Raw genomic sequence first — 224,571 nt, forward strand, 5'->3', positions numbered from 1 at the left:
GCGTTCTCTTCCCGCTTACTTGCTTCGCGGATGCGCTCCTTCGGCTCCTTCAGCATATGCTGCGACCACTGGACATCAGCCACGAGAGCCTTCCAGATACGACGAGCGCGGTTGAGGATATGCCGGAGTGGTTGGGTAACAGTACGGTTGACGGTGCCGTTTGAGACACGGCCTGTTTCCTTGTCGGTAACGTTGTACCGCACTTCCGTGCGGCGCTCAGCGACGAGTTGGGCGACCGTATCGTCGCCGATGTCATGCAGAAACGTCGCTGGCCCGATTTTGTCCTGAAGCCATTCGAGGCTTCGCAGGCTGGTTTCCGCATTGGCGTGATACTGGGCAATTTCGTTCCAGTAGCGCGTTGCCGCCCGTCCGAAAGTCATATACTCGCTGTTGGTCGCCTTCGCTTGGCGAAGTTGGTTCTGAACCTTTTCGCGGACGCTCTTCTCTACCTTTTCGGCGTCGCGTTTCGCAGATTTTCCCGTATCGCCTGAGTATCGAGCGCCTCCACACTGGAAGTCATACGAATAGGTTTCCCTACCGGGGCGCTTGTAGACGGACATTTCGCCACTCTCCTGCGAGCCTTGAACGTGGCAATGCTTTCGGGTTCGAACCGCATCTGAGGTTTGGCCTGTCCGTTGCCGACATTGATGAACGGGAGATCGCCAGCGTTGGCGAGGTTACGGACCTGATGCACCGAGATGCGCAGTTCATTGGCGACATCTTCCGGGGTGAGCAGAGCGCTAGCAGAGGGTGTAGCGGTTCGACTTGCCACCCCATCACCCCGGATGAAGGCCATCACGTCCGTCGCCACGAAAACCTGTTCCCCATCGGCACGTGTAAGGCGACGCAGACGAGAATGCGGAATTTCCACGACCTCCGCCACGGTTATGCCGAGCAAATGCGCGACATGCGTTGTGAACAGAAAGGGTGCGTTCGGCACGGGATAGAGATGCGGTAAAGCCCGCATGTCATGTTCTATCGATTGCCGGAGCCACTCGATGCGGGGCAAGCGTCGTCCTTGTTGGGGATCACCTTCGACAGATGTGTTCGAAACGAAAGATTGCATATAGGCGGCGCTCGATAATATCGGTCCGCCAGCCGCCCGGTTACGAGCGCCGTTAAAGCCGGACAGCCGGCAGACCGAGGATGTGAATGCTGTTTCCAGCACAGTGAAATTGCCACGGAACGGGACGAAAAATCAAGCAGAAATCAGTCTAAGTTATTGTTTTTATTGTGATAGATATAAGATTTCGGCATCCGCCAAACCGTGCAATATGTTGCAAAATTCGCCTTCGGACATAGAGGGAGGCATGTTTCTGCTCAGGCAATGGACACTACTGCACACAGGTAGTTGACGGCTCCAATCGCCACGCAGGCCGAAACAAGGGAAAGGAAGTGGAAAAGCGTACGGCTTCTACATAGAAGATTTTGGCCCCCGCCTTTTTAGAAACCTCCTTCAAGGCAGACACGACATGACCGATCTGATCGACAGGCTTATCTCCGGCCTTACGGTGACGGAGAACGATGCCAAGCAGGACCGCATTCAACTGAAGTTCAAGCGCTGGACCTTTCAGGGCAATATGTTGCAGTTCGGGAGGTTCAGCACACGCCTGTCCCGCACGTTCGATGTGGATGGCGTGCAACGGCGTATATTCAATAAACGTCAGGGAGAGGAACGCCGCGCCATATGGCCGATTACAGGCGGCACCGGCAGCAGGCGCTATGTGACCCCACCGGGAGTACCGCTCTTCTCCGGGCGGCTAAGGGGGTATCAGCAGCAGTCCGGGCCGGATCAGCCGATCAAGACATGGCACTTGATCGCCGAACTTTCCCTTAACCCGACCCGCACCGTGCTCCATGAGCGCGATCTGCTTTTGCTGGCGACGCTCGAAAGGGATATGAAGCTCGCCATCCCTGCTCCTCTCTTCGCTGGGACGACACCCGCGTTGGGCACGACACTGCCTTTCATCAGCGGCGACAATTTCGAACGAGGTTCACGGCTTCACAGATTGGCATTCCGGCAACCGAACTGGGGGATCAACGTTGAGCGGTATTGGAAAGGTGTCGTGGACCTATTCGACACGACGCTTGCAGCCGCAGCCGATCATGCTGGCGGGGCGATCTACCAGGTCGGTCAGAAGCTCACCCTCCAGACCATGGAAACCTACTGGGAGTTTGCCGACCCCGATCCGATTGCAACAGTTGCAGCGCTTGAGCGTCCATTCCGCTCTCTCGGTTCGAAGTCTTCCGTGGAATGGTACACGTTCCCGGAGGCAGCAAGGGCAACGTTACGCAACCGGGGTGTAATCATCGCCGATGACGACAACGCTCCCGTCATCAAGGTTCACGTGGCCAAGGGCACGCAGATCAAGGCCTACGCCAAGACCGCTGCGAGCATTCGTTTCGAGGTGACGCATACGCAGGGATCGGCGGACATCGGCGCATATACCGCGACGGATATGGACGGGTTATTCCGGTGGATACACCGAACGACGGCCGGATCGACAATACGCCTGAATGCGCTTCTCGACCAGTTAGGACGTGCGCTGTCCCCAGCATCCAAGCGTCAATACCAGCCGCAACGCCTCCTGTACGACCTCTATGAGGTCTATCACGACTGGCCTTTGGCGCTGCGAACCTTCGGTATACTCATCAACGCGGGAAAGATCGAAGCAAGGCAGAACTCACCACTGGGAGACGACGTAGAAAGGCTCGTTCGGAAAAAGATCATCCACCGCGTTTCTCCCCCACACTCCAACGTGCGGATTTTTACTGTCACCGAGCGTTACAAAGATGCGCTCGCAGCTCTACAGGGTGGTTAATTTCTCTGTCGGACTAAAGGCATTGAAACATGTTGCAAGGCCAAGGAGATAACAATCAGTCGACGGGAAAATGTCATAAGTCCACCATCTCGCAACTAGAGGCTTCCTTATGGCGCGGCGGACTTGTACGCCGCGCCCAAGCCGCGAGATGGTGGACCGTATCGCGTTCCCGGCGACTTAGAGCTTTGCGCGTACCCTTTTGATGGTGCCCTCCGGCTGGGGCCTGCGCACTTCCTTGAAGCCTGCGCCGGGACCGAGGATGATGGTGTTCGGCCCTTCGAAGCCGATGCAGGTGTCATAAGGTTTTAAATCGTTGTTCAGGGTCAGCAGGCTGCAATAGAGCGGACGTCCGTCTTTGCCCCGTCGATCTGCAATGAACCGGCGACCGCCGCAAAGACATATTGATTGAAGGCATGATCCTGTACGACGGTCGCCCGCGTAAACTCTATGGCGTCATAGCCTTCAGAGCTGGGCGTGATCGGATCAACCGAGACGCAGGCGGTGAGGGGTGCTAGGCAAGCAGCAAGGGTTGCAATTTTCCGCATCAGAGCAATCCTTTGTCATGGCATACAGTTAGGATGGCAATTTTTTCAGTCTCAGACCCGGCAATGCCAACGACGGCGAAAAACGTCTTCGGACCTTCGCCGACCAGCATGCCGCTGTAGGGCTGATCGCCGGTGTAGCCGCCGTAGCTATTCTTGGCATTCAAGGAGCCGCAGACCTACACGAAACTGTCAGGGTCTTTCATCGCTACCGCTCCGCCAAAGATCGCGCTTACCGGGTCTTTCAGTCGTGCTCGCACGCCGTCGACGATTGCGGCCCGCTCGACCTCGGAAAGGGTGTATTGTCCGCTCCCGCTCGGCACATCGGCAGGCTCCACGTCAAAGCTTACCTGCGCGCCCTTGCCAGCGGCTGCGCCGCATCCCATATCGGCGCTTCCCTCTCCGAGACGAAAGCCACATTCCATCACCATGGATCGGATGTCGTCTGCATCGGGTTCGGAACTGGAACGCGGCAGCTTTGCGGCCGTCGCTTTGCATTGGACTTCCGCCTGATCCAGAGAGGCTTCAATGGTCATGCGCTTCGGCGTTTCGGCAACCACACCTTCAAGGCAGACAATAAAGTCGAGCACGGCCCAGTTCTTCGAACTTGTGACGTAACCAGCATCTTGGCGATCATAAGCAAAGCCAGAGCCGAGAGACGCCATATAGAGCGCGAGTGCCGCGAGGGCGGTATATGAGCGCCGTCCCGTGCTTGTATCCCATCGCCGTTCTGATGCGTGCATTTTAGACCTGTGGGTGCTGGTAAATCTGGTGGTGGGGGATGATGACACCTTCCGGCAGAGGGACACGGGCGAAGATATCAGCTATTTCCGGACCGTGCGTGGCCCGTAGCTCGCCCGCGAGGTCAACGGGAACCAGAGACAGTCGGGCGAACCATTCCTCGCCCGTGACCGCGTATCGGTCCACAATCCGCCGCCATGCATCGGGCTTGTTGAACCGCTGATGCAAAACCATATGGATCGAATGGTTGAGGGTGTACGGCTCCCAACTATAATAGCTTTCCGAGTGCAATCTCAGCATGGTCGTACTGCCTGAAATGCAACAAGTTGCACCACGCTCCGCCCAGCTATTGTCGATCCGCCACATGATCAATTGCCAGCCGCGAACCCGTTCCACATGCGTGAAGCCGTTGTAAACTGGAAGCTCTCCCCATGGCCATTTTCGCAGCCCCTTCATGAGGGTATGCCTCCCATTGTCACGACGTTGGCCGCTGACGCGAACGAAGCCGATAGAGCGACCATGACGCCCTCGACCTGAGCCGCGAGCGCTGCGACAATCTCCGGCTTCTCCGCTCCCGGAGTGATGATCAGCGGGATTAGGATGCGACGCGGGCTCTCTATAACAGTGGTCCAACGGGACTCGCTTACCGCCTCTCGCCGGAGGAAGGAGATCACCTCTGGCGGCGCGTATTGGTCGAAGCGCAGCCAGATCGGCGAGTGCTTGTGCGCAAGCCAAGCCGTGCAGTCAAAGCCGAGATAGAACACAGTCTCTCCGGAGCGCAGATAGCGCCCGAAATAGCCGTGCCCTCCGCCTGCCTGTAGTCCTTTGCGGTCACAAAGACCGGAGCCGACAAGCTCTTCGCCGAGATCGTTGACGAGATCGCAGAATTGCAGGTAGCGGCGCGGTGCGTCGATGCCGGTCAGTTCCTCGTCCCGCAGCGGCAGGAAGGCGTTGCTATCCATCCGCTCGCAAAGGCCCTGAAGCTGGCGAACGTCTTCCAGCCGTTCCGTTTCGCGTGCTGCATCCATCTCCCGGACGATAGCGGCGAGCACGGTCCGCCAACTGGTGAGAACGAAATGATGGCCGTTGCCAAAGGTCGCACACCATAGTTCCGGCTGCACCTCGCGCCGAGGCGAAACGGCATATTCCCCGCCCTTCAGCCGCCGCGTAAGCTCCGCCCAGAGCGAAGCCATCCGCGCCGCAGGTATGATGAAGAGAAGCACTGCCGGCCGATCTACGGAAAGCCGAGCGGCATAGGTCAAAGGCTGGTGCTGGGTCAGCCCGGCGTGGAATTTTGTTTCGGCAACGACGTAGCGCTGAAGATCGCCGCCGTATCCCTCGACGTCGGGCCTACCATCGTCCTCGGCGACGGCTTGGGTCGCGAACGATAGATCGGCAGGCAGTTTCAGCCCTCCGGCTTCGGCGATACCCCTGAATGCCGCCCGCGCTGCCGGAGAGCGTTGCAGGATGAAGCCCAAGGCCTCAATCGCGATGTTCTCGGGCGATGGCGCGAACCTCGTCGCAAGGTGTGCGAAGAGCGTTTCCGTCATTTGCTAGCCGCGCCACCCGGCTTGCCGTCACCGTTCAAGAACCAATCGCACTCTGGGCTGTTGGCTTTCAGAACCTCCGTAAGGCCCGTCGTGTCGAAGACGGCCGTTTTTGGCATTTCTTTATATGGTTGTGTCTCAAGCACGAGGCGATTGGATGCTCGCACCTCGTTAACGAACTCACGCGGCATCGTAGTGCGTGTGATTTTGGGATCGGCTAGGATTTCCCACATATCCGATGAAGGCTGAGCATTTCCGACCCGGTATACGATGGGTTGATACTTTTCGGCCCCGATTTTCTCGCCGCTGAGATAGTCCTGCCAGATCGCTGCGACAGCGGAAGACCTTTCGTTACAAAGCACGCCGAAGACGACCCCACTATCTTCAGCGGTGAGAACAATGCTGACGTCTATCTCGTCCGAAATAGGGTCGGTGCTTTTGGTCACTTCCCATTTGCCGAAGTTTGGCGGGGCCACGTTCGACGTGTCCGATGAGGTCGTCGCCCGCTCCTCATTCGCCGATTGGCTGTCGCCAGCTTCACATGCTGTCAACGTTCCGGCCAGAATGCCACAAACGAGCGCCCGAGCAGCCGTCGCGCGCAAATCTCCGATACCGGTAAAAAACATAGTGCCCCACTTGGGGCGGTCGTCGCGGGTTCGTCCCCCGCGAAATGCCCCTTCGATCTCTGGTGATCGGGGAGTTGCAAACCGCATGACACGGCCCTGCGGCCTTTAGTTCAGAGAACCTGTTGCATACGCACGCAGGCTCCCCGACCATAAAGGTCGAAGAGTGGTACCATCTCGGCGGCACCAGCCTAGTCATGTGAGGTTTGCACGCCTCGAAGCGGCACGTACCGCTCTGCATTCTTATTCGCTTGGTTGGCCATGTTTGTCAAAGGGGAAGCTATCCGAGGCTTCTCGCAGCCGCAAAACTGAATTGCATCCGAAGAGGCGTAGCTAGGCATTTTACGTTGAGCTGCCTCCTTAAGGCGAGCCCAACAGCGGTAAGCAAAGGGTATTAGATTTTTTCTCGTCAAGATATTGCCGCTCCCCACTAGACAACACGCTGAGTTGTATACGAAACTTCGCACGGCGGACGATCGCTCACGAGAACCGTGATCATACAGAACTAGTCATATGCCGGAACTGGATTTGATCTCGACGCACGGAGCAGGGATAAAAAACATAAGTTCTTGCGGTTCCTCGGGCGCAAATTAGGCCCGAGGCAAAGCATTGTTACAACTGAGTGGGAATAGGGCTCGAACCCTTCACCAATCTGAACGCACGGATGAACAAGTGTTCAAAAGCTGGAAAATACATAACTTCAAATCATTCAAGACCCCCCCAGAAATACCTCTAAGTAAGATTAACATTCTTGCCGGCGCAAACAGCAGCGGTAAAAGCACAATCATTCAAAGCATTCTCTTGCTCAAGCAAACCGTACAATATGGGGCCCAAGATAGAGGCGTATCACTAAATGGACCCCTATTGAGGATGGGAGAGTTTTCCGACATTCGCAATTTTGATGCAGAAGGTGAAAGCATATCTATAGAGTTCGAAATAAAACCTGAAAATCAAGGTGAATTCAATGCATGGGGCACCCACAGGACGTCGTCTTTCCTTCCATCTGGACTGAATGATGTTGATTACATTAGGTCTAGGACTGTAATTAGTCAGGTATTTGTTCAAGAGCGCACTGATCCATCAATAAAATCCAAATTGTTTCTAGATCAGGTTGATTTCAGCGCCACCTTTAAGGACGACAAAGAGAATACCACGCAAAATATATCTCTTCGATCCACATATAGAGGACACGATGATGATAATAGTAAAGCCGCGCCATTTGATGTATTCTCCGCGTCACTAGATGATCAAAGTATTGATCAGCTATCGTCCACTCATCCTAAACTTGAAGTTCTAGGTGGAAGTGCCAGACACTTTCTTCCCGATTATGTCTTATTAAGGTATGATGCGGCAGTCCAAAAGGCTGGTGAGATTGCTACCTACCTTTGCAGCAATCCCTCGAGCATGTTTGCACGAAATAGCCAAGGCGACGAAATTCTTCCCATAGGGGTTCTGACCGTCCTCAATGAATGGCTCACTTTAAAAAGAGCGACGATAATTGAAACTGAGGAGCCCGTCAGTGCGAGTGAGGCACGCCACCGGATTGCCCCAATCTTGTTTGGGAGCACAAGGCGCGACGTAAATACCCTTGATATTTCTGGCAAAACTCGCTCAGAACAAGCCGTGCTGCGCAGTATGCTCACAGAGGCACTAATAACTGAAACAACATCCAATCCGACATTTGATCTCGACATGCCGCGAGTGTTAAAGGCGGCTAGCGACTATGTTCGACGGTTCTTTCAGCAGGGGGTTAGATATTTGGGGCCACTGAGAGATGCTCCACGCCCCGTCTATCCGCTTGAGGCACTAGAGAGTACAACGGACGTTGGATACCGCGGCGAGCACACCGCTGCCGTCTTTCAACTTAACAGCTACTCCTCGGTTTCGTTCCATCTTCCGCCAACTGATGATTTCGACAGCAACTACTTTGAATACGCAACTCCTGAAACGCACACTCTGCATGATGCCGCCGTTAAGTGGTTAGGTTATCTGGGTGTAGCTGATGAGTTAAAAGCGACAGATAGTGGTGTTTTCGGCAATCGCTTGCAAGTATCAACGGGGAATGTCGACCGTTGGCACGACCTAACAAATGTCGGCGTTGGCGTAAGTCAGGTTCTTCCCCTTGTGGTTACCTCTCTACTCGCGCCGGCGGGTAGTCTTCTAATATTTGAACAGCCAGAGCTTCACCTGCACCCCCGCGTCCAAGCGCGTCTTGCCGACTTCTTTATTTCGCTAGCCCTCAGCGGAAAGCAGATGATACTTGAAACCCATAGTGAATACCTAATCGACCGGTTACGCTTGAGGATCGCCCTTGCCGAGCGTGACGACGTTCGCCATCTGGTCAACATTCTGTTCACGGAGAAGCATGACGGGAAAAGTGAAATTAGACCGATCGAGGTGTCTGAGTTCGGTGCAATTTCAAACTGGCCAAAAGATTTCTTTGACCAAAGTCAGAACGACGTAGCACGGCTCATCAAAGCGGCCGCTCGGAAGCGGGCCAATAAGAGCAATAAGCAATGAGTATAATTTACCTTGATACCGCGATATTGGCCGTTCCAAATTATGCAGTTGACGCAAAAACTGGACAGGAAATAATAGATAGATTAATTCATTTCTCTGATATTACTGACCAAGAACTACCATTAAAGCTAGTAATCTCAGATTATGCGGAAGAAATTCTATGGGGTCAAAATCTTGGCCCAGACTACGAGCAAATTGACCAGTTTCTAGAAATAATGGAGCTAAAGCATATATATTCAACACATGATCTTTTGCAGAGATATCATACTATTCTACAAATATGCTTGAGGGCGTCAGAAGCAAGCCCTATTGATGCGAAGTCTGTTAGCGATTTTCGCTCGGATCCGGCGCTTCCAGATCTATCGCCAACTCAAATGATGCACGAAACACAAAGGATTTTTGCTAGCGCTGCCGCGGTGTCTACACTGTCACAGCGGATTTGGGTCGGCTCGGCATTCGACAGTTCAACTGAAGAGCGGTTCGATATTGAAGCTCAACTTGATGAATTTGGAGGATGCCACTGCGAGATGATGGATAAACCACCGATAAAAGTGGCTAGCCCTGTTGTTGCGTTGACACACCTGCGCAACATCGTATCCGCTGAGTTCGCGGATTACACTTGGCGTTCCGCTCGCAACGCTAGCGATCTCCACTTTGCAATAACTTTAGGTGCGCTAGCGCTTCAGATTGCCGGAGGCGAAGAGCTTAGCTATGGAAAGCTCAAGCCGTTCGCGCTTGGCTCGGAGTTTGCCGCAAGTCTGGAAGGCGTGGAATGCGCTCGGGACGGGCGCTTTTCATCGACACTCCGAGAACTCTGCAGCCAGATTGTGGCTGGGAAATGCAGCCGTCAAATTAATCCTTTTAGTCTTACTGGCCAATATTCAAGGGACTTCGACGGAGCAAAGGCTTGGCGCACCCACGTCACTAATGGGGGGCTGGCGCTGCGACTTATGCATTGGGCCACGGAAGATATGATTGAGTTTGCGAACGTGGATGTAAAGAAAGGCGAGAAAATCGAGAAAGGGGCTACGCGCCCGGCGGCCGCATTGAACTTCAGCAATCACTTCGGATGAGTGGATGAAAATGCTGACGCGTTCTCTAGGCTGTTAAACGCTTCGCGATCTTTGCAACAGTTGCACGGGATGCACCTGTTACGCTCTGGACCTGGGACCAAGACATTCCGGCCCTCAGCATGGAGGCAATACCTGCGTTGCGCTTGACGTCCTCGACGCGGCCACGATAGCGGCCTTCTGCCTTGGCTTTAGCTTGCCCTTGCGCCTGTCGGCACCGACGATCGTCGTAATCCTTTCGAGCTACGGCAGCGAGGACATCCAACATCATGGAATTGATAGCGCTGAACATCCTTCCGGTGAAATCGTCGGAAGGCGCTGCCAACATCCATGATGTAGGAAGATCAAGAGCGACCACTCGCACCTGCCGGGCGTCGAGTTCTCCTCGAAGGTTCTGCCAGTCCGATGCAGTTAGACGCGACAGGCGATCCACCTGCTCGATTAGAAGGATGTCGCCGGGCCGGGCATCCGATAGAAGACGGAACAGTTCGGGACGGGCGAGTTTCGCGCCGCTTTCGTTCTCCACATATGTAGATGCAATAATTAGGCCCCGCTCTTCTGCAAACGCCTCAAGCTGAGCGCGTGCGCGGGTAGCGTCCTGTTCATCAGTTGACGCGCGGAGATAAGCTCGGGCGAGCATGGAAACCTCTTCGGTTTAGTTAGGGTGGTTTCCATAATGGCGGTTTATTTTAGATAGTCAAACGCTCAAAATGAACCAGATAAATGCTGGTTCAGGATCAGCACACCTCAACTAAACCATTGATCATAACCGAGGATATTTCTACCTAGACCTGAATTCCACGTCTCCACGAGGTTGTGAAATTCAACGTTTGTATCAATGATCGGCGTTCTCTTCACCGTCAGGTTCACCTCGCACGACGCGGATTAACCTACGGAACTCGCTGTCATCGCTGCTGTTCTTCCATCGATTTACGAACCGACACACAATTTGCAAGTTGTCCTTCTCATAGTGGCCGCTACTGTCGATCCTGTCGAGTGAGCACAGCATTTCCCTGTCATCCTCGTCACCATCATACTGGAGACGGAGGTTCGTGATGGCGCAGAGGCCGTCCTGTTCGGTGAGAAGAGCGTCGAGAAACGGCATCAACTCATGCTCAGGGATAAGAAGGTCCTTGTTCTTGACGGTCCTCAACACCTGTTGGCCGTTGGCGAAATCGACTGTGCCCTTCGCGGTTGCCGCCATGCGCCAGATCGCTTTTTGGCGAGCGTTGAATGTGGTGCCGGGGTTCTTCTTGCGCCGTTCGACCTTTGCTTTCCAATCTAGCCGGGAATGCCATGGGTTGATATCGTCGCCATCGATCAGTGCCAGGGCGTACTCGGCATTGTCGGGCTTCAGCTGCTGGAGCGTCCCTTCGGTAAACAGGAACTCCTGCGCCTTGGGGTGCAGCCCAGCCCATTCGAGCCGGTTACCTTTACGGCTCTTGTTCGACCAGGGTTGGCACGGCTTGTGGCAGATGATTACGTCGCGACGATCTCCGACAGTCTCCTTCAGCGGCTCGAAGGTCGCAGGATCGGGTCGCGAGGTTGTCCACCAGAGTTGATCCTTCTCCCGGTGTAGCCAGATGTCGCCTTCACTCTCAACGATTGTCGTCATCAGATTGAACCATCGAGAGGCAACCGGACGGGTCGGCGTTTTTCCCGCCGCCGTCTTGTGCAACTTCATACGGTTCTGAATATAGCTCTCGCGGTCGCCCGCCTCCCAAAAACCTTGCACTGCGACATCATTCGTCGTCGCGATGGTGCCGCGAGCCAGACAGTCGGGCCACGCATAATTCTCGCGTCCGAAATTAGCAATGAAGACCTTCATGTCGCCTTGGCCTGCCGGCCGCGCTTCAACTTCGGTGCGGCTCCGCGCTCAGCCCTGATCCGATCCAGTAACACGTTGGCGGGTTCGTCCTCGGGGTCTTGCGGCACGAGTTCGCCCCGGAAGGCCTTGGCGAGAACGGCCTGATCGAGACGGTCGATCAGCCTGCCGGCGCTGGTCACCTCGGAGGCGAGGCGGTCGATCTTCGAGAACGCACCCTCAATCCAATTGGCGACTTCCAATTGTCGATCTGCATCAGGATAGGCCCACGGCGCGGCCATAATGCTTCGCTGGTAGATCGCACACACACTCGTCGTCGCGCTTTTCTGCGAGTGAAGGTATGCCCGAAACTGCGGAGAGATCATCTGGTAGAAAGCAAAAGCCGGGATGACCTCCGATCTGAAGCGAAGCCTGAGTAGATTGTTGTTGTACAGATAGCCTGATGGCCTGCCGCTCCAGATCGCCACCTTTCCGACAAGTTCAAAACTATTGCGAGTATTGAACAGCAGATCGCCGTCGCGCAGCTCGTATCGGGCCATTTCTGCGGCGTCGGCATTTACTAGCGTGAGATCATCGTCATTCCACCGACCATCTAGATCGTAGTGGTTCATTCGAATGTAGGGCACGCCATGAATGGTTGACTGATCGCTCTTCCCGCGAACAAGCCCTATCAGCGCATCCGTCAAAACATTTTCGAGTTGAACCTGCCGCCACTCCGCCATTTCAACGGAATTGAAAGCTGCCGCGAGCACGGCCTGCTTGTACTTCTCGACGAGGCGGGGGATGTGGTCGAGGTGATCGCGGGCCCGTCTGGATTTGCCGCTGAGGCTGTCGATCTTCGCCACAATCCGCCGCTGTTCGGGGAGTGGTGGGAGGGGAACGAGGGTCTCTAGGACTTCGGATTTGCTTAATTCAACCTGATTGGTCGAGCCGGACTGCATCTCATCGAGCTTCGACTGGACTAATGGCGATTGGATAAGCCGGTGTAGGTACTCAGGCAATGTCGCTGGGTTCGTCCGAACAATCGTAACATGGCTATCTGCAACGGCACGTGGGGCCGTCACTAGTGGCCGGAAAATCGCAGCACGACCTATCGTTCCGGTGCCGGTTGAGTTCCAGAGAATGTCACCGTCAACTAAGAAACGCTCTGCCGTCCACGATGCCCACTGAGACGCGTCAACATACTTGAGGTAAGCCTCATTAACACCGGTCCAGCGAACGCACTTCTGGTTTATCACCGGGAGATCGCTATGGGACGCGTATTTTGGGGACTTGCCTCGCTGAACATACTCGGTCACATCTTCAATCGTGGCTTCGGCCCAGCCTTGTGGCAGCTTACTCATTCAGCCGCCTCCGCGATGGCAGCGGCCTCCTCGACGCTATCCGGCTCGATTTCCTCCGACAGTGCCTCGATCTCTTCAAGAGCGGCCTTGAGGTGGCCGATGATGGCGGCCGCGATGTCCTCCGGCTCGGTCAGCGCCTCCTCGGCTTCGGCCTCGGTATCGCGCAGCCATGCGATGTCGAGATTGTCGTTGCGGGCGGTGATCGCTTCTCGGGTAAACATGCGCCAGCGGCTATCCTCGGCCTCATCCTTCCGCCCGGCCCTGCCGTTCGGATCGGAACCATAGGCGGTCTCGAACTCGGCGAAGTCGGCCACGGTCAGCGGGCGGGTCTTGCCGAAGGCAGGCATGTTGGCCCGCATGTCATAGACCCACACGACGCTGGTATTGCCCTTGTCGGTCTTACCGCGCTGGAAGAACAGCACGTTGGTCTTGACGCCCTGTGCATAGAAGATGCCAGTCGGCAGGCGCAGGATCGTGTGCAGGTCGCAAAGCTCCATCAACCAGGTACGCAGACGCCGCCCGGTATTGTCCTCGAACAGCACATTGTCCGGCACGACCACAGCAGCGCGGCCACCGGCTTTGAGGGCGCGGACGATGTGCTCGACGAAGGCAAGCTGCTTGTTCGATGTGTCCGCCGTCACCGAGAAGTCGGAACGGGTTGGGCGACCGCCGCCCTTTTTGGTGCCGAACGGCGGATTGGTCAGGATCAGATCGGCCTTGGGCAATGCCTCGCCATCCGGCGACAGCGTGTCGATGTTCACCACGCCGCCCTCGACGCCGTGCAGCAGCAGGTTCATCATGCAGAGCCGATGCGTGTCCGGCACAAGCTCACCGCCGACGAAGGCATTGTTGCGCTGGAAGTGCGCCTGCTCGGGCGAGAGCTTGTAAAGATCGTCGGTGTGATCCTTGATGAAGCGGTCTGCGGCGACGAGGAAGCCCGCCGTGCCCGCTGCCGGGTCCTGCACGACCTCTCCGGGCTGCGGCTGCATCAGCCGAACGATGCAATCGATCAGCGGTCGCGGCGTAAAATACTGCCCCGCGCCGGATTTCTTGTCGGCGGCATTCTTCTCCAGCAGCCCTTCATAGAGATTGCCGAGCCCTTCCTCGCGGGCGGAGAACCAGTCAAGTTGGTCAATGTTGGAAGTCAGCGCCTTGAGGTTGGTCGGCTTCCGAAGCCGCGTCTGCGCATCGGTGAAGATCGCGCTGATCAGGCCGTCCCTGGCCTTGCCGAGATCGAGCAGCATCGCCTTGTAATAGTTGAGCTGCTCCACGCCCTCGCGCTTGGCGAGGATGCCCCAGCGATAGCCGTCAGGCAGCCGATCCTCGCGCCCCGTCTCCTCCAACATCTTCAGGAACAGCAGGTAGGTCAGCTCGGTCACGTACTCGTTGTAGGTGACGCCATCGTCACGCAGGACATTGCAGAGGCCCCAAAGCTTGGCAACGATGTCGGTGGTGGTTGTCATCAGGCGGTCTTCTTCCACATTTCTTCATTGATCCCGGCAAGGATGTTTTCAAGCTCCCCGCCGAACACCTTGTTGAGACGGTTGAACCCTCCATCGGCGATGAACGGCTCCTTGTCGATGGCCTCGCGGTCGACAATCACTTCTTTTTCGATCTGCTCACCGATCCGCGACAGCCAGCGTTTTTGCGGATCGGTCCACGAGCGGCTCGCCATAATCGAGCGCATCGCCGATCTGACGCGATCCTCGTACGGGGTCAGCGGATCGCCAATCGCCGCCTGACGCACGAAGCCGATGATCGAGGCGGCGATCTCCTCGTTCTTCGCATCCGCCCAGGCACGACGCAGATTGGCTTCCGAATAGCCCCTGCGGTCGAGCGCCAGGCGCAGCTCCTTCAGATCTGCGCGAGTGAGATCGCGGGGGCGCGTCACCACCAGCTTGAGCGCGGCGATGCTGTTCACGTTGTCGTGGACGAAGGCGGTGAAACTATCGAGGAAGTCTTCGGGCTTCTCAGCTTCGCCATAACCTCGCGTTACAGCAACAACTTCATCGCTGTGCGGCGAGATCGGCACAATACGCGGATTGCCGTCATCGCCCTGCCAATCGAGGATCGGGCCAATGGCAGCGCGGTCTGTCAACCAGGCGGAAAGTGCCGGCGCGTCGCCAGCCAGCAACCGCTGCAACATCGCTTCCGGCGTTTCGCCCGCGACAGCCTCAAACCGCTGCCGCGCATCCTCGGGCAGTTTCTTGAGACGGCGACGAAGTTTTACGGCCATCTGCTCGCGGATTGCCTCCCGCTGGTGATCGTCGGTCGCCTCGACCATCTCGCGGACAAGCTGCTCGAAGCTAATCGACGGGTTGACGACAATCGGCTTCATATCCGTTAGACCTTGCAGATGCGGATAAAGGTCGACGGCGTCGAAGATGCGGAACACCTCCTTGCCAATCTCCGGGCATTGCCGCGTCGCTCGCCCGATCATCTGTTCGTAGAGGATGCGGCTATTAACCCGGCGCAGGAAGACAAGGTTGGTGATCTTCGGTATATCGACGCCGGTGGTCAGAAGATCGACGGTGACAACGATCTGCGGATTGGCGTCGTTGCGGAACGAGCGGATCAGGGTCTGCACCTTATCGACGCTGCCGGTGATCTTCTTCACCGCCGCATCGTCGATCTCGCCGTAGGCGTCGCTGAACGCCTTCTTGATCGCATTGACCACCATGTCGGCGTGGGCATCGGTAGCAGCGAAGATCAGTGTCTTGCCAGGCAGCGCCGGGTCGATGTGCCTGGCTAGCTCTTCGGCGACCACACGGTTAAACTCCGGCGTAATCACCTGTTTGTTGAACTGCTCCACCTCAAAGTGGATTTCGTCCGGCAGCGTTGCTGTGTTGATCTCGCCGGTTTCCGGCACAAGATACTCGACCTGCTCGCCTCCAGCAAAATCGATGCCCGACCGGGCGAGCGCGGTTTCGATGCGGATCGGCGGCTCGTGGTCGATCAGATGGCCGTCGATGACAGCCTCGCGATAGGAATAGCGGAAGATCGGCTCGCCGAAAATGTCGGTGGTGTGCAGGGCTGGCGTCGCCGTCAGGCCGATCTTCACGGCGTCGAAGTATTCGAGCACCCGGCGATACTTGGAGATATAGTCGTCCTGCCCCCGGAAGCTCATTTCGGCGTCCGACATCTCCCGGTCAAGCAGATAGCCGCGATGGCACTCATCAATGACCATTAGGTCATACTGGTCGACGGGTGGAGCCTCCGAGGTGTCGGCGGCGAAGAGGACACGCTTCACCAGCCCCTGGATCGTGCAGATATGAACTTTGGTTTCCAGATCGGGCGTAACGTCTTCCAGTCCCTTGAGGCCGAAAATCTCGGCGAAGGTCTTGCCTGATACGACCTTGGTGGTCGAGAATTCACCTTCGGTCTGGTGGCCGAGGGCACTGCGATCCACGACGAAGCAGATACGGCGGAAGCGTTTGGCTGACAGCAGCCGGTAGAGCATGGCGATGGCGAGCTTGGTCTTGCCGGTGCCGGTCGCCATCGCAACCAGCATGGACCGCTGTTCGGCAGACAGTGCGGCCTCCACGGCACGGATCGCCGTTTCCTGATACGAGCGCAGAGGAAAACCAAACTCGAATGGCTTTGTTTTGAGTGTGGCAGTGGCCGTGTCGAGATCGATCTCCAAAAGCCGCGCTATGCCATCCGGCGTCAACCAGTCCACCAGCGCACGGCGATGATTGGCGCTGCGCCGGGTATCGCGAAACCAGATACCGCTTTCGGTCTCGATCTGCTTCAGATAGGAGCGGCCATTGGCGGCGAAGACGCAAGGGACCCGATGCTCCCCCCAGGGTCCACCCGCCGACACAAAGTCTGAGCTGTCCCTGATCCCGACCGAATAGCGTTCGGCCTGGTCGATGGCGGCGGAGACATTCTTGCGGCGGCGCTTCGCCTCAACGACGCCCACCAGCATAGTGCCTACGAAAAGCGCGTAGTCGGCAGGACCGCTAGCTGTGGGCCATTCGGCAATCGCCATGTTGCGCCCCTTGGCGGGACGTACACCGGCGCTGTAGCGCAGCGTTTTGGTGTCCGCTTCCCAGCCACGATCTCGAAGCTGCTGATCGATCAGGGCGCGGGTCTGGCTCTCATCGAGGTCGATCTTCGCGGCTGCCTGCTCACCGCGTTCGACAAGCTCCTGCACCTCGACGCGGGGGGCAGCTTCCGCCGCTGCCTGAATACCTGCGAGCTTGGCAGCGATGGCCTCCTTCTCCGCCGCGCTCTCCTGGGCAAGCTGTTCCCAGATCGCTCGCTCCTCCGCCTCGCGCTGCAACCGTTCCTCGACTGTCTCACGGGCGCGAGCCTGCTCCTCGGCCTCAAGGCGAGCAGCGGTGGCGGCGTCGTCACTTTCGACCACCTTGCGCCGCAGCGCATCGATCTCCCGGCGCAGTGGCGCCGTGGCATCGACAGGCTCGCGAGGCGGAACAAAGGCGCCGGGAGTGAAGCCGGGTTGCTTTCCGTATGTGCGATGGAACCAGACGCCGAGCGACCGGGCGAACTTGAGCGAGGTCAGCGCGTTGGCGTGATCGCCCTTGGCCTCGTGAACGGCGGTGTTGCCCGCTTTGCGCAGAGTATGGAAAACGTCGGCAACCTCCTTTGGGATGATCCGTTCGTAGGACAGCCGCCGCAAGGTTTCGTCAAAGGTCTCTCGCTCGTTACGGTAGGAGGCATGGCGAGCGGCGATCAACTTCGCCATGAGTTCGGCGAATTGGCGGAGCTTGACAATTGCCGTCGATGGATCGCCGCTGAAATACTGTTCAGCGAGCCCGCCCAGTGTCACAAGTCGATTGTCATGCGCCGCAAGAAAATCAAAGTTCAGTGATGCAACCATATCCGCCCCCGTGGCCGCAATCCTTGCACGAGGCCGTTAACTTTTGTCCAGCGCCAGGTGTTATTTTCGGCTCTGTTATTGAGATTTATCCCAGATGAGACCGAGCTGTTCGAGAGGTTGGGCACCGGCGGAAATCGTCGAGCAGCGTTCCGCAGTAACTGTCCAGCTTCGGCATCAAAATGTCACAACCCTGTACCAGGAGGTCAAGAACGCGCTGAAGGTGAAGCTTAATGCTTGACAATGGAGATAGCGCAAATCCGAAAATTGCGTGCAACAGGTTGCAAGATGGCGCGCCAGACTTCAATGGTGCCACTTGGTGCCAGATCGAACGACAAGTTACCGACATACCGCCACCAAGCCACATACAAAGCTGTCATTTGACGTACTCCACCGGAGAACGGATATTGGAAGCAACCATCTGAATTAACTTAACTTATCTCACCGCAGAAGAACGTGGCGATAATCACATCTCTAAATTGACATCGTAGGCGTCTCAGTTTCACCCCTGTCACGCCGACCATCCTCCTCAAAGCCTTTGCGGCGTCAATGCTCACAACCAAGTCGCGAGATAACAGTATCGGCTATGAAACCTTCTCACGCAGCCAAGATGCCAGACCGGTGTTGAGAACCGTACGCGAAGCCTCTGCGGCCCGATGAGGGTCACTCTATCCACCTTGCGGTACTCGTCTATATCGCCGGTGTGCCAGATGAAGAACATCTGATCATAGGTCTCCGGTGCCTAGCGGCAAAGCAGAAATCGTCCGCTACCGCCTCCTATGGGTTACTGACATAATGGCCCGCCTTCATCATGACCTCGACCAGCGTTGCCGTCAGGCGGTTGAGTTCGGTGTGCTGTGACGCCTGCTCTGGTGCATAGCGAGCGATCAGGTATTCCCGACGTTCCGTTAGCGCTTGAAGGTGATCGGCAGTTTTCTTGCGAAGCTTGAGCCGCGTGAAGAAAGTTGGGTCTGCGAGGTTATGCATCCGCCCGCGTATCTGCGAAGGTGCTACTCCCTCATGCCGCAGGACAGCGTTTAGATAAAGCTCGATGGCGTGAATGGCGCAAAGCCGTGCTGGCGCAAATGACAATGGATCGGGCGCGCTCGCGTGTTTAAAGAGTTCCATTGCGGCATTGTAATAGGCATTGCCGAGTTGGACGATTGCAAAGGCGCTGGCATTCTCGCCGGGATATGAGTTGGTGGATGATACAGGTTCCATATCGATACCTGAAGTTCGAGGTTCTGTGATCTGATCGCAGCCGCGATGCAGGTTCTTCGATAGAACACTGTAGGTTAAATCCACCTCAAGACGCTAAAGCTTCATGGCTTGATTGCCAGTTCGGTACCGCAGCGCTCTTTGCTCACCTCTCAACAGGCATCAAAACGTTCAGAAAAAAGGTAACCTGTACGTGAACTTTCTACGAACATTCGGTGGGACTTTTGGTGGGACTTCTCGTCGGGAAAGTCCCACCAGCCCAACTTTTTTGCCAATTCGTTCTCATTTCCCCAAAACGGGGCTTGCGTCCAAATGCCCGAGAATATAGAGGTTTGCGCGGTCCGGAATGTAGCGCAGCCCGGTAGCGCACTTGACTGGGGGTCAAGGGGTCGTGGGTTCGAATCCCGCCATTCCGACCATTTTCTCTCCTCCCTGACATATGCCGAAGTTCCCTCATGGAACTTTACGCGCCTTTTTGCGTTTCCTCGCCGCCGGCCGCTCGCGCCGGTCACCTGGAGCTTGAGGAGACACGCATGGAAGACGCAGGTATCGGCTGGATCGCGGCCATCATCATCGGCGGTGTCGCCGGTTGGCTCGCCGAGATGTTCATGAAGAGCAATATGGGCGTGCTGATGAACATCGTGCTCGGCATCATCGGCGCGGCCGTGGCCAACCTTTTGCTGGGGCTAATCGGCGTATCGCTCGGCGGCTGGCTCGGCTATCTCGTCGCCGGCTTCATCGGCGCCTGCATATTGATCGCGCTGGCGCGGGCGATCAGGCGGTAGCATCAAGCCATACGGTTTTCGAGGGCCGTCTCTTCGCGGGAAGGGGCGGCCTTTCTATTATGCGACCAGCCCGCGGTAGATGGCTTCCGTCTCGCTGATCATGCGCTCCAGGCTGTAGTCCAGGCTTCGCGCGCGAGCCGCGGCGGCGTGGCGGGCGAGGCGATCGGGATCGCAGAGCCGCAGCATGGCGCCGGCAAAATGCGCGGGGTCGTCGGCATTTTCCACCAGAAGGCCGTTCTCGCCATCCTTCAGCACCGTGGAGGCGCCGCCGACATCGGACAGAACCAAGGGTTTTCCGGCAGCGGCCGCTTCCAGCATGGCATAGGACATCGCCTCGTAGCGGCTGGGCACGACGAGCGCGTCGATCGCCGCCATCGCCTGTGGGCCGGTAAAGCGCGCGGTGAGGTGGATACGGGATGCGTGGTCGCTGGCCTCGATCTGGCGATGGACGGCGCTTTGCATTTCGCCGGTGCCGATCATCAGCAGGTGGGCATGCGGCACGCGGTCGGCAAGGAGTTCGAAGGCCGCCACGAGGCGCTCCGGCGCCTTCTGGTGGCTGAGGCGGCCGACGAAGCCGAAGAGCAGGGCGCTTTGCGGTATGCCGAGGGCAGCACGGATCGCAGCGCCGGAATCGGATGGCGGCGTATCGACGCCATTGACGACGATGGCCAGCCGCTCGCGTGCCATGCCGAGCGCGCGGGCATGGGCGTATTCGTCAGCCGAAACGCAGATCAGCCGATCCGTGAAGGAGCGGGCAAGCAGTTTCTCGATCGAGCCGTAGACCTTGCGCCCGACGATGCCGAGACCGGGATCCATGGTGCGGAAGGCGTGCGGCGTATAGACCCGCGGCACATGCCGGCCGGGCAGGCGGATGCGTAAAAGCGCGCCCGCCTTGGAACTGTGGCCGTGGATGATGTCGAAGGGGCCAGTGCGGCGCATGACGGTACGAAGCGCCCACCAGGTGCCGAAATCCGAAAAGCCGGGCCGCCGCGCCATGGCGACGGCATGCATGCCGGCAAGCCCGAGCGAAGCGAGTTCGTCCACGAAACGCGCCTCCGCCCGCACCGGCGAATAGACGGCATGGACGATATGGCCGCGCGCCTGCATGCCGCGACAGAGATCGATGAAGTGGCGGCCGGACCCGCCGCCGCTCGGCTCCAGCACCTCCATGAGGCGCAACTGCCGCACGTTTCGGTCTGTCGAGGGGCTCATCGCGGGTGGGTGCCCATCTTGATCAGCCGGTTGTGGCGCCGCTCCAGCGCGAGACAGCCCCATACGACGCCCAGCAACAGATAGAAGTGGCGCCAGTGGTCGGTATCGATGACGAAGCCGATCGCGCTATGGCCGAAGAGCGTGATGAAGGCGATCATCAGGAAGGGCTGCCAGGGCCGGTCGCGCAGGAGGTTCCTGAAGGCGGCGGCAAGCGTCCATGCCATCAGGACGAGGTAGCAGGCAAAGCCGAGCCAGCCATAGGTGGTCAGCGATTTCAGGTAGATGTTGTGCTCGTCTTCCGGAAACATCGTGCTGAACACCATGGGGCCGATGCCGAGCGGCCGTTCCATGGCCATCAGGAAACCGATGCGATGGCGCTCGAAGCGGCCGAGATGGCCGCCGTCATAGTCCTGCACGAGCTGGGTTCGGCTGGAGAAGAGATCGGCCACCTTGTCGAACTGCAGCGCGACGATCAGCGCGACGATCAGGAGGGCGGCGGCCAGGAGGCTGAGAACGAGGATTTTCAGCCGGAAGGCGCCGGTGCGCTCCTTGAGCAGCATGACGAAGACGAGCGCCACGACGCAGAAGAGATAGAGCGCCCAGGCCGCGCGCGAGAAGGACAGGAAGACGCCGAGCGCCAGGATCAGCACGCCGACCACCTTCAGCGGCGCGCCGAGAATGCGGCCCGAAAGCAGGCCGTGCATCAGGTAGAGCGAGGGCGCGATGAGGAAGGGGCCGAAGACGTTGGGGTCCTGGAAGGCGCCCTTGGCGCGATCGTAAAGCGTGAAGGCCTCGGCGCCGGGAAAGGCGTGGAAATAGCCGAGGATGCCGAGCATCGCGGTGATGAGGGCGCTCGCCACCCAGGCCTTGAAGATGAGTTCGAGCCGCGTCGGCTTCGCCTCCACGATGGCGGCGAAGAACACGCTGGACAGCGCCAGGAACAGCGAGACGGCGACGTAGATCGGCCCGCCCGAGAGATCCTTCATCACCGTCAGCGAGAGCATGCCGCCCACATTGAAGAGCAGGAGCAGCACGAGCAGCGGCGCGATGCCGCGCGAGATGCGCAGGCCCACGATCGCCCAGAGGCCGATGAGGCCCGCCATGAAGAGTTCGTAGGGTGCCGGTTCGCTGATGACGAAGCCTGACAGGAACACGCCCACGAAGACCAGCAGGGAGCCGAGGATGCCGAGGGCCGCGAGCTGCGGCCGAAAGGGCGGGACGTAGGGGAGGGCCGCGTCGCTCAATAGGCGTTTTCCGTATTGAGCAGACGGATCGGCGTCAGGAACAGGATCTTCAGGTCCAGCCAGAGTGACCAGTTCTCGATATAGTAGAGGTCGAACTCGGTGCGGAAGCGGATCTTGTCGTCATGGTCGATCTCGCCGCGCCAGCCGTTGATCTGCGCCCAGCCGGTGACGCCCGGTTTCACGCGGTGGCGGGCGAAATAGCCGTCGACGACGTCGACATATTTGCGGTCGTGCGAGCGGGCCTCGATGGCGTGCGGGCGCGGGCCGACGAGGGAGAGCTCTCCCTTCAGCACGTTGAAGAGTTGCGGCAGCTCGTCGATCGAGGACTTGCGCAGGAAGCGGCCGACGCGGGTCACGCGCGGGTCGCCCTTCGTCACCGCGGCGCGCGCCGTCGGATCGGAAAGATGCGTGTACATCGAGCGGAACTTGTAAACCTGGATGATCTCGTTGTTGAAGCCGTGGCGCTTCTGCATGAAGAGGATCGGGCCGGGCGAGGAAAGCTTCACCGCGATCGCCGCGCCGATCAGCACCGGCCAGAGCAGGAGGAGCGCCACGACGCTGAAGAAGATGTCGAAGATGCGCTTGGCGACATTGTCCCAGTCGGCGATCGGCTTGTCGAAAATGTCTAGCATCGGCAGGCTGCCGACCTGGGAATAGCTGCGCGGGCGGAAGCGCAGGCCCTTGGCATGGGCGGCGAGACGAATGTCCACCGGCAGAACCCAGAGCTTCTTGAGCAGCGTCAGGATGCGCGTCTCGGCCGACAGCGGCAGCGAGATGATCAGCATATCGATGCGCGCCAGGCGGGCGAACTCGACCAGTTCGGCGACATTGCCGAGCTTGGGATAGCCGGCGATGATCGAGGGCGAGCGGCGCTCGTCGCGGTCGTCGAAGATGCCGCAGATGCGGATGTCGTTTTCCGGCTGGTGCTCGAGCGTGCGGATGAGCTCCTTGGCCGGCTCGCCGCCCCCGACGATGACGGCGCGCCGTTCCATCGTGCCGTTGCGGGCCCAGCGGCGGATCGCATAGGCGATCACCTGGCGTTCGACGACGAGGTAGACGGCGCCCGCCGCGAACCAGGAGGCGAACCAGACGCGGGAATAGTGATCGCCGGACTTGAAGAAGAAGAGCACGAGCGCCATGGCGGCAAAGGCTATGGCCCAGGCGGCGAGGATGCGCGGCGTCATGCGCAGCGGCGAGCGGAGCGCGGGAACCTGATAGGCATCGGCAAGCTGGAGCAGCAGCACGCCGATCGCCGCGCCGCCGACCAGCACGGCGATATAGAGCATGGTCATGCCGATGCCGACATAGGCCGCGTGGATGGAATAACCGATGGCCACCAGCGCCGCGAATTCGCCGAGGCGGAGCAGGCCGGTGATCATGGCCGGCGAATAGGTATCCTCGCGGAACTGCTGCGCGATCTTCTGGGCGAGCGGGTTGAGCTCGACGACCGTGTCCTCCGCGCCGTCCGAGGACGCACCCGCCCGGGTTTCCGAGACCTTGCGCCGGAAGGCTTCGGGATCGAAGGATTCGGATTTGTCGACATGGTTCATGGCACGCACCTGTGGAGGCTTTCCCCCGGCATAGCATGAAGCCCCTAAGAAACGTTTACGGGGGCAGGTGGGGCAGTTCTCAGGAAGTGTATCGCTTCCCGCCATTCTGCCCGGCCAGGAGATCGCGGTAGAGGTGGAGCAGCGAGCCTGACATGGCGGAGGCGGAGAAGACTTCCTTGAAGGCGGCGGGTTCCGGCATGACCTTGCGCAGCCAGGCCGGGTCGCTGACGGCCTGCGCCATGACGGTGGCGAGCGACTGGGCGTCGCCGGGCTCCGTCAGCGCGATGCTCTCGCGCCCGAGGATTTCGGGAATGCCGCCGACGCGGCTGGCAATGACCGGCTTGCGCGCGGCAAGGGCTTCGAGGACGATATAGGGCATCGCCTCGGCGCGGGAGGGGACGACCACGTTGCGGGTGAGGGCGAAGGCGTCGCGCGCCTTCATCGACGGCATGAGCCCGATGCGCCGGCCGAGGCCGAGCCGGAGCATCATCTGCTCGTACTTCTCCTTGTCCGGTCCGTCGCCCACCATCAGCGCCGAAAGCGGGCGGCCGACGAGGCGTTCGGTGCGGGCGAAGGCGTCGATGAAGACGTCCGGTCCCTTCAGGTCGCGCAGCATGCCGATATAGAGGAAGTCTACCGCGTCCTCACGCGGATAGACCGTCTCGAAATCGCGGTCGTGGATGCCGTTGTAGATGCGCTCGGCCCGCACATGCGGCCGGCCGACGCGGGCGATATAGGCATCCTTCTCGTAGTCGCAGACGAAGGTGAGCGCATCGCCCAGCCGTTCCAGGATCCGCTCGGCCGTCAGGATCGTCAGTCCTGCGGCCGTGCGGTTGGTGTAGTGCAGGCTGCCGCCATGCGGCGAATAGAGGCGGGCTACGCGATACCTGTTGACCCGCAGGGCTGAGCCGATGAGCCGGGCAATGGCGCCACCCTTGGCGCCGTGCCCGTGCAGCACATCCGGCCGCAAACCTTTTATTTCACGATAACTTTCCCGAAAGGCGCCCACGTCGCGCGGGCTGATCGACCGGCTGATCGGCAGGCGCACGAGGCCGAGCGGAAGATAGGGGCGAATCTCGTCGAAAAGTGAATCCTCGAACGAGCCGCCCGTGAGGCTGTCGCAGATGATGCCGACGTCATGGCCCGCCTTGAAGTGGAACTCGGCAAGGTCGCGCACATGGCGGAAAATCCCGCCGATGGGAGAGCGAAAGCAATGAATGATGCGCAGCGGCCCATCGTCCACCATGATGGTCAGAAGAGCCGTTCGCGAACATAGATGGTGTCGCCGGCGAGGATCGGATCGGAGATGGAGACGCGGCCGGTGATGATCTTTCCATTGATCTTGCGGGTCACGTCGACGTCGCGCTGGTTGGCGCGCGGTGAGAAGCCGCCGGCAACCGCGATGGCATTCTGGATCGTCATGCCGGCGACGTAGCTGTACTGCCCGGCCTGGCCGACTTCGCCCATGACGTAGATGGAGCGGTAGCGGTCGACCTCGATGGAGACATCCGGATCGCGCAGATAGCCCTGCCGCAGCTTCGCCGCGATGATGCTTTCCAGCTCCTGAATCGTCTGACCGCGCGCCGGCACCGCGCCGATGAGCGGGAAGGCGACATAGCCGGCCTGGTCGATCGTGTAGGTATTGCTGAGGCCGGTCTGCTCGAAGACGGTGATGCGCAGGCGATCGCCGCTGTCCAGCCTGTAGGGCTGAATGGTCGCCTCGTGGAAGGCCTTGGGGGCGGGGCGATAGCCACCGCAGCCCGAGACGACGGGTGCGATGAGCGCCAGCGCGAGCAGCATGCCCTTGTTGATCGTTGCGAAACCCATTCGCGGTTCCAATCCCAAATCAGAAATCTGGCTCCGTTATCGATCCGTTAGGGTTAATGGCTGGTAAAGGCGAACCCGCTTTCGACGAGGTGAGGTCAAATTTTTCGCGCAAAAGAAGAAAAGATTGAGAATGACAACCGACGATAATTAACTCTTGCGTTACCATGTTTGTTTACCGTGCGCGGAAATCGTCGTGGTTGGAGTTGGGATATGTCGGGCGTTCACGAGAGGCAGCAGGATGTCGATATCGACCTTGGCGGTCTGTTCGGCGCGATCTGGCGCAACCGCATGCGCGTCCTGCTGGCGACCGTCGCCTGTGCGGGGGTGGCCTTCGTCGGCGCGAACCTGATCGCGCCGAAATACAAGAGCGAAGCCCGGCTTCTCATCGAGACGCGCGAGCCCGCCTTCACGACGGGGCAGGACCGTGCGCAGGGCCGCGAGCAACCGGCCTTCGACGAGCTCGGCATTGCCAGCCAGGTGCAGCTCCTGCAATCGGCCGACCTGATCAAGCAGGTCGCGCGCAACATGAAGCTCTATGAACTGGAAGAGTTCGACACGACCGCGAAACCCTCCGCCGTCTCCGATCTGCTCGTGCTCCTCGGCATAAAGAAGAACCCGCTCGATCTTCCCCCCGAGGAGCGTGTGCTGAAAGAGTTCTCCGAGAAGCTGGTCGTCTACCAGGTGGAGCGCTCGCGTGTCATCGGCATCGAGTTCTCCTCGAAGGATCCGCGGCTTGCCGCCGAAATCCCGAACGAGATGGCGAAGGTCTATCTCTCCCTCCAGAGTGGTGCCAAGCTCGATACCAATTCCGAGGCGACGCGCTGGCTGGAGCCGGAAATCGCCAACCTGCGCGAAAAGGTACGCGAGGCCGAACAGAAGGTCGCCGAATACCGTTCGCAATCCGACCTGTTGCCGACGGGCGAGAATTCCACTTTCGCGGTTCAGCAGCTAAACGACATTTCGGCGGAAGTCGCCCGCATGCGCGGCGAGCGCGCCAATGCCGAAGCGCGGGCGGAAAGCGTGCGCGCGGTGCTGAAGAACGGCGGCGCGCCGGACACGCTCACCGATGTCGTCGGCTCGCAGATGATCCAGCGGCTGAAGGAGAGCGAGGCGCAGATCCAGGGCCAGATTTCCGACCTTTCCACCTCGCTGCTGGAGGGGCATCCGCGGCTGAAGGGCCTGCGCTCGCAGCTCACCGGCATCCGCGGGCAGATCAAGGCGGAAACCCAGAAGATACTGTCCAGCCTCGAAAACGAGGCGAAGACGGCCGCCATGCGCGAAACGCAACTCGTGCAGCAGCTCAACACGCTGAAGGCGAACGCCGCGCGCGCCGGCGAGGACGAAGTCGGCCTCAAGGCGCTGGAGCGCGAGGCTGCCGCCCAGCGCCAGCTGCTTGAAACCTACCTTGCGCGCTACCGCGAGGCGACGTCGCGCACCGACAGCAGCTCGACGCCGGCCGATGCGCGCATCATTTCCGCCGCCGTCGAACCGACCGAAGTGTCCTTCCCGAAGGTCGTGCCGATCACCATCGTCGGCGGCGTTGCCGGCTTTGCGCTCAGCGCCATCGTCATCCTGCTGGCCGAGCTCTTCTCGGGCCGTGCGCTGAAGCCGGTGGGATCGGCCGCGACCGTGCCCTATCGCCGGGAAGATGACGACGAGGAGATGGAATCGGTCGCCATCGTGCACGAGCCTGCCGTCCGGAACCCGGCGGCCCGTCCCGAATACGGCGCTATCAAGGATATCGGCGTGCCCGCACGGTCGCTGCTGTCGGATATCGGCCCTGCCGAAGAAGACGAGGACGAAGCGGTTGAACCCGCCTTCGCCGAGCCCGGCCCTGAAGAGGACGGCGATTTCACGGTCGCTGCCGTTGCCCGGCATCTGATCGAGAACAACATTTCCGTCACTGTCTCCGTTTCGCCCTCCGGCGACCGGGGCTCCACCGCGACCGTCATGCTTGCCCGCCATATTGCGGAACAGCATCGCAAGACGCTGATCATCGACCTGACGGGCTCGGCCTGCCCGACGCGCCTGATGGCGCAGTCCGTGCACCTTCCCGGCATCACCGATCTTCTCGTCGGCGACGCCGCCTTCGGTGACATCATCCACGGCGACCGGCTCTCCGGCGCGCATATCATTCCGCGCGGCAACGCCAATATCAAGCGCGCCATGCGCGGCATCGACCGGCTGGCGATGGTCATCGATTCGCTGTCCGACGCCTACGACACGGTGATCGTCGAATGCGGCCCGGCCGAGGTGGAAGGCGTGCGCCGCCTGACGCGCGGGCAGGAGACGGACATCATCCTCTCCATTCCCGGCGCGGACGAGGACGAGATCGTCGACCTCATCGGCGCCTTCGGCGAGGCCGGCTACAACGAGATCGTGCTGATGACGGGCGAGGGGAGCGAACCGCCCCACCATCCGGGCCGCCGGGCGGCCTAGTGGCGATAAAGTATGCCGGCCGGGCTATTGCGGTTGCGACGAGGGCGCGACCGGGTCGAGCTGCGTATCGCTCGGCGAGGCCGTGCCTGCGCGGGAACCGGAGATGGAATACGGGCTCGCCTGCGGCGTGCCTTTGGTATGCTTGAGCCAGCAGCCGCCGACCGTGCCAGGCGGCGGCGTACAGAGCGTCCACACGACGCATTTCGGCTCCGCCACGCACAGCGCCTGGCACGCGGCCCAGTCGCCGCCGGCAATGTCCCGCCCGATGATATCGTTTCCGAAATAGTTGATCTGGTGTTCGATGCCGTCGGACGCCATGGCGACGCCGGGAAGGATGAGGGCAAGGACGGGAAGAAGTCTTGAAAGACGGCGCGTGCTGCTGGGCTTCATGGCCTTTTCCGCTATTTCGAGAACAGGCCTCAACTCTAGGGCAAGATGTTCGCCGCTGTCATCCCCGCGACGGTCTTTCTTCGCAGCACCGATGAGATCAATCGGTTTCGCCGCCGCGCGCCGCTTCCGCCCGGCCGAACCGCATGCGCTGCACGAAGGCATAGACCTGCGGGTTCTGCTTGATGAGGCGTTTGGCGGCGGTCTTCGCCCGATGCGCGGCCGCCGCCGCCCGGCCGGCCACCGTGACGGGGAAGAGCAGGTCGTGCTGAAGCGTCTCGATCCTGCACCAGGAGCGCTTGTAGGGCTGGTCGCCGATGCCGAAATCGAAGAGCGGCGCGCCTTCGCGGCACAGTTGCTCGATCACCAGATGAAACAGGAATTCGCCGGGGCTGGCCTCGGCCGCGACGCTGTCGTCGATCGAGCCGAACTGGCAGATGACGTGATCGCCTTTGCGCGAGAGGCCCGTCATTGCCGCAATATGCCCCTCGTGCTCGCCCTTGAGGCGAAGGGCGTGGAGCCGAAGGCAATAGTCGCCGTCTGCCGCCGGAATGGCGGCGAGCTTGCGGAAGAAGGCGCGGGTCGGTTCGTCACGGAAGACGTCGGGCAGGCCCATCGTCTCGAAGCGCGCGCCCTTCTGGCGAAAGAACGTTTCCAGCAGGACGAGCGATTGCTCGCCGCCTTGCGCCACCATATGTTCGTAGCCGCCGACTGCCGCCAGGCGACGCTCGGAACTGCGGGCCTTCTTGCGGCGGCGCTTGGCGTTGAGCTGCGCCAGCGTCCCGTCGAAATCCTCGAAGAGTTCGAGCTGGAAGGCCGCATTCTGGTTCAGCGCCGCGGGCAGGCCGGCAAAGGGGCTCGTCCCGCCGCGCCATTCCAGCGGCATCTTTTCAAGCAGCAGGAGATCGAAGGAGCGGGCAAGCTCGCCGCGGGCACGCTCCAGCGCCTCACGCAGCCGGATTCCGGCGCCGGGAGCACGGAATGCCTTGGTATAGAGGCCTGTATTGATGTTGCTGAAGGCGGTGCCGATCAGGTGTGCGGTGCGAATCGGCCCATGTCGCACGATTTCGAGCGGCAGGATGAACTGGGTGCGCCCCTCGCAGAACCCCTCGACGATCAGCGGCTCGCAGCCATGCGTCTCCACCCAGGCCCGGCACCAGTCATAGCTTTGATGCAGCGAAAGATGGCCTTGCGCCTCGATGGCGCGCCACGCGCCTTCGAGCGGTTCCATGCGGCTATGCAAGCGAAGGGAAAGCGGCAGCGCGCCGGCGCTCTCCAGCGCCGGATCGACAAGCGCGTGCTCGGACGCCTTGATCTGCAGTTGCATCACTCCGACCTTTGCCTGGACCAGCGACCCGTATCATCGCGGCACGATAGGTGCCAACTTGCGAAAATGGGTTAAGTTTGGCGGCGGCCTGCTGCCTGCCTCGCCGAAATCGGCGGGCGCGGTTAGCGATTTCATAACGGTGGCGTCATCGCGCGAACGGCCGTCTACTCGTCGCGGGGCTTTCCGGGCTTCTCCATCCACTTGATGATCAGCATGGCCGGCAGGATCCAGAGCAGGCCGGTCACCGTGAAATAGAGGAGGTGGATGTACCACGGCGATTGGCCGAGCGTCGCGGCGGCGACGGTCGTGGCGACCAGCGCATAGACGAGCACGAGGATGATGATCAGTACCGTGCCGATCAGTTTGCGAAGGCGAGGGGGCATTGTCGGTCTTTCAGTTTCGGAGCGGCGGCGTGGCCGCGACGGCATGCCGCAAAGGTTCGGGCCTTGTTTTGCACGGGCCGGTCAGGCAAATCAACGCTGGAGCAGTTCGGGCAAAAGCGCGCAGGTGGTTTTGCCGCCGAAATTGCAGGGAAAGAGCCAGAATGGCGGTGTTGCCGCCGTGCTGACAGGAGCCGAGAGAATGAGCGCCACGACCGCGAACGCATACCGCAGCTTCAACGAGACGGACAGGACCGACCGCAATCGTCGGCAGGTGCGCCGCTGGCTTGGCTTCGTCCTGTTCTCGCTGTTCGTGCTGGTGCTCGTCGGCGGTGCGACGCGGCTGACCGAATCCGGCCTCTCCATCACCGAATGGAAGCCGATCCACGGCGTCATCCCGCCGATCACCGCCGCCGAATGGCAGGAGGAATTCGACCTCTACAAGCGCATTCCGCAATACGAACAGATCAACAGGGACATGACCGTCGACGATTTCAAGACCATCTTCTGGTGGGAATGGGCGCACCGGCTTATCGCGCGCTCCATCGGCTTCATCTTCGCCGTGCCGCTCGCCTTCTTCTGGCTGACGGGGCGTATCGAGAAGAAGCTGCGCTGGCCGCTGGTCGGCCTCCTGGCGCTCGGCGGCTTCCAGGGCTTCATCGGCTGGTGGATGGTGTCTTCGGGCCTTGCCGAGCGCGTCTCGGTCAGCCAGTACCGGCTGGCCGCGCATCTCACCATCGCCTGTCTCATCTTCGCCTGGACGGCCTGGCTGATGCGCGCGCTCTCGCCGCACAGCGACGATGCCGCGCCGACGGCGACCTCGCGGCGCATGGCCGGCATCATTGCCTGCATGGCGATCTTCCAGATCTATCTCGGCGCGCTCGTCGCCGGCCTCGATGCGGGCCTTACCTACAACACCTGGCCGCTGATGGACGGCGCCGTGGTGCCGGGCGGCCTCTTCGTGCAGCAGCCTTGGTGGATCAATCTCTTCGAGAACCCCAAGACCGTGCAGTTCGTCCACCGCCTCGGCGCCTATGTGCTGTTTGCGCTGGTACTCGTCCACATGCTCTCGTCGCTGCGCGCCGCGCCGGAAACGACGCATGCCCGCCGCTCCCTCGTGCTCTTCGGCCTCGTCTGTCTCCAGGCGACGATCGGTATCCTGACGCTGATCTGGCAGGTCCCGCTCGGCTGGGCGCTCGCCCACCAGGGCGGCGCGCTGGTCGTGCTCGGCTTCGCGATCGCGCACTGGCGCGGGTTCTATGGGGAAATGGAACGGCACGAGCGGCAAGGGCTGTGATCAGCCCTTCAGCATCAGGTCCATGTTCTGCACCGCGGCCCCCGAGGCGCCTTTGCCGAGATTGTCGAGCAGGGCGACGAGGTTGACGTGCGGGGCGCCGGCGGTGCCGAAGACGTAGAGCTTCATGCGGTCGGTATCGGCAAGCTCGACGGCGTTGACGCGGGCGAGCGCCGCGCTTTCCTTGAGGCCCACCACCTCGACGATGTCCTGGCCGGCATAGTGGTCGGCCAGCGCCTCATGGATCGAGCCGAGCGAGGCATGGTCGTTGAGATCGGCGAGATAGAGCGGCACCTGCACGATCATGCCCTGCGCGAACTTGCCGACGGAGGGTGAGAAGAGGGGCGCGCGGGACAGCATGCCGTGCACCTGCATTTCCGGAACGTGCTTGTGCTTGAGCGGCAGGCCGTAGAGGAAGTGCGGCGCGTCGATGTGCTCGGGGTGGCCGGCATCCTCCATCTGCGCGATCATCTGCTTGCCCCCGCCCGTATAGCCGGAGACGGCATTGACCGTGACGGGATAATCCTCCGGCAGGATGCCGGCGAGGCGCAAGGGACGAAGAAGGCCGATCGCACCGGTCGGATAGCAGCCGGGATTGGCGACGTAACGGGCATCCGCGATCTTCTTCGGCTGCTCCCGGTCCATCTCGGCAAAGCCGTAGGCCCAGTTCGGATCGACACGGTGCGCGGTCGAGGTGTCGATGATGCGCACCTGGTTGTTGCCGGACACCATGGCGACCGCTTCCTTCGCGGCATCGTCCGGCAGGCAGAGGATCGCGACGTCGGCGCTGTTCAGCAGGTCTTCGCGAAGCTTGGCATTGCGGCGCTCGGCTTCGGGAATGGAGAGCAGGTCGACATCGTTGCGGCCGGCCATGCGCGTGCGGATCTGCAGGCCCGTCGTGCCGTGTTCACCATCGATGAAGATCTTCGGTTTCATCTGCAATCCAATCCTGTCAAAGCCCTGTATGCGGCCGATATAGCCCCTTGCCTTGTCGCATTCAATGCCGCCTTGGCGGCGTTCGGCACTGCCGCGTCAGCGGCGCTCGGCGAGCCATTCAGCGCGGTGGCCGAGCATGTACATGGCGATGGTCGAGCCGGCGATGGCGGTGATATCAGCATGATCGTAGGCCGGAGCCACCTCCACGACATCCGACCCCACCACGTTCAGCGCGCCGAGCTTGCGCAGCACGGAGAGGATTTTTGCGCTCGTCGGGCCGCCGGAGACGGGCGTGCCGGTGCCCGGCGCGAAGGCCGGATCGAGGCAATCGATATCGAAGGTCAGGTAGCTCGCCTTGTCGCCGACATGGCGGACGATCGTGTCGGCAATGTCGCCGGCGCTCATGTCCTCGACATCGTAGCCATAGAGAATGCGGATGCCGCAATCCTCGGGCGCGTGGGTCCTGATGCCGATCTGGATCGAGGTCGCGGGATCGATCAGCCCTTCGCGCACGGCGGTGCCGACGAAGGAGCCGTGGTCGATACGGCCCTTTTCATCCGCCCAGGTATCCTGATGCGCATCGAACTGGACGAGGGAGAGGGGGCCGTGCTTTTCCGCATGGGCGCGCAGCAGCGGCAGCGTGATGAAATGGTCGCCGCCGAGCGTCAGCATGTAGGCGCCGGATTTCAGGATCTTCCTGGCCTCGCGCTCGATCGTTCCCGGCGTCTTCTGGTGGTTGCCGTAGTCGAGCAGGCAGTCGCCGTAGTCGATGACGGCCATCTCCTCGAAGAGGTCGCGCTCGAAGGGATATTGCGGGTCGTTGTCCATGATCGCCGAGGCACGGCGGATGGCCTGCGGTCCGAAGCGCGCGCCGGGGCGATTGGAGGTCGCGGCGTCGAAGGGAATGCCCCAGACGACCACATCGACATCCTTCAGCACCTTTGTGTAGCGCCGGCGCATGAAGGAGAGGATGCCGGCATGGGTCGGGTCCGAGGCGGCGCTTTTCAGCGTCTTGGCCGTGATGGCGTGGTCGATCGTCTTGTTGGCCATGAAAGTCCCTCTAGAGCATTTCCAGCGAACCTATGCAGCGGAAATGCGAAAAACCAAATGTGGCGGGACGTTCGCCAATCGCTGCGTTCAAGGCAAGGGATATTTGCGGATTTTACCAGGCGAAAACGAAAAGGCCGGGGCGAACCCCGGCCTTTCCTGAAGACAAGTCTTCCGAGCGATCAACGCTTGGAGAACTGGAACGAACGACGGGCCTTGGCCTTGCCGTACTTCTTGCGTTCGACGACGCGCGAGTCGCGGGTCAGGAAGCCGCCCTTCTTGAGGACCGAGCGCAGGCCCGGCTCGAAGTAGGTCAGCGCCTTGGAGATGCCGTGACGAACGGCACCGGCCTGGCCGGAAAGACCGCCGCCGGCGACGGTGGCGTCGACGTCGAACTGGCCGTCACGGGCAGCCGCGAAGATCGGCTGCTGCAGGATCATCTGCAGGACCGGGCGGGCGAAGTAGGCTTCGAACGACTTGCCGTTGACGGTGATCTTGCCGGAGCCCGGCTTGACCCACACGCGGGCGACGGCGTCCTTGCGCTTGCCGGTGGCGTAGGAACGGCCCTGGGCGTCAACCTTCTTGACGTGAACCGGGGCGGAAGCGGCCGGAGCTGCAGCGGCGACGCCGAGGTCCTTGAGCGAGGAGAGGTCGGCCATTATCAGGCGCTCCTTGTGTTCTTGCTGTTCAGCTTGGCGACGTCGAGAACGACGGGCTGCTGGGCTTCGTGCGGGTGGTTGGAGCCGGCGTAGACGCGCAGGTTCTTCATCTGGCGACGGCCGAGCGGGCCGCGCGGAACCATGCGTTCGACGGCCTTCTCGAGGACGCGCTCCGGGAAGCGGCCTTCGATGATCTGGCGAGCCGTACGCTCCTTGATGCCGCCCGGGTAACCGGTGTGCCAGTAGTACTTCTTGTCGGAGTACTTCTTGCCGGTGAAGACGACCTTGTCGGCGTTGATCACGATGATGTTGTCACCATCGTCGACGTGCGGCGTGAAGGTGGCCTTGTGCTTGCCGCGCAGGCGGTTTGCGATGAGGGTAGCGAGGCGACCGACAACGAGGCCTTCGGCGTCGATGAGGATCCACTGCTTCTCTACCTCGGCGGGCTTCTGTACGAAGGTTGCCATAGGAGTAGCTCTTTCTTTGAGGTCCCGAAGCCTTGCGGCAGCGGGCGTTTCTTGTTGCTTGGTTTGGCGCCTTGCGGATGCCAAAAATCGAACGCGGCCCGTGGGGACCGCGATCTGGAGCGGCTTATAAGCGAGAGCCGATTTGGCGTCAAGGGATGCGCCCCTGGCATCGTCAAAGATAGACTAATGAAAACAACTGGTTATCGTTGTGGTGTGTGGATACCACAAATTATCGCGGCGGAATCGAATAGGTCGCGGTCGCATGCGCCACCAGATCGTCGCCGTCCTCGTCGAAAATCGACGCTTCCGCGACCGCCAGCCGCTTGCCGAGTTTCAGGATCTTGCAGGTGCAGGAGAGAGGGCCGGGCCGGGGCTTGCGCAGAAAGTTGATGTTGAGGCTGGTGGTGACGGCAAGCGCCACCGCGCCGATATGCGCCAGCACCACGCAATAGGCGCCGACATCGGCGAGCGCGAACAGCGTGGGGCCGGAAATAGTGCCGCCGGGACGCAAGTGCCGGTCGTTGGGCAGGAGGCGTATGACGATCGTGCCGGCCGCCACATTCGTCACCTCGAAGACCTTGCCATCCGTGTGAAGCTGCGGAAAATCCTCTTCGAGGAAGCGGTTCAGTGCCTCCGGGTCCATGATCGGCGTCAGTTCCATGGCATGCATCTCCTGTCGCCTGCTTTACAGACCGATTTCCCGGCCGCGGCAAGCCCTCTCAAAGTCTATGCCGGCGTGCTTGAAACCATCGTGCCCGAGGCGTAGGACCACCGGGGACGAAAAAAGGAGGCGATCATGGCGGATGTGGTGTCGTTCAGGAAAGAGGAGGCCGCCGGCCTCGTGCGGGTCGAGCGTTTCGAACCGATCCTGCGGATCACGCTCAACAATCCGCCGGCGAACGCCCTTTCCATCGCCGTCATGACGGCGCTTGGCGAGGCGCTCGATGCCGCGGCGTCCGACGAGGCGATCCGCATCGTCGTGCTGGCCTCTACCGGCAAGGTGTTCTCCGCCGGCCACGACCTCAAGGAGATGACCGCGCATCGCGACGAGGCCGACGGTGGCCGCGCCTTCTTCGAAAAGACCATGCGCATGGCCGCCGACATCATGCTGAAGATCGCCGCGCTGCCGCAGCCGGTGGTCGCCGAGATCGACGGGCTCGCCACGGCCGCCGGGTGCCAGCTCGTCGCCAGTTGCGACCTCGCGATCTGCACCGATACCTCCGCCTTCTGCACGCCGGGCGTCAATATCGGCCTCTTCTGCTCGACGCCGATGGTCGCCGTCACCCGCGCCGCGCATCCCAAGCAGGCGATGGAGATGCTGCTGACCGGCGAGACGATCGACGCCTCGACCGCCAAGGATTTCGGCCTCGTCAACCGCATCGTCCCGCAGCAATACCTGCGGCAGGTCGTCGACAAATACGCCGCCGTCATCGCCGCCAAGTCGCCGCAGGCGCTACGCATCGGCAAGGCCGCGATGCGCGCCCAGGCCGGCCTGCCGCTGCCGCAAGCCTACGACATCGCCGTCGCGACGATGGTGGACAACATGTTCGCGGACGATGCGAAGGAGGGGATCGGCGCATTCCTCGGTAAGCGCATGCCGGAGTGGAAAAAAATCTGAGGCTTTCCGGTGGATGTACTCCGGGAAGCGTAGTATGCTTCCCGGATGATCAAGTCGATTGCGGATACGGCAACCCGGCAGTTCATTGAAGCGGGCAAATCCAGGTTTTCCGGGCTCGATTCCGCAAAAGCCATGGCTCGTCTCAATGTTCTCAATGCCGCTCGCAATCTGGACGATATATCGCCACTTCGTCGATCGGGCTCCATAAATTGACCGGCGACCGCAAGGGGCAATGGGCGATGGCGATCAACGGGCCGTGGCGTCTTTGTTTCCGTTTCGAGAACGGGGACGCTTACGATGTCGAGATCGTTGACTATCATTGAAGGAGAAGATGGATGTTCGAGGTTCATCCCGGTTCCATCCTGAAGGAAGAGCTGGAGGCGCGGGAGATGAGCGGCAATGCGCTTGCGCTCGCGCTGAGGATCAATTCCGGCCGTGTATCGGAAATTATAGGCGGCAAACGCGGGATTTCTGCAGATACCGCGCTTCGTCTAGGGCGTTACTTCGGTAACGATCCGCAGTTCTGGTTGGGGCTGCAAGCGACCTATGACCTTGCCGTTGCACGCCGGGAGAGCGGCGAGAAGATATTGCGGGAAGTTCTGCCGGCTCAGACGGCGGCGTAGTTCACGCCAGCTTCAGCACCAGCACACCCGCCGCGATCACCGCGCCGGCGATGTAGCGCCAGATGCTGGCCTTCTCCTTCAGGATGAAGACGGAGATCAGGAGGGCGAAGAGGATGGCGGTTTCGCGTAGCGCCGCCACGGTGGCGACCGGGGCCTTGGTCATTGCCCACAGCGCAAGGCCGTAGGAGGCAATGGAGCCGGCGCCGCCGAAAAGGCCGCGGGCCCAGTTGCGGCGGACATGACTCTTGACGGTGGCCGTGCCGCGTCGTGTGATCGCCCATGCGAACAATAGGACCGGCGGCAGGAGCGACATCCAGAGCGTATAGGAGATGGCGTTGCCCGAAATGCGCGCACCGGCCCCGTCGACGAAGGTGTAGGTTGCGATGACGATGGCATTGGCGAGCGCCAGCAGGATGGCGTGCCGGCCGCCGTGCCGCGATTCGAAGGCGAGCGTCAGCACGCCGGCCGAAATGACGAGCACGCCGGCCATCGCGGTCGGTGAAAGGTGCTCTCCCAGAACGAACCCGCTCGTCATCGCCACGAGAAGCGGCGCGCAGCCGCGCATCAGGGGATAGACGAGCCCGATATCCCCGGCCCGGTAGGCCGCCGCGACGAGCTGGAAATAGGCGAATTGCAGGACGGCCGAAACGAGGATGAAGGGCCAGGCCTCGGGCTTCGGCAACGGCACGAAGGGCAGGAAGGCAAGGCCGACGGCGCCGGCGCCGAGCGCCACCATCGCCGCATCGAGCGATTTGTCCGTGCCGGATTTGACGATGGCGTTCCAGGTCGCATGCAGGGCTGCGCCGAACAGCACGAGAAAGAGGACGTCTAACGGCAATATGGGACCTCGGAGGGGGCATGCGGAAGGGGAGCGGCCTCTTCATCCGCCCAAAACCGGCGATTTGCAATCGCGATTTTCGTCAATTGCCGGCCGGATACCGCCAAAACCGCGAAATATGCGCCGTATTGGCACGGTTCGCCCGGACGGCCGCTCGAAGGGACGGTCGCCTTCTTTAATAGTTTGGGCTAGATTAAGGCCGCCAAGACGAACGAGGGACGGTCGCGAACGCCGGAGGAGGCAGCGATGAACCACGATCACTATTCCGACAGTTATATCCGCCACATCCTGAAATCCGTGCAGACGATCGCCGTGCTCGGCGCTTCGCCGCACGATGGCCGGCCGAGCCATGGCGTCATGGGCTTCCTGCTCGGCAAGGGCTATCATGTCATCCCGGTCAATCCCGGCCATGCCGGCAAGACGATCCTCGGGCAGACGGTCTATGCCCATCTTGCCGACATTCCCGAGCCGATCGACATGGTCGATGTCTTCCGCGCCGCGAACCAGTTCCCGGCGGTGGTCGACGAGGTGCTGGCGCTGCGCCCGCTGCCGTCGGTGCTCTGGGGCCAGTTCTCCGTGCGCGACGATGCGGCGGCCGCGCGGGCCGAGGCGGCGGGCATCCGGGTCGTCATGGATCGCTGCCCCGTCACGGAATATCCGGTGCTGATGCTCAAGGCCTCCTGACGGCGTCCATATTGACTTCACGTTGCGTTACCCCAATTCTCCGCGCAGAAACGGGACAGCGCCATGAATCACGATTCCTATCCGGACTACTACATCGCCGACATCCTTCGCTCGACGAAGCTGATCGCGCTTGTCGGCGCCTCTCCGAACCCGGAGCGCCCGAGCTACCGGGTCATGGCCTTCCTGCTGCGCAAGGGCTATCGGGTGATCCCGGTCAATCCCGGCCAGACCGGCAAGGAAATCCTCGGCCAACCGGTCGTCGCCCGGCTTGCCGACATCGTCGAGCCGATCGACATGGTCGACGTCTTCCGCGCCGCCGATGCGCTGCCGTCCGTCGTCGAGGAGGTGCTGGCGCTTTCCCCGCTGCCGAAGGTCATATGGGGCCAGCTCTCCGTGCGCTACGACGAAGCCGCTGCCGTGGCGGAGGCGGCCGGCGTCAAGGTGGTGATGGACCGTTGCCCGGCCATCGAATATCCGCGCCTCGTCGCCTGAGATTTTCGCACGCGCAAAGCGCTTTGTCGCACCCGCGCCTTTGTGGAAAATCTTTCTTTGACCGGCCCCTATCTGTCTGAAATAGTCCCGGGAAATTCAGCCAGGGAGGCCATTTCATGACGAAGAACAAGCCCGGATTTGCCACGCTCGCCGTCCACGCCGGCGCGCAGCCGGACCCGACGACCGGCGCGCGCGCGACGCCGATCTACCAGACCACCAGCTTCGTCTTCAACGATACGGACCACGCCGCCTCGCTGTTCGGCCTGCAGGCTTTCGGCAATATCTACACCCGCATCATGAACCCCACGCAGGCCGTGCTCGAAGAGCGCGTCGCCGCGCTCGAAGGCGGCACGGCGGCACTCGCCGTCGCGTCCGGCCATTCCGCCCAGCTTCTCGTCTTCCACACGATCATGCGCCCCGGCGACAATTTCATCGCCGCGCGTCGCCTCTATGGCGGCTCGATCAACCAGTTCGGCCATGCCTTCAAGAGCTTCGACTGGCAGGTGCGCTGGGCCGATACGGGTGATCTCTCCTCATTCGAGAGCCAGATCGACGACAGGACCAGGGCGATCTTCATCGAGAGCCTGGCGAACCCCGGCGGCACCTTCGTCGACATTGCCGGCATTGCCGAGATCGCCCATCGCCATGGCCTGCCGCTCATCGTCGACAACACGATGGCGACGCCCTATCTCGTGCGCCCGCTGGAGCACGGCGCCGACATCGTCGTGCATTCGCTGACCAAGTTCATGGGCGGCCACGGCAATTCCATGGGCGGCGTCATCGTCGACGGCGGCACCTTCGACTGGACGGCCTCCGGCAAGTATCCGGCGCTTTCCGAGCCGCGGCCGGAATATGGCGGCGTGGTGCTGCACGCGACCTTCGGCAATTTCGCCTTCGCCATCGCCTGCCGCGTTCTCGGCCTGCGCGATTTCGGCCCGGCCATCTCGCCGTTCAACGCCTTCCAGATCCTGACCGGTATCGAGACCCTGCCGCTGCGCATGCAGCGTCATTGCGACAATGCGCTCGTCGTCGCCAAGTGGCTGAAGGGACACGACAAGATTTCCTGGGTCACCTATGCCGGCCTGGAGGACGATCCGAACCACGCCACCCAGCAGCGCTATTCGCCGAAGGGCGCGGGCGCCGTCTTCACCTTCGGCCTCAAGGGCGGCTATGAAGCCGGCAAGCGCTTCGTCGAAGGGCTGGAAATGCTCTCGCACCTTGCGAATATCGGCGACACGCGCTCGCTCGTCATCCACCCGGCCTCGACCACCCACCGCCAGCTCAACGAGGAGCAGCAGGTGGCGGCCGGTGCCGGTCCCGATGTCGTGCGCCTGTCGATCGGCATCGAGGACGTCGCCGACATCATCGCAGATATCGAGCAGGCACTGGCCAAGGCTTGACATCCTTCGGGCGGCCCGGCCGCCCGTTTCTCTTCATTGAACGGACAAGAGCATGAGCAAGGCGCAAACCTTCGACATCTCCGGAATCGAACCGGAAGAGGGCCGGCCGGCGGCCGACCGGCTGATATCAGGCGATCCGGTCTTCACGAGTTGGAACATCGAGGAGGCCGAGGGCGGCATCTATTCCGGCATCTGGCAATCGACGCCCGGCAAGTGGCGCATCCAGTATGACGAGTGGGAATATTTCCACATTCTCGAAGGCCACTCGATCTTGACCTCCGACGACGGCGAGACTTTCGACCTCAAGGCAGGTGATCGGCTGATCCTCAGGCCCGGCTTCAAGGGAAGCTGGGAAGTCGTTGAAACGACTCGCAAGGACTACGTCATCCGGCTGTGATCACCAGGTCAGTTCCAGGGCCTCCAGCCCGTAGAAGTGGTAGACGTCCTTGACCGCCGGGGCCTTGGCGATCTTCAATCCAGGCAGCCGCTGGAAGAGGATGGGCAGGGCGATGTTGAGTTCAAGCCTTGCCAGCGGCGCGCCGATGCAGAAATGGATGCCTGCGCCGAAGGAGAGGTTAGCGCCCTCGTCGCGATCCGGCCTGAAGGCCAGCGGGTCGGAGAACTTCCGCGGGTCGAGATTGGCGGCGGCGAGGATCATCGCCACCTTGTCGCCGCGACGGAACGAGATGCCATCGAGTTCGACATCCTCGAGCGCATAGCGCTGGAAGATGTGAACGGGCGCGGAGATGCGCAGGCACTCCTCCACCGTGCGCTCCGTCGTCTTCGCATCGGCAAAGAGCGTGGCCGGATCGGCCCGGGTTTCCAGGATGGTGCGCACGGCATTGCCGATCTGGTGCACGGTGGCTTCATGGCCGGCATTGAGCAGCACGATGGTCGTGGAGATCAGCTCGTCCTCGGTGAGAAGCTGGCCTTTGTGTTCCGTGTGCACCATGTGCGAGAGCAGGTCGTCGCGCGCCTCGGCCCGCCGTTCGGCGATCACGCCGCGCACATAATCCGCGAATTCCCTGGCTGCCCTGTCGGCGGCCAGTTCGTCCTCGCGCGTGCGGCCGAACATGTACATGCGCACATAGGCATGCGACCATTTCAGCAGTTGCGGCCCCATTTCGTCGGGAATGCCGATCATGCGGGCGATCATCGTCACCGGCAGGATGTCGGCGAAGGCGGACAGCAGCTCGACGTGCCCATCCTTCTCGAACCGGTCGATGGCTTGGTGGCAGAGCGCAATGATCTCCGGCGTCAGCCGCTCGATCGTGCGCGAGACGAAGGCGCGGTTGACGAGGGTGCGCAGCCGCGTGTGCTCCGGCGGTTCCAGCTCCAGCAGCGACCAGGCTTCCGCCGCATCGAAATGCCGGACATGGTCTTGCGGCGCCGGCAGGCCGAGTTCCTCGCGCGTCGCCACATGCAGGATCTGCCGCCCGAAGCGGCGGTCGCGCAGAAGGCCGTTCACATGGTCGTAGCCGGTGAAATACCACTGCTTCTGCTCCTCCCACCAGAAGGTGGGACAGTGCGCATGCAGCGCCGCATAGACCGGATTGGGATCGCGGTAGAAATCGGGATTGCGGCCATCGAGCGATACGCGGCGGCTTGTGGGATCGATAGCGAGGAAGGGGAATGGCGTCGTTGTCATGGCCCATCGGTACCGAATTACAGCGTCGAGGAAAACCAGAATTTGCTCATGGGGCGATAATGAACTAAGTTCATCGGACTAAGTCCATAGGAGGCGAAATGCGCATCGTCAACATTCACGAAGCGAAGACGCATCTCTCGCGCCTTGTCGAACAAGCTGCGGGCGGAGAGCCGTTCGTGATCGCCAAGGCGGGAAAGCCGCTGGTCCGGGTCGTACCGTTGGAGGAGCCCGTCGTGAAGCCGGCTCCCAGCCGCTTCGGCTTTCTTCGCGGCCACCTGAAGGTGCCCGATGATTTCGATACGATGGGCCAGGATGAGATCGAGAAGATGTTTTACGGTGAGAAATGAGACTTCTGATCGACACGCATCTCCTGATCTGGGCCGCTGACGGGATCGAACGCCTCAGTGCCGAGGCAATCGAACTGATGGGCGATCCGGAAAACGTGTTGATCTTCAGCGTCGCAAGCATCTGGGAGGTTGCGATCAAACAAACCTTGAGCCGCTCCGATTTTTCTGCCGATGCCTCCCTGATGCGTCGAGGCCTCCTGGAAAGCGGTTACGAAGAGTTGCCGATCAATGCAGCGCACGCGATCGCGGTGGCGAACCTGCCCGGCATTCACAACGATCCATTCGATCGCATGCTCATCGCCCAGGCGGGTACGGAAGGCCTCCTGCTGCTCACCGCGGATCGGCGTCTAGCGGCCTATCCCGGACCGGTGCGGCTCGTTTAGCCCTATTTGCCGGCAGCAACGCCCTCCCGACGCGGATCGGCGGCGCCTCTGAGGCCTTCGGCGGAAAGCTCGATGGCATGCAGGCCGGAGTTCATCTCCGAGAGCTTCACCTCGTAGCCGAGCGCTTTCAGCGGCTCGGCCAGCTTCTCGGCATCCGTGCCGGCTTCGAGGTCATAGGGGCCGAAGCGGTTGATGAGGTGTGGCATGGCGACGATCTCGCCGACATCCATCTCCCAGTCGATATAGGCGACCAGCGCCTGCGCGACATAGCCGATGATCTGGCTGCCGCCGGGCGAGCCGATGGCGAGCAGCGGCTTGCCGTCCTTCAGCACGATCGTCGGCGACATGGAGGAACGCGGGCGCTTTCTCGGCTCCACGCGATTGGCGACGGGCAGGCCCTCGTCGTGGGTCTTGAAGGAGAAGTCGGTGATTTCGTTGTTGAGCAGGAAACCGCCGGTCATCAGCCGCGAGCCGAAGCCGTTCTCGATGGTCGTCGTCATGGAGACGACATTGCCCTCCTTGTCGACGATGACGAAATGGCTGGTAGAGGGCAGTTCGATCGCGGCGTCCCGGCCGAAGTTGGAGGCGTGGTCCCATTCCGGCTTGCCCGATGTCGCGGCATCCTCGCCGAGCGCCTTGTCGCCGTCGAGCAGCCCGGCCCTTTCGCCGAGATAGGACTTGGCGAGGAGCCCCTTGATCGGCGCGGGCACGAAATCGGTATCGGCGAGGTAGCGTTCGCGGTCGGCGAAGGCGAGGCGCTGGGCATCGCCGATCAGCCGCCAGCTCTCCGGATTGTCCTTGCCGAGCGCTCTGAGGTCGAAATTCTCGAGCATGCCGAGCATCTGGCCGATGGCGACCGCGCCCGAGGAGGGCGGCCCCATGCCGCAGACCTCGAGCGCGCGATATTCGACGCAGACCGGCTGGCGCACCTTCACCTGGTAGTTGGCAAGGTCGGCAAGCGAGAGCACGCCGGCATTCTTGCCGGCCATGCGCACCGTATCGACGATCGCCTCGGCGATCGCGCCGCCGTAGAAGGCCGGCGCGCCGCCCTTGGCGATGGCCGAAAGCGTTTCGGCATAGGCGGGGTTCTTCAGCACGGTGCCGGCTTTAAGGGGCGTGCCGTCGGCGCCGAAGAAATAGGCGGTCGTTGCGTCGAAGGCCTTCAAGCGGTCACCTTCCGCGGCGATCAGGCCGGCAAGGCGTGGTGAGACGGTAAAGCCGTCGCGGGCGAGCTTTTCCGCCGGCGCGAAGAGATCCTTCCATGGCGTCCGGCCCCAGCGGTTGTGCGCCTCCTGCATCAGCATGACGGTGCCGGGCGTGCCGACCGAACGGCCCCCGACGACCGCATCGAAGAACTGCATCGGCTCTCCCTTGTCGTCGAGGAAGAGTTTCGGCGTCGCCTCCATCGGCGCCGTCTCGCGGCCGTCGAGCGTGACGATGCGCTTGGCGCCCGCGTCGTAATAGACGAGGAAGGCGCCGCCGCCGAGGCCTGAGGATTGCGGCTCGACGAGGCCGAGCACGGTCTGCACGGCCACCATCGCGTCGATCGCGCTGCCGCCGGCGGCAAGGACCTGTTCGCCCGCTTCCGCGGCAAGCGGATGGGCCGCCGCAACCATATGCTCCTTCGCGGTCACCACCTTCGCCGAGGCGAGGCCGGTGGCGCGCTCGGGCGCGACCGTGTCGGACGCCTGCTGGGCAAGTGCGTCCGGGACTGATAGAAGAAGGAGCCCGAGGGCTGCGATCGTTCGTGTCGACATGGCTGCCTCCATACGGCTTGAGGGGCGGCGGGCGCCCGGAAGAGCGGGGCGAGGCGGATGGCCGGATTCATCCTTCCTTCACCCTGTCGGCCGTTCGGTTGTGGAAATCCCGTTTCCGCCTCGCGCCGATTAACCGCATTCTGGCATAGAGCGCCGCAAAACGCTTGGCCGTCTTGAAGTCCGCTACCCTGACACTCTATGTAGGGAGGACGAAACTTGCTGATTCCCAATGCTTGGCGATGGGTCTCAGGGCACTTGAGATGAAGGATTGACATGAGAAATCCCGTAGATACCGCCATGGCTCTGGTGCCGATGGTCGTCGAGCAGACCAACCGCGGCGAGCGTTCCTACGACATTTATTCGCGTCTCCTCAAGGAACGCATCATCTTCCTGACGGGTCCGGTGGAAGATCACATCGCCACGCTCGTCTGCGCGCAGCTTCTCTTCCTCGAGGCGGAAAACCCGAAGAAGGAGATCGCGCTCTACATCAATTCGCCGGGCGGCGTCGTGACGTCGGGCATGGCGATCTACGACACGATGCAGTTCATCAAGCCGGCCGTGTCGACGCTCTGCATTGGCCAGGCCGCATCGATGGGCTCGCTGCTGCTCGCCGCCGGCCACAAAGACATGCGCTTTGCGACGCCGAACGCGCGCATCATGGTGCACCAGCCCTCCGGCGGCTTCTCCGGCCAGGCGTCCGATATCGAGCGCCATGCCAAGGACATCCTCAAGATGAAGCGCAAGCTGAACGAGGTCTATGTCAAGCACTGCGGCCGCACCTACGAGGAAGTGGAACAGACGCTGGACCGCGACCATTTCATGAGTGCGGACGAGGCGAAGGACTGGGGTCTTGTCGACCGCGTCATCACGAGCCGCGAGGCGATCGAGGGCACCGACGCCGCGTGAATTCAAGGCTTTGTGTGCGGCTGAGGCATATTGTGACACATTTGTAATGGTCACGGGGCTTTATCCGCACCATAAAGCCGTTAATATTGGCCGTTAATGCTATGTTGATTTGTAACGGCCTAGCATTCGGTATTTCGGTGGGGGATTCGTTGCCACCGGTTTGGGCTTGAGCCTGTCCGGTCAGTACCCCTGGAGCCTTCGAAGGGCTGCGCGAGCGGCTCCCCGAAGGCGGTTTGAGTGGTCCGGCCATCTTCCGGGAGATGAACGGCGTGCTGGAAGGAAAGTGATATGAGCAAGGTCAGCGGCAGCAACGGCGGCGACTCCAAGAATACCCTTTACTGCTCCTTCTGCGGCAAGAGCCAGCACGAGGTCCGCAAGCTGATTGCTGGACCGACGGTATTCATCTGCGATGAATGCGTCGAACTGTGCATGGACATCATCCGCGAGGAGAACAAGACCTCGATGGTGAAATCCCGCGACGGCGTTCCCACGCCCCAGGATATCATCAAGGTCCTCGACGAATATGTCATCGGCCAGCAGCAGGCCAAGCGTATCCTGTCGGTGGCGGTGCACAACCACTACAAGCGCCTGGCGCATGCCGCCAAAGGCTCGGACGTGGAACTGGCGAAGTCGAACATCATGCTGGTCGGCCCGACCGGCTGCGGCAAGACCTATCTCGCCCAGACGCTCGCCCGCATCATCGACGTGCCCTTCACCATGGCCGACGCCACGACGCTGACCGAAGCCGGTTACGTCGGCGAGGACGTGGAGAACATCATCCTTAAGCTGCTGCAGGCGGCCGACTACAATGTCGAGCGCGCGCAGCGCGGCATCGTCTATATCGACGAAGTCGACAAGATCTCGCGCAAGTCCGACAACCCGTCCATCACCCGCGACGTGTCGGGCGAGGGCGTGCAGCAGGCGCTTCTGAAGATCATGGAAGGCACGGTCGCCTCGGTTCCCCCGCAAGGTGGCCGCAAGCATCCGCAGCAGGAATTCCTGCAGGTCGACACGACGAACATCCTGTTCATCTGCGGCGGCGCCTTCGCCGGCCTCGACAAGATCATCTCCGCCCGCGGCGAGAAGACCTCGATCGGCTTCGGCGCCCAGGTTCGCTCGCCGGAAGATCGCCGCGTCGGCGAAGTCCTGCGCGAACTGGAGCCGGAAGACCTGGTCAAGTTCGGCCTCATCCCGGAATTCATCGGTCGTCTGCCGGTCCTGGCGACGCTCGAGGATCTCGACGAGGATGCGCTGATCCAGATCCTGTCCGAGCCGAAGAACGCGCTGATCAAGCAGTACCAGCGCCTGTTCGAGATGGAAGATGTCGAACTGACCTTCCACGAGGACGCACTGCGCGAAATCGCCAAGAAGGCGATCATCCGCAAGACCGGCGCACGCGGCCTTCGCTCGATCATGGAGAAAATCCTGCTCGATACGATGTTCGAGCTTCCCACGCTGGAAGGCGTACGCGAAGTGGTCATCTCCGACGAAGTGGTGAAGGGCGCGTCGCGTCCGCTCTACATCTACTCGGAACGCACCGACGAGAAGGCCAACGTTTCGGCTTGATCTCTTGCAAACCGGTTCAGGAAGGACCCGCCGCTGGCGGGTCTTTTCGTTTCAGGTCAACTCGTGACATTTCGGGACTGGCCGCCTCGGGCCGGACGGAGCATGATGCGGGACGATCCGCCTCTATATGAGCCGTTGCGAAACGGCACGCGGCGGGCGAATATGGCAGACTTCGATTCTGTTTCGCGTAAGCTCCGGCGGCATTGCCGGGGGAAGGCCGCAAGTTCCGCGACAGCGCGGAAGACTAGACTTCCTTCCGTTGGTTCGTCTGGTCCGGCACGGGGTGGGGCACTCCGTCGTCGGGCTTGAAAAAGCGTTAACTGAACGCCACTTGTGGATGGAAAAGATCGCCGGCCCGGTGTCCCCAAGCACCGATTGGACCGGTTCCCGGAAACGGGACGTTTGAAAGGAAATGACATGACGAAGAAGACGTCTGCGCCGCACGACTCCACGGCCTTCCCGGTCCTGCCCCTGCGCGACATCGTGGTGTTCCCGCACATGATCGTGCCGCTGTTCGTCGGTCGCGAGAAGTCGATCCGCGCGCTGGAAGAGGTGATGGGCACCGACAAGCAGATCATGCTTGCCACCCAGATCAACGCTTCCGACGACGATCCGGAAACCGACGCCATCTATCGCATCGGCACCGTCGCCAACGTTCTCCAGTTGCTGAAGCTGCCCGACGGCACCGTCAAGGTGCTGGTCGAAGGCCGCGCGCGCGCCGAGATCGACGGCTATACGGAGCGTGAGGAATTCTACGAGGCGATGGCCCATGTGCTGGCCGAGCCGGAAGAGGACCCGGTCGAGATCGAGGCGCTGTCGCGCTCGGTGGTCTCCGAGTTCGAGAACTACGTCAAGCTCAACAAGAAGATTTCGCCCGAGGTCGTCGGCGCTGCGAGCCAGATCGAGGACTACTCGAAGCTCGCCGACACGGTCGCCTCGCACCTCTCCATCAAGATCGTCGAGAAGCAGGAAATGCTCGAGACGACTAGCGTCAAGCTGCGCCTCGAAAAGGCGCTCGGCTTCATGGAAGGCGAGATTTCCGTCCTGCAGGTCGAAAAGCGCATCCGCTCGCGCGTCAAGCGCCAGATGGAGAAGACCCAGCGCGAGTACTACCTCAACGAACAGATGAAGGCGATCCAGAAGGAACTTGGCGACGGCGAGGACGGCCGCGACGAGATGGCCGAACTCGAAGAGAAGATCGCCAAGGTCAAGCTCTCCAAGGAGGCCCGCGAGAAGGCGGATGCCGAACTGAAGAAGCTGCGCCAGATGAGCCCGATGTCGGCGGAAGCCACCGTCGTGCGCAACTATCTCGACTGGCTGACGGGCATTCCGTGGGGCAAGAAGTCGAAGATCAAGACCGACCTCAACGCTGCGGAAAAGGTCCTCGACGAGGATCATTTCGGCCTCGACAAGGTCAAGGAGCGCATCGTCGAATATCTCGCCGTGCAGGCCCGCTCGACCAAGATCAAAGGCCCGATCCTGTGCCTCGTCGGCCCTCCGGGCGTCGGCAAGACCTCGCTCGCCAAGTCGATCGCCAAGGCGACCGGCCGCGAATATATCCGCATGGCGCTCGGCGGCGTGCGGGACGAGGCCGAGATCCGCGGTCACCGCCGCACCTATATCGGCTCGATGCCCGGCAAGGTCATCCAGTCGATGAAGAAGGCCAAGAAGTCCAATCCGCTCTTCCTGCTCGACGAGATCGACAAGATGGGCATGGATTTCCGCGGCGACCCGTCCTCGGCCCTGCTGGAGGTGCTGGATCCGGAACAGAACTCGACCTTCATGGACCACTACCTGGAAGTCGAATACGACCTGTCCAACGTCATGTTCGTGACGACGGCGAACACGCTGAACATTCCCGCGCCCCTGATGGACCGCATGGAAGTGATCCGCATCGCCGGCTACACGGAAGAGGAAAAGCTGGAAATCGCCAAGAGGCACCTGCTGCCCAAGGCGATCCGCGACCACGCGCTGCAGCCGAAGGAATTCTCGGTCACCGACGGCGCTCTGATGGCGGTCATCCAGCAGTACACCCGCGAGGCGGGCGTCAGAAACTTCGAGCGTGAACTGATGAAGCTCGCCCGCAAGGCGGTGACCGAGATCATCAAGGGCAAGTCGAAGAAGGTCGAGGTCACCGCGGAGAACATCCACGACTTCCTCGGCGTTCCGCGCTTCCGCCACGGCGAAGCCGAGCGCGAGGACCAGGTCGGCGTCGTCACGGGCCTTGCCTGGACGGAAGTCGGCGGCGAACTGCTCACCATCGAAGGCGTCAGCCTGCCGGGTGGCAAGGGCCGCATGACGGTCACCGGCAACCTGAAGGACGTGATGAAGGAATCGATTTCGGCGGCGGCCTCCTATGTCCGCTCGCGCGCCGTCGATTTCGGCATCGAGCCCCCGCGCTTCGACAAGACAGACATCCACGTGCACGTACCGGAAGGCGCGACGCCGAAGGATGGCCCGTCGGCCGGTATCGCCATGGCGACCGCCATCGTCTCCATCATGACCGGCATTCCGGTCTCGAAGGATATCGCGATGACGGGCGAGGTGACGCTGCGCGGCCGGGTACTGCCGATCGGCGGCCTCAAGGAAAAGCTGCTTGCAGCGCTTCGCGGCGGCATCAAGAAGGTGCTGATCCCGGAAGAGAACGCCAAGGATCTGGCGGACATTCCGGACAATGTGAAGAACAGCATGGAGATCATTCCGGTATCCCGTATGGGCGAGGTGATCAGCCATGCGCTGCTGCGCACGCCCGAGCCGATCGAGTGGGACGGTACGGCCGAAGCGGCCAAGGTTCCGGCGGTCGAATCGGCTGAAGACGGCGCCGCTGCAATCGCGCATTGAGCGTTATCGCGGGGCGCTACGCCCGGCTTTTTCAAGTCAAACAGCAAAGGACCGGCCCCTGGGCCGGTCTTTTTCGTTGAAAAGAGTGTGTAAACCCCGGATTCTCAGGGGATTCCGACGAAATTTTCTTGCGGGGAGAAGGGCGATGCGTATTCTGCCCCCGACTTGTAAGAGTCGTTTCAAACCGTAAGAAAGGGGTGGAAACATGAACAAGAATGAACTCGTATCCGCAGTGGCTGAGAAGTCCGGCCTCTCCAAGACGGACGCAGCATCTGCTGTCGACGCCGTTTTCGAGACGATCCAGGGCGAACTCAAGAACGGCGGTGACGTTCGTCTCGTCGGTTTCGGCAATTTCTCCGTATCGCGCCGCGAAGCCTCGAAGGGTCGTAACCTTTCGACCGGCGCCGAGATCGAGATCCCGGCTCGCAACGTGCCGAAGTTCTCGGCCGGCAAGGGCCTGAAGGACGCCGTCAACGGCTGATCCGATGCGGCTGCATGATCCTTCAGACCATGCGGCAGCCTTGAAGTTCTGCAGCGCTTCCTGTGCGTCATCCGTGGCGCGCGGCGCTGCGGGCAGAGCGGTTATCCACTCCGCCGCAAATCCTGAAGTTCAGGGCAGGGGTCCGGTTTTCCGGACCCCTTTTTATTTGCGGGGCAAGGGACGGGATGACACGCCATTGTCATCGGCCTGTAACACGAAAGCCGCAGAACCGCCCGGTTCCTATTGACCGGATTCCGGAGGTTTTCATGAAGACCCGTTCGCTCACCGCCGCGCTCGCGGCGGTCCTCGCCGCATCGGTGGCCCCCGCCGCCAGCGCCGAGCCCGTATTCAATCGCATTTCATCCTTCGCCGTAGCCGACAACCTGCCCGAGGGCGTGGATAAGGCGATGCCGACCTCGTCCGAAATCATCGCCGCCTCCGAGGACGGCAATACGCTCGTCTATTCCGACAGCCCGAACAAGGCGATCGGCTTCATCGACATCACCGACGCGAAGGCCCCGAAGGCCGGCGGCTCCGTCTCCTTCGACGGCGAGCCGACCTCCGTCGCTATAGCGGCCGGCAAGGCGCTCGTCGCGGTCAACACCCGCGAGAGCTTCGTGAAGCCGTCGGGCGTTCTCACCCAGGTCGACCTCGCCTCGAAGGCTATCGACGCGACCTGCGATATCGGCGGCCAGCCGGATTCCATCGCCCTCAACAAGGACAAGACGATCGCCGCGATCGCCATCGAGAACGAGCGCGATGAAGAGGTCAATGACGGCGCCATCCCGCAGATGCCGGCCGGCGATCTCGTCCTGCTGTCGCTCAAGGACGGCGTCGTCGATTGCGGCTCGTTGAAGCGCGTGACGCTCACCGGCCTTGCCGCGGTTGCCGGCGAGGACCCGGAGCCGGAATTCGTTGCCTTCAACGGCCTCGACGAAATCGCCCTCACGCTGCAGGAAAACAACCATATCGTCATCGTCGACGGCAAGACCGGCGCCGTGAAGAGCCACTTCTCCGCCGGCACCGTCAGCCTCGAGGGCGTCGATACCAAGAAAGACGGTGCGCTGAAGTTCACCGGCGAGGTCAAGGACGTCGCCCGCGAGCCGGACGCCGTGAAGTGGCTCGACGACAACCGCCTCGTCGTCGCCAACGAGGGCGACTGGAAGGGCGGCGCCCGCGGCTTCACCATCTTCGACAAGGAAGGCAAGGTTCTCCACGAGAACGGCGCCGGCTTCGAGCGTGAAATCGCGAAGATCGGCCACTACCCGGACAAGCGCAACAAGAAGGGCGTGGAGCCGGAAGGCCTGGAAGCCGCCAAATTCGGCGACGACAACCTGTTCTTCGTGCTGGCCGAGCGCGCTTCCATCGTCGGCGTCTACAAGGACACCGGCACGGAGCCCGAACTTCTCCAGCTTCTGCCCTCGGGCGTCGGCCCGGAAGGCGCGGTCGCCATTCCGGCCCGCAACCTCTTCGTGACCGCCAACGAAAGCGACCTCGTCGAGGACGGCGGCGCACGCTCGCACGTCATGATCTACGAGCGCGCGGAAGGCGAGGCGACGTATCCGCAGATCGTCTCCACCGAGAAAGACGGCGAACTGATCGGCTTCGGCGCGCTGTCCGGCCTTGCGCCTATCAAGGACAAGCCGGGCATGCTCCATGCCGTGAACGACTCCTTCTACGCCTCGCAGCCGACGATCTTCACGATCGACGCCACGCAGAAGCCGGCGAAGATCGTCGATGCGCTGCGCATCACGCGCAACGGCGCCGCCGCTCAGAAGCTCGACAGCGAAGGCCTGACGCCGGACGGCGAGGGCGGCTTCTGGCTTGCCAACGAGGGCGATGCCGACAAGCTCTACGCCCATGCCATCATCCACGTGAACGAGAAGGGCGAGATCGAGAAGGAAATCGCCATCCCCGCCGAGCTGCGCGCCGGCGAGAAGCGTTTCGGCTTCGAGGGCATCACCAGCGTCGGCGAAGGCGACGACATGGTGCTCTGGATGGCCATGCAGCGCGAATGGGGCGACGACGAGAAGGGCTTCGTGAAGCTCGTCTCCTACAAGCCGTCGTCCAAGGAATGGGGCGCGGTGCGCTATCCGCTCGAAAAGACGGAAAGCGGCTGGGTCGGCCTCTCCGAGATCACGGTGAACGGCGACTATGCCTATATCATCGAGCGCGACAACCTGATCGGCCAGGCGGCCAAGCTGAAGAAGCTTTACCGCGTCGCGCTCGCCGACCTGAAGCCGGCCAAGCTCGGCACCGAGCTGCCGGTCGTGAAGAAGCAAGAGGTCCGCGACCTCATTCCCGACCTGAAGGCCGGAAACGGCTACGTCGTCGACAAGGTCGAGGGCTTTGCCATCGACGCCGCCGGCAACGGCTTCGTCGTGACGGACAATGACGGGGTGGACGACTCCTCCGGCGAGACGCTGTTCTTCGGCATCGGCCCGATCAACGCGATGTAAGCCGGGACCACCCGAAAGGCGACAAACAAAAAAGGCCGGGATCCTGCGATCCCGGCCTTTTCGGTTTTCGATGCCGCCCGGCTCAGCCGACGGCGTGGAGGGAGCGAACGGGTGCCGCGTCGGCAATGCCCTCGCTCTTGTCTCGTTCCCGTTGCAGCTCCTCGGTCTTCTCGCTGAGACAGCGGATGATTTCCTTCATATGCTGCTTCTGGTCTTCGGTCAGAACCGCGAATATGGCTTCGATCGTCTTGTGCTGCGGCTGCTGGGCGGCCGAGATGACGGTCCGGCCCATATCCGTTATCGAGACGATCTTGGCGCGTCGGTCCTTCGGATCGGGCTCGCGCTTGACCAGCTTGTCACGCTCAAGACCATCGATCGCTTCCGTCACCGTACGGGGTGCGAAACCAAGAGCGCAGGCGATGTCCGTGGAGCGCTGCGGGCCCTGGCATTCCAGCAAAAGCAGGAACTTGCTGCGGGCGAGCGATACGCCTTCGTCCATCATGCACTCATTCACCAGGCGACTCACCTGATGGTAGAGTTTGAACATGCCTTGGGAGATTTCTATCGTGCTAGTCATGAGGTGGAATATAGGTATTATGAGGGACCATGTCAAATGATCACGAAGTTTTTCGGAGAATTTGATCATAGATATTGAACGATGCCTGTAAATGCGAACGGTCAGGCAACAGGTCGGTTTTCTTACCTCTTCTCCGGCTTTTTCGGGGGGAAACGATTTCTTTCCTGCATAACCTGCCGAGCGTTGCTGCAAGCATTGACCCCGCGGAAGGCGGAGGCGATTGTCCGGCATGCCTTTCCGCTTCCTTCATACGGCCGACCTCCATCTCGATTCGCCGCTCACCTCGCTCGCATTGCGCAATGCTGACCTAGGCGACCTCGTGCGCGGGGCGACGCGCAAGGCGCTGGAGCGCATCGTCGATCTCGCAATTTCGGAGGCGGTGGATGCGGTCATCATCGCCGGCGACCTCTATGACGGGTCGCAGACCTCCATGGCGACGGCGCTCTTCCTGATGGGCCAGATGCGCCGGCTGGAGGCGGCCGGCATCCGCGTGTTCCTCATCCGCGGCAACCATGATGCGCAGTCGCAGATCACCCGGGAGCTGACCTTCCCGCCGAACGTGCACGTCTTCGACGGCCGCGGCAAACCGGTAAGGGCAGGGGCGCTCGCCAACGGCCGCGAGGTGCATGTCCACGGCGTCAGCTTCGCCAATCCCCATGCCCCCGCCTCACTGCTGCCGACCTATCGCGCGCCGGTGGCGGATGCCCTCAATATCGGCCTCATGCACACCAGTCTCGCCGGCGCGAGCCGCCACGATCCCTATGCGCCTGTCGGCATACCGGACCTGACGGCGCACGGTTTCGATTATTGGGCGCTCGGCCATATCCACCAGCGCCGCGTGCATCTCGAAAAGCCCTGGATCGTCATGCCCGGCAATCCGCAGGGCCGCGACATCAACGAGGGCGGGCCGAAGGGCGTGACGCTCGCCACCATTGCCGAGGACGGCACGATCGCCTGCGAGGAACGCCTCGTCGCGCTCGCGGTGTTCGAGCGGCTTTCCGTCGATCTCTCTGATATCGACGACTGGTCCGCCATGCTCGACCGCGCCGAAACGGTGCTGGGCGAGGCGAGGGCGGCGGCCGGCGGTGCCCATCTCGTCGCCCGCCTCATGCTCACAGGCGCGACGTCGCTCGCCTGGCGCCTGCGCCGCGACGAGGACCTGCTGCTTGCGGAAATCCAGAACCTTGCCGCCTCGCTCGGCGAATGCTGGATCGAAGCGGTGGAACTTGCCGTTTCGGTGCCGGCGGCGATGGCAGGCTCCGATGCCGGCCCGGTCACCGAGCTTTCACGCCTGATGCGGGAGGATGTGGTCGGGAGCCATGCCTATCGCGCGGAACTGCGCGAGACGTTGGCCGATCTTCTGCGCCAGCTTCCAAAGGAGGCGCGCAGCCTGCTGGCGCCGGATGAGGCGGCGGAGGAGGCGTTGCTGTCCGATCTTGCGCTGCAGGGCTCCGACGCCGTGCTTGCCCGCCTCGGCGGCGAGAGCGAGAGGGCATAGCGCATGCGCCTCGATCGCCTCGATCTCGTCCGTTACGGCAAGTTCACCGACCGCAGCCTCGACTTCGGCGTGCCTAAGCCCGGCAAGCCGGATTTCCACCTCGTGCACGGCCCCAACGAGGCCGGCAAGTCGACGCTCTTCTCCGCCTATCTCGATCTTCTCTTCGGCATCGAGAAATCGAGCGCCTACGGCTTCCTCCATCCCTATTCGCTGATGCGCGTGGGCGGGCGGCTGACCGTCGGCACGGAGCGCCACGAGGCCTATCGCCTCAAGCGCAACCAGACCTCGCTCGTCGCGGCCGACGACCGGCCGTTGCCCGACGCGCTCTTCGCCCCGGTGCTCGGCAGCATGGATCGCGGCGTCTACCGCACCATGTTCTCGCTCGACGACGAGAGCATCGAGAAGGGTGGCGAGGATATCCTGAAGAGCGAGGGCGAACTCGGCGCCATGCTTTTTTCGGCAAGTTCCGGCCTTTCCGACATGGCCACCGGCCTTGCTGCGCTGAAGGCGGAAGCCGACGAATTCTACCGGCCCTCCGGCCGCAAGCATGGCCTGTCCGTGCTCAAGGCGGAGATCGAGGCGCTGGCCACTGAACGCAAGACTCTGGACGTTGCCGCCCGCGACTATGGCGTGCTGGTGCGCGAACGCGACGCCGCGGCCTCCCGGCATGCCGAGGTGACGGCCGCCCGGAGCGAAGCGCGCGCCGTGCTGGCGCAGGTGGAGCGCAGCCTTTCCGCGCTGCCCTATCTTCGCCGCATGCGGGCGCTGCGGACGGAACTCGGCGCCTTCGACCTCGGAGCGTCGCCGCCGGCCGGCTGGCGCTCCCTTCTCGGTGACCTTGCCCGCGAGGAGGCGGAGATTGCCGCCCGCACCGCGCGGGTCGTCACGGAGCGCGAGCGGCAGGAGGAAGAGCGCGAGGGGCTGCCGGAGGACGACGCCGTGCTGGGCGCGCAGGCGGATATCGCGGCGCTCTCCGGCTCGGCGCTCGAAGCGCGCTTCCGCACGGCGGCGATGGACCTTTCGCACCGCGAGGCGGATCGGAGCCGGCTGGCCGTGACGATCGGAACGGGCCTCGCCGCGCTCGGCCTTTCGCCGGAGGCCGATCCGGCAAAAGTCCTGCTTGCGCCGGGACTTGCCGAGAAATTGACCGCCCTCCTGTCGCGCCGGGTTGCGCTGGCCGAGCGCTCGGAGGCCGCGCTTCGCGAGCAGGCCGAGGCGGAAAAGGCGCTGGAGGCGGCAGGCGGCGGAGCCAATGCTCTCGCTACGGACGAGTCAGGAGAAGAAGAGGCGTTGCAGACCACGCTCGGCGCGATCCTGCGCGCGGCCCGCGCCGCCGATCTTCCCGCGCGCTTGCGTGATGCTCGTCGCCACGTCGCTGTCGCGCGGCAGGAAGCGGACGATGCGCTGGCCCGCCTTGCCCCCTGGACAGGCACGGCGGCGGCACTCGAAGGCATGCATGTCCCGGCATCGGCGGAAATCGAGGGCCTGCACGACCGGTTCGACGCGGCGACCGAAACGTTGCGGCGCCAGCGCGAGCAGGTTGCCGCGCTTGCCTTGGAAGTGGCTACCGCCAAGGCGACGCTCGATGCGCTCCGCAAGGCAACAGGTGCAGCGGGAGAGGAAGAGGCCGGCCGATTGAGAGCGGCGCGCGAAGCGGCCTGGCAGGCCCATCTGGGCCGTCTTGACCGGGATACCGCCGCACAATTCGAAGATGCCATGCAGGCGGACGACCGCGCCATGGACGCGCGCCTGCGCAATGCCGACCGTCTCTCGGAACTACGCGTCCTCGAACGCACCACGGCCGAGGGCAGGGCGCGGCTCGAAACGCTGCGGAATGAAACGACACGCCTGGAGCAGGCAAGGGCGGAGATCGCGGCGGACGTAGCCGCGTTCGCTCGCCGCCTCGACCTGCCAGAAACGACGCCGCTGGCAGAGACGACCGCCTGGCTCGAAAGGCGGGCTGTGGCGCTGGAGAAATTCAGTGAACTTGCGCGCCGGACGCTGGAGGCCGATCTGGTCGAGAAGGAAGCGGGAGATGTTCTCTCCCGGCTGTCCGCCCATCTTCCGGCCGCGCTCGCCAGGGACACGGCTATCGACGAGGCACTGTTCCTGGCGGAGGACCGGCTGGAGGCCTTGAAGGCCGCACGAATCGCGCGGCTTGCCGCCACGGAGCGTCTGGCGCGCGCGCAGGCCGATGTCAAAACTCGCCGCAAGACCGCGGAAGAGGCGGTCTCTGCGCTCGCGGCATGGCAGGAGGCATGGAGAGGCGCGATTGCCGGCACATGGCTGGCGACGGACGGGGCCCCCGCCGAGCCCGAGCGCCTCGCCGCGCTGCTGCCGGCCTTGCAGGCGCTCGGCCAGAATGTCGAGCGGCGAAACGAGCTGGATCACCGCATCGCCGCCATGCGCCGCGACCAGCAGGACTACGCCGCCCAAGCGCGCCGGCTTGCCGAGCGGCTGTCCGAACCGTTTGATGCGGACGAACCGCTGTCGACCGTGGCCGGTCTCGTCCGCCGTCTTGCGGCAGCCGGGACCATCCGCGAAAGGCGCGAGGCCATCGACAAGGCGTTGCTGCGGCTCGATGAGGAGGGGGGGGCGCTGGAAGAGCGCCGCTCCGTCCTGACATCGCGACTGTCGGAAATCTTCGCCTTTCTCGGCTGCGACACGCTCGCGGAAGCGGGGATGCTGCTCGAAGCCTACCGCAAGCGCGACGACGTCCTTGGCCGGGTCGAAGATGCGGCGCGCGATCTTGCGCAGCAGATGCGGGCGGAAACCGCCGAGGAGGCCGAGGCGCTGCTTGCGGCGGTCGACGAGGACCAGCTTGCCCGGGAAAAGGGCGACCTTTCCGCCCGGCTGGACGAGTTCGACCGCGAGGTGGAGGAATTGCATGCGGCGCGGGCACGGGCGGAAGAGGCGCTTGCCAGGATCGCCGGCAGCGACGAGGCGGCCGCGCTGGAAGAACGGCGGCGCACGGCGCTGATCGAGCTTGCGGAACGGTCGCGGCGCTATCTTTCAACGCGCGCCGGCATCATGGCGGCCGAGCAGGCCCTGCGGCTCTATCGCGAGCGCCATCGCAGCGCGATGATGGAGCGTGCCTCGAAGACGTTCCGCGATATCACCGGCGGCGAATATGCAGGCCTTTCGACGATGCTGGAAAAGGACAGCGAGTTCCTCGTCGTCAACGCGGGCGCAGGCGGCTCGAAGCTCGTCAGGGACCTCTCCAAGGGCACGCGCTTCCAACTCTATCTTGCGCTGCGCGTCGCAGGGTATCACGAGATCGCCGCCAGCCGCGAGATCGTGCCCTTCATCGCCGACGACATCATGGAGACCTTCGACGACGCGCGCGCGCTGAACGCGTTGCGCGTCATGGGCGACATGGCGTGTGGCGGGCAGGTGATCTACCTCACGCACCACCAGCACCTGCGCGATCTCGCGCGGCAGGCCTGCCCGGACGTGACGATCCATGAATTGTGAGGGCTGAAACGTTTGCACTCTCAAGAAAGCGTTAATGTCCGGAACTTGACTTGCCCTGTGGTAAATGGTTCTTGGCGCACCATCGGCACCGCTGCGAAGCCTGCTTCGCGCGGCGCTCCGCCTTTGCGAAACGGACAGGCATGACGATGAGGACCGGGAAAGAGGCGACCATGTGGGAGCGGGGTTTTGCACCCGTCGGCTTCCTCGTGCTGCTCTTCACGCTGTTCCTCTCGCAGTTTTCCCTGCCGGAAAACGCCGGCAATGCCGGCCCGCCGCAACGCGCGGCAGCCGAAGGCGGCGTCGCGCCGTCGCCGCTTTCCATTGCTGGCGACGACCTCTGGTTCCCGGCGAGCGGCCATGCCGAACGGCGGGTCGCCAAGGCGAAGACCGGCTTGCCGGAAGGCGATGCCGGCGGCAAGGCGTTCGTTCCGGGCGCCGGTGCGCTGCTCTATCCCTTTGATACCGCCTCGTCCGAGGTCTTTACCGCTGCCGATGACGCGACGCCGATGCCTTCCGGCCATGCCGCGTTCCGCAGCCGCGCGCCTCCGGCTCTTGCCGCGTAAGGCCTTGTGGCGTCGCTGACGCCGCGCCATTCGATTGAAATTTCGATCCCAGCGGACGGCGCCGATCCATCGTGGCGCGCTATCCGGCAGTTGAAGTGGAACACCCCATGAAAACCTCCAAATGGGCATTGTTTGTCTCCGCCGTCATCATCCTCTTCGGGGTGCTCGCGGCCGTGCCCAACGTGCTGACGCCTGAACAGCAGGCGAAATACGGGCGTTTCCTGCCCGCCAATCCCGTGACCCTCGGCCTCGACCTGAAGGGCGGCTCGCACCTCGTGCTCGAGGTCGATTCCGCGGCGCTGCGCAAGGCGCGCATGGATGCGCTGCTCAACGATACGCGTGCCATCCTGCGCACGGCCGGCGAGCGCGCTTCGGCCGCCCGCCTCGCCGGCACGACGCTGACCGTGACGCTGCCGGACCAGGCGGCGCTCGACAAGGTGCTGCCGGAAGTGCGCAAGCTCGCGACGCCGACCTCCACGCTCGGCTTCGGCACCGGCTCCTCCGATATCGACGTCGCCACCAGCGGCCTCGTCATCAACGTTACGCTGACGGAAGCCGGCATCAACGAGCGCATGTCGGCCGCCGTCGAGCAGAGCCTTGAGATCATCCGCCGCCGCGTCGACCAGGTCGGCGTTGCCGAACCGCTCATCCAGCGCGTCGGCGGCGACCGCATCCTCGTCCAGCTTCCGGGCCTGCAGGATCCGACGCGCCTGCGCCAGCTTCTCGGCTCGACTGCGCAGATGAGCTTCCACATGGTCGACCAGACCGTGGACCCGAACAGCGTCGCCCCGCGCGGCGTGATGATCCTGCCCGGCGCCAACGATCCCGGCAAATATGCCGTGGAAGAGCGCGTCGCCATTTCCGGCGACCGCCTGGCCGACGCGAAGGCCGGCTTCGACCAGCGCACGAACGAGCCGATCGTCTCGTTCAGCTTCGATTCCACCGGTGCGCGCCAGTTCGCGGAAATCACGCAGGCCAATGTCGGCAAGCCCTTCGCCATCGTCCTCGACGGCAAGGTGCTGACGGCGCCGGTCATCCGCGAGCCGATCATCGGCGGCCAGGGCCAGATCTCCGGCAACTTCAACCCGCAGGAAGCGACCGTTCTGTCGGCGCTGCTGCGCTCCGGCGCCCTGCCGGCACCGCTCACCATCATCGAAGAGCGTACCGTCGGCCCGAACCTCGGCTCGGACTCCATCCGCATGGGCCTCTATACCGGCTTTGCCGGCCTTCTCGCCGTCGTCGTACTGATGCAGGTGCTTTACGGCTCCTGGGGCCTCATCGCCAATCTCGGCCTCGTGCTGCACACGGTGCTGACCATCGGCCTGCTCGGCATCCTGGGCTCCACGCTGACGCTGCCCGGCATCGCCGGCATCATTCTCGGCATCGGCATGGCGGTGGACGCCAACATCCTCATCAACGCCCGTATCCGTGAAGAAACGGCGGCGGGCGCGGGTGCGATGAAAGCGCTCGATGTCGGTTTCAACAAGGCCTATGCCACCATCGTCGACGGCAACATGACGACCATGGTCGGCATGATCCTGCTCTTCATGTTCGGCTCGGGTCCGGTGCGCGGCTTCGCGATCACCATGATCATCGGCCTTGCGATCTCGATGTTCACCTCGATCACCTTCGTGCGCTTCCTGATGCGCGAGGTCGTCTCCCGCCGCAAGATGAAGAAGATCGAGATCCACTCCCTCTTCGGGCAGGTCTGGAGCATTCCGAGCTTCTCCTTCATGCGCGGACGCTACATCGCCATCGCCATGTCGGCGTTCATCTCGACCAGCTCGATCATCCTCTTCTTCACGCCCGGCCTCAACTACGGCATCGACTTCGTCGGCGGCATCCAGGTGGAGGCGACGTCCAAGACGCCGATCGACCTCGCTCCACTGCGCGCGAAGATGGAAGGCCTCGAGCTTGGCGAAGTGGCGCTGCAGGAATTCGGCCAAGGCACGTCCGTCCTCGTTCGCGTCCAGCGCCAGCCGGGCGGCGAAGAGGCGCAGACCGCAGCGCTCCAGAAGATCCGCGACGGCGTTGCCGAAGTGATCCCGGACGCCAATTTCGAACGTACGGAAGTGGTCGGCCCGACGGTCAGCACCGAGCTTGCCCGCTCCGGCTTCCTTGCCGTCGGCCTCGGCATGCTGGCGATCCTGATCTACATCTGGTGGCGCTTCGAATGGCACTTCGCCGTGGGCGCCATCGCGACGCTGATCCTGGATATCACCAAGATGATCGGCTTCTTCTCGCTGATGCAGATCGACTTCAACCTGACGGCCATCGCCGCCGTTCTGACGCTGATCGGCTATTCGGTCAACGACAAGGTGGTGGTGTACGACCGCATGCGGGAGAACCTGCGCAAGTACAAGTCGATGCCGTTCTCCGATCTCATCGACCTGTCGATCAACCAGGTGGTCATGCGATGCATCTTCACCTCGGTCGCCGTGGCGGTCTCGCTGCTGCCGATGGCGATCTGGGGCGGCGATACGGTGAAACCCTTCGCCTGGCCGATGCTGTTCGGCGTCATCGTCGCCACGACCTCGTCGATCTATATCGGCGGTCCGATCCTGCTCTTCCTCAGCCGCTGGTGGAAGGATCGCGATACCGCGCGGGCGGTCACGACCGGCACGCCGGCCCCGGAAGCTTGAAACCGGAAGCTTGAAACCAGAACGGGCGCCCTTGAGGCGCCCGTTTCGTTTCAGGGAAAGCGGGAGGGGCTGAAGGTCTCCGCCCCGATGCCCTCGCGGGCAAGCGGTTCCGGCACCGCGCTGCCGGTGAGGAGGGCCGCGGCATGACTGCCGAGGGCGGGCGAGGTGAGGATGCCGTAGCCACCCTGGCCGGCGAGCCAGAAGAAGCCCGGTTCTTCCCTGGCGAAGCCGACGACGGGAAGGCGATCCGGGGAGAAGCTGCGCATGCCGGCCCAGCTCTTGAAGACGCGGCGCACGCTCAGCGTCGTCGCCTCCTCGATATAGTGGGCGGCATAGGCGATATCGAGTTCTTCCGGCTGCACGTCCGCAGGCTCGCAGGGCGTGGCATCGGCGGGCGAGGCGAGGAGGCGGCCACCCTCCGGCTTGAAGTAGAACTCTTCCTCGATCTCGTTGATCTCCGGCAGGCGGCTGGCGTCGATGCCCTCCGGCAGGTCGACGGTGATGGCCGTGCGCCGGTGCGGCACGATGTTCCTCGGCCGGACGCCGGCAAGCTCCGCGACCGTATCCGCCCAGCCGCCAGCCGCGTTCACCAGCACGCCTGCGGCGATGGTCTCCTCGCTGGTCTCGATCAGCCACGTTTCCGCGACGCGCCGCGCGCTGGCGAACTGGCGGTTTTCGAGGATCTGCGCGCCATGCCGCCGGGCATGGCGGGCATAGGCCTGCAGCAGGGCATCGACCTCAATGTCCCAGTAATCAGGATCGAAATAGGCTGCCGCAACATAGGCGGGATCGAGGATCGGCGCGCGGGCAACGAGGGCGGCTTCCTCGAGCCACTCGACGCCGGCGCCGAGTGCCCTGGCCTCCTCGAAACGTTGCCGCACCAGCGTCTCCTTGCCGTGCGTGCCGAAGAGCACGCTGCCGCGCGCAATGAGGAGCGGCACGTCGGCAAAACCTTCGGGCGGTGTCGTCAGGAAAGCATGGCTGGCGCGGGCAAGCGCATTCACCAGCGGAGCGTTGTCGCGCAGGGTGAATTCTGCCGCCGAGCGGCCGGTGCTGTGGTAGCCGAGTGCGTTCTCCCGTTCCAGCACGACGACGGAGCGATGTGGGCTCAGGAAATAGGCGAGCGAAAGGCCGGCAATGCCGCCGCCGATGATTGCGATGTCGTAAGTCTGCATGGCCGCTCCCTCGATCTCGATAGAATAGGCCTACGCAAGCCCCCGGCATTCTTCAAATTTATAGAGGTGAAGGCGGATATCAGCCGGATTGATGCGGCTCGCCCCAGCGCCACGGCGGCACATCGTTCATATGGGCGAGGAAGGCCCGTTCGGCGGGGTTGAGCGCCGAGCCGGGATTGGTGATGCGGAACGTCTCCGTCACCGGCAGATCGTCATAGGGCGGAAGCTGCCAGAGCTCGCCCGCTGTCAGCGCCGCGCCGGTCAGGTGCGCGGGCAGCATGCCGATGCCCGCATTGGCGACCACCAGCCGCAGCACTTCCTCCACATTGAAGGCGAGTGCGCGCACCTGCTGGCCGAAGGAGCCCACCGCGCGCACCGCCGTCACCGGTCCCATATGCGGCCCGCCGAGCACGTCGGCGAGGAAGCTGACATAGGGCTCGCCGCGCAGATCCTCCAGCCGCGCATCGAGGGCGCCGAACAGCCGGTGCCCGCGTCCGCAATAGAGCGCATAGCGTTCGTAGCAGAACGGCACCTTCTCCAGCCCATCGGGGATGATGCCGTCCGAGAGCCCGAGCGTCGCCACGCCCCGCTCCACGGAGCGGATGACGTCGGTCGTCGTCTCGACCGTGACGCCCACGGTGACGCGCGGATGCAGGCGGAAGAAATCGGCGATCGCCCGGTCCCAGGCGGGGTTCATCGCATGGCTGACGGCGTGGATGGTGATGTGGCCGGAAATGTCTTCGCCGGAGGGTTCCATCGCCTCCGGCAGGCGCACGATGGCAGTGAAGATGTCATGGCAGAGCGCATGCAGGCGCTCGCCGGCTTCCGTCAACTCGAAGCGGCCCGGGCTGCGGTCGATCAGCCGATGGCCGACCGACTGTTCCAGCCGCTTCAGCGCCATGCTGACGGCCGGTTGCTGCAGCAGCAGCCGGTTGGCCGCCCGCGTGATCGAGCCTTCCTCGACCACGACGACGAAGGTGCGCAGGAGGTTCCAGTCGAGATTGTGGGCGAAGCGTTCGAGGCGGTTGATCGGCATGCGTGTAGCTAGGACGGCGGCGGCAGGAAAGGCAAGGGCCGGCGGCCCGGCGACCGCCAACAATGTGATCGGGCGGGCGTGTTTTTTTCGGAACCAAATTTGCCCCGGGCGCATTGCGCCTCCCGAAATGAAGGGGAAATGCGTTATGTGGGAACGGTTTAGCACCAGCGGGCTCGCGGGATCCTATGTCGACGAGCCGCTGGCTTCAGGCGTGAAGGCGCGCATGGAGTTCCGCCCGAGACGGGCAATGGACCCGTATCCGTTCGTCGTCAGCCTGACGGAGGAAGGCGAGGAGGAAATCGGGCTTTCGCGGGTCTACCGCCTGGTCGCTGTCCGGCCCGAGCCTTGACCGGAACGGGGAAGGAGGCGGCCGGAGCCGCCCCCTGATACCTTACTTCATCGTGTAGATGTCGATGGAGAAGTACTTGTCGTTGATCTTCTGGTAGGTGCCGTCCTCGCGGATGGCCTTGAGGGCCGCATTCAGCTTCTCGCGCAGGTCGTTGTCTTCCTGGCGAACCGCGATGCCGACGCCTTCGCCGACGAACTTCTTGTCGGTGATCGGCTCGCCGATCAATTCGCAGCAGGCCTTGCCGTCGTCGTTCTTGGTCACCCAGTCGAGCAACGGGATCATGTCGCCGACCTGAAGGTCGAGGCGGCCATTCGCGATGTCGAGGTTCACTTCGTCCTGCGTGGGGTAGAGCTTGATCTCGGCATCCGGATAGACGGCTGCGGCATAGTCCGCCTGCGTGGTGCCGGACTGGGCGCCGATCGTCTTGCCCTTCATGCCTTCATTGGTGAAGTCGGTGATGCCGGCGCCCTTCGGCGCGGCATGGGTCATGGCGGCGAGATAGTAGGGGTCGGTGAAGTTGACCTGCTTCTTGCGCTCTTCGGTGATGAACATCGAGGCGATGATCATGTCGTATTTCTTGGCGACGAGGCCGGGAATGATGCCATCCCAATCCTGCGCGACCACTTCGCATTCGACCTTCATCTTCTCGCAAAGCGCAAGTCCGATCTCGACGTCGAAGCCGCCGAGCTTGCCGGCGGAATCCTGGAAGTTGAAGGGCGGGTAGGCGCCCTCCGTGCCGATCTTCAGCGTCTCCGCGGAAGCCTGAGCGGAAAGGAGGGTGGAGCCTGCGAGAGCCAATGCGAGCAGTGTTTTCTTCATGGTCGTTCCCCTGTTCTGATTGTGACCGGTGGGAACGGTAGCGCGGGGCCGCGCATAAACGAAATAGATAGCCATGATGTTCGCTATCATTCCCGTTTATGCGCTTGCTGGCTTACCAGCGGGCGTGCACATGCGGTGCGACGAGCCGGTAATAGATCTCGCGCGTCGCCTCCATCACGTCCTCGGGAATGGCCGGCAGGCTTGCCGCACCGGCATTGGCCCTTGCCTGCTCGCCGTTGCGCGCGCCGGGAATGACGACGCTGACGGCCTCCGCCATCAGGATCCAGCGCAGCGCGAAGGCGGCCATGGTGGCGCCGGCCGGCACCAGCGCACGGATTTCCTCGACGGCCTGAAGCCCGGCCTCGAAGGGTACGCCGGCAAAGGTCTCGCCGACGTCGAAGGCGTCGCCCTGACGGTTGAAGTTTCGGTGGTCGTCGGCGGCAAAGGCCGTGTCGCGCGTGATCTTGCCGGAGAGCAGGCCGCTTGCCAGCGGCACGCGGGCGATGACGGCGACATGGCGACGGGCGGCTTCCTTGAAGAAAAGCTGCGCCGGGCGCTGGCGGAACATGTTGTAGATGATCTGAACGCTGACGACGCCGGGATATTCGATCGCCTTCAGCGCCTCCTCGACCTTCTCGACGCTGACGCCGTAATTGGCGATCTTGCCGGCGGCCTTGATCTCCTCCAGCGCCTGGAAGACCTCGGGGCGGTAATAGACCTCCGTCGGCGGGCAATGGAGCTGTACGAGGTCGAGGCGCTCGACGCCGAGATTCGTCAGGCTCCGGTCGATGAAGCCTTCGAGGTTTTCCCTGGTGTAGCCATCAGCGACATGCGGCGAGAGCCGGCGCCCGGCTTTTGTGGCCACCATCGGGCGCTGGCCGCCACGCTCCTTAAGCACGTCAGCGATGATCTTCTCCGAGCGGCCGTCGCCATAGACGTCGGCGGTGTCGATGAAGCTCATGCCGGCATCGAGCGCGGCGTGAAGCGCGGCGCGGCCGTCCGCTTCGCTGACATCGCCCCAGGCGCCGCCGATCTGCCAGGCGCCGAAGCCGATATCCGTGGTGGTGAAACCCGTGCGGCCGAATTTGCGATGTCTCATGAAAATATCTCCCGGCAAAAATGGATGTGCCGGGAGGTAGCACTCCGCTCGGGAGCGGACAAGGAACGACGCTCAGGCCGCTGTGATTTCGACGAGATAGAAGGCGGCACTTTCGCCCGCCGGCAATACTTCGGCCGTTTCCGCCCCGTCGAGCAGGAGGGCGTCGAGCGGCTGGAGGCCGACGAGCCCCGCTTCGGTGGAAACGCCAAGCGGTTCGAGCGCCAGCAGCAGGCGCTCGCCCAACAATGCCGCGAGCGGCTGTGCGCCGTCGGCGACATGATGCGTGAGCCTGTGTCCGAAAACCCCGCGCCGCGTCATCACATTGAGGTCGGTGATCGGTCCACCCGCAAGGCGCGCCGTGGTCGGTGCGTCGGCGGGGAAAGCGAGGGGCTCGGATTGCGGTGTCAGCCGTTTCTCGCCAAGCCTCTCGATGGAGAGGTCCATGCCGTCGCCGGAAAGCACCGCCAGCGTGCGGTCGATGCCGGGAAACACGGAGAACGGCCCGTCGCTGGCCACCGTCGCCATGCTGACGCGCCAGCCGAAATCCGCAAGGCTTGCGCCCTGCGGATGCACGATCACCTCGACCGTCTCACCGCCGCCGTTCTTCCACGGCATGCGGCGATGGTCGCTGTTGCGCATGAGGCGCGTCATCAGGCGAGCCAGCCCATGGAGACGGCAATCCAAGCCACCGGCGCGGTAACCAGGATGCTGAGCGCGGTGCGGATATACCAGATCACGATCAGGTCACGCATGGACAGCGGGATGGAAGTCGCCAGGACGCAGGGGATCGAGGCCGACAGGAACAGGACCTGGCTGACCGAAACCACGGCGGCGACGAACTTCAGCGCGATGTCCGCATCTTTCAGCAGGATCGCCGGCAGGAACATTTCGGCAAGGCCGGAGGCCATCGACTTGGCGGCAAGCATCGGGTCGGCGAACTGCGCGATCCAGGTGAAGGGATAAAGCGTGAGGCCGATGATGTCGAAGAGCGGCGTATATTTCGCCGCCAGCAGGCCGAGAAGGCCCACGGCCATGATGCTCGGCAGGATGAGCGAGGCCATGCGCAGTCCGTCGAGGAAGGTATCGCGCAGCAGCGAAAGCAGCGGCGGTGCGGCCTGCGCCTGGTCGATGCCGACATCGATCGCCGTCTGGATGCGGGACTTGCCGGTCGGAAGGGCCTGGTCACGGTCGGCCGGATGCTCCTTGCCGGCAATCGGCCACAAGCGCGCGGTGATGGCCGACACCACGAAGGTCACGACGAATGTCGTCCAGAAATAGAGGTTCCAGCTACCCATCAGGCCGAGCGTCTTGGCGACGATGATCATGAAGGTGGCCGAGACGGTCGAAAAGCCGGTCGCGATGATGACGGCCTCGCGCACCGTATATTTGCCTTCCTTGAAGACGCGGTCGGTGATGAGCAGGGCCAGCGAGTAACTGCCGACGAAGGAGGCGACGGCGTCGATGGCCGACCAGCCCGGCGTGCGCCAGATCGGCCGCATGACGGGCTGCACGAGCACGCCGGTGAATTCCAGGAGGCCGTAGCCGATGAGGAAGGCGAGCGCCAGTGCCCCGATCGGCACGATGAGGCCGACGGACAGAACGAGCTTGTCGAACAGGAAGGGCAGCATGTCAGGCGCGAAGAAGATTTCCGGTCCGATGCCGGCGAGGTACATGCCGGCAAGGACGAGGCCGAGCACGCGCAGGACGGAGAAGATCATCTCCGTGGTGTTCTTCTTCCATGTGCCCCGGATGAAGGGGCCGACCGCGCCATAGGCAATGAGAAGGCACACGAAGGTGACGGCGACGGGGCGCATCCCGGTGGCGAGCGCCGTGGCGGCATGGTCGAGCAGGATCGTCGACTTGCCCGCGATCGTGACCGGCACGAAGAAAAGGAAGATGCCGATCAGGCTGAAAATAACGAGTTTGAGACCGGCGCTGGCCCGCGAGCCGCCGTCGTTGCTGGTAATGTCTGTCATGGGGTCCTCCTCCCGTCGAGGGAAACAAAAGGGGGCGGCATGACGCCGCCCCGAATGGTTCGATCAGTTGCCGAGGATGCCCGGCAGGCGCAGGCCCTTTTCCTTCGCGCAGTCGATCGCGATGTCGTAGCCCGCATCCGCATGGCGCATGACACCGGTCGCCGGGTCGTTCCACAGGACGCGGCCGACGCGCTCGGCGGCCTCATCCGTGCCGTCGCAGCAGATGACGACGCCCGAATGCTGCGAGAAGCCCATGCCGACGCCGCCGCCGTGGTGGAGCGACACCCAGGTCGCGCCGGAGGCGGTGTTGAGCAGGGCGTTGAGCAGCGGCCAGTCGGACACGGCGTCCGAACCGTCCTTCATCGCTTCCGTCTCGCGGTTCGGCGAGGCGACGGAACCCGAATCGAGGTGGTCGCGGCCGATGACGATCGGAGCCTTCAGCTCGCCGTTCTTTACCATCTCGTTGAAGGCGAGGCCGAGGCGGTGGCGGTCGCCGAGGCCGACCCAGCAGATGCGCGCCGGCAGGCCCTGGAAGGAGATGCGCTCCTTCGCCATGTCCAGCCAGTTGTGCAGGTGCTTGTTGTCGGGCAGCAGCTCCTTCACCTTGGCGTCGGTCTTGTAGATGTCCTCCGGATCGCCCGAGAGTGCGGCCCATCGGAACGGGCCGATGCCCTTGCAGAACAGCGGGCGGATATAGGCCGGCACGAAGCCCGGGAAGGCGAAGGCGTTTTCAAGACCTTCTTCCTTGGCGACCTGGCGGATGTTGTTGCCATAGTCGAAGGTCGGGATGCCCATGTCCTGGAAGGCGATCATCGCTTCCACATGCTCGCGCATGGAGGCGCGGGCGGCCTTTTCGACGGCCTTCGGGTCGCTCTCGCGCTTGGCCTTCCATTCGGCCATCGTCCAGCCCTTCGGCAGGTAGCCGTTGATCGGGTCGTGCGCCGAGGTCTGGTCGGTGACCATGTCCGGACGGATGCCGCGGCGGATCATTTCCGGCAGGATTTCGGCAGCGTTGCCGAGCAGGCCCACGGACTTGGCTTCGCCGGCTTTCGTCCAGCGGTCGATCATCGCCATGGCTTCGTCGAGCGTTTCGGCCTTTTCGTCGATGTAGCGAGTGCGCAGGCGGAAATCGATCGAATCGGGATTGCACTCCACGGCAAGGCACGAGGCGCCGGCCATGACGGCGGCGAGCGGCTGGGCGCCGCCCATGCCGCCGAGGCCGCCGGTCAGCACCCACTTGCCCTTGAGGTTGCCGTTGTAATGCTGGCGGCCGGCCTCCACGAAGGTCTCGTAGGTGCCCTGCACGATGCCCTGCGAGCCGATATAGATCCACGAACCGGCCGTCATCTGGCCGTACATGGCAAGACCCTTCTTATCCAGCTCGTTGAAATGGTCCCACGTCGCCCAGTGCGGCACGAGGTTGGAGTTGGCGATCAGTACGCGCGGGGCATCCTTGTGCGTGCGGAAGATGCCGACCGGCTTGCCGGACTGCACGATCAGCGTCTCGTTCTCTTCCAGATCGCGCAGCGAGGCGACGATCTTGTCGAAGTCGGCCCAGGTGCGGGCGGCGCGGCCGATGCCGCCATAGACGACCAGTTCGTGCGGGTTTTCCGCGACGTCGGGGTCGAGGTTGTTCATCAGCATGCGCAGCGGCGCTTCGGTCAGCCAGCTCTTGGCTGTGCGCTCGGTGCCGGTGGCGGCGCGGATTTCGCGGATGTTGTGGCGGGGATTGTCGGTCATGGCTGGTTCTCCCGGATCAGCGTTTGAGGGTGGAGGCGAGCGCCTCGATACGGTGCAGAATGTCTTTCAGGTGAATGCGGAGCCGTGCGGCCTTTTCCGCGTCCAGATCGAAGGGCGGGACCTCCGTGGCGAGGTGGCTCACCTGGGCGAGCTCCATCTGGATGGCGTGCACGCCGGTTTCCGGCTTGCCGTAATGGCGCGTCGTCCAGCCGCCCTTGAAGCGGCCGTTGAGGATGCTCGTATAGCCCTCGGCCGCCGCACAGGCCTCGACCATCGCCGTCTCGATCGCCTTGTCGCAGGTGCGGCTCATGTCGGTGCCGATGTTGAAGTCCGGCAGCCGTCCCTCGAAGAGGAAGGGGATGAGCGAGCGGATCGAGTGGCAGTCGTAGAGGATCGCCACGCCGTGGATCGCCTTCACGCGCTCGATCTCGGCGGCAAGGGCCGCATGGTAGGGCGCGTGGAAATTGGCGAGCCGGTAGGCGATGTCAGCCTCGGTCGGCGCCTTGCCGTCTTTCCAGATCGGCTTGCCGTCGAAATCCGTTTCGGGAACGAGGCCGGTGGTGTTCTGGCCGGGATAGAGGCTGACGCCGGCGGGATCGCGGTTGGCGTCGATGACATAGCGGTGGAAGGTGGCGCGCAACGTCGTCGCTTCCGGCAGCAGGCCGGCATAGAGACGCTCGATGTGCCAGTCCGTATCGGCAAGGATGCGGCCGTTGTCATCAAGGCGTTCCCAGATATCGGCCGGAACGTCCGTGCCGGTATGCGGGAAGGCGAGAATGACGGGCGAGGTGCCCTGGTGGAGTTCGAAGACGGCCACGTTATGCCTCCAGCACCGGCAGGATGCCCTTGGAGACCGACGCGGCGAGCGCGCCGGAAGAGACGAACGTGCTGGCGCTGGCGAGATCAGGCGCCATGTAGCGGTCTTCCTCCAGCGTCGAAACGACGGTGCGCAGCGACGCCACGACCTTCTGAAGTTCCGGGCTGGTGGTCAGCGGGGCGCGGAACTCGATACCCTGCGCGGCCGTCAGCGCCTCGATGCCGACGATGGCCGAAAGGTTTTCGGTCATGCGCAGCAGGCGGCGGGCGCCGTGGCAGGCCATGGAGACATGGTCTTCCTGGTTGGCGGAGGTGGGCGTCGAATCGACCGAGGCGGGGTGCGCCATCTGCTTGTTCTCGCTCATCAGTGCGGCGGAGGTGACTTCCGCGATCATCAGGCCGGAGTTGAGGCCGGGCTTCTTGGCGAGGAAGGCCGGCAGGCCGAAGGAGAGGGCGGGATCGACCAGCAGCGCGATGCGGCGCTGGGCGATGGCGCCGATCTCGCAGGTCGCAATCGCGATCTGGTCGGCGGCGAAGGCGACGGGCTCGGCATGGAAATTGCCGCCGGAAACGACGCTGTTGTCGGAGAGCACCAGCGGATTGTCGGTCACGGCATTGGCTTCGATTTCCAGCGTGCGGGCGGCCGAGCGCAGGAGATCGAGGCAGGCGCCGTCGACCTGCGGCTGGCAGCGGATGCAATAGGGGTCCTGCACGCGCTCGTCGCCGGTGATGTGGCTTTCGCGGATGACCGAGCCGGCGAGCAGCGCGCGCAGCGCGGCGGCGGCGTCGATCTGGCCCTTGTGGCCGCGCAGCGTGTGGATATCCGGATGGAACGGCGCGGAAGACCCCATGGCGGCATCGGTGGAAAGCGCGCCGGTGACGAGGGCCGCTTGCGCGGCCCGGTGGGCGCGGAAGAGGCCGGCGAGCGCAAGGCCGGTGGAAACCTGCGTGCCGTTGATGAGAGCGAGGCCTTCCTTGGCGGCCAGGACGACAGGCTTCAGGCCTGCCTTTGCGAGGGCGTCGCCGCCGTGCAGGCGTTCGCCGGCATAGAAGGCCTCGCCTTCGCCGAGCATCACGGCCGTCATGTGGGCGAGGGGGGCGAGGTCGCCCGAGGCGCCGACGGAGCCCTGTTCCGGGATGACCGGAACGACGCCCTTGGCCTGCATGGCCTCGAGAAGGCGAACGATCTCGATGCGCACGCCCGAAGCGCCGCGGCCGAGCGAGATCAGCTTCAGCGCCATGACGAGGCGTACGATGTTTTCGGCCAGCGGTTTGCCGACGCCGCAGCAGTGCGACAGGATCAGGTTGCGCTGGAGCGTGGCGACGTCGGCCGGGGCGATCTTGATGGAGGCGAGTTTGCCGAAGCCGGTATTGATGCCGTAGACGGGTTCGTCGCCGGCGGCGATTTCCGCGATGCGCGCGGCGGCCTTCTCGATGCCCGCGTCGAAGGAGGCGTCGAGCCTGGCGGCCTCGCCGGTCCAATAGATGGTTTCAAGGGTTTTCAGGGGCACGGAGCCCGGGTGAAGCGTGATCGTCATGGTTCATTCCCCGATGCAGCGCGAAGCTGCGACTTGACTGAATTAATGTCCGCTGCGGATACGGGCATGCAGGGGGTTGAAGCCCATGCGGTAGACCAGTTCCGCCGGCCGGCCGATGTCCCAGAGGACGAAATCGGCCCATTTTCCGGCTTCGAGCGTTCCCACCTCGTCGACGAGGCCGAGCGCGCGGGCCGCCTCACGGGTCGTGCCGGCGATGCATTCCTCGACGGTCATGCCGAAGAGGGTCGCGGCCATGTTCATGGTGAGCAGCAGCGAAGTGAGCGGCGAGGTGCCGGGGTTTGAATCGGTGGCGACGGCCATCTTCACGCCGTGCTTGCGGAAGAGATCGACCGGCGGCTTCTTCGTCTCGCGGATGAAGTAGAAGGCGCCCGGCAGGATCACGGCGACGGTGCCGGCTTTCGCCATGGCGGCCGCACCCGCATCGTCGGTATATTCGAGATGGTCGGCCGACAGCGCGCCGTAGCGGGCGGCAAGCTCGGCGCCGTGGAGGTTGGAAAGCTGGTCGGCATGAAGTTTCAACGGCAGGCCGTGGCCCTTGGCGGCATCGAAGACCCGCGCCATCTCGTCCGGCGAAAAGGCGATGCCCTCGCAGAAGCCGTCGACGGCGTCGGCAAGCCCTTCGGCAGCAATGGCCGGCAGCATCTCGTTGACGACCTTCTCCACATAGGCCGTCTTGTCGCCGTTCATTTCCGGCGGCAGCGCGTGGGCGCCGAGGAAGGTGGTGCGCACGGTGACGTCGCGCTCCTCCGCGATGCGGCGGGCGGCGCGCAGCGATTTCAGCTCGTTTTCCGTGTCGAGGCCGTAGCCGGATTTCAGTTCAACCGTCGTCACGCCCTCGGCGATCAGCGCGTCGAGGCGGGGCAGGGTCTGGTGCACGAGATCGTCCTCGCTGGCCGCCCTGAGCGCCTTGACCGAGGAGACGATGCCGCCGCCGGCTCGCGCGACTTCCTCATAGGAGGCGCCGGCGAGGCGAAGCTCGAATTCATGGGCGCGGTCGCCGGCATGCACGAGATGGGTATGGCAGTCGATGAGGCCGGGGGTGATCCAGCGGCCTTCGCAATCGACGCTTTCTGCGGCGGCGAAGGCGGCAGGAAGCTCGGCTTCCGGCCCGGCAAAGGCGATGCGCCCGTCGCGGACGGCAATGGCGCCGTTTTCGACGATGCCGAGGCCCGGCAGGCTCTCCTTCAGTGTCGCGAGCCTTGCATTGCGCCAGACGCGGACCGTGTCCTTTTCCGTTCCCATCACCATGATTGCCTCTTCCCTGTGATGAATATAATGTATATACATAATCGCAACGGACGCAAGAGCCAATTTGACAAGCGGCGTCGAGCGTGTGCAATCGGGAGAGGAGACAGGCCGTGGCCGTCATTCATGCAAGACAGGCGCTGCTTACGGGCGGCTGGGCGAAGAACGTTCGTATCGGCATCGAAGGCGGCCGCATCGCGACGCTCGAAACGGATACCGCTCCCGCGGCAGGCGAAGAGCGCCACGACACTGTGGTCGCCGGCATGCCGAACCTGCACAGCCACGCCTTCCAGCGCGGCATGGCGGGCCTTGCGGAAACGCGCGGGCCGGGCAGCGACTCGTTCTGGAGCTGGCGCAATGTCATGTACCGCTTCGCGCTTTCCATGACGCCCGACGACGTCGAGGCCGTGGCCGCGCAGCTCTATGTCGAGATGCTGGAGGCCGGCTTCACCCGTGTCGGCGAATTCCACTATCTGCACCACGACAAGGACGGCGGGCACTACGGCGATATCGGCGAGATGGCCGCGCGCATCGCCGCGGCGGCATCCGAAACAGGCATCGCGCTGACGCTGCTGCCCGTCTTCTATGCCCATGCCGGCTTCGGCGGCACGGCGCCGGGCGAGGGCCAGCGCCGCTTCATCAACGACCGTGATTCCTATGCCGCCCTGTTGGAGCGCTGCCGCGCCCTCACGAATGCCTTGCCGGATGGCGTCACCGGTGTCGCGCCGCACAGCCTGCGCGCCGTCACGCCCGACGAACTGACGGCTGTCGTCGCCATGGCCGGTGACAAGCCGATCCACATCCACATTTCCGAACAGGTCAAGGAAGTGGAGGACAGCGTCGCCTGGTGCGGCCGCCGTCCGGTGGAATGGCTGCTCGACAACCAGAAGGTCGATGGCCGCTGGTGCTTCATCCACGCCACGCACATGACCGACGCCGAAACGCAGGGCATGGCGGAAGCCGGTGCCATTGCCGGCCTTTGCCCGATCACGGAAGCCAATCTCGGCGACGGCACTTTTCCGGCGCCCGATTTCTTCGCCGCCGGCGGCCGGTTCGGCGTGGGCTCCGATTCGAACGTGCTGATCGGCCTGCCGGATGAGTTGCGCCAGCTCGAATATTCCCAGCGTCTCGCCCATCGCGCCCGTAACGTGCTTGCCGCACCGGGCGGCTCGACCGGCCGCGCGCTCTTCGACGGCGCGCTGGCCGGTGGCGCGGCCGCTCTCGGCGCGCAATCGGGGATCGCCGTGGGCAATGCGGCCGATTTCGTCAGCGTCAAGGCCCGTCACGGTCTCGATCCGGTGGGTGACGCGCTGCTCGACGGCTGGATCTTTGCGAACGGCGCGGATGTCGATTGCGTCTGGGTGAACGGGCGCAAGCAGGTCGAGGGCGGCCGGCATGTGGCGCGTGCGGCGGTCGGCCGTCGCTTCACTGCGACGATGCGGGCGCTGACCGAGGCCTGAAGGTATATTGAAAGGCGCATCGGCCTTTCCTATGAGGTTTCAAGACCGGGCGAATCTGCGCCCGGAGCGGAGGCGACCATTTCCATCGACGAGGATAGAATCGCGGTCGAGGCCAAGGAGCCTTCGCTGCATCGCCGTATCCTGGAGGATGTGGAGGGCAGGATCCTGTCCGGCGAATGGCCGCCCGGCTACCGCATTCCCTTCGAGCACGAACTGACCGAACAGTACCAATGCTCGCGCATGACGGTGAACAAGGCGATCACCGAACTGGTCAAGCGCGGCCTCATCGAGCGCCGTCGCAAGTCCGGCAGCTACGTCACGCATCCGCACGCACAATCCGCCGTCCTCGAAATTCACGACATCCGCCTGGAGGTCGAATCGCTCGGGCTGCCCTACCGGTATGAGCGCCGCACGCGTGTCGACCGCGCCGCGAAGGCCGCCGACCGGCGCCTTATGGACCTGCCCGAACCGTCGCGCCTGACGGAAATCGCCGCGCTCCATTTCGCCGGTGCTCAGCCGTTCTGCCTGGAAGACCGCCTCATCAACCTCGCGGCCGTGCCGGAAGCCGAGGAGGAGACCTTCACCGATACCGCCCCCGGCGCCTGGCTGATCAGCCGCGTGCCGTGGAGTGCCGCCGAACACCGCATCCGCGCCGTCGGCGCCGATGCCCGCGCCGCCGAACTCCTGGCGATCGCGCCCGGCACGCCCTGTCTCGTCGTCGAGCGCCGCACCTGGAGCGGCGGCCTCTACATCACCCATGTGCGCCTGACCTATCCCGGCGAAAAACACGAGCTCGTCGCCGAATTCGCCCCGACGCATCCCAAACAGGGGGTGTGAACCGAAGGGTTCACGAAGGGGTGGACGCAGAACGCCCGCTCTGTCACAAGGATTTGCAGAACGCGACTGCCGATAGTTTTAGATCGGGGTCGGGCGACCGATTGACGTCACGTCGCTGCCGCGAGATCACGCTGGCCGTTCTGCCTTGTTTTTTCCTTCGTGTGATCGGCCAGCCATGACCAAGAAGCCCAAACTGGAGCATTCCGAGCTTTCGGGAGAATATACCGAGGACGATATCACCGTCCTCGTCGACATCTATCGCCCGGCCGGTACGCAGAACGACTGGAAGCTGGAAGTCATCACCCAGAACGAGGACCTCTTCGAATGGGACGAGCCCTTCGCGACGGATCGCGAGGCGTTCGACGAGTTCCTGGCGACGATCGCGCGGGACGGGATAAAGTCGTTTCTGGAAGAAGAAGACACGCCGACCACGCATTGAACCGCCGGAATCGCAGCGGAAGCCTCGGGAGCGGGGCTTTTACGCGCGAAGATCGGACCGGACAGGAGAGGACGGCCCGGTCGGCAGCATGCTGGCGCGAAGCGGCGGCCTGCAACTCGGAAAATATGGCGGAAGTTTCGGGAAAGAATGGTGGGCGATGACGGACTCGAACCGCCGACATCCTCGGTGTAAACGAGGCGCTCTACCAACTGAGCTAATCGCCCGCCGCGTTGGTGGCTGTGATCTATGCGGAACCGGATTGAACCGCAAGAGGCAAATGCCAAATTATTTTACATTTTTTTGAGCAGGCGGCTGGAAGCAAAAGGGTGTGGAAACATTTCGCGGCGCGTCATTGTTTTGTCTTGAAACCTGCTTGACACCCAAACACGAACCCCGTAGTTAGCCGCTCATCGAACGGCTGAGGCCGCTCGGGACGGATGTCTTTCATCCGGACGCTTTCGAGGATGCGGGTGTAGCTCAGTCGGTTAGAGTGCCGGCCTGTCACGCCGGAGGTCGCGGGTTCGAGCCCCGTCACTCGCGCCACTCGAAGGGCCGGACGAACATGCGGGACCGAAAGGTCGAAAAGATGCGCGGGTGTAGCTCAGTCGGTTAGAGTGCCGGCCTGTCACGCCGGAGGTCGCGGGTTCGAGCCCCGTCACTCGCGCCATTTCTTTTCCTTCCAGATCGTTATGCGGTTTTCTTCACGCAGCGCCTGAGCGGCGTTTCGCTGAAGATTCTTGCCTTTTCCGACGAATGTTTTTCGCCGCTTTCCCGTCTTCGTATAGCTTGCCGTCGAAGAGGGGGATTCGCATGCGTTATGTTACGATGGCTTTGACGGGTGTCGCCGCGCTCGTCGCGCTCAGCATCCTGTTCGGCTCATGGTTCACCATCGACCAGGGCGAGCGTGGTGTGATCCTGCGCTACGGCGCCGTTTCGGGTACGGCCGAACCGGGCCTCGGCTTCAAGCTGCCGCTCATCGATTCGGTCGTGCGAATCTCCGTGCAATCGAAGGCCGTCGTCTACGAGAAGATGGAGGCCTACAGCCGCGACCAGCAGCCGGCCGATATCCGCCTTTCCGTGAATTATCGCATCCCCACCGACCGCGTGCAGGACGTCTATGCCAATTACGGCGGCGAGGACGGGCTGCTCTCGCGCCTCATCGAGCGCAAGGTTTTCGAGGAGACGAAGACTGTGTTCGGCCGCTTCAATGCGGTGACGGCCATCCAGGAGCGCGGGCGCCTCAACGCCGAGGTCGCGACGGCGATCCAGGAGGGCGTGTCCGGCCCCGTCGTCATCGACAGCGTGCAGATCGAGAACATCGATTTCTCCGAAGCCTACGAGGCGAGTATCGAGCAGCGCATGCTGGCCGAGGTCGAGGTGCAGCGCCTCCGGCAGAATGCCGAGCGTGAGAAGGTGCAGGCCGAGATCACCGTGACGCAGGCCCGCGCCCAGGCCGACGCCCGCCGCGCGGAAGCGCAGGCGCAGGCCGATGCCGTGCGTCTGGCGGCCCAGGCCGAATCGGAAGCGATCCGGCTGCGCGGCGAGGCCGAGGCAGAGGCGATCAAGGCGCGCGGCGACGCGCTGAAGGACAATCCGGGCCTCGTATCCTTGACGCAGGCGGAACGGTGGGACGGCCAGTTGCCGCGTACCATGCTGCCGGGCGGGTCGATCCCCATGCTCAACCTCAATGCAAACTAGGCGGCGAGGGGCTTTTTCTTCGCACCTGCGGCGAAACGCCCCGCACGCCGGCACTCCTGAATTCGTAACGATTTAAATGGCTTTGCCAACGGCTTTTCCGGGTGACCCGGAAAAGAGCACAATGATTGCGGCGAAAGCCGGACAAAGCCTTGCGCGGGGACGCTCACTGCGCTAACGACGTGGCGTTGCAACATACTTTCTCGGCTTGCAGGTCTTTGGGCCAACAGGCGTCTCTCCGGCGCCGTGAGCAGGCAGGATGGACGCCAATGACTGAACTTCTCGGTTCCTATATCCCGATCGCCATCTTCATCGGTATCGCGCTTGTGATCGGCATTGCCTTGCTGGTCGCGCCGTTTGCCGTCGCCTACAAGGCCCCCGATTCGGAAAAGCTTTCCGCTTACGAGTGCGGCTTCAATGCGTTCGACGATGCGCGCATGAAATTCGACATCCGCTTCTATCTGGTGTCGATCCTCTTCATCATCTTCGACCTCGAAGTGGCCTTCCTCTTCCCCTGGGCCGTCTCCTTCGGCGACATGGGCTGGTTCGGCTTCTGGTCGATGATGGTCTTCCTCGGTGTCCTGACCATCGGCTTTATCTACGAATGGAAGAAGGGGGCACTCGAATGGGAGTAGCTCATACCAACAACACGCTTGTTGCCCAGCAGCCGAAGGGGATCATCGATCCCAATACCGGCAAGCCCGTCGGCAGCAACGATGCCTTCTTCGGCGAGATCAACAACGAGCTCGCCGACAAGGGTTTTCTGGTCACTTCCACGGACGAACTCATCACCTGGGCCCGCACCGGCTCGCTGATGTGGATGACCTTCGGCCTGGCCTGCTGCGCCGTCGAGATGATGCAGCTTTCCATGCCGCGTTACGACGTCGAGCGTTTCGGCTTCGCGCCGCGCGCCTCGCCGCGCCAGTCCGACGTCATGATCGTCGCCGGCACGCTGACCAACAAGATGGCCCCCGCGCTGCGCAAGGTCTACGACCAGATGCCGGAGCCGCGCTACGTCATCTCGATGGGCTCCTGCGCCAATGGCGGCGGCTACTATCACTATTCGTATTCGGTGGTGCGCGGCTGTGACCGCGTGGTGCCGGTAGACATCTATGTACCAGGCTGTCCTCCCACAGCGGAAGCGCTCCTCTACGGTGTGCTCCTGCTGCAGAAGAAAATCCGCCGGACCGGTACGATCGAGCGTTAAGGGCAGGGGACTTAGAAGATGAGCGAAGCCCTCCAGGAGCTTTCCTCCTATATCGGCGAAGCAGTCGGCGGTCTCGTCGCCTCCGCCGATATCGCCTATGGCGAACTCACCCTGAAGACGGACGGCGCACGCGTCATCGATCTTCTGACGTTCCTGCGCGACGACGTGCAGTGCGGCTTCGTCAACCTCGTCGATATCTGCGGCGTGGACTGGCCGGCCCGCGCCGAGCGTTTCGACGTGGTCTACCACCTCCTGTCGCCGCGCCAGAACCAGCGCATCCGCGTCAAGGTCGCGACCGGCGAGGACCAGCCCGTTCCCTCCGCCTGCGCGGTCTATCCGGGCGCCGACTGGTTCGAGCGCGAAGCCTACGACATGTACGGCATTCTCTTCACCGGCCACCCGGACCTGCGCCGCATCCTCACCGACTACGGTTTCGAGGGGTACCCGCTGCGCAAGGACTTCCCGACGACCGGTTTCGTGGAAGTGCGCTATGACGACGAGGTCAAGCGCGTCGTGTACGAGCCTGTCGAACTGAAGCAGGAATTCCGCAACTTCGACTTCCTCTCTCCCTGGGAAGGCACCGACTACGTGCTGCCGGGCGACGAGAAGGCGAAGCAGAACTGATTTTGGGTCAGGTGACCCGATAGGGCGCCGACCTCTGGAGCAAGCGGTATGAACGAGCACAACGTTCGCAATTTCAACATCAACTTCGGGCCGCAGCACCCGGCGGCACACGGCGTGTTGCGCCTCGTGCTCGAACTCGACGGCGAAATCGTCGAGCGCGTCGATCCGCATATCGGCCTGCTGCACCGCGGCACCGAGAAGCTGATCGAGACGAAGACCTATCTTCAGGCCGTGCCCTATTTCGACCGCCTCGACTACGTGGCGCCGATGAACCAGGAGCATGCCTTCGCGCTCGCCGTCGAAAAGCTGACGGGCACGGAAGTGCCGATCCGCGGCCAGCTCATCCGCGTGCTCTATTCCGAAATCGGCCGCATCCTTTCGCACCTCCTCAACGTCACCACGCAGGCCATGGACGTCGGCGCGCTGACGCCGCCGCTCTGGGGCTTCGAGGAGCGCGAGAAGCTGATGGTGTTCTACGAGCGTGCCTGCGGCGCGCGCATGCACTCGGCCTATATTCGTCCGGGCGGCGTGCACCAGGACCTGCCGCACGAGCTGGTGGAAGACATCGGCAAGTGGATCGACCCGTTCCTGAAGACCGTCGACGATATCGATGAACTGCTCACCGGCAACCGCATCTTCAAGCAGCGTAACGTCGATATCGGCGTGGTGAAGCTGGAAGACTGCTGGGCCTGGGGCTTCTCGGGCGTCATGGTGCGCGGTTCCGGCGCGGCGTGGGACCTGCGCCGCTCGCAGCCCTACGAGTGCTATTCCGACCTCGACTTCGACATTCCGATCGGCAAGAACGGCGACTGCTACGACCGTTACGTCATCCGCATGATCGAGATGCGCGAAGCGGCCAAGATCATGCGCCAGTGCGTCGACCGCCTGCTCGGCGACGCCAAGGTCGGACCGGTCTCCTCGATCGACGGCAAGATGGTTCCGCCGAAGCGCGGCCAGATGAAGCGTTCGATGGAAGGGCTCATCCACCACTTCAAGCTCTACACCGAAGGCTATCACGTACCGGCCGGTGAAGTGTATGCGGCCGTCGAGGCGCCGAAGGGCGAGTTCGGCGTCTACGTCGTCGCCGACGGCACCAACAAGCCCTACCGCTGCAAGATCCGCGCCCCGGGCTATGCCCATCTCCAGGCGATGGATTTCATCTGTCGCGGCCACCAGCTCGCCGACGTCTCGGCGATCCTGGGCTCGCTCGACATCGTGTTCGGCGAGGTTGACCGCTGATGCCGGCCGCAGCCCATGCCATGAGCGTCGCCATGCCGACCGCCGCCCTTGCGCTGGCGGCCGGGCGTTGCGGCGTGTCGGCGGGCTGCGCCATCCTATTCCTTCAGAACGACACGTCGGCTCATGCCCGCGGCTTCGCCAACACGGCGGAAACGCAGCGCCGGCAGATTAACTGAGACAAGGCGTTACAGAATGTCCGTTCGTCGACTAGCCGATGACAATGTCCAGCCCGCCAGCTTCGCCTTCACCAAGGAGAATGCGGCCTGGGCAAAGGCAACGATCAACAAGTATCCCAAGGGCCGCCAGCAATCGGCGGTCATTCCGCTGCTGATGCGGGCGCAGGAGCAGGACGGCTGGGTCACCAAGGCCGCGATCGAATCCGTCGCCGACATGCTCGACATGGCCTATATCCGCGTGCTCGAAGTCGCGACCTTCTACACGCAGTTCCAGCTTCTGCCGGTCGGCACGCGCGCCCATGTCCAGGTCTGCGGCACGACGCCCTGCATGCTGCGCGGCGCGGAAGACCTGATCAACGTCTGCAAGAAGCGCATCCATCCCGAGCCCTTCCACCTCAACGAGGGCGGCACGCTCTCCTGGGAAGAGGTCGAGTGTCAGGGCGCCTGCGTCAACGCCCCGATGATCATGATCTTCAAGGACAGCTACGAGGACCTGACGCCGACGCAGCTCGAGCACATCATCGACCGTTTCGACGCCGGCAAGGGCTCCGACATCACGCCCGGCACGCAAATCGACCGCATCTATTCCGCGCCGGTCGGTGGCCTCACCAGCCTCAACGAGCCGGAACCGGTCGCCAGGAAGACGACGACCCGCGCCAAGAAGGCGGACGAGGACAGCGTCAGCGTTCCCCCGTCCAACGCCGCCCGCGCGAAGACGGACGCCGAGGAAACCGATCCGAAGCTGAAGACCCCGGCCACCGCCAAGGCGGAAGCCGCTGCCAACGCTGAGGCCAAGGGCGACACGCGCGCCGAGGGCGGCGATGCGGCCGGGCTCATCGGCAAGCCTTCGCTCGACGACAAGAGCCGCCCCGCCGGCATCGCGCGTCCTGCCACCGTCGACGACCTCAAGCTCATCTCCGGCGTCGGCCCGAAGATCGAGGGCACCCTTCACGAACTCGGCATCTTCACCTTCGCGCAGGTCGCCGCCTGGAAGAAGGCGGAGCGCGAATGGGTCGATGGCTATCTGAATTTCAAGGGCCGCATCGAGCGCGACGACTGGGCCAAGCAGGCCGAGGCGCTCGCCAAGGGCGGCGAAGCGGAATACATCCGCGTCTTCGGCAAGAAGCCGCGGTAAAGGGGTGAATCATGCTTAAAGACCAGGATCGCATCTTCACCAATATCTACGGCACCAAGGACAGGTCGCTGAAGGGCGCCATGGCCCGCGGCCATTGGGACGGCACCAAGCAGCTCCTCGAAAAGGGCCGCGACTGGATCATCAACGAGGTCAAGTCCTCGGGCTTGCGCGGCCGCGGCGGCGCCGGCTTCCCGACCGGCCTAAAGTGGTCCTTCATGCCGAAGGAATCCGACGGCCGTCCGCATTACCTCGTCGTCAATGCCGACGAATCCGAGCCCGGCACCTGCAAGGACCGTGATATCCTGCGCCACGATCCGCACACGCTGATCGAAGGCTGCGTCGTCGCCTCCTTCGCCATGGGCGCCCATGCGGCCTATATCTACGTGCGCGGCGAGTTCATCCGCGAACGCGAGGCGCTGCAGGCGGCCATCGACGAATGCTACGAGGCGGGCCTGCTCGGCAAGAACAACAAGCTCGGCTACGACATCGACGTCTACGTCCACCACGGCGCCGGCGCCTATATCTGCGGCGAGGAAACCGCGCTGCTCGAAAGCCTGGAAGGCAAGAAGGGCCAGCCGCGCCTCAAGCCGCCGTTCCCGGCCAATATGGGCCTTTATGGCTGCCCGACGACGGTCAACAATGTCGAATCCATCGCCGTGACGCCGACCATCCTGCGCCGCGGCGCGGCCTGGTTCTCCAGCTTCGGCCGTCCGAACAACGTCGGCACCAAGCTGTTCATGATGTCCGGCCACGTCAACAAGCCCTGCACGGTCGAGGAGGCCATGGGCATCTCCTTCCGTGAAATGGTGGAGAAGCACGGCGGCGGCATCCGCGGCGGCTGGGACAACCTGCTCGCGGTCATCCCCGGCGGGGCGTCGTGCCCGGTCGTCAAGGGCGAGGACATGATGAATGTCACGCTGGACTTCGACGGCCTGCGCGACGTCAAGTCCTCCTTCGGCACCGGCGGCATGATCATCATGGATCGCTCGACGGACATCATCAAGGCGATCTGGCGCATCTCGGCCTTCTTCAAGCACGAGAGCTGCGGCCAGTGCACGCCGTGCCGCGAAGGCACCGGCTGGATGATGCGCGTCATGCAGCGCATGGTCACCGGCAATGCGCAGAAGCGCGAGATCGACATGCTGTTCGACGTCACCAAGCAGATCGAGGGCCACACGATCTGCGCGCTCGGCGATGCTGCGGCCTGGCCGATCCAGGGCCTGATCCGCAACTTCCGCCCCGAGATCGAGGCGCGCATCGACCAGTACACGGCCAACGCCATGGCGCACGGCGCCGTGCTGGAAGCGGCGGAGTAAGACGATGAAGAAGCCGGTGGGACAGGAAGCGCATGCAACCGACACCCCGCCGGCGACAGCCGCCGGCGACGACCCGTTCGGTCTGGCGCCTTGGCTGAAGGAAATGCCGGATGTGCGGCTGCACCCGCTGATGACCCACCCGGTGGCGGCAATGGTCGCGACCAGCGCCATCGGCTTCGGCATCGCAGGCCAGATGGCCGGGGCGATGCTGGGCGTGATGCAGAGCGCCGCGGAGCGGACGAAGGTGATGTTGGACGATGCGGCCGAACGGGCCGCAGGGGTCGAAGCCGCAGAGGGGATGGCAGCGCCGGTGAAGGCGAAGCCGGAACTGCGGGTGGTTCCGAAGGCCGATCTGCCGGCCGTGGAACCGAAGGTGAAGGTGGCGCGCGAGAAAAGCGCGACGCCGAGGGCGGAGAAAGCCGTCAAGGCCGATGACCTGAAGGCGATTTCGGGCATCGGGCCGAAGCTGGAGCAGGTGCTGAACGGCATGGGGCTCAAGCGTTACGCCGACATCGCGGCCCTGACGGACGCGGATGCGGCAAGGATCGAAGCCGAACTCGGGTTCAGCGGGCGCATCGCCCGCGACGGCTGGGTGGAGCAGGCAAAGGCGCTGGGTAAGGGCAGGGGATAACCCGCCGGACCCGGCAGAGAAACAAAGGCCGACGGAAAGGGCAGGGCCCGGACCGGACGCCGGAGAGAATGGCGCTGGCGCGACGCGGGGTTCCCACGTCAAAAGCGGGAATTGAGATATGGCAAAGCTGAAAGTCGACGGAAAAGAAATCGAAGTCCCGGATCACTTCACGCTGCTTCAGGCGTGCGAGGAGGCCGGCGCCGAAGTTCCGCGCTTCTGTTTCCACGAGCGGCTGTCGGTTGCCGGCAACTGCCGCATGTGCCTTGTCGAGGTGAAGGGCGGCCCGCCGAAGCCGGCGGCCTCCTGCGCCATGAGCGTGCGCGATCTTCGCCCCGGCCCGAACGGCGAGTCGCCGGAAGTCTTCACGACCACGCCGATGGTCAAGAAGGCGCGCGAAGGCGTGATGGAGTTCCTGCTCATCAACCACCCGCTGGATTGCCCGATCTGCGACCAGGGCGGCGAATGCGACCTGCAGGACCAGGCGATGGCCTTCGGCATCGATAGCTCGCGCTACGCCGAGAACAAGCGCGCGGTCGAGGACAAGTATATCGGCCCGCTCGTCAAGACGATCATGAATCGTTGCATCCACTGCACGCGCTGCGTCCGCTTCACGACGGAAGTGGCCGGCATCACGGAGCTTGGCCTGATCGGCCGCGGTGAGGATGCCGAGATCACCACATATCTCGAACAGGCGATGACCTCCGAACTGCAGGGCAATGTGGTCGACCTCTGCCCGGTCGGCGCGCTCACCTCCAAACCCTTCGCCTTCACGGCCCGCCCGTGGGAGCTGAACAAGACCGAATCCATCGACGTCATGGACGCCGTCGGCTCGGCGATCCGCGTCGATACGCGCGGCCGCGAGGTCATGCGCATCCTGCCGCGCGTCAATGAAGAGATCAACGAGGAGTGGATCTCCGACAAGACCCGCTTCATCTGGGACGGCCTGAAGACCCAGCGCCTCGACCGTCCCTATGTCCGCAAGGACGGCCGTCTCCAGCCTGCAAGCTGGGCCGAAGCCTTCGGCGCCATCAAGGCTGCCGTTGCCGGCAAGCCGGGCGACCGCCTCGGCGCGATCGCCGGCGACCTTGCCTCTGTTGAGGAAATCTATGCGCTGCGCGAACTGATGACCGCGCTCGGCTCCACGAACGTCGACTGCCGCCAGGACGGCTCGGCGCTCGACCCGTCGCTCGGCCGCGCTAGCTACCTCTTCAACCCGACCATCGAAGGCATCGAGCAGGCCGACGCGCTGCTCATCGTGGGCGCCAATCCGCGCCTCGAAGCCGCCGTGCTCAACGCCCGCATCCGCAAGCGCTGGCGCATGGACAATTTCCCGATCGGCGTGATCGGCGAAGAGGGCGAGCTGCGCTACGGCTACGAATATCTCGGCGCCGGTACGGACACGCTCTCCGGCCTCATCGACGGTTCGGTCAAGTTCGCGGCCAAGCTGAAGAAGGCCGAGCGCCCGATGATCATCGTCGGCCAAGGCGCTCTGTCGCGCGCCGACGGCCTTGCCGTTCTTTCGGCCGTCTCCGCCCTGGCGGAAAAGGTCGGCGCGGTGAAGGCGGAGTGGAACGGCCTTGCCGTGCTGCACACCGCGGCTGCCCGCGTCGGCGGCCTCGACCTCGGCTTCGTGCCGGGCGAGGGCGGCAAGACGGCGGCGGAGATGCTCACCGGCACGGACGTGCTGTTCCTGCTCGGCGCGGACGAGATGGACTTCTCCCGCAAGACCGCCTTCACGGTCTATATCGGCTCGCACGGCGATAACGCGGCGCATGTCGCCGACGTCATCCTGCCGGGCGCGACCTATACCGAGAAGTCCGGCACCTGGGTCAACACGGAAGGCCGCGTCCAACTCGGCAACCGCGCCGGCTTTGCGCCGGGCGATGCCCGCGAGGACTGGGCGATCCTGCGCGCTCTGTCCGACGTGCTCGGCAAGAAGCTGCCCTTCGATTCGCTCGTGCAGCTGCGCGCAAAACTGTACGCAGCCCACCCGCATTTCGCCGAGATCGACGCGATTGCAGCCGGCGACAGTGCCGATCTTTCCGCCCTTGCGAAAAAAGGCGGGAAGATGGCGAATTCCGGGTTTGCGTCTCCGATCAAAGACTTCTATTTGACGAACCCGATAGCGCGCGCCTCCGCGGTCATGGCCGAATGCTCGGCTCTGGCCCGCAACAATTTCAAAGTCGCGGCGGAATGAGCGCGAAGGGATAAAGCATTATGGACGCTTTCATTTCGACCTACGTTTGGCCTGCCGTGATCATGGTCGCCCAGTCGCTGCTGCTTCTGGTCGCGCTCTTGGTCTTCATCGCCTACGTGCTCCTTGCCGACCGCAAGATATGGGCAGCCGTCCAGTTGCGCCGCGGCCCGAACGTCGTCGGCCCCTGGGGCCTGTTCCAGTCCTTCGCCGACCTTCTGAAGTTCGTCTTCAAGGAGCCGGTGATCCCGGCTACCGCCAACAAGGCGATCTTCCTGCTCGCCCCGCTCGTCTCCGTGACGCTGGCGCTCGCCACCTGGGCGGTCGTGCCGCTCAACAACGGCTGGGTGATCGCCAACATCAATGTCGGCATCCTCTACATCTTCGCGATCTCCTCGCTCGAAGTATACGGCATCATCATGGGCGGTTGGGCTTCGAACTCGAAGTACCCGTTCCTCGGTGCCCTGCGCTCTGCCGCGCAGATGGTCTCCTATGAAGTGTCGATCGGCTTCGTCATCGTCACGGTCCTGCTCTGCGTCGGCTCGCTGAACCTGACGGACATCGTCATGTCGCAAAGCGACGGCCTCGGCACGCGCCTCGGCCTGCCGGCCTCCTTCCTCGACTGGCACTGGCTGGCGCTGTTCCCGATGTTCGTGGTGTTCTTCATCTCGGCGCTCGCCGAGACGAACCGCCCCCCCTTCGACCTGCCGGAAGCCGAATCCGAACTCGTCGCCGGCTTCATGGTGGAATACGGCTCGACCCCGTACATGATGTTCATGCTCGGCGAATATGCCGCCATCTGCCTGATGTGCGCCCTGACGACGATCCTCTTCCTCGGGGGCTGGCTCCCTCCGGTGGACGTCTGGTTCCTCAACTGGGTGCCGGGCATCATCTGGTTCGTCCTGAAGGCGTCCTTCGTCTTCTTCATGTTCGCGATGGTGAAGGCCTTCGTGCCGCGCTACCGCTACGACCAGCTCATGCGTCTCGGCTGGAAGGTCTTCCTGCCGATCTCGCTGGCCATGGTCGTCATCGTTGCATTCGTGCTGAAGCTCACGGGCTGGTCCGCATGAGGACCGCCCTGACCCTCAGCAGCATTGGAGCTTGAAATGGCTAGTCTTTCGCAAGCCGTAAATTCGCTGTTCCTCAAGGAATTCGTCGGCGCATTCTTCCTGTCGATGCGCTACTTCTTCCGCCCGAAGGCGACGGTGAACTATCCCTTCGAAAAGGGCCCGGTCTCTCCGCGCTTCCGCGGCGAGCATGCGCTGCGCCGCTACCCGAACGGCGAGGAACGCTGCATCGCCTGCAAGCTGTGCGAAGCCATCTGTCCGGCTCAGGCCATCACCATCGAGGCCGGCCCGCGCCGCAACGACGGCACGCGCCGCACGGTGCGCTACGACATCGACATGGTGAAGTGCATCTATTGCGGCTTCTGCCAGGAAGCCTGCCCGGTCGACGCCATCGTCGAGGGACCGAACTTCGAGTTCGCGACCGAGACGCGCGAAGAGCTCTACTACGACAAGCAGAAGCTCCTTGAGAACGGCGATCGCTGGGAGCGGGAAATCGCCCGCAACATCGCTATGGATTCGCCTTACCGCTGATCTGCAGCGGGAAGGAAAAATGAAAGCACGTGCCTGACGAACGGTCGTCAGGCTTCGACGGGGGAGGGGATCCTTCTCCGGGGAAGACGAAAAGGCACCAAAATGGGTCTGCAGGCTCTATTCTTCTATCTGTTCGCCTTCGTGGCGGTGGCGTCCGCCTTCATGGTGATCGCGTCCAGGAACCCGGTCTATTCCGTGCTGTTCCTGATCCTCACCTTCTTCAATTCGGCGGGCCTGTTCCTTCTGACGGGCGCCGAGTTCCTGGCGATGATCCTGCTGGTCGTCTATGTCGGCGCCGTCGCGGTTCTCTTCCTCTTCGTCGTCATGATGCTCGACATCGATTTCGCCGAGTTGCGTGCGGGTGCTCTCGAATACGCACCGGTCGGCGCGCTGATCGGCGTCATCCTGGCGATCGAGCTTGTCGTCGTGGTCGGCGGCTCGACGCTCTCGCCGGAGATCGCCGCCAATGCCTCGATGCCGATCCCCCCGGTCGCCGAGCGCCAGAACACGGCCGCCCTCGGCGACGTGCTCTACACGCATTACGTCTACTTCTTCCAGATCGCCGGCCTCGTGCTGCTCGTCGCCATGATCGGCGCCATCGTGCTGACGCTGCGCCACAAGCCACACATCAAGCGCCAGAACATCTCGCAGCAGGTCGCCCGCACGCCGGAAACCGCCGTCGAGGTCGTCAAGGTGAAGCCGGGACAGGGCATCTGAGGCCGCGCGGACAAGGAAAAGCATCATGGAAATCGGTATTTCCCACTATCTCACCGTCAGCGCCATCCTCTTTACCCTCGGCGTCTTCGGCATCTTCCTGAACCGGAAGAACGTCATCGTCATCCTGATGTCGATCGAGCTCATCCTGCTTTCGGTCAACATCAACATGGTCGCGTTCTCGCACTTCCTGAACGACATCGTCGGCCAGGTCTTCGCGCTGTTCATTCTGACCGTCGCGGCTGCGGAAGCGGCCATCGGTCTTGCAATTCTCGTCGTCTTCTACCGTAACCGCGGTTCGATCGCCGTCGAAGACGTCAATATGATGAAGGGCTGATCGGGTCATGGATACCATCATCAAGGCAATCGTCTTTCTTCCGCTGATCGGCTTCCTGATCGCCGGCATCGGTGGCAACGCCATCGGCGCCAAGGCGTCGGAATACGTCACGTCCGGCTTCATGATCATCGCCGCCGCGCTCTCCTGGATCGTCTTCTTCGACGTCGCCATGGGCGAGACGGAAGTGATCAAGGTCAGCGTGCTGCGCTGGATCCAGTCCGGCAGCTTCGATGTCGAATGGGCGTTCCGCGTCGATACGCTGACGGCCGTCATGCTCGTCGTCGTGAACTCTGTCTCGACGCTCGTGCATATCTATTCGATCGGCTACATGCACCACGACCCGCATCGGCCGCGCTTCTTCGCCTATCTCTCGCTCTTCACCTTCGCCATGCTGATGCTGGTGACGTCCGACAACCTGCTCCAGATGTTCTTCGGCTGGGAAGGCGTGGGTCTCGCGTCCTACCTGCTGATCGGCTTCTGGTACAAGAAGCCGTCGGCCTGCGCTGCCGCCATGAAGGCCTTCATCGTCAACCGCGTCGGCGACTTCGGCTTCGCGCTCGGCATCTTCTCGGTCTTCGTGCTGTTCGGCTCGATCAATTTCGAGACGATCTTCGCGACGGCTGCGACCTACCTGCCGGCGGAAGGCGCGGCGGATGCCGCCGAGCCCGTCATCAACCTCTTCGGCATGAGCCTCGACAAGTCGCATGCGCTGACCGCCACCTGCCTCCTGCTCTTCATGGGCGCGATGGGCAAGTCGGCGCAGTTCTTGCTGCACACCTGGCTGCCGGACGCCATGGAAGGCCCGACCCCGGTTTCGGCCCTCATCCATGCCGCGACCATGGTCACCGCCGGCGTCTTCCTCGTCGCCCGCATGTCGCCGCTCTTCGAACTGTCGCATACCGCCCTGATGGTCGTGACGCTCATCGGCGCCATCACCGCCTTCTTCGCGGCCACCGTCGGCCTCGTGCAGAACGACATCAAGCGCGTCATCGCCTATTCGACCTGCTCGCAGCTCGGCTACATGTTCGTGGCGCTCGGCATCGGCGCCTATGGCGCGGCGATCTTCCACCTGTTCACGCACGCCTTCTTCAAGGCGCTGCTGTTCCTCGGCGCCGGTTCCGTTATCCACGCCGTCGATGGCGAACAGGACATGCGCTACATGGGCGGTCTCAGGAAGCATATCCCGATCACCTTCTGGATGATGACGATCGGCACGCTGGCGCTGACCGGCGTCGGCATCCCGGGCACCGTCATCGGTTTTGCCGGCTTCTTCTCGAAGGACGCGATCATCGAGAGCGCGTTCGCCTCGCACAGCCCGGTCGCCGGCTTCGCCTTCGTGCTGCTGGTCATCGCCGCGCTCTTTACGAGCTTCTACTCCTGGCGCCTGGCCTTCATGACCTTCTTCGGCAAGCCGCGCGCCTCCGCCGACGTCATGCACCATGTGCACGAATCGCCGGCCGTGATGCTGATCCCGCTCTATCTGCTGGCCGCCGGCGCGGTCGTTGCGGGCGTGATCTTCGTGGAATACTTCTACGGCCACCACTACGACGAATTCTGGCAGGGCGCGCTCTTCACGCTTCCCGACAACCACCTCGTGCACGAATTCCACAATGTGCCGAAGTGGGTGAAGTGGAGCCCGTTCGCCGCCATGGCCATCGGTTTCGTCACTGCCTGGTACATGTACATCCGTTCGCCGGAAACGCCGAAGGCCCTCGCGGAGCAGCACCGAGGTCTCTACCAGTTCCTGCTCAACAAGTGGTACTTCGACGAGCTGTACGACTTCATCTTCGTCCGCCCGGCCAAGGCGTTCGGCCGCTTCCTCTGGAAGAAGGGTGACGGCGCCGTCATCGACGGCTTCGGCCCGAACGGTGTCGCCGCCCGCGTCGTGGATGTCACCAACCGCGTCGTGCGCCTCCAGACCGGTTACCTCTATCACTACGCATTCGCGATGCTGCTGGGTATTGCAGCACTCGTCACCTGGATGATGCTCGGGAGTTCCCTCTGATGACCGATTGGCCCATTCTTTCAGCGGTCACCTTCCTCCCGCTCGTCGGCGTGGCGCTCCTGCTGCTGACCCGCGAGGACAGCCCCTACGGTCGCCGCAACATCCTGAACGTCTCGCTGCTGACGACGGTCTTCACCTTCGTGCTGTCGCTCTTCATCTGGTTCGGCTTCGACTATTCGAACCCGGGCTTCCAGATGGTCGAGAAGCATGAATGGCTCGGCACCGGCATCTCCTACCACCTCGGCATCGACGGCATTTCCATGCTGTTCGTCATCCTGTCGACCTTCCTGATGCCGTTCTGCGTGCTCGCGAGCTGGAACACCATCGAGAAGCGCCTGAAGGAATACATGATCGCCTTCCTGCTCCTGGAAGTGTTCATGGTCGGCGTCTTCGTGTCGCTCGACATCGTCCTCTTCTACGTCTTCTTCGAAGCGGGCCTCATTCCGATGTTCATCATCATCGGCGTGTGGGGCGGCAAGGATCGCGTCTACGCCTCCTACAAGTTCTTCCTCTACACGCTGCTCGGCTCGGTACTGATGCTGCTCGCCATCATGGCGATGTACTGGCAGGCCGGCACGACCGACATCACGGAACTGCTCGCCTACAACTTCCCGGCCCATATGCAGACCTGGCTGTGGCTCGCCTTCTTCGCCTCCTTCGCGGTGAAGATGCCGATGTGGCCGGTGCACACCTGGCTTCCGGACGCGCACGTCCAGGCGCCGACGGCCGGCTCGGTCATCTTGGCCGGCGTTCTCCTGAAGCTCGGCGGCTACGGCTTCATCCGCTTCTCGCTTGCCATGTTCCCGCTGGCCTCCGACTATTTCGCGCCCTTCGTCTTCGCGCTGTCGGTTATCGCCATCATCTACACCTCGCTGGTGGCGATGATGCAGGACGACATCAAGAAGCTGATCGCCTATTCGTCGGTCGCGCACATGGGCTATGTCACCATGGGCATCTTCGCGGCAAACGCGCAGGGTCTCCAGGGCGCCATCTTCCAGATGCTCTCGCACGGTATCGTCTCCGGCGCGCTCTTCCTCTGCGTCGGCGTGGTCTACGACCGGCTGCACACCCGCGAGATCTCGGCCTATGGCGGCCTCGTCAACAACATGCCGAAATACGCCGTCGCCTTCATGATCTTCACCATGGCCAATGTCGGCCTGCCCGGCACTTCGGGCTTCGTCGGTGAAATCATGACGCTGGTCGGTGCCTTCCGCGCCAACACCTGGGTCGCGCTCTTCGCCACCACGGGCGTCATCCTTTCGGCCTCCTATGCGCTCTGGCTCTACCGCCGGGTGATCTTCGGTGCGCTCGAGAAGGAAAGCCTGAAGGCGCTGCTCGACCTTTCCGGCCGCGAGAAGCTGCTGCTCTATCCGCTCGTGATCCTCACGATCTTCTACGGTGTCTATCCGGCGCCGGTCTTCGACGTGACGGCGGCTTCGGTCGACGCGCTTCTCAACCAATACTCCGCGGCTCTGCAGGCGGCGCAATCCGTTGCGCTTTCGGCGAACTGACGAGGGGACTAGAAGACAATGACTGCTGATACAATCCTCGCCAGCCTTCAGCTCTCGACGCCGGAGATCATCCTCGCCGTCGGCGCCCTGGTCCTGCTGATGATCGGTGTTTTCTCGGGCGAACGGTCGGGCACGACCGTCACCGGGCTTGCCGTCGCGCTGTTGATCATCGCCGGCCTCTGGCTGGTTCTCGCCACGGGCGAGGGCCAGGCCTATGGCGGTGCCTTCGTCTCCGATGCCTTCGCCAAGTTCATGAAGGTGCTGTCGCTGATCGGCTCCATCACCGCCATGGTGATGACCGTCGGCCATGCCCGTTCCGAGCAGCTCGACCGTTTCGAGTTCCCGGTGCTGATCGTCCTGTCGACGCTCGGCATGCTGCTGATGATCTCGGCCAACAGCATGCTGTCGCTGTACCTTGCGCTGGAACTTCAGTCGCTCGCCCTCTACGTGGTCGCCGCCATCAACCGCGACAGCCTGCGCTCCACCGAAGCGGGCCTCAAGTACTTCGTGCTCGGTGCGCTGTCCTCGGGCATGCTGCTCTACGGCATGTCGCTGGTCTACGGCTTCACCGGCCATATCGGCTTCCAGGAAATCGCCGCGGCCCTGACGGCCGAGGGCCGCTCGCTCGGCCTCGTCTTCGGCCTGGTGTTCATCCTCGCCGGTCTTGCCTTCAAGATCTCGGCCGTGCCGTTCCACATGTGGACGCCGGATGTCTATGAAGGCGCGCCAACCCCGGTCACCGCCTTCTTTGCTGCCGCCCCGAAGGTCGCCGCCATGGCCATGCTGGTGCGCATCGTCATCGACGCTTTCGAGCCTGTCGTCGCAGACTGGCAGCAGGTCGTGGTCTTCATCTCGGTCGCCTCGATGCTGCTCGGCTCCTTCGCGGCCATCGGCCAGCGCAACATCAAGCGCCTGATGGCCTATTCGTCGATCGGCCACATGGGCTACGCGCTCGTCGGCCTCGCCGCCGGCTCCATGGCGGGCGTGCGCGGCGTCGCGCTCTATATGCTCATCTACATGGTCATGACGCTCGGCACCTTCGCCATCATCCTCGCCATGCGCCGCAAGGAAGGCGGCAATGTCGAGAATATCGACGATCTCGCCGGCCTTTCCTCGACCAACCCGTTCATGGCGACCGTCATGACGATCCTGATGTTCTCGCTAGCCGGCATTCCGCCGATGGCAGGCTTCTTCGCCAAGTACTTCGTGTTCATGGCGGCCATCGAGGCGCAGCTCTATACGCTCGCCATCATCGGCGTGCTCTCCTCGGTCGTCGGCGCCTACTACTACCTGCGCATCATCAAGGTGATGTGGTTCGACGAGGCGACCGGCGAATTCGCCCGCACCTCGGGCGAACTGAAGCTGGTCTTCGGTCTTTCCGGTCTCTTCGTCGTCGGCTACGTGCTGATCGGCGGCCCGATCGGTGCGGCCGCGGAAGCCGCGGCGCGGACCTTCTTTTGAGCAGGTCCGAAAACCCGGGCCGGTTGTCGCTTGACGATTTCCGGCACGAGGCGCTCGATGCGGTCGGCTCGACCAATACGGAATGCCTGGAGCGCGCCCGAAAGGGCGCGCTTTCCGGTCTCTGGATCACGGCTGTTCGCCAGACGGGCGGGCGTGGGCGGCGCGGCCGTGCCTGGTTCTCCGAGCCGGGCAACCTCTACGCCTCGCTGCTGATGATCGATCCCGCGCCGATGGACCGGCTCGGCTCCCTGCCGCTTGCCGTCGCCGTCGCCGTGCAGGATGCGGTCAGCCGCATCATGCCGCTTGACGCGCCGGAGGTCGTGGTCAAGTGGCCGAACGACATCCTGGTGGACCGCCGCAAGGTCTGCGGCATCCTGATCGAGGGCGAGACGCTGCCGGATGGCCGCCACGCGCTGGTGATCGGCTGCGGCATCAATGTCGCCGTCGCGCCCGATGCCGGCCTCTATCCCGTTGCGACGCTGCGCGATTTCGGGGCGTCGGCTTCCCCTGACGAGCTTTTCGCCTATCTCTTCCAGTCCATGGCCGAAACGCTGTCCTTGTGGAGCCGCGGGCGCGGCATTGCCGCCGTCATGGAGCGCTGGAAACAGGTGGCGGGCGGCATCGGGGAAAACATTACGGTCAATCTGCCCGACCGTTCGATTTCCGGGCGCTTTGCCGGAATTGATGATACAGGTCTCCTGAAACTGGAGACGGATGACGGCGGCACGCGACTGATCGCGGCCGGCGACGTTTTTTTGGATAGGACTTTTTGAACCCAATGGCAAAAGAAGACGAACTGGTGTTCCTGCCGCTCGGCGGCGTCGGCGAAATCGGCATGAATTTGGCACTCTACGGCTACGGGCCGAAGGCGAACCGCCAGTGGATCATGGTCGATTGCGGCGTCACCTTCCCCGGGCCGGACCTGCCGGGCGTCGATCTGGTGCTGCCCGACATCCGCTTTCTCGCCAAGGAGCGGGAAAAGCTCAAGGGCATCATCATCACCCACGCGCACGAAGACCACTATGGCGCGCTGAACGAGCTCTGGCCCGGCCTCAATGTCCCCGTCTATGCCTCGCCCTTCACGGCCGGCATGCTCGAGGCCAAGCGTGACTACGAGCGCAGCCGTACCGAAATCCCGGTGACGATCTTCAAGCAGGGCGACCGCATCAATGTCGGTCCCTTCGAGATCGAGGCGATCGGCGTCAACCACTCCATTCCCGAGCCCATGTCGCTGGCGATCAAAACGCCGCTCGGCACCGTTATCCACACCGGCGACTGGAAGATAGACCTCGACCCGTCGCTCGGGCCGCTGACGGACGAGACGCGCTTCCGCAAGCTCGGCGACGAGGGCGTGCTGGCGCTGATCTGCGACAGCACCAATGCGGTGCGCGACGGCGTCTCGCCGTCCGAGCGCGAGGTGTCGGAAAGCCTCACCAAGATCATCGAGGCCGCCGAGGGCAGGGTGGGCATCACCACCTTCTCCTCGAACGTCGGCCGCATCCGCTCCATTGCGCAGGCCGCGGAAGCTGCCGGCCGCGAGGTGCTGCTGCTCGGCAGCTCCATGAAGCGCGTGACGAATGTGGCGCGCGATATCGGCCTCATGGAAGGCTTGAAGCCGTTCATCGAGGAAGACGAGTTCGGCTACATCCCGCGCGACAAGGTCGTCGTCATCCTGACGGGCAGCCAGGGCGAGCCGCGCGCCGCGCTCGCCAAGATCGCCCGCGACGAGATGCGCAACGTCGCCTTCACCGATGGCGACACGATCATCTTCTCCTCGCGCGCCATTCCGGGCAACGAGAAGGCGATCAACGACATCAAGAACGGCCTGGTCGAGCAGGGCATCAACATCATCACCGACGCCGAGGCGCTGGTGCACGTCTCCGGCCACCCGCGCCGCCACGAGCTGCAGCAGATGTACGGTTGGACGCGCCCGAAGATGGTCGTGCCCGTGCATGGCGAGGCGGTGCACCTGACGGCCCATGCCGAGCTTGCCGAACAGTCCGGCATTGCCGAGGTGCCGCGCGTGCGCAACGGCGATGTGCTGAAGCTCGCCCCCGGCGCGCCCGAGGTCGTTGACCAGGTGCCGCACGGCCGCATCTTCAAGGACGGCAGTCTCATCGGCGATTACGAGGAGATGGGCATCGGCGACCGTCGCAAGCTCGCCTTCGTCGGCCATGTCGCCGTCAGCATCCTGCTCGACAGCCGCTACGATTTCCAGGGCGACCCGGAGGTCGAGCCCTTCGGCCTGCCGCAGTTCGACGACGAGGGCGAGGACATGGGCGACACGCTCTACGACGCCGTGCTGGGCGCCGTCGAAAGCATCCCGCGCGCCCGCCGCAAGGACCTGGAGATGGTGCGCGAGGCCGTGCGCCGCGCCGTGCGCTCCACGGCGAACGAGATCTGGGGCAAGAAGCCTGTCGTCACGGTGTTCCTGACGAAAGTCTGATTTCCGGCTTGCGGTTCCGATGATACCGGAGGGGCATCCCCCTCATCCGGCCCTTCGGGCCACCTTCTCCCCGAGGGGAGAAGGGAAGTGGAAGCGTCTCGTTTTCCCCTTCTCCCCAGCGGGGAGAAGGTGCCGGCAGGCGGATGAGGGGGCGATTCCCAAGGACGGCCATAAGGAGAGAACAGCATGCTCGGAAAGGTCAACCACATCGCCATTGCCGTGCCGGACCTTGCCGCCGCCACGGCGACTTATCGCGATACGTTGGGCGCAAGGGTCTCCGCGCCGCAGGCCCTGCCGGAACATGGCGTGACGGTGGTTTTCGTGGAGCTGCCGAACACCAAGGTGGAACTGCTGGAACCGCTCGGTGAGGCTTCGCCGATCGCCACCTTCCTCGAAAAGTCGCCCGCCGGCGGCATGCACCATATCTGCTATGAGGTGGACGACATCCTCGCCGCCCGCGACCGGCTGGTGGCGAGCGGTGCGCGCGTGCTCGGCGACGGCAATCCGAAGACCGGTGCCCATGGCAAGCCGGTGCTGTTCCTCCACCCCAAGGATTTCCTCGGCACTCTGGTCGAACTCGAACAGGTGTGACAGCACGCCGCCTTTTCGGCGTTTGAACTTCCCGCGCGACCGGCGTACAAGACGCGCTGTCGCACGAGGACCGTCCATGCAGTTGTTTTCCTACTTCGCCGTCTATTTCATCGTCTGGTGGATGACGCTTTTCGCCGTCTTGCCCTTCGGGCTGAAGACGCAGGCGGAAGCCGAAGAGGTCGTTCCCGGCACGGTCGAGAGCGCGCCGGCGCGCTTTCGCGGCGGGCGCGTGGTGCTGATGACGACGGCCATTTCCGCCATCATCTACGTCGCCTGGTACATTTTGTCGGTGCGCCTTGGCTACGGCATCGACTCGATCCCGCAATTCATGCCGGACTTCAGGTAAGCGCCTGCCATAGAGATTAAGGGTGGCGCCTAAGCCGCAGGCAAGCCATTCCCTGTTTTCGGGCTGCTTTGGAAAAGTCTTCCGTTGGCCCGTTCTCCCGGTTGCTGTCCGAAAACCCGTTTCAACCGTATTTCGCGCGTGGTCCCGCACGTCTAACGAGGTTTTCCTTACCTAGCGTGAGGCGGAGTGTCGCAGAGAGAAGGATGTGCGCGGCTTTGACGCATGGACCCCCATGCGCAAATCGGCGAAGAAGCGGGGGCGGTCGGCAAAAGGCAAAAAAAAACAAGGCCAAAAGCCTTGTTTTACAGGTATCGCGTGATCTCTATCCGTTGTGCGGTGGCAGCGTCTGCGCGCGCCAAAGATCTGATCCTCCCAAGACTTGACCGCGAAATGGCAAGAATTTGTACTTCTTGCCTGTTTTGTGGACTGAAACTAGCCCAAAGCTTGGGCGTTGTCATCCGCTTTTTTTGCATTTTTGCTACAGTGGAATAAAATTTTTCCGTTGACAGGAGGCGCGCAATTTCCGTTATTGGCGCCCCCATTTTTCTGCCACATTTGTCCGGGCTGCCGCAGAGTCGTGGACGGTGCTTCGCGGCTTGGCTCCGTCGTGGCCAGCCGGGTTTCCTTCCTCCGGCGAAGCGTTTATGAACGCGTGAAAATCAACGTCATTTTGCCCGATTCCCCGAATAGGGCGGATCAGTCACCCTGGAACCCGATATGCGCCTTTCCCGCTTCTTCCTGCCCATCCTCAAGGAAAACCCCAAGGAGGCCGAGATCGTCTCCCACCGGCTCATGCTGCGTGCGGGCATGGTCAAGCAGCAGTCCCAGGGGATCTATACCTGGCTGCCGCTCGGCAAGCGCGTCCTCGACAAGGTGAACGCCATCATCCGCGAGGAGCAGAATCGCTCCGGCGCCGTCGAGCTTCTGATGCCGACGCTGCAATCCGCCGAACTCTGGCAGGAAAGCGGGCGCTATGACGCCTACGGCAAGGAAATGCTGCGCATCAAGGACCGGCAGGAGCGCCCCATGCTCTACGGCCCGACCAATGAGGAGATGATCACGGATGTCTTCCGCTCGTTCGTGAAGTCCTACAAGGACCTGCCGCTCAACCTCTACCATATCCAGCTCAAGTTCCGCGACGAGATCCGCCCGCGCTTCGGCACCATGCGCTCGCGCGAATTCCTGATGAAGGACGCCTATTCCTTCGACCTTAACCGCGAGGGCGCCGAGCACGCCTACAACCGCATGTTCGCGGCGTATCTCCGCACCTTCTCGCGCATGGGCCTGCGCGCCATTCCGATGCGTGCCGATACCGGCCCGATCGGCGGCAACCTCAGCCACGAATTCATCATCCTTGCCGATACGGGCGAGTCGGAGGTCTTCTGCCACAAGGACTTCCTGAATTTCGACGTTCCGGGCGTGGATACCGATTTCGAGGACGTGGCGGGCCTGCGCGGCATCTTCGACAAGTGGACCTCGCGCTACGCCGCGACCTCGGAAATGCACGACGCGCCGGCCTTCGAGGCTATCCCGGAAGGCGAGCGCCTGTCGGCCCGCGGCATCGAGGTCGGCCACATCTTCTATTTCGGCACGAAATATTCCGAAGCCATGGGCGCCAAGGTTCAGGGCCCCGACGGCAAGGAGCACACGGTGCACATGGGCTCCTACGGCATCGGCCCGACGCGCCTCGTGCCGGCGATCATCGAGGCCTCGCACGACGAGAACGGCATCATCTGGCCGAAGGCCGTCGCGCCCTTCGAAGCGATCGTCATCAACATGAAGTCGGGCGACGCGGCCTGTGACGCGGCCTGCGAAACCATCTACGGCGCGCTGCAGAAGGCCGGCGTCGATGTGCTCTACGACGACAAGGACGAGCGTGCGGGCGCGAAGTTCGCGACCGCCGATCTCATCGGCGCCCCGGTGCAGGTCATCGCCGGCCCGCGCGGCGTTGCCAATGGCGAAGTCGAGATCAAGGACCGCAAGACCGGCGAACGCGAGACGCTGACCATCGAAGCGGCCATCAACCGCCTGACATCAGGCAATTGATGCGGACCGGGGGCAACGGGAGGAACCATGGCTGACGCAGCGAGCGGTGTATCTGCAACGGAGGCGCCTGCCTTCACGAAAAGCCGCCCGTTCTCCGCTTTCGAGCGGATGGTCGCCTGGCGATATCTGCGCTCGCGGCGCAAGGAAGCCTTCATTTCGGTCATCGCCGGCTTCTCCTTCATCGGCATCATGCTGGGCGTTGCCACGCTCATCATCGTCATGGCGGTGATGAACGGTTTCCGCACCGAGCTGATCTCGCGCATCCTCGGCATCAACGGCCACATGATTGTCCAGCCGATCGACACGCCGCTGAACGACTATGCCAAGCTCGCCGAGCGGCTTTCCGCCGTTCCCGGCGTCACGATGGCGATCCCGCTCGTCGAGGGCCAGACGCTGGCCTCCGGCACGGCCGGGGCGGGCACGGGCGCGCTGGTGCGCGGCGTGCGCGCCGATGACCTCGCCAAGATGAAGGCCGTTTCCGATCACATCAAGGAAGGCGACCTCGTGGGCTTTGCCACGGGCGGGGTCGCGATCGGCGCGCGCATGGCCGAATCCCTTGGCCTCAGCGCCGGCGGCCAGATCACGCTCGTCGCGCCGGAAGGCGACGTCACGCCGCTCGGCGTGAACCCGCGCGTGAAGACCTACACGGTCTCCGCGGTCTTCGAGATCGGCATGTCGGAATATGACGCGTCGATCATCTACATGCCTCTGGAAGAGGCGCAGCTCTATTTCAACGCCGAAGGCATCGTGCAGTCGATCGAGCTGTTCGTCTCCAACCCCGACGATGTCGATGCGCTTCGCCAGCCGATCGAGGCGGCGGCCGAGCGGCAGATCTTCGTGACGGACTGGCGCCAGCGCAACCGCACCTTCTTCTCGGCGCTGGAAGTCGAGCGCAACGTCATGTTCATGATCCTCACGCTGATCGTGCTCGTCGCCGCGCTCAACATCATTTCGGGCCTCATCATGCTGGTGAAGGACAAGGGCAGCGACATTGCGATCCTGCGCACCATGGGCGCGACATCCGGCGCCATCATGCGCATCTTCTTCATGACCGGCGCGGCGATCGGCACGGTCGGCACCTTTGCCGGCGTCCTGCTCGGCGTCATCGTCTGCCTCAATGTCGAATCGATCCGGCAGTTCTTCTCCTGGATCTCGGGCACGACGCTGTTCAATCCGGAACTCTACTTCCTGAGCCAGCTTCCGGCCGACATGAACGTTGGCGAGACGGTTTCGGTCATCCTCATGGCGCTCGCGCTTTCCTTCATCGCGACGATCTTCCCCGCCTGGCGCGCCTCCAAGCTCGATCCGGTCCAGGCCCTGCGGTACGAATAGGAAAGAACGCCATGAACGCGCGCCTCGCTCTGGAACTCAAGGGCATCGAACGGCACTACGGCCAGGGCGAGACCCTGCTGACGATCCTCAAGGGGGCGGATTTCGCGCTGAGGAGCGGCGAGACCGTCGCGCTCGTCGCGCCCTCCGGCACCGGCAAGTCGACGTTGCTCCACATTGCCGGCCTGCTCGAAAAGCCGGATGCCGGCGAGGTTCTGGTCAACGGCCATTCCTGCGCCGCGCTTTCCGACGACCAGCGCACCACGATCCGCCGCGGCGAGATCGGCTTCGTCTACCAGTTCCATCACCTGCTGCCGGAATTCACGGCGCTGGAAAACATCATGATGCCGCAACTGATCGGCGGCCTCTCCAGGGCGGATGCGCGCGAGCGCGCCGCCCAGCTTCTCGACTACATGCGCATCGGCCACCGCGCCGATCACCGCCCCTCGGAACTATCCGGCGGCGAGCAGCAGCGCGTGGCCATCGCGAGAGCCGTCGCCAATGCCCCGCTCGTCCTTCTCGCCGACGAGCCGACCGGCAATCTCGATCCCGAAACCGCCGGCTACGTCTTCGAGGCGCTTGAGGCGCTTGCCCGGCAGTCGGGCCTTGCCGCGCTGATCGCCACGCACAATCACGAACTTGCCGGCCTGATGGATCGTCGCGTGACGATCGAGGACGGCCTTGTGCGCGAGCTCGCCTGAGCCCGCGCCGCCTGCCTCGTCACCCGCCTGTCTGACTAGTTGTCGAGCCCGCAGATCGAGCGGCCGATATCGTCCTTCCAGTCCTTGAGCAGCACGAACTGCGCCTTGCCGGCGACAGGGCCGCCGCTCGTCTTGCCCTTGCCCGTCAGGACATTGAGGTCGCATTCGGCCCCGGCGTCCGGGTCGGTCGTGTCGTAGGAGGAGAAGGTGTAGCCCGCGACGATGAAGTCGAAATTGCGGTAGGCGATGGTCAGCGACTGCCGCCAGCGCTCCCGGCCGATCGAATCGTTCTTCGTCGTCAGCGTGAAGGAGCCGTTGGCGAGCGCCGTCAGCTCCGGCTCCTGCCCGTACAGCGTCAGGCTGCCCCAGACGCTGTTCGGCAGGGATAGGGCGAGCGTCAGCCGGTTTTCCTCGGGCTTGGCGACATAGACATAGATCCCGTTATCATCGCCGCCGTCGTCGCCGGGCGTCGCCACCACGGCAAGATCCGGCGTGCCGTCCTTGTTCCAGTCGCCGCTCGCCATGGCGATGATGCGGTCCGCCGGAAAGTCGGCCGCCACCGCGGCAGCGGGCAGGGTGGCCGAAAGCAGAAGGGCGGCAATCCAAGGTTTCATTCTCTTTTCCTCCGTGTGGTGGACGCGACCTTATTGCGCGCGACGACGTCGGTCCAGAGGGCCTGTGGAAAGCTGTTGACATGGGAACAATAATAGAACAAAATGAAAACATAATAGGAAAGGGAGCCACAATGACCGATTTTCTTCGTGATCTTGCTGCATTCACCTCCATGGCCATGTTCGTCGCCACCTTCTCCGTCATCCTCTTCGGAATCTGACGGTCACCATTCAATCCCGCAACACTGCGACCGGCCACGCGCGTCCTGCGCGTGGAAATCGGTTACAACATGTAGAGATCTCTGGACGAGCCGGGTCCGAATCCGCTTAAGCTTCCAGCCTTGACCGGAAGGAAGACATGATGGCGGACGAAGCGCGGATGACGGACGGCGAGACGATTGGGCAAACGCCGGAATTCGTGCACCTGCGCGTGCATTCGGCCTTCTCGCTTCTTGAGGGGGCTCTGCCTATCAAGAAGATCATCGGAAAGGCGACGTCCGACCAGCAGCCGGCGATCGCCATCACCGACACGAACAACCTGTTCGCGGCGCTCGAATTTTCGCAGAAGGCGATCGGCGAGGGCATTCAGCCGTTGATCGGCTGCCAGCTGTCGATCGACATGGAGGACGAGGGCGACGGCGAGCGGCGCGGGCCTCAGGCCCAGCTTGCAAAGCTGCCCTCGATCGTCCTGCTTGCGGCGACCGACGCCGGCTATGCGCGTCTCGTCGATCTCGTCAGCCGGGCCTATCTCGGCGGCGAGGGCGGCCAGTCGGTTCGCATCGCGCAAAGCTGGCTCGAGGAAGAGGGTTCCGAGGGGCTTATCGCGCTGACCGGCGCGCGCGGCGGGCCTGTCGACATGGCCTTCCTCGCCGGGCAGCCCGCCGTGGCGCGGGCGCGTCTCCAGGCATTGAAGCGCGTCTTCGGCGACAGGCTCTATATCGAACTGCAGCGGCACGGGCGCTACGACAAGCAGCACGAGCGGCGCATGGTCGAGCTTGCCTATGCGCAGGACGTGCCGCTGGTCGCGACCAACGAACCGTTCTTCCCGGCGCCGGACGATTACGATGCGCATGACGCGCTGATGGCGGTGGCACACAATGCGATGGTGTCGGACGACAACCGCTTCCGCCTGTCGCCCGACCATTACCTCAAGAGCCGCAAGGACATGGCGAAGCTCTTTGCCGACCTGCCCGAGGCGCTGGAGAACACGATCGAGATCGCACGGCGCTGCTCCTTCGTGCTGAAGACGCGCGGCCCGATCCTGCCGCGGTTCACCGGTGCGACGGACGATCCGGAGGAGGCCGAGCGCGCCGAATCGGCGGAGCTGCGCCGGCAGTCGGTGGAAGGGCTCGAAAGCCGCATGGCGCTGCTCGGCCTGACGCCGGGCTATACCGAACAGGACTACCGCGAGCGGCTGGATTTCGAACTCAGCGTCATCGAGCGCATGAAGTTCCCCGGCTACTTCCTCATCGTTGCCGACTTCATCAAATGGGCCAAGCAGCAGGACATTCCCGTCGGGCCGGGCCGCGGCTCGGGTGCGGGCTCGCTCGTCGCCTATGCGCTCACCATCACCGATGTCGATCCGCTGCGCTTCTCGCTGCTCTTCGAGCGCTTCCTCAACCCGGAACGCGTCTCGATGCCGGACTTCGACATCGACTTCTGCCAGGACCGCCGTGAAGAGGTGATCCGCTACGTGCAGCAGAAATACGGCCGCGAGCAGGTGGCACAGATCATCACCTTCGGTTCGCTGCAGGCGCGCGCCGCGCTGCGCGATGTCGGCCGCGTGCTGGAAATGCCCTATGGCCAGGTCGACAAGATCTGCAAGCTCGTGCCGAACAATCCGGCCAACCCGACGCCGCTTCATAAAGCAATCGAGGAAGAGCCGAAGCTGCAGGAAGAGGCGGAGAAGGAGCCGGTCGTCGCGCGCCTGCTCGACATCGCCCAGAAGATCGAGGGCCTCTACCGCCACGCCTCGACCCACGCCGCCGGCATCGTGATCGGCGACCGGCCGCTCTCCAAGCTCGTGCCGATGTACCGCGATCCGCGCTCCGACATGCCGGTCACGCAGTTCAACATGAAATGGGTGGAGCAGGCGGGCCTCGTCAAGTTCGACTTCCTCGGCCTGAAGACGCTGACGGTCCTGAAGACGGCGGTCGATTTCATCCGCAAGCGCAACATCGAGGTGAAGCTCGAAAGCCTGCCGCTCGACGATCAGCTAAGCTACGAAATGCTCTCGCGCGGCGAAACGGTCGGCGTGTTCCAGGTGGAAAGCGCCGGCATGCGCAAGGCGCTGATCGGCATGCGGCCCGACTGCATTGAGGACATCATCGCGCTGGTGGCGCTCTACCGTCCGGGCCCGATGGAGAACATCCCGGTCTACAACGCCCGCAAGCACGGCGAGGAGGAGATCGAGTCGATCCATCCGATGATCGACCACCTCCTGAAGGAAACGCAGGGCGTCATCGTCTACCAGGAACAGGTGATGCAGATCGCCCAGGTCCTGTCGGGCTATTCGCTCGGCGAGGCCGACCTTCTGCGCCGCGCCATGGGCAAGAAGATCAAGGAGGAGATGGACAAGCAGCGCGCCCGCTTCGTCGAGGGCGCGGTGAAGAACGGCGTGTCCAAGCCGCAGTCCGATCTCATCTTCGACCTCCTCGCCAAGTTCGCGAACTACGGCTTCAATAAGTCGCACGCCGCCGCCTACGCCATCGTCTCCTACCAGACGGCCTATCTGAAGGCGCATTACCCGGTCGAATTCCTCGCCGCGTCGATGACCTACGATATGTCCAATACGGACAAGCTGAACGATTTCCGGCAGGATGCCGGCCGTCTCGGAATCGAGGTCATCCCGCCCTCCATCCAGACGTCCTTCGCCCATTTCGAGACCGGCGAGAACCGCATCTACTATGCGCTCGCGGCCATCAAGGGCGTGGGCGAGGCGGCGGTGCAGCACATCGTGCAGATCCGCGGCGATGCGCCTTTCAAGTCGCTCGAGGACTTCTGCACGCGCATCGACCCGAAATTCGTCAACCGCCGCGTCTTCGAAAGCCTCATCGTCGCCGGCGCCTTCGATTGTTTCGGCCATGACCGCGCCGCCATGATCGCCGGCCTCGACCGCCTGCTGGGCGCCGCCCAGCGCGCGCAGGAGAACAAGGCGAGCGGGCAGGGCGATATTTTCGGCATGGGCGCTGCGACAGGGCCGGAGGTGATCACGCTGCCCGCCTACACGCCCTGGCTCGCCTCGGAGAAGCTGCACCGCGAATTCCAGGTGCTTGGCTTCTACCTGTCGGCGCATCCGCTCGATACCTATGCGCCGATCCTCGCCAAGATGCGCGTGCAGACCTTCGGCGACTTTTCCGCCGCGGTGAAGCGCGGCGCCACCGCCGGCCGCCTTGCCGGCACGGTAACCTCGAAGCAGGAGCGCAAGACGCGCACCGGCAACAAGATGGGCATCGTCGCCTTCTCGGATTCCTCCGGCCAGTTCGAGGCGGTGCTGTTTTCCGAAATGCTCAACCAGTACCGCGACCTGCTCGAGGCGGGCAAATCGCTGGTGATGACCGTGCAGGCGGAAGAGCGGCCGGAGGGCATCGGCCTGCGCATCCAGACGCTGCGCTCGCTTGAGGAGGAATCGCTTCACACCCAGAAGGCGCTACGCGTCTATGTCCGTGATTCTGGCCCGCTGCGCTCCGTCGCGGCCCATCTCAACACCAAGGGCGACGGCCTCGTCTCCTTCATCGTCATCAAGGACAGCGGCCAGCGCGAAATCGAGGTGGAGCTGAACGAACGCTTCCGCATCTCCCCCGAAATCGCCGCCGCCATGCGCTCGACGCCGGGCGTGCTGGATGTGGAACTGGTCTGAGGGAGCGCCTCCGCTTTTGGACAATTCTCGGCACGATTGGAAGAAAGCCGGCATGCAGCGTGGTCGCATCATTCTATTGAACGGCACTTCGAGTTCGGGGAAAACAACGCTCGCCAAGGCTCTCCGGGCGGCAATGGCTGAACCCTTCTGCTACTACGCTTCGGACCAGCTCGCAGAGGGCGGTTTCCGGGCCATCAGACAAAAGGCGCGGGACGCCGGACTTCGGGATGAACGCGCCAGGTTCTTTGACGGCTTTCATCGCTCGATCGTCTCTTTTGCCGAAGCGGGCAATGATATCCTCGTCGAACATATCGTCGAGGAGTCCCACTGGGCTCAGCAGCTAAAGAACCTGTTCACGCCCTTTGATACTTTCTGGGTGGGCGTGCATGCCCCTCTTGCCGAGATAGAGCGGCGTGAGCGCGAGCGTGGCGACCGCGCGATCGGTGAAGCCCGGTATCACCTGAAAACGCACGACTACTGCCAATACGACATCGAGGTCGATACGACACAGCCGAGTGATTCCGTCGTGGCAACAATAATCGAGGCATGGCGCTCGCGCCCGTTGGCGTCCTCATAGGGCGCGAGGCTTTACCCTCGATTTCAGTTCACAACCGTAACTGAAGACTTCTTCTTTTTCTTCTTCTTTACCCTCTGCACCGCCGAGGCATCGGCCTTCTGCACCTTTCGCGTCACGGTGATGAAATCCGTGCCGTCGCCGGTTTCCGGGCCGAGGCCTATGTCGGAGATGGAGAGGGAGGCGCCTTCGCCCATCAGGCTGGAAATGCGGGTGCGCATGTCCTGCGGAATGTCGAAGCGGTCGAGCGTCCTGGCAATGGCGTCCGGTGCGGCTGCATCCGCCTCGGTGGTGATGCCGAGGCGCTTCAGCGTCGCGGGCGAAAGCTGGTTGTCCATGCTCACGCCATACCATTCGGCCTTGCCCTTGTCGGCATCGACCTCGCGGGCGAGCAGGAAATGGGTGCCTAGCGCGATGTGCGGATCACGGATGGTGATCGGCTCCTCGACGACGGGCTTGAACTTCTGGCGCACGAGGATCTGGCCGTTCGGCGGCGTGCCCTTGCCGGCCTTGGCATAGACGGCGGCGAGAAGTTCCGGCGTCACCATGCCGTCTTCCTTGAGGCCTTCGGCAAGCTGGAATGCGCGGATGGCCGTGACGGTCTGCTTGCCATGGCGCCCGTCCGGCACGCCGGCATCATAGCCGAGCGAGGTCAGCAGCGTCTGCAGGTCGATCAGCATCTCGCGTTCGCCGCGGCGGGTGATGAGGATGCGGATGGGGTCCTGCTCGGTTCTCTGGACGATCGGCGTCAGCACCGACGGCTTCGGATCGGTCATCGCCACTTCGACGCTCTTGCCGCCCGCCTCGATCAGGGCCGGGCGCAGGCCGGCATTAAAGAGCAGCGGCGTATCCGGCACCACGACGGAGGGCTTGAACAGCAGGGCATGCACGATGCGCTGCGGCGCGATCTCGCGGTCCGTGATCAGCACATGGCCGCCGCGCCGCGTGAGGCCGAACAGCGATTTGGCAAAATCGTTCGGCAGGCGGACACATCCGTGTGAGGCCGGATAGGACGGCACGCTGTTGGAGGCGTGCAGCGCTATGCCCGACCAGGTCAGCCGCTGCATGAAGGGCATCGGCGCGTTGTCATAGATGTTAGAAAAGTGCGAACGCTTCTTCTCGAGGATGGAGAAGATGCCCGTCGGCGTCGAATGACCGGCCTTGCCGGTGGAAACGCGCGAGGTGGCCACCACCACGCCGCCATCATAGATCTTCAGCTCCTGCAGGTCCTTCGAGACCATGATCTGCAGCGGGCCTTCCAGCGTTCCCCCGAGCGCGGTGGCGCAGCTCAGCATCAGGCCCAATATGCTCATGCCAGTCGCAAGGCGAAACTTCATGCTACCCATCCGTACGCAATACAAACCGGCAGGGAGCGTAGTGCATCTCGCTTAAAGAAGGCTTGATGCGTTTGGGTTACTGCCTGATCCCATGCCATCCCGATGCAGGGAAGAACGCCGGCTTGCCGGGATTTATTCGGTGGGATCGTCGATTTTTCCGGCGGTCTTGAATGTCAACTTTCCGTGAAAGCGCTCGGGGCCGGATTTGCCGAACGTATAGCCCGTCTCGACGCTCGCCTTGCCGAATTTGTCGCGCAGCATGTTCATTGCGGCCTCGGCCGCGGCGCGCCGGGCGGCGGCGGGATCGACAAGGTCCGGCGGGTCGGCGCGATCGGGATCGGCAAGATCGCTGACGCCGATGCCGATCAGCCGATACTTCGTGCCGTCCACCTCCTTGCGCAGCAGCTCCAGGCCGGTGCGGAAGATCCTGTCGGCAAGCATGGTCGGGTCTTCCAGCTTGCGGTTGCGCGTGCGGCTCTTGAAGTCGGCGGTCTTCAGCTTGAGCACGACCGTATGGCCCGAAATGCCGGATTTGCGCAGGCGTGCGGCGACCTTTTCACTAAGCCGGCGCAGATGCGTGACCAGTTCGTCATAGCCGCCGATATCGTCGAAGAAGGTGGTTTCCGCCGAAACGCTCTTGGCCGGGTCGTTCGGGTGCACCTCCCGGTCGTCCTGCCCGCGCGAGAGGTTGAAAAGCCGCTTGCCCATGATGCCGTAGCGGCGCATCAGGTCGGTTTCCTCCATGGTCTGGAGCTGGCCGACGCTGCGGATGCCGTCGCGCTCCAGCGTTTCGGCGAAGGCCTTTCCGACGCCCCAGATGAGGCGCACCGGCTTGTCACGCAGGAAGCCGAGTGCCTCGGCCTCGCCGATGACGGAAAAGCCGCGCGGCTTGTTGAGGTCCGAGGCGACCTTGGCGAGGAACTTGCAATAGGAAAGCCCTACCGAGAGGGTGATGCCGACCTCCTTCTCCACCCGCTGGACGAACCGTGCGAGCACGCGGGCAGGGGGATCGTGGTGCAGCCGCTCCGTGCCCTTCAATTCGAGGAACGCTTCGTCGATGGAGAGCGGCTGCACGAGCGGCGTCAGCTCCTGCATCATCGTGCGCACCTGGCGCCCGACGGTGACGTATTTCTCCATGTCCGGCTTGATGACGACGGCGTTCGGGCAGGCTTCCAGCGCCTTGAACATCGGCATGGCCGAGCGCACGCCGTGAATGCGCGCGACGTAGCAGGCCGTGGAGACGACGCCGCGCTTGCCGCCGCCGATGATGACCGGCTTGTCGGCAAGGTCCGGATTGTCGCGCTTCTCGATCGAGGCGTAGAAGGCGTCGCAATCGATATGGGCGAGCGTCAGGCTGTAGAGCTCGTCATGATAGACGAGGCGCGGGCTGCCGCAGGCCCGGCAACGGCGCAGGCCGGCGGGCTGCCCGGCAAGGCAGTCGCGACAGAAGCCCGGAAAACGCGTGGCGGCGATGCTCATGGTTGGGAACAAATATTGAACATCGCGACATTACTGCGTAAGTTCGTGAGTCTCAATAGTCGCTCGGGTCGAACGCATGACAGTACACAGGCAGGCATGGAGCCGCCTCGCGCGGCCGGCATATCAGAAATCGTCGTCGCCGGCAGGGCCGGAAAGCACCGCATGGGCGCGCACGACGGCCTCCGGCGTGACGCCCGTCGCCGCGCTGAAGGCAAGCAGCGTCGGCTCGTGTTCCATCAGGAAATCGACGAGGCCGGCGAGGAAGCCGGGATCGCCGACAGCATGGCGCACTTCCGACGGCGCGACGCCGGTGAGGGCGAGGAAACGGGAAAGCAATTCGGGTTCGCCCGCAAGCCAGCCGAGGATGGCGACGGCAGTTGCTTCCGCGTCCTGCAACGCGGGTGTATCTTTTTGGCTTTTCATCGTTTTTCCTCGGGAAATTTACCTTTTAATCAACCAAGTGACGCTAACGTGACTGCGGTCGGGCTGGGTGATTTCGGCTTGCCGCAACTTATCTATCTTAGGGCAGGTTGCAAGGCCGGTCAGAGGGACAGGGACAAACGATGCCCAAACAGGTCATGATTGTCGAGGACAACGAGCTCAACATGAAGCTCTTCCGGGACCTCATCGAGGCGTCCGGCTATACGACCATCCAGACCCGGAACGGTATGGAAGCCCTTGATCTCGCACGCAAACACCGGCCGGACCTGATCCTGATGGACATCCAGCTTCCGGAGGTTTCGGGCCTGGAAGTCACCAAGTGGCTGAAGGAGGACGACGAGCTGCACGTCATCCCGGTGATCGCCGTCACGGCCTTCGCGATGAAGGGCGACGAGGAGCGGATCCGGCAGGGCGGCTGCGAGGCCTATGTCTCCAAACCGATTTCGGTGCCGAAATTCATCGAGACCATCAAGACCTATCTCGGCGACGCATGAGGCGAAGAAGGGCATGACAGCACGCATCCTCGTCGTTGACGACATTCCGGCCAATGTGAAGCTGCTCGAAGCGCGGCTGCTGGCGGAGTATTTCGACGTGCTGACGGCCGAGAACGGCTACGACGCCCTGTCCATCTGCGAGCGCACCCAGGTCGATCTCATCCTGCTCGACGTCATGATGCCCGGCATCGACGGCTTCGAGGTCTGCGAGCGGCTGAAGGCCAATCCGCGTACCGCGCACATCCCCGTCGTCATGGTGACGGCGCTCGACCAGCCGTCGGACCGCGTGCGTGGCCTCAAGGCCGGCGCCGACGATTTCCTCACCAAGCCGGTCAACGACCTGCAGCTCATGTCGCGGGTCAAAAGCCTCGTCCGGCTCAAGACGCTGACGGACGAGCTGCGCATGCGCTCGGCGACCGCGCGCGCCATCTCCATGGAGGAGGGGCTGGATACCCATCTGGGCGACGAGCCGGGCGATGTGCTTCTCGTCGACGGGCGCGCCAGCTCGCAGGAGCGTATCGCGCGGTCCCTGAAGCCGATCGCCGACGTGACCTGCATGTCCGATCCGCAGGCGGCCCTGTTCCAGGCGGCCGAGAGCAATTACGAGCTGGTGATCGTCAACGCGAATTTCGAGGACTACGATCCGCTGCGCCTCTGCTCGCAGCTGCGCTCGCTGGAGCGCACGCGCTTCCTGCCGATCCTCCTGATCGCCGAACAGGGTCACGACGACCTCATCGTGCGGGCGCTCGACCTCGGCGTGACCGACTATCTCATGCGACCGATCGATCCGAACGAGCTGATCGCCCGCAGCCTCACCCAGATCCGCCGCAAGCGTTGCAACGACCGCCTGCGCGCCAGCGTGCGACAAACGATCGAGCTTGCCGTCACCGACGGCCTGACGGGGCTGCACAACCGCCGCTATCTCGACAACCACATGAAGCTCCTGATCGACCGAGCGTCCGCGCGCGGCCGGCCCCTCTCGGTCTGCATCACGGATATCGACCGCTTCAAGCTCGTCAACGATACCTATGGCCACGATGCCGGCGATGCGGTGTTGCGCGAATTCGCCAATCGGGTCCGCTCCGCCGTGCGCGGCGCCGACCTTGCCTGCCGCTATGGCGGCGAGGAGTTCGTGCTGGTCATGCCCGATACGTCCGCCGACATGGCGGCAGGGGTGGCGGAGCGCCTGCGCATGATCGTCGAGCAGGAGCCGTTCCGCGTTCCCGGCACGGACGTTTTCCTGTCAGTCACCGCCTCGCTCGGCACCGCGTCCATGCTGCCGGCGGGCGACAACCCGGACGCCCTGTTGAAACGGGCCGACACGGCGCTTTACGAGGCCAAGCGGTCGGGCCGCAACCGGGTCGTGGCCGCAGCCGCCTGAAACCGCCTCCGACCCCGGTTGTCCACAGGCCCGGGCGAACTTAGGCATTTACCTTAAATTTCGGGCGGTTGCCCCTGAGTGCCGATCTCCGGATGCCGTTGCGAAGCCATTTTTTCTTCGCTGCCGCTGTGGCGAAATTTAGCTATAAATCGTACCATTTATTTTTGACGATACTTATCAATGCGTTGTGTCTTATGCAACCTCGCCGCGTGCTGTCTCGCCATTTATAGAGGTTGCGAAGGTGATCGCTTAATGGTTGCAATCGATCGACGCGGTATTGTTGTCTTCTATAACGTAAATGCTGCTGTCTGGCACAGTTACAACCTTCCCGGTTAACTATGAGACAAGGAGCGGGGGCGTGAGCGTTAAGAATTCGTTGATTTTTTTTCTTTTTGGCGCGATGCTCAACTCATGGGCGGCAAATGAGCCCGCACAACCGGTTACCCCATGATGCTAGGTCCGCCGCATCTCCTGGGTCGTGGGGTCGGTCGGTCAGCTACGATAAAAACGGAATCCTCGTGCCGTCGTCGTGCCTGACCGACCCCCATTCGACGCCGCTCCCGGCAAGGGGGCGGCGTTTTTGATTCGGACCCGAATCGAAAATGCGAACCATTGCCAAACGAAAAGGCGCCGGACGTTTCCGTCCAGCGCCTTTGCGAACCTGTCAGGCTTCCAAGATTACTTGATCTTGGTTTCCTTGAATTCGACGTGCTTCTTGACGACCGGGTCGTACTTCGTCTTGGTCATCTTGTCCGTCATCGTACGGCTGTTCTTCGTTGTTACGTAGAAGAAACCGGTGTCGGCCGTCGACAGCAGCTTGATCTTGATGGTGGTAGCCTTGGCCATGGTCGTCCTGCCTTTATCAAAAACGAAGCCGCGGACAGCCAGTCTGCTCTACGGCTTAAATCTGCGCGGAAACTACAAATCGCGCCCGAAAAGTCAACCCCGTTTCGGGCGGAAAACAATCCGGGCGAGAGAAAGTACGAGGTAAAAGCCGAAGAAGGCGACGATCGCCCAGGCAAAACCGTCATTGCCGGAGACATCCATCGCTGCGCCGATCGCCTGCGGTCCGATCACCGTGCCGACCGCATAGCAGAAGATGAAGGCGGCGTTGGCGGCGGCGAGGTCCGCGCCGACGAGGCGCGAGCCGAGATGGCTGAGGCCGACGGTATAGAGGCCGGCCACGCAGCCGCCCCAGACCAGCAGCACGCAGGCCATCAGCAGCCAGTTGTGCGATATGACGGGCAGGGAAAGCGATCCAAGCAGGCCGATGGCGGCCATGATCGTAAGAAGCCGCCTGCGGTCGCGCATGCGGTCGGAGAGCATGCCGAGCGGAATCTGGAAGGCCATGTTGCCGATGCCCATGACCGTCAGCAGCAGCGCGGCCTGCGCCTCGGAGAAGCCGGCGCGGGTGGCGTAGATCGGCAGGAGCGAAAGACCGCCGACCTGCACCGCGCCGAAGATGAAGACCGCCGCGGTCGCTGTCGGCACGAGAAGGATGTAGCGCATGAAATGCAGCTCCGGCTTCTCGTCGATGATCGGGCTCTCATCGCGTGCGATGAAGATGGGGATGGCGGCAAGCAGGATGATGATCGCGCCGACCACGAAGGGCAGCGCGCCCTCGCTGCCGATCAGTGAGAAGAGCAGGGGGCCTGTCGCAAAGCCGAGCGACAGCACGGTGGCGTAGATGCCCAGCACGAGCCCGCGCCGGCGCGGTGGCGCTGCGGCGTTGATCCAGAATTCCGACAGGATGAAGAGCATGGTGGTCGCGCCGTGAAAGACGAGACGGAGCGGAAACCAGAGCCAGAAGTTCTCGATATAGTAGAAGCCGAGCCCGCTGATCGCGGCGAGCACGATGGCGCCGAGCATGATCGTGGAGGTGCCCCACGCATGGGCAAGGCGCGTCGTGCAGGGTGCCGCGACCATGGCTGCGACACCGGCCATGGCCGAGTTGATGCCGATGAGCGTCGAGGAGATGCCGCGCTTTTCCATGATGATGGAGAGAAGCGGAAGGCCGAGGCCCATGGCGATGCCGACTGCGGAAATGGCGGCGATGGCCGCAATGAGAGACCGCCGGTGAATTTTCTCCCCCGGGCCGGAAGTGCCGGATTGCGGCTGCGTCATATGCGGTTGATCCTCAAAGCAGATCTCTCAGGAAGCGCCCGCGCTGGGTATAGTACAGCGGCACGGCTCTTCCAAAGGGTAAAGTCCTGTCTTCCTGAATGCTTTTTTGAAGCTCTTCAAGGATCAATACGGTTATGTCGGGCATCTCGATGCCCTTGTGGTCAAAAATATCGACCCAGCGCAAATCTTCCAGCTCATGGCTGGCGGTCGCGCCGGCCGGATCGATGTCGGCTTCGTCGGTGAAAAGCGTGAAGAAGCGCGTATCGAACCGCCGCACCATGCCGGCGGGTGTGATGGCGCGTGCAAGGAAGCGGAGGTGGGAGAGATCGGGCTGGAAGGGAAGCGCGCCCGCGGCGGGTTCGGCCAGCGGCGTGCCGACCGTGATGCCGGCTTCCTCGTAGAGTTCGCGGATCGCCGCAACGCCGAGCGCGCGCAGGCGCGAATCGGAACAGCGCGTCCCTGTCTTCAGGGCCAGCCTCTCGCAGGCGAGCGCGTTCAGCGGCTGGGCGACGGGAACGAGGCGGTCGGTAGCGTCGCGCCGGCCGCCGGGAAAGACATAGACGTCGGGCATGAAGACATGCTTGCTGCTGCGCCGACCGACGAGCACCCGCACGCTTGCGCCCGACCGGTCGAGAAGCAGGATGGAGGCCGCATCGACGGGCCGGACCGTTGTCATGCCGTCCGGTCGCCGTAGGTGGTTGCCGCGTCCGTGTCCGGCTCCCCCGGCTTGTCGCCGAAGCCGTGCATCTTCAGCGCCCATTGCAGGCCTATGGCGCCGCCCTTGATGGGCTGCAGGAGCAGGAGTGACAGGACGATGGTGATCGGCGCCCAGATCGCCAGATGCTGCCAGGTAGTGAGCGGCCAGATGAGGTCCGTCGCCATGTAGCCGCCGAGGACGATGTGTCCGACGATGGTGATGACGAGATAGGGCGGCAGGTCGTCGGCGCGCTGGGGCGTATAGTCCTCGCCGCAGGCCGCGCAATGATCGACGGGCTTCACGAAGGAGCGGAAGAGGCGGCCGGTGCCGCAGGCCGGGCAGCGGTTCAGCATGCCGCGCTTGATGGCGCGGCCGAGCGGGCGTTCGGCCGGCGCGGGGGCGTTGGTGTCGCCGAAATGCACCGGGCTGCCGGTGGTCTCGTTCGCCTGCATTGTCGTTCCTTCCTGCCGGCGCATCTGCACCGGCCTAGCGTCTTCCCCTGGGCGGGCGCGTGCCCGGCTGGCGATGCGCCACGCTGCCCTTGCGTCGGCCTGACTTGTGGAAGGAGCGCACCGCCGTCGGCATCTTGCGCCCCTCGCTGATCATGTCGAACCGGAGCGCGCCGGCAAGCGGCACCGCTTCTGCGAGCTTCACGCGCACCTCATCGCCAAGACGGTAACCGAGCCCGGTCTTTTCGCCGGACAGCGCCTGATGGGCCTCGTCATAGATGTAGTAGTCGCGTCCGAGCATGGATATAGGCACGAAACCGTCGGCACCATAGGCGGGCAGGGTGACAAAAAGTCCCGCCTTGGTGACGCCGGAGACGCGTCCGTCGAACTCCTCGCCGATGCGCCCGGCAAGATGGTGCGCGATGAGGCGGTCCACCGTGTCGCGCTCGGCCGCCATGGCGCGGCGCTCGAAGGTCGAGATTTCCGCCGCGATATCGTCCAGCACGGCCTCTTCGTCCGGCGTGATGCCGCCTTCGCCGAAGCCGAGCGAGCCCACCAGCGCCCGGTGTACGATCAGGTCCGCATAGCGGCGGATCGGCGAAGTGAAGTGGGCGTATTTCATGAGGTTGAGGCCGAAATGGCCGATGTTCTCCGGGTTGTAGATCGCCTGGCTCTGCGAGCGCAGCACCATCTCGCTCACCATCTGCTCGAAGGGCTTGTCCTTCGCCTGCGAGAGGATGCCGTTGAAATGGTTGGCGCGCATGTTGCCGCCCTTCACCAGCGAGATGTCGAGCGTCTGCAGGAACTCGCGCAGCGTCTCCTGCTTGGCGAGCGAGGGCGCGTCGTGCACGCGGTAGACCAGGGCCTGCTTCTTCTTCTCCAGCGTCTCGGCGGCCGCGACGTTCGCCTGGATCATCATCTCTTCGATGAGCTTGTGCGCATCGAGCCGCGGCGGCACGACGACCCGGTCGACGGTGCCGTCCTCCTTGAGGAGGATCTTGCGCTCGGGCATGTCGAGCTCGAGCGGCTGGCGACGGTTCCGGCCGACCGTCATGATGCGGTAGGCTTCCCACAGCGGCTTCAGGATCGTCTCGAGGATGGGGCCGGTCTTGTCGTCAGGCGCGCCGTCGATGGCGGCCTGCGCCTGTTGGTAGGAGAGTTTCGCCGCGCTCTTCATCATGATGCGGTGGAAGGTGTGGCTCGCCTTGCGGCCTTCCTTCGAGAAGACCATGCGCACGGCGAGCGCCGGACGATCCACGCCCTCCTTGAGGGAGCAGAGGTCGTTCGAGATGCGCTCCGGCAGCATCGGCACGACGCGGTCCGGGAAATAGACCGAGTTGCCGCGCTTCAGCGCCTCGCGGTCGAGCGCCGATTTCGGCCGTACATAGTAGCTGACATCGGCGATGGCGACGGTGACGATGACGCCACCGGGATTGTCGGGCGACGTGTCCGGCTCGGCGAAGACGGCGTCGTCATGGTCCTTGGCGTCGGCCGGGTCGATGGTGATGAGGGGGAGGCTCCGCCAGTCCTCGCGGTGCGACATGGTCGCGGCGCCGGCGGCCTCCGCCTCGCGGATCACCGCATCGGGGAAGATGTAGGGAATGCCGTGGGCGTGGATGGCGATCATCGAGATCGCCTTTTCCGAAGCGACCGAGCCGATCACGCCCTTGATCTGCGCGCGCGGCAGGCCGAAGCGGCCCATGCGCACGACGTCGATCTCCACCAGGTCGCCGTCCTTGGCGCCCGCCGTGAACTCGGCATCGACCTCCATCTCCTCGCCGCGCCGGTCGATCGGCATGATGCGCCCGCCGCCGCCCGGCTGAGCGCGGAAGACGCCCATGCCGGAATTCTTCTTCTTGTCGAGAACCTTGATGATCCGCGCCGTATAGGCCGGCCCGCCACGCTCCTTCGCCGGGAAAATCTTTGCGAGCACCCGGTCGCCGAGCCCGCCGACGGGCGCCTTGTCCTTGCGCGCGCCGCCCGACTGGCGGATCAGCACGGCGGGCGCGACGCCGGCATCGTCGAGCCATTCCGCCGGGCGGCCGATCAGTTCGCCGTCGACGTCGCGCGTCGTGATGTCGAGCACGGCGACGGGGGGCAGGGCGCCGGGGCGAACGAGCGACTTGCGGCGCTTTTCCAAGAGTCCGTCTTCCTCGAAGGACTTCAGCAGCGCCTTCAACTCGACGCGCGCCTCGCCTTTCAGGCCGAACGCCTTGGAAATCTCGCGCTTGGACGCCTGTTCCGGATGATCCGCGATGAAGCGCAGCAGCACGTCGCGCGGCGGGACGACACCGTGGATGATCGGGCTATTGTCTGCCGGCGGCAGGTCACGATCCGCGCGGCCGGGCCGCTTGGAGTGTCCTGCCCGGCCGCGTGGTTCTCTTGTCATGCCGTCAGGCCTTCTTTGCCTTGGATGCGGTTTTCGGTTTCGCCGCGGCTTTCGCCTTCGGTTTCGTCGCCTTGGCGTCGTCCGACTTGGCGGCCTTGGTGGTCTTCGCCGCTTTCGCCTTGCCCTTGGTCGGCGTCTTGCCGGCCTTGTCGGCGATCAGAACGAGCGCTTCCTCCATCGTGACGCTGTCGGCGGCCTTGCCCTTCGGCAGGGTCGCATTGACCTTGCCCCAGTTCACATAGGGACCGTACTTGCCGTCCCGCACCGTGATCGGGCCGCCGTCCGGATGATCGCCGAGCGTCTTCAGCGCGGCCGGCGTGCCGCGCGAGCGTCCGCCCGGTCCCTTCGACTGCTTGTCGGCAATCACGGTCACGGCCCGGTTGAGGCCGATCGAGAACACGTCCTCGACGGTTTCGAGATTAGCGTAGCCGCCGTCATGCAGCAGGAACGGCCCGTAGCGGCCGATGCCGGCGGAGATCATCTTGCCGCTTTCCGGATGCTGGCCGATGTCGCGCGGCAGCGAGAGCAGGGCGAGCGCCTTCTCATGGTCGATGCTTGCCGGCGTCCAGCCCTTGGGCAGGCTGGCGCGCTTGGCCTCCTTGCCGTCGCCGCGCTGGACATAGGGGCCGAAGCGGCCGGAGCGCAGGGTGATCTCTTCGCCCGTATGCGGGTCCTTGCCGAGGCTCTGCGGCTCGTTCGAGGCGGCGGCCTCCGCATCCGAGCCGTTGTCGGCGGAAAGCTGGCGGGTGAAGTTGCATTCCGGATAGTTCGAGCAGCCGACGAAGGCGCCGAACTTGCCGAGTTTCAGCGACAGCTTTCCGGTGCCGCAGACCTGGCAGACGCGCGGATCGCTGCCGTCTTCCCGCTTGGGGAAGACGAGCGGCGCGAGTTCCTCGTTGAGCGCGTCGAGCACGTTGGTGACGCGCAGTTCCTTGGTGTCCTCGATCTGGGAGAAGAAATCCTTCCAGAAGTCGCGCAGAACCTGCTTCCAGTCGAGTTCGCCGGCCGAGATCTTGTCGAGCTTTTCCTCGAGATCCGCCGTGAAGTCGTATTCGACATAGCGGGTGAAGAAGCTTTCGAGGAAGGCCGTGACGAGCCGGCCCTTGGCTTCCGGGATAAGCTTGCGCTTGTCGATGGTGATGTATTCGCGATCGCGCAGCGTGGCGAGCGTCGCGGCATAGGTCGACGGGCGGCCGATGCCGAGCTCTTCCATCTTCTTGATGAGCGAGGCTTCGGAATAGCGCGGCGGCGGCTCGGTGAAGTGCTGCGTGGCATTCACCTTCTGCTTGGCGACCGCTTCGTTGGCGTTGATTTCCGGCAGGCGGCCGTCCTCGTCACCGTCGTCGGACTGTTCGCCGTCTTCCTTCTGGTCCGTATAGGCGGCAATGAAGCCGTCGAAGCGGATGACCGAGCCGGTGGCGCGCAGGCCCGCCCTGTCCTTGCCGTTTGCCGCCTCGATCTCGACCGTCGTGCGCTCGATTTCGGCAGAAGCCATCTGGCTGGCGATGCCGCGCTTCCAGACGAGGTCGTAGAGCCGCAGCTGGTCCGGATCGAGATAGCGCTTCACCTGGTCGGGCGTGCGGTCGAAGGAAGTCGGGCGGATCGCCTCGTGCGCTTCCTGGGCGTTCTTCGCCTTGGTGGAATAGAGGCGGGGCTTTTCCGGCACGTAGCGCGCGCCGAACTGTTCGGCGACGGCGCGGCGGGCCGCGTCGATCGCCTCGGGCGCCATCTGCACGCCGTCGGTACGCATATAGGTGATGAGACCCACCGTCTCGCCGCCGATGTCGATGCCCTCATAGAGCTTCTGCGCGACCTGCATGGTGCGCGAGGCGGAGAAGCCGAGCTTGGACGAGGCCGCCTGCTGCAGGGTGGAGGTCGTGAAAGGCGGCGACGGGTTGCGCCTGGTCGGCTTGGCCTCGACGCTTTCGACGCGATAGGAAGCGCCGTCGAGCAGCGTCTTCAGGCGGTTCGCCTCCTCGCCGTTGCCGATCGCCTTCGGCGCCAGGCGCTTGCCGTCGGCCGAGACGAGGCGGGCCTCGAACTCATCGCCGCGCGGGGTCTTCAGCAGGGCGGAAAGGTTCCAGTATTCCTCCGAGACGAAACGCTCGATTTCCGCTTCCCGGTCGCAGACGAGGCGCAGCGAAACCGACTGCACGCGGCCGGCCGAGCGGGCGCCCGGCAGCTTGCGCCAGAGCACCGGCGACAGGTTGAAGCCGACGAGATAGTCGAGCGCACGGCGGGCGAGATAGGCATCGACCAGCGCGATGTCTATGTCGCGTGGATTGCGCATGGCATCGAGCACCGCCGACTTGGTGATGGCGTTGAAGACGACGCGCTGGACCGGCTTGTCGCCGAGCACCTTCTTCTTCTTGAGCACATCCAGAACATGCCAGGAGATCGCTTCACCCTCGCGATCCGGGTCGGTTGCGAGAATGAGGCCGTCGGAGGATTTCACCGCGTCGGCGATATCCTTGATGCGCTTGGCCGAGGCGCTGTCCACTTCCCAGGACATTTCGAAGTCTTCGTCCGGACGAACGGAACCGTCTTTGGCCGGCAGGTCGCGGATATGCCCGAAGGAGGCGAGCACCTTGTAGCCGGGGCCAAGATATTTGTTGATCGTCTTGGCCTTGGCAGGCGATTCCACAACTACAACATTCATCGTCATTTCTCTGATACCGGGTGCCGCGCGGTTGGATGGGCGGCGAAAGAGGGGCGTTCTGCGCCGAAAAGTCGTGTTTCGACATGAACAGGGAAAGCGTTCGGGTCAAGAGGTAGGGGTGAAATAAGTGGATACAACGCGATACAACCAAAAAGAGCTAAATTAATGGATGCACTTATTGGTGCAATTGACATATGATAAAATACAACCAAAGAGAGTGAATTGGGTTGTTGCAATTATAAATAATCGTTGTATCGTCTTTGGGGTACAGGAATCACAACTTGCGGATGATTCCAAGTCATGGATGCAACGGGGAAGCCATGAACCCAAAACCAACCAAGCCCGCCCTTCCGCCACACACGGCCGAAGAGAACATTGCCTACATTCGTCAGATGCTGGGCGAGTTGCGTACCGTCGCGCATAATGAAGGTGCCGACATGCTGCGCTACTTTATAGAGATGGCTTATGTCGAAGCCGGCGATATCCTGGCCGGCTTCCGGCCTGTCTCACTCCGGAACGATCGAGACGCCCCCGCTGGCATGTCGCTGAAGCCGACCGGCAAGGTCAAGCTCTAGGAGAACGAGATAAACGGTCGCGGCCGCGATGCCGGTATGGCGGATGATCTCGTCTATTTCGGCCGGCACCTGGCTCAGCGCCTCCGCGATCCGCTCCCGCTCGCCCTCGCTGGGCGGGAGCCGCAGGGCAGGGGAAATGTCCTCATCCGGTTCGCCGGCACCCGGGCGAGGGGTAAAGAGATCCGGCTGCGAGAGCGGCCGTAAGCCTTCCAGCACATCGTCGGGCGTCGTGGTGATCGTCGCGCCGTCCTTTAGAAGGCCGTTCGTTCCCTCGCAGCGCGGATCGAGCGGCGAGCCCGGCACCGCAAAGACCAGCCGGCCGAAATCCGCCGCATTGCGCGCTGTGATCAAGGAGCCGGAGCGCAATGCGGCTTCCACCACAGCCAATCCGAGCGACATGCCGGCGATCAACCGGTTGCGGCGGGGAAAATCCCGCGCCCGAGGCTCCCAGCCGAAGGGCATTTCGCTGACGGCGAGGCCCTGGCCGTCGGTCAGTTCGTCCAGCAGGTGGATATTTTCGGGCGGGTAGGGCTTGTCCAGGCCGCCGGCCATTGCCGCGATCGTGCCGGTGTCGAGGCTGGCACGGTGGGCGGCCGTATCGATGCCGCGGGCGAGGCCGGAGACGATGGAATAGCCGACGCGGCCGATCTCCCGCGCCAGCAGGCCTGCGAACTTCATGCCGGAGATCGAAGCATTGCGCGCGCCGACGATGCCGACCGCCGGTGCCGCTGCCACCTTGAGGTTGCCCTTGACGGCGATGAGCGGCGGGGCGCCGTCGATCTGGCGCAGCAGCGGCGGATAGTCCGGCTCGCCGATGCCGACGAAGGCCGCGCCGTGACGTTCGGCGATTTCCAGCTCCCGCTCCGCATCCGCCTTGCCGGCGACGCGGATGTTGCGCGAAGCGCCGCCGCGGCGTGAAAGTTCCGGCAGCATTTCCAGCGCCGTCTCCGCACTGCCGAAATGATTGATGAGTTCGCGGAAGGTGACCGGCCCGACATTGTCGCTGCGGATGAGGCGCAGCCAGGCGATCCTCTGTCTTTCCGTCAGCGCAATTCCCCGTGTCCCTGCGCTGCGGTCGTCCATGGCTACCCCTTGCTGCCGATCTTGCTTTCCGTGCCGCTCATCAGGCGGCTGATATTGGCGCGGTGTTTCCACCAGGTGATCAGCGTGAGGACGGCGAACAGCAGTGCCACCTTCTCGTGACCGGTAAACCACAATACAACCGGAGATACGAAAGTTGCAACCAGCGCCGAAAGGGAGGAATAGCGCGTCAGAAAGGCAAGCCCGATCCAGACGACGGCGAACACGGCGACCATCACAGGCACGAGGCCGAGCAGCACGCCGACATAGGTCGCAACGCCCTTGCCGCCCTTGAAGCCGAGCCAGACCGGGAAGAGATGGCCGAGGAAGGCCGCGAAGCCCGCGGCGATGCCGGCTTCGAGCCCCCATCGCGAGGCGATCGCCGCCGCCGCTGTGCCCTTCAGGGCGTCGAGCAGCAGCGTCGCTGCGGCCAGTTTCTTGTTGCCGGTGCGCAGCACGTTCGTCGCACCGATATTGCCGGAACCGATCTTGCGCACATCGCCGAGCCCCGCCATGCGGGTGAGGATCAGGCCGAAGGGGATGGAGCCGAGAAGATAGCCGAAGGCGAGGGCGGCGAGCGTCGGCATCGCGCCGAGCTGCCAGGTGAAGATGTCGGACACGTTTGTTCTCCCCCGGAACCATGCTTCAGTGCCGCCCGCCGGGACTGTCCCTTCCAGCGAGCGGCGGTGCAGACGCCTAGCTCAGCGAATGCACCCGTTTGCCGGCAACATAGGTGCTAACTGCGCGCCCCGTAAAGCGGGCATCTTCGAAGGGCGTGTTCTTCGAGCGCGAGACGAAGCGGTCCTTGGTGGCGAGCCACGGCTCGTCGGGATCGATCAGCACGATGTCGGCGCGCGCGCCCGGCGCCAGCGTGCCGGCATCGAGGCCGAAGATTTTCGCAGGGCGCGTCGAGAGCGCATCGATCAGCCGCATCAAGGAGACTTCGCCGCTGTGGTAGAGGCGAAGCGCCGCCGCCAGCATGGTTTCAAGGCCGATGGCGCCATCCGCTGCGTCCGCGAAGGGCAGGCGCTTGGTATCGACGTCCTGCGGGTCGTGCGAAGAGACGATGATGTCGATCTCGCCCCTTGCGAGCGCATCGACCATCGCCTTGCGGTCGTCCTCGCCGCGCAGCGGCGGGGAGAGCTTGAAGAAGGTGCGGTATTCGCCGATGTCGTTCTCGTTCAGCGCCAGGTGGTTGATCGAGATGCCGCAGGTGACGTTGGCGCCGCGCTCGCGGGCGATCTTCACCGCCTCGGCCGATTCCGGCACGGAAATCTGCGCGGCGTGATACTTGCCGCGGGTCAGGCCCGCGATGCGCAGGTCCCGTTCGAGCGGGATCAGCTCCGCCTCGCGCGGGCTTCCGGAAAGGCCGAGCCAGCTTGCCAGCAGGCCCTCGTTCATCACGCCGCCCGCGCCAAGATGCTTGTCGCGGGTTTCGAGCGCGATGACGCTGCCGAATTCGCGCGCATAGGTCATGGCGCGGCGCAGCACCTGCGCATTGTGCATGGGGTTGCGGCCATTGGTGAAGGCGACGGCACCGGCGGCCTGGAGCAGGCCGAACTCGGTCATCTCGTCGCCCGCTAGGCCCTTGGTGAGGGCGGCGGCCGGGTGGATGTTGACGATCGCCTTGTCGCGAGCGTTCTTCAGCACAAATTCGACCAGTGCGATGTCGTCGATCACCGGGTCCGTGTCCGGCATGGTGATGAAGGTCGTCACCCCGCCGACGGCGGCCGCGCGCGAGGCGGATTCGATCGTCTCGCGGTGTTCGGCGCCCGGTTCGCCGACGAAGACGCGGGCATCGACGAGGCCGGGGGCGGCGATGAGGCCGCGGCCGTCGATCACTTCGGCGCCTTCAGGCGCGCCCTGGTTCTGCGCGCCGCTGCCGATGGCGGCGATCTTCCCGTTCTCGATGACGATGGCCCCGTTCTCGTCGAGGTCGCGGGAGGGATCGAGGATACGAAGGTTCTTGAGGACGGTCGTGCGGGTCATGCGCGGGGTCCCTGGTTCTGCGATAGGAGAAGCGTTTCCATCACGGCCATGCGGACGGCGACGCCCATCTCGACCTGCTGCTCGATCACGCTCTGCGGGCCGTCGGCGATCTCCGAGGCGATCTCAACGCCACGGTTCATCGGGCCGGGATGCATGACGAGCGCATCCTCCTTCGCCGCCTTCAGCTTTTCGGCGTCGAGGCCGTAATAGTGGAAATATTCGCGCACCGACGGCACGAAGGCGCCGGACATGCGCTCGCGCTGGAGGCGCAGCATCATCACGACATCCGCGTCCTTCAGGCCTTCCTCCATGGAGTGGTAGACCTCCGCGCCCATGTCCGCGATGCCGGAGGGCAGCAGCGTGGCCGGCGCGACGACGCGCACCCGCGCGCCCATGGCGTTGAGAAGCAGGATGTTCGAGCGCGCGACGCGCGAATGCAGCACGTCGCCGCAGATGGCGACGATGATGCGCGAGAGCTTGCCCTTGGCGCGGCGGATGGTCAGCGCGTCGAGCAGGGCCTGTGTCGGGTGCTCGTGCTGGCCGTCGCCCGCATTGACCACCGCGCAGGAGACCTTTTGCGCAAGGAGCGCGGCGGCACCGGCGGAGGAATGGCGCACCACCAGCACGTCGGGGTGCATGGCGTTCAGCGTCATCGCGGTGTCTATCAGCGTTTCGCCCTTCTTCACCGAGGAATTGCCGACCGACATATTCATCACGTCGGCGCCGAGGCGTTTTCCCGCGAGCTCGAAGGAGGATTGCGTTCGGGTGGAGGCTTCGAAGAAGAGATTGATCTGCGTCAGGCCGCGCAGCGTCGACGTTTTCTTCTCCCGCTGCCGGGAGATTTTCACCGCCTCGTCGGCGCGGTCGAGCAGGAGGGTGATTTCCTGCTCGGTCAGACCCTTGATGCCGAGAAGGTGGCGATGCGGAAAGAAGTCCATGGGGGCTCCGCCTCAACTGTCGTGGATACGCGCGGTCTATAGAGCGTCGATCCCACGCGGGCAAGGCGAAGAGGGCCGGCATTCGTTCCTTCCCACTCTTTTGTGATGATCCTGGCGTCGCAGGCCGCAACGCCCCGTTTCGCGGCGTCGCGACTTGGGCTAGAACCCGCTCATGACTCGCGACACCGAACAGAAACTCGCCGATCTCAACCAGCCGCCGCTCTGGTCGGGCATCAACGCCTATCGCTCCGACCCGCTGCTGGTCGACGCCACCGACGCCATGCCGAAGGGGCTGCGCGACGAGTTCGACGCGATCGGCCGCTACGTCACCTCGCCGGAGGCGCAGGAGCTCGCCCGCATGGCCAATGAGGGCGTGCCGAAGCTGCGCACCCACGGGCCGCGCGGCGAGCGCATCGATGTCGTCGATTTCCACCCCGCCTGGCACGCGCTGATGCGCCGCTCCATGGCGAGCGGCCTGCATTCCTCGCTCTGGGAAAACGTCGCCGAGGAACAGGGCAGGGCGCACAAGGCGCGCGCCGTGCGCTTCTACCTGACGGCCCAGCTCGAATGCGGGCATCTTTGCCCGCTGACCATGACGAGCGCATCGGTCGCCGCCCTTTCCACCTCGCCGCAGGTGCAGCGCGAGTGGGGCCGGAAAATCCTGTCGCGCAAATACGATTCGGCGAACAAGCCGGCCATGCAGAAGAGCGCCATCACGCTCGGCATGGGCATGACGGAAAAGCAGGGCGGCACGGATGTGCGTGCCAACACCTCCACGGCCGAGCGCGTCGGCGAGGGCATCTACCGGCTGACGGGCCACAAATGGTTCATGTCGGCGCCGATGAGCGACGGTTTCGTCATGCTGGCGCAGACCCGCGAGGGCGTCGGCTGCTTCCTCGTGCCGCGCCTCCTGGAGGACGGCTCCAGCAACGGCCTGCGCTTCCAGCGCCTCAAGGACAAGATCGGCAACCGCTCCAACGCGTCGTCCGAGGTCGAGTTCTCCGATACGTTCGGCTTCCTGCTCGGCGCGCCGGATGCCGGCATCCGCACAATCCTCGACATGGTGACGCTGACGCGGCTCGACTGCGCGCTGGCATCGGCCGGCATCATGCGCGCCGCGCTGGCCGAAGCCGTGCACCATACCCGCGGCCGCCATGTTTTCGGCAAGCCGCTCGTCGCCCAGCCGATCATGACGCGCGTGCTCGCCGACATGGCGCTTGACGTCGCCGGCGCGACCGCGCTTTCCCTGCGCCTCGCGGAGGCCTTCGACAAGGCGCGCGACAGCGCGGAGGATGCCGCCTATGCCCGCATCATGACGCCGGTCACGAAATACTGGTGCTGCAAGATCGCCCCCGCCCTCATCTACGAGGCGATGGAATGCATCGGCGGCAGCGGTTATGTCGAGGAACGCCCCATCGCGCGGCACTACCGCGAGGCGCCGGTCAATGCGATCTGGGAAGGCTCCGGCAATGTCATGGCGCTCGACCTGATGCGCGTCATCGGCCGGGGCCGGGACCTGTTCGAAACGCTCTTCGCCGGGCTTGCCCGCGATCTCGGCCCGGCCGGCAAGAAGACGGTCGACGTGCTGCGCGCCTGCCTGTCGCTGTGCGAGCGCGACGAGGGGGCCGCCCGCATGCTGGTCGAGCAACTGGCGCTCGCCGCCGCCGCCGCCGAACTCTACCGGGCCGGTGCCGGCCGCATCGCCGATGCCTTCCTGGAAACGCGCCTCGCCTCCGGTTGGCGGTCGACCTACGGCATGCTCGATTCGCGCTTCGATTCGGCCTACATCGTCGATCTGCTCTACCCGCCGGCGAGATAGGCGGTCGCCGCGAGCACGATCGGGATGGTGAAGAAGGACGCGATCGTCTGCAGCGTCGCGACGGCCGCATAGAGCGGCGCATCGCCGCCCATCTGCTTGGCCAAGACATAGCCGTTCATCGCCGTCGGCACGCTGGCGCCCATGGCGATGGTCAGGAGCGGTTCGCCGCGCATGCCGAGGGCGTAGGCCGCGCCCGTCATGATCAGCGGCATGAAAATCAGCTTCAGGACGACGGGCAGAGCGGCAAGCGGGCGCGGTTTCAGCGCGTCGGCGAGCTTCAGGCCCGCGCCGACCATGATGAGGCCGAGGCTGAGGGAGGTGCCCGCGACCAGTTCCGCCGCCTGCATCAGCGGCTGGTAGATCGGGATTTCGAAGAGGTTGACCGCTACGCCCAGCATCGAGCCGATGATCATCGGGTTGGTGAGGATCTTCTGCGCGAAGGTCTTCAGGCTCCGCGTGCCCCCGCCGAACCAGACGAGCACGCCGATGTTGTAGAAATTGATCGGGATGATGATCAGCGTCGCCACCAGCGCGACGAGCGCGAGGCTCTGCGGCCCGTAGAGCTTTTCGGCGATCGCCAGCGCGATGAAGGCGTTCCAGCGCGTCGATGTCTGGAAGACGGAAGTATAGGCGGGCGCCGAGACGCCGGCCGAGCGGAAGAGGGGCCAGGCGAGCGCCAGAAACAGCGCGATGAGCGTCACCGACCCGATGGAGCCGATCGCGATGTCGCCCGCGGCGATGCCGGAGAATTGCGCATTGGCGAGCGTCGTGAAGAGCAGGGAGGGGAAGAGCACGAAGAAGCCGAGCTGTTCGAGCCCGTTCCACATGTCGCGGTCGATCAGCCGCCAACGCTTGAGCAGCGCGCCCAGCACGACGAGCAGGAAGACGGGGAGGATGCTTTCGAAGATGGGGAGCATGGAACCGGATCGGCTGGAGTGGAACTGCCGCTCATTCCATGTCGGGGCGGGCAAGGCAAGGGTGGTCTCGTCGGCGGGCCATGTGGAAATTAACCTTAATGCAGGGTTTACGTTGCGCGATCAGGGTTAACGGGCAAAGGTGATGTTTACCTGGTGTTAACCATGTGAAGCGAGTGCGTGATATGGCCAGGACGGCCCGGATTTCGGTCATGACGACCCTGTTTTCCTTCGCGGCGGTGGATATCGTCGTGCCGCTCATCGTGCTCGCCGCGGGCATTGCCGTCAGCGAAGCGATCTTCGCCGCCGGCGACCTGCTTGCGATCGACAGGAGGGCGGCATGAAGTGGTTCCTGATTCTCTGGGCGTTTCCCATCGCGCTGCTCGGCAGCTGGTACGGGCTTTCCTACTACGACATGAATTTCGGCATCTTCATGCTGACGCGCGATGCGCATGACCTGGTGTTCCAGATCTACGGCAACATCCTCGGTATCCCGCCGGAGAGCATTCCGCCGCTGGTAGCGCGCGCCATCGTCGTCGACAGCTTCATCGTGCTCGGCATCGTCGCCTTCCGCCGCCGCAGGCAGATACTCGCCTGGTGGCAGGCCCGCCGTCAGTCGTCGCCGGCTCTCGCCAGAGACGAAAGCCTGTCGAGCGCGCCCTGAAGGATGAAGGAGGCGGCGGCCGAATCGATGCGTTCGGCCCGCTTCTTGCGCGACACGTCCATCTCGATCAGCGTGCGCTCCGCTGCCACCGTCGACAGCCGCTCGTCCCAGAACACGAAGGGAATATCGGTCTTGTCCGCCATGGAGCGCACGAAGGCGCGGGTCGCCTGGACGCGCGGGCCGGCGCTGCCGTCCATGTTCATGGGCAGGCCGATGACGAAGGCGGCGACCTTCTCCTTCGCCGCGAAGGCCAGCAGGACCTCGGCATCCTGCGTGAACTTCACGCGCTTCAGCACCGGCCGCGGCGTCGCCAGCCGCCGGCCGAGGTCGGACACCGAAAGGCCGATCGTCTTCGTGCCGAGGTCGAGGCCCGCGACCGGCTGGCCGGGCAGGAGCGTTTCGGCGAGTTCTTCCAGTGTCAGCGTTGCCATGGGAAAACCTCTCAGCGCTTGCGCACGAATTCCGTGCGCAGCACCAGGCCCTTGATAGCGTCGTGCCGGCAGTCGATCTCTTCGGGATTGTCGGTCAGGCGGATCGTCTTGATGACGGTGCCCTGTTTAAGCGTCTGGCCGGCGCCCTTCACCTTCAGGTCCTTGATCAGCACGACCGAATCGCCGTCTTCAAGCACGGTGCCGGATGCATCGCGCACCACGTTCTGCGCGGCCTTGTCCGCCGCGATTTCGGAGGCAGGACGCCATTCGCCGGTGGCTTCGTCGTAGATGTAATCGTCGTCGCTCATCGCGCGGTTCCTTCAATATGGTGTAAGCCACGCTTATAACGTCCCGGCCATGGATGGAAACGGCCTTCGTCGCTTCTATATTGCGACAGGCAATCAATCGGGAGAACACGCATGAAAATCACCTGGCTCGGCCATTCCGCCTTCCGGATCGAAACGGCGAAGGCCAGAATCCTCATCGACCCGTTCTTCACCGGCAATCCCGCCTTCGACGACGCGACCCGCAAGGATGCCGTCGCCGGCCTCACCCATGTGCTGCTGACCCACGGCCACGGCGATCATGTCGGCGACACGATCCAGATCGCGAAGGAAACGGGCGCGACCGTTCTTGCCAATGCCGACCTCGCCGCCTGGCTCGGCGCGAAGGGCGTGGAGAAGGTCGACATGGGCAATACCGGCGGCACCGTGCATTTCGACGGTTTCTCCACCACCTTCGTCAATGCGCTGCATTCCTCCGCGCAGATCACCGAGGACGGCGTTTCCCATTCGCTCGGCAATGCCAACGGCCTCGTCCTGCATTTCGAGGACGATCCGACGCTCTACCATATGGGCGACACGGACATCTTCTCCGACATGGCGCTGATCAACGAACTGCACCAGCCGGAGATCGGCCTCGTGCCGATCGGCGACCGCTTCACCATGGGCGGTGCCGTGGCCGCGCTCGCCTGCCAGCGCTTCTTCACGTTCGACACGGTCATTCCCTGCCACTACGGCTCCTTCGGCATCATCGACCAGACGGCCGATCTCTTCGTCAAGGCGATGGATGGCGCGGCCACGAAGATCGAGGTACCGAAGCCCGGCGGTTCCGTCTCGCGCTGAGCGGCCGGAAAACGGGCGAGGGGGCGTGGAAGGGACCATTCCCCCGTTGCGCCCCTTGGGCTGGGTCATTATAGCGGGTAGGAAATTTCCTATCGGAGACCATCCATGTCCGTAGATCTAGCCACCGTGAAGCGCGTCGCGCGCCTTGCCCGCATCGCCGTCAGCGAGGAAGAGGCAAGCCGCATGACCGGCGAACTGAACGGCATCCTCGGTTTCGTCGAGCAGCTTTCGGAAGTGAATGTCGAGGGCGTCGAGCCGATGACCTCTGTGACGCCCATGGCGATGAAGAAACGCGAGGACGTCGTCAACGACGGCAGCAAGGCGGACGACATCGTCGCCAATGCCCCGGCGTCCGACCGCAATTTCTTCCAGGTTCCGAAGGTTGTGGAGTAATCCTTGACCGTCACCATCGCCGTCGAAAGCCCGTTGCAGGATGAGGTTCGCACGCTGATCGCGGAGCTGAACACGGTTCTGCTCGCGCTCTCGCCGCCGGAGGCCTGCTATCACCTCACCGTCGAACAGATGGCCGAGCCGACCGTCACGGTCTGGATCGCCCGCGACGGCGACACGGTCGTCGGCTGCGGCGCGCTGAAACGCCATTCCGAGACGGTGGGCGAGGTGAAGCGCATGTTCACCCGGCCGGACTGGCAGGGGCGGGGCATCGGCCGGCGCATCCTCGGCGAAATCCTAGCGACGGCCGAACGGGAGGAACTGGAAACGCTCGTCCTCGAAACCGGCGACCAGCATCCGGCGGCATGGGCGATCTACGAGAAGGCGGGCTTTTCCCGCTGCGGCCCCGTGCTCGACTACCCGGCCTCACCCTATTCCGTATTTTACCAAAAGCAGCTTCTTGCTGCCTGACCCGAAGTGACCGAAGCCATGACCGACCTGACCCGCCTGACCATTGCCGAAGCCCGCGAAAAGCTCGGCGCCAAGGAGATCACCGCCGTCGAGCTGACGGACGCCTATCTCGGCGCGATCGAAGCGGCCAACCCGGCGATCAACGCCTATGTCACCGTGACGCCGGACAAGGCGCGCGAGATGGCGAAGGCCTCCGACGGCCGCATCGCCGCCGGCAAGGCCGGTGCGCTGGAAGGCATCCCGCTCGGCATTAAGGACCTCTTCGCCACCGAAGGCGTGCACACGCAGGCCTGCAGCCACATCCTCGACGGCTTCCAGCCGAAATACGAATCGACCGTCACGCAGAACCTGTGGAGCGACGGCGCCGTCATGCTCGGCAAGCTGAACATGGACGAGTTCGCCATGGGCTCCTCCAACGAGTCGTCCTACTACGGCCCGGTCAAGAACCCGTGGCGCGCGAATGGCTCCAACGCCGACCTCGTGCCCGGCGGCTCGTCCGGCGGCTCGGCCGCGGCGGTTGCCGCTTACCTGTGCGCCGGTGCGACGGCGACGGATACCGGCGGCTCGATCCGCCAGCCTGCCGCCTTCACCGGCACCGTCGGAATCAAGCCGACCTATGGCCGCTGCTCGCGCTGGGGCATCGTCGCCTTCGCCTCCTCGCTCGACCAGGCCGGCCCCATCGCCCGCGACGTGCGCGATGCGGCGATCCTCCTGAAATCCATGGCCAGCGTCGACGCCAGGGACACGACCTCCGTCGATCTGCCGGTGCCGGATTACGAAGCCTCGCTCGGCCAGTCGCTGAAGGGCATGCGCATCGGCATTCCGCGCGAATACCGTCTCGACGGCATGCCGGAGGAAATCGAGGCGCTCTGGCAGAAGGGCATCGCCTGGCTGAAGGATGCCGGCGCCGAGATCATCGACATCTCCCTGCCGCACACGAAATACGCCCTGCCGGCCTATTACATCGTGGCGCCCGCCGAAGCCTCCTCGAACCTCGCCCGCTACGACGGCGTGCGCTACGGCCTGCGCGTCGACGGCAAGGACATCGTCGACATGTACGAGAAGACCCGCGCTGCCGGCTTCGGCACGGAGGTCAAGCGCCGCATCATGATCGGCACCTATGTGCTCTCGGCCGGCTACTACGACGCCTATTACCTTCAGGCCCAGAAGGTGCGCACGCTCATCAAGCGCGATTTCGAGCTGGCCTTCAATGCCGGCGTCGATGCGATCCTGACCCCCGCCACGCCGTCCTCCGCCTTCGGCATCGCCGACGAGGACCTGGCCTCCGATCCGGTGAAGATGTACCTCCAGGACATCTTCACGGTCACGGTCAACATGGCGGGCCTGCCGGGCCTCTCCGTGCCGGCCGGTCTCGACCACAAGGGCCTGCCGCTCGGCCTCCAGCTCATCGGCAAGCCGTTCGAAGAGGAAGTCCTCTTCAAGACGGCGCATGTCATCGAGCAGGCCGCCGGCCGCTTCTCGCCCGCCAAGTGGTGGTAAGGGGCGCACTTTAGCCCCGAACAAACGCGTGCGCCAAAACGTGTCGTAACGGCAACACTTGCCGTTACGGGAGCCTGCGCCTGCGTCTTTTTGCTTGATCCTCCCGAAAGTTGAGAATAAACGCGCCCTCCCGGTCGTTCAGCCGGTGCGGATGTCAACGGATGGAGTTTTCCGCTCCTCCCGCGCGGGGCGGCCCTGCCGTCGTCGTGTACGGATGCCGCGCCGAGAAGACCGGTTTGCGGACCTAGCTCAGTGGTAGAGCGCCGGACATTCCTCCGGAGGTCGCGGGTTCGATTCCCGTTGTCTGCTCCATTGGATAGCTCAGTGGTAGAGCATCAGACCATTACTCTGACTGTGGAAGGTTCGAATCCTTCTCCAAAAGTGCTGACTCGAAATCAGCGACAGCCTTCCAAGCTGTTTTCAATCCGGTCCGGGGACCGGACTGCGGACGGCAGACCGGGGTGGGGCCGAAAGGCCCTTTCCCGGAAAGCCCGATGCCTGACGTTTGCGGTCCGGTTCTCGGTGACGATCAAGCCGCCTCCCGGCCAGCAAGGGACCGCACGGTTCCCGCGCCCGCCCGGACGCTGCGCGATCCTCTCCCGAAAACCCGCCGCCGATGGCCGTCAGCCGGTTCCCGGATCATCTATCGAATACCCCGCCCGCAGGTTCCCCGGGCGATCAGGGTTCCCCAGGGAACGGACAACGAAAGGACGATCGGTTCATGACGTAGCGTATGACCGAAGGAGTAGAAGAATGACGATGTTTCTCGATATGATTTTGGGGCGCACGCGCGTCCTCGTGAAGGCCAACGAGCGCGTGCTCGCGCTCTACAGGGGAGAAGTCCTCGGCATTTTCGGCGCGGGCGAACACAGCCTGCCGAACCGCCGCGGCATGCTCGAACTGGAGCGTCACGACGTGAACCGGGCGGCCTTCGTCTCGGCCTACGAGAAGCCGTTGTTCGATACGCTTCCGGAGGTCGCACGCCGCGAACTGGTGGTCTTCCGCACGAACGCGCGTGAAATCTCGGTCGTCGAACGCGACGGCGAGCTTCACACGGTGCTCGCGCCGAACCAGAAGCTCGTGGTGTGGAACGCTGCCGGTCCGTGGGCCGAGACGCGCATCGACCTGACTGAGCGGCTCGACGTCGATCCGGAGCTGATGCGCCGGCTGACGCGGGCACGCCGGACGGAACTCGTCACGGCCTTCATGGTCAATGACGGGCAGGTCGGCCTGCTTTTCGTCGACGGAACGCACCAGCGCATGCTGGAGCCGGGCCTGCACGCCTTCTGGAACGTCGGCAAGACGATCCAGGTGCGCGTGGTGGACCTGAAGCGCCAGTCGCTCGACGTGACCGGCCAGGAACTGCTCACCCGCGACAAGGTCACGATCCGGGTGAACATTTCGGCCGAATACCGCGTCGTCGATCCGCTGAGGGCCGTCTCGGAGGTCAAGGACTTCGCCGATGCGCTCTACCGGGCGCTACAGTTCGCCTTCCGCCAGACGCTCGGCACGCTGACGCTCGACCAGATCCTTGAACGCAAGGTGACGGTCAACGCGGAAGCCGCCGAGAAGGTGCGGGCCGACATGGCGGCCATCGGGGTCGAGGTCTCGGCCATCGAGCTCAAGGACGTGATCCTGCCGGGCGAGATGCGCGATATCCTCAACCAGGTCGTCGCGGCGGAAAAGCAGGCCGAGGCCAACGTCATCCGTCGCCGCGAGGAAACGAACGCCACCCGTTCGCTCCTCAACACGGCCAGGGTGATGGCGGAAAATCCGGTCATGCTGCGGCTGAAGGAGCTTGAAGCTCTCGAAGCCATCGCCGGGAAGGTCGAGCGCCTGACCATCCACAACGGGACGGCGGGCCTGATGAACGACCTCGTCCAGCTCCGCGACAAGTAGGGGACCGCCCGGCCGAAAGGCCGGGCGATTCTCTTTTGCGCCTTCCCCATCATCGCCGTGGATGGCCGATTTCCCTCTCTCGCCAATCGCCCCGCGCGATGCTTTCATAGGGGTGGAGAGAACCGCCCCATGATCACCGTCCGCAATGCCCGTCAGGAGGATGTCAACGCCCTTGTCGAGATCGGCGTCAGGGCGTGGGAGCAGGCCGTCGTCGGCGTCGCCGACCTCCAGGTGCGGCGCGACTATGCGCGCAACGCCTTCCAGCAGTTCCTCGTCAGTCATTGGCTGCGCGTGACGGTCGCCGAGTTCGACGGCGCGCTCGCCGGCTGGGCGTCCCGCGAGGCGCTGGACGACGAGATCAGCGATCTGTGGGTCGAGCCGCAGCACCAGAAGATGGGCCTCGGCGCGGCCCTGCTCGCCGCCATGGAGGCGGAGATCGTCGCGGCCGGTTTCGAGGCGGCGCGGCTTCAGACCCATGCCCGCAATGTCGCCGCCGTGGCTTTCTTCCAGAAGCATGGCTATGCGGTGAACTGGCTTTCCGTCGATTATTCGGCCCGCCTCGACCGGGATGTGGAATCGGTCGGCCTGCGCCGGCAGCTCGTGGCGGACGAGCCGTCCGGCTACGGACCGGGCGGGTTTTGAGGGGAGGCGCGTGCTCGCCGCGCCTCCCGCTCCGTCACTGGTTGTCCTGCTGCGATCGCACCAGTTCGAGCCCGCGCTGGGTGATGCGGTAGGGCCTGCCACCGGACGAGGCGATGTAGCGCCGGCGCTTCAGCTTGCGGAAGAGCTCGATGTCCAAGCCGCCCGCCCGCCAGCCCTCCCGGGTGACGCAGGCGACGGTGACGATCTTCCTGGTTTCGTCTTTTTCGATTTCGATCCTGCCGCCCTGGGCGAGCAGGTGGAGTATGCGCTGTTCGGCGCGGGAAATGTCCATGGTCCTGAAGATCCGTCTGGCGTTCGAATGAACGCAAAAAAACGTTCCGCCACCCGATGGTGGCAGGGTTCATCGTTTTTCCGACCCTGCACGCAAGCTGTTGCGGGCAGGGTCCTCAGCGGGCCTCAGACGAGCTAGACATCAAAACTCCATTGCGGATGCCCCGAAATAACCGGGACACCCCGAAAGGTCAATGCGACGGCCAGATCAGCGAATGGTGCAGGAAGACGCCGGTCTTCACGCCATTGGCCGAAGCCAGCGAGATGTTCGCCGCCCCGAGCGCGATATCGCCGGCCGCATAGAGGCCGGGCAGGGAGGTCTGGCCGGTGTCGTCGGTGTGGAGGATGGTGCCGACAGGCGTTTCCTTCAATTCGAGGCCGCGATCGGCCGGAATGGTGCTGCGTACCCGCGCCTCCGGCATGACGAAGAGCGCCTTGATCAGCGTCGGGATGCCGGGGCCGGTCTCGACGGAGAGCATGCCGTCCGGTCCGTCGGCGATCGCCGTGACACGGCCCGGCCGCAGTTTCACATTGCGCTGAGCAAGCAAGGCAAGCGCTTCGTCGTCCGGTTCCGGCGTCATGTTGGTGAAGAGCGTCACATTGCCCCAATCGGCGACAACCGCCGCGAACCGGGCGGCGTCCGCCGTGCGGGCCAGCACGCCGACTTCTCCGCCGCCGACCTCGTAGCCGTGGCAATAGGGGCAATGCAGCACCGTCTTGCCCCAGCGCTCCGCAAGGCCGGGTATGGCCGGCAACCGGTCCTCGAAACCGGTGGCAAGCAGCACGCGCCTTGCATCGAGACGCCCGCCATCACCGGTGATGACGGAGAAGGCATCCTTCTCGCCCTCGAGCCGCTCGGCCGGCGCGTCGCGGAAGGTGACGGTCCCGTAGGCGGCGAGCTGACGGCGGGCGTCCGCGAGGATGTCGCCGCCCGGTCGGCCGTCCTGCGCGAGGAAACCGTGCGAATGCGCGGCGAAGCGGTTGCGTGGTTCGCCGGTGTCGAGGATGGTGATGCGGCGGCGGGCGCGGGCAAGCTGCATGGCTGCGGAAAGGCCGGCAAAGCCTCCGCCGATGATGATGGCATCTTCGGTCATGGTTCATCCTTTCTGGTGGGCATGAGGCATCGTTCGCCCGGCGGCTGCCGGTCGTTCGATGCAGATGTTGGCGTGACTGCCGCTAGCCGGTTTCGGGCCGGCAGCTTTTGGCAGCGGCGCGGAAATCGACCGCAAGGTCCGCCAGCGTGGTGCTGGCAAAGCGCGCCATCAGGATCGCTTCCGCATCCTTCAGCGCGTCGCCGATCACCCGGTTGACGGATTTCTCGACCACGCAGCCCGGCATTTCCGTGGCCGGGCCGATCTGGAAGAGGATCGGCTCCCCGAGCGCGTTGTAGATGTCGAGCAGCGAAATCTCGGCGAGCGGCTTGGCGAAATGCCAGCCGCCGCCATGGCCGCGCCCGGATTGCACGATGCCGGCCTCGCGAAGCCCGGCCATGGTGCGCCGGACGACGACGGCATTGGTGTCGAGGCAGAGCGCGAGATCGTCCGAGGTCATCGGCTCCTCGCGTTCCGCCATGTGCATGAGTGCATGAAGCACGGCGGAAAGGCGGCTGTTTCTTTTCATGTAACAATAATAGTTACGAATATCGCTGCATGTCAACACGCGCTGTCTGAAGGCATGTCAGCCGGCGTGCAGCGTCCGGTAGAGGGAAGCCGCAAAGACGAGAGCGGCCGGGATCAGCGCCGCATGCAGAATCAGGATCGCCATCAACTGTGTGCGGAACGGCTCCTTGCGGGTCTTGTGCCGCAGCAGTCGTTGCGCGGCAAAGGCGCCCAGGCTGCCGCCGAGGAGTGCGAACTGCAGCGGACGCGCTTCGGAAACGCGCCAATGGCCGTCACGCGCGGCTTCCTTGTCCCACCAGAAGACACAGAACGTCACCAGGTTGAAGAGAAGAAAAATGATGAGAAGCGTCGTCGTCGTGCCCATCGCACCCTTTTAGCCGGTCATCCTTGCGACTTGGCTAATGGCGGCGGGTCGCACCCGCTGAAAACCTTGCGCCGCCTGCCCATATGTTCTACCGAGACAGCACCGAAGACACCACAGCAAGAGCCTAAAATGACCCTCGTCGACGTCCGCACCCCCGATCCGAAACGCTTCATCCCCGGCGCCACCGGCGATTGGGAAGTCATCATCGGCATGGAGGTTCACGCCCAGGTCCTGTCCAATTCCAAGCTCTTCTCCGGCGCCTCGACGGAATTCGGCAAGGCGCCGAACGCCAACGTCTCGCTCGTCGATGCCGCCATGCCGGGCATGCTGCCGGTCATCAACGAGGAATGCGTCCGCCAGGCGGTGCGCACCGGCCTCGGCCTGAAGGCCGAGATCAACCACCGCTCGATCTTCGACCGCAAGAACTACTTCTATCCCGACCTGCCGCAGGGCTACCAGATATCGCAGTTCAAGGACCCGATCGTCGGCGAGGGCAAGATCGTCATCTCGCTCGGCCCCGATCGTCAGGGCAATTTCGAGGATATCGAGATCGGCATCGAGCGCCTGCACCTCGAGCAGGATGCCGGCAAGTCGATGCACGACCAGCACCCGACCATGTCCTATGTCGACCTCAACCGTTCGGGCGTCGCGCTGATGGAGATCGTCTCCAAGCCGGACATGCGCTCGTCGGACGAGGCCAAGGCCTATATGACGAAGCTGCGCTCCATCGTGCGCTATCTCGGCACCTGCGACGGCAACATGGACGAGGGCTCCATGCGTGCCGACGTCAACGTCTCCGTGCGCCGCCCGGGCGAAGCCTTCGGCACGCGTTGCGAGATCAAGAACGTCAACTCCATCCGCTTCATCGGCCAGGCGATCGAATACGAAGCCCGCCGCCAGATCGGCATCCTGGAGGACGGCGGCTCGATCGATCAGGAAACCCGCCTCTTCGATCCCGGCAAGGGCGAGACGCGCTCGATGCGCTCGAAGGAAGACGCGCACGACTATCGCTATTTCCCCGACCCGGACCTTCTTCCGCTGGAATTCGACAACGAATTCGTCGGCAAGCTGCTCGCCGACCTGCCGGAACTGCCTGACGACAAGAAGATCCGCTTCGTCAAGGACCTCGGCCTCTCGGTCTACGACGCCTCGGTGCTCGTTTCCGAAAAGGCGATCGCCGACTATTACGAGGCGGTTGCTGCCGGCCGCGACGGCAAGATTGCCGCCAACTGGGTCATCAACGATCTCCTGGGCGCCTTGAACAAGGACGGCAAAGCCATTGAAGAGACACCGGTTTCGCCCGATCAGCTCGGCGGCATCATCGATCTCATCAAGGACGGCACGATCTCCGGCAAGATCGCCAAGGACCTCTTCGAGATCGTCTGGAACGAGGGCGGCAACCCGGCCGAGATCGTCGAGGCGCGTGGCCTGAAGCAGGTCACGGATACTGGCGCAATCGAGAAGGCCGTGGACGAGATCATCGCCGCGAACCCCGATCAGGTCGAGAAGGTCAAGGCCAAGCCGACGCTCGCCGGCTGGTTCGTCGGCCAGGTGATGAAGGCGACCGGCGGCAAGGCCAACCCGCAGGCCGTGCAGGCCTTGGTCAAGGCCAAGCTCGGCATCGAGGACTGATCCCGATGTTTTTCGTCCGCACAGCTTCCGAGCGCGATCTGGCGAAAGTCAGCGCGCTTCTGGGCGAGACGTGGCACGCGACCTATGACGCGCTTTACGGCGCGGACAAGGTGAGCGAGATCACCGCGCGCTGGCATTCCGTGCCGGCGCTAAAGGCCCGGCTGGCGCGCAAGGACAGCGAGTTCGTCGTTGCCGACAACGGCAGGGAACTGGGCGGCATGGGTTATGCCGCCATGGCGAAGGACCGGCCGAAGACGGCGTTCCTGCATCAGCTCTACGTGCTGCCGCGCTACCAGAGGCAGGGCATCGGCCGCGACCTGTTCGCCGAGCTCGAAACCTGCTTCCCGGATGCCAATGCCATGCTGCTGGAGGTCGATCCGCGCAACGAGGCGGCCGTCGCCTTCTATGGTGCGCACGGCTTCGTCAAAGTCGGTGAGACGCAGCACACAGCGGACGGCATCTCCGGTGTGCCGCTCCATGTCTACGAGAAGCCGCTCGGCGGCTGACCGCGGCGAAAAGCCGTGGGCGAAGGCGTGGGAATCGCTGGACATTCCGGCGGTGTCGCGCCATAAGCGAAAGAAAATATCACCCGCTTCATGCGGGCGAACCATCAGTCTCGGGCCGCGCTTCCGGCATGGCCCTGCCAAGGACGCCAGCCCATGAACCTTCTCAAGCAGATTTTCACCTGGTGGAACGGTCAGACGATCGGCACCCGCTTTCACACCTGGCGCTTCGGCACGCGGGTCGGCGAGGACGAGTTCGGCAACGTCTACTACCAGGGCGGCGCCAAGGATTCCGAAGGCCGAACCCGCCGCTGGGTGATCTACAACGGTTATGCCGAAGCCTCTGCCATCCCGCCGGGCTGGCACGGTTGGATGCACCACCGCACCGACGTTTCCCCGGCCGACGAGGACTACAAGGCGCGTGAGTGGCAGAAGCCGCACCGCCAGAACCCGACCGGCACCTCGCAGGCCTACCGCCCGCCGGGCTCGCTTGCCGCAACCGGCGAACGTCCCCGCGTGACCGGCGACTATGACGCCTGGACGCCGGGTAGCTGATACCGATTTGGCCACATTTCGCCGGTAGCTGGAAGCCACCGGCGAGCGCCGGAGCGGATCGCAGGAGACGGCATTCATGACATCAGGGTTTTCACGGGCAAACGCCGGACGGCGCCTTCTTTCCGTCGCGCTTGCAGCGACGGCCGCCGGCCTTGCCATGGCGCCGGTGGCAGCAAAGGCCGCGCGCATGGAAAATCCGGTCGCGGTGTTCTCCGGCATCGACAAGATCACCGGCCGCATCACCAATTTCGACGTCTATATCGGCGAGACCGTGCAGTTCGGCGCGCTTCAGGTGACGCCGAAGGTCTGTTACAGCCGCGACGATACCGAAGCGCAGAAGGTGACGTCCTTCGTCGAGGTCGACGAGATCACGCTCGACCGCAAGATCCGCCGCATCTTCACCGGCTGGATGTTCGCAGACAGCCCCGGCCTCAACGCCGTCGAGCACGCCGTCTATGACGTGTGGCTGACGGAATGCAAGGCCAAGTCCGACGTGCCGCCGCCGGAAGACGGCGAAGCGGCGGCGCAGTAACGTTCTTCAACCCCTCAAAACGGCAGGTGCGGTGACGCCAGCGCGTTCGCCAGCATGTCCTCGTATTCGATCTTCGGCACGTCGATCGCGCCGAACGACTTCAGATGCTCGGTGGTGAACTGCGTGTCGAGCAGCCGGAAGCCGTTCGCCTTCAACCGCTCCACCAGCGCCACGAGGCAGATTTTCGAGGCATCCGTGCGCCGGGAGAACATGCTTTCCCCGAAGAAGGCCGCCCCCAAAGAGACGCCGTAGAGCCCGCCGACGAGTTTTTCGCCTTCCCAGGCTTCAACCGAATGGGCGTGGCCCATGCGATGCAGGGTGCCGTAGAGGGACCGGATCTTCTTGTTGATCCAGGTCGACGGGCGGTCCGGCGCGGCCTCGGCGCAGGCCGCGATCACCGCGTCGAAGGCGGTGTCGAACCGGATGTCGAACGGTTTCTTGCGGACCGCCTTGGCGAGACTGCGCGAGACGTGGAATTCATCGAGCGGGATGACGCCCCGCATGTCCGGCTCGACCCAGAACAGCTCCGGGTCGTCTGCCGAATCGGCCATCGGGAAAAGCCCGATGGAATAGGCGCGCAGCAACAGTTCCGGCGTTATCTCCGGGTGGCGGCTGCGACGCCCTGCCATGACCGGCGCCCCTCAGGCGTCGGTCTTGTCGGCCAGATAGTTTTCCAGCCAGTGGATGTCGTAATCGCCGTTGGCGATGTCCTGGTTGCCGATCAGGTCCTGGAAGAGCGGCAGCGTCGTCTTGATGCCGTCGATGACGAACTCATCCAGCACGCGGCGCAGGCGCATCATGCATTCGACGCGGGTGCGGCCGTGCACGATGAGCTTGCCGATCAGGCTGTCGTAGTAGGGCGGGATCTTGTAGCCCTGATAGGCGCCCGAATCGACGCGCACGCCAAGGCCGCCTGGCGCATGGAAATGCGTGATCGTTCCGGGCGAGGGAACGAAGGTGCGCGGGTCTTCGGCGTTGATGCGGCACTCGATGGCATGGCCGGAGAACACGATGTCCTCCTGCCGCACCGACAGGCCGGCGCCGGAGGCGACGCGGATCTGCTCGTGCACGAGGTCGATGCCGGTGATCGCTTCGGTGATCGGGTGCTCCACCTGCAGGCGGGTGTTCATTTCGATGAAATAGAACTCGCCGTTCTCGTAGAGGAATTCGACCGTGCCGGCGCCGCGGTATTTCAGCTTCATCATGGCGTCGGCGCAGATCTGGCCGATCTTCATGCGCTGCTCGACATTGAGCGCCGGGGAGTTGGCTTCTTCCCAGACCTTCTGGTGGCGGCGCTGCAGCGAGCAGTCGCGCTCGCCGAGATGCACCGCATTGCCCATGCCGTCGCCGACGACCTGGATTTCGATGTGGCGCGGCTTGCCGAGATACTTTTCCATGTAGACGGCATCGTTGCCGAAGGCGGCGAGCGCCTCGGAACGGGCGGTCGAGACGGCTTCCTCGAGATCGGCTTCGGATTTTGCGACCTTCATGCCACGGCCGCCGCCGCCGGCGGTGGCCTTGATGAGCACGGGAAAACCGATCTGGCGGGCGACTTCCAGCGCGTTCTCCGGCTTCACCTCGCCGTCGGAGCCGGGAACGACGGGGATGCCGAGTTCCTGCGCCGTCTGCTTGGCGGTGATCTTGTCGCCCATGATGCGGATGTGTTCGGCCGTCGGGCCGATGAAGGTGATGCCGTGCGCGTCGAGGATTTCCGCGAACTTGGCGTTCTCGGACAGGAAGCCGTAGCCCGGATGCACGGCGTCGGCGCCGGTGATCTCGCAGGCCGCGACGATCTGGTGGATGTTCAGGTAGCTTTCGCGCGACGGGGGCGGGCCGATGCATACGCTCTCGTCTGCAAGGCGCACATGCATGGCGTCGGCATCCGCCGTCGAATGCACGGCAACCGTGGCGATGCCCAGCTCCTTGCAGGCCCGAAGGACCCGAAGGGCGATTTCGCCGCGGTTGGCAATGAGGACTTTGGAGATCATGGGGGCCGCCTTATTCGATGACGATCAGCGGTTCGCCGTATTCGACCGGGCTTGCATCCGAAACGAGGATTTCGGTGACCTTGCCGGAGCGCGGCGCCGGAATCTGGTTCATCGTCTTCATGGCTTCGATGATGAGGATGGTCTGGCCTTCCTTGACGGTGGAGCCGACCTCGATGAAGGGGCGGGCGCCCGGCGCCGGGGAAAGGTAGGCGGTGCCCACCATCGGCGCGGTCACGGCGTTCTTGTTGCTGCGGGCGTCGGCGACAGGGGCGGCGGCCGTTGCGGCCGGGGCAGCGAAGGCGGGAGCCGGGGCGGCGATCGGCGCCTGGACATATTGCGGCGTGCCGGCGCGCGAGACGCGGATGCGCAGGTCGTCCTGCTCCACTTCGATCTCGGTCAGGTCCGTCTCGTTGAGGATGTTGGCGAGATCGCGGATCAAGACCTGATCGATGCCGTTTTTCTTGTCAGCCATGGAATGAGCCTCTGGTTCTTCTTATGTCGTGATGGACGAAAGCGCATGAAGCGCAAGGACATAGCTTTGCGCGCCAAAGCCGCAGATGACACCCTTGACGGCGGGTGCGATCATCGACTTGTGGCGGAATTCCTCGCGGGCATGCACGTTGGAAAGGTGCAGTTCGACCACCGGGATCTTCACGGCGCGGATGGCGTCGTGCAGGGCGATCGAGGTGTGGGTATAGGCGCCGGCATTGATGGCGACGCCGGCGGCGACATCGCCGGCCTCATGAATCCAGTCGACCAGGTCGCCTTCGTGATTGGACTGGCGGAATTCGACGGCAAATCCCAGCTTCCCGCCCTCCGCCTTGCAGAGCGCTTCGATATCGGCGAGCGTCTGGCCGCCATAGATACCGGGCTCGCGCTTGCCGAGGGCGTTCAGGTTGGGGCCGTTGAGCACGAAAAGGGTTGAAGCCATTCGTCATTCCGCATGCTGGATGGAGGATTACCTATAGACCGGCGGTTCCCGCAGGGAAAGCCCCAAGGGCAGGGGCTTTTCCGGTCGAAAGGGCTGTCCACAAGCAGCAGAGGCTGAACACGGCCAGCATGGCAGGAAGATGGCGATTGTCAGCAGGTCGCCTTGCCGCAGGAGCGCACATTGGCGATCTTCTCGCGCAGATCGTCGGCGCCGACGGCGCCGAACACCATCTCGTTGCCGAGCACGTAGGACGGCGTGCCGGTGATGCCGAGGTCGTTTGCCAGCGAATAGGCCTCGCGCACGGCGTCGTCATGCGGCTTGTCGGCCATGGTCTTGCGGATGTCCACTTCGGAGATACCCATGCCGACGGCAAGCGCGATGGCGCTCTCTTCCGTCGCGCGGCCTTCGCCGCCGAGCAAGGTCCGGTGGAATTCGCCGTACTTTTCCGGCGAAAGGTCGCGCACGGCGGCGCTCACCTTGTGGGCGGCGAGCGAATCGGGGCCGAGGATCGGCAGTTCCTTCAGCACGAAGCGGACGTTCTTGTCTTCCTTCAGGATATCGTCCATGTCGGAGAGCGCGCGCTTGCAGTAGCCGCAATTGTAGTCGAAGAACTCGACGATGGTGACGTCGCCCTTCGGGTTGCCGAGCGCGATGTCGTAGGGCGAGGAGAAGATCGCCTTCTCGTTGTCGGTGATGGCCGACTGGGCCTTGGCCTGCTGCTGGGCTTCCTGCTTCTTCTGCAGCGCCTCCTGCACGTCAACAAGGATTTCCGGGTTCTCGACGAGATATTCCTTGATGAACTCGCCGATCTCCTTCTTCTGCGCATCGTCGAGGGCGAGGGCCGGAAGGGGGGCTGCGACCGCGATGGTGAGAGCGACGGTGGCCGCGAGCTTCGTCTTGAATGTCATGTCTGTCCTGTCCTCGTCGTGATGCGCCGCTGAAGTGCCATTGGCAGCGCCCGCGCGTCAATGCGCCTGCGGTCGCTTTCAACGACCTTATGGTCGCTCCCGCGCAAACGATAGGGCAAAAGCGGCGGATTTTCGGCCCTCGCGGGATTGTGAAGGGGCAAGTCTTGCGGCAGGAAGGCACAACGAAGAACTGGAAGCAAAGCCCATGAAACTCTCCCGCCGCGGCGCCGTCGAACCCTTCCACGCCATGGACGTGCTCGCCGAAGCGACGAAACGGCGGGCGACGGGTCGGCCGGTCATTTCCATGGCCGTCGGCCAGCCGGTGCACCCCGCGCCGGACGCCGCCCGTAAGGCGGCCCGCCGGGCCCTGGAGATCGGCCGCATCGGCTATACGGATGCGCTCGGCCTCATTTCCCTCCGTCGCGCCATTTCGGATTTTTACCGGGAGCATCACGGGGTTTCGGTCGATCCGGGCCGCATCGCCATCACGACGGGCTCCTCCGCCGGCTTCAACCTCGCCTTTCTCGCGCTGTTCGACGCCGGCGACCGCGTCGCCATCGCGCGTCCCGGCTATCCCGCCTATCGCAACATCCTCGCCGCGCTTGGCATCGAGACGGTGGAAATCGAGGTGAGCGCCGAAAACGGCTTCACGCTGACGCCGGAGGCCCTGGAGACGGCTGCAGCCACTCATGGACGCATCGACGGCGTGCTGCTGGCAAGCCCCGCCAATCCGACCGGCACCGTCACCGGCCGGGCCAGACTTGCGGCGCTCTCAAACTATTGCCGGGAGAACGGCATCGCCTTCATCTCCGACGAGATCTATCACGGCCTCACCTTCGTCGGCGAGGAGGCGACGGCGCTGGAATTCGGCGACGAGGCTGTCATCATCAATTCCTTCTCGAAATACTATTGCATGACCGGCTGGCGGATCGGCTGGATGGTGCTGCCGGAGGCGCTGGTGCGCCCGGTCGAGCGCATCGCCCAGAGCCTCTACATCTCCGCGCCGGAACTCTCGCAGATCGCGGCGGAAGCGGCGCTCGGGGCAGAGGCGGAGCTCAACGTCTACCGTGACGCCTACCGCGTGAACCGCGACTTCCTCGTCAAGCGCCTGCCGGAACTCGGCTTTTCCATCGCCTCGCCGATGGATGGTGCCTTCTATGCCTATGTGGATGTCAGCCGGTTCACCAATGACAGCATGGCCTTTGCCCGCCGCATGCTGGCCGAGACCGATGTCGCGGCGACACCCGGCATCGACTTCGACCCGAAGGACGGCCACCACACGATGCGCTTCTCCTATGCCGGCGCCTTCGAGGAGATGAGCGAGGCGGTCGACCGCCTCGAAGCCTGGCTCGCCTGATTGCGAAAAACGATTCCGTTCCAGGACCTTGAGGCCGGAAACGGAATCGGAGTTTCAGGAACCTGAATCCCTTTCTCAGGCCCGGTTGATCGAAACGCCGCCATCGACCAGCATCGCCGTGCCGGTGGTGAAGCTGGAGGCGTCCGAGCAGAGGAAGAGCGCGGCTTCGGCGATTTCCTCCGGCTCGGCGATGCGCTTGAAGGCATTGAGCCCGGCAACGAATTGCCGCGCTTCCGGCGTGTTCGCCACGTCCCGGCCCATCGGCGTATCCGTCGCGCCCGGCAGCAGGGCGTTCACGCGGATGCCCTTGGGGCCATATTCCGAGGCGAGCACCTGCACGAGGCCGACAAGACCGGACTTCGACGCCGCATAGGCGGCAAGCCCCGGAAATCCCGCCGTATAGCCGACGAAGGTCGAGGTGAAGACGATGCTGCCGCCGCCGCGCGCCTCCATGGCCGGCAACTGGTATTTGGCCGCGAGAAAGCCGCTGGTCAGGTTGATGCCAAGCACTTCCTGCCATTCCTCCATGGAAAGGTCCGGCAGGGCGCCGACCGGCCCGGTCGTGCCGGCATTGTTGAAGGCAATGTCGAGGCCGCCGAATTCCTTCTGCGCGGTCGCGATCAGGGCCTGGTGATGGGCTTCCTCGCTGACGTCGCCGGGAACGGCGATGGACATTCCGCCTTCCGAGCGAATCTCTTCCGCAACCGCATCGAGCCGTTCGCGTCCGCGGGCTGAAAGAACGAGTTTTGCCCCCTGCCGGGCAAAGAGCAGGGCGGCGGCCCGACCGATGCCGGAGCTTGCACCGGTGACGATGGCGACCTTGTTGTCAAGACGGGTCATGAGGTCTTTCCCTTACTGGTTTCCGACGACGCGGATGTCGCAGAAGGGCGCAGGCGGAACCACCCGATTCCCGCTTGCCAAGAAAAAGGCCCGGTCGAACCGGGCCTTCTCAATTTCCTGACTATGAGCGGGCTTTTTAGAAGAAGCCGCGGCGCTGCCACCAGCCGCCCTTCTTGGGCTTTTCGGCGTCGTCTTCGGGCGCGGCTTCCTTGGCCGTCGAGGACTTCACCACCGGCTGCGACGCGATCTTGGAGATGTCGCGGTTGGCGCGGACCGGCTTGGCCGGCTCCTCGAGATCGGCGGATGCCTGCTCGACTTCCGGTTCGGCCGGCGTGGCGTTCTCTTCGACGGCAACCGGAGCTGGCTGCGCTTCGATCTCGCTGCGGGCGGCCTCGTCGGTCGCGGCTTCTTCCACGACCTTTGCGCGGCTGCGGCGGGCACGCTTCGGCTTTGCCGGCGCTTCCTCGGCAACGGCTTCGACGGGTGCTTCCTCGGCAGCGGCAGCCACTTCGGCAACCTCGACCTCGACAGCCACTACCTCTTCGGCAGCATCGCCCTCTTCGGCATCGCCGTCCGCCTCGTCGCCCTCGGCGCCGGCTTCGACCGAGCCATCCTCGGGACGATTGCGGCGGCCACCGCGCTTGCCGCGACGGCGGCGCTTGCGGCGCTGCTCGGCGGTCTCGTCGGCCTGGGCCTGCGTTTCTTCCGCGCCCTCGTCGCCTTCGGCATCGTCGTCGTCGAGCGCGTCTTCGTCACCCGGCTGCTCGCCGCCGAAGGAGGCGGTGTCAGTGCCTTCGCCATTCTCGCGGCCACGACCACGGCGACGGCGGCGACGCTTGCGCTTGTTGCGGCCGTTCTCGTCGGAGGTGGAAGCGGACGGCGCGCTCTGAGCGGCGGCGGCCGGACGGGCTTCGTCCTCTTCCTCGTCGATCTCGTCCTCGATCACGACGTCGTCGTCTTCCGGTTCCGGCTCGAAATGCAGGATCTGCTCGATCTTGACCGGGTTCTCGACGGCTTCGCCGCGGTCGATCGCAAAATGCTGCGCACCGACATGGGCATCCGCCTCGATGATGATCTGGACGCCGAAGCGGCCTTCATAGTCGATGATCGTGCCGCGCTTGTGGTTGAGCAGGTAGAGCGCGATGTCGGGCGTCGTGCGCACGACGATGTTGTGCGTCGTGTTCTTGAGGAGGTACTCCTCGATGCCGCGCAGGACGTGCAGCGCGACCGACGACTGCGAGCGGATATGGCCCGTGCCGTTGCAGTGCGGGCAGGTCTGCATGGTCGATTCGAGGACCGAGGCGCGGATACGCTGGCGCGACATTTCGAGCAGGCCGAAATGCGAGATGCGGCCGACCTGGATGCGCGCGCGATCGTTCTTGAGGTGGTCCTTCAGGCGCTTCTCGACGGAGCGGTTGTTGCGCTTCTCCTCCATGTCGATGAAGTCGATGACGACGAGGCCGGCAAGGTCGCGGAGGCGAAGCTGGCGCGCCACTTCCTCGGCGGCTTCCAGGTTCGTCTGCAGCGCGGTCTCCTCGATGGAGTGCTCGCGCGTCGAGCGGCCGGAGTTGACGTCGATCGAGACGAGCGCCTCGGTCTGGTTGATGATGATGTAGCCGCCGGACTTCAGCGTCACCTGCGGCTGCAGCATGCGGTCGAGCTGGGCTTCGATGCCCGAGCGCGAGAAGATCGGATGCACGTCGCGATAGGGCTGGACGACCTTCGCGTGGCTCGGCATCAGCATCTTCATGAAGGCTTTCGCCTCCTTGTAGCCTTCCTCGCCGGCAACGACGATCTCGCTGATGTCTTTGTTGTAGAGGTCGCGGATCGAGCGCTTGATGAGCGAGCCTTCCTCGTAGACGAGGCAGGGTGCGGTGGAGGCGAGCGTCAGCGTGCGCACGTTCTCCCACAGGCGCATCAGGTATTCGAAGTCGCGCTTGACCTCGACGCGGGTGCGGTTGGCGCCGGCGGTGCGCAGGATCACGCCCATGCCCTGCGGAACCTCGAGGTCGCGGGCGATCTCCTTCAGGCGCTTGCGGTCCTGCAGGTTGGTGATCTTGCGGGAAATGCCGCCGCCGCGCGCCGTGTTCGGCATCAGGACGGAATAGCGGCCGGCGAGCGACAGGTAGGTGGTCAGCGCCGCGCCCTTGTTGCCGCGCTCTTCCTTGGCGACCTGCACGAGCAGGATCTGGCGGCGCTTGATGACTTCCTGGATACGGTACTGCTTGCGCGGCTTGCGCTGGACGCGGTCCGGAACCTCTTCCATGGCGTCTTCGGCGCCGACGGATTCGATGACTTCTTTCTCTTCGCCGTTGTGATCGTCGTCATCGTCGTCGTCATCGCGGCGACGACGACCGCGCGAGCGCTCGGCCGGCTCGGAAACCTCGTCGGTGTCGACGGCCATCGCCATCGCGCCGCCGGGCGTCTCGTCGTCGCTGCCTTCGGCAGGGGCGGCGGCTTCTTCGGCGGCCGGGACGTCCTCGGTCTTCGCCTTGGCCTTGCGGGTGCGGCGCGGCTTCTTCGGCTTTTCGGCCGGGGCCTCTTCCGCAGCAAGGTCCGCGGAGGCCTCGACGACCTCGGCTTCCGCGACGGCTTCGACCGGGGTCTCTTCGACGGCGGCGACGGCTTCGGCATCGATCTCGGCCGGCGCATCCTTCTCGTCGGACGCGCGGGTACCCGTTTCGATGGGCTCGATGTCGTCGTCGCGGCGATGCTCCTCGGCCTCGGCCCTCAGCAGGGCCTGACGGTCGGCGAGCGGAATCTGGTAGTAGTCCGGGTGGATTTCGGCGAAGGCCAGGAAGCCGTGGCGGTTGCCGCCGTAATCGACAAAGGCCGCCTGGAGCGACGGTTCGACGCGCGTGACCTTGGCAAGGTAGATATTGCCGCGGATCTGTTTCTTGTGTTCGGATTCGAAGTCGAATTCTTCTATGCGGTTTCCGCGTACGACAACGACGCGCGTCTCCTCAGCGTGAGACGCGTCGATAAGCATTTTTTCTGCCATGTAGATTGAGCTCCTCGGCGCAACCGCAATCCTGACGGCGAACTGTTCCCTGAAAGGGAAGTGCCGGGGGAGGAGAGGGATGCGCCGGATAAGTAAGTTCCCGTTAGGCTCCGGTGAGGGGTAAGCGGACGGAGGAAGGTCGGTACGCGAGCGTCCCGGTGCCTGTTACCCTCTGATAAAATCCGCTGCGACAACATCAACGTCCAACGAGAATGCCTGTGCCATAGACCAAAACGGTCCGATGAAATTGCCCTTGGGGAAGGGCGAGTGGTGGAAATCCACCTTGACTGTTCCGGCCACCGCCGGTTTACGCGATCTAGTCGGCCGGGAAAAAGCAGCGCGACGGCGGATGAAGGCCCGGTTCGGCGCCAAGGTCCCGTAGGGGGTGGCTGCCTGCTCTAAGCGATTCTATCCCGTCTATTCTTTTTCCCTGATTTTGCTTTTATGGCGGATATGTCACAATGGCAAGGGAAAAGCCCGAAGCGCCATAATCTTGATGGATTTGCCGGCTGTGTGCATCGTTGCGTCGGCGCGGCCTTACGGCAAGCTTTGGTTAACCATATGAGGGCATCTATGAAGCTCGTCCTGCACCGCATCGCGCGGTTTCCACGCGTTTGAACGGACTGCGAGTGGTGATGCTACGCCTTCTGACCGAAAAGATCCTCTCTGTCGCTGCAGCCGCGCTTGTCGCCGTGCTCAGCCTTTCGGTCGTGACGCCGGCCTTCGCCGTGTCCGCTTCGGCCGCGCCGCTGCTCGCCTTCGGCGCCCGCATCGCCGGCGACGACGCCCGAACGCGCCTCGTCATCGATTTCGACCGCAAGCCGGACTTCAAGGTCCACTACGTCGCAAATCCCTACCGCGTCCTCATCGACCTGCCCGAGACGGCTTTCGGCATCAAGGCGGAGGAATTCGAGGCGCGCGGCATCTTCTCCGACATCCGCTACGGCACCATGGCCGCCGGCCGCTCGCGCATCGTGCTGACGGCGTCGCGTCCCGTCGGCGTGGTGCTTGCCAAGGTTCAGGAAGAGCAGGGGGGCGCAAGCTACCGCCTCGTTATCGATACGGCCATCGTCACCGACAAGGCATTCCAGGGCCAGATGGAAAAGCAGAGCTGGCAGGAGGCCTCGGCACCTGCGACGGCGGAGACGCCGGCGCTGCTGCCGGGCAGCCGCGCGGACGGGCCCTTCGTCATCGCGGTGGACGCCGGCCACGGCGGCATCGACAACGGCGCGCGCGGCGGCGTTACGAAGACCGAGGAAAAGAACGTCACGCTCGCCTTCGCCCGCCAGCTGGCCGAGGCGCTGAACAAGCTGCCCGGCACGCGCGCCGTCCTGACCCGCGAAAAGGACGAATTCCTCTCGCTCTCGCAACGCGTGCAGTTCGCCCGCAACGAAGGCGCCAATCTCCTCATTTCCATTCACGCCGATACGCTGAAGCAGAAGGATATCCGCGGCGCGACGGTCTACACGATCTCCGACAAGGCCTCCGACAGCCTTGCGGCGAACCTTGCCGAACGCGAGAACCTCTCCGACCAGATCGCCGGCATTTCCTTTGCGGACGAACCGGCCGAAGTCGCCGACATCCTGCTGGACCTGACGCGCCGCGAGACGCAGGCCTTCTCCATCAACCTTGCGCAGAGCGTCGTCAGCACCTTCAAGAACGAGGTGCTGCTGATCAACAATCCGCATCGCCATGCCGGCTTCCGCGTGCTGACCGCGCCGGACGTGCCTTCGATCCTGCTCGAACTCGGCTTCATGTCGAACAAGGACGACGAGCAGCTTCTGATCGATCCGGCCTGGCAGAAGAAGGTTGCCGGCCTCATTGCCAAGGCGGTGGACGAATATCGCACCACCGTCGTCGCGAACGGCGGTTAAGCTTGTCCGGCGATGCCGGGAGCGCATGGGCGCGGGACGTGCTAGTGTCGCCTGTGCCGGAAAAGTGACATCGGCCGCCATTGTGCGGTGGCGAAGCCGCAAGGCATGCTGTAAGCCCTATTTTCCTCACATTCCGATCGCTACAGGGATCGGTAAAATGGGGCGACTCGTCTTCGGACAAGCTGGGCGCAGCGGCCGGAATGGCCCGCGGCAATACAGGCCGGGCAACGATCTGCCCGATGAAATTATAAGCATAAGGCATCGGTAACTGGCTCATGATCAGACTGATTGGATATTTCTTCGGGATTGGCGCCGTGTTCTTCCTCGGCGTGGCGGCTGTGGTCGCGCTCTATCTCGGAAGTGTCACCAAGGATCTTCCCGATTATGAAGTGCTGAACAGCTATGCGCCGCCGGTGACGACGCGCATGCATGCCGGCAACGGCGCGCTGATGGCCGAATATGCCCGCGAACGCCGCCTCTACCTGCCGATCCAGGCGATTCCCGACCGCGTGAAGGCCGCCTTCCTCTCGGCGGAAGACAAGAACTTCTACCAGCATCCCGGCGTGGACGTGACGGGCCTCTTCCGCGCCATCGTCGTCAACCTGCAGAACATGGGTTCCGGTCGCCGCCCGGTCGGCGCATCGACGATCACGCAGCAGGTCGCCAAGAACTTCCTGCTCTCCTCCGACCAGACGATCGACCGCAAGGTGAAGGAGGCGATCCTCTCCTTCCGCATCGAGCAGGCCTATTCCAAGGACCGCATTCTCGAGCTCTACCTCAACGAGATCTTCTTCGGCCTGAACTCCTACGGCATCGCCGGCGCGGCGCTCACCTATTTCGACAAGTCCGTCACCGAGCTGACGGTCGCCGAGACCGCCTATCTCGCCGCCCTGCCGAAGGGCCCGTCGAACTACCATCCCTTCCGCCGCACGGAAGCTGCCATCGAACGCCGCAACTGGGTCATCGACCGCATGGTCGAGAACGGTTACGTCACCCAGAGCGACGGCGCGGAGGCCAAGGCCCAGCCGCTCGGCGTGACGCCGCGCCACCGCGGCACCTATCTCTTCGCCTCGGACTATTTCTCCGAAGAAGTCCGTCGGCAGATCATCGAGCGCTACGGCGACAACGCGCTTTACGAGGGCGGCCTGTCCGTGCGCACGTCGCTCGATCCGCGCATCCAGATCGCCGCGCGCAAGGCCCTGCAGCGCGGCCTGCTGACCTATGACGAGCGCCGCGGCTTCCATGGCCCGATCAAGACCATCGAGATCGGCGGCGACTGGGGCGTGGAGCTTGCCAAGATCGATTCGCTTTCCGACGTGCCGGAATGGAAGCTTTCCGTCGTGCTCGCCGTCGACGAGGGCGGCGCCGATATCGGCCTCCAGCCGCGCAAGGAGGCGTCGGGCAAGGTCGTCGAGGAGCGGGTCACCGGCCGCATCGAGGCCAAGAACATGAACTGGGCCTATCGCTCAGCCAAGGGCGACCGCAAGACGGCGAAATCGCCGGCCGGCGTCTTCAATGTCGGCGATGTAGTCTATGTCGAACCGATGGAAGGCGGCACCTATCGCCTGCGCCAGCCGCCGAAGGTGCAGGGCGGCCTTGTCGCCATGGACCCGCATACCGGCCGCGTGCTCGCCATGGTCGGCGGCTTCTCCTACGGCCAGTCGGAATTCAACCGCGCAACGCAGGCGATGCGCCAGCCGGGCTCCTCCTTCAAGCCGTTCGTCTACGCGGCGGCTCTCGACAACGGCTATACGCCCGCCTCGGTCATCATGGATGCGCCGATCGAGATCGTCGCCGGCGGCCAGGTCTGGCGCCCGCAGAACTACGGCGGCGGCGCGGCCGGTCCCTCGACGCTGCGCCTCGGCATCGAGCGCTCGCGCAACCTGATGACCGTGCGCCTTGCCAACGACATGGGCATGAACCTCGTCGCCGAATATGCCGAGCGTTTCGGCATCTACGACAAGATGTATCCGGTGCTGTCCATGTCGCTCGGCTCGGGCGAGACGACCGTGCTGCGCATGGTCTCGGCCTATGCCGTGCTCGCCAATGGCGGCAAGCAGATCAAGCCTTCGCTGATCGACCGCATCCAGGACCGCTACGGCAAGACGATCTTCCGCCACGAAGAGCGTACCTGCGAGAACTGCAACGCCAACGACTGGGAAAAGCAGGAAGAGCCGACGCTGGTCGACAACCGCGAACAGGTTCTGGACCCGATGACCGCCTACCAGATCACCTCGATGATGGAAGGCGTCGTCACCCGCGGTACCGCGGCCGGCAAGATCAAGCTCGACCGTCCCACGGCCGGCAAGACCGGCACGACGAACGACGAGAAGGACGCCTGGTTCGTCGGCTATACGCCCGATCTCGTCGCCGGCCTCTATATCGGCTTCGACAACCCGGCGCCGCTCGGCCGTGGCGCCACCGGCGGCTCGCTCTCCGCCCCGATCTTCAACGAATTCATGCAGGCGGCGCTGGAAGGCACGCGCCCGACGAAGTTCATCGTGCCCGAGGGCATGCAGTTCATCGCCGTCAACCGCAAGACCGGCATGCAGGCCAATGAGGGCGATCCGGACACGATCATGGAGGCCTTCAAGCCCGGCACCGGCCCGGCCGACGTCTTCTCGGTCATCGGCGGCGAGGAATTCGCGACACCAGAGGAAATCCTCAAGAGCTCGCCGCAGGCGAACCAGGCGGTGAGCGGCGGCAGCGGCGGCCTGTTCTGATCGGACGGCATGCTTTTGGAGGGCGGGCGCGGGGCTTTACATCCGCGCCCGCCCTCTCTATTTCGGGGCCAACGAAACAGCATCGAAGAAACGGACATGCGCGCGGAAATCGAGAACATCGTCGACGAGATCAAGCAGGCCATAAGCCTGCTGAGGAGGCATCTTTGACTGGGATCAGGCGCTGAGACGACTGGACTGGTTGAACAACAAGGCAGAGGACCCGACCCTCTGGAACGATGCCCAGGAGGCTCAGAAGCTGATGCGCGAGCGCCAGCAGCTGGACGAGGGCATCAGTGGCGTAAAAGCCATCGAGCAGCAGCTCAAGGACAATATAGAACTCATCGAACTCGGTGAGGAGGAAGGCGACGCCGCGATCGTCAAGGAAGCCGAGGATGCGCTGAAGGCCGTCAAGGTGGAGGCCGCGCGCAAGCAGGTCGAAGCCATGCTTTCCGGCGAGGCCGACGCCAACGACACCTATCTCGAAGTGCATTCCGGCGCTGGTGGCACGGAAAGCCAGGACTGGGCGAACATGCTTCTGCGCATGTACACTCGCTGGGCGGAGCGCTCGGGCTTCAAGGTGGAGCTGCTGGAAGTCCATGACGGCGAAGAAGCGGGCATCAAGTCCGCGACGCTCCTCGTCAAGGGGCACAACGCCTATGGCTGGCTGAAGACCGAATCGGGCGTGCACCGTCTCGTCCGCATCTCGCCCTATGACAGCAATGCGCGGCGCCACACCTCGTTCTCGTCGATCTGGGTTTATCCGGTCGTCGACGAATCGATCAACATCGAGGTCAACGAGAGCGACTGCCGCATCGACACCTACCGTTCGTCGGGCGCCGGCGGCCAGCACGTCAACACGACCGACTCGGCCGTGCGCATCACGCACATCCCGACCGGCATCGTCGTCGCCTGCCAGCAGGAGCGTTCGCAGCACAAGAACCGCGCCAAGGCCTGGGACATGCTCCGTGCCCGTCTCTACGAAGCAGAGCTGAAGAAGCGCGAGGAAGCCGCCAACGCCGAAGCCGCCTCGAAGACGGATATCGGCTGGGGCCACCAGATCCGCTCCTACGTCCTCCAGCCCTACCAGCTGGTCAAGGACATGCGCACGGGCGTCGAAAGCACGGCGCCGTCGGACGTTCTCGACGGCGAGCTCAACGAGTTCATGGAAGCCGCGCTTGCCCACCGCGTGAACGGCGGTGCCGACGCCGTCGTTGACGACCTGAACTAAGGTTGGCGCGAAATGCTATTGGGGAACGGGCGCTTCGGCGCCCGTTTTCAGTTGGTGGCGCGCTCGATCTTGATCTCGCCGAGGTCGTCGATCAGCACCGTCCAGCTTTCGGGTTCCGCCGCCTTCGGATCCGTCTTCAGGTAGACCGTGGCGAAGAGGCCCGGCTGGGTGGTGATCCCGGTCGAATTTTCCGGGCGGATGTCCGTGATATAGGGCTTCATCGCCGAAAACTCGTCCAGCACGGCGGAAGACGCGATCTTCGGACCGTCGGCGGTCGCCTCGATCTGCTGGAGATGGACCTGTGCTGTGCCGTCCGGCTGGCGCACGGCGATGAGCTTGTAGTAGCCGCGGCGTGAAGTCGCCGGTTCGGCCGTTTCCGGCTTGGCGGTAGCCGTGTCCTGCTGCGTGTCGTCCTCGGCCGGTTCTTCCCAGAAGCCGGTGCTCACCACGAAGGTGATCGTTTCCGAAACGGGGGAGGCATCCTCTGCAAAGGCCGGCCCGCCGGCTATGATGAGGAAGGCGAGGGCGCTGGCAAGCATGGGCCGTTTCATGGCGAACTCCTGTCCGGATGGGTCGCGGCATCAATAATCGAATTGTTCGGCAAGAATCCGGTCGGACCAGGAATGATCCGGGTCGGAGAGGATGCGCGCCGAAAGCCCCACCGATTCGGCGATGCGCACAGACGTCACGGACTTGACCTCGGTATTGTCGGCCACCGCGTTGACGGGCCGCTTTTCGGCTTCCAGCACCTCGATCTCCACCGTCACCTTGTTCGGCAGCAGCGCGCCGCGCCAGCGGCGGGGCCGGAACGGGCTGACCGGGGTGAGCGCGAGAAGCGGAGCCTCCAGCGGCAGGATGGGGCCGTGGGCGGAAAGGTTGTAGGCCGTGGAACCGGCGGGCGTCGCCAGAAGCAGGCCGTCGCAGATCAGTTCCTCCAGCCGCATGCGCCCGTCGATGCTGACCCGCAGTTTCGCCGCCTGGTAGGACTGGCGGAAAAGGTACACTTCGTTGATCGCCAGCGCCCGCCGTTCCTGTCCGCTCGCATCGCTCGTCACCATTTCGAGCGGCCGGAAGGCGTTTTCCACCGCATGCTCGATCCGCGCCTCGAGATCCTGCGTCTCGTAGCGGTTCATCAGGAAGCCGATGGAGCCCCGGTTCATGCCGTAGACGCGTTTGCCGGTATTCATCGTCGTGTGCAGCGTCTGCAGCATGAAGCCGTCGCCGCCGAGCGCCACGATCACATCGGCCTCTTCCGGATCGGCATTGCCGTAGATGGCGATCAGCTCGTTGCGCGCTTCCTGCGCTTCGCTCGCCTGCGAGGCGACGAAGGAGAGGGAGGTGAATTTACGCGTCATGCCCTGATCCCGCATCCTCGCTGCAAGCCCGGAACATTTCCGCTTTTCTCCGAATCGCGAAAACGCCCTGTCTTTTGTTTTTACGCAATTCCGGCCGCAAAACCGCTACGCGATTTGCTGGAATTGCCCTAGCCCACGGCGGGCCGGTCTTTGTCGCATGCCTTTACGGCACGCGCATCTGAAAAATATGACAATGGCGGGATGGGCGGCAGCGGCGCGATCGCACTCAGGATTTCCGGCCGCCCGTCTGCGCGTCGAGGCTTTTGAGCGCGGCCTGGCCGGCGACGGCCGCCTGCAAGGCATTGGGGAAGGGGCCGTTTAACGGATAGGTCACGCCGTAATGGGTCAAGGCGAAATAATAGTGCCCGTTGCGCCCCTTCTCCACCGTGACCTTCGAGACAGGTTCCTTGCCCGCCGTTTCCTTGTCTGCCGCCACGTCCGTTCCTCCCGCAAGATCGCTCCGCGCCGCCGCCGGCCCTGTCGCCGGCATCCCGGCACGAAACGGGATTGATGATGCCGCAAGGGCATCGTTGAGCTATAGACGCCTATAGGCCAGTCGGCCCCGAACGGCAATGCGCCGTCATGTGGGAGCGGCCGCCTTCCGATTGATGATTAGCTATCCAGGGAGAATGGCCCGCGTCAGGGTTCGCAACCGCACCGCGGATCGGCCCGGCGCCGTTCCATCACGAGCGTCGCGATGGCAAGTCGTTCCTCAACCGCATCGCGTTCCGCGATCAGCGTGCGCAAGGCTTCCAGCGCATCGCCATCATGAAGGGCGAGGATTTCGACCGCTTCCTTGCGGTCCGTCTCGTCCGTGCGTCGCAGCGCCGGCATCATTGCAGCCGCAGCTCCAGTTGCTTCTTGCTCTTCAGGACATAGAGCGGCTTGGCAGAGGCTGCGGCCTTGCGCTGAAGTTCAAGACGGTTCTGCATCTGCCGTTCGCGCAGGGACCGGCAGGCTTCGAGAATGGCATTTCCGCGTTCCAGAGCATCGTTCTGCATCGTTGCGTCCTCCGAATGTTCTCTTTATGTTCCGTTTTGCGTGAACAGTCAAGAAGCAGATCGAGAACGAGATTCAAGGCTGAGGAACCGGAGCAGGGCGCGCTTCGTGTGGTTTTTCGCCGCCGAAATCTGCAACGCCATCAATGTGTTGCACCATACGGCGTGATCACGAAGCCGTGAAAAAAGCGACGGCAATGAAACTCTCGTCGCGCCTCGGTCGTTACGACACCGGAAGTAACCCATGGAAGGAATTGAAAAATGACCAGCTCCATCAAGGCACTTTTTGCATCCGCTCTCTTCGCCGCTTCCGTTCTCGGCGGCTCGCAGGCCCTGGCCGCCGGTGACGGCGAGTATTATCAGGGCGTAACCCCGCCCATGGCCGACGGCATGAACCATGCCCAGTCCGCTGAAGGCGACGGTGTCGATCTGTTCTCGACGCAGAGCATCAACAAGCCCGACGAGGGCGCCGACCCGACCAGCGGGGAAATCAGCCCTGCCGACGGCGACTATTACCAGGGTACCGAAGAGCAGCGCTAGTTCCGGCTCTCGGTTCCAATACTGGATGAACAAAGAGCGGACGCCTCGGGCGTTCGCTTTTTTATGGAATAAATAAACCTCCACCTACGGTGGAGGACTGGACTGGTTCTACATTGTCGTTGAGAGACCTCCGCGCTTGGACCGCTAGATTGGCCGAGACATAGAACGGAGGTTTTATGGACGAACGATCGCAATCACACGCGACGTGGGACTGCAAATATCATGTGGTCTTCGCGAGTAAGTACCGAACGAAGCGCCTTTACGGGGACGTAAGGCGTGAGTTGGGTGATCTGCTGCATAATCTTGCTCGACAAAAGGGATGCGAGATCAGGGAAGGGCACTTGATGCCCGACCATGTGCACATGCTGATATCGATCCCGCCGAAATACTCGGTGTCTTCGATTGTCGGCTTTTTGAAAGGCAAGACGGCCCTTTACGTGGCCAACAAATATGCCCGCAAGCGGCGCTACAAGGGCTATCACTTTTGGGCGCGTGGGTACTTCGTCTCTACGGCTGGCTATGATGAGCAGGTCGTCAGACGTTATATCCGTAATCAGGAAAAGGCCGACAAAGCTTCCGACTTTGCCGACCTCTTTAACCGTAGCTACTAACACATAGCAAAACCGCTTCTAGCGGTTCAAGCGCAGCGTTTCAAACCTCCACCTCTGGTGGAGGTCATGACTTGTATGGGGAATGGGGCGCCGGAAACGGCGCTGTCAGCCTACCGAAGATATGGAAATGGTGCCCCCAGCACGACTCGAACGCGCGACCCCCTGATTACAAATCAGGTGCTCTACCAACTGAGCTATAAGGGCACTCTGCGAGGGAGTTAGCATATTCTCCGCCGCTGTAAAGCAAAAAGGGCGTTTCAGATCGACCAGTTGCTGTCGGAGGCCGCCCTGGGGACGATTTCCTGGCAGCGTTCCATCGAGCGCGGCAGGTTTTCGGCCAAGTGGTCGATGAGGGCGCGAACGGCAGGCAGCATGCCGTGGCGCGAGGTGAAGACGGCGTGCACGGCCGATTCGGCGCTCGTCCAGTCCGGCAGAACCGGCGTCAGCAGGCCGCTGCGAAAACCGCGCTCGACAATCATGTCCGGCAGCAGGCCGAGGCCGACGCCCTCGATCGTCGCCCGCTCCAGCACGCTGAAATCCGAGCAGGTCAGCACCGGCGAATGGGAGACGTCGTGCACCTCGCCATTGGCGTGGTACAGCGTCCAGATGGCGCGTGGGTTGTTTTCCTGCATGGAGAGCGTTGGCACGCGGCCGATCGTGTCGAGATCGATCGGGCCGTAGCGCTCGAGAAAGCGCGGGCTTGCCGCGAGATAGCGCCGCGTGCCGCCGAAGCGGCGCACGATCAGCGATTGGTCGGTATCGTAGCTGTCGCGCACGCGCAGCGCGACGTCGATCCGTTCCTCGATGAGATCGACCGGCCGGCCGGTGGTGAGGATGGAGAGGCGCACCAGCGGAAAGCGCTTCATGAAGCCGGGCAGGATATCGGCCACGACAGGCGCGAAGCCCGGCGGCATCGACAGGCGGACGGTGCCCGCCGGCTCGGCCTTGGCGACGGCGACGACGGCTTCGGCCGCCTCCACGCCTGACAGCACCGCCTCGCAGCGCTCGTAGAAGGACTGGCCGATATCGGTGACGGCGAGTTTGCGGGTCGAGCGTTCGATGAGCCGCACGCCGAGCTGCTCCTCCAGCGCCGCGATCCGCTTGCTGATCTTCGATTTCGGCACGGAGAGCGCATGGGCCGCCGCCGTAAAACCCTTGTGCCGCACGACGGCGGCGTAGAGTGCGAGATCGTTCAGGTCCTGCATGGTGTCTCTCCGATGGATGCCTGATTTATTGTTTCCCATTTGAAACGGTCAATTGGATTTTTGCTGTCTAATCACGCGATTGTTTTCGGAACATATGTGTTGCACCCAATTCAAGCAAAGGTGTTGACCCATGAACGTTCTCCATATCGACTCCGGCATCCTCGGAGACCATTCCGTATCCCGCCGCCTGACCGCGGCCGTCGTCGCCCAGATCAAGGCCGAGCAGCCGGGCGCCACGGTGACCTATCGCGATCTCGTCGCAAGCCCGCTGCCGCATCTTTCCGGCGCCCACCTGATGGCGGCCAATGCCAAGCCGGAAGACGTCGATGCCAGGATCGCGGCCGACGTCGCCGAGAGCCAGGTCGTCCTCGACGAATTCCTCTCTGCCGACACCATCATCCTCGGCGTGCCCATGTACAATTTCTCCCTGCCCAGCCAGCTCAAGGCCTGGATCGACCGCGTCGCCGTCGCCGGCAAGACGTTCCGCTATACGGCCGAAGGGCCGGAAGGCCTTGCCAAGGGCAAGAAGGTCATTATCGTTTCTACCCGCGGCGGCCACTACAGCGCCGGCCCAGCGGCTGCAATGGACCACCAGGAGAGCTACCTGAAGGTCGTGCTCGGCTTCTTCGGCATCACGGATGTGGAAGTGGTGCGCGCGGAGGGCCTGAACCTCAGCGCCGATTCGAAGGTCGAAGCCATTTCCGAAGCTGAGCGCACCATTTCGGGCCGGGCCAACCTGCGGCTCGTCGGCTGACGATAAACTCCGAAACGCAAAGGCCCGCCGGCTGAAACCGGCGGGCCTTTGCGTTTTTCCGTGCCGGCGGTTCAGCCGAAGAGATGGCGGTGCGTGGCGTAGAGCGCGATGGCGGCCGCATTGGAGACGTTGAGCGACTTGATCGCGCCGGGCATGTCGAGACGGGCGAGCGCCTTGCAGGTGGCGCGCGTCTTCTGCCTTAGGCCCTTGCCTTCCGCGCCCATGACGAGCGCGATGCGCTGGCCGGACAGCGTTCCCTCCAGCGGCGCCGGCCCTTCCGAATCAAGGCCGATCGTCACGAAGCCGAGCTTGTGCAACTCTTCCAGCGCATCGGAAAGGTTGGTGATCTGGACATAGGGGATGAGTTCAAGCGCGCCGGAGGCGGTCTTGGCGAGCACGCCCGATTCGGTCGGCGAATGGCGCTGCGTGGTGATGACCGCGCCGGCATTGAAGGCGACGGCCGAGCGCATGATGGCGCCGACATTGTGCGGGTCCGTGACCTGATCGAGCACCAGAAGCAGCGGGCTGTCCTTCAGCGCCTCGAGCCGGCGCACCGGCAGCGGGCGCGTTTCCAGCATCACGCCCTGGTGGATGGCGTCCGCGCCGAGGACCTTGTCGAGATCGGAGGGAAGCACGGTCTCGACCGGGTAGGGCAGCGTCGAGAAATCCGGCAGCTCCAGCCGCTGGGCGGCATTCAGGCTCACCGAGAGCTTGATGATCTTGCGCTCGGGATTGTCGAGCGCCGCGCGCACGGTGTGCAGGCCATAAAGATAGACCTGGTCCGGGGCGAGGGTGGGCGGCTTCCAGCCTTCCGCCGGCTTGCGGCGGCGGTCGTCCTTCGGCGTCGGGATCTCGCCGCGCTCGCGCTTCTGGTCGCGGTGCGCCCGGCGCAGGTTGGCGTAATGGGTGTCTTTTGCGGACTTGCCGCCGGTGTCATCTTTGCTCATGCGGCCATATAAAGCATGTCGTGCGAAAGTGTGCAGGGGATTTGCGATAAAGGCGGGTGAAATTCGAAAGCCTGCCGGCTGCATGCGGTCACTCCGACAGGACCGGCGCGTCATGAACGGCTTGCGTCCGGCATTTGGGGACGATGACGTTTTTCGCAATTTTTTCCGTGACGTCGTGTTGACAGGACGAATTGTGCCCGTCATATACGCCGCCAGATCGAAGGCGCCGCCGAGAGGCACTGCCCGCCGGTCGACACTGGTCGCATGATCCCGACGGAATATGGAGGGATGCCCGAGTGGTTAAAGGGGACGGACTGTAAATCCGTTGGCTCAGCCTACGTTGGTTCAAATCCAACTCCCTCCACCATTCCGTTGCTTCGGATCATGACCACCCCGCGGGTATAGCTCAATGGTAGAGCAGCAGCCTTCCAAGCTGAATACGCGGGTTCGATTCCCGCTACCCGCTCCAATATTTCAATAATTTACGAAACCTGGTGCCACTTGCGCCTTCAGCGCCGGCTGTTCGCGCCTGCACTCGCATTTTCGGGATGCCGCCGCGGCTGGCCCTTGATCCACCTCGTAATCCATGCCTCTATTCAACCTTGAATGGGCGAGGGGCTTCGACGTGCAGGCTTCAGGTACCAGGACGGTCGTCTCGCGGCGGCGAAACGCCGGCGCGGGCCTGGTCTTACCCCGTCCGCAAGACGCAACGGAAAGCTTGAGGGCTGGTAATTTGCCGAAGAATTCCATGCGGGTCGGTCCCGGCTATCCACAGGTCGTCGTGCTCGTCGGAGCGACGGGCGATCTCTCGCGCCGCAAGCTGCTGCCGGGCCTGTTCCATCTCATCAATGCCGGCTTCATTCCGGGCTGCCGGATCATCGGCGTCTCGCTCGACGATATGGACGCCGGCGGTTTCCGGGCCATCGCGCGCGATTCGCTCGACAAGTTCCTGACACGCAAATTCACCGAGGCGGAGTGGGAGGCGTTTTCCGCGTCCCTCGATTATGTCCCGCTTTCCGCCGGCGCCGATGTGCTGAAGGCGGCGGTCGAGAGGGCGGAGGAAGCGCTGGGCGCCGAGACGCGGCGCATTCACTATCTCTCCGTGCCGCCGAATGCCGCTCTGCCGGCCGTGCAGCTTCTCGCCCAGGCCGGGCTGACGGATCGCTGCCGCATCATCATGGAAAAGCCCTTCGGCACCGACCTTGCCAGCGCGGTGGCGCTGAACAAGAAGCTGCACGAGGTGTTCGACGAGAAGCAGATTTTCCGCATCGACCATTTCCTCGGCAAGGAGCCGGCGCAGAACATCCTGGCCTTCCGCTTCGGCAACGGCCTGTTCGAGCCGATCTGGAACCGCAACTTCATCGATCACGTACAGATCGACGTGCCGGAGACGCTCGGCCTTTCCACGCGCGCGGCCTTCTACGAGACCACCGGCGCCTATCGCGACATGGTGGTGACCCATCTGTTTCAGATCCTCGCCTTCATGGCGATGGAGCCGCCCACTGCGCTCGAGCCGGCGCCGATCTCGGAGGAGAAGAACAAGGTGTTCCGCTCCATGCTGCCGATCGAGCCGCGCGACGTGGTGCGCGGTCAATATATCGGCTACCGCAAGGAGCCCGGCGTCGATCCGGAAAGCGACACCGACACCTTCATCGCCCTCAAATGCGCCATCGACAACTGGCGCTGGGCCGGGGTGCCGTTCTTCCTGCGCACCGGCAAGCGCCTTGCCGAAGGACAGCGCATCATCTCGATCGCCTTCCGTGAGCCGCCGAAGTCGATGTTCCCGGCCGGCTCCGGCGTCGGCGCGCAGGGGCCCGATCACCTCACCTTCGATTTGGCCGATGCCTCCAAGGTCTCGCTCTCCTTCTACGGCAAGCGGCCCGGCCCGGGTTTCAGGCTCGACAAGCTCTCGCTGCAATTCGCCATGAGCGAAACCGGCCTGATCGGCGAAGTGCTGGAGGCCTATGAGCGCCTGATCCTCGATGCCATGCGCGGCGACCATACGCTTTTCACCACCGCCGAGGGCATCGAGCGCCTCTGGGAGGTCTCCCAGCCGCTGCTCGACAATCCGCCGCCGGTCCGGCTTTACGACCAGGGCGGCTGGGGGCCGAAATCGATCCACCAGCTCATCGCCCCGCATGCCTGGCGGCTGCCCTTCGAGCGGGCCTGGCGGGATTCGGCAAAGGTCGATTGACGATCGGCGGGGATGTTCCGCTGCGGGATGGCTGGTTCGCCGTCCATGGCAATGCGGGAAAGCCGGAATTCGTTGGCCGCTGTCAGCTTCACCTATTCACTTCACACATGCAATCAGCATCCCGTAGTAAGGCTTTGCCTTGAAAACGTGATTCTGCGTCACGATATGCGGATGATCTGGCTTGCCTCAGCTCGTTTCCGGCATTTTTCGCTCTGCATTTAAGGCTTGCGCATTCGTTGCGAAAGCCTTAAACGCCTGCCAAACCGGAAGGGCCGGTTAGCCCAACTTTCGATCAGTAGGAAAGAAAACATGGCAAAGAGCAAGTTTGAGCGCAACAAGCCTCACGTAAACATCGGCACGATCGGCCACGTTGACCATGGTAAGACGTCGCTGACGGCAGCGATCACGAAGTACTTCGGCGAGTTCAAGGCGTACGACCAGATCGACGCTGCCCCGGAAGAAAAGGCACGCGGCATCACGATCTCGACGGCGCACGTCGAATACGAGACGCCGAACCGTCACTACGCGCACGTCGACTGCCCCGGCCACGCCGACTACGTCAAGAACATGATCACCGGTGCAGCGCAGATGGACGGCGCGATCCTGGTTTGCTCTGCCGCCGACGGCCCGATGCCGCAGACGCGCGAGCACATCCTGCTCGCCCGCCAGGTCGGCGTTCCCGCGATCGTGGTGTTCCTGAACAAGGTCGACCAGGTCGACGACGCCGAGCTTCTGGAGCTCGTCGAGCTTGAAGTGCGCGAACTTCTGTCGTCCTACGACTTCCCGGGCGACGATATCCCGATCATCAAGGGCTCGGCTCTTGCTGCTCTCGAAGATTCGGACAAGAAGATCGGCGAAGACGCGATCCGCGAGCTGATGGCCGCTGTCGACAGCTACATCCCGACGCCCGAGCGTCCGATCGACCAGCCGTTCCTGATGCCGATCGAAGACGTGTTCTCGATCTCGGGCCGTGGTACGGTCGTGACGGGCCGCGTCGAGCGTGGCATCGTCAAGGTCGGTGAAGAAGTCGAGATCGTCGGCATCCGTCCGACGTCGAAGACGACGGTGACCGGCGTTGAAATGTTCCGCAAGCTGCTCGACCAGGGCCAGGCCGGCGACAACATCGGTGCGCTGGTTCGCGGTGTGAACCGTGACGGCGTCGAGCGTGGCCAGATCCTGTGCAAGCCGGGTTCGGTCAAGCCGCACAAGAAGTTCATGGCTGAGGCCTACATCCTGACGAAGGAAGAAGGCGGCCGTCATACGCCGTTCTTCACGAACTACCGTCCGCAGTTCTACTTCCGCACGACGGACGTGACGGGCATCGTTTCGCTGCCGGAAGGCACGGAAATGGTCATGCCGGGCGACAACGTGACGGTTGCCGTCGAGCTGATCGTTCCGATCGCGATGGAAGAAAAGCTGCGCTTCGCAATCCGCGAAGGCGGCCGCACCGTCGGCGCCGGCATCGTAGCCTCGATCGTTGAATAACGATCGTTGACGATGGCGTAAGCTTGCCGACGGTCTTCAAGGATGTGCAAATGGCGCGCAAGCGCGATTTGCACGCGGCGCCGGCATCGTAGCCTCGATCGTCGAGTAATTCGGGTCTCTGACCTGATGAGAGCCCCGCGGGAAACCGCGGGGCTTTTTTGTTTTGAAAGCGTGTCCCGCGGCAGGCTTTTTTAGCTGGCCGGCATAACTCGCCAGTTCTGGGGATAGAGCCGCCTGACGGCAGCAGGTAGATTCGCGTCATCGCTTCGAGCGATTTGGCCGATGGGTGTAGTGCCCTCTGGCCCGGCGCCTGCGGATCGTTGCGGTCCGGTGTTTTGTGAAGGCGTCTCTGCGCGTGGCGGGCATGGTGCCTTGCCGTGCGCCCTACGGAAATCACGAGACAGGCCCGCATTGTCATGACTGTTTTTGCTCGTGCGGCGCGCGCAGCGCTCGCTCTTTCCACGATTCTTGCGATTCTGCCGGCCGGGCATGCCTTGGCTGGCGATTCCCTCCTGATCTGGTCGCCGAAAAAACTCTCCAGCCATGCCTATCGCCTGCGCACGGGGGCAAGGGCCGCGGCAGGCAGGGATGTCAGCGGCGGTATCGACTTCTCCGTCGCCACGTCGTCCAACGGCCGCATCCACAGGACGCGCGACAATGCCCGGCTCTGGGCCGAAGCGCGCGGGCAGGGGCGTTCCGGCGCGCAGCGCAGCGCGTCGGCCGGCTACAATCCGGTGACGGGGCGCATCTCGGCAAGCGCCGCCGTTTCCCGCAGCTGGATGCCGACGCGTTCCGTGGATATCGTGATCGAGCCCGTCGTGTCCGCCGATACGACCATGCGGCACGGCTATGGCGGGACGGTGCGCGTGACGCAGAAAGCCGAGGTGCGGGCGCTGCGCACCGGCACATCCTTCATCGCCTCCGGCACCGTCTCGAGTGCAAACAAGACGATCAACACGGAACTGTGCATCGAGCAGCGCCTTTTCGACGGCTTCAATCTGACCGCGACGGTGCGGCGGCAGAATGCCGAGCTGACCGGCGCGCTGCGGGCAAGGCTCGGCTTCAGCTGGTAGGGCGCTTTACCCATCCTGGCTGTGAAAAAATCTCGCCTTCGGGCTTGCCAAGTCGCCCCGTGCGCCGTAAAGACGCCATGCCTTGCCGGCGACGGGCGTTTCGCCACGAAGCAGCAAGCACTTAGGGGTATAGCTCAGTTGGTAGAGCGGCGGTCTCCAAAACCGCAGGTCGGGGGTTCGAGCCCCTCTGCCCCTGCCATTTCAGCCGGACAGCGCGGACGACTTGCAGCGACGGTGGCAAATGGCGTGACGGTAGACGCCGTCTAAATTCGTGAAAAGCCCGGTTGCCCCTTGTGAAAAAGGGAATCGGGCTTTATGTAGGGCAAAACAGACACGCGGTGCGTGGGGCTGATAGTTCAGCTTTACGTGCCGTAATGGCGTGGATATTCAATGGCATCGAAAACGAATCCGATTGCGTTTCTGCAGCAGGTACGCTCCGAGACGGCGAAAGTGACTTGGCCTTCGCGGCGCGAGACGATGATCTCGACCGTCATGGTTTTCGTCATGGTCTTCCTTGCTGCGGTGTTCTTCTTCGCTGCGGACCAGTTGATGGGCTGGCTGATCGGTCTCGTCCTGAACGCTGGCGCTTGATTGCTTGGAGATGAACATGGCTTCCCGTTGGTACATCGTCCACGCCTATTCCAATTTCGAGAAGAAGGTCGCGGAGGATATCGAGAACAAGGCCCGCCAGAAGGGTCTCGACCATCTCTTTGAAAAGATCCTCGTGCCGACCGAGAAGGTTGTCGAGGTGCGTCGCGGCCGTAAGGTCGATTCGGAGCGCAAGTTCTTCCCCGGCTACGTGCTGGTGCGGGCGAACCTGACGGACGAAGCGTACCACCTCATCAAGAATACGCCGAAGGTGACGGGCTTCCTCGGTTCCGACAACAAGCCGGTTCCGATCCCTGACAGCGAGGCGGAGCGGATCCTGTCGCAGGTCCAGGACGGCGTCGACCGTCCGAAGCCCTCGGTCTCCTTCGAGATCGGCGAGCAGGTTCGCGTTTCCGACGGTCCGTTCGCTTCGTTCAACGGTATCGTCCAGGACGTCGACGAGGAGCGTTCGCGCCTCAAGGTGGAAGTGTCGATCTTCGGTCGTGCTACCCCGGTCGAGCTGGAATACGCCCAGGTCGAGAAAATCTGATTTCGCGGCGCCTTCCGGCGCTGCTCATGAAATCCAGTCTTCTCCGGAGGATTGGTGGCGGAGTTTTCCGCCAATCGCGTGGAAGGGCAGGCGGCCTTAAAGCCGGGCGCCGCGTCCGCACCACGCAACCGCAGCCGCCGGCCGTCGGGTCGGCATCATGGGCCGGGCGACCGGCCGCATTCTGAAAGGCAGAGAGAAATGGCTAAGAAAGTTGCAGGCCAGCTCAAGCTTCAGGTCAAGGCAGGATCGGCAAACCCGTCCCCGCCGATCGGCCCGGCGCTTGGTCAGCGTGGCATTAACATCATGGAATTCTGCAAGTCGTTCAACGCGGCTACGCAGGAAATGGAAAAGGGTATGCCGATCCCGGTCGTCATCACCTACTACCAGGACAAGTCCTTCACGTTTGTGATGAAGCAGCCGCCGGTGACCTACTTCCTCAAGAAGGAAGCCAAGATCACGTCCGGCTCGAAGACCCCGGGCAAGGGCGCGACCGTCGGCAAGCTCACCAAGGCTCAGATCAAGTCGATCGCCGAAGCCAAGATGAAGGATCTCAACGCCGCCGATATCGAAGGCGCGATGGCAATGGTCGAGGGCTCCGCCCGCGCCATGGGCCTGGAAGTGGTAGGTTAAGACCATGGCCAAGATTGCAAAGCGTCTCCAGAAGATCCGTGAAGGCATCGACCCGACCAAGCTCGTCGCCCTGTCGGACGCCATCGCCCTCGTCAAGGAACGTGCGACCGCAAAGTTCGACGAAACCGTCGAAGTCGCCATGAACCTCGGCGTCGATCCGCGTCACGCAGACCAGATGGTCCGCGGCGTCGTCAACCTGCCGAACGGCACGGGCCGCGACGTTCGCGTCGCCGTCTTCGCACGTGGCGCCAAGGCTGACGAAGCCAAGGCCGCCGGTGCAGACGTCGTTGGCGCCGAAGACCTCGTCGAGATCGTCCAGGGCGGCAAGATCGATTTCGATCGCTGCATCGCGACCCCGGACATGATGCCGCTCGTCGGCCGCCTCGGTAAGGTTCTCGGCCCGCGCGGCATGATGCCGAACCCGAAGGTCGGCACCGTGACCATGGATGTCGCCGGCGCCGTCAAGGCGTCCAAGGGCGGCGCCGTCGAGTTCCGCGTCGAGAAGGCTGGTATCATCCATGCCGGCATCGGCAAGGCTTCCTTCGACGCCAAGGCTCTGGAAGAGAACATCAAGGCATTCGCCGACGCCGTCATCAAGGCGAAGCCGACGGGCGCCAAGGGCAACTACGTCAAGCGCGTAGCCATCTCTTCGACGATGGGTCCGGGCGTCAAGATCGACCCGTCGACGGTTGCCTGATCTAGGCGCTTAATTCCGGTCCGGCTCCGGCCGAACCGCAACAGAATTCCCGGCCTTGTCTGGCCGGGAATTTCCGGGCTCAAACCCGGAACTCCTGTCCGAGATTGCAGGTGGTTATCCCTTAATCACTTTAGCCTGCATGAGACGGGGTGAGACCTGGATTTCATTCAGCGTCGGATGACGCCGGAATTCGGTTCGAACCTACCTTACCTTGTGTCGCGGCCTTCGGGTCGAGCGCGGGGGGACAGGATCCTCGAGCGTCGCTCGGGATCCCTTTTAAAGCGGATCCCTGGCGGCAAAGGTAAACCCGGCAGGTCCCCGTGAGAACTCACGGTCCTGTCAACTGGAGATAGGCACAGTGGAAAGAGCGGAAAAACGCGAATTCGTCACGGAGCTGAACGAAGTCTTCAAGGCTTCCGGTTCGGTTGTCGTGGCCCGCTACGCCGGTATCACCGTCGCACAGATGAACGATCTTCGTACGAAGATGCGTGCAGCGGGCGGTACCGTCAAGGTCGCGAAGAACCGCCTGGCCAAAATTGCCCTTCAGGGTACGGAGTCGGAAGGGATGTCTGATCTCTTCCAGGGTCAGACGCTCATTGCTTACGCAAATGATCCGATGATTGCTCCCAAGGTAGCCATGGATTTCGCCAAGACCAACGACAAGCTCGTTGTTCTCGGTGGCGCCATGGGTGCGACCACGCTCGACGCAGAAGCAGTCAAGTCGCTCGCGACTCTGCCTTCGCTCGACGAGCTTCGCGGTAAGCTCCTGGGCCTGCTTGCAGCCCCGGCTACGCGCGTCGCCACGGTCGTTGCAGCACCGGCAAGCCAGCTTGCCCGCGTGTTCGCCGCCTACGCCAAGAAGGACGAAGCCGCTTGAGGCGGTTTTTCGCTGTAAATCAAACCAACCAGTTCGAACCGAATATAAGGAACTATGACAATGGCTGATCTCGCAAAGATCGTTGAAGACCTCTCTGCTCTGACCGTTCTGGAAGCTGCTGAGCTTTCCAAGCTGCTCGAAGAGAAGTGGGGCGTTTCGGCTGCTGCTCCCGTAGCTGTCGCTGCTGCTGGCGGCGGTGCTGCTCCGGCTGCTGCCGAAGAAGAAAAGACCGAATTCGACGTGATCCTCGTTGACGCTGGCGCCAACAAGATCAACGTCATCAAGGAAGTCCGCGCCATCACCGGCCTCGGCCTCAAGGAAGCCAAGGACCTGGTCGAAGGCGCTCCGAAGCCGGTCAAGGAAGCCGTCTCCAAGGCTGAAGCCGCTGACCTCAAGAAGAAGCTTGAGGAAGCCGGCGCCAAGGTCGACGTCAAGTAATATCGGAATGCGGTGGGAGAGGGTTTCGACCCTCTCCCATCGATCCTTTCCGCTGAACTGATTACCCAAAAGCCGCTGAAAACGGCTTTTGGGTAATGGGTTCTTCAAGAGGATGGTCTTCACCCGCGAGATTGGGCAATCCGGCCCGTCGACCGGCGGCAAGACGAGATTGAACCAACCCATGATAGACGGGATCGACTGGCCAGCGAACCCCGTCCGTTGCAGGCCCGGATGCAAATTTTGAAGGAGCGACGATGGCTCAGACCCTTTCGTTTAACGGTCGTAGGCGCGTACGCAAGTTTTTTGGTAAAATCCCCGAAGTCGCAGAAATGCCGAACCTCATCGAGGTTCAGAAGGCGTCTTACGACCAGTTTCTGATGGTTGAAGAGCCCGCCGGCGGTCGTCCGGACGAGGGCCTTCAGGCCGTTTTCAAGTCGGTTTTCCCGATCACGGACTTCTCCGGCGCTTCCATGCTCGAATTCGTCTCCTACGAATTCGAACAGCCGAAGTTCGACGTTGAGGAATGCCGCCAGCGTGACCTGACCTACGCAGCGCCGCTCAAGGTGACGCTGCGCCTCATCGTGTTCGATATCGACGAGGATACGGGCGCCAAGTCGATCAAGGACATCAAGGAACAGAACGTCTACATGGGCGACATGCCGCTCATGACGGATAACGGCACCTTCATCGTCAACGGCACCGAGCGCGTCATCGTCTCCCAGATGCACCGTTCGCCGGGCGTGTTCTTCGACCATGACAAGGGCAAGAGCCACTCTTCCGGCAAGCTGCTCTTTGCAGCCCGCGTCATCCCGTATCGCGGTTCCTGGCTCGACATCGAGTTCGACGCCAAGGACATCGTGCATGCGCGCATCGACCGCCGCCGCAAGATCCCCGTCACGTCGCTGCTCATGGCGCTCGGCATGGACGGCGAGGAAATCCTGTCGACCTTCTACACGAAGTCGCTCTACCAGCGCGACGGCGAAGGCTGGCGCGTGCCTTTCAATCCGGACGCGCTGAAGGGCCAGAAGGCCGTCGCGGACATGGTGGACGCAGACACCGGTGAAGTCGTCGTGGAGATCGGCAAGAAGCTGACGCCGCGCCTGCTCAAGCAGCTTTCCGAAAAGGGCCTCAAGGCCCTCAAGGCGACCGACGACGAGCTGTACGGCAACTACCTCGCCGAGGACATCGTCAACTATTCGACGGGTGAGATCTATCTCGAAGCCGGCGACGAAATCGACGAGAAGACCCTTCCGGTCATCCTGTCGGCCGGTTTCGACGAGATCCCGGTTCTCGACATCGACCACATCAATGTCGGCGCCTATATCCGCTCGACGCTTGCCGCGGACAAGAACGAGAACCGCCAGGACGCTCTGTTCGACATCTACCGCGTCATGCGCCCGGGTGAGCCGCCGACCATGGATTCGGCCGAAGCCATGTTCAACACGCTGTTCTTCGATGCGGAGCGTTACGACCTCTCCGCCGTCGGCCGCGTGAAGATGAACATGCGCCTTGACCTCGACGTCGCCGACACGGTCCGCACACTGCGCAAGGACGATATCCTTGCCGTCGTGAAGATGCTGGTCGAACTGCGCGACGGCAAGGGCGAGATCGACGACATCGACAACCTCGGCAACCGCCGTGTCCGTTCGGTCGGCGAACTGATGGAGAACCAGTACCGTCTCGGCCTGCTGCGCATGGAGCGCGCGATCAAGGAACGCATGTCCTCAATCGAGATCGATACGGTCATGCCGCAGGACCTGATCAACGCGAAGCCGGCGGCTGCCGCCGTTCGCGAATTCTTCGGTTCCTCGCAGCTCTCGCAGTTCATGGACCAGGTGAACCCGCTTTCGGAAATCACCCACAAGCGCCGCCTTTCGGCTCTTGGCCCGGGTGGTCTGACCCGCGAGCGCGCAGGCTTCGAAGTCCGCGACGTTCACCCGACCCACTACGGCCGTATCTGCCCGATCGAAACGCCGGAAGGCCCGAACATCGGTCTGATCAACTCGCTCGCAACCTTCGCCCGCGTCAACAAGTACGGCTTCATCGAAAGCCCGTACCGCAAGATCATCGACGGCAAGGTCACGACGGACGTGCTCTACCTCTCCGCCATGGAAGAGGCCAAGTACCACGTCGCCCAGGCCAACTCGCCGCTGGAAGCCGACAACTCCTTCGCTGAAGAGTTCGTCGTCTGCCGTCACGCCGGCGAAGTCATGCTCGCCCCGCGCGACCAGATCAACCTGATGGACGTCTCGCCGAAGCAGCTCGTTTCGGTCGCGGCCGCGCTCATCCCGTTCCTCGAGAACGACGACGCGAACCGCGCGCTCATGGGTTCGAACATGCAGCGTCAGGCCGTGCCGCTGCTCAGGGCCGAAGCCCCGTTCGTCGGCACCGGCATGGAACCGGTCGTCGCCCGTGACTCGGGCGCCGCCATCGCGGCCCGCCGCGGCGGCGTCGTCGACCAGGTCGATGCGACGCGTATCGTTATCCGCGCCACCGAAGACCTCGATCCGTCGAAGTCGGGCGTCGATATCTACCGCCTGCAGAAGTTCCAGCGTTCCAACCAGAACACCTGCGTCAACCAGCGCCCGCTGGTCACCGTCGGCGACGTTCTGAACAAGGGCGACATCATCGCGGACGGTCCGTCGACCGACCTCGGCGACCTCGCGCTCGGCCGCAACGCGCTCGTCGCGTTCATGCCGTGGAACGGCTACAACTACGAAGACTCGATCCTGATGTCCGAGCGCATCGTCTCCGACGACGTGTTCACCTCGATCCACATCGAGGAATTCGAAGTCATGGCCCGCGACACCAAGCTGGGTCCGGAAGAAATCACGCGCGACATTCCAAACGTTTCTGAAGAAGCGCTGAAGAACCTCGACGAAGCCGGTATCGTCTATATCGGTGCAGAGGTTCAGCCGGGCGACATCCTGGTCGGCAAGATCACCCCGAAGGGCGAAAGCCCGATGACGCCGGAAGAAAAGCTCCTGCGCGCCATCTTCGGTGAAAAGGCCTCCGACGTTCGCGACACCTCCATGCGCATGCCGCCCGGCACCTTCGGTACGGTCGTCGAAGTTCGCGTCTTCAACCGCCACGGCGTGGAGAAGGACGAACGCGCGATGGCGATCGAGCGTGAAGAGATCGAGCGTCTGGCCAAGGACCGTGACGACGAGCAGGCGATCCTCGACCGTAACGTCTACGGCCGCCTGATCGACATGCTGCGTGGCCACGTCGCCGTCGCCGGCCCGAAGAGCTTCAAGAAGGGCACGGAACTTTCCAACGCCATCGTCTCCGAATACCCCCGCTCGCAGTGGTGGATGTTCGCCGTCGAGGACGAGAAGGTTCAGGGCGAGATCGAAGCGCTCCGCGGCCAGTACGACGAATCCAAGTCGCGTCTCGAACAGCGCTTCATGGACAAGGTCGAGAAGGTCCAGCGCGGCGACGAAATGCCCCCGGGCGTCATGAAGATGGTCAAGGTCTTCGTCGCTGTGAAGCGCAAGATCCAGCCGGGCGACAAGATGGCCGGCCGTCACGGCAACAAGGGCGTCGTCTCGCGCATCCTGCCGATCGAGGACATGCCGTTCCTCGAAGACGGCACGCATGTCGACATCTGCTTGAACCCGCTCGGCGTGCCTTCGCGCATGAACGTCGGCCAGATCCTCGAAACCCACCTTGCCTGGGCCTGCGCCGGCATGGGCAAGAAGATCGGCGACCTGCTCGACGAATATCGCAAGACCATGGACATCTCGGACCTGAAGCGCGAGTTGACGGAAGTCTACGAGAGCGAAGCCAAGGACGAAGTCGCTCATTTCGACGACGACGCCCTGGTCAAGCTCGCCGAGCAGTCCCGCAAGGGTGTCTCGATCGCAACGCCGGTCTTCGACGGTGCGCATGAGCCCGACGTCGCCAGCATGCTCGAGCGTGCGGGCCTCAACTCCTCCGGCCAGTCGGTTCTCTACGACGGCCGTACGGGCGAGGCTTTCGACCGCAAGGTCACCGTCGGCTACATGTACATGATCAAGCTGAACCACCTCGTGGACGACAAGATCCACGCCCGTTCGATCGGTCCCTACTCGCTCGTTACCCAGCAGCCGCTGGGCGGCAAGGCGCAGTTCGGCGGCCAGCGCTTCGGGGAAATGGAGGTCTGGGCGCTCGAAGCCTACGGCGCCGCCTACACGCTGCAGGAAATGCTGACCGTGAAGTCGGACGACGTGGCGGGCCGCACCAAGGTGTACGAGGCGATCGTGCGTGGCGACGACACGTTCGAGGCGGGCATTCCCGAGAGCTTCAACGTTCTCGTCAAGGAAATGCGCTCGCTCGGCCTGTCGGTCGAACTTGAGAACTCCAAGGTCGATCCCGCTGCGGAAGCCGGCCAGCTTCCCGACGCCGCGGAATAAGCCTGATCGGGTGCGCGCCGAAAGGCGCGCACCGTTTCCGCCTCGGCCCGGACGGGCAGGGGCGGCTCATCCGTTTCAAGCAGCCTTGCGGCACCCGGGTATCGCCGCAATTGGTTGCTAAGCAGAGGGCCACTGGCCCACGAAGGAGATAGGCATGAACCAAGAGGTCATGAACCTTTTCAACCCGCAGGTGCCTGCGCAGACGTTCGACTCCATCCGTATCTCGATCGCGTCTCCGGAGAAGATCCTTTCCTGGTCGTACGGCGAAATCAAGAAGCCGGAAACCATCAACTACCGCACGTTCAAGCCGGAGCGCGACGGCCTGTTCTGCGCGCGCATCTTCGGGCCGATCAAGGACTACGAGTGCCTGTGCGGCAAGTACAAGCGCATGAAGTACAAGGGCATCATCTGCGAAAAGTGCGGCGTCGAAGTCACGCTGTCGCGCGTTCGCCGCGAGCGCATGGGCCATATCGAGCTCGCCGCTCCCGTCGCCCACATCTGGTTCCTGAAGTCGCTTCCCTCGCGCATCTCGACGCTGCTCGACATGACGCTGAAGGATGTCGAGCGCGTTCTCTATTTCGAGAACTACATCGTGACCGAGCCGGGCCTGACCGCGCTCAAGGAAAACCAGCTTCTTTCCGAAGAAGAATACATGATCGCCGTCGATGAATATGGTGAAGACCAGTTCACGGCGATGATCGGCGCCGAGGCCATCTACGAGATGCTCGCCTCGATGAACCTGGAAAAGATCGCCGGCGATTTGCGCTCTGACCTGGCCGATACCACGTCGGACCTGAAGCAGAAGAAGCTGATGAAGCGCCTGAAGATCGTCGAGAACTTCATGGAGTCCGGCAACCGTCCGGAATGGATGATCATGAAGGTCGTTCCGGTGATCCCGCCGGATCTGCGCCCGCTGGTTCCGCTGGACGGCGGCCGTTTCGCGACGTCGGACCTCAACGATCTCTACCGCCGCGTCATCAACCGCAACAACCGTCTGAAGCGCCTCATCGAGCTGCGCGCACCGGGCATCATCATCCGCAACGAGAAGCGCATGCTTCAGGAATCGGTTGACGCCCTGTTCGACAACGGCCGCCGCGGCCGCGTCATCACCGGCGCCAACAAGCGTCCGCTGAAGTCGCTGTCCGACATGCTCAAGGGCAAGCAGGGCCGCTTCCGCCAGAACCTGCTCGGCAAGCGCGTCGACTATTCCGGCCGTTCGGTTATCGTGACCGGTCCGGAACTCAAGCTGCACCAGTGCGGCCTGCCGAAGAAGATGGCGCTCGAACTGTTCAAGCCGTTCATCTACGCCCGCCTCGACGCCAAGGGTTTCTCCTCGACCGTCAAGCAGGCCAAGAAGCTGGTCGAGAAGGAAAAGCCGGAGGTCTGGGATATCCTCGACGAGGTCATCCGCGAGCATCCGGTTCTCCTCAACCGCGCACCGACGCTGCACCGCCTGGGCATCCAGGCCTTCGAACCGATCCTGGTCGAAGGCAAGGCGATCCAGCTGCACCCGCTCGTCTGCACGGCCTTCAACGCCGACTTCGACGGTGACCAGATGGCCGTCCACGTCCCGCTCTCGCTGGAAGCCCAGCTTGAAGCGCGCGTGCTGATGATGTCGACGAACAACATCCTGCATCCGGCGAACGGCGCACCGATCATCGTTCCCTCGCAGGACATGGTTCTCGGCCTCTACTATCTGTCGATCCTGAACCAGAACGAGCCGGGCGAAGGCATGGCCTTCTCCGACATGGGCGAACTGCACCATGCGCTGGAAAACAAGGTCGTCACGCTGCACGCGAAGATCCGCGGCCGCTACAAGTCGGTCGACGGTGAAGGCAAGCCCTACACCAAGATCTACGAGACGACCCCCGGCCGCATGATCATCGGCGAACTGCTGCCGAAGAACGGCAACATCCCGTTCGACATCTGCAACCAGGAAATGACCAAGAAGAACATCTCCAAGATGATCGACACGGTCTACCGTCACTGCGGCCAGAAGGACACGGTCATCTTCTGCGACCGGATCATGCAGCTCGGCTTCAGCCATGCCTGCCGCGCCGGCATCTCGTTCGGCAAGGACGACATGGTCATTCCGGACAGCAAGGCGAAGATCGTCGGCGACACCGAAAACCTGGTCAAGGAATACGAGCAGCAGTACAACGACGGCCTGATCACCCAGGGCGAGAAGTACAACAAGGTCGTCGACGCCTGGGGCAAGGCCACCGAGAAGGTCGCGGAAGACATGATGGCCCGCATCAAGGCCGTCGAGTTCGACCCCGAGACCGGCCGCCAGAAGCCGATGAACGCGATCTACATGATGTCCCACTCGGGCGCCCGCGGTTCTCCGAACCAGATGCGCCAGCTGGGCGGCATGCGCGGCCTCATGGCCAAGCCCTCGGGCGAGATCATCGAAACGCCGATCATCTCGAACTTCAAGGAAGGCCTGACCGTGAACGAGTACTTCAACTCGACGCACGGCGCCCGTAAGGGTCTGGCGGACACCGCCCTGAAGACCGCGAACTCCGGTTACCTGACCCGCCGTCTCGTCGACGTCGCGCAGGATTGCATCGTCACGCACACCGATTGCGGCACCGACAAGGGCCTCACGATGACGGCGATCGTCGATGCCGGCCAGGTCGTGGCTTCGATCGGTACCCGCGTTCTCGGCCGTACCGCGCTCGACGACATCGACCACCCGCTCACGGGTGCACGCATCGTCGATGCGGGCCGGATGATCCTCGAGGCCGACGTCGTGGAGATCGAGAAGGCTGGCATCCAGTCGATCCGCATCCGCTCGGCGCTGACCTGCGAGATCCAGACCGGCGTCTGCGGCGTCTGCTACGGTCGCGACCTTGCACGCGGCACGCCCGTCAACATGGGCGAAGCCGTCGGCGTCATCGCGGCACAGTCGATCGGCGAGCCGGGCACCCAGCTCACCATGCGTACCTTCCACCTTGGCGGCACGGCGACCGTGGTCGACCAGTCGTTCCTGGAAGCATCGTATGAAGGCACGGTGCAGATGAAGAACCGCAACATGCTGCGCAACTCCGACGGCAATCTCGTCGCGATGGGCCGCAACATGGCGATCACCATCCTGGACGAGCGCGGCGTGGAACGTTCCTCGCAGCGCGTCGCCTATGGCTCGAAGATCTTCGTGGACGACGGCGACAAGGTGAAGCGCGGCCAGCGTCTCGCCGAGTGGGACCCCTACACCCGTCCGATGATGACGGAAGTCGAGGGTACCGTTCACTTCGAAGACGTGGTCGACGGCATCTCGGTTCTGGAATCGACGGACGAGTCCACCGGCATCACCAAGCGTTCGGTCATCGACTGGCGCTCGACGCCGCGCGGCTCCGACCTGAAGCCGGCCATCATCATCAAGGACAAGAATGGCGCTGTCGCCAAGCTGTCCCGTGGTGGCGAAGCCCGCTTCCTGCTCTCGGTCGATGCGATCCTTTCCGTCGAGCCGGGCCAGAAGGTCTCCCAGGGTGACGTTCTTGCCCGCTCGCCGCTGGAAAGCGCCAAGACCAAGGACATCACCGGTGGTCTGCCGCGCGTTGCCGAACTGTTCGAAGCCCGTCGTCCGAAGGACCACGCCATCATCGCCGAGATCGATGGTACCGTCCGCTTCGGCCGCGACTACAAGAACAAGCGTCGCGTGATGATCGAGCCGGCGGAAGACGGTGTCGAGCCGGTCGAGTACCTGATCCCGAAGGGCAAACCCTTCCACCTTCAGGACGGCGACTACATCGAAAAGGGCGACTACATCCTCGACGGCAACCCGGCGCCGCACGACATCCTGGCGATCAAGGGCGTGGAAGCACTCGCTTCCTACCTCGTGAACGAGATCCAGGAAGTCTACCGACTGCAGGGCGTTGTGATCAACGACAAGCACATCGAGGTGATCGTTCGCCAGATGCTGCAGAAGGTCGAGATCACGGATGCAGGCGACTCGACCTACATCGTCGGCGACAACATCGACCGTATCGAGCTGGAAGACGTCAACGACAGCCTGATCGAGGAAGGCAAGAAGCCGGCTTACGGCGAGCCCGTCCTCCTCGGCATCACCAAGGCCTCGCTGCAGACCCCGTCGTTCATCTCGGCCGCTTCGTTCCAGGAGACCACCAAGGTCCTCACGGAAGCTGCGATCGCCGGCAAGACCGACGGCCTGCAGGGCCTCAAGGAGAACGTCATCGTCGGCCGCCTCATCCCGGCCGGTACCGGCGGCACCATGACCCAGATCCGCCGCATCGCGACGGCCCGCGACGAGATGATCCTCGACGAGCGCCGCAAGTCGACCGGCGCTGGCGTCGCAACCCCGATGCTGGCGGACCTCGCCGGCGGCGAGGGTGCCGCAGCCGAATAAGGCTGGAGGAGGGCGGTTCGCCGCCCTCCCGCCCAAACAAAAAAGCCGCCCGGCATCCGGGCGGCTTTTTGCGTTTCGGGTTTCCGGAATTACGCGAAGCGGATGATCGCCACTTCGCCTTCCAGCGCGCCCTTGTAGGCGGAGGCGTGCGGCTCGTCTTCGGGCTCGCCCGTCAGGGTGCCGATCTGGTCGAGGTCGGCTTCCAGGAAGCCTTCTTCCGAAAGCGCGTTCAGGGCCTCGCGCACGGCGCTGTCGTCGTCGGGCGCGCGCAGCATGACGTGGATGTCGATACCCTCGTCGCCCTCGCGCTCATAGGCCTTGCCGATGATGATGAAGACCATCGGATCGTCGAGCGTGTTGTTGTCGTTGTCGGCGCTGGACGCCATGGCGGGCTCCTTTCGGGTCAATGATGTCCGTTCTATAAAGGGTAGGGCGGACGGACCCAAATGCAAAATCGCTGCTGCCCACCAAAAGGTGTAGCCGGGAGAATCGGTGGGTGCATTTGCCGAGCGCCGACTCTTCCGGTTGATTCCGTCTTCAGACATTCTTAATGTTCTCCGGCGATGCCTGTACGGGTCGAAAGCGCCCGCCGCAGGGCAGGGCAGGCCGCTAAAAGCCCTGCTTTTCAGGCAGGCCAGCCATTCCGGGCCGCGATTCTTTCGCCTCGCCCCTTGACCTTTTGCCCTTGAGACAGTAGACCGCACGCCATCAGAGCCTATGTGAGGCTGGCTGGTTCGGAATGACTCGTTCTGAAGTTCGCCTCAAACAGGGCTCGACGCACGTTGAGAACATGAATGCTGCACGCATGACGCGGTTATAGCGCGTCCTCTGCCTATCGAGGTCATCCGTGACAAGCGGATCGGCCTTTTATTGCGCATGAACACGCGTGTGGCCATGTATCAGCCCGCAAGGGTCACGATGTACACGCCCGCAAGGGTAACGATTAGAATTACAAGGGATGGGTCTATGCCTACCGTAAACCAGTTGATCCGCAAGCCGCGCCAGGCGCAGGTAAAGCGCAACAAGGTTCCTGCTCTGCAGGAAAACCCCCAGAAGCGCGGCGTTTGCACCCGCGTCTACACGACGACCCCGAAGAAGCCGAACTCGGCTCTGCGTAAGGTCGCCAAGATCCGCCTGACCAATGGCTTCGAAGTCATCGGCTATATCCCGGGCGAAGGCCACAACCTGCAGGAACACTCCGTCGTCATGATCCGTGGCGGCCGCGTGAAGGACTTGCCGGGCGTGCGTTACCACATCATCCGCGGCGTTCTCGACACCCAGGGCGTCAAGAACCGCAAGCAGCGCCGCTCCAAGTACGGCGCGAAGCGTCCGAAATAATACAGTAACCGGCGCCATTTCGCTGGTCAGATCAGTTCCAAGTTTGAGAGACAAAAAGTATGTCCCGTCGCCATAGAGCAGAAAAGCGCGAGATCAACCCGGACCCGAAGTTCGGCGACCTCGTAGTCACCAAGTTCATGAACGCCATCATGCTGGACGGCAAGAAGTCCGTCGCCGAAACGATCGTTTACGGCGCCTTCGATGTCGTTCAGGGCAAGGCCAAGCAGGACCCGGTCACGGTGTTCCATTCTGCTCTGGACAACGTTGCGCCGCACGTCGAAGTGCGTTCGCGCCGCGTCGGTGGTGCGACCTACCAGGTTCCGGTCGACGTCCGTCCGGAGCGCCGTCAGGCTCTCGCAATCCGTTGGCTGATCGCAGCTGCCCGCAAGCGTAACGAGACGACCATGGTCGAGCGCCTTTCCGGCGAACTCATGGACGCAGCGAACAACCGCGGCAGCGCCGTCAAGAAGCGCGAAGACACGCACAAGATGGCTGACGCCAACCGTGCATTCTCGCACTACCGCTGGTAACCGAAACTAGACGTCTCGAAAGGAGTCCCAGATGGCTCGCGAATACAAAATCGAAGACTACCGAAATTTCGGTATCATGGCGCACATCGACGCCGGCAAGACGACGACGACCGAACGCATCCTCTACTACACCGGCAAGTCCCACAAGATCGGCGAAGTCCATGACGGCGCCGCTACGATGGACTGGATGGAGCAGGAGCAGGAACGCGGCATCACGATCACGTCCGCTGCAACCACGACCTTCTGGAAGGGCCGTGACGGCAAGACCCGCCGCTTCAACATCATCGACACCCCCGGCCACGTCGACTTCACCATCGAAGTCGAGCGTTCGCTGCGCGTTCTCGACGGCGCCATCGCGCTGCTCGACGCCAACGCCGGTGTCGAGCCGCAGACGGAAACCGTCTGGCGCCAGGCCGAGAAGTACAACGTTCCGCGCATGATCTTCTGCAACAAGATGGACAAGACCGGCGCGGACTTCTACCGCTCGGTGTCCATGATCAAGTCGCGCCTCGGTGCGACGGCAGTCGTTATGCAGCTGCCGATCGGCGCTGAAAGCGACTTCAAGGGCGTTATCGACCTCGTCGAGATGAACGCTCTCGTCTGGCGCGACGAATCGCTCGGCGCCCAGTGGGACGTCGTCGAAATCCCTGATGACATGATGGCCAAGGCCGAGGAATACCGCGAGAAGCTCATCGAGACCGTCGTCGAAATCGACGAAGCCGCGATGGAAGCCTATCTCGAAGGCAATTACCCGGACAACGACAAGATCCGCGAACTCGTTCGCCGCGGCACCATCGACGTGAAGTTCCACCCGATGTTCTGCGGTACCGCGTTCAAGAACAAGGGCGTTCAGCCGCTCCTCGACGCCGTCGTCGACTACCTGCCGTCCCCGGCAGACATCCCGGCGATCAAGGGCATCGACGTGAAGACGGAAGGCGAAATCGAGCGTCACGCCGACGACTCCGAGCCGCTCTCCATGCTCGCGTTCAAGATCATGAACGACCCCTTCGTCGGTTCGCTCACCTTCGCCCGCATCTATTCCGGCAAGCTCGAAAAGGGCACGTCGGTCATGAACACGGTCAAGGAAAAGCGCGAGCGCGTCGGCCGCATGCTGCAGATGCACTCCAACTCGCGTGAAGACATCGAAGAAGCCTTCGCAGGCGACATCGTTGCTCTCGCCGGCCTCAAGGACACGACCACGGGCGATACGCTTTGCGATCCGCTGAAGCCGGTCATCCTCGAGCGCATGGAGTTCCCGGAGCCGGTCATCCAGATCGCCATCGAGCCGAAGACGAAGAACGACCAGGAAAAGATGGGCCTCGCCCTCAACCGCCTGGCCGCCGAAGACCCGTCCTTCCGCGTCAAGACCGACGAAGAATCCGGCCAGACGATCATCGCAGGCATGGGCGAGCTTCACCTCGACATCATCGTCGACCGCATGCGTCGCGAGTTCAAGGTCGAAGCCAATGTCGGCGCCCCGCAGGTTGCTTACCGTGAGACGATCACGCGTAAGACCGAAAAGGACTACACGCACAAGAAGCAGACCGGTGGTACCGGCCAGTTCGCCCGCGTGAAGCTCGTATTCGAACCGAACCCGGACGGCGAAGATTTCCTCTTCGAATCCAAGATCGTCGGCGGTGCTGTTCCGAAGGAATACATCCCGGGCGTTCAGAAGGGTATCGAAAGCGTTCTGTCCTCGGGTCCGCTCGCAGGCTTCCCGATGCTCGGCGTCAAGGCGACGCTCATCGACGGCGCCTTCCACGATGTCGACTCCTCGGTCCTCGCCTTCGAAATCGCATCGCGTGCATGCTTCCGTGAAGCTTCCCGCGAAGCCGGCGCGCAGTTGCTCGAGCCGATGATGAAGGTCGAAGTCGTGACGCCGGAAGACTATGTCGGCGACGTCATCGGCGACCTGAACTCCCGTCGTGGCCAGATCCAGGGCCAGGAATCGCGCGGCGTCGCCGTCGTGATCTCCGCCAACGTGCCGCTGGCGAACATGTTCAAGTACGTCGACAACCTGCGCTCGATGTCGCAGGGCCGCGCCCAGTACTCGATGGTCTTCGACCATTACGCGCCGGTTCCGTCGAACGTCGCACAGGAAATCCAGGCAAAGTATTCCGGTCAGAAGTGACCGGGATACGTCCCTAATCAGTTGTAGGAATTCCCCTTCGCGGGATCAGGAATGGAGAGCCGGAAATGGCAAAGAGCAAGTTTGAGCGCAACAAGCCTCACGTAAACATCGGCACGATCGGCCACGTTGACCATGGTAAGACGTCGCTGACGGCAGCGATCACGAAGTACTTCGGCGAGTTCAAGGCGTACGACCAGATCGACGCTGCCCCGGAAGAAAAGGCACGCGGCATCACGATTTCGACGGCCCACGTCGAATACGAGACGCCGAACCGTCACTACGCGCACGTCGACTGCCCCGGCCACGCCGACTACGTCAAGAACATGATCACCGGTGCAGCGCAGATGGACGGCGCGATCCTGGTGTGCTCTGCCGCCGACGGCCCGATGCCGCAGACGCGCGAGCACATCCTGCTCGCCCGCCAGGTCGGCGTTCCCGCGATCGTGGTGTTCCTGAACAAGGTCGACCAGGTCGACGACGCCGAGCTTCTCGAGCTCGTCGAGCTTGAAGTGCGCGAACTTCTGTCGTCCTACGACTTCCCGGGCGACGACATTCCGATCATCAAGGGCTCGGCTCTGGCTGCTCTCGAAGATTCGGACAAGAAGATCGGCGAAGACGCGATCCGCGAGCTGATGGCCGCTGTCGACGCATACATCCCGACGCCCGAGCGTCCGATCGACCAGCCGTTCCTGATGCCGATCGAAGACGTGTTCTCGATCTCGGGCCGCGGCACGGTCGTGACGGGCCGCGTCGAGCGTGGCATCGTCAAGGTCGGTGAAGAAGTCGAGATCGTCGGCATCCGCCCGACGTCGAAGACGACGGTTACCGGCGTTGAAATGTTCCGCAAGCTGCTCGACCAGGGCCAGGCCGGCGACAACATCGGTGCGCTGGTTCGCGGTGTGAACCGTGACGGCGTCGAGCGTGGCCAGATCCTGTGCAAGCCGGGTTCGGTCAAGCCGCACAAGAAGTTCATGGCCGAAGCCTACATCCTGACGAAGGAAGAAGGCGGCCGTCATACGCCGTTCTTCACGAACTACCGTCCGCAGTTCTACTTCCGCACGACGGACGTGACGGGCATCGTTTCGCTGCCGGAAGGCACGGAAATGGTCATGCCGGGCGACAACGTCACGGTTGCCGTCGAGCTGATCGTTCCGATCGCGATGGAAGAAAAGCTGCGCTTCGCAATCCGCGAAGGCGGCCGCACCGTCGGCGCCGGCATCGTAGCCTCGATCGTCGAGTAAGACTTAAGGCCTCAGGCCGCTGAAATAGGAAGGGCAGGGTGCAACCCTGCCCCTCCGGTCTTTGAAAATTTAGCGGACTGGCCTTTCGGCAATTGTGTTTTCGTGCGCGTTCCTTTATGGAACCGCCAGAATCAAAAAACTGCGTATTCCCAAGAGAATCGCGCGGATAACGAACTAAGGAAAAGTCGTATGAACGGCCAGAACATCCGCATCCGCCTCAAGGCGTTTGACCACCGGATCCTTGATGCCTCCACGCGTGAAATCGTGTCGACGGCAAAGCGCACCGGCGCAAGCGTCCGCGGCCCCGTTCCGCTCCCGACCCGTATTGAAAAGTTCACGGTCAACCGGTCGCCCCACGTCGACAAGAAGAGCCGCGAACAGTTCGAGATGCGCACGCACAAGCGCCTGCTCGACATTGTAGATCCGACCCCGCAGACCGTCGATGCCCTCATGAAGCTCGACCTGGCGGCCGGTGTAGACGTAGAGATCAAGCTCTAAGTCCGGCGTAAGCCGAAATAACAAGGAAGGTACGTGGCGTAAGCCGACGTCTTCTGAAAACGGGAAACCCGACGGCCTTTAAGCCCGAGTGGAATCCTTAAACCAAGGGGCATGGCAGGGCTTCACGACCCTGTCAGGACTTCTAAGAGGATTGAACCATGCGTTCAGGTGTGATTGCACAGAAAGTAGGGATGACTCGCGTCTATAATGACGCAGGTGAGCACATCCCTGTGACAGTACTGCGACTGGACAACGTCCAGGTCGTCGCTCAGCGTACCCAGGACAAGAACGGCTACACGGCCGTCCAGCTCGGCGCCGGCACTTCCAAGGTGAAGAACACGGTCAAGGCACTGCGCGGCCAGTTCGCCGCAGCAAGCGTCGAGCCGAAGGCCAAGCTCGTCGAATTCCGCGTTTCGGAAGACAACCTCATCGACATCGGCGCGGAACTGACCGCCAGCCACTTTGTCGCAGGTCAGCTCGTCGACGTTACCGGCACCACGATCGGTAAGGGTTTTGCCGGTGCCATGAAGCGCCACAACTTCGGCGGCCTTCGTGCAACGCACGGCGTTTCCGTTTCGCACCGCTCGCACGGTTCGACCGGTAACAACCAGGACCCGGGCAAGGTCTGGAAGGGCAAGCGCATGGCTGGTCACATGGGCCAGACGCGCGTCACCACCCAGAACCTCGAAGTCGTCTCGACCGACGAAGAGCGTGGTCTCATCCTCGTCAAGGGCGCGGTCCCGGGCTCCAAGGGCGCCTGGATCATCGTTCGCGACGCCGTCAAGTCCGGCACCCCGTCCGACGCTCCGCGTCCGGCCGCCGTGCGCGCCGCAGCCAAGTAAGGGAGCCTGATCATGGATCTCAAAGTCACGACCCTCGAGGGGAAGGACGCCGGCAAGGTCTCCCTCTCCGACGCGATTTTCGGCCTCGAGCCGCGCGAAGACATCATTGCCCGCGTCGTCCGCTGGCAGCTCGCCAAGAAGCAGCAGGGCACGCACCAGTCGCTGACCCGCGCTGAAGTCGCGCGCACCGGCTCCAAGATGTACAAGCAGAAGGGTACGGGCCGCGCTCGTCACCATTCGGCTCGCGCTCCGCAGTTCCGCGGCGGTGCCAAGGCTCACGGCCCGGTTTCCCGCAGCCACGCCCACGATCTGCCCAAGCAGGTTCGCGCGCTCGGCCTGCGTCACGCTCTCTCGGCCAAGATCAAGGCTGACGACGTCATCATCGTCGACGACCTCGTCGCGAAGGAAGCAAAGACGAAGGCTCTGGCCGGCGTGTTCGCTTCGCTCGGCCTCACCAATGCCCTCATCATCGGCGGCGCGGAACTTGACGGCAACTTCAAGCTCGCAGCCCGGAACATCCCGAACGTGGACGTTCTACCGATCCAGGGTATCAACGTTTACGACATCCTGCGCCGCGGCAAGCTCGTGCTCTCCAAGGCTGCTGTAGAAGCCCTCGAGGAGCGGTTCAAATGACGGATCTTCGCCACTATGATGTGATCGTGTCTCCCTCGATCACCGAAAAGTCGACGCTGGTCTCCGAAAACAACCAGATCGTCTTCAACGTCGCCAAGCGCGCTTCCAAGCCTGAAATCAAGGCTGCGGTCGAAGCACTCTTCGGCGTCAAGGTCACGGCTGTGAACACGCTCGTCCGCAAGGGCAAGGTAAAGCGTTTCCGCGGCTTCGCCGGCCGGCAGGGAGATGTCAAGAAGGCTATCGTCACGCTCGCTGACGGTCAGTCCATCGACGTCTCCACCGGGCTCTGATCGAGCACTCGGCTAAAGAGGAAACAAGAAAATGGCATTGAAACACTTCAATCCGACCACTCCGAGCCAGCGCCAGCTGGTCATCGTCGACCGGTCGGGCCTTTACAAGGGCAAGCCCGTCAAGGCTCTGACCGAAGGTCTCTCCAAGAGCGGCGGCCGTAACAACCTCGGTCGCATCACTGCCCGCTTCATCGGCGGCGGTCACAAGCGTACCTACCGTCTCGTCGACTTCAAGCGTCGCAAGTTCGACGTCGAGGGCACGGTCGAGCGTCTGGAATACGACCCGAACCGTACGGCGTTCATCGCTCTGGTGAACTATGCCGACGGCGAGCAGGCCTACATCCTGGCTCCGCAGCGCCTGGCAGCCGGCGACAAGGTCATCGCGTCCAACAAGGCCGTTGACGTCAAGCCCGGCAACACCATGCCGCTGCAGTACATCCCGGTCGGTTCGATCGTCCACAACGTCGAGATGAAGCCGGGCAAGGGCGGTCAGATCGCCCGTTCCGCCGGCACGTTCGTTCAGCTCGTCGGCCGCGACCAGGGCATGGCGATCCTTCGCCTGAACTCGGGCGAACAGCGCCTGGTTCACTCGTCCTGCCTCGCAACGATCGGCGCCGTATCCAACCCGGACCACGGCAACATCAACGACGGCAAGGCTGGTCGCACGCGCTGGCGCGGCAAGACCCCGCATAACCGCGGCGTCGTCATGAACCCGGTCGACCACCCGCACGGCGGTGGTGAAGGCCGCACCTCCGGTGGTCGCCATCCGGTGTCCCCGTGGGGCAAGCCCACCAAGGGCAAGCGCACCCGCTCGAACAAGTCCACGGACAAGTTCATCATGCGCTCGCGCCACTTGAAGAAGAAGTAAGAGAGGTTAGTCAGAAATGGCTCGTTCAGTATGGAAAGGCCCGTTTGTTGACGGCTATCTTCTCAAGAAGGCTGAGAAGGTTCGTGAAGGCGGTCGCAGCGAAGTAATCAAGATCTGGAGCCGTCGCTCCACGATCCTGCCGCAGTTCGTCGGACTCACCTTCGGCGTCTACAATGGCTCGAAGCACATCCCGGTGGCCGTCAACGAAGACATGGTCGGCCACAAGTTTGGTGAATTCGCTCCGACCCGGACCTACTACGGTCACGGCGCGGACAAGAAGGCGAAGAGGAAGTAACGATGGGTAAGGCTAAAGCCGAACGTCGGCTGAAGGATAACGAGGCGCAGGCCATCGCGCGCACGATCCGCGTCAGCCCCCAGAAGCTCAACCTGCTTGCTGCGCTCATCCGCGGCAAGAAGGTCGACCGGGCTCTCGCCGAGCTTGAGTTCTCGCGCAAGCGTAGCGCCGAGACCGTCAAGAAGACGCTTGAATCCGCGATCGCCAACGCAGAAAACAACCACGACCTCGACGTGGACTCGCTGATCGTCGCGGAAGCGTATGTCGGCAAGTCGATTGTCATGAAGCGCTTTGCCGCTCGTGGCCGCGGCCGCGCATCGCGGATCGAGAAGCCTTTCTCGCATCTGACGATCGTCGTCCGTGAAGTCGAAGCCAAAGGGGAGGCCGCATAATGGGCCAGAAGATTAATCCAATCGGTTTCCGCCTCGGCATCAACCGTACCTGGGACAGCCGTTGGTTCGCCGACAACGCCGAATACGGCCAGCTGCTCCACGAAGACCTGAAGATCCGCGCTTTCGTCATGGAAGAGCTGAAGCAGGCCGGTATCGCCAAGGTCGTCATCGAGCGCCCGCACAAGAAGTGCCGCGTTACGATCCACTCGGCTCGCCCGGGTCTGATCATCGGCAAGAAGGGCGCTGATATCGAGAAGCTCCGCAAGAAGCTTTCCGAGATGACGAACTCCGAAACGCACCTCAACATCGTTGAAGTGCGCAAGCCGGAAGTCGACGCGACCCTCGTCGCCCAGTCGATCGCCCAGCAGCTCGAGCGCCGCGTGGCCTTCCGCCGTGCGATGAAGCGCGCTGTTCAGTCGGCCATGCGTCTTGGCGCCGAAGGCATCAAGATCACCTGCGCCGGCCGTCTCGGCGGCGCGGAAATCGCCCGTACGGAATGGTACCGCGAAGGTCGCGTTCCGCTTCACACGCTGCGTGCGGACATCGACTACGGTACGGCTGAAGCCGAAACCGCATTCGGCATCTGCGGCATCAAGGTCTGGATCTTCAAGGGCGAAATCCTTGAGCACGACCCGATGGCCTCTGAGCGTCGCGCAAGCGAAAGTGACAGCCAGGGTCCCGCAAGCCGTGAACGCGGCGACCGCGGCGACCGTCGTCGTGAAAACGCGTAACAGTCGCGTTTGGCAGCCAATATCGGAGAAGTAAAAAAATGTTGCAGCCAAAGCGTACCAAGTACCGCAAGCAGTTCAAGGGCCGCATCAAGGGTGTCGCCAAGGGCGGCTCCGACCTCGCTTTCGGCGAGTTCGGCTTGAAGGCTCAGGAACCGAATCGCGTGAACGCTCGCGAGATCGAAGCGGCCCGCCGCGCGATCACCCGTTACATGAAGCGTGCCGGCCGTGTGTGGATCCGCGTGTTCCCCGACGTCCCCGTCACCGCCAAGCCCACGGAAGTGCGCATGGGTAAGGGTAAGGGTTCGGTCGAATACTGGGCGGCCAAGGTCAAGCCCGGCCGTATGATGTTCGAGATCGACGGTGTTTCCGAGGAGATCGCCCGCGAGGCGCTTCGTCTCGGCTCGGCCAAGCTCTCGGTCAAGACGCGCTTCGTACAGCGCATTGCAGAGTAAGGAACGAGAGCGATGAAAGCCGTAGACGTTCGGGCGCTCAGCGCCGATCAGCTCAACGACGAGCTTGCCAAGCTGAAGAAGGAGCAGTTCAACCTGCGCTTCCAGAAGGCGACCGGCCAGCTCGAAAAGACCTCGCGCATCAACGAAGTCCGCAAGGATATCGCGCGCGTCAAGACCATTGCCCGCCAGAAGGCGGCAGAAGCCAAGGCCTAAGGACCAGAAAAATATGCCGAAACGCATTCTGCAGGGCACCGTAGTCAGCGACAAGAACGACAAGACCGTTGTCGTTCGCGTCGAGCGCCGCTTTGCTCACCCGCTGCTTCAGAAGACCGTTCGCCGGTCCAAGAAGTACAAGGCGCATGATGAAACCAACCAGTACAAGGTCGGCGACGTCGTTTCCATCGAGGAATGCGCCCCGATCTCCAAGGACAAGCGCTGGACCGTCGTATCGGCCCACGCTTAAAAACACCGCTTTTCGCGCCTGGCCCTTGCGTCTGGCGCGAAAGTCTGTATGAAGCAGCGCAAGGACGCTCGGAATCGCGAGCGTTCTTTTGCTTTGAGCGCACGGAAGGTCCGTCGGTTCGCCGAAGGGAAACCACCCTGGCAACACACCATCCCGCGCGAAAACATGAATTTCCATAAGCTGGAACAGGGGGCCCCTCCTTAATCAAGAGAGGCCCAACCGGTCCGGTAAAACAAGAAGGCGACCTGACATGATTCAGATGCAGACTAACCTCGACGTCGCGGATAATTCCGGCGCACGTCGTGTCATGTGCATCAAGGTGCTGGGCGGCTCCAAGCGCAAGTACGCTTCGGTCGGCGATATCATCGTCGTCTCGATCAAGGAAGCGATCCCGCGCGGCCGCGTGAAGAAGGGTGACGTGATGAAGGCGGTCGTCGTTCGTACCGCCAAGGACATCCGCCGCCCCGATGGCAGCGTCATTCGTTTTGACAACAACGCAGCCGTCCTGATCGACAACAAGAAAGAGCCCATCGGCACCCGTATCTTCGGACCGGTTCCGCGCGAACTTCGTGCAAAGAACCACATGAAGATCATCTCGCTGGCTCCGGAAGTACTCTAAGGAGCGATGGCTATGCAAAAGATTCGTAAGGGCGACAAGGTCGTCGTACTCACCGGCAAGGACAAGGGCCGTACCGGTGAAGTTGTTCAGGTCATGCCGAAGGAAGACCGTGCGGTCGTCAAGGGTATCAACCTGGTGAAGCGTCACCAGCGCCAGACCCAGACCCAGGAAGCCGGCATCATCACCAAGGAAGCTTCGATCCATCTGTCGAACATCGCGATCGCCGACCCCAAGGACGGCAAGCCGACCCGCGTCGGTTTCAAGGTCGAAGGCGACAAGAAGGTTCGTGTTGCAAAGCGTTCGGGAGTGTCGATCGATGGCTGACACCAAGTATGAGCCGCGGCTCAAGAAGGAATATGTCGAGCGCATCCGCGCGGCACTGAAGGAGCAGTTCTCCTACGCCAACGAGATGCAGATCCCGCGCCTCGAGAAGATCGTCATCAACATGGGTGTTGGCGAATCGACCGGCGACTCCAAGAAGCCCACCGTGGCTGCCGCCGACCTCGCAGCGATCGCCGGCCAGAAGCCGGTCATCACGCGTGCACGCAACTCCATCGCCGGCTTCAAGCTGCGCGAAGGCATGCCGATCGGCGCAAAGGTCACCCTTCGCGGCGCCCGCATGTTCGAATTTCTGGATCGCCTCGTGAACATCGCGCTGCCCCGCGTACGCGACTTCCGTGGTCTGAACCCGAAGTCCTTCGATGGCCGTGGCAACTTCGCCATGGGTATCAAGGAGCACATTGTGTTCCCTGAGATCAACTACGACAAGGTTGATCAGATGTGGGGCATGGACATCATCGTTTGCACGACGGCAACGACGGACGACGAAGCCCGGGCTCTTCTGAAAGAGTTCAGCTTCCCGTTCCGCGCCTGACCGTAACGACAAGCGTAAAGAAGGATAACTGTTATGGCTAAAACCAGCGCAGTCGAGAAGAATAACCGCCGCCGCAAGCTGGTCGCCAGCCAGGCTGCCAAGCGTGCCGCCCTCAAGGCGATCATCCAGAACCAGTCTCTTCCGATCGAAGAGCGCTTCAAGGCAACCCTGAAGCTTGCCGAAATGCCGCGCAATGGCTCCAAGACCCGCATTCGCAACCGTTGCGAAGTCACGGGCCGTCCGCGCGCATTTTATCGCAAACTCAAGATGTCGCGTATTGCGCTTCGTGAACTGGGCAATCTCGGCAAGGTGCCGGGCATCGTCAAGTCGAGCTGGTAAGGAGACGGGCACATGTCAATGACTGATCCTCTGGGCGATATGCTCACCCGTATCCGCAACGGCGCCGCACGCCGCAAGTCGAGCGTTTCCACGCCGGCTTCCAAGCTTCGTGCACGCGTCCTGGACGTCCTTCAGTCCGAAGGCTACATCCGCGGATATTCGGAAGTCGAATTCGGCAACGGCAAGGCCGAGCTGAACATCGAACTCAAGTACTATGAAGGCGCGTCCGTGATCCGCAAGATCGACCGCGTCTCCAAGCCGGGCCGCCGGGTCTATGTCTCGGTCAAGTCCATCCCGCAGGTCGCGAACGGCCTCGGCATCACCATCCTTTCGACCCCGAAGGGCGTGATGGCCGATCACCAGGCACGCGAACAGAACGTTGGTGGCGAGATTCTTTGCTCGGTCTTCTAAGACTGGGCAAGGATCTCCATAACGAACAGACAGGATAAAACAATGTCTCGTATCGGTAAGAAGCCCGTTCAGGTTCCCGCTGGTGTCACCGCGACCGTCGATGGTCAGAAGGTCACCGCGAAGGGCCCGAAGGGCGAACTGTTCTTCGTCGCCAATGACGAAGTTTCGGTAAAGCTCGAAGACAACGCCGTTGTCGTTCAGCCGGTCAACGCGTCGAAGGACGCTCGTTCCAAGTGGGGCATGTCCCGCACGATGGTCGAGAACATCTTCAAGGGCGTCAAGGACGGCTACGAGCGCAAGCTCGAAATCAACGGCGTCGGCTACCGCGCGTCGCTCCAGGGCAAGAACCTGCAGCTCGCACTCGGCTTCAGCCACGATGTGGTCTACCAGACGCCGGAAGGCATCACCATCGCTGTTCCGAAGCCGACGGAAATCATCGTTTCCGGCATCAACAAGCAGCAGGTCGGCCAGGTCGCAGCGGAAATCCGCGAATACCGTGGCCCCGAGCCCTACAAGGGCAAGGGCGTCAAGTATGCCGAAGAGCGGATTGTCCGCAAAGAAGGCAAGAAGAAGTAAGGATCACGCGAAATGGCTAGCAGGAAAGAAGCTCTCCAGCGCCGCGCCAACCGCGTGCGCCGTTCCATCAAGGCGGTCGCCAACGGCCGTCCGCGCCTGTCGGTTCATCGCTCGTCGAAGAACATCTACGTACAGGTCATCGACGACGTGGCCGGCACGACGCTTGCGTCCGCCTCCACGCTCGACACCGATCTGCGCTCGTCGCTGAAGACGGGCGCCGACACGGCAGCAGCCGCTGCCGTCGGCAAGCTCATTGCAGAGCGCGCTGTCAAGGCTGGCGTCAAGGAGGTCGTTTTCGACCGTGGCGCCTTCATCTATCACGGCCGCATCAAGGCTCTTGCCGAAGCTGCTCGTGAAGGTGGTCTGACCTTCTGATCCCGGCCGGGCGCGCAAAGCGCCCGCCGACCAGTTCATAGGGTACTGGTCGCTTCCATTCGCGAAATGGGGGCGACTTTCGTCAATCTGCCGATTGCACCCGGAAAAGAAAAAGGAAAAGGACAATGGCACAGGAAAAGCGCGGTCGCGATGACCGCCAGAACCGCGAAGAGCGCGACAGCGAGTTTGTCGACAAGCTCGTCGCGATCAACCGCGTCGCGAAGGTCGTCAAGGGCGGCCGTCGTTTCGGCTTTGCAGCTCTCGTCGTCGTCGGCGACCAGAAGGGCCGCGTCGGCTTCGGCCACGGCAAGGCTCGTGAAGTTCCGGAAGCGATCCGGAAGGCCACCGAAGCCGCCAAGCGTGACCTCATCTTCGTACCGCTGCGCTCGGGCCGCACGCTGCACCACGACGTGCACGGCCGTCACGGCGCCGGCAAGGTTCTGCTTCGTTCGGCCAAGGCCGGTACCGGTATCATCGCAGGCGGTCCGATGCGCGCCGTCTTCGAAACGCTCGGCGTTCATGACGTCGTCGCCAAGTCGACCGGTTCCTCGAACCCGTACAACATGATCCGTGCGACGTTCGACGCTCTCAAGAGCCAGATGCACCCGAAGGACATCGCAGCTCAGCGCGGCATGAAGTACGCCACGCTGCAGGCTCGTCGTCAGTCGGCTGGCGTTGCCGCTGAAGAATAAGGAGCACTGATCCATGGCTAAGAAAGAAACCGCCAAGAAGACGGTGACTGTCGAGCAGATCGGCAGCCCCATCCGCCGTCCGGCCGTACAGCGCGCTACGCTTGTCGGCCTGGGCCTCAACAAGATGCACCGGGTTCGCACGCTGGAAGACACCCCGTCTGTCCGCGGCATGATCCGTGCCGTCCAGCACCTCGTTCGCGTCGTCGACGAGAAGTGAGGGAGTGGAGATCATGAAGCTTAATGAAATCAAGGACAACGAAGGCTCCTCGAAGGACCGCAAGCGCGTAGGTCGCGGTATCGGTTCGGGCAAGGGCAAGACCGGTGGTCGCGGCGTCAAGGGTCAGAAGGCCCGTTCGGGCGTTGCCATCAACGGCTTCGAAGGCGGTCAGATGCCCATCTACCGTCGCCTGCCGAAGCGCGGCTTCAACAACATCTTCTCGTCCGACTTCGTCATCGTGTCGCTGGGCCGCGTCCAGCAGGCAATCGATGCCGGCAAGCTCGACGGCAAGGCGACTGTTGATGCGGCAGCCCTCAAGGCCGCCGGCGTCATCCGTCGCGTCAAGGACGGCGTCCGCCTCCTGGCTGACGGCGAACTGAAGGCCAAGGTGGCGTTCGAAGTCGCCGGCGCCTCCAAGCCTGCTCTCGAAAAGGTCGAGAAGGCTGGCGGTTCGGTCAAGCTGCTCTCGGCAGCAGCGGAAGCCGCCGAATAATTCGACGAAATTATCGCCCGGTGTGCTTCACACCGGGCGATTTTGCTCCCATATGTGAGCCTCACGACGACATCAGGGAACCTTTTCCTCGTCGTTATCCGGAAGAAGGACTACCGCGCCACTCGCCGCCCATGACGAGCAAAGGCCGCTGTAGAATTTTGAATCTGCTACATAATTCCTTAGACCGATCCCGATCTAAGGAATTATGTAGTGCGGTGAGGCCGGGATTGCTTGACAATCCGCGTTTCAACCGGTTTAGGCTCCATCCGCCCGATTGCTGCAACGGCAGGCGGGCACGACGAATTTCAGCATCTGCCATCGGTCCGAGGAGGGCCGGGCGCAAATGCCAAACGGATCAGCCATTCCGGACCTGGCCGGGCTCCCCGCCGCCGGATCGGCTTCGCGGAGAAATGCATGGCTTCGGCAGCGGAACAACTCGCCTCTAATCTCAACTTCTCGACTTTCGCGAAAGCGGAAGATCTGAAGAAGCGTCTCTGGTTCACGCTGGGCGCGCTGCTCGTCTATCGCCTCGGCACCTACATCCCGTTGCCGGGCCTCAATCCCGACGCCTTCGCGCAGGCCTTCCGCGGCCAGTCGGGCGGCATCCTCGGCCTCTTCAACATGTTCTCCGGCGGCGCCGTCGAACGCATGGCGATCTTCGCGCTCGGCATCATGCCGTACATCTCCGCATCGATCATTGTGCAGCTCATGACCTCGGTCGTTCCTTCGCTGGAACAGCTGAAGAAGGAAGGCGAGCAGGGCCGCAAGATCATCAACCAGTACACCCGCTACGGCACGGTGCTGCTCGGCGCGCTGCAGGCCTACGGCATTGCGGTCGGCCTCGAGAGCGGGGCAGGGCTGGTCAACGATCCGGGCTGGTTCTTCCGCATTTCCACCGTGATTTCGCTGCTCGGCGGCACCATGTTCCTGATGTGGCTCGGTGAGCAGATCACCTCGCGCGGCATCGGCAACGGCATCTCGCTGATCATCTTCGCCGGCATCGTCGCCGCGCTGCCGTCCGCGCTCGCCGGCACTCTCGAACTCGGCCGCACCGGCGCGCTTTCGATCGGCGTGATCATCGCCGTCGTCGTGATGGCCGTCGGCGTCATCGCGCTCATCGTCTTCGTCGAGCGCGCGCAGCGCCGCCTGCTGATCCAGTATCCGAAGCGCCAGGTCGGCAACCGCATGTTCCAGGGCGACACGTCGCACCTGCCGCTGAAGCTCAACACTGCGGGCGTCATCCCGGCGATCTTCGCGTCGTCGCTTCTGCTGCTGCCGGCAACCCTCGCAGGCTTCTCGAACACGGCCGAGCTGCCCTCCTGGGCGACCGCCGCCATCGCGGCCCTCGGCCATGGCCAGCCGCTCTACATGCTGCTCTATGCCGGCATGATCGCGTTCTTCGCCTTCTTCTACACGGCCATCGTCTTCAATCCGAAGGACACGGCCGACAACCTGAAGAAGCACGGCGGCTTCATTCCGGGCATTCGTCCGGGCGAACGCACCGCGGAATATATCGACTACGTGCTGACCCGCATCACGGTCATCGGCGCGGTCTATCTGATGTTCGTCTGTATTCTTCCCGAAATCCTCATCGCGCAGACCGGGGTGCCGTTCTACCTTGGTGGTACGTCGCTTTTGATTGTTGTCAGCGTGACCTTGGATACTGTAGCACAGATACAGGGTCACCTGATTGCTCAGCAGTATGAGGGGCTGATCAAGAAGTCGAAGCTGCGTGGAGGAAAGAGGGGACGATGAGACTGATTTTTCTGGGACCGCCGGGTGCTGGCAAGGGGACTCAAGCCAAGCTCCTGACGGAGAAGCACGGTATTCCGCAGCTCTCCACGGGTGACATGCTGCGCGCGGCCGTCGCCGCGGGCACGGATGTCGGCAAGCGGGCGAAGGCCGTCATGGATGCCGGCCAGCTCGTCTCCGACGCGATCGTCAACGAGATCGTTTCCGACCGAATCGAGCAGGCGGACTGTGCCCGGGGCTTCATCCTCGACGGTTACCCGCGCACGGTTCCTCAGGCGGAAGCCCTCGACGGGATCCTCGCCGGCAAGGGCCTCCAGCTCGATGCCGTCGTCGAGCTCAAGGTCGATGAGGATGCGCTGGTCAAGCGCATGGAGAATCGCGTGGCTGAAACGGTCGCCGCCGGCGGCACGGTTCGCTCCGACGACAATCCGGAAGCCTTCAAGCGCCGCCTGACGGAATATCGCGAGAAGACCGCGCCGCTGTCGAACTACTACGCTTCGACCGGCAAGCTTCAGACGGTCGACGGCATGGCCGATGTCGACAAGGTGACCGCGCAGATCGCCGGAATCCTCGAGAACGCCTGATATCAGGTTAAAAAGGCCGGCCGGGGAGTTGACTTTTTCGGCCGATTCCCCTTAAGACAGCGCCAACTCGCGACATACCATTGCGATCGGCGCGGATTTCCAAGAACGAAGTCCGGGTGCGGTCGGTTTCGACATGTCCCGAACATCGAATAAGCAACGCGGCTTTCGTGGCCGTACCGAATGAAGAAGACCACTTGCCGGATGGCAACTGGAAGCAAGGAGAACAGGCGTGGCACGTATCGCTGGCGTCAACATCCCGACCGCGAAGCGCGTAGTCATCGCGCTGACCTATATTCACGGGATCGGCCCGAAGTTTGCACAGGAAATCATCGAGAAGGTCGGTATCCCGGCCGATCGCCGCGTGCATCAGCTCACGGACGCAGAAGTCCTGCAGATCCGCGAAGCCATCGACCGCGACTACCAGGTCGAAGGCGACCTGCGTCGCGAGACCTCGATGAACATCAAGCGTCTCATGGACCTCGGCTGCTACCGTGGTCTGCGTCACCGTCGTGGCCTTCCGGTCCGCGGTCAGCGCACGCACACCAACGCCCGCACCCGCAAGGGCCCGGCGAAGGCCATCGCAGGCAAGAAGAAGTAATTTCCCGGAAACGGGGAAGGGGAGGCTGGCGCTTCGCGCCGGCCTCTTTTGAGTTTCGAGCGGGGCTTGAGCATCGCGCTTTTGCCCCGGTCGGTGGAGCTGCTGGCACTACGGCAGTGACGATATCGCCGCACGCATCGCCTGTGGGCATGCGTGCATATTGCTATTCAGGGCGGGAGCTTGCTCCGGCCCGGTGGAGCCGCTGGTATTACGGCGGTGTCGAGATCAACGAAAGGACTACCCATGGCCAAGGAAGCCGCACGCGTCCGCCGTCGCGAACGCAAGAACATCACCTCGGGTGTTGCTCACGTCAATTCTTCGTTCAACAACACGATGATCACCATCACCGACGCACAGGGCAACGCGATTGCCTGGTCGTCCGCCGGTGCGAAGGGCTTCAAGGGTTCGCGCAAGTCGACCCCGTTCGCTGCCCAGATCGCTGCCGAAGACTGCGCCAAGAAGGCCCAGGAACACGGCATGAAGTCGCTGGAAGTCGAAGTCTGCGGTCCGGGTTCCGGCCGTGAATCGGCTCTGCGCGCCCTCCAGGCTGCCGGCTTCATGATCACGTCGATCCGCGACGTGACCCCGATCCCGCACAACGGTTGCCGCCCGCGCAAGAAGCGCCGCGTCTGAGCATCGCATTCGAACTGCTGCGCAAGCCGGCTGACGGCTTGCGTGGAACTTCAGGGCTCGGTCGTCACGATTGGATGGTGGCGGCGAACGGAAGGCAAAACATATGATCCAGAAAAACTGGCAGGAACTGATCAAGCCGAACAAGGTGGAATTCACCTCCTCCGGCCGCACCAAGGCAAGCCTTGTTGCCGAGCCGCTGGAGCGTGGCTTCGGCCTGACGCTCGGCAACGCGCTGCGTCGCGTTCTCCTGTCGTCGCTGCGCGGTGCGGCTGTGACCGCCGTGCAGATCGACGGCGTCCTGCACGAGTTCTCCTCCATCCCGGGCGTCCGGGAAGATGTGACGGACATCGTGCTCAACATCAAGGAAATCGCCATCAAGATGGATGGCGACGATTCCAAGCGGATGGTCGTGCGCAAGCAGGGCCCGGGCGTCGTAACGGCTGGTGACATCCAGACGGTCGGCGACATCGAGATCCTGAACCCCGAGCATGTCATCTGCACCCTCGACGAGGGCGCGGAGATCCGCATGGAGTTCACGGTCAACAACGGCAAGGGCTACGTCCCGGCCGACCGCAACCGCTCCGAAGACGCGCCGATCGGCCTCATCCCGGTCGACAGCCTTTATTCGCCGGTCAAGAAAGTGTCCTACAAGGTGGAAAACACCCGTGAAGGCCAGGTTCTCGACTACGACAAGCTGACGATGACCATCGAAACCGACGGTTCCGTCACCGGCGAAGACGCGATCGCGTTCGCGGCCCGCATTCTTCAGGACCAGCTCTCGGTCTTCGTCAACTTCGACGAACCGCAGAAGGAAGCCGAAGAAGAGTCGGTCACCGAGCTCGCCTTCAACCCGGCGCTTCTCAAGAAGGTCGACGAACTGGAGCTTTCGGTCCGTTCGGCGAACTGCCTGAAGAACGACAACATCGTCTATATCGGCGATCTCATTCAGAAGACCGAAGCCGAAATGCTTCGCACTCCGAATTTTGGTCGCAAGTCGCTCAACGAGATCAAGGAAGTTCTCGCTTCCATGGGCCTGCACCTCGGCATGGAAGTGCCGGCATGGCCGCCCGAGAACATCGAAGATCTCGCCAAGCGCTACGAAGACCAATATTAACACCATCAAACGGCAGGCAACTGCCTGCATGTGAAGGAGAACCGAGATGCGCCACCAGAATTCGGGTCGCAAACTCAACCGTACCGCCAGCCACCGCAAGGCGATGTTCGCCAACATGGCTGCTTCGCTCATCCTGCATGAGCAGATCGTAACGACCCTTCCGAAGGCGAAGGAAATCCGTCCGATCGTCGAGAAGCTCGTCACCCTCGGCAAGCGCGGCGACCTGCACGCTCGCCGTCAGGCGATCTCGCAGATCCGCGACGTTGCCGTCGTTTCGAAGCTCTTCGATGCGATCGCAACCCGCTATGCCAACCGTAACGGCGGCTACCTGCGCATCATGAAGGCCGGCTACCGTCACGGCGACAACGCCCCGCTCGCCGTCATCGAGTTCGTCGAACGCGATGTCGACGCCAAGGGCGCCGCCGACAAGGCTCGCGTTGCTGCCGAAGCGGAAGCTGAAGCCGCCTGATCCGACAAGCGTTCATCCGAACGCCATGAAGCCGGACGCTCACGCGTCCGGCTTTTTTGTTTGCGTAGGTCTTAAAGCAAGATTTTGGAAACCATGTCCCTAGGCATTGTTTTCAACCCTCCGCTCTAAAGTTCCGGCGGGGTTTAATCGAGTTTGAATGATGGGCGAGAATTTCGCATTTCTGCTGCCGGTGGTGCTCACCCTGTTCGGCGTGGCGTTTCTCGTCGTCGGGCGTTTCGGCAACCGCGCCGCATTGTTCTGGGGAACGGGCTATCTTAGCGCCGCGTTCGGCTTTCTCGTGCCGCTTCTCGGAGTCGTGGTGCCTGTTCCCGCAGTGGCGTTGGCGGCGGATGCCGCGTTCCTCTGCGCCTTTTTCTTTTACAGCCACGCGCTCGTCACCCATTTCGCCGCGCCGCGGCTGGTGAACGTCCGTCTTGCCGTCGTCGCGACCGCCTATGCGGGCGCCAGTCTAGCGGTGCTTGTCGGCCAGAGCCTGCGCTTCGAGCTTTTTATCAACGACATCGCCTGCAGCACCCTCCTGGTGCTTGCATTGCTCTCTTCCTGGCGGCGCTCGAACAGCTGGATCGACCGGGCGCTTTTCGGCGCGGTGATGTTCGTCATTCTGGAAACGACCGTGCGGACGATCGTTTTCTTCGTCATGGCCGGTACGCTCGCCATGGGGGAGTTCATCGGCTCGTCCTACGCCTATGTCATGCAGGTTACGGCGACGATCGGTGCGCTGGTCATGGCCTTGACGGCGCTCGCCTCCGTCGCGCTGCGGATCGTCGAGCGGCACAGGAAGGCAGCGGAGGAGGATCCGCTCACCGGTCTTCTGAACCGTCGCGGTTTCGAGCAGCTTGTCGGCGCGGGGAGAGGTGTCGCGAAGACGGAGGCCGCGATCGTCGTCGCGGATATCGACTAGTTCAAGTCGATCAACGATCACTATGGCCATGCCGCTGGCGACGAGGCGATCCGAGAGGTCGCGACCCTGCTGAACACGCTTGCCTGGCCGGGACTGGCCGTCGCCCGGTTCGGCGGTGAGGAATTCATCGCCCATCTGCCGAACTGCCGCCTGCAGGATGCCCACACGTTGGCAAACACCGTACGCATCGCCTTGTCGGAACGGGACCTCGGGCATATCGGCATCGATCGCTCGATAACGGCGAGCTTCGGTGTGGCAATCACGTCCGCCAGCGACCATACGATCCATGATGCGATCAGTCGCGCCGATCGCCTGCTCTATCTCGCCAAGAGCAGCGGTCGCAACCGCGTCGTCAGCAATCCCGCCGATGTGCCGCTGCAAGCGGGCCCGAAGCTGTTCGTGGTCTAGCGGCTACACGGAGCGGGCTTCGCCCTGAAGACGTGTCCCCTCCGGCCGTGCGCGTTTCTTCCCGCGGATCATCGGCCGGATCAGGCGATAGCCGAGAAGCAGCGCCACGAGCGCGATATAGGTCCAGGGCTCCAGCCCGACGACCTTCACCGACATGGCGAAATGCAGCGCACCGGCGGCGGCGATGACGTAGACCAGCTTGTGCAGCTTCACCCAGCGCGGCCCGAGCCTGCGGATCGACCAGTTGTTTGAGGTGAGGGCGAGCGGGATCAGCATCACCAAAGCGCCCATGCCGATCGTGATGAAAGGCCTTTTCGCGATATCGACGATGATGGCGGAAAGGTTGAGGTACTGGTCGAGCACCATGTAGGTCGAAAAATGCATCAGCACGTACCAGAAAGCGAGGAGCCCGAGGGCGCGGCGGTAGCGGATCCAGTTGATGCCGAAGAGGTCGCGGATCGGCGTGATCGCCAACGTCGCGATGAGGAAGCGTAGCGCCCACAGGCCGAGCAGGTGTTCGAATTCCTTCACCGGATTGCCGGGAAGCCTTCCGGTCGCGCCCAGCCAGAACCCGTAGGCGGCTGGCAGGAGACCGGCGGCATAAAGCAGCCAGATCGATGCCGCATGGTATTTGCGGGGCAGGGCGGGCAGGCCGACCATCAGTAGTTCGCCCTGAGATCCATGCCGGCATAGAGGCCGGCCACCTCTTCGCCATAGCCGTTGAAGGGCAGGGTCGGGCGGCGGTTCGCGCCGAAGAAGCCGCCTTCGCCGATGCGGTTCTCGCTCGCCTGGCTCCAGCGCGGGTGATCCACCTCTGGATTGACGTTGGCGTAGAAGCCGTATTCGCTGGGTGCCGAAAGGTTCCAGGTGGCGGGTGGTTGCTTGTCGGTGAGCGTGATCCTCACGATCGACTTGATGCCCTTGAAGCCATATTTCCACGGCACGACGAGACGCAGCGGCGCGCCGTTCTGGTTCGGCAGCGTCTTGCCGTAGACGCCGACGGCAAGGATCGCCAGCGGATGACGGGCTTCGTCCAGCCGCAGGCCCTCGACATAGGGCCAGGGCAGCGGCTGGAAATAGCCCGACTGTCCCGGCATTTCCTCCGGCCGGACGACCGTCTCGAAGGCGACATATTTCGCGTCGCCCAGCGGCTCCACCTTGTCGAGAAGGGCGGCGAGGGGAAAGCCGCTCCAGGGGATTACCATCGACCACGCCTCGACGCAGCGCATGCGATAGGTCCGCTCCTCGAGCGGCATGGCGAGAAGCTCCTCGAGCCCGAACTCCTTCGGCTTGCCGACGAGGCCGTCCACCTTCACCGTCCAGGGCGTCGGCTTGAATTTTTCCGAATTGGCCAGCGGGTCGCCCTTGCCCATGCCGAACTCATAGAAGTTGTTATAGCTGGTCACGTCCTTTTCCGGCGTCAGCGCCTCGTCGACCGTATACTGGCTTTTCGACGCCTTCAGCGCTTCGGCAAGAGCCGGTGTTCCCGCCGCCGCGAGCGCGCCACCGGCGGCAGCGGCCAGAAACGAACGGCGATTGAAAAAACAATGTTCGGGCGTGATTTCCGAGGCGGCGATACGGGGCGGGCGGTAAAATGACATGGCGGGGCTCGATCTGTTCGGTTGCTTGCCTGATACCTACGTAAACGACGGCCGTGTTGTTTCAACGGCGGGCAAAGATTTCCAGCGACCACTTTTTCGTGCTTTCGGTGTGACCTTTCGCGAGTGGGAACGCCGCGCGGTTTGCCTTTTTTCCCGCGAAATCCTATCTGAACGTGGCGCGGAAACGAAGGAGACTCGTCCATGCTGAAAATCCGCATCCTGCTTGCCGCCCCTGTTGTCGCAGCCCTTGCCCTTTCGATGCCCGCCGCGGCCAAGGAGCGCACCGTGCCCCAGTCGCGCACGGAGATGCAGCTCTCCTTCGCGCCGCTCGTCAAGCAGGTCGAGAACGCCGTCGTCAACGTCTATGCCGAGCGCGTCGTGGAGCGCCGCTCGATCTTCGACGGCGATCCCTTCTTCGAGGAATTCTTCGGCCAGCGCATGCCGAACCGCAGCGAAAAACAGTCCTCGCTCGGCTCGGGCGTGATCGTCGGCACCAACGGTATCGTGGTGACGAACAACCACGTCATCGAGGGTGCGAGCGACATCAAGATCGCGCTGGCGGACGGTCGCGAATACGAGAGCACCGTCGTGCTGAAGGACGAGCGCGTCGATCTGGCCGTGCTGAAGATCAAGGGCGATGCCGAGTTCACGGCACTGCCGCTCGGCGACAGCGACGCCGTGCAGGTCGGCGATCTCGTGCTGGCCATCGGCAACCCGTTCGGCGTCGGCCAGACGGTGACGAGCGGCATCGTCTCGGCGCTTGCACGCAACCAGGTGCGTGCTGGCGATTTCGGCTTCTTCATCCAGACGGACGCCTCGATCAACCCTGGCAATTCCGGCGGCGGCCTCATCAACATGAACGGCGAGCTGATCGGCATCAACACCGCCATCTTCTCGCGCGGGGGCGGCTCGAACGGCGTCGGCTTCGCCATTCCCGCCAACCTCGTGAAGACCTTCGTCGCGAGCGCCGAGAACGGTAGCGCCACGTTCGACCGCCCCTTCGTCGGCGCGACCTTCGACGCCGTGACCTCGGAAGTCGCCGAAGCGCTCGGCCTCGACCGTGCCCGTGGCGCGCTCATCTCGCAGGTCCAGGCCGGCAGCCCGGCGGAAAAGGCCGGCATGAAGCCCGGCCAGGTGGTCACCGCCGTCAACGGCATCCAGGTCGAGCATCCCGATGCGCTCGGCTACCGCCTCACCACCGTCGGCATCGGCGGCACGGCGCGCATCACCGTCATCGCCGACGGCAAGGAACAGGAGCTGACCCTCTCACTCGACCGCGCGCCCGAAACGACGCCGCGCGACGAACGGCTGATCGAAGGGCGCAATCCCTTCTCCGGCGCGGTGGTCGCGAACCTTTCGCCGCGTGTCGCCGAGGAACTGCGCATGCCGACCAGCAAGACGACGACCGGCGTGGTGGTCACAGAAGTCAATCGTGGATCGCCCGCCGCCCGCATCGGCCTCAAGCCGCGTGATATCGTCATCGAGCTGAACGGCACGGCGGTCGACACCACCGAAACGCTCGCCTCGCTCGTCGGCGAGGACCCGTCCATCTGGCGCGTCGAGATCGAGCGCGACGGCCAGCGCATCCGCCAGTTCTTCCGATGAGCGACCTTTTCGCCCCGCGTGAACCGGAGGATATGGCGGCAAAGCGGCCCTTGGCCGATCGCCTGCGCCCCCGCACGCTGGGCGAAGTGTCCGGCCAGGAGCAGCTGACCGGCCCCGACGGCATTCTCTCGCGCATGATTGCGGCGGGCTCGCTCGGCTCGATGATTTTCTGGGGCCCGCCCGGCACCGGCAAGACGACGGTCGCGCGCCTGCTCTCGGGCGAGACCGGGCTCGCCTTCGAGCAGATTTCCGCGATCTTCTCCGGCGTCGCCGATCTCAAGAAGGTCTTCGAGGCCGCCCGCATGCGCCGCATGGACGGCCGCCAGACGCTGCTCTTCGTCGACGAGATCCACCGCTTCAACCGCGCCCAGCAGGACAGCTTCCTGCCCGTCATGGAGGACGGCACCATCGTGCTCGTCGGCGCCACGACGGAAAACCCGTCCTTCGAGCTCAATGCCGCTCTTCTCTCCCGCGCCCGCGTGCTGACCTTCAAGCCGCATGACGAAGAGAGCCTTGAGGAACTTCTGAAGCGCGCCGAGGCGGTCGAGGAAAAGCCTCTGCCGCTCGACGAGGAGGCACGCGCCTCGCTGCTGCGCATGGCCGACGGCGACGGGCGGGCGGTGCTGACGCTTGCCGAGGAGGTCTGGCGCGCGGCGCGTTCAGGTGAGACCTTCGGTCAGGACGATCTCTTCCGCATCGTGCAGCGCCGGGCGCCGGTCTACGACAAGTCGCAGGATGGCCACTACAATCTCATCTCCGCCCTGCACAAGGCCGTGCGCGGCTCCGATCCAGACGCGGCGCTCTATTACCTTACCCGCATGCTGGATGCCGGGGAGGATCCGTTGTTCCTCTGCCGGCGCATGGTGCGCATGGCGGTTGAGGATATCGGCCTTGCCGACCCCCAGGCGCTGGTCGTCTGCAATGCGGCCAAGGACGCCTACGACTTCCTGGGCTCGCCGGAGGGGGAGCTTGCGCTGGCGCAGGCCTGCGTCTACATCGCCACCGCGCCGAAATCCAACGCCGTCTACACCGCCTACAAATCGGCCATGCGCGCGGCCAAGGAGAACGGCTCGCTGCTGCCGCCCAAGCACATCCTCAATGCGCCGACCAAGCTGATGAAGGGCGAGGGCTACGGCGAGGGGTATCGCTACGACCACGACGAGCCTGACGCCTTTTCCGGCCAGGACTATTTTCCGGAGAAGATGGGCCGCAGAACCTTCTACGACCCGCCGGAACGCGGTTTCGAACGCGAGTTGCGCAAGCGGCTCGAATGGTGGGCGAAGCTGCGCAAGGAACGGGGCTAGTCTTTCCAGCCGAAACGGCATCGCTTCAGCGTGATGATATTTTAAGCGGCGCTGAAACGCGGCGCCGGCTTTTGCGGCGCCTGGGGCACGACCTTGATGGACGACTCCGCCTTGCCCGGATGCCCCTCCATATCGACCACCACATGCCAGTGGCCGCTCTCCGGGATTTTCAGCCGGATGGGCGATTGCTTGGCCACGCCGCCGAGGAACTTGTGCTGGCGGGTGTTCTTGAAGAGGTCGAAATTGGCATGGCTCATCAGCCGCACATTGGCGATGGCCGAGAGCGTGATCTCGATCACCGTGCCGCCGCGCTGCATGCCGAGGTCGTAATGCGAATAGGAGAAGCTGTGTGCCATCGTCTGCCCGGTTGTATCTGGTTTTGCGCTAATGTTCGCATGCGCGGGTTAATGTTCCCTTCCTCCCCACTTCCACTTCGATCTTGAGATAATCCAGCTCTTTCAACGGATTGCGCCGGAAAGCGGATTCGATCCAGCAACGACCTGAATCATTTTCGCACGCTTTTCGAGAAAAATTTCTATCTCCTGTCGGCGCCGGTGTTTCGCCGGCGTCCTTGGTGCATGAAGCCGGCGGGTCGCCGGTTGGAGCTTGAGGAGAACGACATGCCGAAGATGACCATCATCACCCTTCTGACCGCCGCCCTTGCCGCCTTCGCGCCGGCGGCGGCGGCCGAGGAAATCAAGGAGAATCCGTTGCAGGGCGTGGCCGGCAAGCCGGACAAGGCGGGCCATGTCGAAGTCAACGGCATCAACTACTACTACGAGATCCGCGGTAAGGGCGAGCCGCTGCTGCTGCTGCACGGCGGCCTCGGCCAGATCGAGATGTTCGGCGAGAACCTCAAGACCTTGCAGGAAAGCCGCCAGGTGATCGGCGTCGATCTCCAGGGGCATGGCCGCACGCCGCTCGGCAACCGCCCGATCGAAATTCCCGCCATCGGCGCTGATATGGCCGAACTCGTCACGAAGCTCGGCTACGACAAGGTGGATGTGCTCGGCTATTCCTTCGGCGGTGGTGTCGCGCTGCAGATGGGCGCGCAGGCGCCGGACAAGGTGCGCCGCCTCGTCATCGCTTCGGCACCTTTCGCGAGAAACGGCTTCTTCCCTGAAATGATCCCCCAGCAGGAGGCGGTCTCCAGCGCCATGGCCGAGATGATGAAGGAGACGCCGATGTACAAGTCCTATGTCGCCGTCGCGCCCGACGCCTCCGCATTTCCGAAGCTGCTCGATGCGATGGGTGCGGCCATGCGCGTGGAATACGATGCGTCGGATGCCGTGGCAAAACTCTCCATGCCCGTCATGCTGATCTTCGGCGACAGCGACATGATCCGCCCGGAGCACATCGTCGAGTTTTACCAGAAGCTCGGCGGCGGCCTGAAGGATGCCGGCTGGATGCGCGAGCACATGTCGAAGAACCGTCTTGCCATCCTGCCGGGCCTGACCCACTACGAGACCTTTGCCGCGCCGGCGCTCGTCAGCACCGCCCTGCCGTTCCTCAACGGCGAGACCGGCGCGCAAAGCTGGGCCGGGCAGGTGGACGAAAACTGATCTTCACGAGGAAGACATGAAGCCCGGATACGCAGAGCGCATCCGGGCTTCATTGCGTCCGTGAGGCCGTCTGCCGGCAGGAGCCGCGCAACGATCGACCCACAATCGGGGGCTCCGCCCAGCGGCAGACGCGGACGCATCCGGGTATCGGGTTACCGGTGGTTCGTTCCATCCAGTAACCGGACTGTCGCATGGGAGGGATTGGCTTGCTGTTCCGCGGGGAACAGGCTCAGAGGGTTTCGGTCCACGCTTTCACCGTTTTCGCCATGGTGACGAGGTGATCGGCGGCGGAGAAGCCGGAAATGCTCTTGCGCGGCTTGAGGTCGTGGTCGCCGTCCTCCAGCCAGAGCAGGCGGATACGCTCGGGCAGGCCGTAACCCGCCACTTCTTCTCTCGTGCCGAAGGGATCGCGCGTGCCCTGGCAGATCAGCGCCGGTACGGTCAGCGTCATCAGGTGCGCGGTGCGCAGCTGCGCCGGCTTTTCCGGCGGGTGGAAAGGATAGCCGAGGCAGAGCAGGCCGGCGACAAGGCCTTCCGCGTGGAGCGCGTCCGCCACCATGCTGGCGACACGCCCGCCCATCGATTTTCCGCCGATGACGAGCGGCCCCTTCGCTTCCAGCGCGGCGACGGCGGCGCGAAATTCCGGGTTCAGTGTCTCGGCCTTCGGCGGCGGACGGCGGCTGCCCTCGGTGCGCCGCGCCGCCATGTAGGAGAACTCGAACCGGGCGACGCGCAGGCCTTCGGCGGCAAGCGCGGCAGCGGCGGCGTTCATCGACGGCGAATCCATCGGCGCGCCGCTGCCATGGGCAAGAAGCAGCGTGGCGGGTGCATCGTCCGGCCCGGTGAAGAGAAAGGGAATGCTCATCGTGCCCGTTTCACACCGCTCGTTTCACTTGGCATGGTCCTTCACGTCGCCGGGCGCGATCGGATCGCTGGCGGGAAAGGTCTCTTCCAGCGCTTCTTCCAGGTAGTCGTCCTGCTCGTCCTTGGAGTTCTTCTCCTTCTGGCGAGCGCGTTCCTTCTCGAGCGATTCCTTCGGGCTGTTCTTTTCTGTCGGCATCGTTTTCTCCCTCGATCTATCCCTAAGATAGGGTGTTTTTCGCCAAGGGCGAGAGCTCAGTTTTCGGGCAGGGTGAGTTCGGCGATGACAGGCAGATGGTTCGACCCGAACGCCGGACCGACACTCCGCGCGCGCAGAAAAATATCCGGCGAGACGACGATATGGTCGATCGAGGCGCCGATATAGGCGAGGGCGTCGAGCTTCATGGAAAAGCGTGTGACCGGTTGCAGCCAGCCGCCGGCAGTGGAGGCAAGGCCGGCCTGCGCGAGGAAGCTGCGGAAGAAGGGCGACCAGGTGGGCGTGTTCCAGTCGCCGGCGACGATGACCGGCGCCTTTTCGAGATCGCCCTTCACCGCATCGGCGGTGGCGGAGAGATAGGCGTTGCGATCGCGCCATTGCCAGAGCCGGCGCGGCGTTTCCGGGTGCAGGGCGTAGAGGAAGAGCGGCTTGCCGTTGAGCGCGAGCTCCAGCCGGAGCGGCTGCTTGTAGGCATGCTCCTCGGTGAAGGCGCGCTTCAGCTCCGTCTCGGCGCGGATGGGAAGGTTGGAGAAGACCTTCAGGTCGTCGCGCTCGCGGCTGTCGGCACTGCTCTCGTATGGATAGAGCCCGGACGTGGAAATGGCCTTGTCCCACGCCTCCGTGGTTTCCTGCAGCACGACGATATCGGGCTTTTCCCGCCGCAGGAGGTCGATGAAGACCGCCGGGTCCTCCGCATTCTCGACGAAGAGATTGGCGGTCAGCACCTTCAGGCCGCCGGCGCCGGCGCCCGCGCTGCGCGCAGTCGATACGTCCGTGGCCGGAATGATCGCCACGGCAAGGCCGAGAAAGGCGATGACGATCGCCTTGATGCGCCGCGTCACCAGGGCAGCGACCGTGAGGAGGACGCCGCCCGTCACCACATAGGGCCAGGCGAAGGTGAGGAGGTCGACGAGCCAGAACCGGTCGGCGGCCAGCACGACCACGCTGACGGTGAAGAGATAGGCGATGACGCCCGGCAGGACGAGGACGCGGTAGGCGAGGGCGACCGGTCCCCGGCGCGGTGCTATCGGCATCGACTGTTCCTTCTGCATCACGGGATTCGGGCAGGTCGATTCCCGTAACGGGAGGTTTGCATGTACCGCGCGGATGGCGGTGCTGCAATGAGGTCGTGATGGAGAGGGGTTGCGGGGCGTATCCGTTGCAAGAAAAAAGCCCGGGATTGCTCCCGGGCTTCTCCATGACATTTTCTCCGGCGGTCCTTAGCTGCAGCCGCTCGTCGCGCCGCAGGTGTCGCACTTCTCGCAGGTGCCGTTGCGCACCATGGTGAAGTTCTGGCACTCCGAGCACATGTTGCCGGTGTAGCCCTGGGCGATCGAGCGCATGCGGCGTTCGGTTTCGAGCTTCTTGGCGTCGGCCTTGGCGCTGGCGGCGTCGGCGGCTGCCTTGTCGGAGAAGAGGGCCGTGATGCCTTCGGGGGCGTCGTCGGCGACTTCCTCTGCGATCTCCTCGGCAAGCTCGGCGGCGCGTTCCTCGTAGTCGCGCTTGAAGGCGACGATCTCGGAGGTGGCGACCGCCGTCGCCGGTTCCAGCTTGCGGGCAGCGTTGCCGGCAAAGGCGGTGACGTTGCCGGCCGACGAGGCCTTTGCAGGCGCGGCGGTGGCGGCACCCTTCGGTTCGCCGAGCGCGCGCTCGCTCTGGCCGCCCTGGACGAGCGTCGGCTTGTGGCCGCGCGTCCAGCCGGTGGAGATCAGGTTGGTCTTGCCCTCCTGGATGCCCTTGCCGAGCGCCGTGTTGGAGAAGTCCGACGTGTCGACATGCGCAAGGTCATGGCGGCCGAGATAGGAGACGGCAAGCTCGCGGAAGACGTAGTCGAGGATCGACGTCGCGTTCTTGATCGCGTCGTTGCCGATGACCATGCCGGCCGGCTCGAACTTCGTGAAGGTGAAGGCCTCCACATATTCTTCCAGCGGCACGCCGTATTGCAGGCCGAGCGAGATGGCGATGGCGAAGTTGTTCATCATCGCACGGAAGGCGGCGCCTTCCTTGTGCATGTCGATGAAGATCTCGCCGAGGCGGCCATCGCCGAATTCGCCGGTGCGCAGATATACCTTGTGCCCGCCGATCACGGCCTTCTGGGTGTAGCCCTGGCGGCGGTTCGGCAGCTTCTCACGGTCGCGCACCAAGCGCTCGACGATCTTCTCGACGATCTTTTCCGTGACCTGCACGGCCTGGGCGGCAGCGGGGGCCGCGACCAGCGCCTCGATCGCATCGTCCTCGTCCTCCGCGTCCTCGATCAGCGAGGCGTTCAGCGGCTGGGAGAGCTTCGAGCCGTCGCGGTAGAGGGCGTTGGCCTTCAGCGCGAGCTTCCAGGAGAGCATGTAGGCGTTCTTGCAGTCCTCGACGGTCGCCTCGTTCGGCATGTTGATCGTCTTGGAGATGGCGCCCGAGATGAACGGCTGGGCGGCCGCCATCATGCGGATGTGGCTTTCGACCGACAGGTAGCGCTTGCCGATCTTGCCGCACGGATTGGCGCAGTCGAAGACCGGCAGGTGCTCGGACTTGAGGAAGGGCGCGCCTTCCAGCGTCATCGCACCGCAGACATGGATGTTCGCCGCCTCGATCTCCTTCTTCGTGAAGCCGATATGCTCCAGGAGGTTGAAGGACATGTCGGAAAGCTGCTCGTCGGAGACTTTCAGGGTCTCCTTCAGGAAGTCGGCGCCCAGCGTCCACTGGTTGAAGGCAAACTTGATGTCGAAGGCGGATTTCAGGCCGGCATTGACGGCTTCGATCTTGTCGTCCGGGAAGCCCTTGGCCTTCAGCGAGCCGGGGTTGACGGCCGGCGCCTGGTTGAAGTTGCCATGGCCGACCGCATAGGCCTCGATCTCGGCGATCTGGCTTTCCGAATAGCCGAGCGTGCGCAGGGCTTCGGGAACGGCGCGGTTGATGATCTTGAAGTAGCCGCCGCCGGCGAGCTTCTTGAACTTCACCAGCGCGAAGTCGGGCTCGATGCCGGTCGTGTCGCAGTCCATGACGAGGCCGATCGTGCCGGTCGGCGCGATGACGGTCGTCTGGGCGTTGCGGTAGCCGTGCTTCTCGCCGAGTTCGACGGCCTTGTCCCAGGCAGCCTTGGCATGAACGATGAGGGTCTGGTCCGGGCACTCGTCATGAACGAGCGCGACCGGGTTGACCGAAAGCTGCTCGTAGCCGGCCGTTTGGCCATAGGCCGCGCGGCGGTGGTTGCGCATGACGCGCAGCATGTTGTCGCGGTTCGGCGCGAAGTTCGGGAAGGGGCCGAGCTCGCTCGCCATTTCGGCGGATGTCGCATAGGAAACGCCCGTCATGATCGCGGTCAGCGCGCCGGCAATGGCGCGGCCTTCCGTCGAATCGTAGGGAATGCCCGAGGACATCAAAAGGCCGCCGATATTGGCGTAGCCGAGGCCGAGCGTGCGGTATTCGTAGGAGCGTTCCGCGATCTGGCGCGACGGGAACTGCGCCATCATGACCGAGACTTCGAGCACGATGGTCCAGAGGCGGACGGCGTGTTCGTAGTCGGCGATGTTGATGTTCTTGGTGGCTGCATCCTTGAACTGAAGCAGGTTCAGCGAGGCGAGGTTGCAGGCCGTGTCGTCGAGGAACATGTATTCCGAGCACGGGTTCGAGGCGCGGATCGGGCCTGCAGCCGGCGAGGTGTGCCAGTCGTTCATCGTCGTGTTGAAGTGCAGGCCCGGATCGGCCGACGCCCAGGCGGCGTAGGAGATCTGTTCCCAGAGGTCGCGGGCCTTCAGCGTCTTCATGACCTTGCCGTCCTTGCGGGCGGTCAGGTTCCAGTCGCCGTCATTCTCGACGGCGCGCAGGAAATCGTCCTTCAGCGAGACGGAGTTGTTGGAGTTCTGGCCGGAAACGGTGAGATAGGCTTCCGAATCCCAGTCCGTGTCGTAGGTCTTGAACTCGATATCCTTGTAGCCCTGCTTGGCGAACTGAATAACGCGCTTGATGTAGTTTTCCGGAACCTGGCTCTTCTTGGCGGCGCGGATCTCGCGCTTGAGGGCCGGGTTCTCCGCCGGGTCGTAGCAGCGGTCGCCTTCGGCCGAGCAATTGACGCAGGCTTTCATGATGGCCTTGAGGTGGCCGGCCACGATCTTCGAGCCGGTGACGAGCGCTGCCACCTTCTGCTCTTCCTTGACCTTCCAGTTGATGTAGTCCTCGATATCGGGATGGTCGATGTCGACCACGACCATCTTGGCGGCGCGGCGCGTCGTGCCGCCCGACTTGATGGCGCCGGCGGCGCGGTCGCCGATCTTCAGGAAGCTCATGAGGCCGGAGGAGCGGCCGCCGCCCGAAAGCTTTTCGCCTTCGCCGCGCAGATGCGAGAAGTTGGAGCCGGTGCCGGAGCCGTACTTGAACAGGCGCGCTTCACGCACCCAAAGGTCCATGATGCCGTTCTCGTTGACAAGATCGTCCTCGACGGACTGGATGAAGCAGGCGTGCGGCTGGGGATGCTCGTAGGCGGACTTGGACTTGGTGAGCTTGCCGGTGAAGGGGTCGACATAGAAATGGCCCTGGCCGGGGCCGTCGATGCCGTAGGCCCAGTGCAGGCCGGTGTTGAACCACTGCGGCGAGTTCGGGGCGACGCGCTGCGTGGCGAGCATGTAGGCAAGCTCGTCCTTGAAGGCGGCAGCGTCTTCCTCGGAAGCGAAATACTTGCCCTTCCAGCCCCAGTAGGTCCAGGTGCCGGCGAGGCGGTCAAAAACCTGGCGGGCGTCGGTTTCCGAGCCATACCGCTCATTTTCCGGCAGCGCCTTCAGGGCGTCGGTGTCGGGTACGGAGCGCCACAGGAAGGAGGGAACGTCGTTCTCCTCGACCTTCTTCAGGCGCGCGGGTACGCCGGCCTTGCGGAAATACTTCTGGGCGAGGATGTCGGCGGCGACCTGGGAGAACTGCGCCGGCACGTCGATGTCGGCCAGGCGGAACACGATGGAGCCGTCCGGGTTTTTGATCTCGCTGACGGCCTTGCGGAATTCGATCTCCGCATAGGCCGACTGGCCGGGTTTGGTGAAACGACGTTCTATGCGCATTGTCCGTTGTCCTTCGCTGCCGCATCCTGCCTTGAAAACAGGGCGCAATTATCCCCGTCCGGCCGCAATGCAATTGCAGCCAGCCCAAATCATCCAGTCCGTGCGGGAAACCCGATTGATCTCGAGTTCCTGTATCTTGCGATGAGTATGGCTGCAAACACTAAATATAGTATCAACAGCTTCTTTTTTCCAGACCTAAAGGTCACGCAGGCGCACTGGAAACCGGGCGCAGAAAGCACCCTTGCGGCAGACGGATCATCCGCCAGCCACATGCGCATGGAAACGCGATTTCGAGAGGAGGACCGACCTCGTAACAATACGGTCCAGTCGCCGCCGCAACTTGGTTTTCATTAACCCCATCAGGCCGATTCCCGTCAAGGGCTGGTTTGTGAACGAAGTTTGAACTCTATATCTTGTGGCTGCCATCTGTGGAAAATGGGGACATCCCCCAAGGCCTGAAAAATCAGCGGGTTCGTGCCGAAAGGTGAGGCGGCGTGCGATGCGACTGTGGAAAAGCAAAAAAAATCACGGGTGAAAAGACGGCTTTTTTTGCTCTCGCGACTTCGAGGAATAGCCATTCAGATCAAGCTGTGATCCGTGGATAAAGTGATTCCCTTCCGTAAGGTCAGGATCAGAACACGCGGGCCGATTGAGCGGTTCGCCTAGAGCGCGTCGAGATTGAGGCCGACGGTAATGGCGCCGATCACCGCGCCGGTTTGCGGGTCGCGGATGGGGAGGCTGGCCTGCGACTGCATGAGCTGGGTGGACTCGTCCCGCGCCGCCTCCTCGACATGGAGCGTGCCCGCGCCGAAAGCGATCTGCCATTTCGCTTCGTCGCCCTGCCAGTAATCGGAGGTGACGTCGCTCTGGCCGACGTTGAGGCCGCGATTGTCCATGACGAAGATTTCGGTGACCAGCCCTCGGCGGCGCGCTGGCGGCCCTTGAGATAGAGCGACAGGGGGTTGGAGAGCTGGGCATCGATCATCGGTCGTTTCGCGGCGGAAAGCTCGCTCCGCCAGCTCGCATCCAGTTCATCGATCTCTGCCTGGCCAAGTCCCGCATGGGCGGCGTTTTGCGCCAGGATCGCGTTGACGATCGCCGGCTCCTGCAGCCAGGGCAGGACATTGGCGTTGACGTAGTCAGTAACGGCGCTGGTGCGGATATCCGTCTGCCCTTCGGCGGGGCCGGTAAGGAGCGCGGCGGCGATGAAAGTTGCCGCGAATGCCCGCCTTGCCTGCCACATGGTTGCCTGTGCCTTCCGCGATCGAGCCGGGCGGTAAAAACAGGCATCATCGTGAGCGGGAATTGCGGAAAGATTAAGCCGGCGGGACGGCCCGCCGGCTTGCCGTGAGATCATCGTTTGAAAGAGTGTCGGCGTGTCAGCCGTTCGTGCCCTTGGCGATCGGCTCCTGATAGGTGAAGCCCATGTCCCAGGGGAAATAGATCCAGGTGTCCTGGCTGACCTCGGTGACGAAGGTATCGACCAGCGGTCGGCCCTTCGGCTTGGCGTAGACGGCGGCGAAATGCGCCTTCGGCAGCATGGCGCGCACTTCGGCGGCGGTCTTGCCGGTGTCGGTCAGGTCGTCGACGATGAGGATGCCTTCGCCGCCCTCCTGGCTCAGTTCCGGGGAGATGCCCTTCAGCACATGCATTTCGCCCTGCGAAACATAGTCGTGATAGGAGGCGACGCAGACCGTCTCGATGACGCGGATGTTGAGCTCTCGCGAGACGATGGCGGCGGGCACCAGGCCGCCGCGGGTGATGCAGACGATCGCCCGCCATTCACGCCCGCCATCGGCCAGCCGCCAGGCGAGCGCGCGCGCATCGCGGTGGAACTGGTCCCAGGATACGGGAAAGGCTTTGTCGGGCAGCGACATGACAGGGGCTCCTGATAGGCGGAAAAAGAAGATTCCACCTCTCTAATGCAGTTTGCCCGCCAAGGAAATCGTCGCCCGGTCGCGAAAACCGGGCGATCCACAGCCGTTTCGGCCTATCTCGACATCAGCGTCGGCACGCGGGCATTGCGCATCATGGCGCTGGTGACGCCGCCGAAGAGGCGCTGGCGCAGCCGGGAATGGCTGTAGGCGCCCATGACGATGAGCCCGGCATCGATTTCCGTCGCGCGGCGGTTCAATGCATCGGCCACCGAATGGCCGTCAGAGGCTCCGGAGGTGACCGTGGTCTTGATGCCGTGGCGCGCAAGGGTGGCGGCTAGTTCCGCCCCGCAGAAATCGCGCGACTGCATGATGTTCTCGGGCGGATCGACGGTGAAGATCTCGACTTCCCGGGCAGACGTGAGGAAGGGCAGGGCGTCGAAGGCGGCGCGTGCCGATTCCCGCGAGCCGTTCCAGGCGAGCAGCACGCGTTCGATGGGCGCGGGGCCGGACGGCGCGTTGGAGATGAGATAGACGGGGCGACCGCTTTCGTAGAGCATGTCCTCGATGTCTTCGCGCGACGGGCCGTCGACGTCGGGGTCGAACTGTCCGGCAATCACGATGTCGGCGCCGCGGGCGCTGTCGATGACGCCCGCCGAGGCATAGCCGGCGGTGCCGGTGAAGAGACGCCATTCATAGGAGATGTCGTCGCGCTCGCAGCGCGAGCGGAATGCCTGCTCGACTTCGCGGGACTGGCGCTGGGCGCGCTCCTGCAGGTCCATGACGGCATTGGGATCGGGATATTCCATGGGTGCGATCAGCGTGACAACGACCGGGATCTCCGCATGGATGCCGATGACATGCCCACCCGTCCGGCGCGCCAGCGCCAGCGCGTGGTCCGTCACCTTGCCGGCGTCCTCGGCGGCGCTCAGCACCGCCACGATGGTCTTGTAGGTCATTTCGGCCTCCTGTTTTCGCTTTACGAAGCCTGCGCCCGCCATGCCGCCAACACCTTGATCCGGATCAAGAGACCGCCTTGGCGGCGGCGATTTCGGCGATCATCGCCAGTATATCACGTTCGGCCGCTTCCGCCGGAGCATCCGTGCGGCTGCGGATGACGATTTCCGTCGAGAAGCGGTTTTCCGAAAAGCGCGGATAGGAGCCGATGCTGGTCTCGAGATGGTTCTTCTGGATTTCGGCGAGCGCGCTGCCGATATCGCCTTCGCCGAAGGGCGAGGGGACGGAACGCGAGAGCATCGGCTGGCCGCCCTGAAGTTTCGGCACGATTGTGCTCAGCATGGCGGTGAAGACCTGCGGCACGCCGGCCATGACATAGACATTGCCGATGTTGAAGCCCGGTGCCGTCGAGACGACGTTCTCGATGTGGACGGCGCCCTCGGGCATGCGGGCCATGCGCTGGCGGGCCTCGTTGAACTCGACGCCGCGCTTTTCATACATGGCGCCGAGCAGTTGCATGGCAAGCGCATCGTGCAGGCACGGCACGCCGAAGGCCTTGGAAATGGCGTCCGCGGTGATGTCGTCATGCGTCGGGCCGATGCCGCCGGAGGTGAAGACATAGGTATAGCGCGCCCGCAGCGCATTCAGCGCCTCGACGATGGCGTCCTCGTCGTCGCCGACGATCCGCACCTCCTTGAGATCGATGCCGGCCAGGAACAGCACGTCGGCGAGCTGGCCGATATTCTTGTCCTTGGTGCGCCCGGAGAGAAGCTCGTCGCCGATGGCGAGCATGGCGGCGGTGGCGATAGGGCTGGAACTCATGGGCGCTCTCTGAATTTCGGACAGAAATGCCGACCGGAAGCGGCGGCATTGTCAATGGCAGGTGAACAGTCTGTCGACCGGGCGGCTCCTGTGTCGGCGCCACCGCAAAGTGCTACATCCAAGGCGACGCCGCAATCAAGCGGAAAGCCCCTTTGCAACAGGAGACGACGATGGCGAAAGTTCTGGTTCTTTACTACTCGGCCTACGGCCATATCGAGACGATGGCCTATGCCATGGCGGAAGGCGCAAAGTCGGCCGGTGCCGAAGTGACCGTGAAGCGGGTGCCGGAACTGGTGCCGGAAGACGTCGCCAAGGCTTCTCACTACAAGATGGACCAGAAGGCCGAGATCGCTACGGTCGACGAGCTTGCGGGCTATGACGCCATCATCGTCGGCGCCGGCACGCGCTACGGCACCGTCGCCTCGCAGATGCGCAACTTCTGGGACCAGACCGGCGGCCTCTGGGCGCAGGGCAAGCTGGTCGGCAAGGTCGGCTCGGTCTTCACCTCGTCGGCCACCCAGCACGGCGGCCAGGAATCGACCATCCTCGGCTTCATCCCGACGCTGATGCACCACGGTCTCGTCGTCGTCGGCCTGCCCTATGCCTTCCAGGGCCAGATGGGCCTCGAAGAGGTCAAGGGCGGCTCGCCCTACGGCGCCTCCACGATCACCGGCGGCGACGGCTCGCGCCAGCCTTCCGAAATCGAACTCGAAGCCGCGCGCTACCAGGGCGCCCACGTCGCCAAGATCGCCGGCAAGCTTTCGGCCTGACGTTCTCCTGAAACGTCGCTGAAGAAGAGGGTGCGGCCAGCGTCAGGGGCCGCACCCTTTTTTGTGTTTGAAAACAGGCTTGCCGTGACCGGCCTCTTGATCCCACTGACTGCGTCAGTTACCCACTCCTGCAAGCGGGCGTGGCGAAACTGGTAGACGCAAGAGACTTAAAATCCGCAGAGAGTAGTCCCGGTACCGAAACCATCCCGGCGCAATCGCCCTCAACCCCTGAGAAACCAAGCTGAATTGGGCCCCGTTGCGGGCCCTTTTTCTTTTTCCAAAATAGTCCCCTTATCGGAACAAAATTTTGTGACCAAACGCGGTTTTGGACACGAGTGCCCGATTGGTGACCATCCTGTGTCCAACTAGGAGCCCCGCCGTGACCCGTAGCCCAATCCATCCCCGCCGCAGCGCTTATCCACAGCCGGCCTGATCGTGTGAATAAAATCCTATCGCACCTTCCCAACCAAAGGCCGATGTGACTATATGCCTAACCAGAACGGATTGAGAACAAAATGACCGACCTCATGCAGCAACAGATCGAGCTTGAAGAGCGCATGCCCGACGTGACCCCGCACACGCTGCGCCACACTTGCTGCACCCGTCTCGTCCTCGGCGGCGTGGACGTGAAGCGCGTCATGGAATGGATGGGGCACACGGCCATCGTCACGACCATGCGCTACATGCAGATCAAGCCGACCTCGCTTGAGGAGATCGTGCATGTTCTGGAGGCAAAGCCCAAGCCCCCGCATCTGGAGCTTGTCGCCTCGGCCTAGCCGCTGCTAAGGGGTCCCACTCGACCCCATAGCAAAGGCCCCAAATGCCCCGAGACTTCCTCAAAGAGCCTATTAGTTGGCTATTCGTCCTCTCCGCCGTGATCCTCCTGCTCAATGCAGTGGGGATTTGGCCATGGGGTCCGTTTAGCCCCCACTAGCCCACCACCAAAACTGTTCTTCCTCCAAGCCCTCGGCCACCACCGGGGGCTTTTTCTTTGTCCAACGAAAGGGAAATCACATGCTGAAAGACCTCGAATGCTTCGTCCACCCGCCGCAGGGCTTTGGTGCCATCCTCGCGATCTCCGGCAAGCTCGTGGATGCCGAGTGGGGCGCGGTCCCCTTCAAGTACCATCCGGCGACCGAAACCCTCTCGTTGATCCCCGGTGACGTGGCGGCGGTCGAACTGACCACGGACGCTCTGAACGCCCTCGGCGTCTTCATGCAGTCGATGAACGATCTCCAGCGCGGCGGCGTCCGGTCCCACTACTCTTTCGAGGACTGCAAGACGGTCGTCGGTCACGTCTTCGACAGCCTCGGCCTCGAATGCGTCATTGCCACCGATGGGGAAGCCGAATGGTCGGCCGGCCGGTTCCACCCGGTAACCCTGCGCGGCCTCGCGCCCGGACTTGTCGGCACCCGCGCGGACATGATCATCGCTGACGAGATCGCCGGGACCGCATGACGCGGGAACGCTCGCGCGAAGTTTTCAGGTGGGGCGAGTGGTGGCGGAAAGTCCAGCCGCCGTGGGTCAAAGGTGCCCGCCCTGCCGCACGATACATCCCCCTCAAGGCCCCCTAAGCGGGGCTTTTTCTTTGGAGAAACCAATGCAACATCAAGAGACCGCCTCCGCTCTCCCACTCTTCGGGGACTGGGCCGGGGAAGACATAGCCGCGATCATCCGGGACTTCGACGCCCCGTCCGAGGCCCTTGAAGGGGCCGTGATCATCGCCGCCGAATACACCTACGAGGACTACAGCGGCTCGGCTGCCGTTATCTATCAGGCTGCGGACGGGCTCCTCTACGAGGTGCACGGGGGACATTGCTCCTGCTACGGGCTCGAAGGCCAGTGGGAGCCCGAAGAAGTGCCCCGTGAAGCCCTCGCGCATCGCTTCTCCCGCGCCAACCCCGGCGACACGGACGCATTCCGCGCCGCTGTCCGCGACTGGCTCGCATGATCTCCGCCCTCATCGGCCGCGCCGTGATCGTGGCCGTCTTCGCCCTCGGCATCTACGCCGTCGTCCAGTTCCTCAACTCCATCCCCACCAAATCCTCCACCAAAAAAGGAAAACGCAATGTCCGTTAAAATCGTCGCTCTCGGTGTCTCCGCTCTCGCAATCGCTGCCCTCTCGTTCGGCTCCTTCTTCGTGGTGGATCAGGGGGAGCGCGGCGTCGTCACCCGCAACGGCCAGATCGCCTACGTTGCCGACCCCGGTCTCCACTTCAAGATGCCGTTCGTGGACGGCGTGACCACCATCGACGCCCGCTCGAAGGCGAAGTCCTACGAGGCCATCCCGAGCTACAGCGCGGACCAGCAGACGGCCACGCTCGCGGTCTCGGTCAACTATGCGATCCCCGGCGACAAGGCGGGCCTCGTCTACGCCGAGTACGGCACCGAGGAAAACCTCCTGAGCCGGCTGGTCGAGCGCAAGCTCATGGCGGCGGTGAAGAACACGTTCGGCGGCTACACGGCGTCCCGCGCCATCACCGAGCGGGCCAAGCTCACGGCTGACATCCAGTTCGCCTTGCAGGAGGCCGTGGAGGGCCCTGTCGTGATCGAGGCGGTGCAGATCGAGAACATCGACTTCTCCGACGCCTACGAGGCCAAGATCGAAGAGCGCATGAGCGCCGAGATCGAGGTCCAGAAGCTCCGCCAGAACGCCGAGCGCGAGAAGGTGCAGGCGGAGATCACCGTCACCGCCGCGAAGGCCACGGCCGACGCCACCCGTGCGCAGGCGCAGGCCGACGCCGATGCCGCCCGTCTCCGGGGCGAAGCGGAAGCCGACGCGATCCGGGCCAAGGGCGCGGCGCTCCGGGACAACCCGTCCCTCGTGGACCTCACCGCCGTCGAACGCTGGAGCGGCGTGCTCCCGACCACGATGGTGCCCGGCTCGTCGGTTCCGTTCGTCAATGTGGGGAAGTGACATGGCGCGATCCAAGTACATCTACACCCTGTACGAGGACTTCCAAGCCATCGCCCATTTCACCGTGAAGCACGAGGCCATCCGGTACTGGGAGCACAAGCTCGGCCGGAACCCGGCGATCACGATGGAGCGTTCGCAAGACGGCGGTCCCGTCGAGAAGGCCGTGGTGGTCCATGACTGGCAGACCGGCGACGAATGAAGTTCGGCGTCCTGTTCCGCTTCGCCAGCTTTTGGATGGGGGCCCATTGGTCCCCATTCAATCGCCGCCTGTGTGTCAATCTGGTTCCGTGCGTGACGTTTTGGGTCGCGCTGGAGGGAGGGAAAGTCCCTTGAAGTTCTGCAAAGACTGCCGGTTCTACCGGGGAAATTACTGCTACGCCCCGGAGACCGCGATGCCCGATCCTGTCAGGGGGCCGCAAGCCCAATGGGCCGATCTGGCTCGGAAATATGAGTGCGGCAAGTTGGTCGCGAAGTTTTTCCAGCCGCGCATGATCGCCCGAGCAATCAACGCCCTGAAAGGCTGGAAGTGATGGCCGAGAACCGCGTTGGCGTCCACATTCTCGCGAATCGGGCGGGCCTCACATACAGAGACACCAAGCGCCTCCTGATGGAGATCATGATGAACACCCCTCGGGCCGCTTCGGCGGCTCGCACCCTCGCAATCGGAATTGGCGGAGAGCAGCATGAGCGCCCGCTTTGCAAACGGAACGCCGATCCGGCGCCGTGGGGGACCGTCCAGTGAGAGAGCGCGACTTGATCATCATGGACGACATTGAGGACCGAACACCGCCAGACCGGGAGCGGATGAAGACGGCCCTCCTATGGTTCAGTCGGGAGCTTGGTACGGACGGCGGGACTCGAACCCGCACGGCACACGGCCAAGGCATTTTAAGTGCCTCATGTCTACCATTCCATCACGTCCGCGCACCAGCAGAAGCCCATATATCCGCTGCTTCGGAGCCGGTCAAACGGTGTCCAAAACTTGTGACCAACCCGTGACCACGGTGGCCGGCATGTGTGCCATTTGTGACCCCGCAAGGGACCTCAACCGCCTGAGATACCGGCGTTCCGGTGTTCTCACAGAAAACTTAAAATCTCTCGGCCTTGGCTGTGCGGGTTCGATCCCCGCCGCCCGCACCAGCAAGCGCTGTTCAAAGCAGGGCTCGTTTCCAAGCCCTGCAAGCTTCTTCGCTATCCTGAAATCGCGTTGAACACCCAATAGAACACGGCCGAGATCACCGCGGCCGAGGGCAGTGTGACGATCCAGGCAATCACGATGTTGCCGGCGATGCCCCAGCGCACGGCGGTGACGCGGCGGGCGGCGCCGACGCCGATGATGGCGCCGGTGATCGTGTGCGTGGTCGAGACCGGGATGCCGAGCCAGGTGGCGCCGAAGAGCGTGATCGCCCCGCCGGTCTCCGCGCAAAAGCCCTGCATCGGGTTGAGGCGGGTGATCTTCGAACCCATCGTGTGCACGATGCGCCAGCCGCCCATCAGCGTGCCGAGCGCCATGGCGGCCTGGCAGGTGATGACGACCCAGAACGGCACGTAGAACTCGCCGCCGAGATAGCCTTGCGAGTATAGCAGGACGGCGATGATGCCCATGGTCTTCTGCGCATCGTTGCCGCCATGGCCGAGCGAATAGAGCGAGGCCGAGATGAACTGCATGACGCGGAAGGTGCGATCGACGGCAAAGGGCGTCTGGCGCACGAAGAGCCAGGAGACGGTGAGGACGAGGATCAGCGCCAGGAAGAAGCCGATGGCCGGCGACAGGAAGATGGCGCTCGCCGTCTTGATGAGGCCGCTCCAGACGACGGCGTCGAAGCCGGTCTTGGCGAGACCCGCGCCGACGAGCCCGCCGATGAGGGCATGCGAGGAGCTTGACGGGATGCCGAAGATCCAGGTGACGACGTTCCAGATGATCGCGCCCATCAGCGCCGCGAAGATGACCAGCGGGCTGACGATGGAGGGATCGATGATGCCCTTGCCGAGCGTTTCGGCGACATGCAGGCCGAAGAACAGGAAGGCGATGAAATTGAAGAAGGCCGCCCACATGACGGCATATTGCGGGCGCAGCACGCGCGTCGAGACGATCGTGGCGATCGAGTTGGCGGCGTCGTGCAGGCCGTTCAGGAAATCGAACAGCAGCGCGATGCCGACGAGGCCGACCAGCAGCGGAAAGGCGAGTGTGGCGTCCATCAGACGTTCTCGATCACGATACCGCTGATTTCATTGGCGACGTCCTCGAAGCGGTCGACGACCTTTTCGAGTTCCCCGTAGATCTCGCTGCCGATGATGTAGGACATCGGATCGGATTTGCCGAATCGCTTGAAGAGGTCTTTCAGGCCCTGGTCGTGCAGCTCGTCCGAACGGCCCTCGACGCGTGTGACCTCCTCTGCAATGGCGCTGAGGCGGCCGGCATGCACGCCCACCTTGTCGAGCAGCGGAATGGCCTCGGCGATGAGATGCGCCGCCTTGACGACGGCCTCGCCCATTTCCTGCATGCCGGGCTGGAAATCCGTCTGCTCGTAGAGGCGGATGGTCTTCACCGTCTTGTGCATCATGTCGATGGCATCGTCCATCGACTGGATCAGGTCCTTGATGTCGCCGCGGTCGAAGGGGGTGATGAAGGAGCGGCGGACGGCGAGCAGCACTTCGCGTGTGATGTCGTCGGCCTGGTCCTCCAGTTCGACGATGCGGTCGCAGTGCTTTTCCAGGTCGGGACCGCCGGCAAGGGCCGCGCGGAGGGATTCGGCGGCGCCGACGACGGTACGGGAATGCTGCTCGAAGAGATCGAAGAAACGGTCTTCGCGCGGCATGAGTTTGCGAAACAGCGAAAGCATGGATGCCCCTTACGTGGCTGGGGTTGTCATGCGGCTGTCATAATTGAGCGGGAAGGCGCTGGAAAGCGTTGATTCGCCGCTTGTCACAATTCTCTTGGCTCTCGGTAAACGGATAAAAGAATGATCAAGGCACGATCTTGAACGGCTGCTCGCTGATGGCGACGGCCCCGCTGGCGGTGTCGCGGAAACGGTAGCGCAGCACGTAGTCGCCGATGGGCGGGCCGCTGAGATTGAGCGTCAGTTTGGCGAAGACTTCCTGGTTGCGCACGCTGCCCTTGAAGTCGAAGGATCCGAAAGCCTTCTGTTCGGCGAGCTTCGTGCCCTTCGGGTCTAGCAGTTCGAGATCGACGGTGAAGTGCGATTCCAGAAGCCCGCCATCGGCGGGGCGCCAGGTCAGGCCGACCGGTTCGACATAGGAGATCAGCGCTTCGCCTGCCTTGAAGTTCGCCTCCGGCCGGGCCGCGTACATGCCGTATCCCTCCGGCGGGGCGGAGACGAAGACGGCCTTGCCGATCGAGAAGGGCAGGGTGGCGGCGAACGTGCCGAACGCATCGCGGATCGTGTTGTGCGCGCCGACCGTATCGCCGGCTGCGGCCTGTTCCTCCGCCTTCTTCGCCGCATCGGCAAGCGGGCCGGCAAGCGCGAGCGTCGGCGCGAGCGCGGCGGCAAAGGTCATACGCAACAGGGACTTCGACACGGACATTCAGACTTCCTCCAGCCGGATGGCGGCAGGATGCGTAGAAGCGCGACAACAGTCAAGAACGCCCGGGAGGCTGCCCTAAATCAGTTTTTCCAGAACAGCGGCGTCAGAATGACGAGGACAGTGAGGATTTCGAGACGGCCGAGCAGCATGAGGAAGGACAGCACATAGAGCGCTGCGTCATGAAAACCGGCGAACGTCCCGGCAGGGCCAATCGCCTGCGTAACACCGGGACCGACATTGGAGAGCGACGTGGCCGCCGCGGAAATCGATGTCAGGACGTCGTAACCGAGCAGGGCGAGCGTGATCGCAGCGAAAGCCGCCACCGCGATATAGGTGAGGAAGAACAGAAAGACGTTTCGCTGCAGGTCGGCATCGACCGTCATTGGGCCGTAGCGTACGGCATGGATGCCGTTGGGATAGATCAGGCGGTAGAGGCCGGTGCGGATGAAGTTGAAGAGGATGATCAGGCGGTAGGCCTTGAGACCGCCCGCCGTCGAGCCCGAACAGCCGCCCATGAAGGTGGCGACGAAGGCGAGCGCCACGATGAAATGGCCCCATTGCGTATAGTCGTCGCTGGCAAAACCCGTCGTCGAGAGGATCGAGGAGACGGTGAAGAAGGAATGGGCCAGCGCCTCGTGGAAGTCGACGCCGTTCTGCAGGCGCTGGAAGACGCTGGCCGCGATCGCGAACAGCACGAGATAGCCGAGGAAGACGCGGATCTGCGGGTCGCGCCAGGCATCGACGCGCCCGCGCACGACGAAGAGGATCAGTACCGAGAAGGGCAGGCTGGAGAGCGTCATGAAGAAGGTGGCGGCCCAGAGCAGGGGCAGGCTCTTGAAGTAGCCGAAGGACGAGTCGTGCGTCGAGAGCCCTCCGGTGGCGACCGTGGACATGGCGTGGTTCAGCGCGTCGAAGCGGTTCATGCCGAGCGCGGCGTAGACGACGGCGCAGATGAGGGTGATCGCCACGTAAATGGCGAGGAAGGCGCGCGTATAGCTTGCGATGCGGGCGAAGGGCTTGTCGGCGGTGTCGGACGATTCGAGCTTGAAGAAGGACATGCCGCCGACGCGCAGATACGGCATGATGAAGAGGCCGAGCGCGAGGATCCCAATGCCGCCGAGCCAGTGCAGCAGCGAGCGCCACATCAGGATGCCGGGCGGTGCATGGTCGAGGCCGGTGATGACGGTGGAGCCGGTGGTGCTGATTGCCGAGACCGATTCGAAGAAGGCCTGCGCGAAGGTGAGGTCGAGCGAGGACAGCCAGAGCGGGATCGCGCCGATGATCGACGCGCTCAGCCAGAGCAGGTTGACCACGAGGAAGCCCATCCGCTTGTTGAACGGCGGCGGGCCGGCGCGCGTCGCGGCGGCCGTGGCGAGCGAGAGGCCGCCCGTGAAGAAGGCGGAGAGGAAGAAAACCTCCGAATCGGGATGTCCGTAATAGACGTCGA

The 224,571-nt window shown here is 63.2% G+C and carries 224 protein-coding genes and 11 tRNA genes (2 of these 235 cut by a window edge); 140 read left to right on the top strand and 95 right to left on the bottom strand.

What is annotated here, in order from left to right; genetic code table 11:
• Together Q9316_RS06710 and Q9316_RS06715 are read right to left on the bottom strand one after the other, a co-directional pair.
• On the bottom strand, window positions 1–560 hold the beginning of the coding sequence (locus Q9316_RS06710) for a tyrosine-type recombinase/integrase (protein WP_306034445.1). The gene continues 586 nt to the left of window position 1, outside the view; the window shows 560 of its 1,146 coding nt (coding positions 1–560); the start codon lies at window positions 558–560; its stop codon lies off the left edge, out of view.
• Window positions 446–1,168 (bottom strand): helix-turn-helix domain-containing protein, encoded by a 723-nt coding sequence (locus tag Q9316_RS06715; protein WP_306034446.1) that lies wholly within the window; start codon window positions 1,166–1,168, stop codon window positions 446–448. Before Q9316_RS06715 ends, Q9316_RS06710 begins: the two co-directional genes overlap by 115 nt.
• 304 nt (window positions 1,169–1,472) lie before the next feature.
• On the opposite strand from Q9316_RS06715, the gene Q9316_RS06720 reads away from it, so the two are divergent.
• Window positions 1,473–2,822, top strand: a complete 1,350-nt coding sequence (locus Q9316_RS06720) for a hypothetical protein (RefSeq protein WP_306034447.1) — start codon at window positions 1,473–1,475, stop codon at window positions 2,820–2,822.
• 323 nt (window positions 2,823–3,145) lie between these two features.
• Here Q9316_RS06720 and Q9316_RS06725 read toward each other — a convergent pair whose 3' ends face one another.
• The 6 genes from Q9316_RS06725 to Q9316_RS06750 form a co-directional block, all read right to left on the bottom strand.
• Window positions 3,146–3,367, bottom strand: coding sequence for a hypothetical protein (locus Q9316_RS06725; RefSeq protein WP_306034448.1), 222 nt, complete (start codon window positions 3,365–3,367; stop codon window positions 3,146–3,148).
• Entirely contained in the window at window positions 3,367–3,531 is a 165-nt protein-coding gene (locus tag Q9316_RS06730) for a hypothetical protein (RefSeq protein ID WP_306034449.1), read from the bottom strand. Before Q9316_RS06730 ends, Q9316_RS06725 begins: the two co-directional genes overlap by 1 nt.
• Window positions 3,532–3,543: 12 nt before the next feature.
• Window positions 3,544–4,029 carry a hypothetical protein gene (locus Q9316_RS06735; protein WP_306034450.1) on the bottom strand — a complete coding sequence of 162 codons (486 nt, stop codon included), beginning with the start codon at window positions 4,027–4,029 and terminating at the stop codon, window positions 3,544–3,546.
• Window positions 4,030–4,108: 79 nt separating this feature from the next.
• Window positions 4,109–4,561: a hypothetical protein gene (locus Q9316_RS06740; RefSeq protein WP_306034451.1), complete on the bottom strand. Its 453-nt coding sequence runs from the start codon at window positions 4,559–4,561 to the stop codon at window positions 4,109–4,111.
• Window positions 4,558–5,655 carry a hypothetical protein gene (locus Q9316_RS06745; RefSeq protein ID WP_306034452.1) on the bottom strand — a complete coding sequence of 366 codons (1,098 nt, stop codon included), beginning with the start codon at window positions 5,653–5,655 and terminating at the stop codon, window positions 4,558–4,560. The genes Q9316_RS06740 and Q9316_RS06745 overlap by 4 nt, the downstream gene beginning before the upstream one ends.
• Window positions 5,652–6,278, bottom strand: a complete 627-nt coding sequence (locus tag Q9316_RS06750; RefSeq protein WP_306034453.1) for a hypothetical protein — start codon at window positions 6,276–6,278, stop codon at window positions 5,652–5,654. The genes Q9316_RS06745 and Q9316_RS06750 overlap by 4 nt, the downstream gene beginning before the upstream one ends.
• A 669-nt stretch (window positions 6,279–6,947) precedes the next feature.
• On the opposite strand from Q9316_RS06750, the gene Q9316_RS06755 reads away from it, so the two are divergent.
• Both Q9316_RS06755 and Q9316_RS06760 read left to right on the top strand, forming a co-directional pair.
• Entirely contained in the window at window positions 6,948–8,795 is a 1,848-nt protein-coding gene (locus tag Q9316_RS06755; protein WP_306034454.1) for an AAA family ATPase, read from the top strand.
• The gene (locus tag Q9316_RS06760; RefSeq protein WP_306034455.1) at window positions 8,792–9,868 is read left to right on the top strand and encodes a hypothetical protein; all 1,077 of its coding nucleotides are present in this window, start codon (window positions 8,792–8,794) and stop codon (window positions 9,866–9,868) included. Before Q9316_RS06755 ends, Q9316_RS06760 begins: the two co-directional genes overlap by 4 nt.
• A gap of 25 nt (window positions 9,869–9,893) precedes the next feature.
• Here the strand turns inward: Q9316_RS06760 and Q9316_RS06765 are convergent, their stop codons facing one another.
• The 6 genes from Q9316_RS06765 to Q9316_RS06790 form a co-directional block, all read right to left on the bottom strand.
• Window positions 9,894–10,505, bottom strand: coding sequence for a recombinase family protein (locus Q9316_RS06765; RefSeq protein WP_306034456.1), 612 nt, complete (start codon window positions 10,503–10,505; stop codon window positions 9,894–9,896).
• 195 nt (window positions 10,506–10,700) lie between these two features.
• Window positions 10,701–11,693: a hypothetical protein gene (locus Q9316_RS06770; RefSeq protein ID WP_306034457.1), complete on the bottom strand. Its 993-nt coding sequence runs from the start codon at window positions 11,691–11,693 to the stop codon at window positions 10,701–10,703.
• Entirely contained in the window at window positions 11,690–13,033 is a 1,344-nt protein-coding gene (locus Q9316_RS06775; protein ID WP_306034458.1) for a restriction endonuclease subunit S, read from the bottom strand. The genes Q9316_RS06770 and Q9316_RS06775 overlap by 4 nt, the downstream gene beginning before the upstream one ends.
• On the bottom strand, window positions 13,030–14,496 hold the full coding sequence (locus Q9316_RS06780) for a class I SAM-dependent DNA methyltransferase (RefSeq protein WP_306034459.1): 1,467 nt from the start codon (window positions 14,494–14,496) through the stop codon (window positions 13,030–13,032). Before Q9316_RS06780 ends, Q9316_RS06775 begins: the two co-directional genes overlap by 4 nt.
• On the bottom strand, window positions 14,496–17,876 hold the full coding sequence (hsdR, locus tag Q9316_RS06785; RefSeq protein WP_306034460.1) for a type I restriction-modification system endonuclease: 3,381 nt from the start codon (window positions 17,874–17,876) through the stop codon (window positions 14,496–14,498). Before hsdR ends, Q9316_RS06780 begins: the two co-directional genes overlap by 1 nt.
• A 774-nt stretch (window positions 17,877–18,650) precedes the next feature.
• Window positions 18,651–19,094, bottom strand: a complete 444-nt coding sequence (locus tag Q9316_RS06790; RefSeq protein ID WP_306034461.1) for a hypothetical protein — start codon at window positions 19,092–19,094, stop codon at window positions 18,651–18,653.
• A 339-nt stretch (window positions 19,095–19,433) separates the two neighbouring features.
• Here Q9316_RS06790 and Q9316_RS06795 point away from each other — a divergent pair.
• Window positions 19,434–19,510, top strand: a tRNA-Pro gene (locus Q9316_RS06795).
• A gap of 114 nt (window positions 19,511–19,624) precedes the next feature.
• Window positions 19,625–19,876, top strand: coding sequence for a GlsB/YeaQ/YmgE family stress response membrane protein (locus Q9316_RS06800; protein ID WP_306034462.1), 252 nt, complete (start codon window positions 19,625–19,627; stop codon window positions 19,874–19,876).
• Between the two features lie 57 nt (window positions 19,877–19,933).
• Here Q9316_RS06800 and Q9316_RS06805 read toward each other — a convergent pair whose 3' ends face one another.
• The 5 genes from Q9316_RS06805 to Q9316_RS06825 form a co-directional block, all read right to left on the bottom strand.
• A complete protein-coding gene (locus Q9316_RS06805; RefSeq protein WP_306034463.1) occupies window positions 19,934–21,088 on the bottom strand; it encodes a glycosyltransferase in 1,155 nt (384 codons plus the stop codon).
• A complete protein-coding gene (locus Q9316_RS06810) occupies window positions 21,085–22,332 on the bottom strand; it encodes an O-antigen ligase family protein (protein WP_306034464.1) in 1,248 nt (415 codons plus the stop codon). Before Q9316_RS06810 ends, Q9316_RS06805 begins: the two co-directional genes overlap by 4 nt.
• Entirely contained in the window at window positions 22,329–23,882 is a 1,554-nt protein-coding gene (locus Q9316_RS06815; protein ID WP_306034465.1) for an undecaprenyl-phosphate glucose phosphotransferase, read from the bottom strand. The genes Q9316_RS06810 and Q9316_RS06815 overlap by 4 nt, the downstream gene beginning before the upstream one ends.
• Before the next feature lie 79 nt (window positions 23,883–23,961).
• Complete coding sequence (locus Q9316_RS06820; RefSeq protein WP_306034466.1) at window positions 23,962–25,128, bottom strand: glycosyltransferase family 4 protein; 1,167 nt, start codon at window positions 25,126–25,128, stop codon at window positions 23,962–23,964.
• Window positions 25,129–25,133: 5 nt separating this feature from the next.
• Window positions 25,134–25,709 (bottom strand): polysaccharide biosynthesis/export family protein, encoded by a 576-nt coding sequence (locus Q9316_RS06825; RefSeq protein WP_306034467.1) that lies wholly within the window; start codon window positions 25,707–25,709, stop codon window positions 25,134–25,136.
• Between the two features lie 210 nt (window positions 25,710–25,919).
• On the opposite strand from Q9316_RS06825, the gene Q9316_RS06830 reads away from it, so the two are divergent.
• Window positions 25,920–28,148, top strand: a complete 2,229-nt coding sequence (locus Q9316_RS06830) for a GumC family protein (protein WP_306034468.1) — start codon at window positions 25,920–25,922, stop codon at window positions 28,146–28,148.
• 24 nt (window positions 28,149–28,172) lie between these two features.
• On the opposite strand, the gene Q9316_RS06835 is transcribed toward Q9316_RS06830, so the two are convergent.
• From Q9316_RS06835 to Q9316_RS06845, 3 genes are all read right to left on the bottom strand, one after another.
• On the bottom strand, window positions 28,173–28,538 hold the full coding sequence (locus tag Q9316_RS06835) for a PAN domain-containing protein (RefSeq protein WP_306034469.1): 366 nt from the start codon (window positions 28,536–28,538) through the stop codon (window positions 28,173–28,175).
• Window positions 28,539–28,635: 97 nt separating this feature from the next.
• Window positions 28,636–29,862 (bottom strand): GNAT family N-acetyltransferase, encoded by a 1,227-nt coding sequence (locus tag Q9316_RS06840; protein ID WP_306034470.1) that lies wholly within the window; start codon window positions 29,860–29,862, stop codon window positions 28,636–28,638.
• Between the two features lie 164 nt (window positions 29,863–30,026).
• On the bottom strand, window positions 30,027–30,245 hold the full coding sequence (locus tag Q9316_RS06845) for a DUF2842 domain-containing protein (protein WP_306034471.1): 219 nt from the start codon (window positions 30,243–30,245) through the stop codon (window positions 30,027–30,029).
• 199 nt (window positions 30,246–30,444) lie between these two features.
• Here Q9316_RS06845 and Q9316_RS06850 point away from each other — a divergent pair, with 199 nt between their 5' ends.
• Window positions 30,445–31,539 carry a COX15/CtaA family protein gene (locus Q9316_RS06850; RefSeq protein ID WP_306034472.1) on the top strand — a complete coding sequence of 365 codons (1,095 nt, stop codon included), beginning with the start codon at window positions 30,445–30,447 and terminating at the stop codon, window positions 31,537–31,539.
• Here Q9316_RS06850 and argC read toward each other — a convergent pair whose 3' ends face one another.
• The 5 genes from argC to Q9316_RS06875 all read right to left on the bottom strand — a co-directional run bounded on the left by argC (window position 31,540) and on the right by Q9316_RS06875 (window position 35,306).
• Window positions 31,540–32,472: an N-acetyl-gamma-glutamyl-phosphate reductase gene (argC, locus tag Q9316_RS06855; RefSeq protein WP_306034473.1), complete on the bottom strand. Its 933-nt coding sequence runs from the start codon at window positions 32,470–32,472 to the stop codon at window positions 31,540–31,542.
• Between the two features lie 96 nt (window positions 32,473–32,568).
• On the bottom strand, window positions 32,569–33,522 hold the full coding sequence (speB, locus tag Q9316_RS06860) for an agmatinase (protein WP_306034474.1): 954 nt from the start codon (window positions 33,520–33,522) through the stop codon (window positions 32,569–32,571).
• A gap of 179 nt (window positions 33,523–33,701) precedes the next feature.
• Complete coding sequence (gene rpsI, locus Q9316_RS06865) at window positions 33,702–34,178, bottom strand: 30S ribosomal protein S9 (RefSeq protein ID WP_306034475.1); 477 nt, start codon at window positions 34,176–34,178, stop codon at window positions 33,702–33,704.
• A 2-nt stretch (window positions 34,179–34,180) separates the two neighbouring features.
• The gene (gene rplM, locus Q9316_RS06870) at window positions 34,181–34,645 is read right to left on the bottom strand and encodes a 50S ribosomal protein L13 (RefSeq protein ID WP_306034476.1); all 465 of its coding nucleotides are present in this window, start codon (window positions 34,643–34,645) and stop codon (window positions 34,181–34,183) included.
• Window positions 34,646–34,874: 229 nt separating this feature from the next.
• Window positions 34,875–35,306, bottom strand: a complete 432-nt coding sequence (locus Q9316_RS06875; protein WP_306034477.1) for a PaaI family thioesterase — start codon at window positions 35,304–35,306, stop codon at window positions 34,875–34,877.
• A 135-nt stretch (window positions 35,307–35,441) separates the two neighbouring features.
• Between Q9316_RS06875 and Q9316_RS06880 the strand changes: the two genes are divergently transcribed.
• The 3 genes from Q9316_RS06880 (at window position 35,442) to Q9316_RS06890 (ending at window position 36,886) form a co-directional block, all read left to right on the top strand.
• Entirely contained in the window at window positions 35,442–36,263 is an 822-nt protein-coding gene (locus Q9316_RS06880) for an enoyl-CoA hydratase (RefSeq protein WP_306034478.1), read from the top strand.
• Window positions 36,264–36,502: 239 nt separating this feature from the next.
• A complete protein-coding gene (locus tag Q9316_RS06885) occupies window positions 36,503–36,586 on the top strand; it encodes a hypothetical protein (RefSeq protein WP_306035237.1) in 84 nt (27 codons plus the stop codon).
• A gap of 12 nt (window positions 36,587–36,598) precedes the next feature.
• Window positions 36,599–36,886, top strand: a complete 288-nt coding sequence (locus tag Q9316_RS06890) for a HigA family addiction module antitoxin (protein ID WP_306034479.1) — start codon at window positions 36,599–36,601, stop codon at window positions 36,884–36,886.
• Window position 36,887: 1 nt separating this feature from the next.
• Here Q9316_RS06890 and Q9316_RS06895 read toward each other — a convergent pair whose 3' ends face one another.
• A complete protein-coding gene (locus tag Q9316_RS06895; protein WP_306034480.1) occupies window positions 36,888–37,724 on the bottom strand; it encodes an EamA family transporter in 837 nt (278 codons plus the stop codon).
• 246 nt (window positions 37,725–37,970) lie between these two features.
• On the opposite strand from Q9316_RS06895, the gene Q9316_RS06900 reads away from it, so the two are divergent.
• From Q9316_RS06900 to Q9316_RS06915, 4 genes are all read left to right on the top strand, one after another.
• Complete coding sequence (locus Q9316_RS06900; protein WP_306034481.1) at window positions 37,971–38,408, top strand: CoA-binding protein; 438 nt, start codon at window positions 37,971–37,973, stop codon at window positions 38,406–38,408.
• 63 nt (window positions 38,409–38,471) lie between these two features.
• Window positions 38,472–38,900 (top strand): CoA-binding protein, encoded by a 429-nt coding sequence (locus Q9316_RS06905; RefSeq protein WP_306034482.1) that lies wholly within the window; start codon window positions 38,472–38,474, stop codon window positions 38,898–38,900.
• Window positions 38,901–39,016: 116 nt separating this feature from the next.
• Window positions 39,017–40,300 (top strand): O-acetylhomoserine aminocarboxypropyltransferase, encoded by a 1,284-nt coding sequence (locus Q9316_RS06910; protein WP_306034483.1) that lies wholly within the window; start codon window positions 39,017–39,019, stop codon window positions 40,298–40,300.
• 52 nt (window positions 40,301–40,352) lie between these two features.
• The gene (locus Q9316_RS06915) at window positions 40,353–40,697 is read left to right on the top strand and encodes a cupin domain-containing protein (protein ID WP_306034484.1); all 345 of its coding nucleotides are present in this window, start codon (window positions 40,353–40,355) and stop codon (window positions 40,695–40,697) included.
• Here Q9316_RS06915 and Q9316_RS06920 read toward each other — a convergent pair whose 3' ends face one another.
• The gene (locus tag Q9316_RS06920) at window positions 40,698–41,948 is read right to left on the bottom strand and encodes a cytochrome P450 (protein WP_306034485.1); all 1,251 of its coding nucleotides are present in this window, start codon (window positions 41,946–41,948) and stop codon (window positions 40,698–40,700) included.
• Window positions 41,949–42,046: 98 nt separating this feature from the next.
• Here Q9316_RS06920 and Q9316_RS06925 point away from each other — a divergent pair, with 98 nt between their 5' ends.
• Window positions 42,047–42,295, top strand: a complete 249-nt coding sequence (locus tag Q9316_RS06925) for a type II toxin-antitoxin system Phd/YefM family antitoxin (protein ID WP_306034486.1) — start codon at window positions 42,047–42,049, stop codon at window positions 42,293–42,295.
• Window positions 42,292–42,678 carry a type II toxin-antitoxin system VapC family toxin gene (locus Q9316_RS06930; RefSeq protein WP_306034487.1) on the top strand — a complete coding sequence of 129 codons (387 nt, stop codon included), beginning with the start codon at window positions 42,292–42,294 and terminating at the stop codon, window positions 42,676–42,678. Before Q9316_RS06925 ends, Q9316_RS06930 begins: the two co-directional genes overlap by 4 nt.
• A gap of 2 nt (window positions 42,679–42,680) precedes the next feature.
• Here Q9316_RS06930 and ggt read toward each other — a convergent pair whose 3' ends face one another.
• The gene (gene ggt / locus Q9316_RS06935; protein ID WP_306034488.1) at window positions 42,681–44,435 is read right to left on the bottom strand and encodes a gamma-glutamyltransferase; all 1,755 of its coding nucleotides are present in this window, start codon (window positions 44,433–44,435) and stop codon (window positions 42,681–42,683) included.
• 273 nt (window positions 44,436–44,708) lie between these two features.
• Here ggt and clpP point away from each other — a divergent pair, with 273 nt between their 5' ends.
• From clpP to Q9316_RS06960, 5 genes are all read left to right on the top strand, one after another.
• Complete coding sequence (gene clpP / locus Q9316_RS06940) at window positions 44,709–45,341, top strand: ATP-dependent Clp endopeptidase proteolytic subunit ClpP (RefSeq protein ID WP_306034489.1); 633 nt, start codon at window positions 44,709–44,711, stop codon at window positions 45,339–45,341.
• Window positions 45,342–45,629: 288 nt separating this feature from the next.
• On the top strand, window positions 45,630–46,907 hold the full coding sequence (clpX, locus tag Q9316_RS06945) for an ATP-dependent Clp protease ATP-binding subunit ClpX (RefSeq protein ID WP_306034490.1): 1,278 nt from the start codon (window positions 45,630–45,632) through the stop codon (window positions 46,905–46,907).
• A gap of 417 nt (window positions 46,908–47,324) precedes the next feature.
• A complete protein-coding gene (gene lon, locus Q9316_RS06950; protein ID WP_306034491.1) occupies window positions 47,325–49,748 on the top strand; it encodes an endopeptidase La in 2,424 nt (807 codons plus the stop codon).
• A 205-nt stretch (window positions 49,749–49,953) separates the two neighbouring features.
• The gene (gene hupB / locus Q9316_RS06955; RefSeq protein WP_023516583.1) at window positions 49,954–50,229 is read left to right on the top strand and encodes a DNA-binding protein HupB; all 276 of its coding nucleotides are present in this window, start codon (window positions 49,954–49,956) and stop codon (window positions 50,227–50,229) included.
• A 266-nt stretch (window positions 50,230–50,495) separates the two neighbouring features.
• Window positions 50,496–52,688 carry an esterase-like activity of phytase family protein gene (locus Q9316_RS06960; RefSeq protein ID WP_306034492.1) on the top strand — a complete coding sequence of 731 codons (2,193 nt, stop codon included), beginning with the start codon at window positions 50,496–50,498 and terminating at the stop codon, window positions 52,686–52,688.
• 82 nt (window positions 52,689–52,770) lie between these two features.
• Here Q9316_RS06960 and Q9316_RS06965 read toward each other — a convergent pair whose 3' ends face one another.
• Window positions 52,771–53,190: a MarR family winged helix-turn-helix transcriptional regulator gene (locus Q9316_RS06965; RefSeq protein WP_306034493.1), complete on the bottom strand. Its 420-nt coding sequence runs from the start codon at window positions 53,188–53,190 to the stop codon at window positions 52,771–52,773.
• Window positions 53,191–53,494: 304 nt separating this feature from the next.
• Here Q9316_RS06965 and Q9316_RS06970 point away from each other — a divergent pair, with 304 nt between their 5' ends.
• The 4 genes from Q9316_RS06970 (at window position 53,495) to secD (ending at window position 61,442) form a co-directional block, all read left to right on the top strand.
• Window positions 53,495–54,763 (top strand): metallophosphoesterase family protein, encoded by a 1,269-nt coding sequence (locus tag Q9316_RS06970; RefSeq protein ID WP_306034494.1) that lies wholly within the window; start codon window positions 53,495–53,497, stop codon window positions 54,761–54,763.
• A gap of 3 nt (window positions 54,764–54,766) precedes the next feature.
• Window positions 54,767–58,237, top strand: a complete 3,471-nt coding sequence (locus Q9316_RS06975) for an AAA family ATPase (RefSeq protein ID WP_306034495.1) — start codon at window positions 54,767–54,769, stop codon at window positions 58,235–58,237.
• Between the two features lie 140 nt (window positions 58,238–58,377).
• Window positions 58,378–58,800, top strand: coding sequence for a hypothetical protein (locus Q9316_RS06980; protein WP_306034496.1), 423 nt, complete (start codon window positions 58,378–58,380; stop codon window positions 58,798–58,800).
• A 107-nt stretch (window positions 58,801–58,907) separates the two neighbouring features.
• Window positions 58,908–61,442 carry a protein translocase subunit SecD gene (secD, locus tag Q9316_RS06985; RefSeq protein WP_306034497.1) on the top strand — a complete coding sequence of 845 codons (2,535 nt, stop codon included), beginning with the start codon at window positions 58,908–58,910 and terminating at the stop codon, window positions 61,440–61,442.
• 50 nt (window positions 61,443–61,492) lie between these two features.
• On the opposite strand, the gene Q9316_RS06990 is transcribed toward secD, so the two are convergent.
• Window positions 61,493–62,617: an NAD(P)/FAD-dependent oxidoreductase gene (locus tag Q9316_RS06990; RefSeq protein WP_306034498.1), complete on the bottom strand. Its 1,125-nt coding sequence runs from the start codon at window positions 62,615–62,617 to the stop codon at window positions 61,493–61,495.
• A gap of 79 nt (window positions 62,618–62,696) precedes the next feature.
• Complete coding sequence (locus Q9316_RS06995) at window positions 62,697–63,653, bottom strand: LysR family transcriptional regulator (RefSeq protein WP_306034499.1); 957 nt, start codon at window positions 63,651–63,653, stop codon at window positions 62,697–62,699.
• A gap of 145 nt (window positions 63,654–63,798) precedes the next feature.
• On the opposite strand from Q9316_RS06995, the gene Q9316_RS07000 reads away from it, so the two are divergent.
• Complete coding sequence (locus Q9316_RS07000; RefSeq protein ID WP_306034500.1) at window positions 63,799–64,002, top strand: hypothetical protein; 204 nt, start codon at window positions 63,799–63,801, stop codon at window positions 64,000–64,002.
• 42 nt (window positions 64,003–64,044) lie between these two features.
• On the opposite strand, the gene Q9316_RS07005 is transcribed toward Q9316_RS07000, so the two are convergent.
• The 8 genes from Q9316_RS07005 to hutI form a co-directional block, all read right to left on the bottom strand.
• A complete protein-coding gene (locus Q9316_RS07005) occupies window positions 64,045–64,821 on the bottom strand; it encodes an ABC transporter substrate-binding protein (RefSeq protein ID WP_306034501.1) in 777 nt (258 codons plus the stop codon).
• Between the two features lie 112 nt (window positions 64,822–64,933).
• The gene (locus Q9316_RS07010) at window positions 64,934–65,920 is read right to left on the bottom strand and encodes an aldo/keto reductase (RefSeq protein ID WP_306034502.1); all 987 of its coding nucleotides are present in this window, start codon (window positions 65,918–65,920) and stop codon (window positions 64,934–64,936) included.
• A 72-nt stretch (window positions 65,921–65,992) separates the two neighbouring features.
• On the bottom strand, window positions 65,993–66,571 hold the full coding sequence (locus Q9316_RS07015; RefSeq protein ID WP_306034503.1) for a HutD/Ves family protein: 579 nt from the start codon (window positions 66,569–66,571) through the stop codon (window positions 65,993–65,995).
• Complete coding sequence (locus tag Q9316_RS07020) at window positions 66,571–67,896, bottom strand: YjiH family protein (protein ID WP_306034504.1); 1,326 nt, start codon at window positions 67,894–67,896, stop codon at window positions 66,571–66,573. Before Q9316_RS07020 ends, Q9316_RS07015 begins: the two co-directional genes overlap by 1 nt.
• A 63-nt stretch (window positions 67,897–67,959) precedes the next feature.
• Complete coding sequence (gene hutU, locus Q9316_RS07025; RefSeq protein WP_306034505.1) at window positions 67,960–69,636, bottom strand: urocanate hydratase; 1,677 nt, start codon at window positions 69,634–69,636, stop codon at window positions 67,960–67,962.
• 16 nt (window positions 69,637–69,652) lie between these two features.
• Window positions 69,653–70,453, bottom strand: coding sequence for an N-formylglutamate deformylase (hutG, locus tag Q9316_RS07030; protein ID WP_306034506.1), 801 nt, complete (start codon window positions 70,451–70,453; stop codon window positions 69,653–69,655).
• Between the two features lies 1 nt (window position 70,454).
• On the bottom strand, window positions 70,455–71,990 hold the full coding sequence (gene hutH, locus Q9316_RS07035) for a histidine ammonia-lyase (protein ID WP_306034507.1): 1,536 nt from the start codon (window positions 71,988–71,990) through the stop codon (window positions 70,455–70,457).
• 42 nt (window positions 71,991–72,032) lie between these two features.
• Window positions 72,033–73,259: an imidazolonepropionase gene (gene hutI, locus Q9316_RS07040; protein ID WP_306034508.1), complete on the bottom strand. Its 1,227-nt coding sequence runs from the start codon at window positions 73,257–73,259 to the stop codon at window positions 72,033–72,035.
• 110 nt (window positions 73,260–73,369) lie between these two features.
• On the opposite strand from hutI, the gene Q9316_RS07045 reads away from it, so the two are divergent.
• The 3 genes from Q9316_RS07045 (at window position 73,370) to Q9316_RS07055 (ending at window position 75,992) form a co-directional block, all read left to right on the top strand.
• Window positions 73,370–74,716 (top strand): formimidoylglutamate deiminase, encoded by a 1,347-nt coding sequence (locus Q9316_RS07045; RefSeq protein WP_306034509.1) that lies wholly within the window; start codon window positions 73,370–73,372, stop codon window positions 74,714–74,716.
• Between the two features lie 141 nt (window positions 74,717–74,857).
• Window positions 74,858–75,553, top strand: a complete 696-nt coding sequence (hutC, locus tag Q9316_RS07050; protein WP_306035238.1) for a histidine utilization repressor — start codon at window positions 74,858–74,860, stop codon at window positions 75,551–75,553.
• A 175-nt stretch (window positions 75,554–75,728) separates the two neighbouring features.
• On the top strand, window positions 75,729–75,992 hold the full coding sequence (locus Q9316_RS07055; protein ID WP_306034510.1) for a hypothetical protein: 264 nt from the start codon (window positions 75,729–75,731) through the stop codon (window positions 75,990–75,992).
• Between the two features lie 148 nt (window positions 75,993–76,140).
• Here Q9316_RS07055 and Q9316_RS07060 read toward each other — a convergent pair.
• Window positions 76,141–76,216: transfer RNA gene (locus Q9316_RS07060), tRNA-Val, on the bottom strand.
• A gap of 242 nt (window positions 76,217–76,458) precedes the next feature.
• Between Q9316_RS07060 and Q9316_RS07065 the strand changes: the two genes are divergently transcribed.
• The 26 genes from Q9316_RS07065 (at window position 76,459) to Q9316_RS07190 (ending at window position 101,294) form a co-directional block, all read left to right on the top strand.
• Window positions 76,459–76,535: transfer RNA gene (locus tag Q9316_RS07065), tRNA-Asp, on the top strand.
• Between the two features lie 47 nt (window positions 76,536–76,582).
• Window positions 76,583–76,659, top strand: a tRNA-Asp gene (locus Q9316_RS07070).
• A 143-nt stretch (window positions 76,660–76,802) separates the two neighbouring features.
• A complete protein-coding gene (locus tag Q9316_RS07075) occupies window positions 76,803–77,690 on the top strand; it encodes a prohibitin family protein (protein WP_306034511.1) in 888 nt (295 codons plus the stop codon).
• Window positions 77,691–77,956: 266 nt separating this feature from the next.
• Window positions 77,957–78,322: an NADH-quinone oxidoreductase subunit A gene (locus Q9316_RS07080; protein WP_119258712.1), complete on the top strand. Its 366-nt coding sequence runs from the start codon at window positions 77,957–77,959 to the stop codon at window positions 78,320–78,322.
• Window positions 78,313–78,894 (top strand): NuoB/complex I 20 kDa subunit family protein, encoded by a 582-nt coding sequence (locus tag Q9316_RS07085; protein WP_306034512.1) that lies wholly within the window; start codon window positions 78,313–78,315, stop codon window positions 78,892–78,894. Before Q9316_RS07080 ends, Q9316_RS07085 begins: the two co-directional genes overlap by 10 nt.
• Window positions 78,895–78,912: 18 nt before the next feature.
• Window positions 78,913–79,518, top strand: coding sequence for an NADH-quinone oxidoreductase subunit C (locus Q9316_RS07090; protein WP_306034513.1), 606 nt, complete (start codon window positions 78,913–78,915; stop codon window positions 79,516–79,518).
• A gap of 48 nt (window positions 79,519–79,566) precedes the next feature.
• Window positions 79,567–80,757: an NADH-quinone oxidoreductase subunit D gene (locus Q9316_RS07095; protein ID WP_306034514.1), complete on the top strand. Its 1,191-nt coding sequence runs from the start codon at window positions 79,567–79,569 to the stop codon at window positions 80,755–80,757.
• Entirely contained in the window at window positions 80,757–80,933 is a 177-nt protein-coding gene (locus Q9316_RS07100; RefSeq protein ID WP_306034515.1) for a hypothetical protein, read from the top strand. Before Q9316_RS07095 ends, Q9316_RS07100 begins: the two co-directional genes overlap by 1 nt.
• Before the next feature lie 16 nt (window positions 80,934–80,949).
• A complete protein-coding gene (locus Q9316_RS07105) occupies window positions 80,950–82,068 on the top strand; it encodes an NADH-quinone oxidoreductase subunit E (protein ID WP_306034516.1) in 1,119 nt (372 codons plus the stop codon).
• Window positions 82,069–82,079: 11 nt separating this feature from the next.
• A complete protein-coding gene (gene nuoF / locus Q9316_RS07110) occupies window positions 82,080–83,384 on the top strand; it encodes an NADH-quinone oxidoreductase subunit NuoF (RefSeq protein WP_306034517.1) in 1,305 nt (434 codons plus the stop codon).
• 4 nt (window positions 83,385–83,388) lie between these two features.
• Window positions 83,389–84,015 carry an NADH:ubiquinone oxidoreductase gene (locus Q9316_RS07115; protein ID WP_306034518.1) on the top strand — a complete coding sequence of 209 codons (627 nt, stop codon included), beginning with the start codon at window positions 83,389–83,391 and terminating at the stop codon, window positions 84,013–84,015.
• A gap of 118 nt (window positions 84,016–84,133) precedes the next feature.
• Window positions 84,134–86,212 (top strand): NADH-quinone oxidoreductase subunit NuoG, encoded by a 2,079-nt coding sequence (gene nuoG, locus Q9316_RS07120; RefSeq protein WP_306034519.1) that lies wholly within the window; start codon window positions 84,134–84,136, stop codon window positions 86,210–86,212.
• A 20-nt stretch (window positions 86,213–86,232) separates the two neighbouring features.
• The gene (gene nuoH / locus Q9316_RS07125; protein ID WP_306034520.1) at window positions 86,233–87,279 is read left to right on the top strand and encodes an NADH-quinone oxidoreductase subunit NuoH; all 1,047 of its coding nucleotides are present in this window, start codon (window positions 86,233–86,235) and stop codon (window positions 87,277–87,279) included.
• A gap of 36 nt (window positions 87,280–87,315) precedes the next feature.
• Window positions 87,316–87,807: an NADH-quinone oxidoreductase subunit NuoI gene (nuoI, locus tag Q9316_RS07130; protein WP_160860345.1), complete on the top strand. Its 492-nt coding sequence runs from the start codon at window positions 87,316–87,318 to the stop codon at window positions 87,805–87,807.
• Between the two features lie 102 nt (window positions 87,808–87,909).
• The gene (locus Q9316_RS07135; RefSeq protein WP_306034521.1) at window positions 87,910–88,524 is read left to right on the top strand and encodes an NADH-quinone oxidoreductase subunit J; all 615 of its coding nucleotides are present in this window, start codon (window positions 87,910–87,912) and stop codon (window positions 88,522–88,524) included.
• 25 nt (window positions 88,525–88,549) lie between these two features.
• A complete protein-coding gene (gene nuoK, locus Q9316_RS07140; RefSeq protein ID WP_024270868.1) occupies window positions 88,550–88,858 on the top strand; it encodes an NADH-quinone oxidoreductase subunit NuoK in 309 nt (102 codons plus the stop codon).
• 7 nt (window positions 88,859–88,865) lie between these two features.
• The gene (gene nuoL, locus Q9316_RS07145; protein WP_306034522.1) at window positions 88,866–90,863 is read left to right on the top strand and encodes an NADH-quinone oxidoreductase subunit L; all 1,998 of its coding nucleotides are present in this window, start codon (window positions 88,866–88,868) and stop codon (window positions 90,861–90,863) included.
• On the top strand, window positions 90,863–92,374 hold the full coding sequence (locus Q9316_RS07150) for an NADH-quinone oxidoreductase subunit M (RefSeq protein ID WP_306034523.1): 1,512 nt from the start codon (window positions 90,863–90,865) through the stop codon (window positions 92,372–92,374). The genes nuoL and Q9316_RS07150 overlap by 1 nt, the downstream gene beginning before the upstream one ends.
• An 18-nt stretch (window positions 92,375–92,392) precedes the next feature.
• Window positions 92,393–93,835, top strand: a complete 1,443-nt coding sequence (nuoN, locus tag Q9316_RS07155) for an NADH-quinone oxidoreductase subunit NuoN (RefSeq protein WP_306034524.1) — start codon at window positions 92,393–92,395, stop codon at window positions 93,833–93,835.
• Window positions 93,832–94,608 carry a biotin--[acetyl-CoA-carboxylase] ligase gene (locus tag Q9316_RS07160; protein ID WP_306034525.1) on the top strand — a complete coding sequence of 259 codons (777 nt, stop codon included), beginning with the start codon at window positions 93,832–93,834 and terminating at the stop codon, window positions 94,606–94,608. Before nuoN ends, Q9316_RS07160 begins: the two co-directional genes overlap by 4 nt.
• A 5-nt stretch (window positions 94,609–94,613) precedes the next feature.
• The gene (locus Q9316_RS07165) at window positions 94,614–96,281 is read left to right on the top strand and encodes a ribonuclease J (protein ID WP_306034526.1); all 1,668 of its coding nucleotides are present in this window, start codon (window positions 94,614–94,616) and stop codon (window positions 96,279–96,281) included.
• A 186-nt stretch (window positions 96,282–96,467) separates the two neighbouring features.
• The gene (gene mce / locus Q9316_RS07170; RefSeq protein WP_306034527.1) at window positions 96,468–96,872 is read left to right on the top strand and encodes a methylmalonyl-CoA epimerase; all 405 of its coding nucleotides are present in this window, start codon (window positions 96,468–96,470) and stop codon (window positions 96,870–96,872) included.
• Window positions 96,873–96,948: 76 nt separating this feature from the next.
• Complete coding sequence (locus Q9316_RS07175; protein WP_306034528.1) at window positions 96,949–97,218, top strand: DUF1467 family protein; 270 nt, start codon at window positions 96,949–96,951, stop codon at window positions 97,216–97,218.
• Window positions 97,219–97,935: 717 nt separating this feature from the next.
• Window positions 97,936–99,264, top strand: a complete 1,329-nt coding sequence (gene proS, locus Q9316_RS07180; RefSeq protein ID WP_306034529.1) for a proline--tRNA ligase — start codon at window positions 97,936–97,938, stop codon at window positions 99,262–99,264.
• A gap of 27 nt (window positions 99,265–99,291) precedes the next feature.
• On the top strand, window positions 99,292–100,596 hold the full coding sequence (locus Q9316_RS07185) for a lipoprotein-releasing ABC transporter permease subunit (RefSeq protein WP_306034530.1): 1,305 nt from the start codon (window positions 99,292–99,294) through the stop codon (window positions 100,594–100,596).
• An 11-nt stretch (window positions 100,597–100,607) separates the two neighbouring features.
• A complete protein-coding gene (locus Q9316_RS07190; RefSeq protein ID WP_306034531.1) occupies window positions 100,608–101,294 on the top strand; it encodes an ABC transporter ATP-binding protein in 687 nt (228 codons plus the stop codon).
• A 35-nt stretch (window positions 101,295–101,329) separates the two neighbouring features.
• On the opposite strand, the gene Q9316_RS07195 is transcribed toward Q9316_RS07190, so the two are convergent.
• Complete coding sequence (locus tag Q9316_RS07195; RefSeq protein ID WP_306034532.1) at window positions 101,330–101,908, bottom strand: hypothetical protein; 579 nt, start codon at window positions 101,906–101,908, stop codon at window positions 101,330–101,332.
• Window positions 101,909–102,284: 376 nt separating this feature from the next.
• Between Q9316_RS07195 and dnaE the strand changes: the two genes are divergently transcribed.
• The gene (dnaE, locus tag Q9316_RS07200) at window positions 102,285–105,764 is read left to right on the top strand and encodes a DNA polymerase III subunit alpha (RefSeq protein WP_371877993.1); all 3,480 of its coding nucleotides are present in this window, start codon (window positions 102,285–102,287) and stop codon (window positions 105,762–105,764) included.
• 52 nt (window positions 105,765–105,816) lie between these two features.
• Window positions 105,817–106,341, top strand: coding sequence for a chloramphenicol phosphotransferase CPT family protein (locus tag Q9316_RS07205; protein WP_306034533.1), 525 nt, complete (start codon window positions 105,817–105,819; stop codon window positions 106,339–106,341).
• A 23-nt stretch (window positions 106,342–106,364) separates the two neighbouring features.
• On the opposite strand, the gene Q9316_RS07210 is transcribed toward Q9316_RS07205, so the two are convergent.
• The 3 genes from Q9316_RS07210 to Q9316_RS07220 all read right to left on the bottom strand — a co-directional run bounded on the left by Q9316_RS07210 (window position 106,365) and on the right by Q9316_RS07220 (window position 109,577).
• Complete coding sequence (locus tag Q9316_RS07210) at window positions 106,365–107,675, bottom strand: L,D-transpeptidase family protein (protein WP_306034534.1); 1,311 nt, start codon at window positions 107,673–107,675, stop codon at window positions 106,365–106,367.
• A 132-nt stretch (window positions 107,676–107,807) separates the two neighbouring features.
• Window positions 107,808–109,154 carry a DNA polymerase IV gene (locus tag Q9316_RS07215; RefSeq protein WP_306034535.1) on the bottom strand — a complete coding sequence of 449 codons (1,347 nt, stop codon included), beginning with the start codon at window positions 109,152–109,154 and terminating at the stop codon, window positions 107,808–107,810.
• Between the two features lie 123 nt (window positions 109,155–109,277).
• Window positions 109,278–109,577, bottom strand: coding sequence for a DUF3572 domain-containing protein (locus Q9316_RS07220; RefSeq protein WP_306034536.1), 300 nt, complete (start codon window positions 109,575–109,577; stop codon window positions 109,278–109,280).
• A 140-nt stretch (window positions 109,578–109,717) separates the two neighbouring features.
• Here Q9316_RS07220 and Q9316_RS07225 point away from each other — a divergent pair, with 140 nt between their 5' ends.
• Both Q9316_RS07225 and Q9316_RS07230 read left to right on the top strand, forming a co-directional pair.
• Window positions 109,718–110,089, top strand: a complete 372-nt coding sequence (locus Q9316_RS07225; protein WP_003547430.1) for a response regulator — start codon at window positions 109,718–109,720, stop codon at window positions 110,087–110,089.
• Between the two features lie 13 nt (window positions 110,090–110,102).
• Window positions 110,103–111,470, top strand: a complete 1,368-nt coding sequence (locus Q9316_RS07230; RefSeq protein ID WP_306034538.1) for a PleD family two-component system response regulator — start codon at window positions 110,103–110,105, stop codon at window positions 111,468–111,470.
• A gap of 678 nt (window positions 111,471–112,148) precedes the next feature.
• Here Q9316_RS07230 and rpmG read toward each other — a convergent pair.
• The 6 genes from rpmG to topA all read right to left on the bottom strand — a co-directional run bounded on the left by rpmG (window position 112,149) and on the right by topA (window position 119,788).
• Window positions 112,149–112,316, bottom strand: a complete 168-nt coding sequence (gene rpmG, locus Q9316_RS07235) for a 50S ribosomal protein L33 (RefSeq protein ID WP_023512792.1) — start codon at window positions 112,314–112,316, stop codon at window positions 112,149–112,151.
• A 93-nt stretch (window positions 112,317–112,409) separates the two neighbouring features.
• A complete protein-coding gene (locus Q9316_RS07240) occupies window positions 112,410–113,594 on the bottom strand; it encodes an MFS transporter (RefSeq protein WP_306034539.1) in 1,185 nt (394 codons plus the stop codon).
• Between the two features lie 13 nt (window positions 113,595–113,607).
• Complete coding sequence (locus Q9316_RS07245; RefSeq protein WP_306034540.1) at window positions 113,608–114,270, bottom strand: NUDIX hydrolase; 663 nt, start codon at window positions 114,268–114,270, stop codon at window positions 113,608–113,610.
• Window positions 114,267–114,743, bottom strand: coding sequence for a DUF983 domain-containing protein (locus Q9316_RS07250; protein ID WP_306034541.1), 477 nt, complete (start codon window positions 114,741–114,743; stop codon window positions 114,267–114,269). Before Q9316_RS07250 ends, Q9316_RS07245 begins: the two co-directional genes overlap by 4 nt.
• A gap of 34 nt (window positions 114,744–114,777) precedes the next feature.
• A complete protein-coding gene (gene rnr / locus Q9316_RS07255; protein ID WP_306034542.1) occupies window positions 114,778–117,129 on the bottom strand; it encodes a ribonuclease R in 2,352 nt (783 codons plus the stop codon).
• A gap of 4 nt (window positions 117,130–117,133) precedes the next feature.
• Complete coding sequence (gene topA / locus Q9316_RS07260) at window positions 117,134–119,788, bottom strand: type I DNA topoisomerase (RefSeq protein ID WP_306034543.1); 2,655 nt, start codon at window positions 119,786–119,788, stop codon at window positions 117,134–117,136.
• A 320-nt stretch (window positions 119,789–120,108) separates the two neighbouring features.
• Here topA and Q9316_RS07265 point away from each other — a divergent pair, with 320 nt between their 5' ends.
• Window positions 120,109–120,363 (top strand): hypothetical protein, encoded by a 255-nt coding sequence (locus Q9316_RS07265; RefSeq protein WP_306034544.1) that lies wholly within the window; start codon window positions 120,109–120,111, stop codon window positions 120,361–120,363.
• Here the strand turns inward: Q9316_RS07265 and dprA are convergent.
• The 4 genes from dprA to Q9316_RS07285 all read right to left on the bottom strand — a co-directional run bounded on the left by dprA (window position 120,295) and on the right by Q9316_RS07285 (window position 124,370).
• Window positions 120,295–121,446, bottom strand: coding sequence for a DNA-processing protein DprA (gene dprA / locus Q9316_RS07270; RefSeq protein WP_306034545.1), 1,152 nt, complete (start codon window positions 121,444–121,446; stop codon window positions 120,295–120,297). The genes Q9316_RS07265 and dprA overlap by 69 nt on opposite strands.
• A gap of 2 nt (window positions 121,447–121,448) precedes the next feature.
• Window positions 121,449–122,030: a glycerol-3-phosphate 1-O-acyltransferase PlsY gene (gene plsY / locus Q9316_RS07275; protein WP_306035240.1), complete on the bottom strand. Its 582-nt coding sequence runs from the start codon at window positions 122,028–122,030 to the stop codon at window positions 121,449–121,451.
• A gap of 109 nt (window positions 122,031–122,139) precedes the next feature.
• On the bottom strand, window positions 122,140–123,432 hold the full coding sequence (locus tag Q9316_RS07280; protein ID WP_306034546.1) for a dihydroorotase: 1,293 nt from the start codon (window positions 123,430–123,432) through the stop codon (window positions 122,140–122,142).
• The gene (locus Q9316_RS07285) at window positions 123,429–124,370 is read right to left on the bottom strand and encodes an aspartate carbamoyltransferase catalytic subunit (RefSeq protein ID WP_306034547.1); all 942 of its coding nucleotides are present in this window, start codon (window positions 124,368–124,370) and stop codon (window positions 123,429–123,431) included. Before Q9316_RS07285 ends, Q9316_RS07280 begins: the two co-directional genes overlap by 4 nt.
• 172 nt (window positions 124,371–124,542) lie before the next feature.
• Here Q9316_RS07285 and Q9316_RS07290 point away from each other — a divergent pair, with 172 nt between their 5' ends.
• Window positions 124,543–126,189: an acyl-CoA dehydrogenase family protein gene (locus Q9316_RS07290; protein WP_306034548.1), complete on the top strand. Its 1,647-nt coding sequence runs from the start codon at window positions 124,543–124,545 to the stop codon at window positions 126,187–126,189.
• Here the strand turns inward: Q9316_RS07290 and Q9316_RS07295 are convergent.
• The gene (locus Q9316_RS07295) at window positions 126,171–127,106 is read right to left on the bottom strand and encodes an AEC family transporter (protein ID WP_306034549.1); all 936 of its coding nucleotides are present in this window, start codon (window positions 127,104–127,106) and stop codon (window positions 126,171–126,173) included. The two genes, Q9316_RS07290 and Q9316_RS07295, sit on opposite strands and share 19 nt — an antisense overlap.
• A gap of 209 nt (window positions 127,107–127,315) precedes the next feature.
• On the opposite strand from Q9316_RS07295, the gene Q9316_RS07300 reads away from it, so the two are divergent.
• Window positions 127,316–127,447, top strand: a complete 132-nt coding sequence (locus Q9316_RS07300; protein ID WP_306034550.1) for a hypothetical protein — start codon at window positions 127,316–127,318, stop codon at window positions 127,445–127,447.
• Window positions 127,444–127,767 (top strand): DUF6105 family protein, encoded by a 324-nt coding sequence (locus Q9316_RS07305; protein ID WP_306034551.1) that lies wholly within the window; start codon window positions 127,444–127,446, stop codon window positions 127,765–127,767. Before Q9316_RS07300 ends, Q9316_RS07305 begins: the two co-directional genes overlap by 4 nt.
• Here Q9316_RS07305 and ruvX read toward each other — a convergent pair.
• On the bottom strand, window positions 127,716–128,198 hold the full coding sequence (gene ruvX / locus Q9316_RS07310) for a Holliday junction resolvase RuvX (protein WP_306034552.1): 483 nt from the start codon (window positions 128,196–128,198) through the stop codon (window positions 127,716–127,718). The two genes, Q9316_RS07305 and ruvX, sit on opposite strands and share 52 nt — an antisense overlap.
• 11 nt (window positions 128,199–128,209) lie before the next feature.
• A complete protein-coding gene (locus Q9316_RS07315; RefSeq protein WP_306034553.1) occupies window positions 128,210–128,506 on the bottom strand; it encodes an alkylphosphonate utilization protein in 297 nt (98 codons plus the stop codon).
• A 111-nt stretch (window positions 128,507–128,617) separates the two neighbouring features.
• On the opposite strand from Q9316_RS07315, the gene Q9316_RS07320 reads away from it, so the two are divergent.
• The 8 genes from Q9316_RS07320 (at window position 128,618) to Q9316_RS07355 (ending at window position 134,224) form a co-directional block, all read left to right on the top strand.
• Window positions 128,618–129,322, top strand: a complete 705-nt coding sequence (locus Q9316_RS07320) for a metal-dependent hydrolase (RefSeq protein WP_306034554.1) — start codon at window positions 128,618–128,620, stop codon at window positions 129,320–129,322.
• Between the two features lie 105 nt (window positions 129,323–129,427).
• Window positions 129,428–129,715 (top strand): Asp-tRNA(Asn)/Glu-tRNA(Gln) amidotransferase subunit GatC, encoded by a 288-nt coding sequence (gene gatC, locus Q9316_RS07325; protein WP_306034555.1) that lies wholly within the window; start codon window positions 129,428–129,430, stop codon window positions 129,713–129,715.
• A gap of 3 nt (window positions 129,716–129,718) precedes the next feature.
• A complete protein-coding gene (locus tag Q9316_RS07330; protein ID WP_306034556.1) occupies window positions 129,719–130,183 on the top strand; it encodes a GNAT family N-acetyltransferase in 465 nt (154 codons plus the stop codon).
• Window positions 130,184–130,201: 18 nt separating this feature from the next.
• A complete protein-coding gene (gene gatA / locus Q9316_RS07335; RefSeq protein ID WP_306034557.1) occupies window positions 130,202–131,683 on the top strand; it encodes an Asp-tRNA(Asn)/Glu-tRNA(Gln) amidotransferase subunit GatA in 1,482 nt (493 codons plus the stop codon).
• A 238-nt stretch (window positions 131,684–131,921) separates the two neighbouring features.
• Window positions 131,922–131,995, top strand: a tRNA-OTHER gene (locus Q9316_RS07340).
• Window positions 131,994–132,065 (top strand) — tRNA-Asn (locus Q9316_RS07345). The genes Q9316_RS07340 and Q9316_RS07345 overlap by 2 nt, the downstream gene beginning before the upstream one ends.
• A gap of 371 nt (window positions 132,066–132,436) precedes the next feature.
• Window positions 132,437–133,582 (top strand): slipin family protein, encoded by a 1,146-nt coding sequence (locus Q9316_RS07350; protein WP_306034558.1) that lies wholly within the window; start codon window positions 132,437–132,439, stop codon window positions 133,580–133,582.
• Between the two features lie 129 nt (window positions 133,583–133,711).
• Window positions 133,712–134,224 carry a GNAT family N-acetyltransferase gene (locus Q9316_RS07355; RefSeq protein WP_306034559.1) on the top strand — a complete coding sequence of 171 codons (513 nt, stop codon included), beginning with the start codon at window positions 133,712–133,714 and terminating at the stop codon, window positions 134,222–134,224.
• 34 nt (window positions 134,225–134,258) lie between these two features.
• On the opposite strand, the gene Q9316_RS07360 is transcribed toward Q9316_RS07355, so the two are convergent.
• The 4 genes from Q9316_RS07360 to Q9316_RS07375 all read right to left on the bottom strand — a co-directional run bounded on the left by Q9316_RS07360 (window position 134,259) and on the right by Q9316_RS07375 (window position 136,498).
• The gene (locus tag Q9316_RS07360; RefSeq protein WP_306034560.1) at window positions 134,259–134,516 is read right to left on the bottom strand and encodes a YjhX family toxin; all 258 of its coding nucleotides are present in this window, start codon (window positions 134,514–134,516) and stop codon (window positions 134,259–134,261) included.
• A 190-nt stretch (window positions 134,517–134,706) separates the two neighbouring features.
• The gene (locus Q9316_RS07365) at window positions 134,707–135,609 is read right to left on the bottom strand and encodes an NAD(P)/FAD-dependent oxidoreductase (RefSeq protein WP_306034561.1); all 903 of its coding nucleotides are present in this window, start codon (window positions 135,607–135,609) and stop codon (window positions 134,707–134,709) included.
• An 82-nt stretch (window positions 135,610–135,691) separates the two neighbouring features.
• Window positions 135,692–136,135 carry an Rrf2 family transcriptional regulator gene (locus Q9316_RS07370; RefSeq protein WP_306034562.1) on the bottom strand — a complete coding sequence of 148 codons (444 nt, stop codon included), beginning with the start codon at window positions 136,133–136,135 and terminating at the stop codon, window positions 135,692–135,694.
• A 57-nt stretch (window positions 136,136–136,192) separates the two neighbouring features.
• A complete protein-coding gene (locus tag Q9316_RS07375) occupies window positions 136,193–136,498 on the bottom strand; it encodes a DUF1294 domain-containing protein (protein ID WP_306034563.1) in 306 nt (101 codons plus the stop codon).
• A 129-nt stretch (window positions 136,499–136,627) separates the two neighbouring features.
• Here Q9316_RS07375 and gatB point away from each other — a divergent pair, with 129 nt between their 5' ends.
• From gatB to Q9316_RS07395, 4 genes are all read left to right on the top strand, one after another.
• Window positions 136,628–138,130, top strand: coding sequence for an Asp-tRNA(Asn)/Glu-tRNA(Gln) amidotransferase subunit GatB (gatB, locus tag Q9316_RS07380; protein ID WP_306034564.1), 1,503 nt, complete (start codon window positions 136,628–136,630; stop codon window positions 138,128–138,130).
• 5 nt (window positions 138,131–138,135) lie between these two features.
• Complete coding sequence (locus tag Q9316_RS07385) at window positions 138,136–138,636, top strand: GNAT family N-acetyltransferase (RefSeq protein ID WP_306034565.1); 501 nt, start codon at window positions 138,136–138,138, stop codon at window positions 138,634–138,636.
• 153 nt (window positions 138,637–138,789) lie between these two features.
• Entirely contained in the window at window positions 138,790–139,188 is a 399-nt protein-coding gene (locus Q9316_RS07390; protein ID WP_306034566.1) for an NADH:ubiquinone oxidoreductase subunit NDUFA12, read from the top strand.
• Between the two features lie 76 nt (window positions 139,189–139,264).
• A complete protein-coding gene (locus Q9316_RS07395) occupies window positions 139,265–139,720 on the top strand; it encodes a DUF2155 domain-containing protein (protein ID WP_306034567.1) in 456 nt (151 codons plus the stop codon).
• A gap of 14 nt (window positions 139,721–139,734) precedes the next feature.
• Here the strand turns inward: Q9316_RS07395 and aat are convergent, their stop codons facing one another.
• From aat to Q9316_RS07420, 5 genes are all read right to left on the bottom strand, one after another.
• Window positions 139,735–140,349, bottom strand: coding sequence for a leucyl/phenylalanyl-tRNA--protein transferase (aat, locus tag Q9316_RS07400; RefSeq protein ID WP_306034568.1), 615 nt, complete (start codon window positions 140,347–140,349; stop codon window positions 139,735–139,737).
• Between the two features lie 12 nt (window positions 140,350–140,361).
• Entirely contained in the window at window positions 140,362–141,708 is a 1,347-nt protein-coding gene (accC, locus tag Q9316_RS07405) for an acetyl-CoA carboxylase biotin carboxylase subunit (protein WP_306034569.1), read from the bottom strand.
• Window positions 141,709–141,718: 10 nt separating this feature from the next.
• A complete protein-coding gene (gene accB, locus Q9316_RS07410) occupies window positions 141,719–142,180 on the bottom strand; it encodes an acetyl-CoA carboxylase biotin carboxyl carrier protein (RefSeq protein WP_306034570.1) in 462 nt (153 codons plus the stop codon).
• A 21-nt stretch (window positions 142,181–142,201) separates the two neighbouring features.
• Window positions 142,202–142,639 carry a type II 3-dehydroquinate dehydratase gene (gene aroQ, locus Q9316_RS07415; RefSeq protein ID WP_306034571.1) on the bottom strand — a complete coding sequence of 146 codons (438 nt, stop codon included), beginning with the start codon at window positions 142,637–142,639 and terminating at the stop codon, window positions 142,202–142,204.
• A 149-nt stretch (window positions 142,640–142,788) separates the two neighbouring features.
• Window positions 142,789–143,547, bottom strand: coding sequence for a DsbA family protein (locus Q9316_RS07420; RefSeq protein ID WP_306034572.1), 759 nt, complete (start codon window positions 143,545–143,547; stop codon window positions 142,789–142,791).
• A 205-nt stretch (window positions 143,548–143,752) separates the two neighbouring features.
• Between Q9316_RS07420 and Q9316_RS07425 the strand changes: the two genes are divergently transcribed.
• Complete coding sequence (locus Q9316_RS07425; RefSeq protein ID WP_306034573.1) at window positions 143,753–144,904, top strand: pyridoxal phosphate-dependent aminotransferase; 1,152 nt, start codon at window positions 143,753–143,755, stop codon at window positions 144,902–144,904.
• 75 nt (window positions 144,905–144,979) lie between these two features.
• Here Q9316_RS07425 and Q9316_RS07430 read toward each other — a convergent pair whose 3' ends face one another.
• Both Q9316_RS07430 and Q9316_RS07435 read right to left on the bottom strand, forming a co-directional pair.
• On the bottom strand, window positions 144,980–145,744 hold the full coding sequence (locus Q9316_RS07430; RefSeq protein WP_306034574.1) for an SDR family oxidoreductase: 765 nt from the start codon (window positions 145,742–145,744) through the stop codon (window positions 144,980–144,982).
• 136 nt (window positions 145,745–145,880) lie between these two features.
• Entirely contained in the window at window positions 145,881–148,745 is a 2,865-nt protein-coding gene (locus Q9316_RS07435; RefSeq protein ID WP_306034575.1) for an Rne/Rng family ribonuclease, read from the bottom strand.
• A gap of 635 nt (window positions 148,746–149,380) precedes the next feature.
• On the opposite strand from Q9316_RS07435, the gene Q9316_RS07440 reads away from it, so the two are divergent.
• From Q9316_RS07440 to prfB, 3 genes are all read left to right on the top strand, one after another.
• Window positions 149,381–150,619 carry an N-acetylmuramoyl-L-alanine amidase gene (locus Q9316_RS07440; RefSeq protein ID WP_306035241.1) on the top strand — a complete coding sequence of 413 codons (1,239 nt, stop codon included), beginning with the start codon at window positions 149,381–149,383 and terminating at the stop codon, window positions 150,617–150,619.
• A 275-nt stretch (window positions 150,620–150,894) separates the two neighbouring features.
• A complete protein-coding gene (locus Q9316_RS07445; protein WP_306034576.1) occupies window positions 150,895–153,342 on the top strand; it encodes a penicillin-binding protein 1A in 2,448 nt (815 codons plus the stop codon).
• 96 nt (window positions 153,343–153,438) lie between these two features.
• Window positions 153,439–154,570 (top strand): peptide chain release factor 2 gene (prfB, locus tag Q9316_RS07450; protein WP_306034577.1). Its coding sequence is split into 2 segments (ribosomal slippage): window positions 153,439–153,507 and window positions 153,509–154,570, totalling 1,131 coding nucleotides; the frame shifts between segments, so codons are not numbered across the junction.
• A gap of 47 nt (window positions 154,571–154,617) precedes the next feature.
• On the opposite strand, the gene Q9316_RS07455 is transcribed toward prfB, so the two are convergent.
• From Q9316_RS07455 to Q9316_RS07475, 5 genes are all read right to left on the bottom strand, one after another.
• A complete protein-coding gene (locus Q9316_RS07455) occupies window positions 154,618–155,121 on the bottom strand; it encodes a hypothetical protein (protein WP_306034578.1) in 504 nt (167 codons plus the stop codon).
• Window positions 155,122–155,151: 30 nt separating this feature from the next.
• The gene (locus Q9316_RS07460; protein WP_306034579.1) at window positions 155,152–155,925 is read right to left on the bottom strand and encodes an NAD kinase; all 774 of its coding nucleotides are present in this window, start codon (window positions 155,923–155,925) and stop codon (window positions 155,152–155,154) included.
• 226 nt (window positions 155,926–156,151) lie between these two features.
• Window positions 156,152–156,361, bottom strand: coding sequence for a hypothetical protein (locus tag Q9316_RS07465; protein ID WP_306034580.1), 210 nt, complete (start codon window positions 156,359–156,361; stop codon window positions 156,152–156,154).
• 203 nt (window positions 156,362–156,564) lie between these two features.
• On the bottom strand, window positions 156,565–156,762 hold the full coding sequence (locus Q9316_RS07470) for a hypothetical protein (RefSeq protein ID WP_306034581.1): 198 nt from the start codon (window positions 156,760–156,762) through the stop codon (window positions 156,565–156,567).
• Window positions 156,759–156,926: a hypothetical protein gene (locus Q9316_RS07475; protein WP_306034582.1), complete on the bottom strand. Its 168-nt coding sequence runs from the start codon at window positions 156,924–156,926 to the stop codon at window positions 156,759–156,761. The genes Q9316_RS07470 and Q9316_RS07475 overlap by 4 nt, the downstream gene beginning before the upstream one ends.
• A 258-nt stretch (window positions 156,927–157,184) precedes the next feature.
• Between Q9316_RS07475 and Q9316_RS07480 the strand changes: the two genes are divergently transcribed.
• Window positions 157,185–157,463: a hypothetical protein gene (locus tag Q9316_RS07480; protein WP_306034583.1), complete on the top strand. Its 279-nt coding sequence runs from the start codon at window positions 157,185–157,187 to the stop codon at window positions 157,461–157,463.
• 176 nt (window positions 157,464–157,639) lie between these two features.
• The gene (gene tnpA, locus Q9316_RS07485) at window positions 157,640–158,074 is read left to right on the top strand and encodes an IS200/IS605 family transposase (RefSeq protein WP_306031944.1); all 435 of its coding nucleotides are present in this window, start codon (window positions 157,640–157,642) and stop codon (window positions 158,072–158,074) included.
• A gap of 128 nt (window positions 158,075–158,202) precedes the next feature.
• On the opposite strand, the gene Q9316_RS07490 is transcribed toward tnpA, so the two are convergent.
• Both Q9316_RS07490 and Q9316_RS07495 read right to left on the bottom strand, forming a co-directional pair.
• Window positions 158,203–158,278, bottom strand: a tRNA-Thr gene (locus tag Q9316_RS07490).
• Window positions 158,279–158,331: 53 nt separating this feature from the next.
• A complete protein-coding gene (locus Q9316_RS07495; protein WP_306034584.1) occupies window positions 158,332–159,279 on the bottom strand; it encodes a LysR family transcriptional regulator in 948 nt (315 codons plus the stop codon).
• Between the two features lie 130 nt (window positions 159,280–159,409).
• Between Q9316_RS07495 and Q9316_RS07500 the strand changes: the two genes are divergently transcribed.
• The gene (locus Q9316_RS07500; RefSeq protein WP_306034585.1) at window positions 159,410–160,033 is read left to right on the top strand and encodes an FMN-dependent NADH-azoreductase; all 624 of its coding nucleotides are present in this window, start codon (window positions 159,410–159,412) and stop codon (window positions 160,031–160,033) included.
• 71 nt (window positions 160,034–160,104) lie between these two features.
• On the opposite strand, the gene rlmB is transcribed toward Q9316_RS07500, so the two are convergent.
• Window positions 160,105–160,980 carry a 23S rRNA (guanosine(2251)-2'-O)-methyltransferase RlmB gene (rlmB, locus tag Q9316_RS07505; protein WP_306034586.1) on the bottom strand — a complete coding sequence of 292 codons (876 nt, stop codon included), beginning with the start codon at window positions 160,978–160,980 and terminating at the stop codon, window positions 160,105–160,107.
• A gap of 282 nt (window positions 160,981–161,262) precedes the next feature.
• On the opposite strand from rlmB, the gene Q9316_RS07510 reads away from it, so the two are divergent.
• The 14 genes from Q9316_RS07510 (at window position 161,263) to rpoC (ending at window position 178,272) form a co-directional block, all read left to right on the top strand.
• A tRNA-Tyr gene (locus tag Q9316_RS07510) sits at window positions 161,263–161,347 on the top strand.
• A 28-nt stretch (window positions 161,348–161,375) separates the two neighbouring features.
• Window positions 161,376–161,449 (top strand) — tRNA-Gly (locus tag Q9316_RS07515).
• Window positions 161,450–161,728: 279 nt separating this feature from the next.
• Entirely contained in the window at window positions 161,729–163,174 is a 1,446-nt protein-coding gene (gene zwf / locus Q9316_RS07520; protein WP_306034587.1) for a glucose-6-phosphate dehydrogenase, read from the top strand.
• A gap of 309 nt (window positions 163,175–163,483) precedes the next feature.
• Window positions 163,484–164,659 carry an elongation factor Tu gene (tuf, locus tag Q9316_RS07525; protein ID WP_306034588.1) on the top strand — a complete coding sequence of 392 codons (1,176 nt, stop codon included), beginning with the start codon at window positions 163,484–163,486 and terminating at the stop codon, window positions 164,657–164,659.
• 494 nt (window positions 164,660–165,153) lie between these two features.
• Window positions 165,154–165,732 carry a hypothetical protein gene (locus tag Q9316_RS07530; RefSeq protein WP_306034589.1) on the top strand — a complete coding sequence of 193 codons (579 nt, stop codon included), beginning with the start codon at window positions 165,154–165,156 and terminating at the stop codon, window positions 165,730–165,732.
• A 123-nt stretch (window positions 165,733–165,855) separates the two neighbouring features.
• Window positions 165,856–165,931: transfer RNA gene (locus Q9316_RS07535), tRNA-Trp, on the top strand.
• 191 nt (window positions 165,932–166,122) lie between these two features.
• Window positions 166,123–166,323: a preprotein translocase subunit SecE gene (secE, locus tag Q9316_RS07540; RefSeq protein ID WP_306034590.1), complete on the top strand. Its 201-nt coding sequence runs from the start codon at window positions 166,123–166,125 to the stop codon at window positions 166,321–166,323.
• 16 nt (window positions 166,324–166,339) lie between these two features.
• Window positions 166,340–166,870, top strand: coding sequence for a transcription termination/antitermination protein NusG (gene nusG / locus Q9316_RS07545; RefSeq protein ID WP_119259257.1), 531 nt, complete (start codon window positions 166,340–166,342; stop codon window positions 166,868–166,870).
• A gap of 198 nt (window positions 166,871–167,068) precedes the next feature.
• A complete protein-coding gene (gene rplK, locus Q9316_RS07550) occupies window positions 167,069–167,500 on the top strand; it encodes a 50S ribosomal protein L11 (protein WP_023517311.1) in 432 nt (143 codons plus the stop codon).
• A gap of 4 nt (window positions 167,501–167,504) precedes the next feature.
• Window positions 167,505–168,197 (top strand): 50S ribosomal protein L1, encoded by a 693-nt coding sequence (gene rplA, locus Q9316_RS07555; protein ID WP_306034591.1) that lies wholly within the window; start codon window positions 167,505–167,507, stop codon window positions 168,195–168,197.
• 358 nt (window positions 168,198–168,555) lie between these two features.
• Window positions 168,556–169,074, top strand: a complete 519-nt coding sequence (gene rplJ / locus Q9316_RS07560; RefSeq protein WP_069059045.1) for a 50S ribosomal protein L10 — start codon at window positions 168,556–168,558, stop codon at window positions 169,072–169,074.
• Window positions 169,075–169,134: 60 nt separating this feature from the next.
• Window positions 169,135–169,512, top strand: coding sequence for a 50S ribosomal protein L7/L12 (gene rplL, locus Q9316_RS07565; RefSeq protein ID WP_306034592.1), 378 nt, complete (start codon window positions 169,135–169,137; stop codon window positions 169,510–169,512).
• A 254-nt stretch (window positions 169,513–169,766) separates the two neighbouring features.
• Window positions 169,767–173,906, top strand: a complete 4,140-nt coding sequence (gene rpoB, locus Q9316_RS07570; RefSeq protein WP_306034593.1) for a DNA-directed RNA polymerase subunit beta — start codon at window positions 169,767–169,769, stop codon at window positions 173,904–173,906.
• A 154-nt stretch (window positions 173,907–174,060) separates the two neighbouring features.
• Window positions 174,061–178,272, top strand: a complete 4,212-nt coding sequence (gene rpoC, locus Q9316_RS07575) for a DNA-directed RNA polymerase subunit beta' (protein ID WP_306034594.1) — start codon at window positions 174,061–174,063, stop codon at window positions 178,270–178,272.
• Between the two features lie 89 nt (window positions 178,273–178,361).
• Here rpoC and Q9316_RS07580 read toward each other — a convergent pair whose 3' ends face one another.
• Window positions 178,362–178,658 (bottom strand): transcriptional regulator, encoded by a 297-nt coding sequence (locus Q9316_RS07580; RefSeq protein WP_306034595.1) that lies wholly within the window; start codon window positions 178,656–178,658, stop codon window positions 178,362–178,364.
• Between the two features lie 580 nt (window positions 178,659–179,238).
• On the opposite strand from Q9316_RS07580, the gene rpsL reads away from it, so the two are divergent.
• From rpsL to Q9316_RS07745, 33 genes are all read left to right on the top strand, one after another.
• Entirely contained in the window at window positions 179,239–179,610 is a 372-nt protein-coding gene (rpsL, locus tag Q9316_RS07585) for a 30S ribosomal protein S12 (protein WP_003507760.1), read from the top strand.
• Between the two features lie 59 nt (window positions 179,611–179,669).
• Window positions 179,670–180,140 (top strand): 30S ribosomal protein S7, encoded by a 471-nt coding sequence (gene rpsG, locus Q9316_RS07590; protein WP_069059038.1) that lies wholly within the window; start codon window positions 179,670–179,672, stop codon window positions 180,138–180,140.
• 31 nt (window positions 180,141–180,171) lie between these two features.
• A complete protein-coding gene (gene fusA / locus Q9316_RS07595; protein WP_306034596.1) occupies window positions 180,172–182,271 on the top strand; it encodes an elongation factor G in 2,100 nt (699 codons plus the stop codon).
• A 65-nt stretch (window positions 182,272–182,336) separates the two neighbouring features.
• Window positions 182,337–183,512: an elongation factor Tu gene (gene tuf, locus Q9316_RS07600; RefSeq protein ID WP_306034597.1), complete on the top strand. Its 1,176-nt coding sequence runs from the start codon at window positions 182,337–182,339 to the stop codon at window positions 183,510–183,512.
• A 189-nt stretch (window positions 183,513–183,701) separates the two neighbouring features.
• Window positions 183,702–184,010 carry a 30S ribosomal protein S10 gene (rpsJ, locus tag Q9316_RS07605; protein WP_003507767.1) on the top strand — a complete coding sequence of 103 codons (309 nt, stop codon included), beginning with the start codon at window positions 183,702–183,704 and terminating at the stop codon, window positions 184,008–184,010.
• 158 nt (window positions 184,011–184,168) lie between these two features.
• Entirely contained in the window at window positions 184,169–184,852 is a 684-nt protein-coding gene (rplC, locus tag Q9316_RS07610; protein WP_306034598.1) for a 50S ribosomal protein L3, read from the top strand.
• A 12-nt stretch (window positions 184,853–184,864) separates the two neighbouring features.
• Window positions 184,865–185,485, top strand: a complete 621-nt coding sequence (gene rplD / locus Q9316_RS07615; RefSeq protein ID WP_306034599.1) for a 50S ribosomal protein L4 — start codon at window positions 184,865–184,867, stop codon at window positions 185,483–185,485.
• Entirely contained in the window at window positions 185,482–185,775 is a 294-nt protein-coding gene (locus tag Q9316_RS07620) for a 50S ribosomal protein L23 (protein WP_117372286.1), read from the top strand. The genes rplD and Q9316_RS07620 overlap by 4 nt, the downstream gene beginning before the upstream one ends.
• A gap of 31 nt (window positions 185,776–185,806) precedes the next feature.
• The gene (gene rplB, locus Q9316_RS07625) at window positions 185,807–186,643 is read left to right on the top strand and encodes a 50S ribosomal protein L2 (protein WP_306034600.1); all 837 of its coding nucleotides are present in this window, start codon (window positions 185,807–185,809) and stop codon (window positions 186,641–186,643) included.
• A gap of 16 nt (window positions 186,644–186,659) precedes the next feature.
• Window positions 186,660–186,938: a 30S ribosomal protein S19 gene (gene rpsS / locus Q9316_RS07630; RefSeq protein WP_023517272.1), complete on the top strand. Its 279-nt coding sequence runs from the start codon at window positions 186,660–186,662 to the stop codon at window positions 186,936–186,938.
• A 2-nt stretch (window positions 186,939–186,940) separates the two neighbouring features.
• Complete coding sequence (rplV, locus tag Q9316_RS07635; RefSeq protein WP_023514179.1) at window positions 186,941–187,330, top strand: 50S ribosomal protein L22; 390 nt, start codon at window positions 186,941–186,943, stop codon at window positions 187,328–187,330.
• Window positions 187,330–188,061 carry a 30S ribosomal protein S3 gene (rpsC, locus tag Q9316_RS07640; RefSeq protein WP_117372289.1) on the top strand — a complete coding sequence of 244 codons (732 nt, stop codon included), beginning with the start codon at window positions 187,330–187,332 and terminating at the stop codon, window positions 188,059–188,061. The genes rplV and rpsC overlap by 1 nt, the downstream gene beginning before the upstream one ends.
• A 38-nt stretch (window positions 188,062–188,099) precedes the next feature.
• Window positions 188,100–188,513, top strand: a complete 414-nt coding sequence (gene rplP, locus Q9316_RS07645; protein WP_117372290.1) for a 50S ribosomal protein L16 — start codon at window positions 188,100–188,102, stop codon at window positions 188,511–188,513.
• 12 nt (window positions 188,514–188,525) lie between these two features.
• On the top strand, window positions 188,526–188,726 hold the full coding sequence (gene rpmC / locus Q9316_RS07650) for a 50S ribosomal protein L29 (protein WP_069059028.1): 201 nt from the start codon (window positions 188,526–188,528) through the stop codon (window positions 188,724–188,726).
• A 13-nt stretch (window positions 188,727–188,739) separates the two neighbouring features.
• Window positions 188,740–188,976: a 30S ribosomal protein S17 gene (rpsQ, locus tag Q9316_RS07655; protein ID WP_306034602.1), complete on the top strand. Its 237-nt coding sequence runs from the start codon at window positions 188,740–188,742 to the stop codon at window positions 188,974–188,976.
• Window positions 188,977–189,226: 250 nt separating this feature from the next.
• A complete protein-coding gene (rplN, locus tag Q9316_RS07660; RefSeq protein ID WP_018328276.1) occupies window positions 189,227–189,595 on the top strand; it encodes a 50S ribosomal protein L14 in 369 nt (122 codons plus the stop codon).
• A gap of 12 nt (window positions 189,596–189,607) precedes the next feature.
• Window positions 189,608–189,919: a 50S ribosomal protein L24 gene (gene rplX, locus Q9316_RS07665; RefSeq protein WP_024270443.1), complete on the top strand. Its 312-nt coding sequence runs from the start codon at window positions 189,608–189,610 to the stop codon at window positions 189,917–189,919.
• Window positions 189,912–190,469 (top strand): 50S ribosomal protein L5, encoded by a 558-nt coding sequence (gene rplE / locus Q9316_RS07670; RefSeq protein WP_306034603.1) that lies wholly within the window; start codon window positions 189,912–189,914, stop codon window positions 190,467–190,469. Before rplX ends, rplE begins: the two co-directional genes overlap by 8 nt.
• 33 nt (window positions 190,470–190,502) lie before the next feature.
• Window positions 190,503–190,808 (top strand): 30S ribosomal protein S14, encoded by a 306-nt coding sequence (gene rpsN, locus Q9316_RS07675; protein WP_306034604.1) that lies wholly within the window; start codon window positions 190,503–190,505, stop codon window positions 190,806–190,808.
• A gap of 12 nt (window positions 190,809–190,820) precedes the next feature.
• A complete protein-coding gene (gene rpsH, locus Q9316_RS07680) occupies window positions 190,821–191,219 on the top strand; it encodes a 30S ribosomal protein S8 (RefSeq protein ID WP_256116153.1) in 399 nt (132 codons plus the stop codon).
• A gap of 42 nt (window positions 191,220–191,261) precedes the next feature.
• A complete protein-coding gene (rplF, locus tag Q9316_RS07685; protein WP_306034605.1) occupies window positions 191,262–191,795 on the top strand; it encodes a 50S ribosomal protein L6 in 534 nt (177 codons plus the stop codon).
• A gap of 12 nt (window positions 191,796–191,807) precedes the next feature.
• Window positions 191,808–192,170, top strand: coding sequence for a 50S ribosomal protein L18 (rplR, locus tag Q9316_RS07690; protein WP_306034606.1), 363 nt, complete (start codon window positions 191,808–191,810; stop codon window positions 192,168–192,170).
• A gap of 125 nt (window positions 192,171–192,295) precedes the next feature.
• On the top strand, window positions 192,296–192,862 hold the full coding sequence (gene rpsE, locus Q9316_RS07695; protein WP_119258420.1) for a 30S ribosomal protein S5: 567 nt from the start codon (window positions 192,296–192,298) through the stop codon (window positions 192,860–192,862).
• 13 nt (window positions 192,863–192,875) lie between these two features.
• A complete protein-coding gene (gene rpmD / locus Q9316_RS07700) occupies window positions 192,876–193,079 on the top strand; it encodes a 50S ribosomal protein L30 (RefSeq protein ID WP_119258419.1) in 204 nt (67 codons plus the stop codon).
• Between the two features lie 13 nt (window positions 193,080–193,092).
• Window positions 193,093–193,572, top strand: a complete 480-nt coding sequence (gene rplO / locus Q9316_RS07705) for a 50S ribosomal protein L15 (protein WP_306034607.1) — start codon at window positions 193,093–193,095, stop codon at window positions 193,570–193,572.
• 414 nt (window positions 193,573–193,986) lie between these two features.
• A complete protein-coding gene (gene secY, locus Q9316_RS07710; protein WP_306034608.1) occupies window positions 193,987–195,327 on the top strand; it encodes a preprotein translocase subunit SecY in 1,341 nt (446 codons plus the stop codon).
• Window positions 195,324–195,908, top strand: coding sequence for an adenylate kinase (locus tag Q9316_RS07715; protein ID WP_306034609.1), 585 nt, complete (start codon window positions 195,324–195,326; stop codon window positions 195,906–195,908). The genes secY and Q9316_RS07715 overlap by 4 nt, the downstream gene beginning before the upstream one ends.
• Window positions 195,909–196,137: 229 nt before the next feature.
• Window positions 196,138–196,506 (top strand): 30S ribosomal protein S13, encoded by a 369-nt coding sequence (gene rpsM / locus Q9316_RS07720; protein ID WP_058329561.1) that lies wholly within the window; start codon window positions 196,138–196,140, stop codon window positions 196,504–196,506.
• Between the two features lie 243 nt (window positions 196,507–196,749).
• Complete coding sequence (gene rpsK, locus Q9316_RS07725) at window positions 196,750–197,139, top strand: 30S ribosomal protein S11 (protein ID WP_023513823.1); 390 nt, start codon at window positions 196,750–196,752, stop codon at window positions 197,137–197,139.
• Between the two features lie 103 nt (window positions 197,140–197,242).
• Window positions 197,243–198,253 carry a DNA-directed RNA polymerase subunit alpha gene (locus tag Q9316_RS07730; protein ID WP_306034611.1) on the top strand — a complete coding sequence of 337 codons (1,011 nt, stop codon included), beginning with the start codon at window positions 197,243–197,245 and terminating at the stop codon, window positions 198,251–198,253.
• 46 nt (window positions 198,254–198,299) lie between these two features.
• On the top strand, window positions 198,300–198,722 hold the full coding sequence (rplQ, locus tag Q9316_RS07735) for a 50S ribosomal protein L17 (protein ID WP_306034612.1): 423 nt from the start codon (window positions 198,300–198,302) through the stop codon (window positions 198,720–198,722).
• A 157-nt stretch (window positions 198,723–198,879) separates the two neighbouring features.
• A complete protein-coding gene (locus Q9316_RS07740) occupies window positions 198,880–199,644 on the top strand; it encodes a hypothetical protein (RefSeq protein WP_306034613.1) in 765 nt (254 codons plus the stop codon).
• A 48-nt stretch (window positions 199,645–199,692) separates the two neighbouring features.
• A complete protein-coding gene (locus Q9316_RS07745; RefSeq protein ID WP_306035242.1) occupies window positions 199,693–200,052 on the top strand; it encodes a GGDEF domain-containing protein in 360 nt (119 codons plus the stop codon).
• A 3-nt stretch (window positions 200,053–200,055) separates the two neighbouring features.
• On the opposite strand, the gene msrQ is transcribed toward Q9316_RS07745, so the two are convergent.
• Window positions 200,056–200,712 carry a protein-methionine-sulfoxide reductase heme-binding subunit MsrQ gene (gene msrQ, locus Q9316_RS07750; protein ID WP_306034614.1) on the bottom strand — a complete coding sequence of 219 codons (657 nt, stop codon included), beginning with the start codon at window positions 200,710–200,712 and terminating at the stop codon, window positions 200,056–200,058.
• Window positions 200,712–201,653, bottom strand: a complete 942-nt coding sequence (gene msrP, locus Q9316_RS07755; protein WP_306034615.1) for a protein-methionine-sulfoxide reductase catalytic subunit MsrP — start codon at window positions 201,651–201,653, stop codon at window positions 200,712–200,714. Before msrP ends, msrQ begins: the two co-directional genes overlap by 1 nt.
• Before the next feature lie 201 nt (window positions 201,654–201,854).
• Between msrP and Q9316_RS07760 the strand changes: the two genes are divergently transcribed.
• Both Q9316_RS07760 and Q9316_RS07765 read left to right on the top strand, forming a co-directional pair.
• Window positions 201,855–203,258, top strand: a complete 1,404-nt coding sequence (locus Q9316_RS07760) for a DegQ family serine endoprotease (protein ID WP_306034616.1) — start codon at window positions 201,855–201,857, stop codon at window positions 203,256–203,258.
• On the top strand, window positions 203,255–204,562 hold the full coding sequence (locus Q9316_RS07765; protein ID WP_306034617.1) for a replication-associated recombination protein A: 1,308 nt from the start codon (window positions 203,255–203,257) through the stop codon (window positions 204,560–204,562). The genes Q9316_RS07760 and Q9316_RS07765 overlap by 4 nt, the downstream gene beginning before the upstream one ends.
• A 41-nt stretch (window positions 204,563–204,603) precedes the next feature.
• On the opposite strand, the gene Q9316_RS07770 is transcribed toward Q9316_RS07765, so the two are convergent.
• Window positions 204,604–204,918 (bottom strand): DUF1883 domain-containing protein, encoded by a 315-nt coding sequence (locus tag Q9316_RS07770; protein ID WP_306034618.1) that lies wholly within the window; start codon window positions 204,916–204,918, stop codon window positions 204,604–204,606.
• 264 nt (window positions 204,919–205,182) lie between these two features.
• Between Q9316_RS07770 and Q9316_RS07775 the strand changes: the two genes are divergently transcribed.
• The gene (locus Q9316_RS07775) at window positions 205,183–206,124 is read left to right on the top strand and encodes an alpha/beta fold hydrolase (protein WP_306034619.1); all 942 of its coding nucleotides are present in this window, start codon (window positions 205,183–205,185) and stop codon (window positions 206,122–206,124) included.
• A gap of 229 nt (window positions 206,125–206,353) precedes the next feature.
• Here Q9316_RS07775 and Q9316_RS07780 read toward each other — a convergent pair whose 3' ends face one another.
• The 8 genes from Q9316_RS07780 to Q9316_RS07815 all read right to left on the bottom strand — a co-directional run bounded on the left by Q9316_RS07780 (window position 206,354) and on the right by Q9316_RS07815 (window position 215,891).
• The gene (locus tag Q9316_RS07780) at window positions 206,354–206,989 is read right to left on the bottom strand and encodes an alpha/beta hydrolase family protein (RefSeq protein ID WP_306034620.1); all 636 of its coding nucleotides are present in this window, start codon (window positions 206,987–206,989) and stop codon (window positions 206,354–206,356) included.
• Between the two features lie 24 nt (window positions 206,990–207,013).
• A complete protein-coding gene (locus Q9316_RS07785; protein ID WP_306034621.1) occupies window positions 207,014–207,184 on the bottom strand; it encodes a hypothetical protein in 171 nt (56 codons plus the stop codon).
• A gap of 56 nt (window positions 207,185–207,240) precedes the next feature.
• Complete coding sequence (locus tag Q9316_RS07790) at window positions 207,241–208,236, bottom strand: endonuclease/exonuclease/phosphatase family protein (protein WP_306034622.1); 996 nt, start codon at window positions 208,234–208,236, stop codon at window positions 207,241–207,243.
• 186 nt (window positions 208,237–208,422) lie between these two features.
• Window positions 208,423–212,238: a vitamin B12-dependent ribonucleotide reductase gene (locus Q9316_RS07795; protein ID WP_306034623.1), complete on the bottom strand. Its 3,816-nt coding sequence runs from the start codon at window positions 212,236–212,238 to the stop codon at window positions 208,423–208,425.
• A gap of 662 nt (window positions 212,239–212,900) precedes the next feature.
• Entirely contained in the window at window positions 212,901–213,134 is a 234-nt protein-coding gene (locus tag Q9316_RS07800) for a hypothetical protein (protein WP_306034624.1), read from the bottom strand.
• Window positions 213,135–213,617: 483 nt separating this feature from the next.
• Window positions 213,618–214,115: a xanthine phosphoribosyltransferase gene (gpt, locus tag Q9316_RS07805; RefSeq protein ID WP_306034625.1), complete on the bottom strand. Its 498-nt coding sequence runs from the start codon at window positions 214,113–214,115 to the stop codon at window positions 213,618–213,620.
• Window positions 214,116–214,228: 113 nt separating this feature from the next.
• Window positions 214,229–215,071, bottom strand: a complete 843-nt coding sequence (locus Q9316_RS07810) for a universal stress protein (protein WP_306034626.1) — start codon at window positions 215,069–215,071, stop codon at window positions 214,229–214,231.
• A 64-nt stretch (window positions 215,072–215,135) separates the two neighbouring features.
• Window positions 215,136–215,891 carry a competence/damage-inducible protein A gene (locus Q9316_RS07815; protein WP_306034627.1) on the bottom strand — a complete coding sequence of 252 codons (756 nt, stop codon included), beginning with the start codon at window positions 215,889–215,891 and terminating at the stop codon, window positions 215,136–215,138.
• A 170-nt stretch (window positions 215,892–216,061) separates the two neighbouring features.
• Between Q9316_RS07815 and wrbA the strand changes: the two genes are divergently transcribed.
• The 8 genes from wrbA to Q9316_RS07855 all read left to right on the top strand — a co-directional run bounded on the left by wrbA (window position 216,062) and on the right by Q9316_RS07855 (window position 220,108).
• On the top strand, window positions 216,062–216,661 hold the full coding sequence (wrbA, locus tag Q9316_RS07820) for an NAD(P)H:quinone oxidoreductase type IV (RefSeq protein ID WP_306034628.1): 600 nt from the start codon (window positions 216,062–216,064) through the stop codon (window positions 216,659–216,661).
• 515 nt (window positions 216,662–217,176) lie between these two features.
• Window positions 217,177–217,437 carry a tyrosine-type recombinase/integrase gene (locus Q9316_RS07825; RefSeq protein WP_306034629.1) on the top strand — a complete coding sequence of 87 codons (261 nt, stop codon included), beginning with the start codon at window positions 217,177–217,179 and terminating at the stop codon, window positions 217,435–217,437.
• Between the two features lie 238 nt (window positions 217,438–217,675).
• Window positions 217,676–218,119: a hypothetical protein gene (locus tag Q9316_RS07830; protein WP_306034630.1), complete on the top strand. Its 444-nt coding sequence runs from the start codon at window positions 217,676–217,678 to the stop codon at window positions 218,117–218,119.
• A 142-nt stretch (window positions 218,120–218,261) separates the two neighbouring features.
• Complete coding sequence (locus Q9316_RS07835) at window positions 218,262–218,612, top strand: hypothetical protein (RefSeq protein ID WP_306034631.1); 351 nt, start codon at window positions 218,262–218,264, stop codon at window positions 218,610–218,612.
• Entirely contained in the window at window positions 218,609–218,740 is a 132-nt protein-coding gene (locus tag Q9316_RS07840; protein ID WP_306034632.1) for a hypothetical protein, read from the top strand. The genes Q9316_RS07835 and Q9316_RS07840 overlap by 4 nt, the downstream gene beginning before the upstream one ends.
• Window positions 218,730–219,578 (top strand): prohibitin family protein, encoded by an 849-nt coding sequence (locus Q9316_RS07845; RefSeq protein WP_306034633.1) that lies wholly within the window; start codon window positions 218,730–218,732, stop codon window positions 219,576–219,578. Before Q9316_RS07840 ends, Q9316_RS07845 begins: the two co-directional genes overlap by 11 nt.
• Before the next feature lies 1 nt (window position 219,579).
• Window positions 219,580–219,777: a hypothetical protein gene (locus tag Q9316_RS07850; RefSeq protein WP_306034634.1), complete on the top strand. Its 198-nt coding sequence runs from the start codon at window positions 219,580–219,582 to the stop codon at window positions 219,775–219,777.
• Between the two features lie 193 nt (window positions 219,778–219,970).
• Complete coding sequence (locus Q9316_RS07855; protein ID WP_306034635.1) at window positions 219,971–220,108, top strand: hypothetical protein; 138 nt, start codon at window positions 219,971–219,973, stop codon at window positions 220,106–220,108.
• A gap of 309 nt (window positions 220,109–220,417) precedes the next feature.
• Here Q9316_RS07855 and Q9316_RS07860 read toward each other — a convergent pair.
• From Q9316_RS07860 to Q9316_RS07880, 5 genes are all read right to left on the bottom strand, one after another.
• Window positions 220,418–220,502, bottom strand: a tRNA-Leu gene (locus tag Q9316_RS07860).
• Between the two features lie 267 nt (window positions 220,503–220,769).
• Window positions 220,770–221,777: an inorganic phosphate transporter gene (locus tag Q9316_RS07865; RefSeq protein ID WP_306034636.1), complete on the bottom strand. Its 1,008-nt coding sequence runs from the start codon at window positions 221,775–221,777 to the stop codon at window positions 220,770–220,772.
• The gene (locus Q9316_RS07870; protein ID WP_306034637.1) at window positions 221,777–222,421 is read right to left on the bottom strand and encodes a DUF47 domain-containing protein; all 645 of its coding nucleotides are present in this window, start codon (window positions 222,419–222,421) and stop codon (window positions 221,777–221,779) included. The genes Q9316_RS07865 and Q9316_RS07870 overlap by 1 nt, the downstream gene beginning before the upstream one ends.
• A 124-nt stretch (window positions 222,422–222,545) precedes the next feature.
• Entirely contained in the window at window positions 222,546–223,124 is a 579-nt protein-coding gene (locus Q9316_RS07875) for a hypothetical protein (protein WP_306034638.1), read from the bottom strand.
• An 80-nt stretch (window positions 223,125–223,204) separates the two neighbouring features.
• Window positions 223,205–224,571, bottom strand: partial view of a TrkH family potassium uptake protein gene (locus Q9316_RS07880; protein WP_306034639.1) — the 3' portion only. The gene runs 88 nt beyond the window's last position; 1,367 of the gene's 1,455 nt are visible here — the last part of the coding sequence; its start codon lies beyond the right edge, outside the window — the gene reads right to left on this strand; it ends in the stop codon at window positions 223,205–223,207.

The organism is Shinella zoogloeoides (genome assembly GCF_030733845.1).
Lineage (GTDB): Bacteria > Pseudomonadota > Alphaproteobacteria > Rhizobiales > Rhizobiaceae > Shinella > Shinella zoogloeoides_C.

Coding starts and splice junctions, on each gene's coding strand:
- Q9316_RS06745 (WP_306034452.1), bottom strand. CDS start 5,655: ATGACGGAAACGCTCTTCGCACACCTTGCGACGAGGTTCGCGCCATCG.
- nuoK (WP_024270868.1), top strand. CDS start 88,550: ATGGAAATCGGTATTTCCCACTATCTCACCGTCAGCGCCATCCTCTTT.
- Q9316_RS07795 (WP_306034623.1), bottom strand. CDS start 212,238: ATGCGCATAGAACGTCGTTTCACCAAACCCGGCCAGTCGGCCTATGCG.
- clpP (WP_306034489.1), top strand. CDS start 44,709: ATGAGAAATCCCGTAGATACCGCCATGGCTCTGGTGCCGATGGTCGTC.
- Q9316_RS06775 (WP_306034458.1), bottom strand. CDS start 13,033: ATGAGTAAGCTGCCACAAGGCTGGGCCGAAGCCACGATTGAAGATGTG.
- Q9316_RS07205 (WP_306034533.1), top strand. CDS start 105,817: ATGCAGCGTGGTCGCATCATTCTATTGAACGGCACTTCGAGTTCGGGG.
- rplL (WP_306034592.1), top strand. CDS start 169,135: ATGGCTGATCTCGCAAAGATCGTTGAAGACCTCTCTGCTCTGACCGTT.
- rplV (WP_023514179.1), top strand. CDS start 186,941: ATGGGTAAGGCTAAAGCCGAACGTCGGCTGAAGGATAACGAGGCGCAG.
- Q9316_RS07320 (WP_306034554.1), top strand. CDS start 128,618: ATGAAAATCACCTGGCTCGGCCATTCCGCCTTCCGGATCGAAACGGCG.
- rpsG (WP_069059038.1), top strand. CDS start 179,670: ATGTCCCGTCGCCATAGAGCAGAAAAGCGCGAGATCAACCCGGACCCG.
- dprA (WP_306034545.1), bottom strand. CDS start 121,446: ATGGACGACCGCAGCGCAGGGACACGGGGAATTGCGCTGACGGAAAGA.
- rplA (WP_306034591.1), top strand. CDS start 167,505: ATGGCCAAGATTGCAAAGCGTCTCCAGAAGATCCGTGAAGGCATCGAC.
- Q9316_RS07475 (WP_306034582.1), bottom strand. CDS start 156,926: ATGCAGAACGATGCTCTGGAACGCGGAAATGCCATTCTCGAAGCCTGC.
- hutI (WP_306034508.1), bottom strand. CDS start 73,259: ATGGTGATGGGAACGGAAAAGGACACGGTCCGCGTCTGGCGCAATGCA.
- Q9316_RS07870 (WP_306034637.1), bottom strand. CDS start 222,421: ATGCTTTCGCTGTTTCGCAAACTCATGCCGCGCGAAGACCGTTTCTTC.
- Q9316_RS07715 (WP_306034609.1), top strand. CDS start 195,324: ATGAGACTGATTTTTCTGGGACCGCCGGGTGCTGGCAAGGGGACTCAA.
- accC (WP_306034569.1), bottom strand. CDS start 141,708: ATGATCTCCAAAGTCCTCATTGCCAACCGCGGCGAAATCGCCCTTCGG.
- Q9316_RS07360 (WP_306034560.1), bottom strand. CDS start 134,516: ATGGACATTTCCCGCGCCGAACAGCGCATACTCCACCTGCTCGCCCAG.
- Q9316_RS07825 (WP_306034629.1), top strand. CDS start 217,177: ATGACCGACCTCATGCAGCAACAGATCGAGCTTGAAGAGCGCATGCCC.
- rpsN (WP_306034604.1), top strand. CDS start 190,503: ATGGCTAAAACCAGCGCAGTCGAGAAGAATAACCGCCGCCGCAAGCTG.
- Q9316_RS06835 (WP_306034469.1), bottom strand. CDS start 28,538: ATGAAGCCCAGCAGCACGCGCCGTCTTTCAAGACTTCTTCCCGTCCTT.
- rpmG (WP_023512792.1), bottom strand. CDS start 112,316: ATGGCCAAGGCTACCACCATCAAGATCAAGCTGCTGTCGACGGCCGAC.
- Q9316_RS06995 (WP_306034499.1), bottom strand. CDS start 63,653: ATGCCGATCAACCGCCTCGAACGCTTCGCCCACAATCTCGACTGGAAC.
- msrP (WP_306034615.1), bottom strand. CDS start 201,653: ATGTCATTTTACCGCCCGCCCCGTATCGCCGCCTCGGAAATCACGCCC.
- secE (WP_306034590.1), top strand. CDS start 166,123: ATGGCATCGAAAACGAATCCGATTGCGTTTCTGCAGCAGGTACGCTCC.
- rplB (WP_306034600.1), top strand. CDS start 185,807: ATGGCATTGAAACACTTCAATCCGACCACTCCGAGCCAGCGCCAGCTG.
- Q9316_RS06965 (WP_306034493.1), bottom strand. CDS start 53,190: ATGATGGACGAAGGCGTATCGCTCGCCCGCAGCAAGTTCCTGCTTTTG.
- Q9316_RS06820 (WP_306034466.1), bottom strand. CDS start 25,128: ATGGTGGACGATGGGCCGCTGCGCATCATTCATTGCTTTCGCTCTCCC.
- Q9316_RS07495 (WP_306034584.1), bottom strand. CDS start 159,279: ATGCAGGACCTGAACGATCTCGCACTCTACGCCGCCGTCGTGCGGCAC.
- Q9316_RS07100 (WP_306034515.1), top strand. CDS start 80,757: ATGCCGGCCGCAGCCCATGCCATGAGCGTCGCCATGCCGACCGCCGCC.
- Q9316_RS06760 (WP_306034455.1), top strand. CDS start 8,792: ATGAGTATAATTTACCTTGATACCGCGATATTGGCCGTTCCAAATTAT.
- rpoB (WP_306034593.1), top strand. CDS start 169,767: ATGGCTCAGACCCTTTCGTTTAACGGTCGTAGGCGCGTACGCAAGTTT.
- nuoG (WP_306034519.1), top strand. CDS start 84,134: ATGGCAAAGCTGAAAGTCGACGGAAAAGAAATCGAAGTCCCGGATCAC.
- Q9316_RS07445 (WP_306034576.1), top strand. CDS start 150,895: ATGATCAGACTGATTGGATATTTCTTCGGGATTGGCGCCGTGTTCTTC.
- Q9316_RS06790 (WP_306034461.1), bottom strand. CDS start 19,094: ATGGAACCTGTATCATCCACCAACTCATATCCCGGCGAGAATGCCAGC.
- Q9316_RS06890 (WP_306034479.1), top strand. CDS start 36,599: ATGTTCGAGGTTCATCCCGGTTCCATCCTGAAGGAAGAGCTGGAGGCG.
- Q9316_RS07440 (WP_306035241.1), top strand. CDS start 149,381: ATGCTACGCCTTCTGACCGAAAAGATCCTCTCTGTCGCTGCAGCCGCG.
- Q9316_RS06825 (WP_306034467.1), bottom strand. CDS start 25,709: ATGGGTTTCGCAACGATCAACAAGGGCATGCTGCTCGCGCTGGCGCTC.
- nuoH (WP_306034520.1), top strand. CDS start 86,233: ATGGACGCTTTCATTTCGACCTACGTTTGGCCTGCCGTGATCATGGTC.
- Q9316_RS06815 (WP_306034465.1), bottom strand. CDS start 23,882: ATGAACCATGTCGACAAATCCGAATCCTTCGATCCCGAAGCCTTCCGG.
- Q9316_RS07175 (WP_306034528.1), top strand. CDS start 96,949: ATGCAGTTGTTTTCCTACTTCGCCGTCTATTTCATCGTCTGGTGGATG.
- rnr (WP_306034542.1), bottom strand. CDS start 117,129: ATGACAAGAGAACCACGCGGCCGGGCAGGACACTCCAAGCGGCCCGGC.
- msrQ (WP_306034614.1), bottom strand. CDS start 200,712: ATGGTCGGCCTGCCCGCCCTGCCCCGCAAATACCATGCGGCATCGATC.
- nuoF (WP_306034517.1), top strand. CDS start 82,080: ATGCTTAAAGACCAGGATCGCATCTTCACCAATATCTACGGCACCAAG.
- rpsC (WP_117372289.1), top strand. CDS start 187,330: ATGGGCCAGAAGATTAATCCAATCGGTTTCCGCCTCGGCATCAACCGT.
- rlmB (WP_306034586.1), bottom strand. CDS start 160,980: ATGAGCAAAGATGACACCGGCGGCAAGTCCGCAAAAGACACCCATTAC.
- gpt (WP_306034625.1), bottom strand. CDS start 214,115: ATGTCGCTGCCCGACAAAGCCTTTCCCGTATCCTGGGACCAGTTCCAC.
- Q9316_RS07350 (WP_306034558.1), top strand. CDS start 132,437: ATGACGATGTTTCTCGATATGATTTTGGGGCGCACGCGCGTCCTCGTG.
- Q9316_RS07865 (WP_306034636.1), bottom strand. CDS start 221,777: ATGGACGCCACACTCGCCTTTCCGCTGCTGGTCGGCCTCGTCGGCATC.
- Q9316_RS07375 (WP_306034563.1), bottom strand. CDS start 136,498: ATGGGCACGACGACGACGCTTCTCATCATTTTTCTTCTCTTCAACCTG.
- Q9316_RS07240 (WP_306034539.1), bottom strand. CDS start 113,594: ATGACGCAGCCGCAATCCGGCACTTCCGGCCCGGGGGAGAAAATTCAC.
- Q9316_RS07095 (WP_306034514.1), top strand. CDS start 79,567: ATGAACGAGCACAACGTTCGCAATTTCAACATCAACTTCGGGCCGCAG.
- Q9316_RS06975 (WP_306034495.1), top strand. CDS start 54,767: ATGCGCCTCGATCGCCTCGATCTCGTCCGTTACGGCAAGTTCACCGAC.
- Q9316_RS07770 (WP_306034618.1), bottom strand. CDS start 204,918: ATGGCACACAGCTTCTCCTATTCGCATTACGACCTCGGCATGCAGCGC.
- Q9316_RS07620 (WP_117372286.1), top strand. CDS start 185,482: ATGACGGATCTTCGCCACTATGATGTGATCGTGTCTCCCTCGATCACC.
- rpsJ (WP_003507767.1), top strand. CDS start 183,702: ATGAACGGCCAGAACATCCGCATCCGCCTCAAGGCGTTTGACCACCGG.
- nusG (WP_119259257.1), top strand. CDS start 166,340: ATGGCTTCCCGTTGGTACATCGTCCACGCCTATTCCAATTTCGAGAAG.
- Q9316_RS07105 (WP_306034516.1), top strand. CDS start 80,950: ATGTCCGTTCGTCGACTAGCCGATGACAATGTCCAGCCCGCCAGCTTC.
- Q9316_RS07230 (WP_306034538.1), top strand. CDS start 110,103: ATGACAGCACGCATCCTCGTCGTTGACGACATTCCGGCCAATGTGAAG.
- topA (WP_306034543.1), bottom strand. CDS start 119,788: ATGAATGTTGTAGTTGTGGAATCGCCTGCCAAGGCCAAGACGATCAAC.
- speB (WP_306034474.1), bottom strand. CDS start 33,522: ATGGCCAACAAGACGATCGACCACGCCATCACGGCCAAGACGCTGAAA.
- Q9316_RS07005 (WP_306034501.1), bottom strand. CDS start 64,821: ATGAAGAAAACACTGCTCGCATTGGCTCTCGCAGGCTCCACCCTCCTT.
- Q9316_RS07305 (WP_306034551.1), top strand. CDS start 127,444: ATGAAGTGGTTCCTGATTCTCTGGGCGTTTCCCATCGCGCTGCTCGGC.
- Q9316_RS06740 (WP_306034451.1), bottom strand. CDS start 4,561: ATGAAGGGGCTGCGAAAATGGCCATGGGGAGAGCTTCCAGTTTACAAC.
- rplF (WP_306034605.1), top strand. CDS start 191,262: ATGTCTCGTATCGGTAAGAAGCCCGTTCAGGTTCCCGCTGGTGTCACC.
- Q9316_RS07370 (WP_306034562.1), bottom strand. CDS start 136,135: ATGAAAAGAAACAGCCGCCTTTCCGCCGTGCTTCATGCACTCATGCAC.
- nuoL (WP_306034522.1), top strand. CDS start 88,866: ATGGATACCATCATCAAGGCAATCGTCTTTCTTCCGCTGATCGGCTTC.
- rpsS (WP_023517272.1), top strand. CDS start 186,660: ATGGCTCGTTCAGTATGGAAAGGCCCGTTTGTTGACGGCTATCTTCTC.
- secY (WP_306034608.1), top strand. CDS start 193,987: ATGGCTTCGGCAGCGGAACAACTCGCCTCTAATCTCAACTTCTCGACT.
- wrbA (WP_306034628.1), top strand. CDS start 216,062: ATGGCGAAAGTTCTGGTTCTTTACTACTCGGCCTACGGCCATATCGAG.
- Q9316_RS07780 (WP_306034620.1), bottom strand. CDS start 206,989: ATGAGCATTCCCTTTCTCTTCACCGGGCCGGACGATGCACCCGCCACG.
- ggt (WP_306034488.1), bottom strand. CDS start 44,435: ATGTCGACACGAACGATCGCAGCCCTCGGGCTCCTTCTTCTATCAGTC.
- Q9316_RS07815 (WP_306034627.1), bottom strand. CDS start 215,891: ATGAGTTCCAGCCCTATCGCCACCGCCGCCATGCTCGCCATCGGCGAC.
- Q9316_RS07365 (WP_306034561.1), bottom strand. CDS start 135,609: ATGACCGAAGATGCCATCATCATCGGCGGAGGCTTTGCCGGCCTTTCC.
- rplO (WP_306034607.1), top strand. CDS start 193,093: ATGAAGCTTAATGAAATCAAGGACAACGAAGGCTCCTCGAAGGACCGC.
- Q9316_RS06845 (WP_306034471.1), bottom strand. CDS start 30,245: ATGCCCCCTCGCCTTCGCAAACTGATCGGCACGGTACTGATCATCATC.
- tuf (WP_306034597.1), top strand. CDS start 182,337: ATGGCAAAGAGCAAGTTTGAGCGCAACAAGCCTCACGTAAACATCGGC.
- rplQ (WP_306034612.1), top strand. CDS start 198,300: ATGCGCCACCAGAATTCGGGTCGCAAACTCAACCGTACCGCCAGCCAC.
- Q9316_RS07855 (WP_306034635.1), top strand. CDS start 219,971: ATGCCCGATCCTGTCAGGGGGCCGCAAGCCCAATGGGCCGATCTGGCT.
- Q9316_RS07395 (WP_306034567.1), top strand. CDS start 139,265: ATGACATCAGGGTTTTCACGGGCAAACGCCGGACGGCGCCTTCTTTCC.
- Q9316_RS06980 (WP_306034496.1), top strand. CDS start 58,378: ATGACGATGAGGACCGGGAAAGAGGCGACCATGTGGGAGCGGGGTTTT.
- mce (WP_306034527.1), top strand. CDS start 96,468: ATGCTCGGAAAGGTCAACCACATCGCCATTGCCGTGCCGGACCTTGCC.
- Q9316_RS07845 (WP_306034633.1), top strand. CDS start 218,730: ATGTCCGTTAAAATCGTCGCTCTCGGTGTCTCCGCTCTCGCAATCGCT.
- Q9316_RS06750 (WP_306034453.1), bottom strand. CDS start 6,278: ATGTTTTTTACCGGTATCGGAGATTTGCGCGCGACGGCTGCTCGGGCG.
- Q9316_RS07150 (WP_306034523.1), top strand. CDS start 90,863: ATGACCGATTGGCCCATTCTTTCAGCGGTCACCTTCCTCCCGCTCGTC.
- Q9316_RS07280 (WP_306034546.1), bottom strand. CDS start 123,432: ATGACCCGCACGACCGTCCTCAAGAACCTTCGTATCCTCGATCCCTCC.
- tnpA (WP_306031944.1), top strand. CDS start 157,640: ATGGACGAACGATCGCAATCACACGCGACGTGGGACTGCAAATATCAT.
- Q9316_RS06725 (WP_306034448.1), bottom strand. CDS start 3,367: ATGCGGAAAATTGCAACCCTTGCTGCTTGCCTAGCACCCCTCACCGCC.
- Q9316_RS07085 (WP_306034512.1), top strand. CDS start 78,313: ATGGGAGTAGCTCATACCAACAACACGCTTGTTGCCCAGCAGCCGAAG.
- Q9316_RS06920 (WP_306034485.1), bottom strand. CDS start 41,948: ATGACAACGACGCCATTCCCCTTCCTCGCTATCGATCCCACAAGCCGC.
- hsdR (WP_306034460.1), bottom strand. CDS start 17,876: ATGGTTGCATCACTGAACTTTGATTTTCTTGCGGCGCATGACAATCGA.
- clpX (WP_306034490.1), top strand. CDS start 45,630: ATGAGCAAGGTCAGCGGCAGCAACGGCGGCGACTCCAAGAATACCCTT.
- aroQ (WP_306034571.1), bottom strand. CDS start 142,639: ATGGCTTCAACCCTTTTCGTGCTCAACGGCCCCAACCTGAACGCCCTC.
- rplM (WP_306034476.1), bottom strand. CDS start 34,645: ATGGCAACCTTCGTACAGAAGCCCGCCGAGGTAGAGAAGCAGTGGATC.
- Q9316_RS07775 (WP_306034619.1), top strand. CDS start 205,183: ATGCCGAAGATGACCATCATCACCCTTCTGACCGCCGCCCTTGCCGCC.
- dnaE (WP_371877993.1), top strand. CDS start 102,285: ATGACGGACGGCGAGACGATTGGGCAAACGCCGGAATTCGTGCACCTG.
- lon (WP_306034491.1), top strand. CDS start 47,325: ATGACGAAGAAGACGTCTGCGCCGCACGACTCCACGGCCTTCCCGGTC.
- Q9316_RS07835 (WP_306034631.1), top strand. CDS start 218,262: ATGCAACATCAAGAGACCGCCTCCGCTCTCCCACTCTTCGGGGACTGG.
- Q9316_RS07000 (WP_306034500.1), top strand. CDS start 63,799: ATGTGGGAACGGTTTAGCACCAGCGGGCTCGCGGGATCCTATGTCGAC.
- ruvX (WP_306034552.1), bottom strand. CDS start 128,198: ATGGCAACGCTGACACTGGAAGAACTCGCCGAAACGCTCCTGCCCGGC.
- Q9316_RS07250 (WP_306034541.1), bottom strand. CDS start 114,743: ATGCAGGCGAACGAGACCACCGGCAGCCCGGTGCATTTCGGCGACACC.
- Q9316_RS07185 (WP_306034530.1), top strand. CDS start 99,292: ATGGCTGACGCAGCGAGCGGTGTATCTGCAACGGAGGCGCCTGCCTTC.
- Q9316_RS07190 (WP_306034531.1), top strand. CDS start 100,608: ATGAACGCGCGCCTCGCTCTGGAACTCAAGGGCATCGAACGGCACTAC.
- zwf (WP_306034587.1), top strand. CDS start 161,729: ATGCGGGTCGGTCCCGGCTATCCACAGGTCGTCGTGCTCGTCGGAGCG.
- Q9316_RS07075 (WP_306034511.1), top strand. CDS start 76,803: ATGCGTTATGTTACGATGGCTTTGACGGGTGTCGCCGCGCTCGTCGCG.
- Q9316_RS07285 (WP_306034547.1), bottom strand. CDS start 124,370: ATGGACTTCTTTCCGCATCGCCACCTTCTCGGCATCAAGGGTCTGACC.
- Q9316_RS06970 (WP_306034494.1), top strand. CDS start 53,495: ATGCCTTTCCGCTTCCTTCATACGGCCGACCTCCATCTCGATTCGCCG.
- Q9316_RS07580 (WP_306034595.1), bottom strand. CDS start 178,658: ATGGCGTCCAGCGCCGACAACGACAACAACACGCTCGACGATCCGATG.
- Q9316_RS06800 (WP_306034462.1), top strand. CDS start 19,625: ATGGAAGACGCAGGTATCGGCTGGATCGCGGCCATCATCATCGGCGGT.
- Q9316_RS07420 (WP_306034572.1), bottom strand. CDS start 143,547: ATGACATTCAAGACGAAGCTCGCGGCCACCGTCGCTCTCACCATCGCG.
- gatA (WP_306034557.1), top strand. CDS start 130,202: ATGACCGACCTGACCCGCCTGACCATTGCCGAAGCCCGCGAAAAGCTC.
- Q9316_RS07430 (WP_306034574.1), bottom strand. CDS start 145,744: ATGACCCGTCTTGACAACAAGGTCGCCATCGTCACCGGTGCAAGCTCC.
- rplN (WP_018328276.1), top strand. CDS start 189,227: ATGATTCAGATGCAGACTAACCTCGACGTCGCGGATAATTCCGGCGCA.
- fusA (WP_306034596.1), top strand. CDS start 180,172: ATGGCTCGCGAATACAAAATCGAAGACTACCGAAATTTCGGTATCATG.
- rplD (WP_306034599.1), top strand. CDS start 184,865: ATGGATCTCAAAGTCACGACCCTCGAGGGGAAGGACGCCGGCAAGGTC.
- tuf (WP_306034588.1), top strand. CDS start 163,484: ATGGCAAAGAGCAAGTTTGAGCGCAACAAGCCTCACGTAAACATCGGC.
- Q9316_RS06735 (WP_306034450.1), bottom strand. CDS start 4,029: ATGGCGTCTCTCGGCTCTGGCTTTGCTTATGATCGCCAAGATGCTGGT.
- Q9316_RS07500 (WP_306034585.1), top strand. CDS start 159,410: ATGAACGTTCTCCATATCGACTCCGGCATCCTCGGAGACCATTCCGTA.
- hupB (WP_023516583.1), top strand. CDS start 49,954: ATGAACAAGAATGAACTCGTATCCGCAGTGGCTGAGAAGTCCGGCCTC.
- Q9316_RS06905 (WP_306034482.1), top strand. CDS start 38,472: ATGAATCACGATTCCTATCCGGACTACTACATCGCCGACATCCTTCGC.
- Q9316_RS06770 (WP_306034457.1), bottom strand. CDS start 11,693: ATGAAGGTCTTCATTGCTAATTTCGGACGCGAGAATTATGCGTGGCCC.
- Q9316_RS07740 (WP_306034613.1), top strand. CDS start 198,880: ATGATGGGCGAGAATTTCGCATTTCTGCTGCCGGTGGTGCTCACCCTG.
- Q9316_RS06780 (WP_306034459.1), bottom strand. CDS start 14,496: ATGACAACCACCACCGACATCGTTGCCAAGCTTTGGGGCCTCTGCAAT.
- Q9316_RS06915 (WP_306034484.1), top strand. CDS start 40,353: ATGAGCAAGGCGCAAACCTTCGACATCTCCGGAATCGAACCGGAAGAG.
- secD (WP_306034497.1), top strand. CDS start 58,908: ATGAAAACCTCCAAATGGGCATTGTTTGTCTCCGCCGTCATCATCCTC.
- proS (WP_306034529.1), top strand. CDS start 97,936: ATGCGCCTTTCCCGCTTCTTCCTGCCCATCCTCAAGGAAAACCCCAAG.
- rpsL (WP_003507760.1), top strand. CDS start 179,239: ATGCCTACCGTAAACCAGTTGATCCGCAAGCCGCGCCAGGCGCAGGTA.
- rpsI (WP_306034475.1), bottom strand. CDS start 34,178: ATGGCCGACCTCTCCTCGCTCAAGGACCTCGGCGTCGCCGCTGCAGCT.
- Q9316_RS07080 (WP_119258712.1), top strand. CDS start 77,957: ATGACTGAACTTCTCGGTTCCTATATCCCGATCGCCATCTTCATCGGT.
- Q9316_RS07840 (WP_306034632.1), top strand. CDS start 218,609: ATGATCTCCGCCCTCATCGGCCGCGCCGTGATCGTGGCCGTCTTCGCC.
- Q9316_RS07010 (WP_306034502.1), bottom strand. CDS start 65,920: ATGAGACATCGCAAATTCGGCCGCACGGGTTTCACCACCACGGATATC.
- Q9316_RS07295 (WP_306034549.1), bottom strand. CDS start 127,106: ATGCTCCCCATCTTCGAAAGCATCCTCCCCGTCTTCCTGCTCGTCGTG.
- Q9316_RS06930 (WP_306034487.1), top strand. CDS start 42,292: ATGAGACTTCTGATCGACACGCATCTCCTGATCTGGGCCGCTGACGGG.
- Q9316_RS06925 (WP_306034486.1), top strand. CDS start 42,047: ATGCGCATCGTCAACATTCACGAAGCGAAGACGCATCTCTCGCGCCTT.
- argC (WP_306034473.1), bottom strand. CDS start 32,472: ATGAAACCGAAGATCTTCATCGATGGTGAACACGGCACGACGGGCCTG.
- gatC (WP_306034555.1), top strand. CDS start 129,428: ATGTCCGTAGATCTAGCCACCGTGAAGCGCGTCGCGCGCCTTGCCCGC.
- Q9316_RS07480 (WP_306034583.1), top strand. CDS start 157,185: ATGACCAGCTCCATCAAGGCACTTTTTGCATCCGCTCTCTTCGCCGCT.
- Q9316_RS07265 (WP_306034544.1), top strand. CDS start 120,109: ATGAACCCAAAACCAACCAAGCCCGCCCTTCCGCCACACACGGCCGAA.
- Q9316_RS07115 (WP_306034518.1), top strand. CDS start 83,389: ATGAAGAAGCCGGTGGGACAGGAAGCGCATGCAACCGACACCCCGCCG.
- plsY (WP_306035240.1), bottom strand. CDS start 122,030: ATGCCGACGCTCGCCGCCCTCGCCTTCGGCTATCTTCTCGGCTCCATC.
- rpsH (WP_256116153.1), top strand. CDS start 190,821: ATGTCAATGACTGATCCTCTGGGCGATATGCTCACCCGTATCCGCAAC.
- Q9316_RS07225 (WP_003547430.1), top strand. CDS start 109,718: ATGCCCAAACAGGTCATGATTGTCGAGGACAACGAGCTCAACATGAAG.
- Q9316_RS07455 (WP_306034578.1), bottom strand. CDS start 155,121: ATGAAACGGCCCATGCTTGCCAGCGCCCTCGCCTTCCTCATCATAGCC.
- Q9316_RS06885 (WP_306035237.1), top strand. CDS start 36,503: ATGGCGATCAACGGGCCGTGGCGTCTTTGTTTCCGTTTCGAGAACGGG.
- rplX (WP_024270443.1), top strand. CDS start 189,608: ATGCAAAAGATTCGTAAGGGCGACAAGGTCGTCGTACTCACCGGCAAG.
- nuoI (WP_160860345.1), top strand. CDS start 87,316: ATGGCTAGTCTTTCGCAAGCCGTAAATTCGCTGTTCCTCAAGGAATTC.
- rplP (WP_117372290.1), top strand. CDS start 188,100: ATGTTGCAGCCAAAGCGTACCAAGTACCGCAAGCAGTTCAAGGGCCGC.
- Q9316_RS07760 (WP_306034616.1), top strand. CDS start 201,855: ATGCTGAAAATCCGCATCCTGCTTGCCGCCCCTGTTGTCGCAGCCCTT.
- Q9316_RS07210 (WP_306034534.1), bottom strand. CDS start 107,675: ATGAAGTTTCGCCTTGCGACTGGCATGAGCATATTGGGCCTGATGCTG.
- rplK (WP_023517311.1), top strand. CDS start 167,069: ATGGCTAAGAAAGTTGCAGGCCAGCTCAAGCTTCAGGTCAAGGCAGGA.
- Q9316_RS07290 (WP_306034548.1), top strand. CDS start 124,543: ATGACTCGCGACACCGAACAGAAACTCGCCGATCTCAACCAGCCGCCG.
- Q9316_RS07245 (WP_306034540.1), bottom strand. CDS start 114,270: ATGACAACGGTCCGGCCCGTCGATGCGGCCTCCATCCTGCTTCTCGAC.
- Q9316_RS07785 (WP_306034621.1), bottom strand. CDS start 207,184: ATGCCGACAGAAAAGAACAGCCCGAAGGAATCGCTCGAGAAGGAACGC.
- rpsE (WP_119258420.1), top strand. CDS start 192,296: ATGGCACAGGAAAAGCGCGGTCGCGATGACCGCCAGAACCGCGAAGAG.
- Q9316_RS07460 (WP_306034579.1), bottom strand. CDS start 155,925: ATGACGCGTAAATTCACCTCCCTCTCCTTCGTCGCCTCGCAGGCGAGC.
- Q9316_RS07015 (WP_306034503.1), bottom strand. CDS start 66,571: ATGACGCGCCTCATGCGCAACAGCGACCATCGCCGCATGCCGTGGAAG.
- Q9316_RS06850 (WP_306034472.1), top strand. CDS start 30,445: ATGAGCGCCACGACCGCGAACGCATACCGCAGCTTCAACGAGACGGAC.
- Q9316_RS07165 (WP_306034526.1), top strand. CDS start 94,614: ATGGCAAAAGAAGACGAACTGGTGTTCCTGCCGCTCGGCGGCGTCGGC.
- Q9316_RS07135 (WP_306034521.1), top strand. CDS start 87,910: ATGGGTCTGCAGGCTCTATTCTTCTATCTGTTCGCCTTCGTGGCGGTG.
- rpsK (WP_023513823.1), top strand. CDS start 196,750: ATGGCCAAGGAAGCCGCACGCGTCCGCCGTCGCGAACGCAAGAACATC.
- Q9316_RS07790 (WP_306034622.1), bottom strand. CDS start 208,236: ATGCCGATAGCACCGCGCCGGGGACCGGTCGCCCTCGCCTACCGCGTC.
- Q9316_RS07315 (WP_306034553.1), bottom strand. CDS start 128,506: ATGAGCGACGACGATTACATCTACGACGAAGCCACCGGCGAATGGCGT.
- Q9316_RS07765 (WP_306034617.1), top strand. CDS start 203,255: ATGAGCGACCTTTTCGCCCCGCGTGAACCGGAGGATATGGCGGCAAAG.
- Q9316_RS06840 (WP_306034470.1), bottom strand. CDS start 29,862: ATGCAACTGCAGATCAAGGCGTCCGAGCACGCGCTTGTCGATCCGGCG.
- Q9316_RS06910 (WP_306034483.1), top strand. CDS start 39,017: ATGACGAAGAACAAGCCCGGATTTGCCACGCTCGCCGTCCACGCCGGC.
- Q9316_RS07090 (WP_306034513.1), top strand. CDS start 78,913: ATGAGCGAAGCCCTCCAGGAGCTTTCCTCCTATATCGGCGAAGCAGTC.
- Q9316_RS07220 (WP_306034536.1), bottom strand. CDS start 109,577: ATGAAAAGCCAAAAAGATACACCCGCGTTGCAGGACGCGGAAGCAACT.
- nuoN (WP_306034524.1), top strand. CDS start 92,393: ATGACTGCTGATACAATCCTCGCCAGCCTTCAGCTCTCGACGCCGGAG.
- Q9316_RS07425 (WP_306034573.1), top strand. CDS start 143,753: ATGAAACTCTCCCGCCGCGGCGCCGTCGAACCCTTCCACGCCATGGAC.
- Q9316_RS07810 (WP_306034626.1), bottom strand. CDS start 215,071: ATGACCTACAAGACCATCGTGGCGGTGCTGAGCGCCGCCGAGGACGCC.
- rpmC (WP_069059028.1), top strand. CDS start 188,526: ATGAAAGCCGTAGACGTTCGGGCGCTCAGCGCCGATCAGCTCAACGAC.
- Q9316_RS07850 (WP_306034634.1), top strand. CDS start 219,580: ATGGCGCGATCCAAGTACATCTACACCCTGTACGAGGACTTCCAAGCC.
- Q9316_RS07020 (WP_306034504.1), bottom strand. CDS start 67,896: ATGACAGACATTACCAGCAACGACGGCGGCTCGCGGGCCAGCGCCGGT.
- Q9316_RS07800 (WP_306034624.1), bottom strand. CDS start 213,134: ATGGACAATCGCGGCCTCAACGTCGGCCAGAGCGACGTCACCTCCGAT.
- Q9316_RS06880 (WP_306034478.1), top strand. CDS start 35,442: ATGGCGGATGTGGTGTCGTTCAGGAAAGAGGAGGCCGCCGGCCTCGTG.
- accB (WP_306034570.1), bottom strand. CDS start 142,180: ATGGCTGACAAGAAAAACGGCATCGATCAGGTCTTGATCCGCGATCTC.
- Q9316_RS07215 (WP_306034535.1), bottom strand. CDS start 109,154: ATGAGCATCGCCGCCACGCGTTTTCCGGGCTTCTGTCGCGACTGCCTT.
- rplR (WP_306034606.1), top strand. CDS start 191,808: ATGGCTAGCAGGAAAGAAGCTCTCCAGCGCCGCGCCAACCGCGTGCGC.
- Q9316_RS06765 (WP_306034456.1), bottom strand. CDS start 10,505: ATGCTCGCCCGAGCTTATCTCCGCGCGTCAACTGATGAACAGGACGCT.
- rplE (WP_306034603.1), top strand. CDS start 189,912: ATGGCTGACACCAAGTATGAGCCGCGGCTCAAGAAGGAATATGTCGAG.
- Q9316_RS07830 (WP_306034630.1), top strand. CDS start 217,676: ATGCTGAAAGACCTCGAATGCTTCGTCCACCCGCCGCAGGGCTTTGGT.
- Q9316_RS07355 (WP_306034559.1), top strand. CDS start 133,712: ATGATCACCGTCCGCAATGCCCGTCAGGAGGATGTCAACGCCCTTGTC.
- Q9316_RS07385 (WP_306034565.1), top strand. CDS start 138,136: ATGTTTTTCGTCCGCACAGCTTCCGAGCGCGATCTGGCGAAAGTCAGC.
- Q9316_RS07435 (WP_306034575.1), bottom strand. CDS start 148,745: ATGGCAGAAAAAATGCTTATCGACGCGTCTCACGCTGAGGAGACGCGC.
- Q9316_RS07730 (WP_306034611.1), top strand. CDS start 197,243: ATGATCCAGAAAAACTGGCAGGAACTGATCAAGCCGAACAAGGTGGAA.
- rpmD (WP_119258419.1), top strand. CDS start 192,876: ATGGCTAAGAAAGAAACCGCCAAGAAGACGGTGACTGTCGAGCAGATC.
- Q9316_RS07195 (WP_306034532.1), bottom strand. CDS start 101,908: ATGAAACCTTGGATTGCCGCCCTTCTGCTTTCGGCCACCCTGCCCGCT.
- Q9316_RS06900 (WP_306034481.1), top strand. CDS start 37,971: ATGAACCACGATCACTATTCCGACAGTTATATCCGCCACATCCTGAAA.
- Q9316_RS06805 (WP_306034463.1), bottom strand. CDS start 21,088: ATGAGCCCCTCGACAGACCGAAACGTGCGGCAGTTGCGCCTCATGGAG.
- hutU (WP_306034505.1), bottom strand. CDS start 69,636: ATGACCGACAATCCCCGCCACAACATCCGCGAAATCCGCGCCGCCACC.
- Q9316_RS06720 (WP_306034447.1), top strand. CDS start 1,473: ATGACCGATCTGATCGACAGGCTTATCTCCGGCCTTACGGTGACGGAG.
- Q9316_RS07055 (WP_306034510.1), top strand. CDS start 75,729: ATGACCAAGAAGCCCAAACTGGAGCATTCCGAGCTTTCGGGAGAATAT.
- Q9316_RS06990 (WP_306034498.1), bottom strand. CDS start 62,617: ATGCAGACTTACGACATCGCAATCATCGGCGGCGGCATTGCCGGCCTT.
- Q9316_RS07875 (WP_306034638.1), bottom strand. CDS start 223,124: ATGTCCGTGTCGAAGTCCCTGTTGCGTATGACCTTTGCCGCCGCGCTC.
- hutH (WP_306034507.1), bottom strand. CDS start 71,990: ATGACGATCACGCTTCACCCGGGCTCCGTGCCCCTGAAAACCCTTGAA.
- aat (WP_306034568.1), bottom strand. CDS start 140,349: ATGGCAGGGCGTCGCAGCCGCCACCCGGAGATAACGCCGGAACTGTTG.
- Q9316_RS06960 (WP_306034492.1), top strand. CDS start 50,496: ATGAAGACCCGTTCGCTCACCGCCGCGCTCGCGGCGGTCCTCGCCGCA.
- Q9316_RS06830 (WP_306034468.1), top strand. CDS start 25,920: ATGTCGGGCGTTCACGAGAGGCAGCAGGATGTCGATATCGACCTTGGC.
- Q9316_RS06875 (WP_306034477.1), bottom strand. CDS start 35,306: ATGGAACTGACGCCGATCATGGACCCGGAGGCACTGAACCGCTTCCTC.
- rpoC (WP_306034594.1), top strand. CDS start 174,061: ATGAACCAAGAGGTCATGAACCTTTTCAACCCGCAGGTGCCTGCGCAG.
- Q9316_RS07470 (WP_306034581.1), bottom strand. CDS start 156,762: ATGATGCCGGCGCTGCGACGCACGGACGAGACGGACCGCAAGGAAGCG.
- gatB (WP_306034564.1), top strand. CDS start 136,628: ATGACCCTCGTCGACGTCCGCACCCCCGATCCGAAACGCTTCATCCCC.
- rpsQ (WP_306034602.1), top strand. CDS start 188,740: ATGCCGAAACGCATTCTGCAGGGCACCGTAGTCAGCGACAAGAACGAC.
- Q9316_RS07300 (WP_306034550.1), top strand. CDS start 127,316: ATGACGACCCTGTTTTCCTTCGCGGCGGTGGATATCGTCGTGCCGCTC.
- rplC (WP_306034598.1), top strand. CDS start 184,169: ATGCGTTCAGGTGTGATTGCACAGAAAGTAGGGATGACTCGCGTCTAT.
- Q9316_RS07390 (WP_306034566.1), top strand. CDS start 138,790: ATGAACCTTCTCAAGCAGATTTTCACCTGGTGGAACGGTCAGACGATC.